Here is a 230,686-nt window from a genome sequence, read left to right on the forward strand (position 1 = left end):
GTTGCACATGCCGAGGACGGCCCGCTGCGCCTCGTCGGGGTAGGGCGTGGTGAAGACGCCGCGCGCCACCCCGTCCTCGATGATCTCCCGCAGCAGCCGGGCCAGCGCGTCGCGCCGCTCGACGAAACCGTCGAGGCGGTCCGGCTCCAGATTGCGTATCTCGCGCAGCGCCAGCAGGCTGTCGACCTGGCGGCGGACGCGGTACTCGACCAGGGCGCGCACGAAGGCGCCCAGCCGCGCCGCCGGATCGTCCCCGGCGGCGCCCAGCGCGGTCTGGCAGCCGTGGAAGACGTCGGCGAGCGCGTCCTCCAGCAACGCGTGGAGCAGCTCCTGCTTGCCGTTGTAGTAGTAGTACAGGGCCGAGAGGCTCAGCCCCGCGCCCTTGGCGATGTCCCGGATCGACGCCCCGTGGTAGCCGCGCTCGGCGAAGATCTCGCGCGCCGCACCCATGATCGCGTTGAGCCCGTTGCCCCGGGTGACCGCCGCGGGCGGCTCCCGATCCGGCGCCGCATCGGTCGTGCCGCGTGTCGCCATAAACCCATCCTATGCCTGTCGAATGTCCGTGCCGTGCGGGGTTTCCGGCTGTCCGGCCTTCTATCCGGCCTTCAGCTGGTACCGCTTGGCGAGGTCGGAGACCTTGAAGTCCTCGACGAGCTTCATCCCGGCGTAGACGCCCTTGTCGGGGCGGTGGATCTGGCTCGCGCGCGAGGTCGGCTGCGCCGGGTCGGACAGGTTGAGGGACGGTCCCAGCCCCGGGATGCTGAAGTCGGTCACCTTGCCGCGGGCCGCGAGCACGCCCTTGCGCGTCAGGTCGCCGCAGGTGCCGCTGATGATCTTCGCGAACAGGTGGGTCGCCACGTAGGAGAGCACGACCGCGCCGCCCGACTCCGGCTGCGCCGCGCCGAACTTGGCCTTCCACTTGCCGGCGAGCTTCTTCACCTCGGGCCCGTCCGAGCCGAGCAGGCCGACGCCGGACACCCGGTAGTAATTCTTGAGCAGCGCGGGCGCGGCGGCCGTCGACAGCAGGCTGGTGGCGAACGAGGCGACGTTGCCCATGATCGGGACGTCCAGCCCGGCGGCCCGCGCGGCACCGGCCACCGCCGCGGTCTGCTTCGCCGTGGAGTCGAGCAGGATCGCCTTCGCCCCGGCCGCCTTCATCGCGTTCACCTGGCTGGTGAGGTCCGCGTCGGTCGGCTTGATCTGCTGGCTCGCCAGCTTCAGCCCCAGCTCCTTGGTGGCGAACCTGCTGCCCTTCTGGCTGTTCTCGCCGATCTCACCCTGGAGGTAGATGTGCCCGAGCGTGTCCCCGCGCTTCAGCATGCCCTCGCGCACCATCCAGTCGATGCTGTTGATCGCCTGGACGTCGTAGGTGGCGCCGATCTCCAGGAGATGCGGATCGCCGAGCAGGGTGGGCGAGAACGCCGTCAGGCCGACGAGCGCGCCGTTGGCGGAGATCTTGTCCCGCAGCGCCGAGGTGATCGCCGAGCCGTACACGTTGAGGAACCCGAGGACCTGCGGCGCGACCTCGTCGTAGGCGGTGACCGCCTTCTGCACGTCGTACCCGTGGTCGCGCGCGACCAGCTGGATCTTGCGGCCGCAGACGCCGCCGGCCGCGTTGATCTCGTCGACGGCGAACTGGCTGGCGGTGTTGCTGGTCTTGCCGGACGTGGCGAACGGGCCGGTCAGGTCCACCAGCATGCCGAGCTTGATGGTCGAGTCGGTGACACCGGGGGCGGCCTTCGACCCGGCGGACTTGGGCGAGCACGCGCTGACCGAGAGGGCGAGCGCGACGGCGGCCGCGGCGAGGACGCGTGGACGGGACACGATCATGTGGTTCTCCCTGCGTGGACGGAAGGGGCGGGGGTTCATCGGGCGGCGGGCCGGCGGCGGTCCGCGACGGCCCGCGCCATCGAGCGGAGCCCGCCGGGCCGGGTGAGCATGACGACCAGGACGAGCGCGCCGTACACGAACGTCGCGGCGAACGACGCCTGGAGCCCGTCCTGCCCGGGCGCGACGACGAGCGGCAGCGCGTCGGCGTACCGGGACAGCACGATCGGCAGCGCGATCACGAACGTCGCGCCGACGAGCGCGCCCGACGTCGAGCCGAGCCCGCCCAGAATGATCATGGCGAGGAAGTCGATGGACAGCTGCAGGTCGAAGTAGTCGGGGACGGCCCGCTGGAAGGCCAGCGCCGTCAGCACGCCGGCGGCGCCGGCGTACATCGAGGACAGGACGAACGCGCCCGCCTTGGCGCGCTGGACGCGGACGCCCATCGCGGCGGCGCCCACCTCGCTGTCGCGCATGAGACGGAACGCCCTGCCGGGCCGGCCGCGCAGCACGTTGCGGGCCACCAGCGTCGCGACGACGGTGACCGCCAGGAAGAGGTACCAGAGGCTCTCCACGGCCCCGAACGGAATGCCGAGCACGAGCCGGTCGGGGACGTCGGCGAACTCGAACCCGCCCAGCGCGAACGGCTCGACCGAACGGCCGTCGTAGCCGCCGGTCACCGACGGCAGGTTCAGCAGCAGGTGATGGCCGAGGAAGACCAGGCCCAGCGAGGCGATCCCGAGATAGATTCCGCGCAGGCGGCTGGCGACCGGGCTGAACAGCAGGCCGCACAGTCCGGCGAAGAGGATCGCGAGCACGGCCGCGACGACCGGGGGCAACCCCATGCCCTTCACCTGGCCGTGGTCTTCGCCGGAGAGGAACCCGTAGCCGTACGTGCCGACCGCGACGAAGAACGCGTGGCCGAGCGAGAGCTGCCCGGCCGCGCCGAACAGGATGGTCAGGCCGAGCGCCCCGACGGCCGCCGCCATGGCGAACAGCCCGATGCGCAGCCAGAACGCGTCCACGTACATCGGCAGGATCAGCGGTACGGCGATCCCCGCGAGCAGGGCGACGGCGACCAGGGCGCGGCGCGCCGGCGTCTGCCGCGGGGCGGGTTTGCCGGCCGGCGGCGCCTCGGCGGCGGTGGTGGTGCGGGCAGGTGCGATGGTGTCGTCAGACACGGCTGAACTCCTTCGACCCGAACAGTCCGGACGGTCGCCACAGCAGGACGACGATCATCACGAGATAGGCCACGACGTCGCCGACGCCGAGCCCGAGGAAGTCGAGCGAGCCCTGGTGGCCGTTCACCAGGACCTGGACGACCCCGACGATGAGCCCGCCCGCGATGGCCCCGCCGAGCGAGTCGAACCCGCCGATGATGGCCGCGGGGAACGCGGTGATCGCGACCGTCTCCAGGCTCACGCTGACGCCGGGGCTGGGGAACGAGGCCAGGCCGATGCCGGCGATGGTCGCCAGCAGCCCGGCCATCAGCCACGCGGTCGCCGACACCCGGCGGAGCCGGATCCCGACCAGCGCCGCGCCCTCGGCGTCGGCGATGGACGCGCGCATCGCCAGCCCCCAGCCGGTGAACGTGAGCAGGGCGGTGAGGCCGCCGATCAGCACCGGGACGGCCACCACCGTGATCACGACCGTGAGCGGGAGGGACAGCGGGCCGACGTCGACCACGTGGCCGTCCCATGGTGCGCCCAGCGGCAGCACCCGTTCCTCCAGGCGGCGGGTCAGCTCGGCGGTCAGCACGACGTTCAGGCCGATCGTGGCGAGCGCCATCGCGTGGTGGTCGTGCCGGTCGATGCGCGACGTCAGCAGCCGCTCGGTCGCCAGCCCGAGCGCTCCGGCGACGCCGAGCCCGAGCAGCGCCGCCGCGGCGAACCCGATCTTCGGCTGGGTGGCGGCGACCACGTAGACGCCGAGCAGCAGGAACGACGCGTGCGCGAAGTTGACCACCCGGGTGGCCTTGAAGACGATGACGAATCCCAGCGTGATGAGGGCGTACAGCAGGCCCAGGGACACGCCGTTGACGAGCAGTTCCAGCTGGCGGGTCATGATGAGGTCCTCTCTTCGGCCTCGTCGGGCGCGCCGAGGTAGGCGCTGACCACGGTCGGGTCGTTGCGCACCTCGTCGGGCGCCCCTTCGGCGACGACGCGGCCGAAGTCGAGCACGGTGATGCGGTCGGCGATCGACATGACCACGCCCATGTCGTGCTCCACGAAGACCACGGTGAGGTCGAGCGATTCGCGCGCCGCGAGGACGAGTTGCCCGAGCTCCCAGCTCTCCGTGGTGTTCAGGCCGGCGACGGGCTCGTCCAGGATGAGCATGCGCGGCTCCAGGCACAGCGCCCTGGCGAACTCCAGCCGCTTGAGGTCACCGAAGGGCAGCCCTCCGGCGGTGGTGTCGAGCCGGTGCGACAGGCCGACGAAGTCGGCGATCTCCCGGACCCGCGCCTCGTGGCGGCGCTGCTCGCGGCGGCCGAGCCACAGCGCGGTCGCGACCAGGCCGGCGCGGGTCAGCCTGTGCCGCCCGACCATCAGGTTGTCGAGCACCGACTCGCGCGGCGAGACGACGATGTTCTGGAAGGTCCGGCCGACCCCGAGCGCCGCGACCCGGTCCGGCCGCAGCCGCGTCACCTCGTGCTCGTCCACCAGGATGCGGCCGCCGGTGACGGGATAGATGCCGCAGAGCGTGTTGAGGAGCGACGACTTGCCGGCTCCGTTGGGGCCGATGACCGCGTGGATCGAGCCGGGCTCGACGGTGAACGCGACCTTGTCCAGGGCCAGCAGCCCGCTGAACGCCAGGGTCACCTCGTCCACCCGCAGGCGCGGGGCGCTCATCCGGCCCACCTCGCCAGCCGGCGCGCGGCGGGATTCCCGCGAACGCCCTCCCGGTGCTTCCCGTCCGGGCCTCCGGCCGCGTCACCCGCGTCGCCCGCGAGGTCCTCGCCCAGGTAGAGCCGGCGGACCTCGTCGCTGTGGGCCAGCTCGTCGGCCGGCCCGCTCAGCACGACCCGGCCCAGCTCCAGGACGTACGCCCGGTGCGCGACCGACAGCGCCATCGCCGCGTTCTGCTCCACCAGCAGCACGGGGACGCCCTCGCGGCTGATCTCGCGCACCGTCTCGCCGATCTGCTTCACCAGCAGCGGCGCCAGGCCGAGCGAGGGTTCGTCGAGCAGCAGCAGCTTCGGCTGGGACATCAGCGCGCGGGCGATGGCCAGCATCTGCTGCTCGCCGCCGGACAGCGTGCCCGCGCGCTGGCGGCGCCGCTCGGCCAGCCGGGGGAACATCTCGAACATCTGGCGACGGGTGCGCGTCCGCGCCTCGCGGGACTTGACGGTGATGGCGCCCGCGTCGAGGTTCTCGTCGACGGTGAGCGCGCCGAACACGTGCCGTCCCTCGGGGGCCTGCACCAGCCCGCCGGCCACGACGGCCGCCGGGTCGCTGCCGGCGATGTCCTCGCCGAGGAATCGGATCGAGCCCGCGGCGACCGACCCGCCGTGCAGCGGCAGCGTGCCCGAGACGGCCCGCATCAGGGAGGTCTTGCCCGCGCCGTTGGCGCCGAGCAGCGCCACGACGCCCGACTCGGCGACCTCCAGGCCGGCTCCGTGCAGTACCGGCTCCCGTGCGCCGTAACGGACGACGAGCCCTTCGATATCGAGCATCCGGCCTCCCTGCGTGCCGAGTCACTTATTGATCGTTCGTTAAGTAGGCGTAATGTAAGTGGCCGATGTGACGTACGTCAACGTTTTGGTGGTCCCATCTGACCTGGAGGTTCACTATGCGGATCGGCACGACCCTCGCCTACGGCGGCGGTTTCAAGGAGGCGGCGGCGGGTCTGCGCGACCTCGAGACGGCCGGCGTCGAGATCGCCTTCGTGGCCGAGGCCTACTCTTTCGACGCCGTGAGCCAGCTCGGCTACCTCGCGGCGGCCACCGACCGGATCCAGCTGGCGTCGGCGATCCTGCCGATCTACACGCGGACGCCGTCGCTCCTGGCGATGACCGCGGCCGGGCTGGACTACGTGTCGGACGGCCGGTTCACGCTCGGCCTCGGCGCGTCCGGCCCGCAGGTGGTCGAGGGCTTCCACGGCCTGCCCTACGACGCGCCGATCGGCCGGACGCGCGAGATCGTCGAGATCTGCCGCAGCGTGTGGCGGCGCGAGGAGGTCGTCTACGAAGGCAAGCACTACGAGCTGCCGCTGCCCGCCGACCGGGGCACGGGCCTGGGCAAGCCGCTGAAGCTCATCAACCACCCGGTGCGCGAGCGCGTCCCGATCATGCTGGCCGCGATCGGGCCCAAGAACGTCCAGCTCGCCGCGGAGGTGGCCGAGGGCTGGCTGCCGATCTTCGTCCACCCCGGCAAGCTGGACGAGATCTGGGGGCCGGCGCTCGCCGCCGGGCGGGCCCGGCGCGACCCGAGCCTCGGTCCGCTGGACATCGTCGTCACGATGAACCTGGCGATCGGGGACGACGTCGGCCACCTGCTCGACCGGGGCCGCAAGCAGCTCGCGCTCTACATCGGCGGGATGGGCGCCCGGGGCAAGAACTTCTACAACGGCCTGGCCCGCCGGTACGGATACGAACAGGAGGCCGAGCTCATCCAGGAGCTCTACCTGTCGGGCCGCAAGGAGGAAGCGGAGGCCACCGTGCCCGAGGACCTGCTGCGCGCGACGTCGCTCGTCGGGCCGAAGGAGTACGTGGCCGAGCGCGTCACGGAGCTCGCCGAGTGCGGGATCACCACGGTCAGCGTGAAGCCCCTCGCGGAGACCCACGCCGAGCGGATCGCCGCCATCGAGCAGCTCCGGAACCTCATGCCCTGACCGACTCCAGCGGGTCTCTCCTGCACCCGCGCGCCGGACCAGAACGCCCCGGCCCGAGGATTCGGGCCGGGGCGGGGGTGGGGTCCTGGAAGGGGCGGGGCCCGGAAATCAGCCGGTCGGGCCGGTCCAGCCGGCCGGCAGCTTCGCGACGCGCACGCGCTGCGGATGGTCGCCGACCGGGATGGAGGTGATCTTCTGCCCGGTGCCGAAGTCGATCGCGGTGACCTGGTCGGCGCCGCTCTCGGAGATGACGCAGGCCCGGCCGTCGCCGCTGACGGTGGCCCAGTAGGGCTTGCTCGCCGTGACCAGCGGCCCCTGCTGGAGGGTGGCGCGGTCGACCACCGTGGCGTAGTCGTCCATGGTCCCGGCGATGCACAGCTTGGTGCCCTGGGGGTTCATGGACATGCCGTGGTGGCGGGAGTCGTTGACGAAGGTGGTGCGGTCGTCGCTGGTGTTCGGGTTCTTCGGGAGCGCCTTCTCCCGGGTGATCTTGTCGGTGGCGATGTCGTACTCGAAGAACCCGTTGAAGAACGACACCTGGAAGTACAGCTTGGACTCGTCGGGCGTGAACACGGCGGGCCGGACGGCGTCGGAGAAGTCGGTGCGGCCGAACGCGTCCAGCCGCTGCCGCATGTCGATGACCTTGACCTGCTTGAACGTGGCCGCGTCGGCGACGGTGATCTTTCGGTCGCCCTTGAGGAAGTCCTGCCAGGGCGCGTCGAAGTCGTTGTTGACCTCGCCGATCGACATGTTCCAGATGTACTTGCCGTCGCGGGTGAACACGTTCTCGTGCGGCTTGTCACCGGTCTTGAACGAGCCCACCTGCTGGCCGGTCCGGATGTCGAGCACGTGGACGGTGTTGCCGGTGGACGCCGACACCGCCACCCGCGAGCCGTCGGGCGAGACGGCCATGTGGTCCGAGCGGTAGCCCGACACGGGGAAGCGCCACCTGAGCCGTCCGGTGGCCGTGTCGATCGAGGCCACGTCGGCGAAGCTCGGCCGCGAGACGACGATCGCCGAGCCGTCGGGCGTGGAGTACAGGTCGTCGGTGAACTGGTCGTGCCCCTCACCGACGGTCTGCCGGATGCCGAGGAAGTAGGCCAGCCGGATCGGGTTGAGGTAGATCTCGCGGAGCCGGTCGTCCTTGTCGGGGATCAGGTTGATGCGGCCGATCTTGGCGAAGTCGCCCCGGGCCTTGATGACGTCGGCGGTGCCTTCCCAGTTGTTGCCGACCAGCATCACCTCCTGCAGGGCGGCGGCCGCGCTCGCGGTCGCGGGGGCCGCCGTCGCGGCGGCGGGGTTCGCGGAGACGACGGCACCGGCGGCCATGACGGCCGCCGCGGCGCCCGCCGGCGACGATCTGCGCCGGCGTGCCTTGACCGAGGAGAGCATGTGGTGTTCCTCCAGAGACGGGGGGTGGGGAGGAACGCGGATCGGGACCCGCGTCCGTGCGCGCCTCGCCAAGTCTGAATATCGCCATATTCAGACTTGGTTACTGGATAGTAGGCAGCGGTGACGCCCGCCACAAGACCCGATCGGGGAAAATCAAGGTGAGGCGGAGGGAGAGTGCGCGTGGCGGGACGGATCACGCCGGCGGCGGGCCGGTACGGCGGCCGGACGGCCGGCGAGCGGCAGGCCGAACGCCGCGGCCGCTTCCAGGAGGCCGGCCTCGATCTCTTCGGCGCCGGGCCCGGCTACCGGGCCACGAAGATCACCGACATCTGCAAGGCCGCCGGGCTGTCCACGCGCCAGTTCTACGAGGAGTACCACACCCTCGAAGACCTGCTGGCCGAGCTGCACCTCTACGTCAACGACACCGCCGAGCAGTCCGTCCTCGCCGTGCTCCCCGAGCTGCCGGGGCTCGCCCCCCTCGACCGCTACACCCGGCTGTTCCGGGCGTACGCGGCCGGCGCCACCGCCGACCCCCGGCACACCCGCATCGCCTTCGTCGAGATCATCGGCGTCAGCCCGCGGCTGGACCGCCAGCGCCTGGACCGGCGCGCCCGCTGGATCGAGTTCCTCAGCGAGCAGGCCCGGGAGGCCGCCGAGCGCGGCGAGATCCCGCCCCGCGACTACCGCGTCACGGCGGCCGCGTTCATCGGGGCCATCAACGGCCTCATGCACGACTGGGCCGTCGGCTGGGTCGACGCCACCCTCGACCAGATCATCGACGAGCTCCTGCAGATCCTGCTCGACCGCCTGCACATCTCCGCTCCCCCGCCCGCCTGACTGCCAGGATGATCGTTCCGGATACGACACCGAGGAGGACCGTATGGACGCCGATGTGATCATCGTCGGGGCGGGGCTGGCCGGGCTGGTGGCCGCCCACGAGCTCACCTCGCGCGGCCGCACGGTCGCGCTCGTCGACCAGGAGAACGCCGCCAACCTCGGCGGTCAGGCGTACTGGTCGTTCGGCGGCCTCTTCCTGGTCGGCACGCCCGAGCAGCGCCGCCTGCGCGTCAAGGACTCCTTCGAGCTGGCCTGGAACGACTGGCAGGGCAGCGCGGGATTCGACCGCCTGGACGACGAGGACTCCTGGGCGGTGCGCTGGGCCCGTGCCTACGTCGAGTTCGCCGCGGGCGAGAAACGTTCCTGGCTCACCGGTCACGGCATCTCGTTCACGCCCATGGTCGGGTGGGCCGAACGGGGCGCCCTGCGCGCGGACGGTCACGGCAACTCGGTACCGCGTTTCCACGTGGCCTGGGGCACGGGCACCGGCGTGGTCGCCCCATTCGTCAAGAGCGCCCAGAGTGCGGCCGATGCCGGGCTTCTGACGTTCCACCACCGCCATCGGGTCGACGACCTCGTCCTCGGCGACGGCACGGTCACCGGCGTGCGCGGCACCGTCCTCGCCCCCGACGACGCGCCCCGCGGCGCCCCGTCCAACCGCGACGCCGTCGGCGAGTTCACCCTCTCCGCCCAGGCAGTGATCATCACGTCCGGCGGCATCGGCGGTGACCACGACATCGTCCGCCGCCACTGGCCCGAACGGCTGGGCACCGCACCCGCGAGCATGGTCACCGGCGTCCCCGCCTACGTCGACGGCCGCATGCTCGACATCAGCGCGCAAGCGGGCGTCCGCCTGGTCAACCGCGATCGGATGTGGCACTACACCGAGGGCGTGCGGAACTGGGACCCGATCTGGCCCGGCCACGGCATCCGCATCCTGCCCGGCCCGTCCTCGATGTGGTTCGACGCCCTCGGGCGGCGGCTCCCCGACCCGTGCCTGCCCGGCTACGACACCCTCGCCACGCTGAAGTACCTGCGGACGACCCCCGAGATCGCCGAGTACGACCATTCCTGGTTCATCCTCACCCAGCGGATCATCGAGAAGGAGTTCGCCCTCTCCGGCTCCGAGCAGAATCCCGACCTCACCAGCGGCGACCGCAAGGCCGTCCTCCGCGAGCGGGTCCTCGGCAAGGGCGCGCCCGCCCCGGTCGAGGCGTTCAAGCGGCACGGCGCCGACTTCGTCGTCGACGCCAGCCTGGACCGGCTCGTCGACAAGATGAACGCGCTCACCGACAAGCCCCTTCTCGACGCGGGGTCCCTCCGCCGCCAGATCCAGGCCCGCGACCTGCAGGCCGACAACCCGTTCAGCAAGGACGTCCAGATCCAGGGAATCCGCAACGCACGCCGCTACCTGGGCGACCGCCTCAGCCGTGCCGTCGCCCCGCACCACATCCTCGACCGCGCCGCCGGTCCCCTGATCGGCGTCAAGCTCCACATCCTGACGCGCAAGACCCTCGGCGGCATCCAGACCGACCTGGACTCCCGCGCCCTGAACCTTGAGGGCCGACCCATCGAGGGCCTCTACGCCGCGGGCGAGGTCGCGGGCTTCGGCGGTGGCGGCGTCCACGGCTACAACGCCCTCGAAGGCACCTTCCTCGGCGGCTGCCTCTTCTCCGGCCGCGCCGCCGGAAAGGCCGCCGCCCAGCAGATCATTTAGAGCCTTCTCCGTGTGTAGACAGCGCCTCCCCATCTATTAGGCTGGCGCGACCCCACGGTTCCATCTCTGGAGGCCCACACCATGGCCGCTTCGTCCGACGAGTCACCGGGCATCGACGACAAGACCTCCGGGGTCCGCGAGGTCAAGTCGGCGGCGCGGACGCTGGAGCTCCTGGAGCTGCTCGCCTCCCGGCAGAACCGCCCGGCCCGCCTCCGCGAGCTCACCGAGGCGCTGGACGTGCCGCGCAGCAGTCTCTACGCCCTCCTGCGCACGCTCTGCAAGCACGGCTGGGTGCGCACCGACGCCTCCGGAACGATGTACGGGATCGGCATCCGCGCGCTCCTCGTCGGCACCAGCTACCTCGACACCGATCCGCATCTGCGGATCGTGAAGCCGGTCCTGGACGAGCTGGGCGAGAAGCTCGACGAGACCTTCCACTTCGGGCGGCTCGACGGCTACGACGTGGTCTATCTGGCCACCCGCGAGTCGGGCCAGTACCTGCGTCCCTACAGCAGGGTCGGGCGCAGGATGCCCGCGTACTGCACCGCGCTGGGCAAGGCCCTGCTCGCCGAACGCGACGGCGACGAGCTCGACCCGCACGTCCCCGATGAGCTGACCGCGTCGACCCCGCACACCCTCACCGACCGAAGGGCACTGGCGGCCGACCTGGAGCGGACCCGGCAGCGCGGCCACGCCATCGACGTCGAGGAGAACAGCCTCGGCCTGCACTGCTTCGGTTTCGCGCTGCGCTACGCGCCCGAGGGCCGGCCGCCCAGGGACGCGATCAGCTGCTCGGTGCCGCTGGCACGCCTCACCCCGGACCGGGGCAACGAGATCGTGACGGCGATGCGGGAGGCCCGCGAGCGGATCGAGCACGCCGCCCCGCCCTTCACCGAGGACTCCTGGGAGATGTGACGGCCGGGGCGCGCGCTATCTACATATGAAAACACGGTCTGCTAATGTAGCTGATCACTGGAGTCGATCGTGTTGTGAGGTGGCGCGCCCATGCCGAACCCGTCCCCGTCCGCTCGCCAGCGGATCGCCGAGGTCACGATCACTCCGGTCGCCTTCCGGGACCTTCCGCTGCTCAACACCGTCGGCGTGCACGAGCCGTACGCCATCCGCGCGATCGTCGAGGTCCGCACCGACGAGGGACTGACCGGACTCGGCGAGACCTACGCCGACACCGAGCATCTGGCCCGGCTGCGGCGCGCCGCCGAGGAGATCACGGGGACGGACGTCTGGGACCTGAACGAGCTGACCCGCCGGGTCAGGGTGAGCCTGGCCGGGGACGCGGGGACGGGCGGCCACGGCATGGCCGGGATGGTCACCAACAGCAGCACCGCCGACGCCGTGCTCTCCCCGTTCGAGGTGGCCTGCCTGGACGTCCAGGGGCAGGCGACCGGGCTGCCGGTCAGCGCGCTGCTCGGCGGGGCCGTCCGCGACCGGGTCGACTACTCGGCGTACCTGTTCTACAAGTGGGCGGAGCATCCCGGCCAGGAGCCCGATGAGTGGGGTGCCGCGCTCGATCCGGACGGGATCGTCGCGCAGGCCCGGCGGATGATCGACGCCTACGGGTTCTCCGCGATCAAGCTCAAGGGCGGGGTGTTCCCGCCCGAGGAGGAGATCGAGGCCGTCCGGGCGTTGCGCAGGGCGTTCCCTGACCACCCGCTGCGGATCGACCCGAACGGCGCCTGGACGGTCGAGACCTCGATCCGGGTCGGACAGGAGCTGGACGGCGTCCTGGAGTACCTGGAGGACCCGACCGCCGGCGTGGAGGGGATGGCGGAGGTCGCCCGCAAGGTCCCGATGCCGCTGGCCACCAACATGTGCGTGGTGAGCTTCGCCGACATCGAGCCGGCCGTGAAGCGGGACGCGGTGGGGGTCGTGCTGTCCGATCACCATTTCTGGGGTGGTCTGACGCGGTCGCGGCTGCTGGCGGGGATCTGCGAGACGTTCGGGCTGGGCATGTCGATGCACTCCAACTCCCATCTCGGCATCAGCCTCGCCGCGATGACCCACCTGGCGGCCGCGTCGCCGAGCCTCACCTACGCGTGCGACACCCATTGGCCGTGGAAGGACGAGGACGTGATCGTCGAGGGGGCGCTCACGTTCGAGGAGGGGGCTCTGGCTGTTCCGGCGGGGCCCGGGCTCGGTGTCACGCTGGACCGCGACCGGCTCGCCCTGCTGCACGAGCAGTACGTGCGGTGCGGGCTGCGCGACCGCGACGACACCGGCTACATGCAGCGGATCGACCCGTCGTACGAGCTGAAGCAGCCCCGCTGGTGAGGGTCCTGGTCACCGATCCGATCATCAGCCGGTTCGCGTCGCTGCTGGCGCCGGACGGCGGGCACGAGGTGGTGCTCGCCGCCGGCCGCCCGGACGAGGAGATCGTCGCGGCGCTGCCCGGCACGGAGGTGCTGGTCTGCTCGCGGATGACCGAGGCGATGGCGTGCGCGGCCGGGCCGGAGCTGCGGCTGGTGCAGTGCACGGGCGCCGGGTACGAGCGCATCGCGATCGACGTGCTCCCGCGCGGCACGGCGGTGTGCAACACCTTCCATCACGGGCGCTCCATCGCCGAGCACGTGGCGATGGTCATGCTCATGCTGTCCCGGCGGGTGCTGCGAAGGGACCGGCTGGTCCGGGACGGCGTCTGGGAGTCGGTCAGCGTCGATCCCGGGCTGCCGCTCGGCGACACCCTGGCGGGCCGCACGGTCGGGCTGCTCGGGCTCGGCGAGACGGGACGCGAGGTGGCCCGGCTGGCGGCGGTGCTCGGCATGCGCGTGCAGGCGATGCGCCGCGATCCTTCGGCACCCCTGGAGGACGGCCTGCGGCTCGACCGCGTGCTGCCGCCGGACGGGCTGCACGAGCTGCTCGCGTCCTCGGACGCCGTCGTGGTGACCGTCCCGCTGAACGAGCACACCCGGGGCCTGATCGGCGCCGCCGAGCTGGACCTGATGCGGCCGGACGCCTTCCTGATCAATGTGGCGCGCGGTCCGGTCGTGGACGAGCAAGCCCTGTACGAGGCGCTCGCCGCCGGCCGGATCGGCGGGGCGGGGATCGACGTGTGGTGGCCCGGCGAGGGCGGGACGGGGCGCGGCGGCAGCACGATGCCGTTCGAGAAGCTCGACAACGTCGTGCTGACGCCGCACAACTCCGGTCACACGGTGGAGACGTTCCAGAGCCGCGCCCGCGACATCGCCGCGAACATCGCGGCCCTCGCCGAGGGCCGCCCCCTCCGCAATCTCATCCGCTGACGCGGACGGCCGGTTCCAGCGGGAAGTGGCAGGCGGCCTGGTGGGGGTCGCCCGCCAAGGGCTCCGGCGCGGTCGTCGCGCAGATGTCGGCGGCCTTCCAGCAGCGGGTGCGGAACCGGCAGCCCGACGGCGGGTCGAGCGGCGACGGCACCTCGCCCTCCAGCAGGATCCGCTCCCGCTGGACGCCCGAGTCGTCCAGTTCGGGCGCGGCGGACAGCAGCGCGGCGGTGTACGGGTGGCGCGGCGCCTCGAAGACCTCCTCGGCCGTCCCCGTCTCGACGATCCGCCCGAGGTACATCACGGCCACCCGGTCGGCGACGTGCCGGACCACCGACAGGTCGTGCGAGATGAACACGTACGACACCCCGAGCTCGCGCTGCAGCTCGTCCAGCAGGTTGAGGACCTGCGCCTGCACCGACAGGTCCAGCGCCGACACCGGCTCGTCACAGACGATCACCTCCGGGCCGAGCGCCAGCGCGCGGGCGATGCCGATGCGCTGGCGCTGCCCGCCGGAGAACTCCTGCGGGTAGCGGCCGGCGTCGCCGGCCCGCAGCCCGACCAGGTCGAGCAGCTCCAGGACCCGCTTCCGCCGGTCCTCGCGGGCGGGCACGACGTCGCGGTGCGTCTTCCAGGGCTCGGCGATGATCTCCGCGGCCGTCATCCTCGGGTTGAGGGAGGCGAACGGGTCCTGGAAGACCATCTGGACGCGGCGCCGCCAGGCCAGCAGCTCCTTGCCCTTGAGGGTGAACGGGTCGACGCCGTCGAACCGCAGCGTGCCCTCGTCGGGGCGTTCCAGCATGAGCAGCAGGCGGGCCAGCGTCGACTTGCCGCAGCCGGACTCGCCGACCAGGCCGAGCGTCTCGCCGCGGCCGAGCGTCAGGTCGATGCCGTCGAGGGCGCGCAGCCGGTTCTTGCCGTCCTTGTTCTTCGGCACGTGGAAGGTCTTGGCCAGGCCACGCGCCTCGATCACATTGGTCGTCGTGTCAGGCCGCGTCGGGTCAGGCATGGGCCGGCTCCTTGGTCGCGAAGTGGCAGGCGGCGGCGCGGCCGGGCGCGGTCGCGGCGAGGTCCGGCCGGTCGGTGCGGCAGACGTCCGCGACCATCGGGCAGCGGGCCTGGAACGCGCACCCGGCCGGGATGGCGTGCAGCTCGGGCGGGCCGCCCTTGATCGAACGCAGCTCCTCGCCGCGGCCCACCTTCGCCGGGACCGACTCGAGCAGCCCCCGGGTGTAGGGGTGGCGCGGGTCGGCGAAGACCTCCTTGACCGGGCCGGTCTCCACGACCCGGCCCGCGTACATCACCGCGACGTGGTCGGCGTGCTCGGCGACCACCGCCAGGTCGTGGGTGATGAGGACGACCGCCATGTCGCGCTCGGTGCGCAGCTCCCGCAGCAGCTCCATGATCTGCGCCTGGACGGTCACGTCCAGCGCGGTGGTCGGCTCGTCGGCCAGCAGCACGTCGGGGTCGAGCGCCACGGCCATCGCGATGAGGAGCCGCTGCCGCATGCCGCCGGAGAACTGGTGCGGGTAGGCCGACAACCGCGCCTTCGGGTCGGGGATGCCGACCCGTTCCATCAGCTCGGCCGCCTTGGCGAGGGCGTCCTTGCGCGACAGCTTGCGGTGGATCCGGAACGGCTCGGCGAGCTGGGCGCCGACCGTCTGCACCGGGTTGAGCGCGGTGAGCGCGTCCTGGAAGACGATGGACAGCCGCGGCCCGGCGAGCTTGCGGCGCGCGGCGCGGTCCAGGGTCAGCACGTCGGTGCCGGCGAGCCGGACCGAACCGCCGGTCACGCTCGCGACCGGGTCGAGCAGCCCGGCGATCGCCTGGGCGGTCATGCTCTTGCCGCAGCCGGACTCGCCGAGCAGCGCGAGGGTCTCGCCGGACCGCACGGCGAAGCCGACGCCGTCCACGGCGTGCACCTCCCCGTGCCGGGTCCGCAGCTCGACCGACAGGCCGTCGACCTCCAGGGCCGGCGGGCTTGATGCGGTTGAAGCACTCACTGGGTCACCTCCGGGAGGGCGGGCGCGGAACGGCGGCCCCGGCGGCCGCGCGGCAGCGCCAGCCGCCACCGCTGGGCGGGGTCGGTGGCCAGCCGGAACCAGGAGGCCAGCAGGGTGGCCGAGACCGTGGTGATGACGATGGCGAGGCCAGGGAAGACGGCGGTCCACCAGGCGGTCTGCAGGTACTGGCGGCCCTGCGCGACCATCAGGCCCCAGCTGACGTCGGGCGGCTGGATGCCGATGCCGAGGAAGCTCAGCGACGACTCGGCCAGCATCACGAAGCAGAAGTCGACCGTCGCCACGGTGAGCAGGGTCGGCGCGACGACCGGCGCGACATGCCGGACGATCACCGCCCCGGACCGGGTGCCGAACGTGCGCGCCGCGTCCACGAACAGCCGCCCGCGCAGCTCGGCCGCCTCGGCGCGGGCGGTGCGCAGGTAGACCGGGATGCGGGCGACGGCCAGCACCGCGACGATGTTGGCGGCGCTGGGCGAGAAGATGTAGAGCACGACGACCGCGAGCAGCAGCGACGGGAAGCTGAGGATGATGTCGGCGATCCGCATCGACACGTTCTCCCGCCAGCCCCGGTGGTAGCCGGCCCACATGCCCCACGCCCCGCCGACGATCAGCGAGATCAGCACGGCCGGGACGGCCACCGAGAGGCTGGTGCCGCCCGCGACCATCAGGCGGGCCAGCACGCTGCGCCCGAGGGCGTCGCTGCCGAGGACGAACTCCCAGCCGTTGCCGAAGCCGGGCGGGGTGTTGGTGGCGCGCAGGTTCTGCTTGGTGTCGAGGTCGCCGATGAGAAACTGGCCGACGGTGGTGGCCAGCACCACCAGCAGCAGCACGACGGCGGCGGCCGTGGCCACCCGGTCGCGCAGCAGCAGCGTCCACCAGCGGACGCGTCCCGCCGCGGGGCGTCCGCCCTCAGGCGGGGCGGCGGTGTCGAGGGTCGCCGTCATGGCCTCTCCGCCCTTCTCTCGAGGGCCCTTCTGTGACACGGTCATGCCGTCACCGCCTGCCGGACGCGGGAGTCGAGCAGGGCGTGGACCAGGTCGACGAGGATGTTGAGCGCGAAGATCGTCACCGCGGTGATCAGCACGGCGGCCTGCAGGACGGCGAAGTCGCGCTGCAGGATCGAGTCGATCATCAGCTTGCCGATGCCCGGCCAGCCGAAGATCGTCTCGACCACGACGGCGCCGTTGACCAGGCCCACGGTGAGGTCGCCGGCGACGGTCAGCACGGGCGGCGCGGCGTTGCGCAGCGCGTGCCCGAACACCACCCGCCGCTCGCTCGCGCCCTTGCTGCGCGCGACCTTCACGTACGGCGCCGACAGCGCCGACACCATCGAGCCGCGCACCACCTGCACCAGGACGCCGAACGGGCGGATCAGCAGCGTGAGCAGCGGCAGCACCCACACCTCGGGGCCGCCGACGACGCCGGAGGTGGGCAGCCAGCCCAGCGTCACCGCGAACACCAGCACGCCCATGATCGCGAACCAGAAGTCGGGCATGCTCGCGGCGGCCATCGACAGCAGGCCCGAGAGCCGGTCGGCGAGCGAGTTGGGCTTGTAGGCGGCCCAGCTTCCGATGAGCACGGCCCCGACGATGGCCAGCAGCATCGTCGCCCCGGCCAGCTGGAGCGTGGCGGGGAACGCGCGCAGCGCCATTCCGGCGGCGTCCTGCCCGGTGCGGAGCGACTCGCCGAAGTCGAGCGTGAACAGCCCTTCGAGGTAGTCCCACAGCTGCTCGATCATCGGCTTGTCGAACCCGTTGCGGGCCAGGAAGTCCTCCCGCATCTGCGGCGTCGCGCTGAGCGGCAGGTAGAGCTTGGCGGGGTCGCCGGTGAGCCGGGCGAGGCAGAACACGCCCAGGATCACCACGACCAGGGGCACGGCGCTGGAGACGACGCGCCTGCGGACGAAGGTCAGCATGGCCGCTCCCGCAGCGTCCCTGCTCCCTCACGGGGCTGCTTCATCAGGCACTCCCTCATTCGGCCGGGTGGATTTCGGCGAGCCGCAGCTCGTCGGTGGACGCGGAGTTCGGCTTGTACCGCACGTTGCTCGCGATGCCGATCATGCCGCGCATGTGCGCGATGTGCGCGTACTGCACGACGTTCTCGTTCTGGTAGGCCAGCACCTTCCCGAAGGCGGGACCGCGCTCGGCGCCGGTCTTCGCGCCGGCCTCGGCGATCATCTTGTCCAGCTCGGGCGTGCCGTACTGGCTCTGCGGGCCGTCGCTCTTCAGGTACTGGCTGGTGGTGAAGGCGGCGTCGCCGGCCTGGTTGCCGTGCATGATCAGCAGCAGCGTGGGGCCGGCGTCGCGGACGAACGGGCGCAGCTGGTACTCCAGGTGCGCGGCGGTGTCCAGCATCTTGATCTTGACGTTGAGCCCCGCCTGGCTGAGCGCCTCCTGCATCACCTCGGCGGTCTCGGCGACCTTGGGGAACTGCGCGGTACGCGCGATCAGAGTGATCGGAGTGCGCACCGGCACCCCGGCGGCCGCGGCCTCGGCCACCAGCGCCTTGGCCTTGACCGGGTCGTACGGCCAGGCCTTGATCGACGGATCGTGGCCGACCACGCCGGCCGCGACCAGCTGCCCGGCGGGCTCGCCGAGCTTGAGGAACAGCGACTCGACGATCCCGTTCTTGTCGATCGCGTAGTTGACGGCGCGGCGCACCCGGATGTCGTTGAGGGGAGGGACGTTGGCGTCGATCCGCAGCGCGGTGGTCTCGTTGTTGGGGAAGGGGACGCCGAGGTCGCCGGCCCCGTCCTCGGGGCCGAGCCCGACGGCGATCCCGGCCTCGCCGCTGGCCACCATGGCGGCGCGGATGCTGTTCTCGGTGCGCCAGACGTACCGGACGGCCGGATAGTCGGGCTTCGCGCCCCAGTAGCCGTCGAACCGGTCGAGCCGGAGGCTGATGCCGCTGTCCCAGTCGGCGACCTTGTACGGGCCGGTGCCGACGGGCTCGCGGACCTTCGACTTGGTGTTGGTCCCGGTGGGGACGATCTCCAGGAACGAGAGCCGCAGCGGCAGGATCGGATCCGGATCCTTGGTCTTGACGGTGAGCGTCCTGGCGTCGGGCGCCGACACCTCCAGCTTGCTGTCGGCGAAGACGTAGCCGTCGACGTTGCAGCCCAGCTTGGAGCCGACCGCGCGGGTGATGGAGAACGCGGCGTCCTCGGCGTCGAACGGCGTGCCGTCGTGGAAGCGCACGCCCTCGCGGATCGTGAACGTCCAGGTGTGGTCGTCGGTGGCCTTCCACCCGGTCGCGAGCAGCGGCTTCAGCGCCCCCGAGGTCGGGTCGCGCTCGACGAGCGGCTCGGTGATGTTGGAGCGCACCACGATGCCGGTCGAGGTCAGCGAGGACTCGCACGGTTCGAGGGTGGGCGGCTCCTGCTGCAGCGCGATCTGCAGCGCGCCGTCGGCGCCGCCGGTCAGCGAGTCGCTGTTGGCGACGGTGCAGCCGCTGCCGGCGACCAGGCCGGCCAGGAGGACCAGGGCCAGGGCCGCCTTGCGCGGCGAGGAACGGGGTGGGAATGCGGGCATGGCCTCTCCAGACAGGGCGTGTCGAGAGCCCGAGACGCGGGGCCGTGAACGAGCGGGCGATCCACGGACGGTCGTCTACGAGTAGGAAAGTCATCTCTATGGGTAGACGGACCTTAGAGTCACCGATCTTTTGACGTCAAGGGTCACTGACGAAGAGGGGTGCTCGGGCCGCCGATCAGCGGCCGACCAGGGAAAGGAGGGCGTGCAGGGCGGGCGCGTCGTTGCCGGTGCGCCAGACGGAGTGCACCTCCACAAGATCAGGAGCGAGCCCGGCCACGTCCACGAACTCCAGGTTCGGCAGGCGCAGCACCGACGCCGAACGCGGCACCAGCGCCGCTCCCACACCCGCGTCCACCAGCGCCAGAAGGCTGTGCACCTGCGCCATCTGCTGGACGTAGCGAGGCTCCACGCCCGCCTCCCGGAAGACCGTGATCACCAGCTCGTACAGGTAGCGCGCCTCGACCGGCGCGTAGGTGACCAGGTCGTGCGCGGCGATGTCGGCCAGCCGGGGCGCGCGGCCGAGCGCGGTGAGCGGATGCCCGCGCGGCACCGCGAGCACCAGCGGCTCGGCGAAGACCCGGCGCGCGCTCAGCACGTCCGACCGGGGCACGCCGCGCGCCAGCCCCACGTCGAGCTCGCCCGCGAGCAGCGCGTCCACCTGGGCGCGGGTGACCATCTCGGTCAGCACCAGATCGACATCCGGCAGATGCTCGCGGGCGGCGGCGATCCACTGCCCGAGCATGGCCAGCGCCGACATGGCCGTGAACGCGATCCGCACCGTGCCTGCCGTGCCCTGCGCGCTGCGCCGCGCCACCAGCACCGCCGCGTCCGCCTGGCTCAGCAGCCGCCGCGCCTCGGCGAGGAAGGCCCGGCCGGCCGGCGTGGGCGCCGCCCCGTGCGCGCTGCGCTCCAGGAGCACGACGCCCACGGCCCGTTCGAGCTTCTGGATCTGGCGGCTGAGCGGCGGCTGGGTCATCCGCAGCCGCTCCGCGGCCCGCCCGAAATGCCCCTCTTCGGCGACGGCAACGAAGCCGCGCAGCTGGTCCAGGGTGTACATGCACGAAAGGTATCAGCGCATGCCAAATACAACTTGGACAGGCATCATGCCCGGTCCTTAGCCTGATCGCGTATCACGGAGCCCCCCGACCTTGGAGTCAGAGCAGATGACGCGATTCACCCACGACGAGCTGAGGTCAGTGCTCGGCGCCGGGCTGCTGTCGTTCCCGGTGACCCACCTGACGGCCGACCTCGCCTTCGACGAGCGGGCGTACCGCGAGCACATCGACTGGCTGTCGGACCGCCCCGCCGCCGGGCTGTTCGCGGCGGGCGGCACCGGCGAGTTCTTCTCCCTGACCCCCGCCGAGGTCGGCCAGGTCGTGCGCGCGGCGGTCGGCGCGGCTCCCGACGGGATGCCGATCATCGCGCCCGCCGGGTACGGCACCGCCCTGGCCTGCGAGCTGGCCAAGGACGCCGAGGCCGCCGGGGCCGACGCGGTCCTGCTGCTGCCGCCCTACCTCACCGAGGCGAGCCAGGACGGCCTGGCCGCCCACGTCCGCGCGGTCTGCGCCGCGACCTCGCTGGGCGTGATCGTCTACCACCGCGCCAACGCCGCGTACACCGTGGAGACCGTGGCCCGGCTCGCCGACGAGTGCCCGAACCTGATCGGCTTCAAGGACGGCGTCGGCGACATCGAGCTGATGTCCCGCCTGTACGCCACCCTCGGCGACTCGCTGCTGTACGTCGGCGGGCTGCCCACCGCCGAGACCTACGCGCTCCCCTACCTTGAGCTCGGCGTCACCACCTACTCCTCGGCGATGTTCAACTTCGTCCCGGACTTCGCGCTCGACTTCTACAACGCGGTCCAGGAACGCGACCGCGCCGGGGTGTACGGCAGGCTCGCCGAGTTCGTGCTCCCCTATCTCGACATCCGGAACCGGTCCGCCGGGTACGCGGTGTCGATCGTCAAGGCGGGCATGACCGCGATCGGGCGGTCCGCCGGCCCGGTCCGGCCGCCGCTCACCGACCTCACCGGGAGCGAGCTGGCCGACCTCACCGACCTGATCAAGAAGGTGAGCAAGTGACCGCGGGCGAACTGCGCGGCGTCGACCCGCGCACCGGCGAGCGACTCGAACCGGCCTACCCCGTCGCGGACCGGGACGAGATCGACCGGGCCTGCGCCCTCGCCTGGGACGCGTTCGGCACCTACCGCGCGACCGGCCTGAAGGTGCGCGCCGCGTTCCTGGACACCATCGCCGACCGGATCGAGGCGCTCGGCGACACCCTCGTCGACCGCGTCATGGCCGAGACCGGGCTCCCCCGCGCCCGCGTCGAGGGCGAGCGCGCCCGGACCACCGGGCAGCTGCGGCTGTTCGCGTCCGTCGTCCGGGACGGCGCCTGGCTCGGCGTCCGGATCGACCCCGCGCTTCCGGACCGCACCCCGCTGCCGCGGCCGGACCTGCGCCAGCGGCGCGTCCCCTTGGGTCCGGTCGCGGTGTTCGCCGCCAGCAACTTCCCGCTGGCGTTCTCGGTGGCGGGCGGCGACACCGCCTCCGCGCTCGCCGCCGGGGCCCCGGTCGTGGTCAAGGCCCACCCGGCGCATCCGGGCACGAGCGAGCTGGTCGGCCAAGCCGTCCGCGAGGCCGTCGCGGAGCACGGGCTGCCCGAGGGCACCTTCGCCGTCCTGCACGGCCATGGCCATGACCTCGGCACCCGGCTGGTCACCGACCCGCGCATCCGGGCCGTCGGGTTCACCGGGTCGCGGGGCGGCGGGCTGTCGCTCGTCGCGGCCGCCGCGGCCCGTCCCGTGCCGATCCCGGTGTACGCGGAGATGTCCAGCGTCAACCCGGTGTTCCTGCTGCCCGGTGCCCTCCGTGACAAGGGGGCCGAGCTGGGCGAGGCCTTCACGGCCTCCCTCACCACCGGCGCCGGCCAGCTCTGCACCAGCCCCGGCCTCGTCTTCGCCCTCGAAGGCGACGGCCTCGACGCCTTCGTGGACGCGGCGTCCACCGCCGTCGGCGCCGCTCCGGCCGCGCCCATGCTCACCACCGGCATCCGGGACGCCTACGACGCCGGAGCCGTCCGGACGGCGAGCACACCGGGAGTCACCACGCTCGCTCAGGGCCCCGAGGATCCCGGGATCGCCGTCGCGGGTCAGCCCCGCCTCTTCCTGACCGACGACGAGACGTTCCTGACCCACTCGTTCCTCCAGGACGAGGTCTTCGGCGCCGCCTCGCTGATCGTGCGGGTGCGCGACCGGGACCGGCTCGACGCGATCGTCCAGTCGCTCGAAGGCCAGCTGACCGCGACCCTCCACCTCGCGCCGGACGACGCCGGCGACCACGCCCTGGCCGCCGGGCTCCTTCCCGAGCTCGAACTGCTCGCCGGGCGAGTGATCGTCAACGGCTGGCCCACCGGCGTCGAGGTCAGCGGGGCGATGGTGCACGGCGGTCCGTTCCCCGCCACCTCCGCGCCCGCCACCACCTCGGTCGGCACCCGGGCGATCGAGCGTTTCCTGCGCCCGGTCGCCTACCAGAACGTCCCGGCCGCCCTGCTCCCCGAGGACCTGCGCGACGGCGCGGCGGGAAGCCCGGCATGACCGGATCCCCGCTCGTCACCGAGCTGCGCGTCGTGCCCGTCGCGGGCCGCGACAGCATGCTGCTCAACCTCAGCGGCGCGCACGCCCCGTTCTTCACCCGCAACGTCGTCCTGCTCACCGACTCCGACGGCCGGGTCGGCGTCGGCGAGGTGCCGGGCGGGGAGGCGATCACCCGCACCCTGGAGGAGTCACGGGACCTGGTCCTCGGCCGTCCGGTCGCCGCGTACAACGGCGTCCTGGAGTCGGTGCGGCGGCGGTTCGCCCACCGCGACGCCGCCGGGCGCGGCGCGCAGACCTTCGACCTGCGCACCACCGTGCACGTCGTGACCGCCTTGGAGTCGGCGCTGCTCGACCTGCTCGGGCAGTACCTGGAGGTGCCGGTCGCGGACCTGCTCGGCTCGGGGCGGCGGCGCGACCGCGTTCCGGTGCTCGGCTACCTCTTCTTCATCGGCGACCGGAACCGCACCGACCTTGACTACAGGGAGCGGGAGGACGGCGACGACTGGTTCCGGCTGCGGAACGAGGAGGCGATGACGCCCGAGGCGATCGTCGCCCTCGCCGAGGCAGCCCAGGCCCGGTACGGCTTCGCCGACTTCAAGCTGAAGGGCGGCGTGCTGCCCGGCACGGACGAGGCCGCCGCCGTCACCGCGCTGGCCGAACGGTTCCCCCGTGCCCGCGTCACCCTCGACCCGAACGGCGCCTGGTCGCTGGCCGAGGCGATCGAGCTGGCCCGCGACGGCGGCTTGCGCGACGTGCTCGCCTACGCCGAGGACCCGTGCGGTGCCGAGGGCGGCTACTCGGCGCGCGAGGTGATGGCCGAGTTCAAGCGCGCGACCGGGCTGCGCACCGCCACCAACATGATCGCGACGGACTGGCGCGAGCTGGGCCACGCGATCACCGCGGGCGCGGTCGACATCCCGCTCGCCGACCCGCACTTCTGGACGATGGACGGCTCGGTGCGGGTCGCGCAGCTCTGCGACGCGTGGGGCCTGACCTGGGGCTCGCACTCCAACAACCACTTCGACATCTCGCTGGCGATGTTCACCCACGTGGCCGCCGCCGCGCCCGGCGACATCACCGCGATCGACACGCACTGGATCTGGCAGGACGGCCAGCGCCTGACCACCGCCCCGTACGAGATCGCGGACGGGCACCTCGCCGTGCCCGACCGGCCGGGTCTCGGGGTAGAAGTGGACCATGAGCGCCTCGACGAGGCGCACCGGCTTTACCTGGCCGAGGGGCTGGGCGGGCGGGACGACGCGGCGGCCATGCGGTACCTCGTGCCGGGCTGGACGTTCGATCCCCGCCGCCCGGCTCTCGACCGCGACTGACGAACGAAGGAATGAGAAGACCCTTGGACCGTGTGCTGCAGGTCGGACCGCTCCTGCCGTCCCTCCACCGGAACCTGCGCGAGCGGTACGACGCCGTGCTGCTCGACGACCAGCCGGCCGGCTATCTCGACCGGCACGGCGCCGACTTCGCGGCCGTGGTCACCACGGCCCGGATCGGGGTGGACCGGGCGCTGATGGACCGGCTCCCCCGGCTCCGGGTGATCGTCAACTTCGGGGTCGGGTACGACACCACCGACATCGCCGCCGCGGCCGAGCGCGGGATCGCGGTCAGCAACACCCCCGACGTGCTCACCGACTGCGTCGCCGACACCGCCGTCGGCGGCCTGATCGACGTGATGCGCCGGTTCGCGGCGGCCGACCGGTTCGTGCGGCGCGGCGACTGGACCCGCGGCACCTATCCCCTGGCCACCAAGGTCTCCGGCAAGCGGATCGGGATCCTCGGGCTCGGCCGGATCGGGCGGGCCATCGCGCGCCGGTTGGAGGGCTTCGACACCGAGATCTCCTACCACTCGCGGCGGCCGGTCGACGGCGTCCCCTACGCCTACGCCGAGTCGCCGGAGAAGCTCGCGGCCTGGAGCGACGCACTGATCGTCGCGACCTCGGGTGGCGCGGGCACGCGCGGTCTGGTGTCGGCGGCGGTCCTGGAGGCGCTCGGCCCGGCCGGATACCTGGTGAACGTGGCGCGCGGCAGCGTCGTGGACGAGCCCGCGCTGGTCGCGGCGCTGACCGGCGAGCGGCTCGCGGGCGCGGCCCTCGACGTGTTCGCCGACGAGCCGAACGTGCCGCCCGCCCTGCTCGACCTCGACTCGGTGCTGCTCCTGCCGCACATCGCGAGCGCCACGCACGAGACGCGCGAGGCGATGGGCGACCTTGCCTTCCGCAACCTGGAGCACTTCCTGAACGAGGGCAGCCTGATCACTCCGATTCCCGAGGGGTAGGACGGACGAGGCCGTGGTCGTAGGCGAAGACCACGGCCTGGATCCGGTCGCGCAGGCCGAGCTTGGCCAGGATGCGCTTGACGTGCGTCTTGGCCGTGGCCTCCGCGACGTGGATCTCGCGGGCGATCTCCGCGTTCGACAACCCCCGCGCCAGGTGCAGCAGCACCTGGTGTTCGCGCCCGGTGAGCCGGTCGAGCCGCCGCCGGACCCGCGGGCCCGGCGGCGGGGGCGAGGTGCGCGCGAACTCCGCCAGCAGCCGCCGTGTCACCGAGGCGCCCAGCAGGCCGTCTCCCCCGGCCACCGTCCGGACGCCCTCGATCAGGGTCTCCGGCGGTGTCCGCTTGAGCAGGAACCCGCTGGCCCCCGCCCGGACGGCCGCGAAGACGTACTCGTCCAGCTCGAACGTGGTCAGGACGAGCACCCGCGACGGCGTCCCCAGCGCGGTGATCTCGGCGGTCGCGGTGACGCCGTCCATGATGGGCATCCGGACGTCCATGAGGACGACGTCGGGCTCCAGCACGCGGGCCAGCCGGACGGCCTCCGCGCCGTCGGCGGCCTCGCCGGCGACGGTGATGTCGGGCTGGGTGCCGAGCATCATGCGCAGCCCGCCGCGCATGAGCTCCTCGTCGTCGGCGAGCAGCACCCTGATCACGCGAGCCGTCCCGGGATCCGGGCGTCGACCCGCCAGCCGCCGGCCGGGCCGGGTCCCGCCTGGAAGGTGCCGCCGAGCCGCTGGACACGTTCCCGCATGCCGTTCAGGCCGCGGCCCGGCGCGGGTGGCCCGGTGGCGGTCCCGTCATCGGCGACCTCGATCACGATGCCCTCCTCCGTACGGGACAGGCGCACGCGCACGGTCGTGGCGGAGGCGTGCCGGACGACGTTCGTCAGCGACTCCTGGACGACCCGGTGGACCGCCCGGCCGACCGGGTCGGTCACGTCCTCAAGGTCACCGTCCACGGTCAGCCCGGCCCGCAGATGCGCGGGCAGCCCGGCGACGAGGCGGCCCACCGAGACGGGCAGATCCAGGGACTCACCGTCCTCCAGAAGGCCGAGAACCTGGTCGAGATCGTCCATCGCGGTGCGCCCGACCTCCTCGATCTGCCCGAGCGAGGCCCGGATCTCCGCGCGGTCGTCGCCGAGGGCGAGCCGCGCCGCCCCGGCGTGGGTCACCATGACGGTCACCGCGTGCCCGACGGCGTCGTGAAGCTCGCGCGCGAGCCGGGCACGCTCCTCCGATAGGACGCGCCGCCGGTCGGCCCGCGCCCGTTCGGCCTCGTGCTCGCGGATCGCCCGCGCCGCCTCCCAGCGCGACCGCCCCGAGTCGCCGGCGAGCCAGGCGCCGCCGTGCAGGATCGCGCCGAGCGCCAGCGCCTGGTAGCTCTCGGCCGCCAGGCCCGCCAGCGCTGCCACGACCGGCAGCGCCATCGACTGGAGGGACGCGGACCGCGGCCGGGTCTGCGCGACCATCGTCAGGCTCAGCGCCGTCGCCGCGGACAGGTTGGTGAGCGGGTGATCCGCCACGGCCACCGCCACGGTGGCCGTGGCGGCGCCGAAGAGCGCGGTCGCCGGGGCGAACCTGCGGCACGCGATCGCCACGAACCATACGACCGCGGCGATCCGGACCACGGCCGGTCCGTGCAGCACCGACGCGGTGACGTCGGACGGCCCGACGGGGATGGTCGCCGACACGTAGGCGACGAAAACGTCCACGGCGACCCAGCGCCACCTGCGGTCGGCCGCCCGGTCCGGCCGCCATCGATCAAGGTCCACGACGATCAGCGTACGGACCGGCGCCGCTCCCGCCATCGCCCGCGCGAAGGGCCGCCCGTACCCCTGGAGGGGTACGAAGTGCGTGCCCGCCGGGGGACGATCACGGCGCCCCGCCGTTCCTACGTTTCGGGGCATGACACTGAAGCGCATCGCCGGATGGTCACTGGTCACGATCGCGGTCCTCCTCGCCATCCCCCTCGCCGCCCTCTCGTTCGTCCTCACCGTCGCCGCCGGGGCGCCCATCCCGGTCGCCATGGCGAGCGGCCTGATCGCGACGATGTCCTGCTGCGCGGCGCTGACCGGCCTGGGAGCGCGCCTGGCCGTGCGCCGCCGCCGCTTGCTGACCCTGCTCGTCACGGGCGGCGTCACCACCGCCGTGGTGATCACCTCCGCGCTGACGATCTTCCGTCCGCTCGGCTACGCCCCGACCCCGCTGCCATCGCAGGCGACCCGTTACTGGGACCTGCCGACCGGCTCCCGCATCGCGTACACCTTCACCCCTGGCATGGGACGGCGCTCCCCCACTCCCGTGGTCCGCCTGCACGGCGGCCCCGGGACGCCCGGAGCGGGGCCCGACGAGCTCGACCGCGAGCTGACCGCGCGCGGCTTCGACGTCTACACCTACGACCAGCTCGGCTCGGGCCGGTCGCAGCGGCTGGCCGATCCCACCGGCTACACCGTCGCCCGGCAGCTCGCCGATCTGGAGGCCGTCCGCCGCGAGATCAACGCGGCCCGGCTGATCCTGGTGGGCAGTTCGTGGGGCGCCACCCTCGGCGCCCAGTACATGGCGGCCCACCCGGCGAACGTCGCCAAGGTCGTGTTCACCTCGCCCGGCGCACTGTGGGCGCCCGCATGGGAGAAGAAGGGAGAAGGTGACATCTGGGACAGGCTGACTCCGGCGCAGCGCGAGCGCATGGACGAACTGGAGGCGAGCCCGCGCCTCATCGCCTGGTCCGTCCTGATGGGCGTCAGCCCGCGCGCCGCGCACTCCCTCGTCCCGGACGGCGAGATCGATCCCCTTTTCGACGAACTCCTGTCGACCGTGGGCTCGGCCGCCACCTGTGATCCAGGCCGCCCGCTCCACGAGGCGTCCTCGCGCGCGGGCTTCTACGCCAACCAGCTGACCTCCGACGACGCCCTCAAGGTCCCCGACCCGCGCCCGGCGCTCCGCGCCAACCGCACCCCCGCCCTGATCCTGCGGGGGCAGTGCGACTACAAGCGCCCGGAGATCGCCGGCGACTACCGCGACGCCCTCCCCGGCGCGACCCTCCTGCAGATCCCGAACGCGGGCCACGTCATCGAGGCGGAGCAGCCGGCGCTCTACCGGGCCGCCGTCATCGCGTTCCTCACCGGCCGCCCCCTCCCGCGCGTGGCCTGACCCGCGCGTGGCCTGACCCGTACGAAGCGACCCTCGACGATGGCAGTAAAACCAGCAAATTTGGCAGTGCCGCCGCTCACATGCCGAGCGACCGAAATGCCAGACTGCCCGAGCCCATCCATGTAGTGAGAACGAGGAGACTCATGCGACGCATCGTCATGGCACTGGTGACGGCGGGTCTGATCAGCGCGGGGGTCGCCGCCCTCGCCGCCCCGCCCGCGGCCGCCGACGACACCGGCCCGGTCCGGATCACCAACCGCGACTTCTGACGTTCCCCGCCATGGGAGGGCGCCCGCTGCGGGGCGGGCGTCCTCCCACCCGCAACACGGGAGCACCGACGTCTCGATGGTGGGGATAATGAGTGAGATGAGGACGATCGGGCTTGCGAACGGCACGACCATGGGCTTCCGTTCCGTCGTGGCGTACGCGCCGGAGGGCATGAGCACCCTGGGCTTCGGCCTGGCCGTCAAGACCTTCTCCGGCCGTACCCAGCTCGGGGTCTCGTGCTTCGACTTCGAGGTCGCCACCGACGCGCCCGGTCCGGTGCGGACGGACCTCGGCCTGGTCCAGCACGTGGAGCACGGCCTCGACCGGCTCACCAGAGCCGATCTCATCCTGCTCCTTCCCGGCGAGAACTTTCCCGTCCCGACGCCCGCCGCGACCGCCGCGCTCCGGGCCGCCCACCGGCGCGGCGCGATCATCGCCGCGTTCTGCGGCGGCTCCTACCTGCTGGCCGGCACCGGGCTGCTCGACGGCCTGCGCGCCACCACGCACTGGAGCCTGGCCGCCGCCTTCGCCGCCCGCTTCCCCGCGGTCGAGACCGTCTCCGACGCCCTGTACGTGGACGAGGGGCAGATCGTGACGGGCGCGGGCGCCGCCGCCGGCCTCGACATGTTCCTGCACCTGCTGCGGCGCGAGCACGGGTCGTCGGTGGCCAACATGGTCGCGCGGGACGTCGTGGCCTCGCCCCACCGCATCGGTGACCAGCCGCAGTACGTCCACTCGCCCGTCCCCGCCCACGACGACGACGCGCGGATCACGGCGGTGCTCGCCTGGGCCGGGGAGAACCTGCGGCAGCCCCTGTCGGTGGAGGACCTCGCGGCACGGGCGCTCATGAGCCCGCGCACCTTCGCCCGCCGGTTCAAGACCATCACCGGCACCACGCCGCACGCCTGGCTCCTCAACCAGCGGCTCAACCATGCCGAAGAGCTCCTGGAGAGGACCGACCTGAGCATCCAGGAGATCGCCCAGCAGGCGGGTTACCGCAACACCACCGTCCTGCGCGAGCAGTTCGTCAAGCGCCGCGGCATGCCGCCCCGGGCCTATCGCAGCACCTTGGACCGCACCTGCACGGACTGCACCGAGCCGGCGGGCCGCTGAGAGGTGGACGCCGAGACGCGGGCCAGGGTGCGGAAGGGCAGCATGCTGCGCACCGCAGCTCTACTGCTGTGCCCCGGCTGGGACCTGCTCCGCGACCGGTTCCAGGCCGTGGAGATGCTGCGCGCCGCGGGGATCCCCGATGCCGTCTACGGCGTCCAGGACGCCAAGCCTCCCGCGGCCGCCGACGAGCTGCCGCAGCTGATCCAGCGCGACGGCCGCTGGACGGTGGGGGTGTCGGAGCGGGGCACGTTCTCCGGACGCGCGTTCGACAGCGAGGCACTGGCCGCGCAGAGGCTCGTCCAGTGGGTCGTCTTCTCCACCGTGGTCTCGATGGGCGGCGAGGGCATCGAGCCGCACATCGTCCCCGCCTACCGCGACGCCGTCCGCCGCGCCCTGGCCGAGGTCAGCTGAGGAACAGGGCCGCGAGCCCGGGGAGCCGTCGGTGCATCTCCTCGTCGTCCTCAACGTCCCAAGTCTCGCCGAGCGGCCGCTCGGGACGTTCCATCGCCTTGACCGCCGCCTCGACCGCCGCGTCGAACGAATCGGTCTCCCCCCGCGCCGTCTTGTAGGCGTCCCTGATCAGGTAGCTCAGCGACTCGTAGCCGATCCAGCCCTTCTCGTCGCGGCCCATGCTCGCGACCACGGGCAACTCCGCGAGGGAGTCGGGGTCGGCCACCGCGCGGGTGAACGTGTCGCGCCCCAAGAGCATCAGGCCGTCCCGGAAGTCCATGAACCCGTCGTCACCACAGCCGCCCTCGATCAGGTAGGCCGCGTTCCACAGCGGATACAGGTAGGCCGAATCCGTGATCTCGACATGCTTCACATAGAAGTCGATGATCTCCGGCGGCTCAAGCTCGCTCAGCGCGGCGGTCAGCGCCCCGGGCAGCGGATCATCCGCGGAATCACGGTCGTCGGCCCGGTCCCCCACCGCGGCCCGCGCCCCGTCCACCAGTCCCCACCAGCCATCGATCTCCATGCCGGTGATCTTACGGAGGTCATGACGCGGCCGCCCCATATCTTTGACGGGGTCAAAGATATGGGGCGGCCGGTGGATCGGCAATGCTCCTTATCGGGTGAACGCCTGGAACTCGGCGGCTCTCACCAGGTTCGCCCGCGCACTGCCCGCCGTGCAGTCGGTGGTCGAGCGCGGGTCGTTGTCCTGCTCACCGGCGTACGCCGGGTTGCCGGTGCACTGGCTCGACAGCACGCGCAGGCGCAGGTGCGTCGCGGTGGTGTCGCGCAGGTCGAAGGATCGGATGATCAACTCCGGCGCGCGCGGCCGCGGCTTCCGGGCCGGGAACGCGTTCGCCGGGCTGGTGTAGACCTTGGTGAACGAGGCGTCCTGCGAGCAGTCCGCCTTCCCGGCGTCACAGGCCAGCACCTCGAACTGCTGCAGGGCGGAGAAGCGGTTCTGTGATCCGCCCGGCGTGTGCTCGGGGTCGCCCGGCTGGGTCGGCCGCAGCATCGCGCTCACCTGCACCCGGCCGATCTTGACGGCCGCGGTGCCGGCGAGGTCGACGGTCACCTGCCGGCCCGCCACGGGCGCGGTCAGCGACTGCCAGTTGGTGGCCTCGGTCTCGTCGACGAGCCCGGCGTGGCCGACCCCGTCGCCGGTGGCGGTCGCGCCGTTGGCCGCCGCGGCCTGGTTGCGCCTCATCGACGCCCACAGGTTCTCGGTCGACGGCTTGATCGTGGCGCTGAGACGCTTGTGTCCGAAGCCCGCACCTACGGCCACGAAGCTGTAACTGCCCGGCACGATCTTGAACGTGTCGCCCAGCGGGGTCGCCGGGTCGGTGTCGGCCACCGGCATCGCGCGGCCCTCGTAGTCGCCGACGTACAGCCGCACCGCGGCGCCCTTCGCCTCGCCGGACGGCCGCAGCTTCACGGTCGCGTTGCGGGTCCGCGGCGAGGCGAAGCTCGCCACCGGGTCGGCGTCGGCGGGCCCGTTGCTCGCCGCGCCCTCCCCCAGCCCGTGCTGGGCGAACGCCTTCCAGATCATGGCCTGGTTCGCGCCGCCGAAGCGGATGGTGTCCGCCGCCAGCAGCGCGTCGCGATGGTCGACGTAGCTGACCGCGCCGTTGGCCATCAGCAGCAGCGCGTCGAACGACAGCTGCGCCCAGCGCCGCCCGCCCGGGCACTGCGTGACCGGGATCTTGCCATCGGCGCACGCCCGGTTGCGCGCCTTGCTGCCCTTGCCGTACCGGTCGACGAACGCCTGGCGCACGTCGAACTGCGTGGCCGTCCAGATCTCACCGTCGGCGTGCACCTGCGTCCCGACCAGGTCGTAGCCGAGGTCGCTGTAGTTGAGGGGGCTGCGGCTCATGTCGTAGTTGCGGATGCCCGCCCGCCGGTCGCCGGTCACGTACGCGCCGGTGACGTAGGGGGTGTCGCCCGGCGGCCGGAACCCGTACTCGTTCAGGTACTCCATCGCGAACAGGTCGGAGGTGCTCTCGTTCATCGCGCCCGCCTGCGGCCCGCTCCAGCCCGCGTCCGGCCCGGCGATCATCCGGCCGGAGATGGCGTGCGTGTACTCGTGGCCGATGACGCTCATGTCGTAGTCGCCGTCCACGCAGGGCGAGTAGAACGCGCCCGCGACCGGCTGCCACATGTACATGTTGCTGATCGCGGCGACGCCGTCCGGCGGGGTGATCTGGTTGGCGTTGTCGCGGACGCTGGCGACCCGCGCGCCGGCCTGGGCGTTGCCCTGCTCGGGGTCGCCGGGCCTGCCGCCGCGGGTGCCGTTGTCGGACTGCATGTTCCACGCGGTCTCGGTGAAGCCGAGCCGGTACGACCAGTCGTGCATCCGGTTGTGCATCGAGAACAGGTTCGAGATCGCCGCCTCGACGTCGGCCTCCTGCGGGCTGTCGAGCGTCGCGGGGTCGCACTTCTCGCGCCGCCACTGGTCGGTCCACGGGTAGGCGTAGCGCCGGTCGGCCTTGGGCGCGTTGGTGCGGGTGCCGACGGTGAACGGGTCGCCGCTGGCGCGGTTCTCGAACGTGCGGGCCGCGTTGCCGAGGCTCGTGTTGGTGGGCGCGCCGGTCGCGTGGTCGATGTCCCACGCCTTGCCGGTCGCCGGGTCCCCGCCGACCACGAGGTCACAGCCTCTGGCGGGGACGAAGCACCAGGTGTCGCGGGTGTCCCGCGAGGTGGCGCCGGGCGCCGCCGGGAACGCCTCCCAGCGCGGGTCCTCCGCGTGGTCGACGAGGTTCTCCCGGATCAGGACCTCCCCGGTCCGGGCGTCCACGTAGGAGTTGACCGCCGTGGGCTCGCCGGCCGAGCCGCCCGCGTCGATGAGCGTGACCTGGTACGCGCTGCGGACGCCCGCCGGGGTCGGCACCGCCACCAGCCGGGCCCGCTTGGTCTCCGCGGCGGCGACCGTCATCGCGGCGTCGCGGGCCGCGGACTCGACCGCCTGGTCCTGGGCGAGCGTCGCGGGCGCGGGCGCCGCCGAGTCGCGCGCGAGGGTCGACGAGACCGACACGACCTTGCCGTCGGCGACACCGACCGCCACCTGGCCGTCGTATCCGGCCTGGAGGTCACCGAACCGCTGGCGCAGCAGCACCGCCGCGCCCTTGCCGATCGGGTTGACCGCCACCTTCTCCAGCGCCGCCACACTCTGCTCGGACAGGCCGAACAGGTCGCGGTGCTCGGTGAGATAGGCGCGGGCGGCACGTTCGGCGTCGTCCGGCAGCCCGGTGTCCAGCGGCGCACCGGCCCGGGTGACCGTCGCGGGGGTGCCGAGCCGGTTCCAGCGCACCACCGCGCCGCCGGTGGCCCCTTGCTGCGCCGCGGTCGGGCCGACCTTCCCGGCGCGGGTGTCCTTGTCGGGCTTCATGGTGTGTTCGGCCTGGATGTCGGGCGGCTTCGGCTGGGCGGCACGGGTCTCCCCCTGTGCCGTCCCGACCGCGGCGGCCGATAGGAGCAGCCCCGAGGCCGCCAACGCGACCCCGTGAATCCACCTCGTCGTGGGCACTTCGAACCTCCTGCGGGAACGGGCCTGGTAGGCCCGGTCTCGGACGCGGTCGCGTGATCTCGCGACGACGTTGAGGCAAGCACCTGGGGACGTGGGTGGCTATAGCGACAGATGACCAGAAATGGCCGGAGACATCGGGCTGGTCTATCGTTCGATGGACGATGAACGAGACCGGACTCCACAGCCAGGTCTCGATCCGGCCCATGCTGCCCGCCGACGCCTCCGACGTCCTGGCCATCTACCAGGCGGGGCTCGACACGGGGCACGCCGGCTTCGAGACCGCCGCCCCGACATGGCAGGCGTTCGACGGGGCGCGGCTGCCCGGCCACCGCTTCGCCGCCGTCGACGCCACGACCCGTGACCTCCTCGGCTGGATCGCCGCGACCCCCGTCTCCGGACGCTGCGTCTACACCGGAGTCGTCGAACATTCCGTCTACGTGCGTCCAGGCGCACAACGCCAGGGCATAGGCACGGCGCTCCTCGGCACTTTCATCCGTTCGACCGAGGCGGCCGGAATCTGGACCCTCCAGTCGGGCGTCTTCCCGGAGAACGCGGGTGGCCTGCGCCTCCACCAGCGCGCCGGTTTCCGCACGGTCGGCACCCGCGAACGCTTCGTCCGGCACCGCGACCGCTGGCGGGACGTCGTCCTTCTGGAACGCCGCAGCCCCACCGCGGGCCGGGATCTGGCCGGGATCTGAGCGCGCGTCAGCCGACGTGGACGACGGGGCGGTGTTCGATCTCCGGCTCGGCCTGCCGCAGGATCTCCCGGGTGAGGGGCGGAACGTCGCCCCCGCCGAAGACCAGGTAGCGCAGCAGCGCGCCTATGGGATTGCCCTCGGCCCAGTGGAAGTAGATGTGCGGCAGCCTGCCGGTCTCGTCGCGGGCGTGCAGCAGGACGGCGGCAATGCCGTTGGAGATGCTCGGGCTCTCCAGGCGCAGGACGCGGTAGCCGTGGACCTCCTCACCGGTGACATGCAGCGCGGTCTCGAACTCCGAGGCGTCGGAGACCGTGACCTCCAGGAACAGCACGCCCTCGGCCGAGCGGAGGCGATGCAGCTCCCAGGCCTCCCGCGCCTTGTCCGCGTACTCGCGGTGGTCGCGCTCGTCGGGCTCGTTCGCGATGAAGCGGATCTCGCCGCACTCGGCGAGGTACCGGCGGGCGGTGTCGTCGAAGGTGATCTCGGTGGCGCGCAGCTCGGTGGACCGGGTCGCGCGGGAGACCAGCGAGGTCACCACGATCGCCACGCAGAACAGCAGCGCGATCACGAGCCCGTCCGGCCGCTCGATGATATTGGCGACGGTGGCGTAGGAGAAGATCAGCGAGACCGCGCCGAAGGCGATCATCGGACCGCGGCGGCCCTGCTTCCAGGCCGCCAGCGTGACGGCGACCGCGGCGGACAGGATCAGCGCGAGCACCCCGGTCGCGTACGCGCCGCCCTGCGCCTCGACCTCCGCTCCGAACAGGAAGGTGATGCCGAACGAGACGACGGTGAAGACCAGGACCATCGGGCGGGTGGCGCGCGTCCAGTCCGGGGCCATGCCGTAGCGCGGCAGGTAGCGCGGCACGATGTTGATCAGCCCGGCCATCGCCGACGCCCCGGCGAACCACAGGATCGCGATCGTGCTGATGTCGTAGGCCGTGCCGAACCAGTCGCCGAGATTCTCGTGGGCCAGATAGGCCAGGGCGCGCCCGTTGGCCTTGCCGCCCTCCTCGAACTCCTTCTCGGGGATCAGCACCGTGGTGGCGAAGCTGGAGGTGATGAGGAAGACGCTCATGATGAGCGCCGCCGTGGTGAGCAGCTTGCGGGCGCCCGCGATCCGTTCCGCCACCGCGCCCTTGACCAGCGGCATCACCGCCACGCCCGTCTCGAACCCGGACAGGCCGAGCGCCAGCTTCGGCATCACGAACAGCGAGACCGCGATCATCGCGACCGGGCTGGAGTGCTCGGCCTCCAGGACGTGCCGCCAGTCGGTGACCAGTCCGGGATCGCCGATGACCTTGGTCAGCGCGTTCCCCACGACCACGACGTTCAGCGACAGGTAGACGATGACCAGCACCACGGCGATCGAGATGGCCTCGCTGAACCCGACCAGGAAGACCGCGCCCAGCGCGGCGATCAGGACGAGCGTGACCGGAATCTGCCAGCCCCCCATGAAATCCGGCACGAACGGGTTGTGCAGGACGTGCGCGGTGGCGTCCGCCGCCGACAGCGTGATGGTCACGATGAACGCGGTCGCGACGAAGCCCAGCAGGAACAGCACCAGCAGCTTGCCGCGCCAGCCGGGGAGCAGCTTCTCCAGCATCGACAGCGAGCCCAGCCCGTGCGGGCTCTGGCCCGCCACCGACCGGTAGACCGGCAGCGCGCCGAACAGGGTCAGCGCCACCAGCAGCAGCGTGGCGATGGGGCTGAGCGCACCGGCCGCCAGCGCCGCGATGCCTGGCTGGTACCCCAGGGTCGAGAAGTAGTCGACCCCCGTGAGGCACATGACCTGCCACCAGCGGTGCTGCTTGTGCTGCACCTGCTCGTGGTGCGGCCCGAGCGCCTTCTTGCCGCGGACAGGGCGAAAGTGGCCCTGCAGCAGCCATCGCCGCATGGCCGAACCGGTCGCCTGCTGCGAGGACTCGTTCACCACTCGCGGTCACCGACCTCACGAACGTCAAAATGGGACACGACACCCTACTGCGCTCCTCACCTGGTGCGATCGGGGGCGTCCGGAGGAGTAGGTTGCGGTTGTGGCAAACGATCGATCACGCGGTGGCGATGACCTGATGACGGCGGCCGCGATCGCCGGCGCCATCGGCGGTCTCGCGGGCGCGACCCTCACGGGGCATCGCGGGACGAAGACGGCGCTGGCGGCCGCGGCCGCGGGCGCGATCGGGCTGGGCGCGGCCGAGGTCGTGGCGCGGTCGCGGCAGCGTCCCGGTGAGATCCCCGCGCTCTGGCAGCGGATCGCGATGAGCGGCGCGCTCAGCGCGCCGCTCGGCTGGGCGGCCGGGCGCCTGGGGGCCGGGCCTCTTCCGGTGGGCACGGCGGCGGGCGCGATCGCGGGCGCGCTGGGCGTCCGGCCGCAGAAGGTCGCCCTCGGTCCCGTGCTCGGCGCGGCGGTCGGCAAGGCGTACGCGTCGCGGCACCACGGCCCTGCGGCGGCTTCCGGGACGACGGGCGCCGGAACGAGGGCCGCCTCCCGGGCGACGGCGGCCTCCGGCGCGGCGGCGGCCGCCACCGCGGTCGTCTCGTTCCGGGTGCTGTCGGCGTTGCTGTTCCGGGACGCGCAGGTCAGCCTCGTGGCCGAACGGGTGAAGGATCTGCCGTTCGTGGTCCCCCTGGAGGCACGGTCCCGGTATGTCGGCACGGGCTACGTCCGGGAGCTGGCCAAGGTGATGGGCGGCGCCTACACGCCCGACACCCCGGACGTCGGCATCGTGGCCGCGCTCGACGAACTCGCCGGGCCCGGCTTCGATCCGGGCGAGGTGCATCCGCGGGTACGGGAGTTCTACGAGCACACCTCCCGCTTCACCCTCGACATCGTCCCCGAGTGGCGGCTGTGGGTGCGGCCCGGATACCTGCTCTACCGCACGTTCCTCGCCCGCCCCCTCGGCCAGGCCAACGTGCCCATGAACCAGCGCGACGTCCAGCGCGGGATGCGCAGCCGCATCGACACGATCGTCCCCGACCAGAGCGACGTCGTGACCGTCCGCGGCTGGATCCGCTCCTTCGCCGACACCGACGAGCCCATCTACGTCGGCATCTACACGACCTACCGGCACGACGGCCGCGGATACGTCAGCGTCGGCTTCCCGCTGCCGCAGGCCAGCTTCACCGCCACGCTCGTGCCTCGGGCCCGGCCGGGCGGCGGCCTGGTGCTCACCAGCCAGAGCGACCTCGACCAGCCCGGTCACTACCTGACCTATATCGACGCCGAGACACGTGACCTCACCACCCTGGCGGTGCACGGTTTCGCCGAGAAGCTCGACGTCTACGTGCGGGACGGCGAACTCCGGGCCGAGCACGCCTTCTCGGTCTTCGGCCTCCCGTTCCTGGTGCTCCACTACCGGATGACCCGCAAGCCCGGCGCCGCGTCGGACGAATGAGCCGCGTCACCTGAATGATCAGTGAGCGGCGGCGTCCCAGTCACGGCCGGTGCCGAGGGCGACCTCAAGGCCCACGGTGAGCGGATAGGCCGTGGTCAGCCGGTCGTGGACGAGCTCGGCGACCTGCTCCCGCTCGCCCGGCGCCACTTCGAGCACGACCTCGTCGTGGACCTGGAGGAGGAGCCGGCTGCGCAGCCCGGCGGCGGTGAGGGCGCCGTCCACCCGGAGCATCGCGATCTTGACGATGTCGGCGGCGGACCCCTGGATGGGCGCGTTGAGCGCCATCCGCTCGGCGGTCTCGCGGCGCTGCCGGTTGTCGCTGCCGAGATGCGGCAGGTAGCGGCGGCGGCCGAGGATCGTCTGGGTGTAGCCGGTGTGGCGGGCCTCCTCGACCACGTGGTCGAGATAGTCGCGGAGGCCGCCGAGCCGCTCGAAGTAGGCCTCCATCAGGGGCTTGGCCTCGGACACCGCGATGCCCAGCTGCTTGGCCAGGCCGAACGCCGACAGGCCGTAGGCCAGTCCGTACGACATCGCCTTGATCTTGCGGCGCATGTCGGCGGTGACCGCCTCCGGCGCGACGGCGAAGACCTGCGCGGCCATGGTGGTGTGCAGGTCCTCGCCGGACTCGAAGGCCGAGAGCAGCGTCGGGTCCTGCGAGAGATGCGCCATGATCCGCAGCTCGAGCTGGCGGTAGTCGGCGGTCAGCAGGGCCTCGTAGCCCTCGCCGGGCAGGAACGCCTGCCGGATGCGCCGCCCCTCCTCGGTGCGGATCGGGATGACCTGAAGGTTGGGCTCGATCGAGGTCAGCCGTCCGGTGGCGGCCACGGCCTGCTGGAACGTGGTGTGGATGCGGCCGTCGGCGCCGATCTCGCGGATCAGCCCGGCCACCGTCATGCGCAGCCGGGACTGGTCGCGATGGTGCAGCAGGATCTCCGGCAGCCCGTTGCCGGTCTGGGTGGCGAGCCACTTCAGCGCGTCCACGTCGGTCGAGTGGCCCGACTTGATCTTCTTGGTCCTGGGCAGCCCGAGCTCGCCGAAGAGCACCTCCTGGAGCTGCTTGGTCGAGCCCGGGTTGAACGGGTGCCCGGCGATCTCGGCGGCGTCGTCGGCGGCGCGTTCCATCGCGCCGGTGAACTGCTTCTCCAGCTCGCGGAGCAGCGCGTCGCCGACGAAGACCCCCGTCCGCTCGACCCGGGCGAGCAACGCCGACAGCGGCAGCTCCACGTCGTGCAGGATCCCGGCCATCCCCGTCGAGCCGAGCTCCTCGGTGAAGCGGCCGGCCAGCTCGAGGACGGCGCGCGCCTGCACCATCAGCCCGGCGGCGCCCTCGGCGGGCGGCCGGTAGCCGAGATGGCGGGCCGCGAGATCGGCGATGCCGTACGCGGCCAGCCCGGGCAGCAGCAGATAGGCCGCCATCGCGGTGTCGGTGGCGATGCCCTCCACCCGCCAGCCGCGCTCGGCGAAGCAGCGCAGCAGGGACTTCACGTCGTGCAGCGCCTTGGGCCGGCCAGGGTCGGCGAGCCAGCCGGTGAAGGCCTGCTCGTCGGCCTCGGTGAGCCGCGCGGGCTCGAAGGCGGCCGCGTAGCCGTCGCCGGTGGCGAGCGCGATCCGCAGGACGTCGCCCGCGCCGCGTACCCAGGTGGTCTCGGCGGCGAGGCCGACCGGCGCGGCCTCCGTGCCCGCCGCCATGCCTGCCGCCGTGCCCGCCGTCCCGGCTCCGGCCCTGGTCCGCAGCCAGTCCGCCAGCTCGTCCGGGCCCAGCTCGCGTCCCTTGAGCGGAGCCGTGTCGTCGGCTTGGCCACCTCCGGCCGAGCCTGCCTCGCCCGCGGCCTCGTGTGCCGTGCCATCTCCTGGATCAGCCGCAAAGAGCCGCTGGCGCAGGCTCGCGTTGCGGAACTCCAGCTCGTCCAGAAGCCGGGTGAAGGCCGGGAGGTCGTACGGCTTGCGCAGCAGATCGTCGAGCCCCACCGGCAGCTCGACGTCGCGGACCAGCTCGGTGAGGCGCCTGTTGAGCAGCACGGTCTCCATCGCGTCGCGCAGCTTCTCGCCGGCCTTGCCCTTGACCTCGCCGGCCCGCTCCGTCAGCGCCGCCAGCGACCCGAACTCGCGGATCCACCTGGCGGCGGTCTTCTCACCGATGCCGGGGATGCTCGGCAGGTTGTCCGACGGGTCGCCGCGCAGCGCAGCGAAGTCGGGGTACTGGCGCGGGGTCAGGCCGTACTTCTCCTCGACCGCCGCCGGGGTGTAGCGGATCATCTCCGCGGCGGTCCGGTAGAAGTAGAGCGCCGTGACGTCGTCGCTGACGAGCTGGATCACGTCGCGGTCGCCCGTGACGATCAGCACCTCGTGACCCGCCGCCTCCGCCGACGTGGCCAGCGTGGCGATCACGTCGTCCGCCTCGAAGCCCGGCACCCGCAGCGTGGTCACGTTCATCGCCGCGAGCAGGTCGCCGAGGACCTTCATCTGGCTGTGGAACTCGTCCGTCGACCGCGACCGGTTGGCCTTGTAGTCCGGGAAAGCCTCGCTGCGGAACGTCTGCCGGGACACGTCGAACGCGACCCCGACATGGGTGGGCCGCTCGTCGCGCAGCACGTTGGCCATCATGTTGGCGAACCCGTAGACCACGTTCGTCGGCTGGCCCGCGGTGGTGGTGAAGTTCTCCACGGGCAGCGCGTAGAAGGCCCGGTAGGCCAGCGAGTGGCCGTCGAGGAGCAGCAGGCGGGGCCGGTCGGTCATGTCCCCATCCTCGCAGGTGCCTCCGACAAGGGACTTGTACCGTCCCCGAAACCGACCTTAGTTTGGCTCAAGGTCATGCTTGGGGAAGGCAGCCGATGGTCGACTGTGCGAACAGCAGAACCGTCACATCCCTCCGGGCGCCATATCCGACCCTGTACCGCCATTACATGGCGGGCGGGCGGCTCGTGGCGGGAGCGGCTCCGGTGGAGGAACCGGGCACGAGACGTACAGGCCCGGAGTTACTCATCCTGGGCGAGATGGTCGTCCGCTCCGATGGCGTCAACGTGCCGCTCCCTGGGCCGAGCCTCCGCCATCTGCTCGGTGCGTTACTTCTCTCGCCCAGCGACATCGTGGGGGAAGCCCGGCTCCTCGAACTGGCCTGGGGCGAACGCGGTACGCGCAGAGCCCTCCAATGCGCCGTCCACCGCCTGCGGAGCTGGTTGAAGAATGTGGGCGGGCCGCAGTACCGCCTGGAGCACTCAGGATCGGGATACCGGCTCGTGGTGCCCGCCGAGGCGGTCGATCTCACCCGGTTCCAGGCGCGGGTGCGGGCCGGCGCCTCCGGCGATCCCGACCGCCGTCTCGCGCTGCTGTCCGCCGCCCTCGGCGAGTGGCGCGGCCCGGTGCTCGGCGGACGGCCCGACTGGCTGGCCGCCGACCCGGCCGTCCGCGCGCTGGAGCAGGCCCGTGTCGACGCCGCGGCGGCCCTCGCCGACCTGGCGTTCCGGCTCGGGCGGTCGGCGGACGTCGTCGCCCTGGTGGAGGAGGTCGCCGCCGCCGCGCCCTACGACGAGCCGTTGCAGGCGCGGCTCGTCCGGCTGCTGTCGTCCGCCGGCCGCCACGCGGAGGCGCTTCGGCAGGTCGAACGGGTCCGTGAGCGGCTCGCCGACGACCTCGGGATCAGCCCGTCCGAGGAGATGCGGAGCGCCCACGCGGCGGCGTTGCAGCAGGACGGCCGGTTCGTTCCCGCCCCGATGCAGCTGCCCCCGGACGTGCCCGACTTCACCGGCCGCCACCACGAGATCGAGGTCGTCTCCGATCCGATGCTCACCGGACGCGGGCCGCTCGTCTTCGCCGTCAACGGAGGGCCGGGAGTCGGCAAGACGGCACTGGCGGTCCACCTCGCGCACCGGATGGCCCCGCTGTACGCCAGCGGGCAGCTCTACGCCGACCTGCGCGGATCCGACCCGTACGTCGTCCTCGGGAGATTCCTGCGCGCACTGGGGGTGGACGAGGAAGCGATTCCGCACTCGTTCGACGAACGGGTCGCGCTGTACCGGTCACGGACGGCCGGCCGGAAACTCCTGGTGGTGCTCGACGACGCCGCCGACGAGGCGCAGGTCCGCCCGCTCGTGCCCGGCGCGGCCGGGTGCGCCGTCCTCGTCACCTCCCGTACCTGGCTCGCGGGCCTGGCCGGGGCTCGCCTGCTGAGGCTCGGCCCACCGGACGTGGACGAGGCCGTCCGGCTGCTCTGCCGGGTCTCCGGGCGGCCGGAGCTGGCGGCCGATCCCGCGGCGGCCGAGCTCGTGCGGCTGTGCGACCGGCTCCCCCTGGCCGTGCGCATCGCGGGGGCGCGGCTCGCGATGCGGCCGGGGACGAGCGCGGCGGGCCTCGCGCGGCGGTTGCGCGACCCGGATCGGCGGCTGACCGAGCTCGCCGTCCACGGCCTGGCCGTACGGGCGTCCCTGGACTCGGCCTACCGGGACCTCGCCGTCGCCCACCGGGAGACGTTCAGCCGGCTCGGGAGCCTTCCGGCGACCGGCTTCCCGGCCTGCTCCGCGGGCGTCCTGCTGGACATCTCGGCCGAGTCGGCGGCGGCCCATCTGGAGGCGCTCGCCGACGCCGGGCTCGCCGACGCCGTCGGCGAGGAGCCGGACGGTGAGCCGCGTTACGCGCTCGCCGGCCTCGTGCGGCTCTATGCGCTGGAACGTGCCCGGGGCGGTGGACGGAGCGCGGCGAACGGGGCTGAGAGCGAACTGAGAGCGTTCTGAAAGCGGTGCTCGGCCAGGATTCTGCTCGTGATCTCCGGCTCGTTCATCCGCTTCGATCCACCTGAGCTGCGGGACGGTTCGCTCGTCGTGCGGGCGGTCCCCGCGGAGCTCCGCGAGAGCAGGCGGACCGGTGCCGGCGTTCCCCTCGCCTATCTCTACGAACACGTCTTCGACGGAATGCCGGAGCGCGACGTCAGCTTCGCCGCCGGCCATTTCGACGAGCTCAAGCTCGTGTGGTCCTTCTCCGGCGAGCTGACCGGAATCACCGGGATCACCGAACCGCTGTCGCCGGAGTGACCGGCGAAGAAGGAGGGTTCCATGTCCGACACTCTCACCCGTGACCCGCTGCTGATGGCGCGGTCGTTCACCGACGGCCACTTCATCGACCCGGACTTCCGTCCGCCGGCCGACCAGAGCGACCAGCCGCTGGCCTACCTCTACTCCAAGTGGGACGGCGTACCGGCGGCGGCCGACTTCGGCTACTTCGACGGCGACACCCAGACCTGGGTCTCCCCGCCCGGCATGCCCACCGCCGGCACCGTCACCTACACGAGGACGTACTGCTACAACACCGACTCCTGCTACGACGACAGCTGCGCGTAGACGATGACCGCGAACCCGGGCCCCTGTGTCCTGATCCTGACCCAGGAATTCGATCTGACCGTCGATCCCGTGATCACCGCGCTGTCGGAGCGTGGGGCCCGGGTCGTGCGCGTCGACCTCAGCTACTTCCCGCGCCGGATGCGACTGACGACCTCCGATCTCGGCGACACGCCGCGGCGGACGCTGCGCGACACCGAGGCCGGCCGCGAGGTCGATCTCGACGAGCTGACGGCCGTCTGGTACCGCCGGCCGACCGCGTTCGACTTCGGTCCCGACATGGGCAAGGCGGAGGGCGAGTTCGCGCGCCGCGAGGCCATGCAGGGCGTGGGCGGCATCCTGCGGGCGACGAACTGCCTGTGGGTCAACCGTCCCGACGTCGACGCCGTCGGCGAGCTCAAGCCGTTCCAGCTGGAACTCGCCAAGCGGCTGGGGCTGCGCGTGCCGCGCACCCTGATCACCAACGATCCGCAGGAGGTCGTCGACCTCCTCGACGCCTCCGACGGGCCCATCGTCTACAAGGCGTTCACCGGAGGCGTCATCCACTATCCGGGCGCCTTCCCCGCCGGCCTGCTGACCACCGTGGTCGGGGACGAGATCCGGGAGAACCTCGACCGGGTCGGCCACACGATGTGCATGTTCCAGGAGTACATCGAGAAGGCCTACGAGGTGCGGCTGACGGTCATGGGCGACACCTACATCCCGGTCACGATCAGTTCCCAGGAACGTGACAACACGCGCGTGGACTGGCGGGGCGAGACCACCGAGATGCCCTACGGCCCGTACCGCCCGCTGCCCGAAGAGGTCATCAAGAAGACCCAGGCGCTGCTGACCGAGCTCGGCGCGGTCTACGCCGCCGTGGACTTCATCGTCACCCCGTCCGGCGAGTACGTCTTCCTCGAGGTCAACCCGATGGGGCAGTTCATGTGGATGCAGCACGACCTCGGCATCCCCATGGGCGACCATTTCGCGGACCTGCTCATGCGGGGCGGCCCGTTCACCCGGGGAGAGGTGACCCAAATCGGCTACTGACCAGCTGGCGTTCGCCTGCCAGGCGGTCGTCGCGGTCACCTTCGCCTACTCCGCGGCGGCCAAGGCCGGCGGGCGGGCGGCGTTCACGGACTTCCGCGGCTGGCTCTCGTCGGCCGCGGCGGTCCCGGCGCACGCGGCGGCACCGGTGGCGGCCGGGCTGGTCGCGCTGGAGGCGGCGACCGCCGTGGCCGTGCTCGTCCCCGCGCTGGCCCTGGCGGGATTCGTGTCTGCCGTCCTGCTCCTCGTCGCCTTCTCGGCGGGCGTGCGCTCGATGATGCGGCGCCGCGTCGGGGTGCCCTGCCGGTGCTTCGGCAAGGGCCGGCGCCCGCCCGGCGTCCTGCACCTGCTCCGCAACGGGGCACTGCTCGCCGTCGCGGCGGCGGGCGGCGTGCTGACCGCCGCGGACGCCACCCCTCCACCGGTGGAGGGGGCGACCCTCCTCGCCGCCGTGGCAGGCGGGACGGTCGCGCTGCTGCTGATCAATCTGGAAGAGATCGTCGCCCTCTACCGCTCGTGAGGAGTTCCCATGTCCTACTCGGCGGCCGCCATGACGCTGATCGGCGCGCTCAGCCTGATCAACATCGCGCTGACCCTCGGCATCGTGCGGCGGCTCGGCGACCTCCAGCGCCCGGCGGCCGGCATCGGCGGGCCCGGCGGCCCCGGCGGGGACGCGCGGCCGATGACCGTGCAGCCCGGCGCCAGGATCGGGCCGTTCGAGGTCACCGCCGTGGACGGATCGACCGTGTCGCACACCGACCTGACCGGGCCGACGCTGGTGGCGTTCCTCGCGCCCGGCTGCCAGGCGTGCGACTTCGCCGTGCCCTCGTTCCTCGAACGCGCCGAGCAGGCGCCCGGCGGCCGCGACCACGTGCTGGTCGTCGTCATGGGCACCCCGAAGCTCGGCATGGAGCTGCGCGAGAAGCTCGCGCCCGTGGCCCGCGTGCTGACCGAGCAGGTGGAGGCCGGGCCGCTCGTGCAGGCGTTCGGGGTCATCGGACTGCCCGCGTTCGCCCTGCTGTCGGACGGCCGGATGGTCTCCAGCCACACCGAGCCCGAGCAGATCCCGGACGCCGCGCCCGCATGATCCGCCCGGCCGCGTCGTCGCTGGCGGCGGCGACGGAGATCGCCTGGTCGGCCGGGCGCGGCCGGCTGCTCGGCCGCGTCGCGCTCGCCCTGGCGGGCAGCGCCGTGCCCGTGGTGGTCGCCTGGCAGACGAAGCTCGTGCTGGACCGGCTGGCCGCGCCGGGGGCGTCGCTGACGGTCCCCGTCCTGCTGCTCGCGCTCGCGGGCGTCGCCGCCGCGTTCCTCCCCGAGGCGGCGCAGTACCTGGAGGGCGAGCTGGAGCGGGCGATCGGCCTCGTCGCCCGCGGGCGGCTGTACGCGGCGATCGCAGGGATGCCGGGGCTGCGCCGCTTCGAGGATCCGCGCTTCCACGACCGGATCGCCCTCGCGACGCAGGCCGGGCCGACCGGCCCGTCGGACGTCGTCGGCGGCGCACTCGGCGGCGCCCAGGGGCTTCTCACGCTGGCCGGGTTCGTCGCGACGCTCACCGTGCTCAACCCCTGGATGCTGGTGCCCGTCCTGGCCGCCGGGGCGATCGCGCTGAACGGCCAGGTGCGGCTGAGCGGGTACCGAGCAGAGATGATCGGGAGGCTGGGCCAGGCGTCCCGCCGCGAGTTCTTCTTCGCTCAGCTCCTGACGAGCGTCAGCGCCGCCAAGGAGGTGCGCCTGTACGGCCTGGGCGGGCTCTTCGGCGCCCGGATGCTGGCCGAACTGCGGCGGATCAACGCCGGTCACCGCAGGCTGGGCCGCCGCGAGCTGCTGGTCCAGGGGGTGCACGGGACCCTCGGCGCGGCCGTCGCGGGCGCCGGGCTGGTCTGGGCCGTGACCGCGGCCCGCGCCGGGCGCCTGACGATCGGCGACGTGTCGATGTTCATCCTGGCGACGGCGGGCGTGCAGAACGGGCTCGCGATCGTGATCCACGGCGTGGGGCGGGTGCACGAGGCGATGGTGCTGTTCGGCCACTACCGGTTCGTGGTCGGCGCGGGACCGGATCTTCCCGAGCCGGTGCCCGTGAACGGGTCACGGCCGTCCGTCCGGCCGCTGGAGAAGGGGATCGAGCTGCGCGACGTGTGGTTCCGCTACGGCGACGAGCTGCCGTGGGCTCTGCGCGGCGTCGACCTGACGATCCCCGCGGGACGGGCGACCGCGCTCGTCGGCCCGAACGGCGGGGGCAAGAGCACGCTGGTCAAGCTGCTGTGCCGGTTCTACGACCCGACGCGCGGGGCCGTGCTGTGGGACGGCGTCGACCTGCGGGAGCTCCCGGTGGACGAGCTGCGGCGCCGCATCGGCAGCGTCTTCCAGGACTTCATGGCGTACGACTTCAGCGCGGCCGAGAACATCGGCGTCGGCGACCCCGCCGTCCTGCCCGTCGCCGCCCTGGACGAATGGGACCCCGCCGGCCGGGCCCGGGTGATCGACGCGGCGCGGCGGGCGGGCTGCCATGACACCCTGGCCGATCTCCCTCGCGGCTACGAGACGATGCTGTCGCGGACGTTCGACCCCCTGGACCACGACGATCCCGCCGGCGGGGTGCTGCTGTCGGGCGGCCAGTGGCAGCGGGTCGCCATCGCCAGGGCCCTGCTCCGCGACGACGCCGACCTGCTCATCCTCGACGAGCCGAGCTCGGGACTCGACGCGGAGGCCGAGCACGAGGTGCACCGGCGGCTGCGCGCGCACCGCGACGGCCGCACCAGCCTGCTGATCTCGCACCGGCTCAGCACGGTCCGCGACGCCGACGCGATCGTCGTGCTGTCCGGCGGCGCCGTGACCGAGGAGGGCACGCACGCCGCGCTCCTCCGCCACGGCGGCCTGTACGCCCGGTTGTTCGGCCTGCAGGCCTCGGGCTACCGGGACACGGCCGGAGACGGCTACCGGGACACGGCCGGAGACCAGGTGCGGCAGTAGGAGTCACCGCGGTGCGCCCGTACCCGGGGGTGCTCCCGCGCCTGAGCGTGCTCGCACAGGTAGTCGACGCAGCCGCCCACGGTCGTGAGGACCGGGTGGTCGTACTCCTGGATCAGGTGGCCGACGTGCTTGCCCATCAGGTCGACGAAGATGAGGAAGTCGATGGAGTCGAGCGCGAGTACGTCGCGCAGATCGGCCCGGTCGTCCAGGGTCCGCACGTCGAGGCCGGGGGCGAATCTCCCGAGCGCCCGCGCCACCAGTTCGTGTGCCTGCCCGCCGTCCATGGTTCCTCCCGCCGCCGGCTCCAGCACCCTCTCCTTTGTACGCCCCGGAACCGCCGTGCACAGCCGCCACAGGGCCTTTGGTCCGGACCCGGACGACCCACCCCTTAGCGACTAAGGTCCCTTTCGCTCCTCGGGGGGCAGAATCCGGCGTGGCCCGATCGGGGTCTTGCCGCGCTTGCGCCACTCCCTCGGGTAGCCGACCGACACCTCCACGAAGGGGACGCCGTCGCTCCAGATCGTCCGCGGGATGTGGAGGTGGCCGTACACGACCGCGACCGCGCCGTACCGCACGTGCCAGTCCGCGGTGCGCACGGTGCCGCACCACTGGGCGAACTCGGGATACCAGAGGACCTCGGTGGGCTCCCGCGTCATCGGGAAGTGGTTGACGAGGACGGTACGGGTGCCCTCGGGGAGGGCGGCCAGGCGGCGTTCGGTCTCGGTGAGGCGGGCGTCGCACCAGGCGTCGCGGGTGGGATACGGGTCCGGGTGGAGGAACTTCTCGTCCGTGCACACGACGCCCGCCGCGTACGCGATCTCCAGCGCCTCCTTCTTGTTGGACGCGCCTTCCGGGCGGAACGTGTAGTCGTACAGCAGGAACAGCGGCGCGACCGTCACCGGCCCGTCCGGCCCCTCCCAGACGGGATAGGGATCCTCGGGCGTCACCACGTCCATGTCCCGGCAGAGCTGGACCAGGTGCCGGTAGCGGGCGTCTCCGCGCAACTGGACGGGATCGTCCTTGGTGGTCCACAGCTCGTGGTTGCCCGGCACCCAGATCACCTTGGCGAACCGTTCCCGCAGCGTGCGCAGTGCCCACGCGATGTCGGCGACGGTCTCGGCGACGTCGCCCGCCACGATGAGCCAGTCGTCCTCGGCGGCGGGCCGGAGGCCGGCCACGAACGCCCGGTTGTCCTCGAATCCCACGTGCAGGTCGCTGATCGCGTAGAGGTCGCCCATGCGCGGATCCTAAAGGGTGAGCCCCGCATAGACCTCGAGGGCGTTGCCGCCGTGGACGAGGGCGGCGGTCTCGTCGTCGAGGCCGAGGGCCGCGGCGATCGCGCGCGCGTTGCGGGCGACGCCCGGAACGCCGGGCCAGTCGGTGCCGAAGATGAACTTCCTGGAGAGCCTGGCCAGATTGTGGCGGGCGTAGTATTCGGGCAGCCGGCGGGGCGGCAGGCCCGACAGCTCGATCCAGACATTGTCATGGGCGAGAGCGAGGAAGGCGGCCGCGTCGTACCACCAGCCACGGCCGCCGTGCGCGAGCACGATCGGCAGGCCGGGGAAGTCGCGCAGGACGTTGTCCAGAAGCACGGGGTCGGCGTACTTGTTCTCCGATCCCGGGAACGAGCTCGTACCGCAGTGGATCACCACCGGTATCCCCGCCGAGCGGCATACCTGGTAGGCCGGATAGAGGGCGGGGTCGCCGGGCGAGAAACCGCCGTGGACGGGATGCAGTTTCAGGGCGGCCGCGCCGAACTCCAGCTGCCGCTCAAGCTCGGTGTCCACGGGGTGGTGCAGGTGCGGGTTGATGTTGGCGATCGGCTTGAACCGCCGGGGGTTGTGCTTGGTGAGGGGCAGCAGGTCTTCGATGGGCTGCAGGCCGGTGGCCTTGGGGCTGTACTCGGCCAGCAGGAGCGCCACGTCCACCCCCTCGGCCTCGAAGTAGGCGTCGACGCGTTCGGGCACCAGCGTCCCGTCCTCGTCGTAGAGGTCGGGCCACGGGTGGCCCGAGCCGAACTCCTCGGCCCAGTCACGCCAGGCCGGGCGGAGCGTGGGCAGGCGCGCGGCGTGGACGTGCGCGTCCACGAGCGGGTGACCGTCGATCATCGGGCCGCCAGCAGCGCGGCGGCGACGCCGCGGACGGCGAAGCGCTGGAGCTTGCCGGTGGCGGTGGTGGGCAGCTTGTCGACGATCAGTACCTCCCGGGGACGTTTGAACGAGGCGAGCCCGGCCCGGCAGAAGGCGATGAGCTCGTCCGGGGTGGCGGTCGTACCCTCCTTGAGGACGACGCACGCCACCGGCTTGTCCAGGCCGTCGGCGTCCGGGAGTCCGACGACGGCGGCGAGCGTGACGGCCGGGTGTTCGAGCAGGCGGGCTTCGACCTCGGTGGGCGAGACCCAGATTCCGCCTGCCTTGAGCATGTCGTTCGTCCGGCCGAGGCAGGTGAAGTAGCCGTCGCCGTCTCTGACGTAGGTGTCTCCGGTGCGCAGCCACTGCCCCTCGAAGACCCGTCTTGTGGTGTCGGTGCGGCACCAGTAGCCCGTGGCCAGGGATTCGCCTCGGACGAGCAGTGATCCGGGCGTTCCGGGCTCGGCGTCGTGCCCGTCCGCGTCCACGATCCGCAGGTCATAGCCGGGGACGGGGGTGCCCGTGGTGCCGGGACGTACCGCGCCGGGCCGGTTGGAGATGAAGATGTGGAGCGCCTCGGTGGTGCCGATCCCGTCGATCAGCTCGACGTCGAACCGCTCGGTGAAGCGCCGGTACAGCTCGGGCGGCAGCGGCTCCCCCGCCGAGACCGCCAGCCGTACGGACGAGAACGTGTCGGCGGGCAGGCTGGAGGCGAGCAACGCCGCGTAGAAGGTCGGCACCGCGAAGAAGAGGGTCGGGCGGTCCTCGCTGATCCGCTGGGCGACCGAGTCAGGGCTCGGCCTGGCGGGGTCGAGGATCGTGGTCGCGCCTACGGACATCGGGAAGAACAGCGAGTTGCCTATGCCATAGGCGAAGAACAGCTTGGGAATCGAGAAGCAGCGGTCAGCGGCGGTGATGCCGAGGACCTCACGCCCGAACGTCTCGGCGACATGGGGGATGTTGGCGTGCCGGTGGACGGCTCCCTTGGGGGTGCCGGTGGTGCCCGAGGTGTAGAGCCACAGGGCCGACGAGTCTTCCCACGTGTCGTACGGGTCGCCGTCGTCCCCCTCCTGAGCGAGGGCGTCGAGCCGGTGGAGCGCGACGTGGGCGGGGGCCGTGAACTCGTCGTCGCCGTCGATGACGGCGTGGCGCAGCTCGGGGGCCTCCGCCGCGGCCTGTTCGGCGACGAGGAGGAAGGGGGCGCCGGCGACGAGCACGCGGGCTCGCGCGTCGCGCAGGACCGAGCCGAGCTCTCTGCCCGTCTGCATGGTCGACACGGGCACCGCCACGGCGCCCATCCGCATGACGGCGAGGATCATCGCGGCCAGCGCGGGCCCGTCCGGCATGAAGAGCACGACGCGTTCCTCGGCCCGGACGTCGTGGGCGCGCAACCCGGCGGCCAGACCGCGCACCCGGCCGGCCAGCTCGCGGTAGGTGAGGGTGCCGAGCGGCCCGGTGAGGGCGACGTGCTCGCCCTTGCCCTCGTCGAGCCTCGCGTCGAGGAGATAAGTGCTCGCGTTGAAGGACGTGGCGTCGAAGACGGCCATGGCGCAATGGTCTACATACTTCAAACGCCAGTCAATATGTTTGTGGAACATTTTGAAAGGCCGGATACTGTCCTGCGTGACCTCCGAACCCGCCTTCCAGCGACGCCGGGAGATCGGCGCCGCGAGCGCCCGCTCGCTGCTGCTGACCGTCCTCGGCGAATTCGTCCTTCCCGCCGGCGAACCCGTCTGGACCGCCGCGTTCCTCGACGCCCTCGCCTCGCTGGACGTCGAGGAGAAGGCGGTCCGGCAGGCCCTGGCCCGCAGCGCGACCGAGGGCTGGCTGGCGGCCGAGCGGCACGGCCGCCGCACCGCCTGGCGCCTCACCCCGGACGGCCGCCGCCTGCTCTCCGAGGGCGCCGAGCGCATCTACGGCTTCGGCGCCCCCATGACCGCCTGGGACGGGCAGTGGCTGATCGTCCTGGCCAGCGTCCCGGAGTCCAACCGCAAGCTGCGCCACCACCTGCGCACCCGCCTGGCCTGGAGCGGTCTGGGCAACCTCTCCCCCGGCATCTGGGTCACCCCGCACCCCGAACGCGAGGCCGAGGTCCACGAGGTCCTCACCGAGGCCGGGGTCGCCGCCACCGCCACGATCTTCGTCGGCCGCCTCGGCGACGTCGAGGAGGCCCGCCGGGTCGCCGGCCAGGCCTGGGACCTCAGCGAGATCGAGCTCGCCTACGAGGACTTCCTCGCCGAGGTGGGCGCCCTCCACCCCGGCGACGACCGCGCGACGTTCACCGCGCAGGTCCGGCTCGTCCAGGAGTGGCGGCGGTTCCCGTTCCTCGACCCCGGCCTCCCGTCCGAGCTGCTCCCCGCCGGATGGAGCGGCACCCGCGCGGTCCTGGCGTTCCAGGCCAGGCACGACGGCTGGCGCGCCGCCGCCGGCCGCCACTGGCGCACGCTCTCAGCGCAGGCCTGACCTCCCGGAGAGCGCTCGCCTGATCATGCGGTCAGTCGGCGACGAGCCTGGCCCTGCGCCCCTCCTGCTCGCGCTGGCGGCGGACGACGTACGTGCCCGGCGCGCAGCCGGACGCGCCGTGCTCAGGGTGGAGCAGGTAGGCGACGGCGGAGGCCTCGAAGACGCCGATGGCCAGGAAGTCGGAGTCGTACACCTGGGTCGTCCAGCGAACGGTTCCCGGGTCCCCCACCAGCGTGTGCGGGTTGCCGCCGGCCTCGCCGCGGAGCAGCTCGATTCCTTTGGGCGGCACCTGCTTGAAGACCGCGGACTGCCAGAACGTCACGGCGGACGCGACGAGGGAGTGCGGGACGACGATCAGGTCGCCCTGGGCCTGGAGGCCGTCGACGACGGGGATGCTCACCGACCGCTCGAGATGGTCGAGCACGGCGAGGCCGGTCTGCCGGGAGAGGGAGGCGAGGGTCACTGTCTTCGATGTCATGGTCATGAGATCACCTCAGGTTCGGCGGGACAGAAGGGAGTACTGCTCGGCGGACAGCCCGTAGGTCCAGCCGGCGGCGGCGATCGGGTCGCTGAAGAAGCCCGGCACGGTGAGCCCGTACCGGCGGCGGCGCCCGTCCCGTTCGACGGAGCCGTTGACGGCGAGGAGCACTTTGGTCTCCTTGCGCATGTCATAGAGCTGTAGTTCCGAGCCGGGGTTGCCGGGGTCCGGGGCCGACGCGACCAGTCTCAGCCCGGCCTGGTCGATGTACGCGGGCCACCCGATGTGCTCGATCGCGCACCGGCGCACCTCGACGTTGGCCTCACGTTCGATGCGCCTGGCACAGGGATCGGTCACGACCCACGCGGGCACTTGCGTGCCGTGCCAGGCATAGAGGTCCCAGCCGTCCGCGTACCGCAGGGCGGGCCCGTCCGCGCGGTGCAGCCGGAGCTCGCCGTCGTCCCCCGAGACCTCGGTGTGCACCTCGGCGGGCCGCTCCGAGACGACGCACACGTCTTCGCGAGGCCACCACCAGCCACACGACCGTGCCACGGCCGCCCAGAGATCGAACTGGCGCGCCTGCTCCGGCGTGAAGGCCAGCCTGGCGACGTGGCGCAGCGCTTCATAGTGGCCCAGCCACGCGACGCACTGCGTGCCGGACCAGACGGGCGGGATGTGGCTCCCGTGATCGTGTGCCGCGCGGAGCGCCATGAGCAGAGCCCGGGACGCGTGCGACAGCGGCGACCGCACACGGAACCGGATCAGGTATTCCAGCGCCCGCTGGGAATGCTCGACCTGGTCATCGAGCTGCCTGCACAGGGTCGCCATCAGCGCGGCGAACCGGTGGGGCAGTGGCCAGTCGGCGAGGAGTTCGATGCCCTCCCACCGGCGGGTGCCCGGCGGCACCGTCGCGAGCGCGGTGACCGGAGAGGACGTCCAGTGGAAACGCGGCGGGTCCAGCCCGATCAGGCGGTAGAGCCCGGAGATGGCCGCCTCGGCGGCGGGACGGTCGGCGGGCCGCGTCGACAGCGCGTGGCCCAGCCATTCGGAGCGAATTCTGGCAGCTTCCCGCTGCACCGGATCGCTCACCGGGGAAGGGCTTCCACGCCCCTTTCATTGATCATGCCGGTCATGGTGGCAGAGCCCCGAGGCCGTGTCCATCGATTTTTGATCCGCCGCCAGAACGCGCTAGAGTTTTCCTGTCGCCGCGAAGGACCGGCAGGTCCGGGCAGCGCAAGCGGAAGTGGCTCAGGGGTAGAGCATCACCTTGCCAAGGTGAGGGTCGCGGGTTCAAATCCCGTCTTCCGCTCCATATCTTTCTTCAGGCCGCGCGAGCCATGGCCTTGGCGAGGGCGTCCCGCAGCCAGCGATGGCTGCGGCCGAACGTGGCGAACGTACCGGTCACCTCGGTGAACAGGTCCCAGTAGCGGTCGACGCGCGGATCCTGGTCGAAGAGCAGCTCCTGGTGCAGATAGCGCCGGAACTCCGGGGTGTCCTGCCGGTCGCCCCGGACGAGCGCGTGCGCCTCGACGAAGCGGTCGAGCGCCGGGCCGGGCCCGGGCGGCTCTTCGGCCAGCAGGGCGGGGGCGGCGAGCGCGTAGGCCTCCGCGACGCCGAGCATCAGCGTGCCCTCGTCCGAGATCTCCGACTGCTCGATGCGCTCGCGGACGCGCCGCCGGTCGCCGAACGCGTCACTGCGGGTGATGACGACCATCTCGGCGAACGCGACGACCTGCGCCGGGGTCGGATCGGCCGGGACGTCCGGGACGGCCAGCCATACCAGGCCCTCCATGATCTCCGGGCTCACGTACGCGTGGACCATGCGCACCCAGAAGTCGACGATGGCCTCCCGGGCGGCCGGGCCCTGCGCGTGGGCGAGGAGCTCCAGCCGCGCCGCGCGCTCGGCGGGCGGCGCCTCCTCCACCGCGCGCAGGCAGGCACGGCGCCAGGCCAGGGAGGCTAGCTCGACGTCCAGCGCCGCGCGCTCAGCGGAGATCGCCTCGTCGAGCGATCGTTCTCCCGTCAGCACGTGGGCGATGGCGGGCAGGCCGAGGCCGAGCCCGCGCAGCCGGCGGACGAGGCGCAGCCGCTCGACGGCGCCCGGATCGAACCTGCGGTGCCCGCCCGAACTGCGCTGAACATCGAGAATGCCTTCGTCGCAGTAGAACCGGATCGTCCGCACGGGCACACCGGTGAGCCGGGACAGCTCACCGATGCCGAGCGACGGATCGACGATCATCGCAACTGGGCCTCCGCCTCGGCGAGCACCTCCTGAATGTGCAGGCCGTGCTGGGCGTCGAGCGGATGGCCCCCGCCGGCCCGCACCGTCGCCGCGAACTCGGCGACCATGGTGCCGAACGTGTCCGTGCCGACCTTCGACCAGTCGAGCTGCGCGTTGCCCCGGCGCCCGTACACCTCGACGCGCGCGGGCGGCGGCTCGGCCACGCTCGCCATGGAGACCGAGGCCTCGCTGACCGCGCCGCCCTCGTGTTCGAGCAGCAGGCCGACCCAGCGGAGCGGGTCGCCGTGCGCGCGGACCCCCGTCACCCGGCCGAGCGAGCCGTCGAGGATGTCGACGATATGCGGGCCGAGGTCCAGCAGCGCGCCGCGTTCGAGCCGCCACGGCGTGGCGAACGGCCCGCCGTTGAGGACCGAGGAGACGAACGAGCCGTGCCCGCCGAACGGCTCCACCTCGCGCACCTTCGCGAAGTAGGCGCGGGCGGCGGCCGAGTACCTGAGCGTGAAGACCATCTGGGAGGCGACACCGGCCTCGCCGATGGCGCCGGCCAGCCTGCGGGCGCCCTCCAGGTCCATGGCGAGGGGCTTTTCGAGAAGGACCGCCTTGCCCGCCCGGGCGGCCTTGGTCGCGAGATCGGCCTGCACGTCGGGCGGGACGGAGAACGTCACCGCCTCGCAGGCGTCGAAGAGCTCCTCGATCCGCGTGAAGGCGGGCACGCCGTACTTGGCGGCCAGTTCCCCCGAGGCCTCCGGCCGCCGTGCCCAGATCCCCGCGAGTCGCGTGTCAGGGCCGGCGTCCAGCCCCGGCGCGTGCACCATGCCGGCCCAGGGCCCCGCCCCGACCAGCCCTACCGATACAGGTTCGCTCACCCCACGAGCCTAAGGGACCGGCCGGCACGGGAAACAGACAGCGACATCGCCGCCGCGGCGAGGCAGATGACGCCTGCGCCCCACCAGGCCATCGTGTACGTCCCGAACGAGGTGCGCAGCGCGCCCGCGGCGGCGGCGGCCACGGCGGCGCCGAGCTGGTGCGAGGCGAAGATCGTGGATCGACGAGCCGAACAGCACCGGGAGCGCCGGCAGAGCACGGGCTGCCAGCCGGCGTTCATGAGGACGGCGAGCCCGCTGCCCGCGGCCACCGGCCAGGCCCGGTGGATCGGGAACCTCCGGCGTGGCGCCGCCGGGGGACTCCGCGAGGTAGTCAGCACCGGCGGTTCCGTTCCGAGACCGGGCTCAGTCCGCTCCAGTGGCCGCTCCGCCAGCGGATCGGCGCGCCCGCGCCCGCCGCTTGCCCTCGTGCATCGCCTGCACCCGCGCGATCGGGATGCCGTGCCCCTCCTCGATGAGGTCGGCGCTCACCTCCTGCGGCGCGGGCATCAGCCGGGCCCACGGATCGCCCTCCGCGATCAGCCCCGCCGCCGTCCGCAGCGTGAAGTCGCGTGGGCTGACACCGTCGAGCTCGTCCCAGGGCACGGGGAACGACACGGGCGTGCCGGGCCGTGCCCGCGGGCTGTAGGCGGCCACCACGGTCGCCCCGCCCGCCCTGGTGGAGTCGAGGAACACCTTGCCCTCGCGGTCTTCCCGGATGAACGCGGTCGTGGCGAAGGACGGATCGAGCCGCTCGGCACGCGCGCCGATCGCCCGCGTGGCGGCGGCCGCGTCCTCCGGCCCCACCCCCTTGATGGGCACGAACACGTGCACGCCCTTGGCCCCGCTGGTCTTGACCGCCCCCTCCAAGCCGCAGTCGGCCAGGGCCTGCCGCACCAGATGCGCGGCACGCACGGCCAGATCGAAGGCGTCCGCCGAGGGCGGGTCCAGGTCCAGGACGAGATACGTGGGCCGGTTGAGCTCTTCGGCACGCATCAGGGTCGGGTGGTATTCGATCGCACGCTGGTTGGCGAACCACACGAGCGTCCGGCGGTCGTCGCACAACGCGTACGACACCTCGCGCCTGGAGGATTCCGCCCACAGCGTCACGGTGCGCACCCAAGGCGGCGTGTACTTCGGGACGTTCTTCTGCATGAACGGCTCTCCGCCCCGGTGCACGCGGATCACCGACAGCGGCCTGCCCGCCAGCGCCGGGACCATCTGGCCGGCGATGGCGTCCAGATAGTCGACCAGGTCGCGCTTGGTCGCGTCGGCCCCTTCGAACAGCGGCTGGTCGAGATTGCTCAGCGGAACGCCCGCCCGCTCCTCACCACCGGCCATCACGCCACCTGCCAAGTACGTCGTGGGTCACAGGCCCTTGAACCTCCACCCGGGTGGAGCTCTTACGTTACGGGGAACAGCCGAGGAGGAGTTCATGAGGACACTTGACCTGCGGCGGCTCGCCGACGGCCTGCTGGAGCAGACGGCCGGTCTCGCGGAGGCCGTGACGGGCGCGCATCCCGGAACCTGGATCCCGACCTGCCCCGACTGGGCGCTGCGCGATCTGGTCGAGCACGTGGGCCAGGCACAGCGCTGGACGGCGGCGCTCGTGGAAGAACGCGCCGCCGAGCCCGTGCCGCTCAGGCCCGTCGTCTCCCTGGACGCGGGCGACTGGCCGGAGTGGCTGCGCGCGGGGGCGGAACGGCTCCTGACGGCCGTCCAGGAGTATGGCGGGGAGGTGTGGACGTTCATGGGGCCGCGGCCCGCCGCGTTCTGGCTGCGCCGGATGCTGCACGACACGTCCGTCCACCACGCGGACGCCGCCCTGGCTCTTGAACGCCCCTACGGGCTGGCACCGGACCTGGCCGCCGACGCGATCTGCGAAGGACTCGACATGATCTCCGCTCCGCCGGCGGAGACGCTCAATCCCGGCTTCAAGGCCCTGCGGGGCGACGGCGAGGCCCTCGCCCTCCGGCCGGCCGAGGCGGACGTCGAGGGCTGGCTGATCACGCGCACCCCCACCGGGGTGACGTGGGAACGCGGGACCGGCGCGGCGAACGTCGTCGTGTCGGCCGGCGTGACGGACCTGCTCCTCGTCATCACCCGCCGCCTGCCGCCCGACGATCTGCGGGTCGAGGTCATCGGCGAACGGCCGCTGCTCGACCACTGGCTGGAGCACACCGCGTTCGACGGCCCTTCCGAGCCGGCCGGCGGCGCCCGCTGACGGGCCGGTCCTTCCTCGGACGTGTCGTGCCTGGTTAGGCTGCCCGCACGGACCCGCGATCGAGGAGGCCCCGTGAGCCGGACCCTGCGCGGCGACGCCGCCGATCTCCAGGAGGAGCTCGTCCGGCTGCGGCGGTCCCTGCACCGCGAGCCCGAGCTCGGGCTGGAGCTGCCGCGCACGCAGGAGAAGGTCCTGGCGGCTCTGGCGGGCCTCCCGCTGGAGATCTCCACCGGCAAAGGCCTGACGTCGGTGACCGCGGTGCTGCGGGGCGCCCGGCCGGGCCCGGCGGTGCTGCTGCGCGGCGACATGGACGCGCTGCCGGTGACCGAACGCGGCGACGCCGAGCTGATCTCCCGGACGCCGGGGACCATGCACGCCTGCGGGCACGATCTGCACACCACGATGCTCGCGGGCGCGGCGCGGCTGCTGGCCGGGCGGCGCGCCGAGCTCGCGGGCGACGTCGTCTTCATGTTCCAGCCGGGCGAGGAGGGCGCGGGCGGGGCACGGATCATGATCGAGGAGGGCGTGCTGGCGGCGGCCGGCGAGCGCCCCGTCGCCGCGTACGCGCTGCACGTGATCTCGGCGGGCCTTCCAGCCGGGCTGTTCGTCACCAGGAGCGGCCCGATCATGGCCGCGGCCGACCGGCTGCGGGTGACGGTGCGCGGCGCGGGCGGGCACGGCTCCATCCCCCACCGGGCCAACGATCCCCTTCCTGCGGCCTGCGCGATGGTCACCGCCCTGCAGACGATGGTGACGCGCAACTTCGACGCGTTCGACCCGGTCGTCCTCACCATCGGCAACTTCCACGCCGGGACGACCGACAACGTCATCCCCGACGAGGCGCACTTCTCCGGCACCGTCCGTTCGTTCTCGGCCGAGGCGCACGCCCGGCTCAAGGACCGTTCGGTCGAGGTGATCCGGGGCATCGCCGCCGCGCACGGCCTGGAGGCCGACGTGGAGTACCTCCAGGACTACCCCGTCACGGTGAACGACCCGGACGAGGCCGACTTCGTCGCCGGCACCGTCCGGGAGGCGTTCGGCGAAGATCGCTACATCACCGCGCCCAACCCGCTGCCCGCGTCGGAGGACTTCTCGTTCGTCTGCGCCGAGATCCCGTCGGCCTTCGTGGCGCTGGGCGCGTGCCCCGCCGACCGCGACCCGGGGAAGGCGGCGTTCAACCACTCCCCCGATGCCGCGTTCGACGAGTCCGTGCTGGCGGACGGAGCCGCCCTCTACGCCGAGCTCGCCGCCCGCCGCCTGGCCGTCATGGCCGCCCCGGCCAACTGACGCCGCCCATGAAGTGACAAGTCCCCGCTTCTGGGAATGACCATCGACATGATCGGGGAACACGTCCTCGTCGGATACGCCCGCGACGCGGGCGGGCGAGAGGCGCTGGAGCTGGCCCGGGCCATCGTCGGCCTCACGGGCGGCAAGCTGACGGTGGCCGCCGTGTACCCGCCGGACCGCCCGGCGGCCGCGGGCGAGGCCCACACGCTCCTCGACCAGGCCCTGGACCTCCTCGACGGCGTCCCCGCCGAGGCCGCCGTCCACGAGAGCCGCAGCGTCGGCCGCGGCCTGTCCGTCCTGGCCAGCAGGCTGGGCGCCGACATCATCGTCGTCGGCTCCACGAGCGGCGGGGCCCGCGGGCGGATCAACGTGGGCAGCACCGCCGACCACCTGCTCCACGCGTCCACCGAGGCGGTCATGCTGCCGCCCGCGGACTACGCGCCCCCGGAGGAGCTCAGCCGGATCACCGTGGCCTACGTCCGCCGCCCGCAGTGTGACGAAGCTGTCATCAGGGCCGCCCAGGCCGCCCTCGCCCTCGACGTCCCGCTGCGTCTCCTGACCCTGAACGTCGACGACGCGCGGCCCGACCCGCTGCGGGACGATCTGGCCCTGGCGATCCGCCTGGCCCTCGACTCCTCGGGTCTGCCCGCCGAGGCTGTGACCGCTGAGCTCGCCGAGGGCGACGACGTGGCGGACGCCCTGGACGACGTCGACTGGCCCGAGGGAGAGCTGCTCGTCTGCGCCAGCAGCGAGGACGCCGGCGCACACCGGGTCTTCCTCGGCGAAGTGGCCCTCAAGGTGCTCCGCGCGGCGCCGTGCCCGGTGACCGTCCTGCCGAGGGGCTACTCTTGACCTAGTCACGCCCGACTATGGCCCTCATAGTCCAGATCAACCGTTTCGTCCTGAACGACTTGCCCCCTGCTCTTTACCTCGGCTACATTCCACCGAGATCGGAGCGTGACCTGGTAGGGCCGCTCCGACCCAGGGGCGGCAAGGAGCGAAATGGACCCGGTCGGCAAAAAGCTGCTCGACATCGCCAAGAAGGAACTCGGCTACGCCGAGAAGGGCGACGGCTACACCAAGTTCGGCGACTGGTACGGCAAGAACGTCGACACGGACAACGACTCGTACTTCAAGACGGCCCCCTGGTGCGACATGTTCCTCGCCTGGGCCGCCGACAAGGCCGGGGTGACCGACTCCGCGGGCCAGTTCGCCGCCACCGTCGAGCACGCCAAGTGGTTCAAGAAGCAGGACGCCTGGGGCAAGAAGCCCGAGCCCGGCGCCGTCGTCTTCTTCGACTGGTCCGGGTCCGGCGACATCGACCAGATCGACCACGTGGGCCTCGTCGAGCGCGTCGAGGGCGACACCCTCCACACCATCGAGGCCAACGCCGAGGGCTACAAGCTCATGCGCAAGGAGCGCTCCGTCGACCAGGTGGTCGGCTACGGCTTCCCCGGCAAGGTCAAGACCGCCAAGTACACCCCCAAGCACGCCGCCCCCGCCCCCTCCGTCGAGACCCTCGCCCCCGACACCGGCGCCACGGCCAACCTCCACAAGCACGACCCGGCCCCCGAGTCCCCGCTCCCCTCCCAGGAACTGGTCCTCGGCGGCCTCCTGGCGTTCGTCCTCTGCGGCACCGTCGCCCTGGCCGCCGGCAAGGCCGCCGCCGCGATGGCCCCCACCTCTCCTCCGGTCCGGGTCCGCAAGCGCGGCAAGCACCACCGCCCGGCCCACCCCGTCCAACTGCCCGCCGAGGTCACCCCCGCCGACCTGGACGCCGCCGAGACCGCCACGACGATCATGCCCGCGCTCTCCCTGGCCGCCGCCCACGAGGCCGAGGACCGCGAGTTCTGGGGCCGCATCGCCCACCTCAAGGAGGACGACGAGCTCGCCTTCTGGGACTCCCTGCACGCCGAGAGCACCCTCTCCAGCCGCGCCGAGTACGCAAGCACTCCGGGATTCCGCTAAAGTTAACCCAGCGCCGAGGAGAGATCCCCGGCAGGCGGAAGTGGCTCAGTGGTAGAGCATCACCTTGCCAAGGTGAGGGTCGCGGGTTCGAATCCCGTCTTCCGCTCTGAGAGGCTGCAAGGCCTCGCTCGGTGGAGTGGCCGAGAGGCGAGGCAACGGCCTGCAAAGCCGTGTACACGGGTTCAAATCCCGTCTCCACCTCGACGCGCACGTCGCGCCAAGGGCGATTAGCTCAGTGGGAGAGCGCTACCTTGACACGGTAGAGGTCACTGGTTCAATCCCAGTATCGCCCACCACCATCTCCCCAGGTCAGACCACACATCTGACCTGGGGATCTTGCATTCCAGCCCCATTCGGCCCCGGATCGGGAGCAAATCGGGAGCACACTGCTCCCCGCGATGATCGAAACTACCCACGCGTGGGTCGGGGTCACTGGGAGCAGTGCTCCCGCCGTGCTCCCCACCGCCGCTCCCGATACATACCGGTAGGTCGAGTGGTGATCATGGCCGGCGACCGGTCAAGTCGGTCCACCGTTGTTGGAGCCGCTGTCGCAGGTTGTGCCGCATCGCGTCGGTGACGTGGCTGTAGACCCCCGCGATGCCGGGCATCCGGTGCCCCATCCGCTCGTACTTCAGGGCGTCGTCGATGCCCAGTTCGTCCAGCATGGTCTTGTGGTGGTGACGCAGACCATGGAAGACCGCACCGGGCAGGACATGCGGCCAGTCGCGTTCGGCATCGCCGTCGCAGGCGGGGCGCCACAGGCGGCGGGCGAAGTTGGATCGCCGGTGCCAGCGATCGTCGGCGATGACGAACACCTGGTCCTGGTCGTGACTGTCCATCACCTCCTGCAGGAGCGCGGCCAGGAAGGGCGGCAGATCGATACGGCGCGCAGCGGTCTGGGTCTTGGACGGACCGAGCCACATGGCTCCGCGGACTTCATGCAAGGCCCCGGTCTCGGGATCGCGATCGACGCGGCAGGCAGCATCCACCGCATCCCGCAACAGCCGGTCCGCGAGAAGAACCAACGGCGGCGCGGAGCATGCAGGGCAGGACGGATGCTGGCGCGCATCCACTCATCTCGAACGGCATGCCCCAGGCAACCCGGCAGGGTAGACACTTCTTGGGCACGCGATCGGCACACCCCGAACACACCGACAGCGATCTTAGGCACGCCATCGGCAGGGGTAGACACCATGGACACGCCGTTAGGCACGCCATCAGCAAGCCGAGGAGCGACTTCTCTCTCGAGCAGTACCGACTCTGTGTTGGACGAGCGTTGGAACTCCAGCAGAGAGGCGCGGTCGATAACCATGCGACCAGGGAGCTCCGGGGCCATGCTGACGGCCAGGACGGGCCGCGCGGGCGTCGTCGGCGGGTTCAGGCCATACGCGCTCGTTGACGCTTGTTCCTCGACCTCCGGAAGCTCGTCGCGCTTCTCGTAGTTGAGAAGGCACTCAAGTTCGACGTCGTCAAGACGTTCCCCTGCGGACCGGCCGTGCGCGAAACGGTCGCGATATCTGGTGGCGACCTCGGGCTCCTTCATCCAGCGCGTGGATGCGCCGTCGCGGACGGGGAAGCGCATCCAGCCGTCCTTATGGTGGGTGTCCCGGACGGTGCTCAGCAGGGCGTGCGGGGCCATGGCGCTGCGCTCGACTATGACGAGGAGAACGCCCCGTTGTTCTTGGGCTTCTGGGTCCTTCAACGGCTCGATGACGACAGGCAGAAACGGTGAGACCTCGTGCAGGAGCGACCTCAGCCGTCGCTGTTCCGATTCAGAGACGTCCACGCCTGGCACCTCCGCAGGCACGGCAGTCGCGTTCTCTTCCTCGACGCCGAGCAAGAGAACGCCACCGCCGCTGTTGCCCATCGCGATGGCGTCCTTGCGGAACTCGGTCTTGTCTTTCTCGCTCTGAGCGTGTACCAGCTTCTTGTAGTCCAGCTCGGCCGCCTCGGGATTGCCGCAGAGTGCGAGCACTTCTTCTACTACTGGGGCGCTGCCTGGTACGAAGAGAACAAGTGCATCCTCGGCTGCCACCTGACGGGCCACTTCTGGCTGAACAAGCCCACCGGCGCCCCCGTCCCCGGCGAGATCAGCACCACCCTCAAGGGCCGCCACGGCACCGCCACCCACACCTTCGACGGCCTGACCAGCGGCCGCTACAAAATCACCGCCGGCGTCACCAAAGAAGGCGGCTACTGGCGCAACAAGGGCAACGCCGATAGGTCCCGCATGTCGATGAACACCCTGAACATCACCCTCAACATCCCCTGAACCAACACCCCCCGCACGAACCGGCGGCCACCCGGCCGTGGTGATCCTGGACGTACAACCCGTACACCGCACGCCAGCGGGATCCGGCCCGCGGAGTCAAACAGACTCCACAGGATCAAACGCCCTGGTAGCAGCACTCTTTGGGGCGATGGGTGCACTGTGCTCCCGTTCAACCCATAGAGTTATTGCTCTATCACTCTGTGTTGTTGCCGCGTTGGGGTGGGGATGTTGTCAGCAGTGCTGTCGAGAGAAAGGTGCGTGATGACAGAGACGTTCCTCGAGCGGAAGATCGCCCGGTGTTTTGACCTGCTGGACCGCAACAGCGATGGAGATCTCAGCAGGGACGATTGCGTCGCCCTGGCGCGCGCGGCGGCCGATGCCTCGGGGTTCGCCGCCGAGTCCGAGGACGCGTGGCGCGTCCGTGACGGCTATGTCCGTCTGTGGGAGGTGCTGCTGGCTCCCATGGACGCCGACGGTGACGGGCGGGTCAGCCGGAGCGAGTACGTCGCCGCCGTCGCCGGGCTGTCGGATGATCCCGACGGGTACGCCGACTCCCTGGGGGTGGCGGTGGACGCATTCGTGGAAGCGGGCGACGCCGACCGCGACGGCCGCCTGTCCCAGCCGGAGTTCCTCACCCTCTACCGCGCGACCTTCCCGTCCCTGGGGCAGGAGGAGATCCTCGAGGCCTTCGGGCATCTGGATCGCGACGGCGACGGCCACATCACCCGGCAGGAGCTGAGCGACAGTATCCGGGAGTACCTGCTCAGCGACGATGTCAACGCACCGGGCAACTGGTTCCTCGGGCGCGTCGGGGGTTGATGCCAGATCGGCCTGGGCCGGCCGGCATCTGGCCAAGCTCCTCGCCGCTGCGCACGACGGCGCAGTGCCGCCCTCATGACAAGGGAGCCGCGTTGGACAACGCCTCGGGCGAGTTGATCATCCATGTCGGATGGCGGCGCGAGACTCGACAGCCCCTTCAGGCCGACGGCGACCCCGAAGAGAGGGAACCGCGTAACCAGGCGCCGCTGGCCCCGGACCCGCGGCCCCTTGAACTCCCGGCGGCCGTGCCCTGCTCAGACGAGCCAGATGGGTTCTCCGGCAACTGCCAGATCCTGCCGTCTGTGTCCCTTCCAAGCGACCTTTCTCTTCCTGAGGTGGAGAGGGGTTTCCCCCGCAGACTCCACCCGTACTGGCCCCAGCTGCGGGTCAGGACTCGGACATGGCTCCTTCGCCAGCGGCTCATGTCCAGGCGCACCGTCGAACGCTTCGCCGACGACCTGCGCTACACCGAACTGGTGGCCGGCTACTACCTGGGCGCATCCAATGAGCTGCTGGCAGCGATCACCGACTTCAGCGCCTGGTTCTTCGCCTGGGACGATCGGCACGACCGCGACGTCGTCCATGGCAGGCATCGGGCATGGCGCCGACTATGTATCCGGCTCCACGCGACGATCGATGATCCGCACCGCCGTCTGGAACACCCCGATCCGCTGGTCGCCGCGCTGGCGGACTGCCTGGTGCGTCTGTACTCCTGCCTCAGCGGCGACTGGAACGGCCGCTTTGCCGGGCACTTTCATCCGGTGGTGAACGCCTATGACCAGGAATTCCGCAATCGCACTGGCGGAACCGTCCCCGCCGTGGCCGACTACATCGAGCTGCGGCGGCTGACCTTCGCGCACCGGCTGTGGATTGACCTCTTGGAGGCCACCGCCGGATGCGAGCTGCCCGCGGCCCTGCACGACCACCCGGCGTTCCAGCGCGCGGCCGTGGCGACCCAGGACTTTGCCGCCTGGTACAACGACCTGTGCTCACTGCGCAAGGAGCTGGCCGGCGGTGAGCTGCACAATCTCGGCATCAGCCTCATGCGCCATCGCGGGCTGACCGAGCAGCAGGCCGCCGTCGAGATACACCGCCGTGTGCGCCAATGCGTGGAGACCTTCCTGGCGGCCGAGCCCGACGTCCTCCAACTAGCCGATCACGCCGCCGCAGACGCAACCGCGGAAGGCACCGCGTACGGTGCCGCGGTCAGATCCTGTTTGTTCAACATGCGCAACTGGTTCAGCTCGGTGTACTGGTTCCACCACCACTCCGGGCGCTACCGCGTCGACAGCTGGGAGGACCGTTCCTCGCCCCCCTACATCGACGACCCGAAAGGGCGGCAGTGAAAAGCAAGCCGAGTGAGGACACCCCCGCCCCTCTGCGGCCGACGACCGAACCGCCGCTGGCGTCTGGGGGCCTACCACTGCTCGGGCACACCTGGAAGCTGCTGCGCGACCCACTGGGCCTCCTGATGGGACTACGCGATGACGGCGACCTGGTGCGCATCAGGGTGGGTCCCAAGACCGTCTATGTCGTCACCGATCCCGCGCTGGTCGATTCCCTGCTGAGGAACCCCAACTATGTCGTAGGAGGACCCCTGTGGGACAACCTGCGGGTCCTGCTGGGGCAGGGTGTCGCCACCAGCAACGGACCAGTTCACCGCCGCCAACGCCGCATGATCCAACCAGTGTTCACGCCCGAACGCATCGCCAGGTACGCCGCGACCATGGAACAAGAGGCTCAGGCCACCGCCGAGCGCTGGCGGCCGGGCACCGTCGTCGACGTCGGCTCCGAGCTGTTCACCACCGCCGTGCGCATCGTGGCGCGCTCGCTGCTGGAAGTGGACTCCCTGAGCGACAGAGCAGACCTGATCGGCTCATCCCTGCACACCGTCTTCGAGGGACTGTACCGGCGAATGATCCTTTCCGCGGGAGCGCTCTACCGTCTCCCCACGCCGACCAACCGGCGCTTCGATCGAGCCCTAGCCGCCTTGCACCAGCTTGTCGACGACATCATCACCGAACGCCGAAACTCCCCATATCGGCGAGATGACCTGCTGGCGATCCTTCTCCAGGCGCGCGAGGAGTCCGGCAAGCCGCTCAGCGACGACGAGGTCCACGACCATGTGGTCTCCCTGGTCGTCGCCGGCGCCGAGAACGTCGCCTCCACCCTCGCCTGGACTCTCCACCTGCTCATCCAGAATCCGCACCAGGAAACCCGGCTAGTGGAGGAAGTGCGCTCGGTCACCGGGGGGCGTCCGGTCACCTTCACCGACCTGCCACGGCTGCCGCACCTGCGCAACGTCGTCACCGAGGCGATGCGCCTGCGCCCAGCGGCGTGGATCTTCACCCGTCGATCCCTGGCAGAGGCACACCTGGGTCCCTACCGCATCCCCGCCTGCACTGACATCATCTACAGCCCCTACGCGATACAACGCGACCGGCGGTCCTTCGCCCAGCCCTTGGAGTTCGACCCCGACCGCTGGGCCCCCCAGCGAACCACCACCGTGTCCAAGCAGGCGATGCGCCCCTTTGGCACCGGCAACCGCCAATGCCCTGGTGACCATTTCGCGCTGACCGAACTCGCCATCATCCTGGCCACGATCACCGCGCGGTGGCGCCTGCACCCCGTCGCCGGCACCGATACCACCACCAAGATCGGCATCACCCTGCACCCCACATGCCTACTCCTGCGAGCCGAACCACGAGATCCCCAGCGACCGGCTTCGATCCCTGCCTGATCACCGGAGGTCGGACTCTCCGGCTCATCACCCTCTTCGCATGCCCGCAGACAACGTCGATGCCCTGATCAATTAGGAATCACTCATATAGACGCTGCCGCCACACCTTGTCTGGCTGGGGACCTTGAGCGACGAGACGATCTCGTGCGCGATGTCGCCGCGTCCAGCCTGGCGCCGTACAGCTTCACGTCGATCAGCTCCCGACCGTTCAGGTTCACCCGGCACAAATTCGCGTCCTGTAGTCCAGTGTCCGGGGAGTGGTTGTGGTTCCGTGCGGTCGGTTCGGTCCACGGCCCGCTACCAAGCAGACAAGAGACGGTGCGTTTCTCATGCACGCGCCATTCAGCTCGCCGTCACGGCCGGGCATCCGGCGGGCGGCCGGCGTCAGGGGGCGAGTCATGGCGACCGGACGGATCTGCCATGCACTCGGGCGGTCCGGTCAAGCCCTGGGAGGAAGAGATCATCGCCTCGGTGCCGCTCTGGTACCAGCCACAGCGGGTCGCCATCATGGCGGCCTCAGTTCTGCTGTGGACCTTCAGTTTACGGAACATGGTATTGCAGTAGTTCTTGATCGTCTTTTCGGTGACCCCCATTCTACGTGCGATCTGTCGATTGGTCAGACCACCACAGATATGCTCCAGTATTCGATCTTCCCGCTCCGTAAGAATATAACAGGGCCTCCTCTTCTTGGCTTCGCGATCGGAGACCGTCGTATTGCCGGCGCGAAGTATTGTCTCTCTGATTTCCTCCAGGCGCTGTACGGTCTCCATGTTGGCGAGCATGCATGCCTGCGTCGCATGCAGGGCGAGATCAATTGCCGTCGTGGCGAGGCTGCCGAGTTCGCCGACTTCTTCATTAGGGTCGTTCGACTTCTGCCGGCTCTCCCGTTCGCTGGGCCCGGTCACCCTTGCTGGCTCTTTCAAGGTCCGCCCTCTCTTATGGAACAGCCGCCTTTCAAGGCGAGCACCATCGCGCTGATCGGTGGATTGGTTCGCGGTGGTTGAATTAAGGGTCGGGTCATGCAGGGCGCTAACCCTTTTGAGTGAATACGCTTATAGTGTCATAGATCTATCTGTACGTAAATCCGATCTCAGTAATGACCGTTCATGCAGATGAGACGGAAAGGGCGTCACCTTACCTGATTTTCTGTAGGCCCTTTTTCTGGTTTTTATTTGACCGCCGAACAGTATTGCCATTATGTGTTGGTGTTCGAACTGAATGTTCCTTCATGGAGAATGGTCTCGACCAAACCGGTATCATGGGTTCCCGTCCGGAACCGGTCACCGGCCACGACGGTGTCGAGGAAGTCGACGTTGGTCCGCAGGCCGTCGCAGGTGATCTCTCTCAATGCCTGCAGCAGACGGCGAACCGCCGTCCCGCGGTCCGGGCCCATCGCGATGATCTTCGCGATCAGCGAGTCGTAATGGGGTGGGACCTCGCAGCCGTCCACGAGATGGCTGTCCACCCGGATGCCCGGTCCGCCCGGAAGGACGAGCTTGGTGATCTTTCCTGCCGACCCGCTCCATCCGCTGGACGGGTCTTCGGCGTTGACGCGCGCCTCGATGGCGTGTCCGTTCACGGCCACCGCGTCCTGGGTGATGCTCAGTCGTTCGCACGCGGCCATCCGGATCATCAACTCGACGATGTCGAGCCCGGTCACCGACTCGGTGACGGGATGTTCGACCTGGAGTCGCGGATTCACCTCGATCAGGTGAAAGTCGTCCTCGGCGTCGACCAGGAACTCGAAGGTGCTGACGTTGCGGAGGCCGATGCTCCGTGCTCCGCGCACCGCTGCCTCGCACAATGCCGAGCGGCTCGCCGATGACAGACACGGGGACGGCGCCTCCTCCAGCAGCTTCTGGTGGTGGCGTTGGACCGAGCAGTCCCGTTCACCCAGATGCACGACGCTACCGAAGCCATCCGCGACGACCTGGACCTCGACATGGCGTGCCGCGGCCACGTACCTCTCTATGAGAACTCGCTGATCATGGAACAGCAGGCGGGCCTGACGGCGGACACGGCTCCAGGCTTCGGTCAGCCGCGCCGCGTCACGCGCGACCTCGATGCCGCGTCCACCGCCGCCCGCCGCGGCCTTGACCACGACTGGATAGCCCACGGTCTCCGCGCATGCGACCGCCTCGGTGACGCTGCTCACGGCTCCATCGGAACCGGGAAGGACCGGCAGGCCCGCCGCTCGCAGCCGGCGCCGGGTAGCGATCTTGTCGCCCAGCAGAGCAAGATGGTCGGCCCCTGGACCGACGAAGACCAGGCCGAGATCGGCGCACGCCCTGGCGAACGCCGCGTCCTCGGCCAGGAAGCCGATCCCAGGGTGCACGGCGTCCACGCCGGCCCGAGCACAGGCATAGAGGATGGAAGGGACGGACATGTAGCTGTGGACGGGGTCCGCCGGCCCCAGGCACACCGCCTCGTCTGCGAGCCGGACGGGCAGGGTGTCACGGTCGGCCACCGAATAGCCCACCACACACCGGATGCCGAGTTGTCGGCACGTACGTACCACCCGCAACGCGGTATCACCTCGATTCGGGATGAGCATGCTGGCGATCACGGCGTTTGCTCCCGGTTCCGACGTGCGGCGCCGGGTGGATCGCCTTGCGCCGTTTCCACCTTCACCAAGGCGACCGGCTGCTCGTACTCGACGATCTGTCCATCAGCGACGAGCACCTCCTGCAGGACGCCGGCCACCGGGCAGAGCACGGGGGTGAACATCTTCATCGCCTCGACCAAGCCGATCTGTTGCCCCGCTGTGACCCGCTCCCCTGGCTGGATGAAGGGCGCCTCGTCCGGTGCGGGACACGTGTGGAAAACGCCGACGGCGGGAGCGATGGCGGGCATCAGCGATGCGTCGCCCGTTTCGTCCGGCAGACCGCTTTCGGCAGGTGCGTCCTCCGTGACCGGGCCCATGCGGCGCTCGATGTGCACGGAGACGCCCTGATCTTCAAGGTGAAGGCTCGATACCGTGGAGCCCTGAAGCAGCCGGAGGAGGCCGCCGACAGCTGAGACCGTGTCGTGCAGAGAGCGGGGTTTGGAATCGGTCATGGGATTCCTCTTCAGCTGAGTACCTGCGTCCAGTACCGGGCCATGGAGCGAAAACGGGTCCGGCGCCGCTTCACCAGTTCGGTCGCCGGCAGGTCGAGGAGTTGGCCCAGATGTCGTTCGAGAGCTTCGCCAAGTAGATCCGCGGCGGCGGGAGGGTCACAGGCGGCGCTTCCAGGCGGTTCGGCGACCACCTCATCGACCAGGCCCAGCTCGGCCAGATCAGCGGCGCGCAACCGGAGCGCCTCGGCGGCCTCAGCGGCGCGCCGGGAATCACCGAACAGGATCGCGGCGCATCCCTCGGGACTGATCACCGAGAGGGTGGCCGACGACTGCATGATCACGCGATCGCCGGTCGCGAGCGCCAGCGCTCCTCCGCTGCCGCCCTCTCCGGTGACCGCCACCACGATGGGCACCGGGAGTCCGGCGGCCGTGGCGAGGGTCTCGGCGATGGCCCCGGCCTGGTTGTGCTGTTCGGCCTCGACGTCGGGGAGGGCACCAGGGGTGTCCACCAAGGTGAGGATCGGCAGCCTCCAGCGTGCAGCCAGGCGCATCAGCCGGATGGCCTTGAAATAGCCGGCCGGACCGGGCATCCCGTGATGCTGGCTGCGCACGTCTGAGGTGTCGTCACCGCGGCCGTGCCGTAGAACCATGACCGATACACCCCGGAATCGTGCGAGGCTTCCCCGCAACGCCGGATCGTCGGCCGCGCGCCGATCCCCCCGGAGGGCCACATGATCAGAACAGAGGCGGGCGAGGTAGTACCTGGTGCGGGGCCGATCGGCAGCCCGGACGGTCGTGATGGCCTGTCCTGGTTCGGGGACGGTCACGGCCGGTCCGGCTGCGGCCGGAGCTGGCGGAGCGCGGCGGAGGCGCGCGGGTGAACGCCTTCCCGCCGCGTGCGCGACCACTTGGCGAAGGAGCGTCGGCAGGGATTCACGGTCGGTGACGGCGTCGATGTGCCCGCAGGTGACGAGAGACTCGGCCGTCTGAAATCCCGCAGGCATCACCCGCCCGGTCGTCTGCTCGATGACCCGGGGTCCGGCGAAGCCGACGCGGGCGCCGCGTTCAGCGATGATCACGTCTCCGAGCGCGGCGAAGGACGCGGCGACCCCTCCATAGACGGGGTCGGTCAGGACGCTGAGGTAAGGCAAGCCGGCCTCGCGCAACTCGGCGATGGCGGCGCTGGTCCGGGCCATCTGAACCAGCGAGACAACGCCCTCCTGCATCCGCGCCCCACCAGAGGCGGACACAGCCAGCATAGGCATCTCGCTGGCGAGCGCCCGCTCTGCCGCGCGCACGAACTTTTCGCCTACGACGGCGCCCATGCTGCCACCGAGAAAGGCAAAGTCCAGCACGGCAAGCGAGACTGCGACACCGCCGATCTGTGCCGTGCCGGTCACCAGTGCGTCGCTGAGGCCTGTTCTGTCGCGCGCCTCGGACAGCCGGTCAGGATAGGTCCTGCCGTCGGTGAATCCGAGCGCATCGCGCGAGAACATGTACTTGTCTCGTTCGATAAAGGTGTCGCCATCGACGATGATGGCGATGCGCTCGCAGGCCGACATGCGACGATAATGACCGCACCTGTGACAGGCCTGGAAAGGACGCAGGCTTCCCGATGCGGCCCATGCCGAACAATGCGGGCATCGCCACCAAGAACCCGATAGGGAATTCAGGTTATGCATGAACTTCTCTTCCCGCATTAACGCTCACCTTTCGCGCGGTATTTTCTGGGTCACGGGGCGCGAACCCATTCGATCTCATCGTTGACATCATTAACATCATTGCCCAAAGTTCGCCGGCGACGCCGGTACCTAAGTCCCGGGACCAAAGGCCATCGCACCGAGGAGACCAAAGTCCCGGGACCAATTGCTCCCTTCCCCGTCCAGCTCTCTCGTGATGCGGTCATAGCGAAGGACCTTGACGTGATCGAATCCAAGCTGAGAGAGAGGACGGCGATGGGGAATCAATTTCCCGCCGCATTCAATTCTGTACCGGCTCGAAATGTGGCCGGCCTCCATCAGCAGGTGCATTTCGATGACGACGGCATCGCAGAACTTGTGGCCGCCATTCGCACGCCGCTGCGAATCCTGATGGAAGCGGAGACCGGAAGAATCGGCGTCCAGGCGATCGAAGCTGACGCCCCCGCCCCAGTGGGGTACCAGCTGATGGGGATGCTTCCCGCCCTCGATCCCGAGCGGCTGGGGGATGCCGATTTCTGTTCGGCTCATCAGGTGCGTTTCCCTTACATCGCGGGAGAGATGGCCAATGGCATAGCGACCACCCGGATGGTGCGGACCCTGGCGGAGACAGGGCTGATGGGCTTCTTCGGCGCGGCGGGCCTGGGCGAGGGAGCCGTGGAGCACGCCCTCACGGAACTCACGCACGCGCTCGCGGCCCGCCGCAATTGGGGCGTCAACCTCATCCACGCTCCCTACGAGCCCCGGCTTGAGGACCGCACCGCACGGGCGCTGATCAGGCACCGGGTGCCGGCGGTCTCCGCCTCGGCCTACCTGGACCTGACGCCGGCGCTGGTCCTGTGCGCTGCCCAAGGGCTGCGGACGGACCGGACGGGCCGAGTGTTCCGGCCCCGACGCGTGCTGGCGAAGGTCTCGCGTCCGGAGACCGCGGGACGGTTCATGTCACCGGCGCCCGTGACGTTCCTCCGTGACCTGGTGGACGGCGGCGACCTGTCAGAGGAGGAGGCCCGACTGGCGGCCCGCGTTCCGGTGGCTGAGGACGTCACCGTCGAAGCCGACAGCGGCGGCCATACCGACAACCGGGCTCTGGTCGTTCTGTTCCCCGCCATCCGGCGGCTCGGCGACACCCTGTCACGCGACCACGGATATGCGACGCCGGTCCGTGTCGGGGCCGCCGGAGGACTGGGGACACCGGCCGCGGTCGCCGCCGCCTTCGCTCTCGGGGCGGCGTACGTGCTGACGGGTTCGATCAACCAGGCGGCGGTCGAATCCGGCCTGGCGGAGGAGGGCAGGAACTTGCTGGCCCAGGCCGACCTGACCGACGTGACCATGGCGCCCGCCGCCGACATGTTCGAGATGGGCGTGCGGCTGCAGGTCCTCCGGCGAGGGACCATGTTCGCTGGACGCGCCACGCAGCTCCACGATCTGTACACCTCGCACGCGTCGCTCGAGGACATCCCCCCAGAACGCCGGGCAAGGCTGGAACGTGAGGTGTTCGGGGCGCCGTTGGAGGAGGTCTGGGCTGATACGTGCCGGTTCTGGAATGACCGGAATCCCGCCGAGATCGATCGCGCCCGGCATGACGCACGTCATCGGATGGCGCTGGTGTTCCGCTGGTATCTCGGGCGGTCCAGCAGATGGGCCATCGACGGCGACGCGTCCCGGCGCACCGACTACCAGATCTGGTGCGGGCCGGCGATGGGCGCTTTCAACCGCTGGGCTGAGAACAGCTTCCTGGCCGATCCAGCGAACCGCGGCGTCGTCCAGATCGCGCTGAACCTGCTTGAAGGCGCGGCTGCAGTCACCCGTGCCCACCAGGCAAGGACTCTGGGCGTTCCGCTGCCCCGTGGCGCCCTTGATTTCGTCCCACGCCGACTGATCTCCCCCGCCTGACACCGGCCCGCCTGACAACAGGGTCCTCCGCGCAGCCCGCCTGCCGCCCCCGCATCGCAGCCTCAGAAGGATCTCCATGACTCGGCATCACCCATCGCGGCAAGATCCCATCGCGATCGTCGGCCTGAGCGCACTGATGCCCGGCTCCGCCACGACGGCGGGCTTCTGGCGCACGATCATCGAAGGCCGCGATCTGGTCCGTGAGGTGCCGCCGGGCCACTGGCCGATCTCGGAGCATTTCGATCCGGATCCTTCAGCCCCGGACAAGACCTACGGGCGGCGCGGCGCCTTCCTCGATCCAGTGGACTTCGATCCACTCGCGTTCGGAATCCCGCCCAGCGCACTGCCCGCGACCGACACCTCCCAGCTGCTCGCGCTGCTGGTGGCCGGCCGGCTTCTGGCGGACGTGGAACGCCATGGAACCGCCGCCCGCGACCGCGATCGAGTCGGCGTCATTCTCGGCGCGACACCCCTGGAATTGCTGACGACCATGGCCCACCGGTTGCAGAGACCTGTCTGGGCCAAGGCGCTTCGCGAGAGCGGCCTCTCCGAGGACCGGGTCCAGGACATCTGTGACCGCATCGCCGCGCACTACCCGCCCTGGCAGGAGGCCACGTTCCCTGGGTTGCTCAGCAACGTCGTCGCAGGCCGGATCGCCAACCGGTTCGACCTGCACGGCCCGAACCTCACCACGGACGCCGCCTGCGCCAGTTCCCTGGCCGCGCTGGCCACGGCCGTGAACGAGTTGAACCTGCACCGGGCCGACATGGTGATCACCGGCGGAGTCGACACCTCCAACGACGTCATGATGTACACCTGCTTCAGCAAGACGCCCGCGTTGTCGCCCACCGGTGACTGCCGCCCCTTCGCCACGCGTTCCGACGGCACGATTCTGGGCGAGGGCGTGGTCATGTTCGCACTCAAACGGCTGACCGACGCCGAGCGGGACGGGGACACGGTTCACGCGCTGATCCGCGGGATAGGCGCGTCCTCGGACGGACGGGGTGCCGCCGTCTACACGCCGGTGCCGGATGGGCAGGCCAGGGCGCTACGACGGGCCTATCAGACCGCCGGGTACGGCCCCGGGACCGTCGAACTGGTGGAGGCACACGGGACCGGCACGCCCGCCGGGGACGCGGCCGAGGTCGCCGCCCTGCGCCAGGTGTTCGCCGAGGACCGGACCGGCGCCGATCCCTGGTGCGCCCTCGGGTCGATCAAATCACAGATCGGCCACACCAAGGCGGCGGCGGGTGCCGCCGGGCTCCTGAAAGCCGTCCTGTCCCTGAGCCATGCCGTGCTCCCGCCGACGATCAAAGCCGAGCGGCCTCACCCGCGGCTGGGGCTGGAGACCGGTCCGTTCCGGTTGAGCACCGCCGCGAGGCCGTGGGTTCGCGGCTCCTCTCACCCGAGGAGGGCCTCGGTGTCGAGTTTCGGATTCGGGGGGAGCAACTTCCACGTCGCGGTGGAGGAATACCGCCCCCAAGCCGCGGGCCGCCGACCCGGCCGGCTGCGTGCCGCGCCCTCGGAGCTCGTTCCGTTCGTCGGGGCCTCGGTGGCGGACTTGCTGTCTGAATGCGACGCCGTGACCGCCGAGAACGCCTCCTTCCACGAGATCGTCTGGAAGGCGCAACGGGCTTGCGATCCACGACGGATTGAGGCGGCCGGCGCACGGCTGGCGATCATCGCCGCCGACGGCGACGATCTCCAGCGAAAGCTCCTCTCCTCGGTGAGCAGGATCAAAGCCGGCCCGGAGCTACCCTTCGCCATCCCCGACGGCGCCCACTACCGCTGCCGGCCCCACCGCGGCCTTGTCGCGTTCCTGTTCCCGGGCCAGGGCAGCCAGTACGTCAGCATGGGCGCCGACCTCGCGATGCACATGCCGCGGGCACGGCAGGTCTGGGACGACGCCTCCGATCTGAGACTCGGTGACCGGCCCTTGCATGAGCTGGTCTTCCCACATCCCGCCTTGGACGACGAGGAGCGCACCGCACAGGCCGCCGCACTCACCGCGACGGAATGGGCTCAGCCCGCCATCGCCGTGCACAGCATGGCGCTGCTCTCGGTGCTCGCCGGTCTCGGGCTACGGCCAGATTGCGCGGCCGGTCACAGCATGGGTGAGCTGACGGCCTTGCACGCGGCCGGTGTCCTGGACGCCGCCAGCTTGACGCACCTCGCGCGGCGCAGGGGCGAGCTGATCCGCGCAACCGCACGCAAGCCGGGCGGCATGCTGGTCGCACACATGTCCCATGAGGCGGTGGCACAGGCCATCGTCGCGCTCGGCGCCCCCGATCTCTGGCCGGTGAATCACAACGCGCCGGAACAGACCGTGGTCGCCGGCGGAACCGTCTCGGTCCAGGCACTTCACCGGGCCCTGGTCGACCGCGGCGGCCGCGCACGACTGCTCGACGTGTCGGACGCCTTCCACAGCCCGCTGGTGCGGGACGCCACCGAGCCGCTCGCGGAGTTTCTCTCAGGACTCGAGATTACGGGTCCGCGCTGCGAGGTGCTTGCCACTATCGATGCGCGTCCCTACCCCTCCGATCCCGACGGCATCCGCCTGCGCCTGGCCAGGCAACTCGCATCGCCTGTGCACTTCGCCGCGCAGGTGCGAGCCATGTACGACCGAGGCGTTCGCACCTTCGTCGAGGTAGGGCCGTCCTCTGTGCTGACCGGCTTGGTCGACGCGAATCTGGGCGACCGCCCACATTTGGCAGTTTCACTGGACAGACGCGGTTTCAACGGCGTGACCAGCTTGCATGAGGCTCTGGCACAGCTCGTCGTCCACGGCATACCGCTGAGCCTGGAGTCCCTTTGGAAGGACTACGAGCCGCCCGAACCGGAGGCGGCGGCAGGCTCCCCCGCGACCGTCCAGATCTGCGGGACCAACTTTGACGGCTCCTCCGCCCCAGCTGGTGACACCGGCGCCGTCGATCTCTTCAGCCTGCGCTCCGGGGAACCACCCGGCGGGGCCACCCCGCGGCTGAACATTCGTCGCTCCAGCCCAGGCCGGCCGGACATGCCGGCACCCGAGTCCGCCCGATCCCCTGACCACGCCCCGGAGGCGACCTTGTCGATCCCACAGGTCCCCGAAATCCGTACCCTCGGCACGCGCCAGACCGGAGGTGACGCGATACCCGCCAGTGGCGCCGACCAGCTCCACGTCCTGCAGGAGGCGCAGCAACTCGCGGCACAAGTCCAGAACGGCTTTCAACGTGCGATGAGCGACGCCTTGGTGGCATTCCTGGCTTTCGCTCACGAGTGCATCACCTGCCTGGAAAGCGATGTCGTGAAGCGTGCCGCCGTTCCCCGGACCGACCACCGGCCCGCCGTGTTCCACGAAGACCCGGCGGCGCAGGGAGCAGCCGCGAACGGTGGCGCCCACGCACTGACGAGAGTGCCGACTCAACTGGCCTCGACTCAACTCCCCTCACAGGAACAGACCGCGTCCGTTCCATCAGCCGCCCCCAAGGTCGCCGAACCCTACCCCGCCGGGGAGTCGTGGTCGGCGGCCGCACCGCAGCCCATGGCGGGGCTGGAGACAATGATGATCAACGTCGTCGCGGACAAGACCGGTTATCCCGCTGACATGCTGACGCCGAGCATGCACCTCCAGACCGATCTGGGCATCGACTCCATCAAACGGGTGGAGATCCTCTCCGCGCTGCGCGAGCGGGTTCCGGACCTCCCCACGCTCAGCACCGCCGAACTCGGCGCGCTCGAAACGCTCGGGGAGATCGTCGACCGCCTCGGGGCCGTCGGCGGAGGCTCCGACGGCGCGCGGACGGCACCGTCCTCCGGGACCGCGTCATGAGCGGCTCGCCTGGCGATGCGTGGCCCGACGGCCTGCTCCGATTTCCCGTGCGGCTGACCCCGATGGTTCCGTCCGGCCTTGCGATGGCGGGACTGTGGCGGCGGCCACTCGCGGTGACCGACGACGGACACGGCGTCGCGCCGGCGCTGGTGGAGCTTCTCAACGCCCGCGGCGTGGCCGCGCTGGTCACCGGCCGGGTGCCGGCCGACGCGGACGGGGTGGTGATTCTCGACGGGCTGCGCGAAGTCACCGGCCCGCACGACGCCATCCAGGTCAACCGGCAGGCCTTCCTCGCCGCGCGCGCCGTTGCCGAGCGCCTCAGCAAGGAAGGTGGGATCTTCGTCACCGTCCAGGACACCGGAGGCGACTTCGGCCTTGAGGGCCGGCAGGGTGACCGGGCCTGGCTCGGCGGTCTGGTCGCTCTCGCTCGCACCGCCGCGCACGAATGGCCGCACGCCTCGGTCAAGGCGATCGACTGCGAGCAGGCGGGCCGCGGTCCCGCCCAGGTCGCCGCCGCCATCGCCGACGAACTGTTCCACGGCGGCACGCTGCTCGAAGTCGCACTGCGCACCGACGGACGCCGCATGACCCTGCTCACCGATCCCGTGCCCCCTCCGGCCGACGGCACGGTCGAGGTCCCGCACCGGCTGGTTCTCGCGCCCGGCTCAGTGGTCGTGGCCACCGGCGGTGCCCGCGGCATCACCGCCGCCGCGGTCCGTGCCCTCGCCCGTGCCCATCGCCCCCGGCTGGTCCTCATCGGCCGCACTCCGTTCGTTGAGGAGCCGCCGCATCTGCGTGACACCGACGACGCCACGGCACTCCGGAAGGCCATCACGGCCGAAGCCGAGCACCGTGCGGGGCAGCTCCCGCTCCCTGCCGCCGTCAACGCCGAAGTGGCCCAGGTGCTGGCCGGCCGTGAGATCCGCCGTACGCTGAAGGATCTGTCGGATCTCGGCTGCCAGGCCCGGTACCTGCCGGTCGACGTGCGGGACGCCGACGCCCTCGGCCTGGCGCTGGACCTCGTGCGCGCCGAGTGGGGGCCGGTGACGGGAATCATCCACGGCGCCGGCGTCCTCGCCGACAAGCTGATCGTGAGCAAGTCCAGCGAGGCGTTCGACCGGGTCTTCGACGTCAAGGTGCGCGGACTGTGGTCCCTGCTCACCGCGACCGCCGACGATCCCCTGGAATTCGTCAATCTCTTCTCCTCTACCTCGGCGCAGTTCGGCAACGCCGGACAGTCCGACTACGCCATGGCCAATGAGGTTCTGGCCCAGGTCGCCGCCGCTGAGGCGGCACGCGTTCCGGACAGGAACGTCGTCTCCGTTGGCTGGGGGCCGTGGGAAGGAGGAATGATCAGCCCGACGGTGGCCGCTCTCTTCCGGCAACGGGGCATCACGCTGATACCCGCGGACCAGGGTGTGCGCGCCTTCCTCGCGACCCTGACCAAAGATCCACACAACCGGCGCCTCGTGATCGCCGCCTCCGATGACAGGGACGTGCTGAAGACCGGCCGCGTCCGGAGCGCCGAGCTGGAGGTCGGCCTCGCGTCTCATCCGCAGCTGGAGGATCACCGGATGGGAGATGTTCCGATCGTCCCGCTGTCGCTGATGATCGACTGGTTCGTCGCCGCGGCCGGCGACTGGGCACCCGGACGCGAGACGATCGCACTGAGCGATGTACGAGTGGTCCACAGGATCGAGGTAAGGCCTGGCTCGCCCCGCTCTCTCAGCGTCGTCAGCAGGCACGATGGTCAGACGGTCAAGCTGGAGCTCGTCGCCGACGAGGATGCGTCCTGTTGCCGCGCATCGCTGGAGGACGGTTCTGACAGCACCGCGGTGGACTGGACGTCGTTGCCTCAGCCCAGGCCCCCGGTCCACGCCGATCCCTATGAGAGTCCGGCTCTGTTCCATGGTCCGGCGTTCCGGGCATTGCGATCGGTCGAGCGCGTGTCCAATCAGGGAGCCGTCGGCGTCGTGGCGGGCGTTCGATCGCTGGACTGGGCGGGTCCGCATCCGCACACCGATCCCCTCGCCGTCGATGCCGGATTCCAGCTGGCGTTGCTGTGGGCGGAGCTGGTTCTTGGCACCCCCACCCTCCCGATGGGTGCCGGCGGCGTTCGCGTGCACAGGACGGGCCCGGTGGACGGTGAGAGCCGCTGTGTCGTGCGCGCGAGGGGCGTCGGCGCCGAGCACGCGACGTGCGACATCGTCCTGCTCGATTCCGATGGCCGGCCGCGGATGGAGTTGCTGGGCGTCTCGCTGGTCCAGCGCCCGAAATCAGCCACGTGAGGGAACCATGTTCGAGCCCATCGCCATCGTCGGCCGGGGATGCGTCCTTCCGGACGCGCTGAGCCCGCAAGACCTGTGGACGAACATCGCCGCGGGGCGGCTGAGCCTGCGATCCGCGCCCGCGGAACGCTGGCGGATAGATCAGGCGCCAAGGACGACGGACACGGCGGCCAGTGGTGTCCCTGGCCGCGTCTGGCCCGACGTCGGAGGATTCGTCAGCGGATTCGATGAGGTCTTCGACCCCACGGATCTCCTGACCCGTACCGAAGACCTCGCCGGCCTCGATCCGTCGTTCCACTGGGTGATGCATTGCGGGCAGCAGGCGCTGCGCGAGGCGGGCATCACCGGACCGCACGACCGGGCCGGCCTGGTGGTGGGCAACGTGGGGTACCCGACCTCGGGGATGGCCCTGTTCGCCGAGCGGATATGGGCGCGGGCGCTGCCGCCGGAGGTTCGGGAAAGGGCCGAGGAGGAGGTGGCCGCGGACCCGCGTGACCGCTTCTGCTGGGGTTTTGCCGCCCACCTGGCGGCGCGGGCCCTGGGCCTGGAAAGCGGGGCCGTGGCGATCGAGGCCGCCTGCGCCTCGTCCTTGTACGGGATCAAACTGGCCGTGGACAGGCTCCATGATCGATCGGCGGATCTCATGCTCGCCGCGGCCGTCACCCGCGCGGACGCCTTGTGGGTCCACATGGGATTCACCGCCCTGCGAGCGATGAGCCGAAGCGGGCGCAGCCGTCCCTTCCACCGCCTGGCGGATGGGCTGGTGCCCGCCGAAGGCGCGGCATGCGTCGCCTTGATGCGCTTGGCGGACGCGCTGCGAGCCGAGACTCCCGTGCTGGCTGTGATCAGAGGCATCGGCCTGTCCAATGACGGGCGGGGCAAGGGATTGCTCGCCCCCTGCCAGGCGGGCCAGGAGCGGGCCATGTGGCAGGCATACCGTAGCGCTCAGATCGCTCCCGAGTCGGTGACGCTGGCCGAATGCCATGCCACGGGCACCCTGGTCGGTGACGCGGTGGAAGTGCGGGGCATGGCGCGCGTCTTCTCTGGCGTCCCGGATCTGCCGATCGGCTCGCTCAAGTCCAACATCGGGCACCCGGTGACCGCCGCCGGGCTGGCCGGACTGCTCAAACTCATCGGCGCCATGCAGGCCCGCGTCCGGCCCGCGACCCTGGGCGCCGAGGAGCCCATCGAGGACCTGGAAGGGACACCGCTGCGGCCGCTCACCGAGAACGAACCATGGCAGGGCCGCCGCCGAGCGGCGCTGAGCACCTATGGCTTCGGCGGCAACAACGCCCATCTCATCCTGGACGCCTGGGACACCGGCACGGACGCCGGGACCGTGTCGCCGTTCCCCTCGGTCACCCGGCCCAGAGACCGGGACGACGATCCCATCGCCATCGTGGCCATAGGAGCCCGGGTGGCGGACGGGACGGACACCGCGAGTCTGATCGACGCCTTGCTGACCGGCGCGGTGCCACCGTCACGGCGCGAGCACGTCGAGGTCCGCCTGGAGGGAGTGCGCTTCCCGCCGAATGACCTGGAGCAGGCCCACGCCCAGCAACTCCTGGTCCTCGAGGCAGCACGGGAGGCTCTGTCGGGGCGGCATCTGCCGGCGCACCGGACCATGGTCCTGATCGGCATGGGATGCGACCCGGAAGTGGCCCGCTACTGCGCACGCCAGCGCTTCTCGGCATACTCGTCCAAGTCCGGCGGCCACGTCGCCACGGATGCGGTCGGCACCCTCGGCGACGCCATTTCGCCTCCGCTGGAAACGGCGGGGGTCGTGGGGACGATGCCCAACATCGTCGCCAATCGCATCAACTCGCAGTTCGATCTGACCGGTCCCGGCTTCTCGCTGTTCGCCGAAGAGGCGTCCGGGCTCGCGGCTTTGGACATTGGCCGCCGTGCGCTGGAGCGCGGTGAGATGGACGCGGTCGTGGTCGGCGCGGTCGATCTCTCCTGCGAACCGGTGCACGAGGCCGCCCTGCGCCGGCTGGGCCGGGACCCGCGGACCGGGGACGCCGCGGTGGTGCTGCTGCTTCGCCGCCGCTCCGACGCCCTGCGTCACGGCGAGCAGGTGGTGGCCTTCCTGGACGACGTCGGAGACCTGTCCCGGCCGGCGGGATTGCACGTCGGGACGGGCCCCGCCCCGGATGGCGGCCCCGCCTTCGACCCCGTTGACCAGTTCGGCAGCGCGCACGCGGCCCAAGGCCTGGTGGCGGTCGCCGCCGCCGCCCTGGCGCTGCGGCATCGGGCAGTACCCAGGCCGGCCGGGCCGGCCGACCCGTTGCAGGGAAACAGGATCGCCGAGGTCACGGCCGAACCGCTCGGCGCTCCGCCCGTGCGCATCAGATTGAGGGCGGCCACGCCGCAGCCATGGCTGGCCGAGGCCGCCCCGGCTCTGCGCGTCTTCGGCGGCCGGGACCGCCGAGAGGTGATCTCGGCGGTGCGCTCAGGACACGAGTCATCTGATGGGCCCTGCCGGCTGGCCGTGGCGGCGCGGTCAGGACGGGAGATGGAGGAGCGGTGCCGCCGAGCCGTCCGCTGGCTGGCGGGACAGGGCGCACGCCCGCCCGGTACGGCCTTCCGGGCCACGCCGCTGGCAGGTGAGACAGCCTTCGTGTACTCCAACGGATCGGCCGCCTACCCGGGCATGGGCAGGCGCTTGGCACTCGCCTTCCCCGATCTCATGGACGACGTCGTCCGGCACTGGGGGCCGCTGGACGCCCCCCTCGCCCGGCCCGACACCGCGGTCCGCCGGATGCTGGCCGCCGGGGTGCTCGGCGACCTCCACACCCGGATCAGCCGGGATCTGCTGGCGATCGAGCCCCATGCGGCGCTCGGCTACTCCTCCGGGGAAGGCGGCGCGCTCATCTCCCTGAGGATCTGGCAAGACACCGCCTCCCTGGTCGCCAGACTCGCACGCTCCCGCACGTTCTCCCACGAACTGACAGGTGAAAGGCGGGCCGTCCGCCACGCGTTGCAAAGTACGGGTGCCGCTGACCCCCGCTGGGCCAGCCACCTGGTGATGGCCCCGCCAGAACGCGTCCAGGCCGTGATCGCCGACGACCCGGCCGTTCATCTCCTGCTGGTCAATGAGCCCGGCTCCTGTGTCATCGGCGGTTCGGTGGACGCCTGCGCGCGGGCACTCGGCCGGCTCGGGGACCGGACCACCGAGGTCTTGCTCGACGGTGACCTCGCGGCGCACACACCGCTGCTCGAGGAGGTGCGGGAGGAGCTGCGGAGTCTGCATCACTGGCCTGTGCGCACCCGGCAGCAGGACCTTCGTGTCTACTCCGGGGCGACCGGTCGCTCCTACACACCGACCCCTGACGCCATCGCCGACGCCCTCACCGCTCAGATCCTCGGCACCGCCGACTTCGCCCGAAGCGTCCGCACCGCCTGGGAAGACGGCGTCCGGGTGTTCATCGAGCACGGCCCGCAGGCCTCGTGCTCACACTGGATCTCCGCGACCCTGGACGATCGCGAGCACCTCACGATCGCACTGGACGATCCCGGCAACGACGAGATCACCACCCTGCTGCACGCCGTCGCAGAACTGGCCGCGGCCGGCCGGCCCCTCGAATCCGGCCCCCTCTTCAGCCGCCTGTCGGCCGCATGGCGGCCTCGTCCACCCGATCACCCACGAGCGCTGATCCTGCCTGCCCATCCCCCGAGAATCGGTGAACCCGTGCCCCCTACCGAAACGGTCCGAGCCATGGCGCCACCACCAGAACCGATGCCACCGCCGCTCCCGACCCCCATACCGGCTCCCGCCGCGGGCGCGCTCCAGAACGTTCCACGAGACGTTCCCACCGGACCGTCCTTCGACCGTGCCGAACTCGAACAGCACGCATCCGGCAAGATCTCCGACCTCTTCGGGCCGCGCTACGCCGTACTCGATCAGCGAAGGCGAGTGACCCGCATGCCCGAGCCGCCGATGCTCCTGGTCGACCGCGTCACCGGCATCGACGCCGAACCCCGCTCCACAAGCAAAGGCACCATCTGGACCGAAACCGAGATCACCACAGCCGCCTGGTATCTCGACGAATGCGGACGCATCCCGGCCGGACTGCTCGTCGAGGCCGGCCAAGCCGACCTCCTGCTGCTGAGCTGGCTCGGCGTCGACCTGGACCTGCGCGACGACCGCGTCTACCGGTTGCTCGGCTGCGACCTCACCTTCCACGGCGGTCTGCCAGAGGTAGGCCAGACCCTGAAATACCAGATCGGCATCGACGGCCGAGGCGAGCACAACGGCGTGCAACTGTTCTCCTTCCACAACCAATGCCGTGTCGGGGAAAGACCGGTCCTGACCGTCCGCAACGGCCAGGCGGGCTACTTCACCGATGAGGAACTCACCGCGACCCACGGCATCCTCTGGACACCAGAAAGATCCACGCCCTCATCCGGCCATCCACTCCCCCCACCCACCATCACCACGAAGAAGCGGGAGTTCGACCAAGCCGAAGTGCGCGCCTTCGCCGAGGGCAAACCCGAACAATGCTTCGGACCGGCGTGGAGAGCAACGCGAGCACACATCCGCTCTCCCCGCATCGGCCGCGGCCGCATGCTGCTCCTGCGGAACGTGCCGCAGTTCTCCCCGCACGGCGGCCCTTGGCAGCGCGGATACCTACGCGCCGAACTACCCATCACACCCGCCTCCTGGTTCTTCCACGGCCACTTCAACAACGACCCGTGCATGCCGGGCACCCTCATGCTCGAAGGCTGCCTGCAAGCCATGGCGTTCTACCTCGCCGCGATGGGTTACACCATCGACCGCGACGGATGGCGCTTCGAGCCGGTACCCGAACAGACCTACCGCCTCATGTGCAGGGGGCAGGTGACGCCGAACAGCCGCCGCCTGACCTACGAGGTCTTCGTCTCCGAACTCCGAGCAGACCCCGAACCCACCATCCACGCCGACGTGCTGTGCACCGTGGACGGGCTCAAAGCCTTCCACGCAACGCGACTCGGACTGCGGCTCGGCCCCGACTGGCCGCTCACCTACTGGAGCCGGCTCGGGCCGCCACGAACGCTCTCGGCGGACGAGGGCGGCCTCGCCGCCATCGCTCAGCCGGAATCGCTGCCGTTGGAGGCGCTGGGCGGACTGGTGGGCCATCGAGATCCCGCACCGGTGGCCGGCGGAGGCGATGTCCGCTACGGCTATGGCGCCATGCTCGCCGCGGCATGGGGCCGTCCTACTCACGCCTTTGGCAGCGCATACGCCCCGTTCGACGGGCCCCGCACGGTCGCGCGGCTGCCAGGGCCGCCCTATCTGCTGGTGTCCCGTGTCACCGAGGTCGAGCGATCTACCGATGCGGTCGAGGAATCTGCGAACCCAGCGCGGCCGCACAGCGGCATCGTCGCGGAGTACGACGTTCCCAAGGACGCGTGGTACTGGGCGGAGAGCGGCACGGCCACCATGCCGCTCGCCGTGCTCGCAGAGATCGTCCTGCAGCCCTGCGGATGGCTCGCCTCCTACGAGGGCCTTCCTCTCACGGCACAGCGCGACCTTCGGTTCCGCAACCTGGGCGGCACCGGAACGTTGATCAGCGACGTCCGCCGCGATGCCGGCGTGCTCGACACACGCACACGCCTGCGCGGCGTCTCCCGGGAGCAGGACATCATCATCGCCTACTTCGACATGACCTGCCGGGCCGGCGACCGTGAGGTCTTCGACGGGTCGGCCACCTTCGGCTACTTCCCCCCGGAGGCCCTCGCCCAGCAGATCGGTCTGCCCACCACGCGAGCGGAACATGACCGCGTCATGCAGACCGGTGACACGAGCATCGACCTCCGCGAACACCCGTCCCGGCACTCCTCGCCCCGGCTCCGGCTCGCCGGGCCGATGCTGCTGCCACTCGACCGGATCACTGGTCTGTGGCCGGACGGCGGATCCGCCGGGCTCGGCAGGCTCCGCGCGGTCAGGGACGTCGACCCCGATGACTGGTACTTCAAGGCGCACTTCTTTCAGGACCCCGTACAGCCGGGCTCCCTGGGCTTGCAGGCCGTCCATCAACTCCTCGGCTTCTACATGATCGACCGTGAACTGCACGCCGGGCTGTCGAGACCCGGCTTCGCGCTCGCCCACCCCGGACATCCGTTGACCTGGACGTTCCGGGGCCAGGTGACCCCGGACACCCGCCGGGTGACCGTCGAGATGGAGATCACTGGGATCGGCGAGGACGCCGCAGGACGCTATGCCACCGCGGACGCGTCGCTCTGGGCGGACGACCTGCGCATCTATGAGGTGCGCGGCGCCGGCCTCCACCTCGTCCCCGAGCCGTGCGGGAGCCGGCGATGAGCCGGCGACCGGCCGAGCGCCGAATCCTGGTCCAGGAGACCTCCACCATGTATTACGAGGCAGGAGCGGGGCCGCCGGTGCTTCTCCTCCATGGCAACGTGACCAGTGCACGCGACTGGTGGCAGACCATGGAAGCGCTCGCCGCCACCAACCGTGTGCTGGCATTGGCGCTACCCGGCTACGGCGACACCAGCCCGCTGGGCGAGATACGTCCAGCCCGGCTCGTGTCCTTCGCCTCGGCGTTCCTGGACGAGCTCGGCCTCGGCCGTGTGATCGTGGTCGGTCACTCCCTCGGTGGCCAGCTGGCGGCCGAGTTCGCGCTGGCATATCCCGACCGCGTTGAGCGGCTGGTCCTGGCCGATTCGGCGGGACTGGGGCGTGTGGTGAATCCGTTGGTCATCGCCAACGCGATGATCCCGAAACCCATCGCCGAACTGCTGATCACGATGCTTCTCCTGCCCGGCGGAGGGACGTTGCGGACGCTGACCTCAGGCCTTCAGCTCCGGCAGCCCTGGCGGGTATCGCTCCGCCTATTCCGCGAGCAGGTGCGGCTGACCCGCCGGCGCTCGTTCCTCCACACCTCCTACGAAGTGGTACGCGTCGGAACCGGTCTGACAGGGCAGCGCCGACCCTACAACCTGACGCCCCGGCTTACCGAGATCCAAGCCCCCACGTTGGTCATCTGGGGTCTGACCGACCAGATCTTCCCGCTCTGGCAAGGAATGCTCGCGGCGAGAAAGCTGCCGCGGGGACAGCTAGCGATCATCTTCGGCGCCGGCCACCTGACCTATCTCGACAGCTACGAGGAGTTCATCGACGTCCTCGGCCCGTTCGTCCGGGACGGCACCGTGGCGCGCACCGCGAATGCGTGAGTCTCACCTTCCGGAGGGAACCGACGTGCACACCCCGCCCAGCGAGCGCTCCGCAAGCGAGAGTCCGCCGCAGAGCACTGTCCACAGCCTCGTCCGCGCCGAGCGCCGCTTCGTGGCCGACCTGCTCAGAACGACGGCCGCCACCCTGTGGAGCGGTCCGGTCCACCCGGCGGCGACAGCCGTGCCGGCCTCCGGCGACGCTCGGTTCGCCGACCCGGCATGGCGTGACGAGCGCTGCCGCCACCTGCTGCAACAGCTCTATCTTCTCGGATCCCGGCTGGCGCTGGAGACGGTGGAAGGGCTCCCCGTTGACCGTAATGACGCCAGGTTCCTCCGGCGCCTTGCCCAGCTGGCCATCGACGTCGGCGCGCCGACCAATACCTTGCTCGGCAACCCGGCCGCGCTCCGGCTGGCGTGGCGGACGCGGGGACACAGCGCGTTCCGGGGGGCGCTCAACCTCCTCGGTGACGTGACGACCGGCCGGCGGCTGCCCGCGATGGTCGACCCGACGGCCTTTCAGCTCGGGAAAGACCTCGCCGCGACGCCAGGACGGGTGGTCCTGCGCAATCGGATCATCGAGCTCATCCAATACGAGGCGCGCACTCCCACCGTGCACACCGTCCCGATGCTGCTCAGCCCGCCCTGGGTCAACAAGTTCTATGTCGCCGACCTTGCGCCTGGCCGGAGCGTCGTCCAGTGGCTCATCGAGCACGGCCACACCGTCTTCTCCCTCAGCTACCGCAATCCCGACCGTGCCATGCGGGATGTGGGGATCGAAGACTATCTGCGTGCCCTCCTGGAAGCGCTGAAGGCCATCGAGCACATCACCGGTGCGGATCGGGTCAACATCACGGGCGCCTGTCTGGGCGGGCTGCTGGTCTTCATGGCGGCGGCGTGGCTGCCCGCGGGCCAGTTGCCGGGCATCGGCAGCATCAGCGCGTTCAACACCCGCGTCGACTTCACCGATGTCGCCGACGGCGTCGCCTCGGGTGTGGCCGGTCGGCTGCTCCGCGGGGCGGGGCTCGACCTGTTCGACGGAGTGACGGCCTTCCGCGGCACCGTGCCGGGTCGTGAACTCGACCTCTTCTTCCGCCTGCTGCGCTTCAACGACCTCGTGGGAAGGTACGTCATCACCAACTGGCTCATGGGCGAGCAGCCAGGGGGCTTTGACGTTCTGGCCTGGAACGCCGACCACATGGACGTTCCGCACCGCGCCCAGCTGTACCTGTTGCGCGAGCTGTCTCTCAGGAACTCCTTCGCCCAGGGAAGGGCTGAACTGGCGGGTCGCAGGCTCCGGCTCGACCGGATCACACAGGACGTCTTCATCGTGGCCGCCCGCGGTGACCACATCATTCCGTGGCAGGCCTCCTACCGGACCATCGGTCTCCTGCCGGGTGACGTGCGGTTCCACCTGGCGTCGGGAGGACACATCGCGGGAATCGTGGCACCACCGCATCCCAAGGCGCGGTACTGGACGGGCGGGCAGCGGCCTCCGCCGGATCCCGACGCCTGGCTGGCGGAGGCGACCGAACGTCACGGGACCTGGTGGTCGCCGTGGACGCAATGGCTCGCCGCCCGGTCGGGTCCGCAACGCGATCCTCCCTCGACCGGCAGCGATCGGTTTCCAGCGCTGGAACCCGCACCCGGAACCTACGTGTACGGCTGAATGACGGACGCGCACCACGGGCCAAAGGAGGAAAGGTGTCTCGCAATTCTGAGAGCGACGATGGGGCCGGCCACGGGAGGCCACCCCAGGGGATGGACGCCGCCGCGACGGAGAGGCCGCGCGAGCACCGACCCGTCGTCAGACGGGAAGAGCATCGAGTGGTCATCGTGGGATCAGGCGTGGGCGGCAGCATCACGGCCTTCCGCCTGGCCGAGGCCGGGGTGAACAACGTGGTGCTGGAGCGCGGCCGCCGCTGGCCGGCCCCCGCAGCGGTGGGGTACTTTCCCCAGCACCGGGATCGGAGCCTCTTCTGGGGGCAGGGCACTCGCCCGTCATTGCGGCCCCGCCAGAATCTTCTGGCCACCGGCATGCGCCTGACCATGGCCGCGGCCGTCATCGCGGCACCGCGCTCCACCGGTCTGCTGGACATCCTGGTCCACCCGCACCTCCTGGTGATCTGCGGGGCCGGCGTCGGCGGCACCACGCTCGTCTACGGCGGAGTACTGGGCCAGCCGCGCCGCGAGGCGTTCTCCCAGGTCTTCCCAGCCGAGATCGACTACGAGGAGCTCGACCGGATCTACTACCCGCGGGCCCGTCGCCGCCTGGGAGGCGCCTCCTTCCCCGCACTTCTGCTGCGGCGACCTCAGTACAGGGAAGCGCGCATCTGGCATACGGCACTCGTCCGGTCGGGCCTCGAAGTCGAACCCATCTTCTCCAATTTCGACTTCGACATCGTGCGCGGCGAGCTGGACGGCACGCAGCTGCCGGCGGTCACGAATGGGCAGTACAGCTATACCGGCTGCGCCAATGGTGCCAAGCTGAGCGTCGACCGTACCTATCTTGCACGTGCGGAAGCGACCGGGAAGACGGTCGTCCGGCCTCTGCACCGGGTCACCCGGATCTCTCAAGATCAGCGTGATCGCTACGAGGTCGCGGTCGACCGCCTGTGTGAGAACGGCACCATCGCCGAGCGGCTGTTGATGGTGTGCGACCACTTGGTCCTGGCCGCCGGCGGCGTGCACACCCCTCAGTTGCTCGTCACCGCCCGGGCCACCGGCGCGTTGCCACGGCTCAACGAGCACGTCGGGCGGCAGTGGGGCAGCAACGGCGACCAATCACTCCTCGTGTCCACCCCACGACGGGCGATAGGCGGATCACAGGCCGGACCGTCATCCTATTTCGGTTGGAATCGCGACGGCACGGCCTCGATACTGCCCGGGCCGACCGCGCTTCCCAACGGTCTCCTGCTCGCCCTCGGCATGGGAATTCCCGACGGCTTCGGGCGGTGGAGCTACCGACCTGACCTCGGCGCCGCCCGCCTGGAATGGGAAGCAAAGAACGATGCCACCGCGCGCCGCGTCTTCGGCGACATGGTCCGCCAGATCACCGACCAGATCCCGATCAAGACCAGGCTCATCGATCCGCTGGGCCCCCACACCGCCCACCCCCTCGGTGGAGCCGTGATCTGCAAGGCCACCGACGCCTACGGACGTCTCCATGGTCACCGGGGACTGTATTGCCTGGACGGCGCTCTCATGCCCGGCTCCACCGCCGCCGTCAACCCCGCCCTGACCATCGCGGCCATCGTGGAGCGCTGCCTCGACCACATCATCGACGACTTCACGGACGGGCATTGACCGGCACGCAACCGTTCCAGGTGAACCAATGACAACGTAGACGCCGCGAAAAGCGAATGATCCCCAGTGAGGGCACCAGAGTCGATCCGCCGAGAGGAGAGGTTCAATGGACGATGGTTTCTATTTCCCGTCGCCGCCAGCAGGCACGGTTATGCCACACGGTGCACAGTTGGCGGTTAACGTAGCGTTCCTCCTTGCCACTGGAGGCTTCATCGCTTGGGGGGCATTCCAGTGGATCAGAACTGGCCGGCCGGTCATCTTGATGCTGCTGATCGGTGGCCTGCTGGCGAGCTTCAACGAACCGGTGGTCAACGCCCTCGGACTGATATGGCATGCTAGGGAAGGGCAGTGGACCGCGTATCGCGCCCTGGGCCCCGTTCCCACCTGGACGATCCCACTGTGGGTCACCTGCCAGGGCGGCCTCATATATCCCCTCTTCTGCTACATCCGCCGGGGACCTACCGCGAATCGACTCTGGGCGGCCTTCGCCTTTCTCGTGCTGACCAATATCGCCCTGGAGATGCCAATACTGTTCAGCGGCGTCTACGAATACTACGGCGAGCCACCCATGGAGGCCTTCGGTCTTCCTGTGTACTGGCCCTTCCTGAACATGCCGGCACTGCTTGTGATAGCAGCCCTGATGCACCGCGTGCCTGAGATGTTCATAGGCCGCGGCATTTGGCTTCTGGCGATACTGCCCGCGCTGGTTTACGCCGCTCTATCGGCATCGCTCGGACTGCCGATCTTTAGCTCCCTACATGCTCCGGGCATGTCAACAATGGCCAAGTGGCTCCTGGGAGCCATTTCCATCGCCATGAGCCTGCTGGTCGTCAGTGCTCTCAGCCGGTTCGTGACTCGACGATTCCCCTTCATCCCAGAGAGTGATCAGGAAGGAGCGCAGCGATGACCACGTCGTTGTTCCGCGAGTCGAAGGTGCGGCCGCTGCTGTGGAGAACTCGGAGGCCGTCAGATGTGCGCCGCGTTCTGGGAATCGACACCGTCACCAGGCGAGTCCTCGTCGGTGGAGCCGTGCCGGTATGGCTGGGCATGGGAATAGGGGATTGGTGGTGCCACCGTCGTAGCCACATCGAGACCACGACCGGTCTTCATGAAGCGGCAATCCACTGGCTGTTGCCGGCCCAGAGCGGAATGCCGATCATTCTCGGCCTGTTCTGTGAGGTGAACGCCGGCGTCCTGGCGGCCAGCAGCTTGAGCGCGGTCACGCACACCGCCACCGGATACTGGGACATCGCATACGCAGACCAGCGCCGCCGCGTGACACCCCTTGAGCAACTCATGCACGCCGGCCTGGCGTCGATGCCGGTGGCGATCACGGCGGCGCTTGCCATCCTGCACTGGGATCAGGCACAGAGCCTGATCCGGCGCGGACCCGTGCAACCGGACTTCCGGCTCCGGCTCCGCCGACCGGCCCTGGCCACGCAGCGCACCCGAGGCGTGGTCTTGAGCGCCATCGTTCTGGGGTTCGTCCTTCCTTACGGGGAAGAAATTTGGCGTTGCGCCCACGCCGACGTCTCCGCAAAGGAGGAGCTTCCAGGAAGTGCCTACCCAGGAGAGAGCAGCGAAGAACAGCCTTCCGACGCCTAGACCGACCAGACGCGAACCAAACGCCGTGCGAACCGGATGCCTGGCCGACCGCATCTGGGAAGGCGCGACGATCTCGTGCCGACTTGATGCCGCAGACGGCGCGTTCATCCATGAGGGACTCTGTCGGAAATCTTGAGGGTGCGTGATCACTTGCCCTGGTGCCACCACAAGGGCCGGGGGAGGCGGTGTTGCTGGAGGTATTGCTGGAACGCGGTCGGCGGGCGGGGGCGGTAGCTGGAGGTCTCGGGGTCTTGTTCGCTAAGGCGTTGGATGTTGATCGCGATTGCGGTCAGGACGTGCTGGAGGTGGACCTTGGCGGTCCCGTGGTAGCGGCATCGGCGCATCCGATGGCCATTGACGATCTCGTTGACGGTGCCCTCGATGCCTGAGCGGGAACAATACAGGCGCAGCCAGGCGGGGATCCTGTTGGTCAGCGCGGTTCTTGGCCTGGATCTGGTGCAGGTGCCGGGGAAGGAAGTTGATCGTGCGTGGCGAGGTCCCGCTGGTGCAGCGGGACCGATCGGGACACGGCGCGCAGTGGTTCTTGTGGAAGCGGGCCACCAGGTAGGGAGCCATCGCCGGAGCCTGGACCCAGTTGCTGGTGACCCTGCCGTTGGGGCAGGTCACGGTGCGGTCGTCGAAGTTGATGGTGAAGTCGTCGCGGGCGAAACCGGTCTGCTGTTTGCGGTGCCGGTTCGGGCCCCGGGCCGCCAGCGGCCCCACCAGCTCGGTGCTGTGGACGCGAGCAGCCTCATCGATGACGACGGCCGAGGTGTAGCCGGCGTCGACCAGGTGCTGGGCGGGCTGGAGCTGCCGGTGGGCGAGCCGCCGGTGGATGCCGGGTAGGGCCTTGATATCACCTGCCGAGACCAGGGTGGCCACATCGGTGATCACATTGGTGTCCTCGTCGTCGCAGGTCTCGGTGACGTGGGCGAGGTAGCCGGTCCATTTGGTGTCGTTGCGGCTGACGTAGCGGGCGTCGGTGTCGTAGGGCGATTGGATCCGACACCCCGCCGGTGGCAGGCCGGCCTTCTCATCGCGCAGGCGCAGCCGGTCGCGGGCATCGGTGTAGAACTGCTGCACCAGGACCTGCCGCAACACCTTTATCTGCCTGCCCATCTGACACCACGGGGCCTGTGCGCGGACGGCGGTCAGCAAGGCGTGACCGTCGATACCGGCCTGGGTGAGTCGGGAGACGGGGTGACTGGGCTGGCTGCACATACGTACCTGCCGCCCGTAGCGCTCGCCCCATTCGGCCGTGACCAGCCCGTCCAGGACCTCCGGGGCGGCGCGAGCCAACTCTTCCACCGCGGCCCGCACGGTCTCCAAGAGCAGTTCCAGGCGAGTCAGCACCCGCGCGGCGCTGAGGATGCGGGTGGAATCGGTGCGCTGCCGTCCTCGTTCACGCACCAGCCCCGCCGCCTTCAGCCTGTCCAGTGCCAGGTCCAGCAGGGCGTCGGCACGGCCTTCGCACGCGAGGCGGTCACGGAAGTCGCCCGGCACGCTGTGATGGAAGCCGGGGTCGTCCAGCTCCAGGCCGAGGGCGTACTTGAAGTCGATCCGGCAGCCGACCGCCTCGGCCGCCTGCCGATCGGAGAGGTTGTGCAGGAACTGCAGGACACTGACGGTGGCCAGTTGCGCGGGCGAGATGCCGGCGCGCCCGTCACGCGGGTACCAGGCGGCGAAATCCTCATCGCTCCACAGCCCGTCGAGGCGGTCACGAACCCACATCGCAGTGGTCCCCCGCGGATTGCTGGCGCGGGCCACCCGCGCGGTCAGCTCTGGGATCTCAGCACCAGACCGGGGACGAACCGACACGTGACCACCTCGGGGGACACGGGCGACGTCATGAACCCTCGGTAGTTTGTCGATCACTCATCGAGCATCCATCGAGACGCGCCGACGAGTCCCAAGATTCCCGACAGAGTCCCTCACTCTCTCCAAGGCCGCCACGCAGTCATCGCCTGCGCGTTTGCTGTCATTGAGGACGTGTGAGACGCCCTGAAGGTTCCGGACAGTGACCCCACTACGATGGGGATGTCCGGAAGGTGTTGGAATTGGCTCGTCATAAGAGAAGCTATTCGCGGGAATACCGTGAAGAGGCTGCACGTATGGTGGTCGAGACGTCGCGTCCGATCGCTCGGGTCGCCCGGGAGTTGGGTATCAACGCGGGAACGCTCGCGAACTGGGTTGCCGCCTATCGGCGGGAGCACACGCAGGACACCGAGCCTGCGTTGACGGTGAGCGAGCGAGCCCGGCTGAAAGAGCTAGAACGCGAAACGGCGGATGGAGAACGAGTTCCTGAAAAGCCGCCGCGTACTTTGCCAAGGATCATCGGTGAGTGACAGGTTCGAGTTCATCGACGCCGAGTACGCTACGGCCACCGAGTCGGACAGCGGAAATGTCCCGTCCATCGTCAAGATGTGCGCGTGGCTGGAGGTTTCGCGGTCTGGCTACTACGAATGGCGCGGACGCCCGCAATCAGCGACCGCCAAGCGCCGGGAAGAACTCAAAGCCCAGGTTCGCAAGTCGTTCGCCGACTCTGACGGCACCTACGGCTACCGGCGGGTCCACGCGGATCTGGCCGAGCGTGGCGTGCGGGCCGGGCCCGAGCTGGTGCGGGCGGTGATGCGCGAGCTGGGCCTGGAGCCGTGCCAGCCCAAGCCCTGGCGGTTCAGCCTCACCGACGCCGACGGTCTCCAACACCACATCCCCGACCTGATACAGCGCGGTTTCACCGCCGCGGCCCCCGGACACAAACTCGTCGGCGACATCACCTACATCCAGACCTGGGAAGGCCGGGTCTACCTGGCCACCGTCATCGACTGCTACACCCGCGAAGTGATCGGCTGGGCCATCGACGACAACTTCCAAACCCAGCTCATCGAAAAGGCCATCGAGATGGCCGCCAGCACCTACGAACTCGCCGACGACGCCATCTTTCACTCGGACAGAGGAAGCAACTATACATCCCGGAAATTCGCTGCGACTCTCCGACATCACGGGGTTGCGTCAATCCGTCGGCAGGACAGGAATATGCTTCGACAACTCACTCGCCGAATCATTCTTCGCGTCCCTGAAGAACGAACGGACGCACCGTACCCAGTACCCGACCCGCGCACACGCCCGCCGCGACATCATCAGATACATCGAATTCTGGTACAACCCGCAACGCCGGCACTCAAGCCTCGGATACCGAAGCCCCCGACAGGCCCACAACGACTACCTGAGACAGCAACAAGCTGCATGAACTGACCATGAACCAGCTGTCCGGAAACTTCAGGGCACCTCATGAACAATCCGAGACCAATTCCGTGGTTCGGTGAACACACTCCGGAGCGGGTGTGGACCGTGGGTAGTGTCCCGCGAGCGAGTTCTGAGGCCCGAGGTCTCCGTGCGCGGTCTCCGCGGCGAGATCCGCGTGATGCCGTTGTCGAAGTTGCGGTTGCGTGACCTGGACGAAGCGGTAGCGACACCGCCAAGGGGTGTGGCCAGCAGGGCGCCAGGCAGCGATCAAAGCCTCCCCTGGAGGTCAAGCCCCCGTCGTCATCCGTGATGGGCCAACACGCTGACGTCTGACACGGTTCTGCCCGCGGCGAACGGTTCGCCCGCGGCGAGCAGTCCGATCGCTTCGTATGAAGCGCCTCCCGTGATCAGGCTCGGCATCCCGATCCACCCGCAGCAAACCCCTGCGGGCCGTGTCGCGGAGCAGTGGGCTGTGCTTGACCTTCTGCTACCGGTATCGACGGCGGGGCGGCCAGCAGCCTCACGCCGGCGCTGAACTGTCCGGTACGGCTGTCGTAGCGCGGACCTATGCTCGTCGCCATGCCGAAATCCGCCGTTCCCGCATCCTTGTCCTATGCCGATGCCGATGCCCGTCTGGGCGGCGCGTTGTCCGCCGTATTCGAGGGTGCGGGAGCCTCGCCCGGCTACGACGAGGTGCTGTTCTTCGACGGCGACCTCACCCTCGACGGGAACTTCCTGGTCGCCATCAACGAACTGCGCGGCGGGGACGCCGAGGGCGACGTCGAGTTGATCGTGGTCACCGGCGACCTCACGGTCAACGGCCCGATCGCGGTCTATGACGACCGGCCCGGGCTCTACGTCGGCGGTCGCACCGAGGCCGAGACGCTGGAGGGCGGCGAAGCGGAGATCTACATCCACGACGGCGCCTTCACCCACCTGGTCCACGGCTATTACAACCACGGCTCCCTGGTGACCGGGATCGTCGAGACCCCTTGGGTGATCGACTTTGACCACCACATGGAGATTCGCGCCCCTGGCGCGCGCTGGGTGGACAACTACGGCGATGACGATGACGCCGACTTCTCCGTCGGGGACAGCATCGTCGAGGCGTTCGTGCCCGAGGTCGTCGACGCGGAGGACCGCTGCCTGGACGTCGACGCGTTCCTGGACCGGCTGCGGGCCGGGCTGCCGGTCCTCCGGCCCGGGAGCCGGTCGGCGGTGTCGACGCCGAGCCGGGTGTAGGTGTCGAGCAGTTCAGCGGCGCGCCCTCCGTACTAGCGAACCTGCTCCCGTCCCCGCTGAAGGATCTCGGGGGGGCGGGGTGCCGTCCAGGACGATGAAGCCGTGCATGGCCTTCGCGGGCGCGTTACGCGGGGAGCCGCTGTCGATCACGACGACCGAGCGGCGGGAGCGGGCGAGGCTCAGCGCACCGTTCAGCCCCGCTGCGGCCCACCGATCACCGCCGCGTCGACGGTCCCATCGGGCAGTGCGTCGCTCGCGTACGGAGAAGTTGCCACAGCCATGGCCTCCTGCCTTTTCCTTGTGCGTGGCCCCAGACGGCGCGAACCGTCCACACACGACGCTCACTCGGGTTGCGTTGAAGGCATACAATGTTGCTTATGACGCAAGAAGATGGTGATCTGGACAGCCTCGTACGCAAACGCCTCCGCGCTCTGCGGGTGGCGCAGGGCTGGTCTCTGGAGGAGCTGGCCTCCCGCGCCCACCTCAGTCAGTCCTCACTGAGCCGCATCGAGAACGGTCAGCGCCGCCTCGCCCTGGATCAGTTGGTCACGCTCGCCCGCGCTCTGGACACCACGCTCGATCAGCTCGTGGAGACCGCCACCGACGACGTCGTCACCAGCCCGACGATCGACAGCACCCACAGCCGGATGCGCTGGACCTTGAAGGCCGATCCCGGCATGAGCGTGGTGCGCCAGCGCCTGACCGACCCCCCGCCCGACAACCCCGCGCGCATGCGTGCCCACCCGGGGCGCGAATGGCTCGTCGTCCTGTCCGGCACCGCGGTCCTCATGCTCGGCCACCGCCGCCTCCGCCTGGAGACCAACCAGGCAGCCGAGTTCCCCACGATGATGCCGCACGCGATCGGCACCGAGGCAGGCCCCTGCGAGATCCTGGGCATCTTCGACCGCGACGCCCGCCGCGGCCACCAGGGCGACGGCGACGATGGCGACGCTCAGAACGCTCCTGAATGACGGCCAGACCCGCGACCTGCGCAGCGGTGGCCTCTTGCGCACCAGGCAGCATCCCCGGCCATCATCTTGCGTAAGCAGCAAGGTTTTATGCCATGGGCGCATAACCCTCTTAGAGTGACAAGCATGAACCCACGCACATACCCACGCCCCGCACCACGGCACTCCATACGGCCACCACCACGAACACCGAACTGACGGCCAGGCAGAGATCCTCGACCTGGACGCCGAGATCCTCGCCGAGCACACCGCCTCCAGTACCGCATGGCTGCCCCTGCAGACCAGCTCCCACCCGGCGGCGCGGCCTCTTCGGCTCGGCGACCTCCATCGGCATCTCGCTCGGCCTCGCCGCCGCGGCCGCGACGGCCGGGCTCCTCAGCGCCGTCACCTCCGCCGACCAGCTCAGCGCCTGGGGCTGGCGGGTGCCCTTCCTCCTCGCCGCGCCTCTCCTGATCATCGCGGTCCTCTTCCGGATGCGCGTCGAGGACTCGCCGCTGTTCGTACGGATGGCGGAGGAAGCAGCTCCCCCCAAGGCTCCGGTGACCGAAGTCCTGCGCGACCACAGGGCGGCGGTGCTGCGCATCGTGGGAATCGCCTACTCGACGATGACCGCCGGAGGCCTCGCGTCGGTCTACCTCCTCGTCCATCTGTCGGCGGTGCTGAGTTCGTTGACCGGCGCGCTGTGGATGATCGTGCTCATCGTGCTGATGCCGCTGGCGATCATTCCGTGGTCGGGCGCCCTGAGCGACCGCTTCGGACGCCGCCGGGTGCTGGCCGCCGGTATGACCGGCTTCGTGGTCCTCGCCGTTCCCTGCTTCTGGGTGATGGAACAGGGATCGCTTCCGCTCGCCATCGTCGCCGCGCTGGCCCTGAACGTCCCCTTCAGCGTCCAGCAGGGCGTGGTCTACGCCCAGTACTCCGAGCTCTTCCCCACGCACGTCCGCTACACCGGCGTCTCGCTCGGCTTCAACATCGGCGGCGTCGTCGGGACGGGGATCGTGTCCATAGTGGCGACCTGGCTGGTCAAGGTCACCGACATCACCCTGGCCCCGGCGTTCTACGCCGTCTTCGCCGCGCTGGTCGGGCTCGCCGTCGTCGCGACCATGCGAGAGACCTCGCGCACCCCTCTGCGAGAGCCATCACCGGCCGTCGCGGACGGCTCCGCGCCGATGACCTCCGGGGCGCAGGGGTGAGCAGGGCTAGCATGACCGGCCGGCACGTCCTGCTCACCGGCGCCACAGGCGGCCTGGGAACGGCCATCGCGGAACGGCTCATCCATGAAGGCGCTTCGCTCGTCCTCACAGACGTCGACGTGGACGCCTGCTCAGAACTGGCGAAGCGCCTGGACGGCACCACGCTGGCCGTCCCACTCGATGTCACCGAAGAGAACGACTGGCGGCAGGCGGTGACCACGGTGCGGGAGGAGTGGGGTTCGCTGCACGTCCTGGTCAACAACGCCGGCATAGGCAGCCTCGGCACCGTGGAGACCGAGACGCGCCGGCGGTGGGACGAGGTCGTGGCGGTCGATCAGCTCGGCACATGGCTGAGCATGAAGCACGCCGGCCCGCTCATCGAGCGATCCGGCGGTGGCGCGATCGTCAACATCGCCTCGATCCTCGGCACGACCGGAGGTCTCGCCAACAGCTTCTCCTACGCGGCGGCCAAGGGCGCGGTGATGACCATGACGAAGAACGCGGCACTGCACTGGGCCACCGCCGGAGTGCGGGTCAACGCCGTCGTCCCCGGCTTCATAGGCACCCAAGCCTTGCTCGACAGGTACGGGAACACCGAACGCCAAGCGGCGATGCTCGCCAACACCCCGATGCGACGCCTGGGCCGCCCCGAGGAGGTCGCCTATCTCGCAAGTGACGACTCCGGCTACACCACCGGTTCGGAACTCCTCGTCGACGGCGGATGGTCCGCCCGCTAGACGCCTTCGGGGGACGGCCGGTGAGGTGGCTCCTGCGATCAAACATCTTCGTCGGCGACGATGGCCAGCGTCGAGGCCGGCGCCGGACCGACGCCGTCGACGGCCGTGGAGAGCACACCCGGCCTCGGCGGCGAACACCAGGCCATGCTCGGCGATCCACGCGTCCGCGAAAGCGGCGAAGGGCTCCTCGCCGTACTCGCAGTCGCCCCTCAGCGGCCACTCCGCAGCGAGGACCACCGCGAGGACGGCGGCGCCCTGCGGGTTCGCCTCACCCCGCAGGTGCGCGCGGACTCGACCAGCTCCATCCGGCTCCGCCGCTGGCCGAGCAGATGGTCGATCTCGTCGCGCGTCTCCATCACGAGGCCCATCGCTATTGATCGCTTTGTGAGTGATCACATAGCTTTGCCGCCTGATCTGTCCGCTGTACGCGCATGGAAGGAACCCCCCGCGTGACTGGACTCAGCCGCCGCCGCGTTCTCGGTACTTCAGCCCTCACCGCCGCCGGCACGGCGCTCACCGCGGTATCGACCGCCTCACCCGCCTCCGCCGCCACCGCCTCCGCCGACGTCGTCGTGATCGGCGGCGGGCTGGCCGGCCTGACGGCCGCCCGGAAACTCATCGCGGCCGGCAAGTCGGTGATCCTGCTGGAGGCCCGCGACCGGGCCGGCGGCCGGGTCTACAACATGCCCATCGGGGACGGCACCACCAGCGAGGGCGGCGCCGAGTTCATCGGCCCCACCCAGGACCGGATCGCCGCCCTGGCCACGGACATGGGCGTGGCGACCTTCAAGACGTACAACACCGGTAACAACGTATATTGGCGCAACGGAGCCAAGTCCACCTACGCGGCCGGCGAACTGCCGCCCGACCCGGACCTGGCCGACCTCTTCCCCGCTCTGCAACAGCTCGGCACGATCGCGGCGACCGAGATGACGCCAGGCCGGCCGTGGGAGGCGGCGAAGGCGGAGGAGTACGACAGCCAGAGCTTCTACACCTGGTCGCGCGCCAACACGACGACCGACGGTGCCCGCGTGCTGCTGGACGAGTTCATCAGCTCGTCGCTGTCGGTCCGTTCCAAGGAGGTGTCGCTGCTGTACGTCCTGAACTACATCGCCGCGGCCGGCAACGAGGGCAACCACGGCACCATCGACCGGCTGATCAACGTCGCCGGCGGCGCCCAGGAGAGCCGGTTCGTGGGCGGCTCGGCGCTGGTGCCCCTCAAACTCGCGGCCAAGCTCGGCCGCGTGGTCAAGTACAGCGCGCCGGCCCGTACGGTGACGATCGCCAACGGCAAGGTGACCGTCGTGGCCGACGGAATCACCGTGACCGCCAAGCGGGCGATCGTCGCCATGTCGCCCGCGATGGCAGCGAAGATCGACTTCCAGCCGGCTCTGCCGGCGTCGCGGGCGCAGCTCATGCAGCGCTATCCGATGGGGTCGGTCGCCAAATTCGTGGCAATCTACGACACGCCGTTCTGGCGGGCCGACGGGCTCACCGGCCAGGCGGTCAGCGACACTGGCCCGATCGACGCGACCTTCGACAACAGCCCGCCGGACGCCTCCCGCGGCATCCTCATGGGTTTCGTCAGCCAGTCGAACATGCGGAAGCTGGACACTGCGTCGTCCGCCGACTTCGCCAAGGCCTGTCTGGGCAGCTTCGTCAAGTACTTCGGCACCAAGGCCGCCAACCCGAAGCGGACCGCATTCCAGCGCTGGGACAACGAACTCTGGAGCGGCGGCGGCCCGGTCGGCGTCGCCGCGTCCGGCGTGCTGACCGAGTTCGGCGAAGCGCTGGCGAAGCCCACCGGCCTGATCCACTGGGCGGGCACGGAGACCTCCGACTACTGGACCGGCTACATGGACGGCGCGGTGCGCTCAGGCGAGCGAGTGGCCAAGGAGGTCGCCGCCCTGCTGTGAACGCGTGGTGCGGCCCGCTCCGCGCGCCGGTGCGGGTCGTACCACCGTGGTGCGGGGGGCCGGCCGAGCTCACCCCGGACGACCTTGAGGATCTTTCTGCTCGCGGTGTGTCCCTGGGAGCTGGTGATCACCGAGCCGGACGAGGGGATTCCAGCGGTGTCGGCGGCCGTATCCGACGTCATCGCCTACCTGAGCGCTACCGGGCGAATAGGGGGACGAAGAGGCCGAGCGACTGCGGGATGATGCTGGATCAGGTGCGCCCCACGTGGAACTGGACGCAGCGGTCTACGAAGGCACACACGCATAGTGACCGTGATCATGATCCGATCCGAGGCCGTCCCGGCGCCTGTGTTCGCTCGATGTTCGCTCGTCGTTCCGGACCGGGGGACGATCATGGGCCTGGGACTCCCTCGACACCGGTCACTCTGAGTGACTCAGCCGTTGAATGGCGCCAGACGAGAGAGCGTGGTTGCCGAACCATACGTCTGGGCTCCTGGCTGTGGGGCTCGAAACCTCGGACAGGGCTGCTGGCCTGCGGCGTTACCGCACGATCACCGTGGCCGATACGGCAGGATCAGCGCTTGTGCTGGCCTACAGGGGCGACACGGTCCATAACTGTTCGGTGGGTGCCGGCTCGGTCAAGGTCTGTGTGGCAACCGGCGGCGTGGAGTGGAAGCTGCCCGAGCAGCCGTCCCGGCGCGAACCACAGCCGTGGCCACTCCGATTCTGGCCGGGAGTCGAATCCGAGTGCGCGCAGTAGAACCTGACCTGGTCAGCCACAGTCTGCGGCGTGAGCGCTGGCATGGGCAATACGGAGATGCCGAACGAAGTCAACAGCAGGGCATCGCTGCGGTGGTGGCTGATGTTTGTCGGTGCGCGGTCTCAGGACTTGCTTAACCATTCGTTCTCAGGAGTTGCTTGACGTCGCTGTCCCGTGGGTGCCTGCCTCGGACGTGGAGTCGGGTGATGGGGCTGGTGTCGCGGGGGGCCGGACGGCGAGTTCTTCGTCGCCGTGAAGGATGCGGTAATGCGATGACCACGGTGACGAGCTCGCGCTGCTGCGAATCCCGCGGTGCGGTGTTTTCCGGGGTCTCTCGCTTCCTCGATGTCACGGACCTGGCCTTCACAGAGATCGACCGGTTGCGCCCCGAGCCGGATGAGAGCGAGAGGTTTCGGCACGGCCGTCCCCTCGCCCGCAGATCGCCGGACCAGACCTGAGGCCGCTCGTACCAGGTTTTCGGGTATCTGGCTATAGCGACTGCTACATAGTTTCTGATCATCAACTATGTCGTAGCGCATTTACTGATTTCGGATTCTGATAAAGCGACTACTGAACGGGACGTTCAGCAGTGCTGTCCTTCAGTTGTGGGCATTGACCAGGGGATTCTCGTTGTCTACTGTTCTATAGAACGCGTTCTACCGCCCATGGGTGAATGGCGAATTGAGCAGCTCCCATCCCACCCTCCCGCGCGTCGCACCCGGCGCCCTTCACCCCCTGCCAGCGGCTTCCTGTGCCCTTCTTCGGGCACTCCCAGCGCCGCCCACGACCTCACACAGCCGTGCCCCCGCCGCTCGACCGCGGCGTTCCACACGGCATAGGCACCCACGCGCCGCGTTCCGCCGCGGTGTGGAAGGAGCAAGTCTCATGAGACCCCGCACCCCTGCCATCGGCCTCGCTGTAACGGCCGCCGTGATCAGCCTGACTGCGGCCCCCGCACACGCCGCCCCCGGGCTGGTCGATGGAAACCTCTCCGCGTTCGGCTACACCTGCACGTTCGCCAACGCCACCACCAGCGACACGCCACCCAACACCCTGACCGTCGACCGCGCCACCGTCGTCCCGCACTGCGGCGGCGACATCAGCGTGACCCTCGCCAACTCCCCGACGATCACCTTCGACGACACCGCCGGCACCGCCTCGGCCGCGCGGATCGAGGTCAGTGCCGGCGCGCTCGGCATCACCTGCCGCTATCGCGTCTCCGATGTATCGGTCACGCGGGACGGGACGACGCGCACCTACACCGGCGGCCCGTTCGCCGCCACCAAAGTCTCCGGCAGCTTCCTGTGCCCGGCCGCCACGCAGGTGGATACCGCCACCTTCACCTTCCACTGACCGGCCACCCCCCGCCCGGGAGCCGCCGGCTCCCGGGCGGGGCTGCGGTAGACAGTGGGAGTCTCGTCCTGTCTCTGTGGTGTCAAGTGCCCCGCCAGATGACAGTGTTCTCACCGGTGAGGCGGCGGGTCATCAGGTCGATCATCGCGACGTGGATCATCGCCTCGGAACGGGTCGGCAGCGTCTCGTAGCCGCGTGCCAATCGCCGGTGGAACATCAGCCATCCAAAGGTGCGTTCGATGATCCATCTTTTGGGTAGCGGGGCGAATCCTCTGGTGGTGGGATCGCGGCGGATGGTTTCCAGGTCGATGCCCAACCGGGTGGCGTGGTCGACGACCTTTGGTGCGGTAGGCGGTATCGCCCCAAGCCTTGGTGATGGTCGGCGGCGACGGCGGTGAGCAGCTGGCGGCCGGCGGTGCCGTCGGGCACGCTGGCCGCGGTCACGCAGACCGCCGGCAGCAGCCCGAGTCACGGTCGCGGATCAGGAACCTCAACTCCTCGGTGCGCTGCCCCAGGTCCATCAGCAGGTTGCGGGCCTGCTGGGCCGCCCACTCCCCCGACGGGTACGCGGTCACACCGGCCAGGTGGACACGGCGGGTGCCGTGCTCGATGAACAACAGCACGTACAGGCGGCGTAGGACCACCGTCTCCACCTGGAAGAAGTCCACCGCGATGATCGAGTGGGCTTGTGCGGCCAGGAACCGGCGCCAGCTCGGCCCGGCTCTCAAGGCTGCGGAATCCATGCCGGCGTCCTTGAGAATCTTCGACACCGTCGAGGGCGCCACCGGTACCCCACGCCGACCAGCTCACCGTGAAGGCACCGGGTAGCCCCAGGCCGGGTTGTCGCGTGCCATCTCCAGCACCGGCCCGCCAATCGCGACCGCAGTGCGTGGGTGTCCGGGCCGCCGGTGCGGGAAAGTCCAACGGCGTTGCACCAGGCGGACATGCCAGCGCAGCACCGTGCGCGGTGAGACGAACAGCCTCAGCCGCCGACGATCACCAGCAGGCATCAACCGGAACAGCGCCGAGATCACCGCTCGATCCGCCCACGAAGAACGCGGCCGCTTGACCTGCTGCTACAACACCGCCACCCGATGCCGCAACACCGCATCTCTTCTGGCCGGAGGATACCCACAGTCCCCCTCGCGCAGGGGCGGGAGCATCCTGCGGCCTTGACACGCGGTGGGCCGCGTCCGGAAGAATCGGCGGCCGGCGGAGTTGATCGTGATGTGTGGAGGCCGTCATCAACGAGTGGGCGCGGGAGTGGCTGCCGGTACACCTGGAGCGTATGGAGGACGAGCTTCCGGATACGGTGACCTCTCGGGAGACTTGGCGGTGGCTCGCCCATCCGAACCTGATCGATCACGTTGTGCGGGCTCCGGTCCCGGTCACGCCCGGGCGGATGGTGCACCACACTCAGACGTTCGGGCAGCTGTTCATGATGGTCAGTTCCGTCCCGTCGGCGAACTTCCGGAAGGTTCGCAAGAAACTGTTTCCGGAGGGTTACCTGGCGATGCTGGATCCGGTAATGCACTCGTCCGGTTTCTCCAGCGGCTCGGTCGACCTCGCGCATTGGCTGCTGTTCAAGGACGAGGACGGCAGCGCGCTGGTGCTGCTTTGCTACCTGGCGGCCAACCGTGAGGCGATCCCGCTGCTGCCGTTGGAGTTGCTGTCCTCCAAAGAACGCCGCCAAGTCGGTTCTTACATCATCTGATGCGACGAGGAGCGAGCCTCCGCTCGCCGTGACGGTTCCGGCGTCCGGGGCGGACACTCGGGGTCATCACAGCCATCCACTCAAGAAGCCGTGTGCTGCCCGACCCGATCATCTGCCGTGAAGACTCCGCGACGATCCATGTGGTCAGGACGACCGCCGGAACTACGAGCAGGGGCGGATATCTCATCTCCCCCAGCAAGAAGTCGCACGCAAACGTCGAACCAGTGAGGGGTCGGGGTCCGCACGAAAGGTGTGGGGACGACAACGCAACGTAGCCACCGGACCTTCGATGGCGTCGCCATCGGAATCGCCCAAGCATCTTGGCGATGACACCGGCGATCTGGCACAACCACCGCGGCGGCCAGCCCTTCGCCCGATCAAGGGTCGCTTACGGCAGTCGGCTCTGGAACCTTCATGAGCACTTGGTGCTCGGTTTATGAGGAAACGATGATCGCGGGCAGAACGCGGCATCCCGGATGTTCTGCTGGGCGCATGAACAGCAATCACAGGTCCGGTTTCCCGTATCGGCGTACTCGTCGTCCCTTCCGGTACACCCTGACAACGGCGGCCGCGGCCGCCGCGCTCGGTGTCGCCTTGGCCGGGTGCGGTGGCCAGGGCACCGGCGCCCCGGCGGAGGGGAACAGCAAGACGACGAGCGAGGTGAAGCCCACCGGTACGAAGGTGCTGTGGGTGGGTGATTCCATCGCGGGCGCCGAAGCTCCCGCTGTGGGCGCGGCGTTGAAGGCCGGCGGCGTGGAATTCAAGGATGCTTCGTCCGACGGCGGGGGCACGCTCGTCGCCGGCAGCGAGAAGGTCACGAAGATGATCGCCGCTGGCACGTGGAAGCGGCTGGCCGAGAACGTCGAGTCGTTCCGGCCCACCGTGGTCGCCTACCAGATCACCACCTACGACTGGGGAAGCCGGGATCAGCAGCGCGCGGCCTACGAGAGGCTCGTCAAGACGGCCAAGGACGCCGGGGCCACGACGGTGTTCGTTCCGGCCCCACCCATCAAGGTCGACGCCTTCTACAGCAAGTACGCGTCGCAGATGCGTACCGCTCCCCAGGTCGCCATGGAGGTCGCCACGAACGGCGGCGGCGCGGCGGTGTTCCTCGACGCCGCGCAGCTGTGGGGCACCGATGCCTCGGCAAAGAAGGCCCAGCGGGCCGCCGACGGGATCCACAACTGCCAGCAGGGGGCGGCCGCCTTCGCCGCCTGGTTCGCCACGGAACTCGGGAAGAAGAAGGGCTTCACGCCCGCACCCGCGGACACCTGGGCAAATGGCTCGTGGACCAGCGATGACCGGTACATCAAGCTCAAGTGCGACCGCTGAGGGAGCGGCACCTCTCATGACCGAGCGTGGTGCGCACATCCCCGCACTTGACGGGCTGCGCGGGTTCGCGGTCGCGGCCGTGCTGCTCTTCCACGCCGGGCAGCTGCGCGGCGGCTTCCTCGGCGTCGACCTGTTCTTCGTCCTGTCCGGGTTCCTGATCACCGGGCTGCTGCTCGGTGAGGCGGCGGGGCACGGCCGGATCGCCCTGGCCGCGTTCTGGGGCCGCCGTGCCCGCCGCCTGCTGCCCGCCCTGGTCTGTGTGGCGGTCGTGACCGTGCCGGCGACGTGGGTCTGGGGCAGCCCGGCCCAGCTGCGGTTCGCGCTCGACGACCTGCCGTGGGTCGCGGCCCAGACCGTCAACTGGCACTACATCACCGAGCAGATCGGTTACTGGAACGCCTCCGACACCCGGGTCTTCGCCCACCTGTGGACCATCGGCGTGGAGTGGCAGTTCTACCTGGCCTGGCCGTTGGTGGTGGTGGCCTGTGGCCGGTACGGCGAGCGGATGGTGGCCCTGCTCGCCGGGTCGGGTGCCCTGGTCTGCCTCGTTCTGACCGTCCGGCTCGGCGCCGCGGTGGACACCACCCGCGCCTACGAGGGCACCGACACCCGCGCGGCCGGACTGCTGCTCGGGGCGCTCGCGGCCACCGCGCCGGTACGCGATCTCGCGCGCCGGGTGCCGCGCCGCGTGGCCGACCCGGCATGCCTGGTCCTGGCGTGCGCGCTCGCGGTGGCGTGGGCGGTGACCGAGGGAGAGAAGGCGCCGCTGCTCTTCCAGGGCGGCCTTTTCCTGCACTCCCTGGCCGCGGCGGCGCTGATCGTCGTCATGGCCGAAGTGCCTGGCACCCGCGCGGCCCGGATCGCGGGCAGCCACCTGCCGCGCCGCCTGGGTGAGGTCTCCTACAGCCTGTATCTGTGGCACTGGCCGGTGTATCTGCTGTTGCTGCCCCGGATCTCCAGACCCGGGGACCGGGGCGGCGCAGCCGTCGCGATCGTGGTGTCGCTGGTGGCCGCCGCGGCGACGAAGCGGCTGGTCGAGGATCCGGTACGGTTCCGCTCGGGGTGGGCACGCGGCCGGCGCGGCCTGGTCGCGGTGTCGGCACTGGCTCTCACCGGGGTCGCGTTGTGGGCGGTGATCCCCGCACCGGTGCCGGGCGCGGGCACCGTCGACATCGGTCAGTTGAGGTGAGCCGCGTGGGGGGCGGCGGCTTGGCCGTACCGTGCGCGACTGCCTGATACTTCGTTGAATGCCGGATTGCCGCACTCACTGTGGAAGGGGTTCCTGTCCATGACCCGCGTCCTGTTGATCGAGGACGATCCGGCCGTGCGCCGCGGCGTCGTCCTGGGCCTGTCTCGCAACGGGCACGAGACCGAGGCGGTCGGCACCGGTGAGGACGGTCTGGAGGCCCTGGCCGCCTTCAATCCCGACCTCGTACTCCTGGATTTGATGCTGCCCGGCATGAACGGCCTGGAGGTGTGCCGCCGCATCCGCGAGACCAGCCGCCTGCCGATCGTGATCCTGTCCGCGCGCGGCGACGACATCGACGTCGTGATCGGCCTGGAGGCGGGCGCCGACGACTATGTCGTCAAGCCCGGGAGCGCCGCGCTCATCGAGGCCCGTATGCGCGCGGTGCTGCGCCGCGTCGCGCCCGCCCAGGCCGGCACCGGCGCCGATGCGGGGCCCACCACCGCGGGCGATCTGGAGATCGACCGCGGCGCGCTCATCGTCCGCAAGCACGGCCGGGAACTCCCGCTCGCACCTTCGGAGTTGAAGCTGCTGCTCTTTCTCAGCGCCGCGCCGGAGCGGACCTTCGGCCGCCAGCAGTTGCTCGAGGACGTCTGGGAGCACAGCTACTTCGGGGACGCTCGTCTGGTCGACGCCTGCGTGATGCGGCTGCGCGCCAAGATCGAGGAGGACCCGCGCCACCCGGTGTACGTCCAGACCGTGCGCGGCTTCGGCTACCGCTTCGGCCCGCTGCCCGCATGAGACTCGCGCTTCCCCGCGGCCTGCGCCCGCGCCTGGTCGTCGCTTTCCTCCTCGTCGCCCTGCTCAGCGCGCTCCTCACCGCGGCGCTCACCTTTCGCCAGGCCCGCAGCGCGATCCTGGACCGCACCCAGAACAGCGCCGTCCACGACCTGCGCCTCCAGGTCGACTCGCTCGTTCCCAACCTGCCGCCCGACCCCACCGACGCCGACCTGCGCGTCTTCGCCCGCCAGCTGGACCGCGCCTCGGGCTCGCGCGGCTGGCGCACCACCGTCTCCCGCAACGGCGGCCCGCCCATCGGCACCGTGGGCGAGATCAGCAGCACCCTGCGCGCCGCGATCAAGGACGGCGACAAGACCTTCTACGAGCGCGAGGAGCACGCCGGTGAGGCCCGGCTTGTCATCGGCATGCCGGTGAGCCGCACCGGGCGGGGCGAAGGTGCGGGGAAACCGTCCGGGCTCGTCGTCTACGCGGTTCTCTCGCTGCACGGCGAACGGGCCGACATCTCCGCGCTGATCACTGCGGCCTGGGCGGGGGCCGTGCCCGCGCTCGCCCTCGCCGTCGTGCCCGCCTTGTTCGCCGCCCGCCGGGTGCTGCGTCCGGTACGACAGCTGCGGACGGCGGCCGAGAAGATCACCTCGGGTGCCCTGGACACCCGCCTGGACGTGGTCGGCGACGACGAACTCGCCGCGCTGACCGGCACGTTCAACACCATGGCCGCCGCGCTGGAGCGAGACGACACCGAACTACGCCGTATGGAAGCCAACGCCCGCCGGTTCGCCGCCGACGTCTCGCACGAACTGCGCACTCCGCTCGCCGCGATGGCCGCCGTCACCGACGCCCTCGAGGAGGACGCCCGCTCCGGCACGCTGCCTCCCGACACCGCCGACGCGGTCCTGCTCATCAGCGACGAGACCCGCAAGCTGGCCGGCATGGTGGAGGACCTGATGGAGATCTCCCGCTTCGACGCGGGCGCGGCGGTCCTGCACCTGGACGAGGTGAACCTGCGCACCGTCGTCCACAAGACGCTCCAGCTGCGCGGCTGGCGGGAACCGCACGAGGTGATCACCGAGCTTCCCCAGGACGATCCGCGCATCCGGGTCGACGCACGCCGCGTCGACGTCGTCCTGGCCAACCTGATCGGCAACGCGCTGCGACACGGCGCCCCGCCCGTCACCGTCCGGGCGGCCACCACAGAGGGGGCCGTTGTGATCGGGGTCGCCGACCGCGGCCGCGGCATCCCCGACGAGGTTCTGCCGCACGTCTTCGACCGGTTCTACAAGGCGGAGGCCGCGCGGACCCGCTCCAAGGGCAGCGGCCTCGGGCTCGCCATCGCGATGGAGAACGTCCGTCTGCACCACGGCACCCTCACCGCCGCCAACCTCCCGGACGGCGGCGCGGTGTTCACCGTGACCCTCCCGTACGGGCTCTCGCGGGAGAATCCGTCATGAAGCACCAACTCGCCTGGCTCGCCGCCTTGTCGGCGGCCTTGTCCGCGGGCTGCGGCGTCGGTTCCACCGGCCCGGTCCCGGCCGGTGCCCCGGCCTCCGGTCTGCAGGCGGGCTCCCTGTCGCACGATGCCCATCTCTACTTTGTGGGCCCGTACGGACTTCAGGCCGTGACCCGCGAACTGGACGCGTCCGCGACCCCGCAAGAGACCCTCGACCTCCTCCTCAAGGGCCCCGACACGGCCGAACGGGCCCGTGGCCTGATCACCGAGGTGCCGCGGCTCCACGGGCGCCTGACTGCCCGCGCCGCCGACGGTGCCGTGGACCTGTACCTCCCGATGCCCGTGTCGAACATGAACGGCGGCGGCGGCCTCGGCCTCAGCCAGATCATCTGTACGGCGGCCAACGCCGAGGTGCCCGGCGGCAAGCCGCCCCCCGAGGTGAACGTACGAGTCCACGAGCCGGGCTACTCGACGATATGGATCGTGCGATGCAACGCGGCGGGCAACGTCGTTCCCGTGCCGAACCGCTGACCTCAGGACGTGCCGCCCGGGCGGAAGCCCCCGGCGCCTTCACGTTGGTCGTACACCGGTCGATCCGGCTGCGAGGCCATATCGGTGCGTTCGAGCGCCGCTCTGCTCCTCGGCAATTTCTCAGGTCCGCGTCTCAGGCCGTCAATTGCCGCACCCCGTGAACGGTGATCAGCACATAGCGCTCCAGAGTCGTCAACTGGCGCACGTGCGCCGCGCCCTCGATCGTCCCGCGCCTCTCGCGTGGGACTAGCTAACGAGCCGATCGATCACGGCGCGGAACGTGAGCGGGCTTTCAGAGCCGTCAGTGAACCTGACAGGAAGCCCAAGACGCGACAGAGCCTTCTCGTCGACGCCAATCTGACTTGTAGGGCAGGTCGGCGCATCGGTCGATCAGCTTCTGGTCGGAAAGGCGATCGAGTTCCTCACGCACTTGCGGGTCGCGCAGGACATGCCAGATGATCACGATGACGGTGTGGGCGGTGGCGGGCGCGGCCTTCTTGCCGCTCTTCATGCCGAACCGGCGGTGGAAGCGGCGGAACCGGGCACCGACGCCGGTGCTGGTGCGGCCGGTGGCCCAGGCGTATTCGGTGAGGATGGTGCGGATCTCGGAAATTCGTCCGACGTTGCAGACGGGCACCGTTCCCCTGCCTGGTCTGAGAGAGGAATCCACTCACCACCGCTCCCCCATGCGTGCTCCCGTTGCTGGTCCGGCCACCGCAGACCGGGAGCTGGACAGCCACCGGCCGAGCGGCCGAACTCCGCCAGGCAGGCCTGGTCGCTGGGGCCGTGGTGGAATGGAAGGGGCTGAAGATCCCTGACGAGCTCACCTATCAAGGCCCTCGCTACAACCCGGGTCACCGGCCGGTTCTCGATCGGGCAGGGAGTCGACAACCAGGATGCGGACTGGCAGCTGCACACCCCGGACGAGGGCGTCCACCACGGTCTGATCATCGGCGACCGCGACACCGGCAAGACCAGCCTCGTGCGGATCATCAGCGTGGAGACGGTGTGCTCCGGCTGGTTTCGCGTTTGGTCTGCCGATCCGCAGGTGCGACACAACCTGGTGGAGGTCTTTGGCCAGGTTGCGGAGGAGATTGCCGAGAGCCCCGGGGAAACGGTGCGGCTGCTGCGCGCCGCCGTCCGGGAGATCAACGCGCGGCGGCGGTCCGGTGGCTGCATCGGTCGCCGGGCCGACCAGGCTCGCTCTTTTGATCGACGAGGCGCAAGAGGTGTTCGCCGGCCATCCCGAAGCTACCCGGCTGGCCGAGCACATCGTCGCCCACGGCGGCCCCGCCGGAGTTGGTCTCGTCGTCACCAGCCGCAGCGCGGACCTGGCCTACCTCGGCGGCAGCGCCACGCTGCGCGCGGGCCTGGCTGCCCGCAACCGGATGGTCTTCGATACCGGGACCGCGCCCCTCTACCTGCTTGGGCTAGCATTCGCCGGGCGCCCTCCCGCACGATCTCATCGATCTACGATCCGGCCGCGTCGGCCTGCTTGGAAAACCTGCTAAGTGATCCGGAAGGCACACCCCTTCCCGGCAGATCCACAGGTTCCAATTCCAAGCATTGCCCCCGCTCGGCTATCGCCACAACAGGCGCAGCAGACGGAACACCCGGTCGGCGGGCAGAGCGATCTTTTCGGACTTACCTTGCATCTTCGGTGCGGTGGCGAGCCGCGGTCGCTACCTTGAGCTGCTCGGCAGGTGACTGCCATGCACCTCGAAACGCTCGACCTCCGATTCGCCGGCCAGGAAGCCGGCAGCGGTGATGCGAGCGACGGTCTCCTGATAGTGCGCCGAGCCCTCAAGTGCGTCTGCTGCGGCATGGTCTTCCCAGAGTGTGGTGACGACGCAGTCGCCGCCGTGGCGCCCGAACAGGAGCCCGAGGAATCCACGCTGTGCGCGGAACATCGGCAGCGACTCCTCTGCGGCGAAGCGCTCGTACTCCGTTGCCCGTGCCTGGTCTACCTGCGTCCGCCAGATTCGCATGATCATGCTTCACCTTGTACTGCCTGGCGCGTTGGATCAACCGGGTTTGAGGTGCGGTGCCGTTGCCCCCATGCGGCCGGAACCACCGCTCCCGCGCGCGGACTCAAGAGGGGCCGGGGTTAGGGCTGTTCGGAGATGGGTCCTCGCTGCCGCCCAGGTACGGCCTTGCGCACGAGCCGAGGCATGCCGAGGCGGCGGCCGGCCCATTCACCATATCGAGCCCTCAAGCGCTGGCCTCAACCCGCGCTCGTGTGCAGACGACTTCGAGGTCTGTGCAACGGACTTCGGAAGTCGACACCCATATCTCCGCCATGCACCGCGCCCTAGATCCTGACCGCTGGGGTGCCGATCGGGTTCTGGGAAACCTAGTCCCTGTGCCGCCAGTGGTGCCCGAACTCGGCCTCGATCTCCGGGGTCGTGCGGCCGCCCTGCGCCGACCGGATGTGATCGGGGAGGTGGCCGCCGATGGGCGTGCCCGCCAGCACCCGGGCGGTGAGATAGGGGTCGAAGCCGCTGTAATAGCCGAGCAGCCAGGACACGTAGACGCCGTGGCCGTCGAAGTACGGGGCGTGGCCGTCCGCGCCGCCGAGCGGCACCACCCTGACGTCGGGGGCGCCTCCCTCAGCGATCCGCACCGCGTCGGCGGCGCATGCCGGTACGGGACGGGGCCGGGAACCGCGCGGAGCCCATTCCACGTCCTTGACGGAGGGTCCGTGCGCCGGGTCGAAGAGGCATGGCGGGGTCTTGACCGGGACGGGCTGCCCGGCGGCGGCCGCCTGTGCCGCGGCCAGTTCCCGGGCGGCCTCGGCGAGGGCCTCGGTGCAGCCCGACACCTCTTGCCAGTAGGTCGTCCCGTCAGCGGCCTTGGCTCGTTCAGCGCTCGCGGCCGCTGCCCGATGGCGGTCGTGGACGCGCGCGATCGCCGGACCGTCGAGCTCTGCTGCCCCAAGCCTGGCCGCGAAGTCGCGGAGATCCTGGTCCAGGACGCTGTCGATGGCCTCCTGCGTCTCCGCGAAGTCGCGCCTGGCCCTTGCCATGAACGACTGCGGGCCCTTCATCACGTACAGCACCACCGACACCGTCACAAGGACGGCGACGATGGCGATGCCGACATAGATTCCCACCGTGTGCCCGCCGCCTTTCCGGTTTCCGGCTCATGATCGAGGTGCGTTCCGGCGGGTGTCAACGTCGCCGGTGCCGGGGACTGTCCCCGATCCGCAATGGGTCGCGTCCGCACAGGAAAGACCGGGCCGAGCCCCAAAGCCGTTGGCCTGACGCCGCCATCCGGTCAACCAACCGGCCGGGGCGGGCAAACCGCGTTGGGTGCAGCTCCGGCTGAGTGAGCTGGAGTCGTTCAGCGGCCTGGTGCCTGCATGGTCAGCGGCGGGGTTCTCGATCATGACGTCAGCGGCGTCCTCCATGGGGCTGCGTCCGAACTCGGGCGGCGTGGGGCCGAAGTCGCGCTCCAGCCAAGCGATGTACGCCTGCCGGGTCTCGATGCACTCCTGGCGTGTGAGTGCGGGGACCTCGGGATCCTCGACGGCAGGCGCCGACCACTGTGGGGTGCAGCCCTGGTAGGGCCCGGTGATCGAGTGGTCTGTATTCAGCGAGTGCTGTCACTGCCTGTGGCCTTCGCCGAGTGAAATGATCGTGTTTATGAGCCTGCCCCAGCCGGATGACCCGAGGAAGAGCAGGTGACCTTCCTGTTCCTCGCCGATTCTGTGGCTATGGCGGAGCGTCTGTTGCCGGCGGTCGATCTCTTGGACGAGCCTGGCCGGACGTTCCGAGTTTCCCCGCGCTGGTTTGTCGTAGATTCGTTTCCAGGAAAATCACAGGGTCGCGCTCGGTTGTCTTTCAGGATCTTCTTGAGCGTAGTGAGGCCCACTCCGTAGTCGTCCGCCAACTTCCACGCCGGTGTTCCGCCACGGAAGCGCTTGATGATGATCTTGATGTCGGTCTCAGTGAGGAGCTGCACGCGTGGCAGCGGCTGTTCCGAGTGTCAGGGTAGGCGGTCCAAGATGGCGCGGGCTTGGGTCATTTCGTAGGCCAGCAGGTCATCGCTGTCCAGAGATTCGGCCAGAGTGACGGCCTCGCTTAGTACGGCTCGGGCCGCGGCGTGGTCGCTGGCGGAACTCAGCAGGTCACCTAGGACGACCATGGCTCGTACCTGCAATGGGGAAGGTTCTAGCTCAGCCGTCAGGTTGCGCAGTGTGGCTTTCGCGGCCTCGGGGTTGCCGCGATCGGCCTGCATCAAGGCTTTGCGGAACCGGAGCCCACCATCCACGAGTCGATCTTAGATCTTTGCGAAACTGGCGGCCCGGTCCGACGGGGCGGACCGGGCCGTCAGGTGCTAGCGGCAGTTGAAACGCACGTTGCGCAGGTAGTCGTAGCCCACCTTCGCCGTCTTGAGCGGGTCGGGCTGGGAGTCCCGCTCGACGATGTACTCCAGCACTCCCGCCTCGCGGGAGTGGGCGAAGATCCTCCGGAAGTCGATGGTGCCGGTGCCGAGGTCGGTGAACGAGCCGTCCGCCGCCCGGTCCTTGCAGTGGAACTGCAGGATGCGGCCGCGGTTGCGGCGGATGAGGTCGACCGGGTCCTGGCCGCCGGTCACCGCCCAGTAGAGGTCCACCTCCAGATGGACGAGCCGGCGGTCGGTCGCGGTGATGATGTCCCAGGGGCGCTCACCGGTCGGCAGCGTCTGGAACTCGTGGGCGTGGTTGTGGTAGCCGAATCGGAGCCCGGCGGCGCGCGCGGCCTTGCCTGCGGCGTTGAGCCGGCGGGCGTAGTCGCGCCACTCGTCGGCGGTGGCGAACTGGGCGAACGGCGCGACGATGAAGCGGTTGCCGAGCGTCCGGGCGTCGGCCAGCGCCTGCTGCCAGTCGCCGTCGATGCCGACGTGGCTGGACGTCGCGCGGATCCCGTACCGGTCGAGGATGGCGCGGAACTCGGCGGGGGTACGGCCGTGCAGGCCGGCCAGCTCCACCTTCCGGTAGCCGATCTGCGCCAGGGCGGCGAGTGTTCCTTCCAGGTCCGCCGCGAGCAGCGAGCGGAGTGTGTAGAGCTGGATGCTGATAGCGCCGCGCGGCACTCGTCCGAACGTGCTCGCGGCGGCGGTGCCCGGCAGCAGGGCCGTGCCCAGCCCTGCCGCCATACCGCCCAGCAGGGTGCGCCGGTTGATCTCGTTCATCGAGTCTTCCTTTCAGGACGTCGTGAAGGTGAAGTCGTCGAACTCGAACAAGGTCCCGGCGCCTCCGGTGAAGACGAGGTAGAGCTTGCCGCCCTCTCGTGGCGCGCGTGAGACGGTGCCGGTCACGTCGAAGAAGCCCGTTCCGCCGGCGGGCACGGCGGCCGATCCGAGCAGCCGTCCGTCCGGGGCCCCGGCGCGCAGTTCCAGCGTGCCGCCGGTGCCGGCGGCCACTCGCGCCGTGAAGGACGTGACGTTGCCGAGCCAGTACGGCTCGAACATGATCCAGTCACCGTTCGCGATGTTGTTCACGACCTGGCCGTGCGCACCGGTCCGGTTGGCGGTGGTGATTCCGGACTGGAGCTTGTAGTGCTCGGCCTGCCGGTGCTTGGGCTGGGTGATGTGCGAGTCGATTCCTTGGAGGGGCACGACTCCCTTACGCCCGCCGTTGTCGGTGTACTCGGCGGCCCAGACGCCGTAGATGTTCTCCCCCGCGCCATGGTCGCCGTCGTCCGGTGTCTGCAGTACGCCGGAACACCCCGGCTGCTCGGCGAGGGCGTGCTGGTGCGTGGCGTGGCCCAGCAGGTAGGTCAGCTTGACCTTCGAGCAGTCGACGGGGCTGTCCTCTGCGTCCCGCACGACGATCCGGTAGGGAACGGCATCGCCGAAGTTGACGAGCTGCCCGTTCCGGGGAAGCTTGAGGGTCACCTGAGGCGCGGTGTTGCCGACGGTGATGACGAGGCTGTCGGTCGCGGTCTTGCCGCTGGCGTCGGTCACCGTGAGCGTGGGCGTGAACTGCCCTCGCTTGGTGTAGGTGTGCCGGGGGTTCGGCGCGGTGGACGTCGCTCCGTCGCCGAAGTCCCACTTGTAGGTGAGCGCCGTCCCTTCGGGGTCGAACGTGCCCGCGGAGGAGAAGCGCACCCTCAGTGGCTTGCGGCCGGACGTCCGGTCCGCGGTGACCTTGACCTCGGGGCGGCGTCCGGTGGTGCCGATGTGCTCCATGCGGAACAGCCCGGCGTGGTCGTCGCTGGCGAAGTACTGCTCGCCGTAGGTGAGCACGTACAGCGCGCCGTCCGGGCCGAACTCCAGGTCCATGATCTTGTAGTTCAGCGGCCAGGGGAAGCTGGAGACGGTGCCCGGCGAGCCGTCCGCGCCGACGGCGGCCGTCTTGATCCAGCGGCGTTCGAACTCGCCGAGGAACGCCAGCCCGTCGTACTCGGCGGGGAACTTCACCTGCGAGGTGGACGCGGCGTCGTACTGGTAGACCGGCCCCATCATCGGGGACTCCGACTGCGAGCATCCGGTCGGCGGGTTCATGTCGGGGTTGTCGCACCCGCTGTAGCGGATCCAGGCGGGCACCGGCTTGGGCAACTGCTTGATGCCGGTGTTGTTGGGCGAGTTGTTGGCCGGGCCGTTCTGGCAGTCGAACTTGGGCCCGACGGTTCCGGTGGCGAAGTCGTAGTCGCCGTAGGTGTCCTCAGGAGTGTTGTTGCCGGTGCAGTACGGCCAGCCGAAGAAGCCGGGGCCGGTGACCCGGGCGAACTCGACCTGGCCCAGCGGACCGCGTTCGGGAGTGCTGTCGTCGCTCTTGTCGGGTCCGTAGTCCCCGACGTAGACGGCGCCACTGCGCCTGTCCACGGAGATCTTGAACGGGTTGCGGAAGCCCATCGCGTAGATCTCCGGCTTGGTGGCGGCGGTGCCGGCGGGGAACATGTTGCCCGCGGGCACGGTGTAGCCGCCGTCGTCGGCGACCTTGATCCGCAGCAGCTTTCCGCGCAGGTCGTTGGAGTTGGCCGAGGTCCGTTGCGCGTCGAAGGCGGGGTTGCGGTTCGACCGTTCGTCGATCGGGGTGTTGCCGTCGGACTGGAACGGGTTGGAGTCGTCGCCGGTCGCCAGCAGCAGGTTCCCCGCGGCGTCGAACTCGATGTCACCGCCGACGTGGCAGCAGATGCCCCGGTCCGTCGGGACCTGCAAGATCTTCTGCTCGCCGGCCGTGTCGAGGACGCCGCCGGCGCTGAGCTTGAAGCGGGACAGCTGGTTGTAGCCCTTGTACGGCGCGAACGCCGCCTCGTCGCCCTCGGTGGGCGCGTCGGTCAACGGGGTGGAGAGCCGGGGAGCGTAGTAGAGGTAGACCCACCGGTTCTGGGTGAAGCCCGGGTCGACGGCCACTCCCTGGAGGCCGTCCTCGTCATGGCTGTAGACGGGCAACTGGGCGGCGACGCTCGTGCGGCCGTTGTAGTCGGTCAGCCGGAGCACCCCGTCGCGCGAGGTGTGCAGGACCGAGCCGTCGGGCAGCGGGTCGAACGCGATCGGCTCGCCCACTTCCGCCGGCCCCTGCGCGAGCGCGTAGGGGTAGAAGTGCTCGGGGGGCGCTTGGGCGGACGCCGTACGGACGGTCATGGCGACCAGGCTCACCGAAGCGATCATCAGGGCCACCAGGGCCGCCGCGGCGGGGTGGGGTCGCCGCAGGGTTGACCCTACGTAGTCGGACATGATGCTGTGTACTCCTCACCGTTGGGGGGTCACGGATCGGGTCGAGTCGGCATGCGGCCGGATCAGTCGATGTCGTCGATCACTCCTTCCGGCGAGTGCGGCGCCCTTCTGAGCGCCGGGCGCCGGGTGGAGTCCGGGGGCTATCCGGGCTCCACCGGTGTCCGTCTGGGGGCCGCCTCGGCGCCTGACGCCGTGGCGTGCCCACGGGGGTCAGGGGGCGGCGAACACGCGATCGCCGATGGGCCGACGGCCGGACGATCTCATGTGGTCGCGGAGCCCGGCGCGGGAGCGCGGTCCGATGTCACCCCGCGCACGCGGCAGGCGTGGCCACTGCTGGTTCCGGGGACGAGCCCTCATCCGCATCACGCCTCCCCTTCGGGGATCTCACGCCGCAAACGTACATACTTTTGTCGGGCCTGAGAAGACTTACGGCAGTGCGATGCGAACTTTCACCACTGGAAAGACAAAGTCCCCTCTAGTGAGCAGCCTGCTCAGCGAGGGCGACGGTGCGGGCAAGGGCGCGTTCGGCCGCTTCCGGCGTCCGCCTGCCCAAGCCGCAGGCCGGTGACACGTCGACGGAGCGGCCGAGCAAGGTCTCCACCGTGCGGAGCACCTGCCGCTGCTCGGCCAGGCCCTGCTCCTCGTGCGCCAGGCCCGCGATGAAACGGACGTCTCGCGGCATCCGGGCGAGCCGTCCGAGATCCCGGTAGAAGCGGGGCTCCAGCGTGGGCGGCTCGTCGCCGGCGGCCAGGGGAACGTGCACGTAGTCGAGGACGCGGCCGTCCGGCCACGCCCGCAGCAGCGCGCTGGTCAGCGCGACCAGCGGCGCGGCGGACTTCATCCGCTTCAGCGCCTTGTGGTTGAGGTCGCCGACGCACAGGTGGACGCCGAACCGGGTGCCGGGCGGCGCCGCGGCGGCCAGCCGGGTCATCCCGCGGGCGAGGAAGCGCGCCGCCAGGCCGCGCAGGGGCGCCGGCGCCGTGGTCACCATGATCAGTTCCACCGGGAACTCGAGCTGGAAGAGCACGTCGTCGCCGCCCCGGCCGGCGATCTCGTTGATCTCCCGGATGAGCGCTTCCCGGAACGGCCCGCGCCGGGTGAAGGCGGCGGCCGGCCCGAAGGTGAAGAGGGCGAGATCGAGGTCGCCCGGGATGCCGACCTGGAACGACAGGCCGTCCAGCCCGTGCTCGGCGCGGATCTCCTTGAAGACGGCGTAGCTCTCCTCGGCGTCCCGGACGTGGCCGAGGTCGAGCGAGCCGGCGGTGAGCCGGTGGCCCTTCTTCATCTTGAAGACCGGCACGTCGTCGTATGCCGACCAGTCGCCGTTCTTGCGCAGGACGACGTCGGGACGGCTCCTGAAGGTCTCGACGATATGGACGACCCAGTTGCGCCGTTCGCCCACCTCGCCGTCCGCGAGCGTTCGCAGGTGCCGGCCGGCCTTCTGGACGGCGACGGTCATCGCCTCGCGCACGTTTTCGGCCGGATAGCTGCCGACGAGATGGACGGAGCGCTCGTGCACGAGGTCACCTCTCGAACCAGGCAGACGCTGAAGGCTCGCAAGGATAAACGCTTTCGCACGCAGTTTGAATGGCAAATTTGATATGTACCGGGTGATCTGCGGGTTCTCGTCGTGAACACCTATGCCTCCCTTCCAGTCGACGGCCCCGATCACCACGCCCGCCCCGATAACTCTACGAAGTCACAGGCCCCTTTTCGGGTCACCTAAAAGAAGAAGCGCTTTCCGGCCGCCTCGGAGCGTCCGCCTGCGAAGTCGCAGAATCCTAATGATCCATTGACCGAACCCCGCCGGTTACGGCCTGCACACATCAACTCACTGCCAAGGCACATCGCTCTAGTGCAATTAGGCATACATATCACCAGAAAGCGTATTGGGCGGGTGCGTGGCCGCAAGCATTGTGGGCGAGGTGGAAGAAGTTATCGAATCGGCCTTGATGATCGCTAAATGTCCACCGGATCAGAAGTTTCATATTTGATTCAGGAGACCAGAGCGAGGACCCGCGCCGGTCCAAAGGAGGTCAGCACAATGAACGCCAGCTCCCAGATCCTGGTCATCGGAGGAGGCCCGGCCGGTTCCACCGCCGCCGCGCTGCTCGCCAAGGCCGGCCTGCAGGTGCTCCTGCTCGAACGAGATAACTTCCCGCGCTACCACATCGGCGAGTCCCTGCTCGCCTCGTGCCTGCCGACCCTGCGGTTGTCGGGCGCGTTCGACAAGGTCCGCGACCACGGTTTCCAGGTCAAGCGCGGCGGGGTCTTCCACTGGCAGAAGGACAAGTGGCACCTCGACTGGAGCAAGCTCGTCGACGCCGACGCCTGGTCATGGCAGGTCGACCGCGCCTCCTACGACGAGATCCTGCTGCGCAACGCGGCCGAGCAGGGGGCGGAGGTCATCGAGGGCGCCACGGTCAGGAGCGTCGAGTTCGACGGCGACCGTCCGGTCGCCGCGCATTGGGTGCGGCAGGGGGACGCGTCCGTCCACCGCACCGAGTTCGACTTCCTCGTCGACGCGTCCGGGCGCGCCGGGGTGCTGTCACGCCAGCACTTCGACATGCGCAGCCCGCACGACGTGTTCCAGAACGTGGCGACCTGGGGGTACTGGGAGGGCGCGCGGCCATTGCCGGGCGGGCCGGAGGGGGCCATCAACGTGGTCTCGGCCCCCAACGGCTGGTTCTGGCACATCCCGCTGACCAACGGCCGGTTCAGCGTCGGGCACGTCACGTACAAGCGCTGCTTCGCCGAGGAGCGGCCGTCGTTCGCCTCGCTGGAGGCCTACTACCGCGACACGCTCGCGCGGTCGAAGGACATGAGCTGGGTCCTGGACGGGGCGGTCCTCGACGGCGCGGTGCGCGCCGAGCAGGACTACTCGTACGTCTCCGAGCGGTTCTGCGGGCCCGGCCACATCATGATCGGCGACGCGGTCTGCTTCCTCGATCCGCTGCTGTCCACCGGCGTCCACCTCGCCCAGTACGGGGCCCTGGTCGGCTCCGCCGCCGTCGCCACCGCGCTGCGCGGAGAGATGGAGGAGACGCGGGCGCTGGCCTTCTTCGACTACGTCTACCGGCGGGCGTACTCGCGGTTCCTGGTGCTGGTGTCCCGGATGTACGAGCAGTACATCGGGATGGACGAGTACTTCTCCCACGCCCACGACCTGGTGCACGAGGACAGCCGCGCGGGCGACGCCGCGATCCAGTCGTTCACCCGGATCACGACCGGGCTCACCGACGTGCGCGAAGCCAGCGAGACCGGTGGGCGCGCCCTGACCGGCACCCTCGTCAAGGAGGCGGAGGACGTCCAGGACCACACGGCCAAGTCCAGCGTGAAATACATGGGCGGCCTGGACATGTCGCCCGTCTGGAACATCTGGCGCGACCCGCTCGGCCCTGACACCGCCATGGGCGACGTCCATATCGTCACCAGTCCCCGGCTGGGCTTGACGCGACTCACCTGAGCCGGACCGAGCCTCCGTGACCGGTGCACGTCACGGAGGCTCGGTGCCCTCGCCGTCCCATCCCCCATGCGCGATCAGCCACCAGGAATCGACATGGTGCTCCCCACCGGCCGGGCCGCGGCCCGCTTCACCGATCCCGGCACCCGGATGCTGCTGGCCGGCGAAGGCCTCACCACGCCGGTGCTGGAGAGGATGCTGGCGACCAGGCTCCAGGTGCGGGTCCTCCGCCAGGACCTCGTCCCGGTCACGGACGTCCCCGGCGAGGTGACCGCGCTGCTCGGGCTCGGAAGCGGCGGCGAGGCCCTCGTCCGCCGCTCGTGCCTGGTCGATCCGGACCTGTCGCCGGTGTCGCTCAACCAGGTGATCGCCGCCACCGCGGCGGCCGACGGCCGGCTCTACGGCGACGTCACGAGCCTGGACACGCCCATCGGCCACAGCCTGATCGGCCGGCGCGTGCCGCAGCGCCGCGAGATCCTGCACGTCGGCCGCTCGACCTGGTGGCACGGCGGGGTGGGACGGCCGTGCGCGGTCAGGTCCTACGTCATGCTGATCGATGACGAACCCTGGTGCCACATCCGCGAGTGCTTCAACCCGCGCCACGTCCCCAGCGCGGTGGCCGGCACGGTGACCAGCGCGGTGGCCCCCGCACCAGCGCGTCCGCAGCGTGACCACCTGCGCGACGGGCCGGTGATCCTCTGCGGCGGCAGGGGCGGCACGGCGTCCTTCCCGGCGCAGACCGGACGGATCGCGGCCCACCAGCCGCCCTCGCCCGCCCGCGCGCAGGTGGCGGCGGGCGTAGAGCGGCTCCATGACCTCCCGCCGATCGTCAGCCCCGACGAATGCCGCGCGCTCACCACCGAACTCGCCCGCACCGTGACGGGTGACGCGTTCGTCCTGCAGCTGGGCGACCGCGCCGAGACGTCCGCCGGATGCACGCCCGGCCGCGTCCGGGCCCGCCAGGCCCTGCTCACTGTCGGAGCGGCCCTCCTGGGCGTCGGCACCGGCCGGCCAGTGGTGGCCCTGGCCACGCTCAACCATCTGCGCGCTCACCCGCACCCGCCCGGCCGCGCGATCAAGGAGATCATCGCCGCCGCGGTCGCGCCGGGAGCGGCCACCGGCCTCATCGGCGAGATCGGCCACCTGCTCACGGCCGCACTGGACGTCCCGCCGCGGTCGCGATGCCTGCACTCCCTGGTCCCGCCGATCTACACCTCCCACGACGCGCTGACGCTGCCGTACGAGGAGGCGCTCACCCGCCGCACCACCGCGGGCGAATGGTGGGACTCCTCGGCCCACCTGCTGCGGCTGGGTCACCGGACCCGCGACCTCCGGCACGCGCAGATCGCCTTCGCCGCGCGGATCCGCAACCCGATCGCGGTCACGCTGGGCCCCTCCGCGCGTCCAGAGGACGTCGCGGCGCTGTGCTCGGTGCTCAACCCGTACAAGCTCCCAGGCAGGCTCACCCTCGTCGCCCGTCTGGGCGCCGCGCGGGTCGGCGAGCTGCTCCCTCCCCTCGTCCAGGCCGCGGCGGGGGTTCCCGTCACCTGGATGTGCGATCCGACGCACGGCGACACGCGGACCACCGGAGAAGGGCGGAAGTTCCACCTTCTCGAGGACATCACCGAAGAGATCCGGGCGTTCTTCCGCGTCCATCGCGACCTCGGCACCACCGCCGGAGGAGTCCATCTGGAGGCCGCGGCGGAGGACGTCACCGAATGCGATCCTCGCCTCGATCCCGCCCAGACCCTGGAATTCCTGATCTTGGTTATGCGCGAACTGCGCCATCAGGCAATGGCCAGGAAGAACGCCGGAGAAAGCGGCTAATTTTCCGCCACAACTCCCCCCAAATACCCACATTTTCGACGTGCCGGGAATCGGTTGCGCGGTCTGGTCGGCGCGGATACTGTCGGCCTCCCAACGCCCCCTTTCTTCCCACAAAGGGGCGCTATTCCTCACCACGTTCGATTATTCCTCTCCACGTTCAACCGAGGATGTGCCAATGGCCCGATCCGGTTCGTCGCCGGGAAGGCGGACTTTCCCCTCCCCCACGTGGTTGTCCCTTCTGCTCGTGTTCCTGGTCGTCCTGGTGCTCGCGGCGTGGCTGGTGTCCGACGACGCGCAGGTGGCCGTCCTGGGGAGCGGCGTCGTGGCCGCCGCGCTGGCCCTCTGGGCCGAGGTGCGCAGAGATCGCACGATCTCCGGAATGGAGCGCGTGCACGCCGCGGAGATGGCCGGCCTGCGGCGCCGGCTGGCCGTCCAGGAGGCGGCGACCCTCCGGCTCGCCAGAGAGCTGCTGCCCGCCGCGGTCGAACGCCTCCGGCAGGGCGCGCTCGCGGAGGAGGCGCTGGGCGAGCTGCTCTCCTCGCCGGGCCTCGACTTGGAGCTGAGGGACGCCCACCACGCCGTGCTGAGATCGGTGCTCGACGTGGTGGACGCCCAGGAGGGCTTCCACGACTCCGCCCAGCGGGCGTTCGTGAACATCGCCCGCCGGGTCCAGGCCATCGTCCACCAGCAGGCACAGGACCTGCGCGAGATGGAGGACAAGCACGGCGACGACCCCGAGGTCTTCGGCGACCTTCTCCATCTCGACCACGGCACCGCGCTGATCGGGCGGCTCGCCGACAGCATCGCCGTCCTCGGCGGCGCGCGGCCCGGCCGCCAGTGGCGCCAGGACGTCCCCCTGTTCAACGTGCTCCGGGGCGCGATGTCGCGCATCGCCGACTACGACCGTGTCGACCTCCACTCGGTCGCCGAGTTCGCCGTCGTCGGGCCCGCCGTCGAGCCGCTGATCCACGCGCTCGCCGAGCTGCTCGACAACGCCACCCGCTACTCGCCGCCGCAGGCCCGCGTCCACCTGACCGCGGTCGAGGTCCAGACCGGGGTGGCGGTGGAGATCGAGGACGCGGGGATCGGCCTGACCGAGGAGGCCCGCGTCCGCGCCGAGACGGCGCTCGCGCAGGCTGCGGCGGGCCTCGACCTGGACGACCTCGGCGAGACCCCGCGGCTCGGGCTGGCCGTCGTCGGCCGGCTGTCCCGCGCCAACGGCTTCACGGTGGCGCTGCGCCCGTCCGCCTACGGGGGCGTGCGCGCGGTGCTGACCGTGCCGAAGGACCTGGTCACCGTGAACCCCGTCCCCGGCGGCCAGATCGCCCGCGCCGCCTCGCTCCCGCCGCCGAGGCCGAGGCCCGCGGTGCCCGCCCGGCCGGCCGGGGCCGCGAACGACGAGGCGGCGGACGCGGTGCCGCGCCGGACCAACGGACTGCCCCAGCGGCAGCGCCGCCGCGGTGCCCCCCTGCCCGGGCCGGTCCAGATCACCGATCCGGTCTCCGGTCCCGTGCCCGGTCCGGTCCCTGGCCCGGTCGCCGGCCCAGTCTCCGCTCCGCCGGGCCCGCGAGCCGAGAAGCCAGCGGAAACGCCCGTGCAGCCCGGGATCTGGCTGGCCGAGTTCCACGAGGGAATCACCGGAACATCCTCCACGGAAGACGCCGGCCGTCCGGCGGGCGAAGCGTCTCCAGGTAAGGACGAGTAGCCGATGGCACCGCACCACATGAACATGGACTGGATCCTCAAGGACCTGGCGACCAGCGTTCCCCAGACACGGCACGTCGTGGTGCTGTCGTCGGACGGGCTCAGCATCGCCGAGTTCAGCGCGGTCACGGGGGCGGGCGGCGGTTCGGACACCGGTGACCGCCTGGCGGCGGCGTGCGCGGGGCTGCAGAGCCTCGCGGCGGCGATCGGCACGGAGTTCCCGCACGGTGAGGGCCGGATGCGGCTCGTGGTGATCGAGGTCGACGGCGGCTTCTTCTACCTGATGGCGGCGGGGCAGGGCGCCTACCTCGCGGTGCTCGCCGACGAAGGGGTGGACGCCGGCCTGATGGGGCAGCGCATGCGCGACCTCGTGGCCCGCATCGGAGAGCACCTGAGCAGCGCACCGCGTTCGAGCGGGCCGGTCGCATGAGCGATGGAAGCCCACGCGCCCGGCGCGGCCCGGCGGAGGGCGGCCCGGAGCGGCTCTACGTGGTCACGGGAGGCCGGAACCGCCCGGCCGAACGCGTCGCCCTCGACCTCGTGGCGCTGATCGTGGCCCGCGGCGCACCCGGACCCGGCGCGCACCCGGAGCAGGCGGCCATCCGCCGGATGTGCGCCAACCCGCTGTCGGTCGCCGAGATCTCCGCGTACCTGTCCCTGCCCGCGAGCATGGTCGGCGTGCTGGTCGGCGACCTGATCGACGGCGGGCAGGTGGAGGTCCGGGCGCCCGCGTCGGCGGCGGCCTTCCCCGAGGCCGCGGTATTGGAGGCGGTGATCGATGGGCTTTCCAGGATCTGACATGAGGGTCGGGCCGCCGGCGGAGGACACGCTGTCCGCCTCGACCCTGGCGGCGGTCAAGGTGGTGATCGTCGGAGGCTTCGGCGTCGGGAAGACCACCCTGGTCGGGTCGGTGAGCGAGATCCGGCCCCTGACCACCGAGGAGACCATGACGCAGGCCAGCGTCGGGGTGGACGAGACCGACGGGGTGGAGAGCAAGACCGAGACCACCGTGGCCATGGACTTCGGCCGGATCAGCCTCAACGACGAGCTGGTGCTCTACCTGTTCGGCACGCCCGGGCAGGAGCGCTTCTGGTTCCTGTGGAAGGGGCTGTTCGAAGGCGCGCTGGGCGCGGTGGTCCTCATCGACACCCGGCGGCTGGAGGTCAGCTTCGACGTGCTCGGCCGGCTCGAAGAGCGCGGAGTCCCGTTCATCGTGGCGGTCAACGCCTTCCCCGAGGCCCCGAAGTATCCCCTGGACGAGATCCGGGCGGCCCTCGACCTGCCCGAGCCCGTGCCCATCGTCGAGTTCGATGCCCGCGACCGCGCCGGCTGCCGCGACACCCTCCTCGTGCTGATGCGCTACCTCCACTCCCTCACCGTTGCGACGAACCGGGAACGATGACCGTGACGCCTACTCCCGCCGGTGCCCCCACCGGCCCGTCCGCGGAGCCGCACGCGAGCAGCGCCGGCTCCCCGCCACCGCAGTGCCCGGCACACGCGGGTCCCGACGGGGGCGGCCTGGTGAACCTGTTCGCCCCCGAGGTCGTGGCCGACCCGGAGACCTTCTACGAGCGGCTCCGCCGCGAGCACGGGCCGGTCGCGCCCGTCCTGGTGGCCGGCGACCTCCCGGCGTGGCTCGTCCTCGGCTACCGCGAGAACCTGGAGGTCGCCCGCACATCCACGCGCTTCACCCGCGATTCGCGCGTCTGGAACCTGGCACTCGAAGGGAGGGTGCCGCCCGACTCGCCGCTGCTGCCGATGACCGACTGGAAGCCGATGGTCCGGTTCGCCGAGGGCGACGAGCACCGCAGGCTGCGGTCGGCCATCAACGACAGCCTGGCGGGCCTCAACCGCCGCGGCGTCCGCCGGCACGTCACCCGGTTCGCCGACGACCTCATCGACCGGTTCTGCGCCGACGGCCGGGCCGACCTGGTCACCCAGTTCGCCCAGCACCTGCCCATGCACGTCATGGCCAAGCTCCTCGGCATCCCCGACCAGGCAGCCCCGTCCCTCGTCAAGGCCACGCAAGACCTCATGACCGGGGCGGAGACCGCGGTCGCGAGCAACGAGCACATCGTCACGACGCTGCGGCAGGTCGTCGCGCAGAAGCGGGCCGCCCCCGGGAACGACGTCGCGTCCCGGCTGATCGGCCATTCCGCCGAGCTCGGCGACATGGAGGTCGTGCAGAACCTCCGGGTCGCCCTCGTGATCGGCAACGAGACCACCGTCGGCCTGGTCGCGAGCACGCTGCGGATGGTGCACACCGACCCGCGCTGCAGGGCCTCCCTCGCGGGCGGCCACATGACGCTGCCCGACGCCGTCGAGCAGATCCTCTGGGACGAGCCGCCGTTCCGGACCATGGTCGGACGCTGGGCCGTCGCCGACACCGAACTCGGCGGGCAGAAGATCAAGGCGGGCGACCTGATGCTCCTCGCCCTCGCCGCCGGCAACATCGACCCCGCGATCCGGCCCGACATCACCGCGTCCCTCCTGGGCAACCGCTCCCACCTCGCCTTCGGCGGCGGCGCGCACGAATGCCCCGGCCAGGACATCAGCCGGGCCATCGCCGAGACGGGCATCGACACCCTGCTCGGCCGCCTCCCCGACGTCAGCCTGGCCGTGCCCGAGGACGAGCTGAGATGGGACAGAGCCTGGCTGACCCGCCACCTCGCCACCCTCCCCGTCACGTTCACCCCCAAGCGCCCCCTGGAGCCCGCCCCACCGCTCACCCTGCACAGGACAGTCCACGCCGGGGCAAGCGCCGGCCGAGGGTGGGACGCGACGCATCCCTGGCCCGGCCGGGCGGGCTCAGTCCCGTCCCGATGGCCGTCCCTGCGCCGCCGCTTCGCGCACTGGCTCCGGTGACATCCGATGGACTCCGTGCACCCCGAGCCCGCGCCGGACACCGCGCCGCCGCTGGTCATCAAGATCGTCATCGCCGGTGGCTTCGGCGCCGGCAAGACCACGCTGGTGGGCTCCGTCAGCGACATCCAGCCGCTGCGCACCGAGGCGCAGCTCTCCGACCGCGGCGTCGGCGTCGACGACACCTCCGGCGTGGACCAGAAGTCGACCACCACGGTCGCCATGGACTTCGGGCGCATCACCCTCCGGTACGGCCTGGTGCTCTACCTGTTCGGCACGCCCGGCCAGGAGCGGTTCCGGTTCATGTGGGACGAGCTGGCGTCCGGGGCGCTGGGAGGCGTCGTGCTGGTCGACACGCGGCGTCTGGAGGAGTGCTTCCCCGCCATCGACTACTTCGAGCGGCAACGGCTGCCGTTCATCGTCGCGGTCAACGGCTTCGACGGCGCGGTCCGGCATGACTCCGAGAAGATCCGCGTGGCCCTCGACATTCCCGGCGACATCCCGATCGTGCAGTGCGACGTCCGCGAGCGGGCGTCGGGCAAGCACGTGCTCATGACCCTCGTCGAGCACGTGCTCGCCCTCACGACCAGGCCCGGCGCCCGCTGATCCCCGGCGCCGCCGACCGGTGCCGCCCGATCAGCAGGTTCCCGTCCAGGAGCATTCGAGCGAGGGAACGCGCCGGCCCGGGTCCGACTGCACGGTGAGCCGCTGCTGGCTGGATCCGGCGGCCAGCCGGACGACGATCTTGTCTTGGGCGCCGCGGACGGCCGTGATGGAGCCCGGGTAGGCGTTGAAGAGGATCGAGTAGACGACGCGGACGCCGTTCGGATCCTTGACGTAGCCGGACAGGGCGGTCGCGCCGGTGAGGGTGCCGGTCTTGGCGTGGGCGTTTCCCTCAGCCGCCGTCCCGGCCATGCGGGTGCGCAGGGTGCCGCCGACCCAAGGGTCGGGCTTGCCCGCGATCGGCAGGGCGTTGTAGTACGTGCCGAACCATGGCTTGGTCCGGACGCCGCGCAGCAGGGTGACGAGCTGGTCTGCGGTCTGCCGGTTGCCGCGGCCGAGGCCGGAACCGTCGGCGAAGGCCAGCTGCGGGTTCTTCATGCCGAGCGTCGACACGTACCGCCGGACGGCGGGCAGTCCCGCGGCCCAGGTGCCCTTGCCGGTCTTCTTGCGGCCGATCGCCTTGACGAGAACCTCGGCGATGTTGTTGTTGCTGAGCTTCATGTAGGGAACGGCCAGCTTCGACAAGGGAATCGACGTGCGGGACGCCAGGGTGCGGGAGCCCTTGGGGGCGGTGCCGCGCACGGTCTTGCCGGTGACGGCGATGCCGCGGGCGTGCAGGGCGCGGCGGAAGACGTCGGCGGCGTAGAGGGCCGGCTCGTGGACGCTGGCCAGGCTCGTGCGGGTGCCGCCGCCGGCGGGCTGCGAGCCGGTGACCTCGATGACGTTGGTGCCGGTCTTGCGGAGCACGCTGATCGTGGAGGCGCTCCCGGCGGCACCGGTCGTGGCCCTGTTGACGATCTTGACGTAGCCGGTGGCGGGGACGGTGCGCACGGCGGCGGGCGTCCCGGCGGCGCGCGGGCTGACCTCGACGGCGATGGAGCCCGCGTTGAAGTCGGCGTCCGGCGACACGGTGAGCGCCGAGACCTGCGCGGCGTACGCGTACGGCGCGTCGGTGGGGTCCCACCCCGCCGGCCAGCGGCGGGCGTCGAACCAGGAGTCGTCGGCGACGAGGCGCCCGGTGACCTTGCGGACGCCCTTGGCGCGGAGCTGGGCGGCGAGGCGGTCGTAGTCCTTGGCCTGGAGGGTCGGGTCGCCGGTCCCCTTCAGCACGAGGTCGCCACGGAGCGTGGCGCCGCGGCGCGCGGCGCGCGTCATGACGTTCGTCCGGAACGTGTGGCCCGGCCCCAGGATCCCGAACGCGGCGGCCGTGGTCGCGAGCTTCTGGTTGGACGCGGGAATGAGGGGCGTGCCCCCGCCCCGCGCGTACAGCAGCTTCCCGTCGCCGTAGGAGCGGACGACGACGCCCACCTTGGCGCCCTTGAGCGCGGGGTCGGCGAGGACGGCGTCCAGGTCCGTACGCAGATCGCCGGACGGCTGGAGGGCGATGGTCTGCGTGGCCGCCACCGGGGCCGCGCGCACCGGCTCCGGGTCACCGGAGGTGAGCGTGACGGCCAGCGTGACCGCCGTGGCGGTGGCGACGCCGGCGGTCAGGAGGGTCGTGGTCCTCGTCATGGGAAAGAGGGACATTTCGGAGAGCCTAGAGCCCCCGGCCCCTCGGGACCAGGCTCTCCGCGATGATCGATCAGCGGGTCAGGACTGGGCGAGCTGCGGCGGGAACCCGCCGGTCGCGATCGGGCCCCAGCGCTCGATATCGATCCGGATCAGCGACTTGTTCTGCCGCGTCATCGCCTCGCGGTACTCGTCCCAGTCCGGATGCTCACCGGAGATGCAGCGGAAGTACTCCACGAGCCCGTCCAGCGCCGCCGGCATGTCCAAGACCTCGGCCTGGCCGTCGACCTGCACGTACGGCCCGTCCCAGTCATCGGACAGGACACAGATCGACACCGCCGGGTCCCGGCGGGCGTTGCGCGCCTTGACGCGCTCCGGATAGGTGGACACGACGATCCGGCCATCCCCGTCCACCCCGCAGGTCACCGGCGACATCTGCGGACGGCCGTCCGACCTGCCGGTGACCAGCAGGCCCCGATGGCGCGTTCGAAGGAACTCCAGCAGCGCAGGCCGGTCGACACGATCGGCAGCCGCGACACGTGGCATGCGAAACCCCTCTGCTCTTCTTCCCCGACCAGACCTACAGATCATAAAGCGCGACGATTTCCGCAGTTCAACGGCGTCCCTGCTCCAGGACTCATGAGCCGGTCAGCTCCGCCCAGGCGGCGGCGAGCCGGGGCGAACGCCCGCGCCAGCCCGTCTACGCGGATGCCGTCCTGGTCGAGCGGCATCCCGGCCAGCCGTGCCCCCGCCGCCCGGAACACGTCGAAGCAGCCGGGCCAGCCCGGGGACTCCACGACGACGACCGACCGCCTGCGCAGGTACGTCTGCGCCGCCAGCGCCAGCACCTGGGACACCCCGGTCGTGACCAGTACCTGGTCGGGCGTGGTGCGCAACCCGGTGGCGGTGAGGTGCGCGGCCACGGCGTCGCAGCGCGGGCAGCCCGCTGGGGTGGTGGCCGGCGTCCTCCATCAGGCCGGGCAGATCCTCGGCCAGCAGGGCCGCCAGCTCCACGCCGAGCCCGCTCCCGCTGCGCCGCGTGTTCCGCGACGGCGTGGTGGTCAACGTGCTCAACCCGAAGGTCGCGCTGTTCTTCCTGGCCTTCCTGCCGCAGTTCGTCACCTCCGATGCCGGGACGGCCGGCGCCCGCGCGCAGATGATGGTGCTCGGCGCGGTGTTCTTCGGCCTGGCCTTCGCGCTGGACGCGGGCTACGCCGTCGCCGCCTGATCCGCCCCCGCAGGACCAGGCGCCTGCCGGGCCGCTAGGAGCTGGGCCGGATGTTCTGGTTGATGTGGAAGGTGTTGTCCGGGTCGTAGCGGTCCTTGACCTGGGTCAGCCGGGCGTAGTTGTCCCGGTAGGCCGCCTTGACCCGCTCCTGGCCCTCGCTCATGAGGAAGTTGACGTAGGCTCCGCCGGCCGAGCTGGGGTGCAGGGCCTCCCAGTAGTCGCGCGTCCATTGCGAGATGAGCTCGGCGTTGGCCGGGTCCGGGTCGACGCCGACGATGACGCCGGCCCAGCCGCCGTCGCGGTACGGGAACGCCGTGGCGTCGGCGGGCACGCGGCCGGCCGCCCCGTCGACGGGGTAGAGGTGCATGGTGGAGTGGCCGGTCGGCAGCTGCTCCCCGTACTTGAGGTGGACGTCGATCGCGGCGTCGGAGATCTCGTTGAAGAAGTCCGCCCGCCAGTACCACTGCAGGCCGGCGGGGTAGAGGCCGTCGAACGCGCTCTGCAGGACGGAGAACGGCATCTCGTGGAGGCCCATCAGCAGAGGCGAGCCGAAGGACTTGACCGGTTCGAGCACCTTGTCGGCATGGTCGTGCGCACCGGTGTAGCACCACACGATCGCGGCGGCCTTGCGTCCCCAGAGTTCCTCCGGGAACGGCGGAGCGGGCGGAACGGTGATCAGCCCGAACCAGCCGCTCAGCTCCTCCGGCAGCGACGGCAGCAGTTCCCGGTACCAGCGCATGACGTCGGGAGTGTCGGCCAGGTCGTACAGGACCGGGCCGCCGATGATGGTGCCGCCCTCGCCGATGTCATGGCAGCGGAACGTGAACGAGGTGACGATGCCGAAGTTCCCGCCACCGCCGCGCAGGGCCCAGAACAGGTCACTGTGGGAATCCTCGCTGGCCGTCGCGAACGTGCCGTCGGCGAGCACCACGTCGGCGGCGAGCAGGTTGTCGATGGTGAGACCGAACCGGCGGGAAAGGTAGCCGATGCCTCCGCCGAGCGTCAGCCCGCCCACGCCGGTCGAGGCGAGGAACCCGGACGGGGTGGCCATGCCGAACCCGACGGTCGCGTGGTCGACGTCTCCCCACGTGCATCCGGCGTCGACGCGGACGGTGCGGTTGCGGGGATCGACCGTGGTGCTGCGCAGCAGCGAGAGGTCGATGACCAGCGCGTCGTCCCACACCCCGAGACCGGCCGCGTTGTGGCCGCCCCCGCGGACCGCGAGCTCGACGCCGTGCGCCCTGCCGAACCGTACGCAGGCGATGACGTCGACGACGTCCCGGCAGCGCGCGATGGCGGCCGGACGCTTGTCGATCATGGCGTTGTAGACGGCCCGCGCGGTGTCGTACCCGGCGTCCCCCGGCCGGATCAGGTCACCGCGCAGGGCGGCGGCGAGCTCTTCGTACGAGGCCATGGCGGCAGGGCCTGTTGCCGTGCTCATGTCGTTCCCCCAGAGTCGTGTCGTTCGAACACCGGCACGTTAGGGACCACAGCGTTCGCGCAGCGTTCGCCTCGGCCTCAGAGCAGAACGCCCAGTTCAGAGTCGCGGCCTAGGTCCGCTCGCTCAGGTCGTGCTCGCATCGGCGGAGCAGCGCGGTGCTGCCCTGGCCGGACGCCGTCCTCGCGGCGGAACACAGCCGCGCGATGGCCGATTCGCCCTCGTCGAGGGCGGCTCGCATCCGTATCACCTCGGGCAGCCACCACAGGTCGTCGCGCGACTGCCCGGCGGCGAGGGCGGCGTCGAGGGTCGCGCGCGCGGCGTCCGGCTGGTGGTCGCGCGCCTGGAGGTCGGCGAGCAGCGACAGCCAGTACGGCATGCGGGCGAACGAGCCTTCCGCCTTCAGGTTCCCGATGCCCCGCCGGGCGAGCTCCAGGCCCTCGCCTCCGCCCCGGGCCCATCCGTCGAGGATCAGTCCCCATTCGCGGTAGTAGGCGAAGTCGTACCGGTCGCACAGCTCGCGCAGTTCGGCGACGGTCGTCCCCAGCCGCGCCACGTCGTCGCGCATCTGATGGGTGACACAGCCGTACGCCAGCGCCACGGCCAGGGTGTAGGGGTGCCCGATCGCCCGGGCGAGCTCGATCGCCTCGGCACTGCTGGCCGCCGCGTCGTCGTCGTGGCCGAGCAGCCAGTGGACGTGCGCCGCCCAGGCCGTGCCATGGATGTCGGGCCTGGTCCCGATGCTCAGCACGAGGGCGCCGCTCGCCAGCCTGGCGCCGAGCCGCAGGTGACGCAGCGCCTCGGCGGGCCTGCCGAGGCTCAGTGCCGTCCCGCCGACGGCGAGATGGGCCGGGCCGCTCTGCTCGGAGTCCGGACCGGCGATGCTCAGCGCGCGCACCGCGGTCTCGTATCCCTCGGCTGTACGGCCCTGGACGAACCGCGACGCCCAGAGCGCCACCAGGGCGGCGGACAAGGAGTCGTCGTGGCCGAGCGTTTCGGTCAGCACGACCGAGCGTTCGAGCGTCTCGCACAGGTCCGGCGACGCGTAGCCGTACCTGGCGTTGAGCGGCGCCGCCATGGCCTGGAGAACCTCGAGTTCCTTCCTGTCCCTGTTCCGGCCCGCGGGCAGCGCCCGCACGATCGACAGCGCCTTCCGGTGCAACATGATCGCCTCGGCGTGCGCGAACAGCCCCGCGACGACCTCGGCGGCCCGCCGGTAGTACGCCAGCGCCCGGTCGGGGTGGCCGCCGCGCGCGTACTGCTCGGCCAGCTGGGCCGAGACCGCGTCGGTGTCGTCGGCGTGGAGCAGCTCCAGCCCCTGCGCGACGCGGCGGTGCAGCAGCCACCGCTTCGGCGGGCTGACCTGCGCGTACGCCGCGTCGCGCAGCAGATCGTGCGAGAAGTCGTAGCCGTCGCCGAACTCCCGCACGATCCGGCGGTGCCACAGCTCGTCGACCGCCCCGACCACGGCACCGGCGTCGAGGTCGCTCGCCTCGGTGAGCAGGCCGAGCGTGAAGTCGGTGCCGACCGCCGCCGCCAGGCCGGCCACCTCGCGGGCGGCCGCGGACGCCTGGTCCAGCCGGTCGCGCAGGACGGAGGTGAGATCACCGAGCGAGCCGGAGACGCTGTCCGGATCGGCACTGCCGCGCAGGGCCTCCACGACGTACAACGGGAAGCCGCCCGTCGTCGCGTGGAGCAGGCTCGCGTCGGCCTCCCGGAGCGGCCGGCCGGAGATCACCTCGGCGAGGCGCCCCGTGTCGGCGACCTCCAGCGGGCTGAGGGAGAGCTCGGTGAGCAACCCCGTGGCGCGCATCCGGACCGTCCACTCCGCCAGGTCGGGATCCACACCCGGACCGTCGTCGCGCGACGTTCCCGTCACCATGACCTGGGCGCCGGAGGCCCGCCTCAGATAGAACGCCAGGAACTCCAGCGTCTCCCGATCGCACCACTGCATGTTGTCCAGCACCAGCAACATGGGCCGGCCGACGGCGATCAGCGCACGCGCCAGTCCCTCGAAGAACCGGTGACGCTGCCAGGCGTCCGCCTTGGCCCGCGCCCCGGCCCCGGGGTCCCCGTGCACGCCCGTGGCCGGCACCAGCCGGTCGACCTCGGCACGCCACGCCTCGTCCAGGGTCGCGGTGGCCGACCGGACGACCGGGTGGCGCAACCAGTCGGCCACCGGCGCCAGCGCCAGCCGCCCCGACGACCCGAAGCACTGGCTGCCGGTCACCAGGGCGCCCTGCCGCCGCGCCAGCCCGGCGAGCTCGGTCACCAGGCGGGTCTTCCCGACACCGGCACCACCGCGGACCAGCGCGAAGCCGGGACGGCCCGCCGCGGCGGCCCGCCACACCTCGCACAGCAGGCCGAGCTCCCGCGACCGGCCGACGAGGCGCGGCGCGGCGCCCCCGGACCGGCGGCCCGCCGGCCCGATCGCCGGCGCTCCTTTCCGAGCGCCCTCCCGCGCGGCCGCCATCAGGCGCTGGAACGCCTGCCGCGTGGCCGGGTCCGGAGCGATGTCGAGCTCACGCTCCAGGACCGACGCGCAGTGGTGGTAGGTGCTGATGGCACCGGCCCGGTCGCCCAGGTCGGCCTGCAATCGCATCAGAACGCGATAGCCGACCTCCTCCAGCGGCTGCAACCGGATCCGGCGGCGGGCGGCGTCGACGGCCCCGGCCAGATCACCGCTCCCGGCCCTCGTCGAGGCGACCAGGTCGCACATGTCCACGCACTGGCGCTGGAGCTCTGACCTGGCGTCGAGCACCCAGTCGTCGTACAGACCGGGCAGCAGGTCCCCCTTGTACTCGGCGACGGCCCGGGCGGCGTGCTCGACGGCCGCCTTGTCGTCGTCCCTGGCCGCCGCCGCCAAGGCGAGTTCGCGCTCGGCGGCGAAGACTCGCAGGTCGACCTGGCACATAGGCGTGTCCTGCCAGCACAGATCCCTGGACGTCACGACGAGTGAGGAGGCCTGGCCGAGAATCTGGCGCAGGTGGTGCAGCTCCCGGCGCAGGTTGGTCAGCGCCTGGGCGTCCGCCGAATCGGGCCAGAACAGCCCCGCGATGCGCTGCCGGGCCTGGGGTGACCCGGCATGGGCGACCAGGAACGCGACGAGGGCGACCGTTCGTGGTGAACGAGTCCGCAGTCCGGTCTCGTCATCGTTGATGACCTGGTCCCCCAGCAGCGACACGTACAACATTTCAACGTCGCCTCCCCGGCTTTCAGGCTAGGCGCCCATCCGGGAGATGTGGGTGGTTCAACTGGCCGCGTCAGGCCTGAACCCGCGGGGGTCCAGATGCGTCAGCGCGGCGGCCGTGAAGGTGCGGACGTAGTAGTCGGTGTCGTTCTGGCTGCGTTCAAGATGAGGGCGAAGTACGTCCTGTTCGGCCGTCGTCAGTCCCTCTCCCTTGGCCACTTGCAAGAAGCTCATCGCCGCGCCTTGGCGCACGTGGGGATGGGCGTCGTCGAGGAACCTCAGCCTGCCGGTGAAGCCGATGTCGCCGAATCGTTCGGCGAGGTGGAGGGCGGTGGAGCGCACCCGGCCCTCGGGATCTTCCAGCAGCGCCGGCAGCAGGGGACGCACCTCCGGAAGGTGGTACAGGGCGTTGTGGTAGGTGTCGGCGTTCTCCACGTCGCCGCGGAGCATGTGCGTAAGCCGCTCGGCCGACCGGCGCGCCAGCTCGCGCACCGCGGGGTCGCCCGCGGCGGGCGGGACCGGCAGACCGGGCACACGTCCGGCCCGCCACCGCTCCAGCCGGCCGGTCAGGTCGCCGTCGATCCGCCGGAAGAAGGCGCCCAGCCCCTCGACCGCGCCCAGGCGCACCGGCTCGGCCCGATCCTCCAGAAGACCGAAGAGAAACTCGGCCTCGGGCGCACCGCCGGCGGCTCCCAGCTCCCGGGCGGCCACGGCGCGCAGCCGGGCCCACCGCCGCCCGGATCCCCCGGCGGCCCGCCGCAGCAACTCGACGGCCTCGACCGTGCCCGCGCCGGCCAGTGCCGCCGCCGCGGCGGGCCCGCACCCGGGGTCGGCCAGCCAGGCGGCCGCCGGCGCCACGGCCTCGGGCACGCGGTGCGCGGCCAGCGCGCCGAACAGGATGGTGCGCGCGCCCGCTTCGGTCTCCGCCTCAAGGGCAGCCAGCAGGGCCCGCGTCACCCGCGGATCGGGATCCCACAACCGGCGCCAGGCCGCCTCGCGCGCCTCAGGCCCGTTACCGGCGCCCATTCCCGGGATACCGGCCTGCGGGGAGTCCAGCCGGTCCAGCGCGCGCCGGCGCACATCGGCCGTTCCGGTGCGCACCAGATCGGCCAGGACCGCGTCGGCCTCGGGCAGCAGGCGCAGCAGGCATCCGGCCGGCCCCCACACCAGCGAGTCGGAGTCGGCCACCAGCGGGATCAGCGACTCGGCGGGCACCGCCACCTCGGACCGCAGCAGCCAGTCGAGCACGACGGCCCGGTTGCGCAACGCGGTGTCCTCGACCCGCCGCGCGAAGCACGCGGCCACCTCGGGGCCGGTCGCACCGAGCCGGTTCAGCGCGTTGACCGCGCGCCGCCGGACCTCGGCGTCGGCATCGGAGCACAACACCGTCAGCGGCTCGATCGGCGCCTCCTCGCCCTGCCCGCCGAGCTGCCTGCCGAGCCCCAGCGCGGCCGCCGCGCGCACCTGCGGCGCCGGGTCCGCGGCCAAGGCGGCCAGTTCGGCGGCATGCCCGGGAGCCCGGCTCAGGCCCTTGGCCGCGGCCGCGCGGCGCTCAGGATCGGGTGAACCGAGCTCGCGCAGAAAGAAGGCCACCTGGTGACCAGCGATCATGACCATTCCCCCGGTGATCGGTCCTGTGGAGAAGACGATCCAGGTGAGCGGCCGGTTGACAAGATCAGGTCAGCCGGCGAACCGGAGGACGGCGTCGTAGGCGATGCCGTACCCCACCGAGGCCGTCCCGCACCTGCCCTCGATCGCGGTCGCCTCCACCGCCAGGGTCCGCACTCCGGTGACCCGGGCCCGCACGGACGCCGGCGCTCCCCGGGCCACGACCCGCCGTTCGAGCACCGCGCCGTCCCCTCGCAGGACGACCTGGACCTTCAGTCCCGCCGGGGCGGCCGAGCCGAGGATCAGTGCGGTGGACAAGGTCGTGTAGGCCCTTCTCAAGTTGAACCTGGTGACGGCGGGCGTCTCCTCGCAGCCCACCCAGAAGGTCGTGCTGCTGGTGGACGTGCGTCCGCCGAGCACTGCGGTCCGCCGCCCGCCCGAGGGGCCGTCGGCGTCCGCCCCGCTGAAGACCTCGAAGAGCGCGGTGGTCTTCGGCGTGGCGCGCGCGGGGGGACTGGAAGGCGCGGTGGGGCCGGGCCGGGCGGGAGGGCTGGACGGGGCCCGTGTCGGCGGCGGCGGGGGCGAGGACATCGATGCCATCGGGGTGGGCGTGCGGTCATCGCTCACGATCGGCCTCGGCGGGACGGGGGCGGGCGACGGCTCTCCCACCGCCCGGAACTGGGCCTGCGTCACGGTCGCCGCGACCAGCACCACGGTGATGGCGCCCCCGACGGCGAGCACCTGCCGGCCCGTCGGCTGCCGGGCGGCGGCCCCGAGGAACCTCCCGGAACGATCGACAGCACGTTGGAACGGTCCCTTGCCTTGATGCCGGCCTCTCACGGTTCCGATCGCCCCTCCTGCCTCACCAGGCGGCCGATGCCACCTGAGTCACCTCCTCCAGATAGAACGGCTCCCACCGGCCCAAAGGCTCATCGTTCGGGGACTTATCCTGCAGATTCGCGACCTTGAGGGACTAAGGGTCCGCTAAGGTCACCGGCCATGGCGAATCGGTCATATCTCTTCGTCGGCGACCACGAGGGGATCAACCCCGGCTGGGCGGACGACATCCCCGACATCGAGCAGTGCGTGCTCGCCGAGGACGTCTACTGCGTGCCGCTGCTGTGGCTGGCGATGTTCCGGCCCGCGGACCTGGTGACGACGACGTTCCCTCCCGAGGACGATGACGACGACGAGGGCCCGGTCGAGGTCACCGCGCCGCTCGCCCCGACGGAACGCGCGCTCGCCCAGCTCGACGCCGCCCTGCCCGCCCTGCACTCGATCTTCCAGGACGCCGGGCGGCTGGACGAGCACGCCGCGCTGCTGCGCGAGGGCATGGAGTCCATGCCGGGCCGGTTCGTGACGATCGAGCTCTACGAGATCGCGGTGCTGATCGACGAGGAGAAGTACTACCGGGACCTGCGGGCCGGGCTGGGCAGCCTGGACGGGCCCGGCGACCTCGCGGCGGACCGGGCCCGCCTGACGGATCTGGCGCAGTTGCGCGAAGGACGGCCGTTCCCGCCGGCCCGGCTCGTCGTCGACGGTCTCGACGCGCCGGACGACGACTGGTGGAACCACAGCCGGCTGCTCGGGACGGGCTATCTCCGTCCGGTGCCCTGGGAGGCCTCCGCCGCCGCGCCCGCCTGACGGGCGGAACGCGCTAGCACTCCTTCGGGGACGTGACCGACACGATGTCCCAGCCCTGGTGCCAAACCTTCTTCTTGCCCTTTGTCCCGGGATTCACGGTGATGCACGCGTGCTGATGCGGCTTGCTCTTGCCGGCCTTGACCACGACCCTGATGGTCCGCTTCGTCTTGCAGTGGTTATTGAAATAGAACGTCGTCGAGTCGCGCGCCTCGTCGTAAGAGATGTTGAACTTCTTGCCCTTCGGCTTGGAGCAGGCCCAGCCCTTGCGCGTCTGGATCTCGGCGGTGCCGCCACCGGCGCCGGCCTTGGCGGCGGGAGCCGCGGCTTGAACTGAGGTCTGAGCGGATGCGGCGGGCGCGCCCAGCATCGCCAGAGCGATTCCCGGCACCGCGAGTGCGGGCACCAGCTTCTTGTAGCCCATGACCGTTCCCTTCTCTCAATGGGATTTCTTGAGCGTGATTTCTTGAGCGTGCCTGGAGCCTAAGAGTCCGATGCCGGCGCACATAGGCCACAGGGAGCCAATTCCCTTTTAGTGCCGGGGGACTATGCCGAACGCCTCGACCCGGCTTTATCAGCTGCCGGATCGAGGCGTTCGGATTGTCGTCAGGAGATTTCGGGAAGCCACACTCGCATGGCGGCGGGACCCCGATTTCCCCACAGGTGGTACGGGATGAGGGTGAGGGGCTCCGGGGCGTCCGCCGAGGTGGCCGGCTCATCTCCGTAGGGCCAGGGTGTCTCCTCCGGGCGGGTCTCGCGGGCGTTCACGGTCAGCGTCACCGCCGAGCCCAGATCGGCACTCGTGCTCTCGGCTGGAGGTGTCGCGGGATCCACGCCGAGCACGTCCAGCCGGGTGTCGGGGGACTCGGCGCAGTAGACCAGCGGACCGCGCTCGACCGCGACGCAGCCGCGCACGGCGTCGATGCGCGGGTCGGGACGGGTCCAGCGGGGACGCATCGGGAGGTCGAGCCGGAGCTCCTCCCCCGGCCGCCAGTCGCGTTCGATCGTGACGAGCCCCGGGGCGGCGGCCTGCCGCGTATCGCCGTACGACACCGACGCGCCGTCCGACCACGCCGGAACGCGGAGGCTGATCCGCCATGGCCCGCCGGGCGCCTCCATGACTCGTACGGTCACGGCCCCCGACCAGGGATAACCCGTCTCGACGCGGAGTCCCACGCGGCCGCGGGGCAGGGCGGTCTCGATCGTGCACGCGGTGAGCTGGTGCAGTTGGACGCCGTGGTCGTCGGTGGTGGCCACGTAGGCCGGGAGGCTCGCCAGTGTCCGGCCGAGGTTGGCCGGGCAGCACGAGACCGCGAGCCATGGCGCCCGCCGGCCCACCGGGGGCCGCCCCCAGGGCCACTGCCCCTCCACGCGCGGCCCCGGGACGCGCTGCTGGAGCGTGTTGACGTAGAAGAAGGCTTGTCCGTCCATCGCGGGCGAGGCGGCCACGACGTTGTAGAGCGTCCGTTCGGCGAGATCGGCGAAACGCGGCTCGCCGGTGGCCAGCAGCAGCCGCCAGGAGAGCATGACCGAGGCGACGGCCGCGCAGGTCTCCGAGTACGCCGATTCCGGGGGCAGTTCGTGGTCCTCGCCGAACGACTCGCCGGAGTAGCGCGAGCCCATTCCGCCGGTGAGGTACGTGCGGGCGGCGACCGTGCGATCCCATTGCGCGATCACGGCCTGCAGCAGTTCGTCGTCGCCCGTCTCCACGGCCACGTCGACCGCGCCGCTCGCCAGATACAGGGCACGGACGGCGTGACCTCGCATGACGCGGGCCTCACGGACCGGCACGTCGTCCTGGAAGTAGGTCCGGCCGTATTCGATGTCGGCGAGCGCCGGCCGGCCGCGCCGTTCCACGAACAGCCGAGCCTGTTCCAGGTAGCGGTCGTCGCCGGTCACCCGCCACAGCTCCACCAGGGCCATCTCGATCTCGGCGTGGCCGCAGACCCCCTCCCTGCCGTCCGGTCCGAACTCGCGGTACACGTGGTCGGCCGCGCGCCGGGCGACCCTGGTCAGCTCGTCCTCGCCGTGCGTGCGGGCACGCGCCACGGCCGCCTGGATGAGGTGGCCGTAGCAGTAGAGCTCGTGGCCCCATTCGAGGTCGCCGTAGCGATGGCCCGGGCCGAGCGGGCCGAACCGGGTGTTGAGGTAGCCGTCCGGTTCCTGGGCGGCGGCGACCAGGGCGGTGATCTCCTTCAGCCCGGGGGCGTCCGCCCCGGCGCGCGCGGACTCCCAGGCGAGTCCCTCCAGCAGCTTGTAGACCTCCGAGTCGGCGAACTCCCGGCCGCTGAGCTCGCCGGCCGGGCGTCCTTCCGCCGCGACGCGGAAGTTGCCGATCCATCCGGTACGGGTCATCCAGTCCCGGCAGTGGCCGAGGATGACCGAGGCGTTCAGCTCCTGCCGGTCGCCCCAGAATCCGGGGGCGAGGCGTACTTCGTCGACTCCGAGCGGGCGCAGCGCGCCCCTGGTCGGAACGACCGGTCCCTTGATCGGCTCAGCCACGCAACGCTCCCGACATGAATCCACGCACGTAGTGGCGTTGGAGGACGAGGAACAGCACCAGGCACGGCAGCGCCATGACGACCACGCCGGCCTCGAGCGCGCCGTAGTCGATGGCGCCGAACGTGCGCTGCTGCATGCTCACGGTGGCGACCGGCAAGGTGAACTTGGCGGCGTCATTGATGAGGATCAGCGGCGCGAAGAAGTCGTTCCAGGCGGTCAGGAAGGCGAAGAGCCCGACCGTGATCAGCCCCGGCCGGACCGCGTGCAGCAGGACCCGGAGCAGGGCCGTGAACGTGGTGCAGCCGTCGACGAGCGCGGCCTCCTCCAGTTCCTTGGGCACGGCCTCGAAGGAGTTGCGCATCATGAACACCGCGAACGGCAGCTGGAACATGACGAGCACCAGGCTGAGCCCGACGAGGGTGTTCTGCAGGTGCAACCATCCGAGCAGCACGTACAGCGGGATGAGGATGGTCGCGTACGGCACCATCAGGATGGACAGGGTCGCGAGGAAGAGCAGGTTCTTGCCGGGGAAGGAGAACCGGGCGAACGCGTACCCGCCCAGCCCGGACACGACGATCGTGCCGGCGACCGTCATGGCGGAGACGGCCACGCTGTTGAACAGGTACGTCGGCAGCCCCTCGCCGTAGCCGGCCATCTTGGTGTAATTGCCCAGGCCGAAGCCGGACGCCTGGCCGCTGCCCGGCTGTCCCTTGAGCGAGGAGTAGCCGCTCCACAGAAGGGGGAACAGGAACAGCACGGCGAGACACGCCCCGGCGCCGTGGAAACCGAATCGGGCCCTCATCCTTTCTCCTTCCGGGTGCGGTGCCGCAGCACTCCCAGCTGGACGACGTTCAGCACGATCAGGACGGCGAGCACCACGACCGACAGCGCGGCGGCCGCGCCGAGGTCGAAGCGGACGAAGGCCTCCCGGTAGATCACCATGACCATCGACATCGTGCTGTTGTCCGGCCCGCCCTGGGTGAGGATGAAGAACTGGTCGAACGCCAGCAGCGAGCCCGTGACGCTGAGCGTGAGCATCAGCGCGATCGCGGGCCGCAGCAGCGGCAGGGTGATGTGCCGGAACGTGGCCCAGCCGGACGCGCCGTCCACCCGGGCCGCCTCGTACACCTCCACGGGGATGCCCTGGAGCCCGGTGAGCAGGATCAGCATGTTGAACCCGGCGAACCGCCACAGGACGAGGACGATCGTGGAGAACAGCGCCATGTCGGGTGTGCCGGTCCAGGCGACCGGCTCGTCGATGACGCCCAGCCCGCGCAGCATCGGGTCGAGCGGCCCGATGCTGTTGCTGAACAGCCCGTAGAAGAGCAGCGAGGCCGACGCGAACCCGACCGCGCAGGGCAGGAAGAACGCGGTCCGGTAGAAGCCGGTGCCGCGCCGCCGTTCCTGGACGAGCAGGGCGAGCCCGAGCGCCGCCCCGGACAGCAGCACCGTGATGATCGCCGTGTACTTGAGGGTGAACCAGACCGCGTCGCGGAACAGCTGGTTGTCGCGCGCACGCGTGTAGTCGGCCGGGAAGTTCGCGGTCGGCTCGCCCAGCAGCGGCCACCGGTGCAGCGACATCCAGAACACCATGACGAGCGGCAACAGGAAGAACACGGCCACGACGACGGCGGTGGGCATGGCGTAGCCCCACCCCGCCAGGCCGCGCGACCGCCACCAGGGCCGCCGCGGCGCCGGCCGCCGATCCCGCGCGGACTCGGCGTGCGCGGAGCCGCCCGGCTTTCCGGCGCGGGATCGGGCGATGGTCACGCTCATCCTCACTGCTGCTTCAGCGCGGCGGTCAGCTTCCCGGCACCGGCCGTCAGCGCGCCGGGCACGTCGTTCCCGAAGACCGCTCCCCTGGCGACCTGCAACCACGGCCCGTTGGGATCGTTGTAGGTGGGGCCGAAGTTCATGGCGAACGGGGTCTTGCCCTTGGCCACCATGCTGTTGATGAGGACGACCCGGGGGTCGGCGGCCGAGTACTTGTTGCCGGCCAGGTCGGTGCGGGCCACGACGTCCTTGTTCTTGGCCACGATCTCGGTCTGGGCCTGGTCGGACATGGTCCAGGAGATGAAGTCCCAGGCGGCGTCCGCGTTCTTGCTGGTCGAGGAGATGCCGACGGAGTCCCCGCCGACGAACGTCGACTCCCCGCCGTCGGGCCCGGGGATGGGGGCGACCCCGACCTTGACCTTGTCGTTGTCGGGCATCGTCCCGAGCGTGGTGGACGGCATGGGCAGCAGGCCGACCTTCCCCTTGGGGAAGACGCCGGTCCAGGTGGCGCCCTTCTCGTCCTTGGTCGCCGGGTCGACGACGCCGTTCGCCCAGAGGTCCCGGTAGGTCTGGAAGACCTGCTGGGACTGCGGGGCGTCGATGGTGGACGTGGTGCCCTGCTCGTCCATCACCTCGCCGCCGGCGGCCCAGATCGACGGCCAGTAGGTGAACACGTAGCAGCCGCCGCAGGAGCCGCCCCAGAACGTGCCGTAGGTGTCGCCACCGATCTTCTTGCGGATGGTGGTGGCGTGCTGGGCGAACTCCTTGAGGGTCTTCGGCGGCTTCTCGGGGTCGAGGCCCGCCTTCTTGTAGAGCACCTTGTTGTAGAAGAGGACGGACAGGTCGAGCGTGTGAGGCAGGGTGTACTTGCGTCCCTCGTACGTGCCGAGCTTCATGTGCGACGGAGCCATGGCGGCGGCGTACGGCAGTTTGGCGATCCGGTCGGAGAGGTCGAGGAAGAGCCCTTGCGAGGTGTACTTCGGCACGAAGATCACGTCGGCGGCGAAGACGTCCGGCAGGTTCTTGGCCCCGGCGGCCGCGGCGATCCGGGGCTGGTAGTTGTCGACCGGGATGACGGTGAGCTTGACCTTGTTCTTGTGCGCGGCGTTGTAGGCGTCGACCAGCCTGCGGGACTGCGCCTCGGTGGGCGACCGGGTCCACATGGTGATCGTGGTGCCGTTCGCGGCGTTCCCCGAGTCGCCGTCGCCGCCGCCACAGGCGCCCAGCGCGAGTCCCAGCGCGAGCATCCCCACGGCGCATCGATTGGTCTTCATGGCCCTCCTTCTGGAGACCGAAGTGTGTGAGGCGTCACACGGACCATCGTCCCGAAACGACCTGAAAGGTTTTCGGTACTCTGATAAGAGCTATAAACCTGGAGAGAGACCCTGTCAACGGCCCATTGCTCGAACGTGTCCTTGGGCGGCCGATGTCGGCCCATACGAAAGGTTTTCTGCGATGGGACGGAAGCGATCGGTCACGATCAGTGATGTCGCGGCCGGTGCCGGAGTGTCGATCGCCACCGCTTCCAAGGCGCTCAACGGACGCGAGCAGGTACGGGCCGAGACCCGCGCCCGGGTGCTCCAGGTCGCCGAGGAGCTCGGATTCCAGCCCAACGCCCTGGCGCGCGGCCTGCTCAGCGGCCGGACGCAGACCGCCGGCCTGCTCACCGACGGGGTCGACCGGTTCAGCCTGCCGGTGCTGCTGGGCGCCGAGGACGCCTTCGGCGCCGGCAAGATGTCGGTCCTGCTCTGCGACGGCCGCGGCGACTCCATCCGCGAGCAGCACTACATCCGCACGCTGCTCGCCCGCCGCGTCGACGGCCTCATCGTCGTCGCCGAGAGCACCGACCCGCGCCCGTCCATCACCGACGACCTGCCGATTCCCGTCGTCTACGCGTACGGGCCGTCCACCGACCCCGCGGACGTGTCGTTCGTGCCCGACGACGTCGGCGGCGCCGGGCTGGCCGTCAACCACCTGCTCACCCTGGGCCGCCGCCGCATCGCGCACGTGACGGGTCCCGTCGACTACCTGGCCGCCAGGGACCGCGCCGTCGGGATGCGCGCCGTCCTGGACGAGGCGGGCCTGCCGCTCGCCGGAGGAGAGGTGCTGCACGGCGCCTGGTCACAGCGCTGGGGCCGGCAGGCCGCCGAGCTGCTGCTGACGACCGCTCCCGAGCTGGACGCGGTGTTCTGCGGCAGCGACCAGATCGCCTATGGCGTCGCCGAGGCCGCACACGAGCTCGGCCGCCGGGTTCCCGACGACCTCGCCATCGTCGGCTATGACAACTGGGACGTCTTCGCCACCGAGGCCCGGCCGCCGCTGACCACCGTCGACATGAACCTCGAACGCCTCGGCCGCGCCGCGGCCCAGCACCTGTTCACCGCCATCGACGGCGGCGCCGGCGGCGGCGTGCACCGCATGCCCTGCCGCCTCGTCGTCCGCGACTCCACGGCCCCCCGCCGAAGCGGCTGAACGCCCCCGCTACATACGAAACCCTCCTTGTGCGGGGCCCCACACCGGCCCCGCGCAAGGAGGAGACCATCTAGCTCCTGGAGGAGCCTGTCACTTGAGCCAGAGCAACCAGTCGCTCGGCCGCTCGGTGCACTTGTACGCGTTGTAGTTCTCGCGCACGTACTGCTGACCCGCATCAACACACTTGCTCCTGGTGGGGTAGGAGCTGTGCGGCTTGAAGTCCGCAGCCTGGGCGGGGACGCTGAACCCGCCGACCACCATGGCGGTGACACTCGCGCCCATCAGGATCTTCCGTACACGCATTCTCGGCTCCTCTCGCCGGACCAATTCCCGAAGATCATCGCAACGGGACAGGAGCTAAACGATCACAACAGCTGCCGAGGCCACGTGATGATCTTCGGGTATTCGCGCCGTTGAAGATCGTCCGCGCCGGGTGCTGTGATGGCTTACGGCATTGCCCTGAATCCATGTCGTCCTGACTGCGCGGCGTCCTGACTGCGCGGCGTCCCGGACGCATGCGGCGGCCCGCCGGGAGCGGGGCGCTCCCGGCGGGCCGGTTTCTCACCAGTGTGGGCGCAGCAGGCGTGGGCTCTGTAGGTGTGAGCTCAGTAGGGGCAGGTCTGGCGGTACACCTGGATCGTCGGGCTCGGCGCCGGGGGCGGCGGGCACAGGAACTGGTTGTAGCGGGTGTCCTCGTCGACCCACCGCTTCATCCACGAGATGGCGTATTTGGCGATGGTGTCGTTGTCGCTGGTGAAGGTGAAGTGCCCGGCGTTCTCCAGCTCCAGGTACGCCTTCTCGCCCGCGAGCTGCGCGTAGAACGGCTCGGAGTGGAAGCCGGGGCTGGCGACGAAGTCGTTGTCCCCACCCATGATCATGGTCGGCACGCGGACGTTGCTCCAGTCCATGCCGAGGTCCCAGGGCGCGAGCGGGATGGCGGCCTTGAGGCTCGGGGTCTGCTGCGCGGCGCGCAGGGTGCCGCCGCCGCCCATGGACCAGCCCATCACCGCGAGCCGGTTCGGGTCGATCCGGCTTTTGACGGTGGCGTCCTTCTTGATGTAGTCGAGCGCGGACAGCAGCTGGGCCGCCCTGGCCTCGGGCAGGTCGAATCCGGTGGTGATCTCCAGGGTCATGACGACGAAGCCCTGGGAGGCGAGCCGTGGCCCGTACCAGGACACCAGGGCCTCGGGTGAGACGAAGCCGGGCGCGACGGCGATCGCGCCGAACGTGCCCTGGCTGGTGTCGGTCGGGTAGTAGAGGGTGCCCTCCCGGATGCCCGGGTGGCTGAACGCGCCGACCTTCTTGCTGGCGATGGCGAACGGGCCCAGCTTGGCGGTGACGCTGGCCTCGGTGGGCGCCGGCCCGCGCTGGTAGGGGTTGGCCACTGCTTGGGCGGGCGCGGGACTGGCCATGATTCCGGCGACCAGGGCCGCGATCGCGGGAATCAGCTTGAACGATTTCTTCACCGGCGGGCTTTCCCTTCCATGGGGACGGGGCGGCCATCAGTGTGGAATCGTCCGGACGTTCGCGCTGTGCGGAAATCGCTGAACTTGCCCGCGTTCCTTTATCGGAAAGCGTGGCTGTCCGAAAGCGCGGCTACCCGATGCGGACGGCCGACACGATCCATGCCTCGCTGGGGCACTGGAGCGTGAAGCCCGGCGCGTGGCCGGCCAGCTCGCCCGGCTCGACGGTCACGCCCGCCGCCGCGAGCTCCGTGACGACGTCGCGGAGCGGCCGCCCGAGCAGCTGAACCCGCTCGCAGGTGACCGTGCGGGCGAGCGAGGCGATGACGATCCCCGTGAGGACGTCGTCGGCGTCGAACTCCAGCGTCAGCCCGTGCTCGATGTAGGAGTCCTCGCCCGCCGCCCCGTACTCGGGGACGGACTCCAGGCAGGTGCCGAGCATGGCCCGGAGGTCGTCCCGCCGCATGCCCAGCCGCACCGGCCCGGTGCCCACGCCCGGCGTGATCTCGTGGTCGGTGAGCGTCCCCACGCGCGACTCGCCCTCCACGAAGTCGCCCACGCGGCCGCGCCGGTCCTTGGGGAAGAGCCCGACGATGGACACGTCCCTGTCCGCGCACCAGAGGTTGAAGCCGTCGTCGGGGAACTCGCACCCCTCGTCGTTCTCGACGAACGGGCGGCCGAGCATGTCCAGCTCGTCGCGGACGGCGATGTACGGGCGGCCGAGCAGCTGCACGTCCCGGTAGTAGAGAGGGGTGTCGAAGACCTCGATGTAGATGAGCCGCTCATGGTCGTCGTGATGGAGGATCAGCCCGTGCCGCACGTACTCGTCGGCCAGCCCGGTCTGAGCGTGCCCCTTGCGGAACGTGCGGTGGCTGCCCAGGCGCTGCTGGAGCACGGCACGCTCCTCCCCCAGCCGCGCCTCGGCGAGCCCTTCGAGTGGCAGCACCTGGAACACGCAGAACACCCCTCATCTGCCATTTCGCCGAGACGTCGGCGGCGCCGGGCTCAGAGCTCCCAGTAGCCCTTAGTAAAGCAGTGGTCGCTGCCGATGAGGGGCTCATCGGGGTGCTCGGGGTCGCTGCAGTAGGGGTAGAACGAGCGCGGGATCCCCACGCCCCGTTCGACCAGGATGTAGTCGATGTGCTTGGTGGCCTTGGCGCCGCCGCCGTTGCGCGTCCAGCTCGGAAAGGTGCCGATGACTTCGCCGTCGGCGTCCGTCCCCGTCTGCACCAGATCGACCATGTCACGGAATTCCGGCGGGAGCTGATCGGGGGTGATGTTGAAGTCGCCGGCGAGGACCATTCTGCGACCGGGCCCGCCCTCGCCGTCGAACGCGCGGGCCTCCTTGTAGTAGACGCTCGCCTGCTTCGGCGCCACCTCCCCGTCGGTCTCCAGATGCGCCGTGCAGGCCGTCATGGGACCGGCGTACGTCGTCACCCGCAGGCACAGCGCCCAGCGGCACTCCTGCAGAGCGCAGTTCAGGCCGGGGTTGGGCAACGCGATGGGCTTGACCTTCTCGATCACGCCGCCGGGCGCGAACATCGCGATGCCGTACGATCCCCCGCCCGACCCGCAGAGGGGGTGCCTGCCATCGGCCTCCTGGTACACGCCCTCGGTCTTCAGATCGAGACGCAGCCTCTCGAAGTCGGTTCGGCAGATCTCGTTGACCGAGATGAACCAGGGCCTGTCCGCGGCGGCGGACGCGCGCAGGTGGTCCAGCGCTCCCTGCCGGTACTTCGCGCCGCGCGGCGAGGCGCAGAAGAAGTTGCCCTGGCACAGGTTGTAGTGATGGATCTTCACGGTCGCCGTCGCGGCCCCGGCCGGGACGGCGCGGTCGGGGATGCCGCCGGACGCGGGGGCCAGGGCCGCGACCAGCGCGATCACCACGCCCAGCAGAGCGGCCGCGCGCGGCTTCCCGGCCTTCCTGCGCATCCATGCCTCCTGCCGCACCTGCATCTGACGGCGGCGGCTCCGCCGGCGTTCATCCGGAAAGTATGTGAGCCGCAGAGGACCGTCAGCGCCCCAGACCGCTACCGGTCAAGAAGATCCACTGTAACCGCCGCGATCGCGGGCGGGTCAGTACGCGGTCGCGCGATATTCGGTCTTGTTCCCGAGGACCAGATCGCCGCCGACGCGAACCTCGCCGCTGAACGTCACGCCCTCCGCCAACGGCGGCGCGGGCACATTCGCCGACACGTTCGCGGACGTATTCGCGGGTGCGGCCGGGGCGATCTCGGAAGCGGGCGATGTGAACGGAAGCCAGATCCAGGCCGAGATCGATGTCTCCTTCACCGTGACGTCCAACCGGCGGTAGGCGGAGGCGGGGATATCGCCGTCGGAATGGGCGGCCACGAACTCGTAGACGAAGGGCGAGGTGATGAAGCCCAGGTCGGCACCGGACGTCGCCAACGCCTCCTTGAGGGCCGGGGCTTCCAGGAGGCGCGCGGTGTGGTTCACGGCATGGCCCGAGACCCCATGGGGATCGGGGTAGACGGGTCCGATGTGCAGCGCGGCACGAAGCTGGATCCGGACGGGGTCGGCGGCCTGCCTGTTGTGTCTGCGGAGCGTCGTCGACATCTGGGTGAGGAAGGGACTCACCAGGGCCGCGGTCGGGATGTCCGGCCGCCCGCTGGAAGTGACCCTGGGCGTCGGCCGGTCTGGCGAGCGCCTGGTAGAGGTCGCCGAGCAGCAGCAGGCTCTCGCTGCGGCCCCAGGCGTCCCCGATGTCGTCCTGGATGCGGTGGGCCTCGCATGCGCGTTCCAGCGTCTTGGCCGGCGACCCCGCGTCGTGGTGAACGCGCGCGATGATGTCGAGGGTGTCGGCCTCGCCGCGCCTGTCGTTGATCTCACGGCGGATGGCGAGCGCGCGGTACGCGTGGTCCAGTGCGGTGGGCATGTCACCGGCGCGCCGGAAGATCCGGGCGATGGTGTTGAGGCAGTCGCCCTCCCCGTGCCGGTCGCCGATCTCCTCGCACAGCGCGAGTGACCGGCGCGCGTAGTCGAACGCCTCGCCGTAACGACCGTGGTAGCGGTGGATCCGGGCCAGCAGGTCCAGAGATTGGGCCTCGCCGCGGCGGCGGGCGACGGAGCCATCTGGCTGTGGAATCTCGGACGACCGCGCTCCTCCGTCCTGACCGCCACCTGGAGCACGGCGAACGACGCCCTCTACACCAACGGCTTCACGCGAGCGCGATCGATTCTCGTGACCGGCGGCGTGGGCAGGGAGGTCCAGCTCTGGAACACCGACGTCGGCCAGGTCATCGACGGCATATGCGCCACCGCGGGAACGCAGATCACACGTGCCGAATGGCAGCAGTACCTCCCCGACCGGCAGCACGAACCGCCCTGCGATCCGTAAGTCCGGCGATGCGTCAACCCTTGGTGCGTTCGGGTGCGGGAGGCGGCACCGAGAGGAGCGGAACGTTTGGGTGGGGAAGACGGTTCAGCGCCGGTGAGTCCAGTGCCGGTCAGGGGCGCTGCTATGCCCTCTACCAGCGGCTACGCCGTTTTTCACCGGGGATGGGGGCTCGCTGGGGAGGGGCGGCCGTCCGCGGGACCGGTCTGCTCTTCTCTCCGTCCAACTGCGCTCGTAGCCTGAAAAAACGGGAGCAAGCGGGCGATACCGACACTTGGTGTACAGCGAGCGTGACAGAACGTTGATGGCCTCCCCGGCGTCGTCCGGGGGCCGGCCGGCCCCTCGTACGCGGCGATCCGGACGGCGAGGGCGGGGGTGACGAGGGACGTGAACATTGCGGGTTACCCGCCATGGAAGGCCGCAAACGCGGTCGGCGGAAGATTTTCCACGCTTGTCTTGACTCATTCAAGAAAATGGGCCAACCTGTGGGGCATGGCCACGACCTCGGACTTCCAGCGGCTCCTGCGCGGAGCGGAGCTGCGCGTGACCCGTCCGCGGGTGGCCGTGCTGGGCGCGGTGTACGCGCATCCGCACGCCGACACGGATTCGATCATCCGTGCCGTGCGCGCGGATCTCCCCGAGGTGTCCCACCAGGCCGTGTACGACTCGCTGCACACCCTCACGGCCGCCGCCCTGGTGCGCCGCATCCAGCCCTCGGGCTCCGTGGCCCGCTACGAGTCACGGGTCGGGGACAACCACCACCACGTCGTCTGCCGGTCGTGCGGTGTCGTCGCCGACGTCGACTGCGCGGCCGGCGAGGTGCCCTGCTTGACCGCCGCCGACGACCAGGGCTTCGTGATCGACGAGGCCGAGGTCGTCTACTGGGGCCTGTGCCCCGGTTGCTCCACCCCCCGCAGTTCCTGAGCGCCATGATCCACTTGGTCCGGAAGGATTCCCCATGACTGAGAACCACGACGCCATCGTCACCGACGCGAAGCCGGACGGCGAGGGCGGCTGCCCGGTCGCGCACGGACGAGCCCCGCACCCGACCCAGGGCGGCGGCAACCGCCAGTGGTGGCCGGACCGGCTCAACCTGAAGATCCTTGCGAAGAACCCCGCCGTGTCGAACCCGCTCGGCGAGGAGTTCGACTACGCCGAGGCGTTCCAGAGCCTCGACCTCGCGGCCGTGAAGCGGGACATCGCCGAGCTGCTGACCGAGTCGAAGGACTGGTGGCCGGCCGACTTCGGGCACTACGGCCCGTTCATGATCCGCATGGCGTGGCACAGCGCGGGCACCTACCGCATCAGCGACGGCCGCGGCGGCGCGGGCGCCGGTCAGCAGCGCTTCGCCCCGCTGAACAGCTGGCCGGACAACGGCAACCTCGACAAGGCCCGCCGCCTGCTGTGGCCGGTCAAGAAGAAGTACGGCCAGAACCTGTCGTGGGCCGACCTCATGATCCTCACCGGCAACGTCGCCCTGGAGACGATGGGCTTCGAGACGTTCGGCTTCGCCGGCGGCCGTGAGGACGTGTGGGAGCCCGACGAGGACGTCTACTGGGGCCCCGAGACCACCTGGCTCGGCGACGAGCGCTACACCGGCGACCGCGAGCTCGAGAACCCGCTGGGCGCGGTGCAGATGGGCCTCATCTACGTCAACCCCGAGGGCCCCAACGGCACCCCGGACCCGATCGCCGCGGCGCGCGACATCCGCGAGACGTTCCGCCGGATGGCGATGAACGACGAGGAGACGGCGGCCCTGATCGTCGGCGGCCACACGTTCGGCAAGACCCACGGCGCCGGCCCGTCCGAGAGCGTCGGCCCCGACCCCGAGGCCGCCCCGATGGAGCAGCAGGGCTTCGGCTGGAAGAGCACGCACGGCACCGGCAAGGGCGGCGACGCCATCACCAGCGGTCTTGAGGGCATCTGGACCAACACCCCGACCGCCTGGGACAACAGCTTCCTGGAGATCCTTTACGGCTACGAGTGGGAGCTGTTCCAGAGCCCCGCCGGCGCCAACCAGTGGCGGCCGAAGGACGGCGCCGGGGCCGGTACCGTCCCCGACGCCCACGACGCGTCCAAGACCCACGCCCCGACGATGCTGACGACCGACCTCGCGCTCCGCGTCGACCCGGTCTACGAGCAGATCACGCGGCGCTGGCTCGACCACCCCGAGGAGCTGACCGACGCCTTCGCCCGCGCGTGGTTCAAGCTGACCCACCGCGACATGGGCCCGGTCGTGCGCTACCTCGGTCCGGAGGTCCCCGCCGAGACGCTGCTCTGGCAGGACCCCCTGCCGGCCGTGACGCACGAGCTCATCGACGCCGACGACGTCGCCGCCCTCAAGGCACAGGTCCTCGCGTCGGGTCTGTCGGTGTCCCAGCTGGTGTCCACCGCGTGGGCGTCGGCCTCGTCCTTCCGCGGCAGCGACAAGCGGGGCGGCGCCAACGGCGCTCGCATCCGCCTCCAGCCGCAGGCCGGGTGGGAGGTCAACCAGCCCGACGAGCTGGCGACCGTGCTGCGCACCCTCGGTGGCGTCCAGGAGTCCTTCAACGCCGCCCAGACCGGCGGCAAGCGGGTCTCGCTCGCCGACCTGATCGTGCTCGCGGGCGCGGCGGGCGTCGAGAAGGCCGCCAAAGACGCCGGTTTCGACGTCACGGTCCCCTTCACGCCGGGCCGCGTGGACGCCTCGCAGGAGCAGACCGACACCGAGTCGTTCGCCGCCCTCGAGCCGACCGCCGACGGGTTCCGCAACTACCTCGGCAAGGGCAACCGGCTCCCGGCCGAGTACCTGCTGATCGACAAGGCGAACCTGCTGACCCTGAGCGCCCCCGAGATGACCGTCCTCGTCGGCGGCCTCCGCGTTCTCGGCGCGAACTACCAGCAGTCGCCGCACGGCGTCCTCACCACGACGCCCGGGTCCCTGACGAACGACTTCTTCGTCAACCTGCTCGACCTGGACACCACCTGGCAGGCGACGTCGGAGGACGCGACCGCCTTCGAGGGCCGCGACGCCACCGGCCAGGTCAAGTGGAACGCCACCCGCGCCGACCTCGTCTTCGGCTCGAACTCCGAGCTGCGGGCGCTCGCGGAGGTCTACGCGAGCGATGACGCGAAGCAGAAGTTCGTGACCGACTTCGTCGCGGCATGGGACAAGGTGATGAACCTCGACCGGTTCGACCTCGCCTAGTCACCGACGTCGTCTCGTCAATGACGTCGTCCAGTCAGTGACGCCGTCCAGTCAGTGACGTTCAGGCCGGCCCGCGTTTCGTGTGGGCCGGCCTGGACGTTTTCTGCGGGTCGACGCGGATCTATTTCGCGAACGCGGTGAGGAACCGGTCCCTGAACGAGCTCATCGGCGAGACCGGCGCCTGGGCGTTCGGGAGAAGGCCTTCCTGCCAGTTCATCGCGGAGAAGCGGTCCAGCACCTTCTTGTCGCGGGCGACGACGGTGATCGGCACATCGCGGTTCGGGGAGTTGCCCGTCGCGATGGGAGCGGGCTGGTGGTCGCCGAGGAAGACCAGCACCAGCTTGTCGTCGCCGTACTTCTCCACGTAGGAGATGAGGGCTTCGAACGAGTACTCGATGGAACGCCTGTATTCGGTGCGAACGTTCTTGGGGTCCTTCCAAACGTCCCCCTGGCTCTTACCCTCCGCTTCAATGGTGTTGTAGACCGTGCCGTTCCCGAGCTCGTTCCATCCGACCATCTTCGGGATGGGCGCCCAGGGCGCGTGGCTGGAGAGCAGGGGCATCTCGACCATCAACGGGCCGCGGCCGGGCGTGCTGTGCTCCAGCTTCTCGAACTGCTCCAAGGTGTACTGGTCGGGCATGGTGGACCAGCCGAAGCGCGGCCCGGCGTATCCGAGGTCCTTGGACGTGTACACCTTGTCGTAGCCGAAGAACTTCGCCTCCGGCCATTTCCTGACCACGCCCGGCACGACTGCGACGCTGCGCCAGCCCGCGCGCTGGAACGCACGGTTGAGGGTCAGCCTGTCGGTGGCCACCAGCTGTTTGTAGCGCTGCTGGTTGTTGACCCACAGGCCGGAGAGCAGCGTGGAGTGGGCGAGCCAGCTGCCTCCGCCAGCGGTGGACGACGTGAGAAAGGCGGTACGGGACTGGAAGCCGGCCTTCTTGAGCCGCTGGTTACCGGCGGCCGCCAGCGCACGGACCTCAGGTGTCTCGGTCGCGGTCCGGCCGTAGCTCTCGATGAACGTGAGCATGAAATCCTTGCCGCGCAGGCCCGTGAGTAGCTGATCGCCCGGGGTGTCGCGGAAGGCGTCGACGCGCGAGGCCGCAGCGAAGGCCCTGTCGTCGTTGAGGCTGGCGCGGATCTTCGGGATGCGCTTGGCCGCGAGTTTGACCGTCCCCATCCCGGCGACCGGCACGCCGGGCACGAGCTGCGCACCGACCGCCGCACAGGCGATCCAGGCCGTCGCGGCCACGCCGACTCCGGCGGTCGCCGCTGTGTGGTGCCGGACCATCAACCGCATCAGCCGCAACACCGACAGCGTGGTGACGACCGGCACGGCGACGATCAGCACCACGACCAGGACGATCACCCCGATCCCGCCCACGTCGCCGAACGTGCTGGTGATGAACTCCACCCCCGCGCCGACGAACGTCCAGTCCATCACCGGGTCGAACGGGCGGGCCAGGGTCTCGTGAAATCCCATGTCCAGGATCTTGAGGATGACCAGCAGGCCCAGCGCCACGCCGACCAGCGCGGCCACTATTTGGCGCGGACGATCCCGCAAAATGATCGCCAGCCCGGCGACGAAGACCGCCTCTCCCGGAATCCGCACGAACGAGCCCAGGTCTAGGCCGCCGATCGTGGTTGGCATGAGCAGGATGAAGAAGACGAACAGGCCGGCCAGCGCCGTGATCGTCCAACTGACGGCAGTCCGCAGCCGTCCCCGCTCCCCTGGCGCCGTGCCATCGCCATCGTCCTCGCCACCGCCATCACTCTCGCCATCGCGACCATTCGCTTTGTCGATTGCGGCAGTCTCGGGATCGCTCGGCTTGGAGGCGTTCGGCTTGGAAGCGTTCGGTTTGGGCTCGGCAGCGTCTTTCTCGGTCGGTTCGCGGTCGGTGGCGTCCTTGTCTGCGGGGTCGAGGTCAGCTGTATCTGTGGTCTTGAGTTGGCTGGTCAGGGCGTACTCCACGGGGTCCGGCTCGGCCGAAACAACCGAGGCGCATGAGTAACGCTGTGATGTACGTTGGGCCGCGCCTCATGGTTCAGTCCCAGCGACCGCGACCTCATCTGAGCCTCCGCACTTGAGCCTCCACCCATCCTCCAGACACCCCCACCAGAGATCACCCTGCCACCCTGCCATCACGCAGAAAGGTCAGCATCGCTGGTGTTGGAAGGGGTGACTGACATGACCCCAGCGGCAAGAAGCCATTGGCCGAGTTACGGCGAGGTTGGGTGAGCAAAGGTTGGGTGAGCATTGGCGGCGAGAGTCGCCCCTTTGGCTGGCGCGGCCACCCGGCTGCGGATTAGTGCACCTTCGGTTCGAACTTGGCAGCGACGAACGAAGAGCATGGGGCTTGAGGTTTGCGGCTGCCTGCGGATCCGTGCATTTACTGGTTACTGCTTGCCGCTTCGCGGTTTTCGGCATCGGTCACCCCTCTGAAGCACCATTCCGCCCGGCTGACGGGTGAGGTGCGGCTGTAGATCTAAAAGCGGCATCGACAAGAAAGGAGGGGGCGGGCCGGGGTTTGCTTGGACGTGCGGGGGTGGCCTGTTCGCTGAGGTTCGCACCTTGGCCGCGCGGAGCGCGGGTTCCGGCGTGACCCCAGGTGGCAGCCCACCCTCGCCCTTCGTGCCTGGTTGGACTCGCGCAACCGCAACCAACGTGACCGCAACCCCCGAGAAGCTGAAGATGCGCGCACACGGTCATTTCGGCACCGCTCAACTGGCGGCCCAGATAAGCCGACTTAATCTCTGACTCACCCGTCCACGGCCACGCCGCAACCGTTGGATGGACACTGGCATCAGCCCCGGAAAAAGGACGGTCACATCCGAATTTATTGATCATGTAATCGACTTGTCACTATCTGTGATCAGCGATACAATGATGGCATGAATTCGATCGTGGCGGGTCCGGACTTGGATTCCGCTTCCACCGCGCAATTGGTGGAAGCGGCTGCCGCGATCGCCACCACACTCGCCCAGCGTCCCGCCCCCGAATCCGGGGCGGCCTGCATGGAATTGGCCGAGAAGCTGGCCACGGTCATCGACCAGCACGAGCACGCACTGGCCGGGCTGATCGCCGTGGTCGACCGCACCGGGGAGATGAAAGCGTCGGGGCTGGCCTCCGCCCAAGCATGGCTGCGGTGCCACATGGGCATGCGCGAAGGCCGCGCCAAGGAACGCATCACCCTGGCCCGCCAACTGCCTCGCCTGCAGCAGGTGCGCACGCGGCTGGCCGCTGGCGCGCTGTCGTATGGGTATGCCGCGACAATCGCCGTGGCCGTGCAACGCCTCAACGACGAAGACTGTGTCGCAGGTGAAGGCATTCTGTTGCAGGCCGCCGATGAGGGTGTGTCGGCAGACAAGGTCGCCAAGGCCGGTAACAAGATCCATGATCTGGTGAACCAGGCCAATGACACCGAGGCCCCGCCCGAAGACGTCCGGCACGGCTATGAGCGCTCCTGGCTGGTACGGAGCCGATCACTGGACGGCGGCTGCTACGTCAAGGGCTGGTTCAACGCCGAAGACGCCGCCATCCTGGACGGCACCATGGCGCCGCTGGCCAAACCGGCTGGCTCCGACGACCGGCGCGATCTGGCCGAGCGCACCGCCGCCGCCCTCACCACGGTGCTGTCCAAGGGTCACCAAGACACCCGCATCACCGTCATCGCCCACCTCGAAACGTTGACCGGCAGCGACACACCGGGGCGTTTGCGCGATGGCACGCCGATCCCGGCGGCGCAGATCCGGCGGATGGCGCTCAACGCCGGGATCTCAGCATTGATCCTGGGCTCCAAGGGCGTGCCGCTGTACCTGGGCTACACCGCCCGGATCGCCAGCAAGTACCAACGCCAAGTGCTGGAAACCCAGTACGACACCTGCGCGGTGCGTGGCTGTGAAGTGCCCGGCTTGCTGTGCGAGATCGACCATGTCGATGGGTGGGCGCTGGGCAACAGTCCCACCGACATCGACAAGCTGGCGCTGTGCTGCGGCTGGCACAACCGCTGGAAGCACGCCAACCCGGAGCAGATGCAGATCAGCCAGGGTGAGGACGGACGCTACGTCTACCAGGCCCTGCCGCCCGGCGAGAAGGCCAGCCGATCCAGACGAAGATCGTTCGATCAGGCCGACAACCCGTGGCGCGACGACCACCACGCGGCCTGATCCCACAAATCTCCAGCCTGCAGCCCGGCCCCGCACCGGGCCTACAGGCACGCCCACGCTTCTTCGCGGCCGGTAGATGGATACAGAGGCGATCACCATAGGCCTTGATACATCCGGCTGAGCGACATTGTCATAGTGCACACCGCCAATGGCGAGGGTCGCTGAATATCATGCCTGGATACGGCACATGTTTCGAGTTATTGATCACGACTTGGCAGGCCCCTAGCGGCCATCCTGGCGTTAATCCGTTGCAGAGCACCGCCCCTAGGAGTTCCACTGGTTGTTGGGGATTGTGCATTGTTGCGCTCACCGCCAAGGAGTAGTGGTGTTGAAGGTACGACGCGGTACAGGTGTTGGATCGAGCACGAGAAGAGGGCTCCTGCTGCTCGTCCTGACCTGCGCCTGCCTGCTGAACGTCACACAATCCGCAGGTGCCGCGCAACAACCGCCGCTTAACCCCCGTCCAGATCGAGGGTCCAATGGGGAAGAGATTGCCATTGATCAGATGGCCTCCCCCTGCGATAGAGAGGTGCCCGTCACCTTTCACCTGAGGCGTCCATACAAGAAGAACAAGATAGACCTCAAGAGCCACCTTGATCCCATTGACAACAACTACAAGGTGACTATCAACGACGCCGAACCCGGCATCTACAGATTGGAGGCCGCGTGTAATTCAGACACATTTGCGGATGCAGAGTTCACCGTGATGCCTTCCCCGCCTCGCGTGGCGCTCTCCATTTCGGAGGGGTTGCCGCTGGACTGGATCACGGTCTCAGGATTCGACTTCGACTGTAACGGCGAGGGCGACGGGCGAGAGGGGCCGATCGACATCCTCTGGGATGGCGAACCCACTTCTGTGCATTCCGCTGTCTCTCCGAAGACCCCGCAGTTCGAGCAGCCGTTCCAAATCCCCGCCGGCAGCGACGCCCGGAAGCATGCCATCTCCGCCAAATGCACGGAAGACCCTTCCCAGCTCGCCACCGCTGACGTGCTCGTCCAGGAACCGCCAGGCAAGTTCACCTTCACGCTCACCCCCGACCACGGCCAGGCCACCCAGGAGGTCATCGCTCATGGGTCGGAGGCGACGTGCGATGTTGCGAGTCTGCGATGGGATGGCGATGACGAAAGGCCCGTCGAGGTCAGGCCCGATGCGACCAGGGGATTCTTCGTCGCGTTGAAGGTGCCTGCCAAGGCGTCGTCCGGCCGGTCTCTTCAGGTGACCGGCACGTGCGGCAAGAAGACTTGGTCGCAGCCGTTCTCGGTGGATGCCGAGATACCGAAGCCCGTGCTGTGGGTCACCCCGGAGAAGGCCGCCGCTGGGCGTCCTGTGTCCGTCGCGGGCGCGGGATTCGAATGCGGACCCTCAGCGGGACGTCCCGGCACCGTCGAAGTGCACTGGGACGGAGGTACGTCTCCCAGCTACCACACGACCGGTGACCACAGGTCGTTCACCGGGTTCACCACCGTGCCCCCGCAAGCCGAGCGTGGGCCCCATGAGGTCACCGCACGATGTGTCCTGGACCCCAAGAGCACGGCGACCGTCGGTTTCACAGTCGTCCCGCCAACGCTGAAGGCCGTGATCACCCTTGAGCCCGGGGCTGGATTCGGGGGCGATGTCGTGACCGTGACCGGCAGCGGGTTCGACTGCACACCGGGATCGAGTCTGGCTGGCCCCGTCGAGATCCTCTGGGATGGTCAGATCCCCGAAGCGGCGCCCACGGCGGATGCGGCTGCGGAAGGCGGCTTCGGCATGACCTTCGCTGTGCCCAGGAACTCCGCGTTCAGCACCCACACCGTCGGCGCACAATGCGCGGACAACCCGGATTCCACTGCCACCGCGCCGTTCATCGTGCTGGAGCCGCCGAAGAAGGAAAAGCCAAAGAGTCTGACTCCCACCTTGCCGACTCCCGCCTCCTCGGCTCCCACGTCACCGGCTCCTCGCCAAAGCTCCGAAGGCGGCGCTGGCAGCCCTACTTCGCCGTCCGCTTCCCCGCCGAGCACCTCCTCGTGGCCGCCGGTAACGCCCACCGACCCAACGTCACCGACGCCAACCCCGACGCCGACGCTGCCGGAACAGGAGACGGTGACCGCGTCGCCTGCTTCGGCTCTGCCGGGGACGATGGTGACTCTTCGGGGTCAGCGATACCCGGAGAACTGCCCTGAGTTCATTCCGAGGTTGGGGGACGATCCGCTTCGGCTGCTCAAGGCCATCGACGCTCCCGAGCCTGGGCCTGGCGGGAAGGGCACGGCCTCCGTCACCAGCATCGCGCTCCTGCCCGCCGACACCAAGGCCGGGCAGCGGACCGTGCGGCTCACGTGCGCTGACATGGCGGGAAAGCCGCTCGCCGACGCCGGGGCGCAGTTCAAGGTGGAGAAGAGCGAGGACAGCGGCGAGAAGGCGGCCGGCTGGTGGGACAGGCCGGAGTTGCCCAAGCTGGTTCCCTCGCCGGACGAGCTCTCGTTCGATCTGCGGAAAGTGGCGACCTCGCTGTTGCTGACCGTCACGATCATGGTGGCGATCGGTTTTCCGGCTGAGCTCATCAACAAGACCTACGAAAAGAACCGCGCCGACATCCGCAGGATGTTGCGGATGGACGACCGCAGGGGGGAGCGGAATCTCGGCCCGCTGCCCCTGCAGTTCGTGGTGTACGCGGCGATCGCCACGGCCTTGGTGGCGTTCGCCGGAACGGATCCGAATCTGAGCTCCGACACGGTGCTCTCCACCATCGCCGTGTTCCTCGCCGTGGTGGCGACGACCGCGCTCTACGGAGGCGTCGGCACGTTCTACCGGCGCGGCGCCACCAACGAGCCGGTTCCGTTGCGCCTTGTGCCGACCGCGTTCGTCATCGCGGGGCTGTGCGCTCTGACCTCGCGCGTGGCGCATCTCCGCCCGGTCTACCTGTACGGGTTGTTCATGACGTCCGAGCGGCTGCGTCCTCCCGCGGGCATGGAGGAGAACGGCCAGGAGAGCGCGGCGGAGCGCGAGCGACTCAAGGCGATCAACGGCCGTACGGTGTTGTGGGGGTCGGTGGCCATGCTGGTCGCCGTGGGGGTGGCGTGGGTGGCGCGGATGCCCCTGGATCACGCCGTGGACGGCGGGAGCCGCCACCCGTGGACGGTGTTCGGTGACTGCGCCCTGGCCAGTGTCGTGGTCATGGGGATCGAGACGGTCCTCTTCGCCTTGATCCCGTTGAACTTCCTCGACGGCCACGATCTGTCCCGATGGCGTCCCGCCGTCTGGGTGGCGGTTCTCGGCTTCACCTCGATCTTCTTCTCACACGTCCTCTACGTCTCCAAGGCCGCCGAGGCCGACGACGTGCCGTTCGTGCGCATGTTCGTCCTCTTCGGCGTCTTCGGAGCCGTGTCGATCCTGTTCTGGGGCTTCTTCACCGTGCGGGCCATGCGCGGAGCCGGTCTCGAGCGGTGAAAGCGCCTCAGCAGGTGTTCTTGGCGGGCTTGCCCGCGTAGCGGTCGGTCAGGAAGGTCATGACCTCGCCGTTCTTGAACACCATCTCCAGGGCGTGCTCGCCTACCCAGGAGCGGGTGGTCTGCACCTTGGCGCCCTTCGCGCACCAGTCCTTGACGAGCTGGTCGGCCTGGCCGACGGGGACGATCTCGTCGGTGTTGGCGTGGTAGTTGAAGATCGGGGTGGTGGGGGCGGTGGCGCCCATCGTGTTGAGTTCGAGGACGGGCTTGACGGTGGGGGCCGCCAGCGGGTCGGGGACGGTGCTGTAGTCCGACAGCTTCTTGAAGGCGAAGGCGCTCAGGATGTCGGTCAGGCACTTGCCGCGGGCCTGGGCGATCGCCTGGCGGCCCGCGTCGTTCAGGAGCGCGTCGATGTTCATCTCGGGGAACTCGGCGGCGAGGCTGGCCGCGGCGGCGGCTTCGAAGCCGGAGAACAGGCCGCCGTCGAGGTAGCGGGCGACGGCCTCCGGGTCTGCCGGTGTCCCGCCCATGGCGGCGCCCTTGAGGGGGACGTCCGGTGCGTAGGACGGCTGCATCTGGGCGGCCCAGCCGGTGGCTTGGGCGCCGCCGGAGTATCCGTTGAGCGTCCAGGGGTTGTGCCTGCCGATGCCGGGGGCGCCGGTGAAGTTCTTCACGGCGCGGATCCCGTCCAGTACGGCGTGGCCGGCCTGCGGGCCTGCCATGAACACTGATTTCGGTCCCTCGTGGTCCGGCAGGGCGACCGCCCAGCCCTGGTCGAGCAACTGGGTCGACCAGACGGCGGACCATGCGGCGATCACGCTGCCCGAGGACAGGCCGTAGGACGGCGCGCACTGCGTGCCGGTGGAGTCCTCCGCCGCCTGCACCGACACGACCGGGCGCGCTCCGGGGCCCGTCCATGGTTTCTTCGGCACGACCAGGCTCGTGACCACCAGCTGGGGCGCGAGGCGCGAGTCGTTGCTGCGGTAGGAGATCTGCCAGACGTCGGCCTTGGTGTCCAGGTCGCCGACCTTCGGCGTGATCTTCCGGCTGGCCACGATCTGGCCGGCACGGTAGGTGCCGATGTTCGCGGGGGCGGCGTAGAAGGGGTCTTGGTCGGGCGGGACGGAGCCGGGGGGCGGGTCGTCGGCGCGGGCGGGCGGCGCGACGGCGGTCGTGGCGAGCAGGGCGGCCAGCACGACTCCGGCGAACGTGCGCGGGCGGAACGAGGGGGCAGCACGCATCGGACGCTCCAGGGGGCGGGACTGATCTCGACGCCCTGAACTGTGGCCTGCCGCGACCCGGCGGGATAGACGCACGTCCGCACATCCCGGCGTCGCCGGCTGAGGATTTCTGACAAAGCGCCACATGGTGATGTCCCTCATAGGCGGTGAGAGCGGGGGCGACTAGCCAGCCGATCTCGACCTGTGGCAGGGTCGGGCTGTGACAGACGTGGAGCCGTCCGACGGCATGTCGGTGCGGGTCGACCGGCTCTCGGTCTATTCCGTGATGACGGTCGAGGGTTCGATCGACTTCGGCACGCATGAGCGGCTGGGCGAACGGCTGACCGAGGCGCTGGAGCTCACCCGGACAGCGGTGATCGTCGACATGGCCGCCGTCGGCTTCTGTGATTCCGCCGGGTTGCGCGTCTTCGCGCGTGCCATCCGGGAGACCCGCATGCGCGGGATGTCGCTGGTGGTCACGGGCCTGCACGGCCGGGTCGCGAACGTCTTCGAGATGACCGGGCTGGCGCAGGAGATGTTCGTGCGGACGGACGTCGAGAGCGCGGTGAGCTGGCTGGAGACCGGGCAGAGCCGGGTGGGCGAGCGGCCCACGTTCGGGCCCGGAAGCGGCTGACTCTCCTACCGCGTTCGACAATGTCGAACGCCGCTTTACCAGCGGCGGGCGCCCAGGTCGCGGGACACCGCGCGGGCCGCGTCCCGGACGGCGGCCACCAGCTCGACATGGGGCCGGCCGTCGGCGTCACAGAGGCGTTCGATCGCCCCGGAGATGCCGATGGCGCCGACCACGAGCGTGCGGTCGTCCCGGATCGGCGCCGCGATGGAGACCTCGCCCTGGACGAGTTCCTCGATGTCGGCGGCCCAGCCCCGGGCCCTGACCTCGTCCAGATCGGCGACCAGGTCGTCCTTCGAGGCGATGGTGTTGCGCGTGTAGCTCTTGGTGTCGACGTCGGCCAGCAACGCGTCCGACTGCAGGTCGAACGCGAGGAGCACCTTGCCGAGCGCGGTCGCGTGGATGGGGAGGAGCTCTCCCACGTCGAGGGTCTGCAGGCTGTCGTCAGGCCGGAAGACGTGGTGGACGATCAGGACCTGGCCCTCGTGGAGCGACCCGATCCGGACGCTCTCGCGCGCCCGTGAGGCCAGCGAGTCGGCCCAGTTGATCGCGCGGGTGCGCAGTTCGTTGATGTCGAGGTAGCTGTTGCCCAGGTGCAGCAGGGTGGCGCCGAGCCGGTACTTGCCGCCGGAGCGGTCCTGCTCGACGAAGCCGACGTGCTGCAGGGTCTGCAGGATGCCGTGGACGGTGGCCTTGGGCAGTTGCATGGCGTCGGCCAGCTCCACCACGCCGAGCTGCCGGGGACCGGACGCGAGCAGCCGCAAGATCATCGCGGCCCGTTCGACGGATTGGATTCTCCCTGGCATCCCCATAGCGTAGCGTGTACATTGTTCGACATTGTCATACTCAATTCAATACGTTCGTCCCCGAGCTTGAGGAGCTGAACGGTGAAGCCGGTGGAACTGTCGCCCGCCCTGCGGACGCGCGCGCTATGTGAGATGGGATCGGGCGAGGAGCTCGACGTCCTGATCGTCGGAGGCGGGGTGGTCGGCGCCGGATCGGCGGTCGACGCCGCGACCCGGGGGCTGAGCGTCGGCCTTGTCGAGGCCCGCGACTGGGCCTCGGGCACCTCGAGCCGGGCCAGCAAGCTCATCCACGGTGGCCTGCGATACCTGGAGATGCTCGACTTCGCGCTGGTGCACGAGGCGCTCCGCGAGCGCGGCCTGATGGTCCAGCGGCTCGCCCCGCATCTCGTGCGGCCGGTGCCCTTCCTTTACCCGCTCAGCCACCGCCTCTGGGAACGCCCCTACGTCGGCGCCGGCATCCTGCTGTACGACACGATGAGCGCCTCCGGACGCGTCTCCCGGGGCATGCCGCACCACCGGCACCTCTCCAAGAAGGGCGCGCTCAAGGTCGCGCCCGGCCTCGACCCCGACTCCCTCGTCGGCGCCGTCCAGTACTTCGACGCGCAGGTCGACGACGCCCGGCACACGATGTCGCTGGTGCGCACCGCCGCGTCCTATGGCGCGCTGGTCGCCAACCGCGCCCGCGTCGTGCGCTACCTGCGCGACGGCGAACGCGTCGTCGGCGCGGTCGTGGCCGACCAGGAGACCGGCGAGGAGATCGAGGTCCGGGCCAAGCAGGTCATCAGCGCCACCGGCGTCTGGACCGACGAGACGCAAGCCCTGGCCGAGGCCGCCAGTGTGCACGTGCGCGCGTCCAAGGGCGTGCACCTGCTGGTGCCGCGCGACCGCATCGACTCGACCAGCGGGCTGATCCTGCGCACGGAGAAGAGCGTCCTGTTCATCATCCCGTGGGCGCGGCACTGGATCGTCGGAACCACCGACACGGACTGGGACCTCGACAAGGAGAACCCCACCGCGACCGCCGCCGACATCGACTACCTGCTGGAGCACGCCAACCGGGTGCTCTCCGATCCCCTCACCAAGGACGACATCGAGGGCGTGTTCGCGGGGCTCCGGCCGCTGCTGTCCGGCGCCTCCGACCAGACGGCCAAGCTGTCCCGCGAGCACCTGGTCGGAACGCCCGTGCCCGGCCTCGTCGTCGTCGCGGGAGGCAAGTACACGACCTACCGCGTGATGGCCAAGGACGCGGTCGACGAGGCCGTGCGCGGTCTCGCCGACGAGAGCGTGCCGGAGTCGGTGACCGAGGACGTGCCGCTGGTCGGCGCCGACGGGTACAAGGCGATGTGGAACCGCCGCGAGGCCCTCGCCAAGCAGTCCGGCCTCCCGGTCCAGCGGATCGCGCAGCTCCTGAAGCGCTACGGCACGCTCGTCGACGAGGTGCTGGCGCTCGTCGCCGCCGACCCCTCGCTCGCCGAGCCGCTGCCCAGCGGCGACGCCTACCTGCGGGCGGAGGTCGTCTACGCCGCCACGCACGAGGGCGCGGGCAACGTCGAGGACGTGCTCGCCCGCCGGACCCGCGTCTCGATCGAGTCCCGCGACCGGGGCACGGCGTCCGCGGAGGTGACGGCGTCCCTGATCGGCGGCGTGCTCGGTTGGGACGCTGAGCGGATCGCCACCGAGGCCGCGGCCTACGTCCAGCAGGTGGAGTCGGCCCGCCGCGCCGAGGAACAGCCCGACGACCAGACCGCGATGAACATGCGGGCAGGCGCCGAGAAGGTCGCCTAGCCCCGCGTCGCTGCGGCCGGTGCCACGATCCCGGCACCGGCCGCAGCCGCGCTAGTGCTTGGCGGGCCTGATCCAGTCGAAGGTGCGCTCGACGGCCCGGCGCCAGTTGTCGTACTCGGTCTCCCGGTACTCGGGGTCCATGCCGGGCAGCCACTGGCTGGCCCGATGCCAGTTGCGGCGCAGCCCTTCTAGATCGGGCCAGTAGCCGACGGCCAGGCCCGCGGCGTACGCGGCGCCGAGCGAGACCGTCTCGGCGGCCATCGGGCGCACGACCGGCACGTCGAGGACGTCGGCGATGAACTGCATGAGCAGGTTGTCGGCGGTCATCCCGCCGTCGACCTTGAGCGACTTGAGCGCGATGCCCGAGTCGGCGTTCATGGCGTCCACGACCTCGCGGGTCTGCCAGCCGGTCGCCTCCAGCACGGCGCGGGCCAGGTGGCCCTTGGTGATGTACGAGGTCAGCCCGACGATGATGCCGCGGGCCTCGCTCCGCCAGTGCGGCGCGAAGAGCCCGGAGAACGCCGGGACGATGTAGCAGCCGCCGTTGTCGTCGACGGTGCGCGCCAGGGTCTCGATCTCGGGGGCCGTCGCGATGAGGCCGAGCCCGTCGCGGAACCACTGGACGAGGGCACCGGTGATCGCGATGGAGCCCTCCAGCGCGTACACGGCGGGCTCGTCACCGATCTTGTAACCGACCGTGGTGAGCAGGCCGTGCGTCGAGCGGACCGGTTCGGTGCCGGTGTTGAGCAACAGGAAGCTGCCCGTCCCGTAGGTGCACTTGGCCTCGCCGGGGGCGAAGCTCGTCTGCCCGAACAGGGCGGCCTGCTGGTCGCCGAGCGCCGCCGCGATCCGCACGCCGGGGACGACGCGGCTGGCCGTCCCGTAGACGGCCGTGGAGGGCGCGATCTCGGGCAGCATCGCGCGCGGGACGCCGAAGTAGGCCAGCAGCTCGTCGTCCCAGGCGAGGGTGGCGAGATCCATCAGCAGCGTGCGGCTGGCGTTGGTGACGTCGGTGAGATGGCGTCCGCCGTCCGGGCCGCCGGTGAGGTTCCAGATCAGCCAGCTCTCCATCGTGCCGAACAGCACGTCGCCGCGCTCGGCGCGGTCGCGCACGTCCGGCACGTTGTCCAGCAGCCAGCGGATGCGCGGCGCCGAGAAGTAGGTCGCCACGGGGATGCCGCAGCGCCGGTGGATCTCCTCGGCGAACGGCTCGTTCGCCATCTCCTCGACCAGGGCGTCGGTGCGGGTGTCCTGCCAGACGATCGCGCGGCCGATCGGCTCGCCGGTGTGCCGGTCCCAGAGCAGGGTCGTCTCGCGCTGGTTGGCGATGCCGATCGCCGCGACCTGATCAGGGGTCGCGCCGGCCTGCGCGATGGCCTCGGGCGCGATGCGCTCGACGTTGCGCCAGATCTCCATGGCGTCGTGCTCGACCCAGCCGGGCTTCGGGAAGTGCTGCTTGTGCTCGCGTTGGGTGACCGACACGAGCCGGCCACTGTGATCGAAGAGGATGCACCGGGTCGACGTGGTGCCCTGGTCGATGGCCATCACGTAACGCTCTGTCATGGATCCCTACCTCCACATAGGGTAGGCGGGCCTCACCAGCGGGAGGCTCCGAGGTCTCGGGAGACCGCCCGCGCGGCGTCGCGCACGAAGGTCACCAGTTTGGGTTGGGGCCGGCCGCGGACGTCACAGATCCGCTCCACCGCCCCCGAGATGCCGATGGCGCCGACCACCAGGCCGCCGTGGCCGCGGATCGGCGCGGCCACGCCCGCCTCGCCGACGGTGAACTCCTCGGCCTCGGCCGCCCAGCCGCCGTCCCGGATCTCCTTCAGGGTACGGATCAGGACGGGCGGCGAGGTGATCGTGTGGCGGCTGTAGGCGGTCAGTTCCGGCTTCGCCAGGAGCTCCGCCGTGATGGTCGTGTCGTAGGCGAGCAGGACCTTGCCGAGCGCCGTCGCGTGCAGCGGCACGAGCGTGCCGACGTCGAGCGCCTGCAAGGTGTCGTCCGGGCGGAACACGTGGTGCACCACCAGGACCTGGCCGTCGAGCAGCGTGCCGATCCGGACCGCCTCGCCACTGCGCGCCGCCAGCGCGTCCGCCCAGTTGATCGCGCGGGACCGCAGCTCGTTGACGTCCAGGTAGCTCGTGCCCAGGTGCAGCAGGGCCGCGCCCAGCTGGTACTTGCCGGTGGCCTCGTCCTGCTCGACGAAACCGACCCCCTGCAGGGTGCGCAGGATGCCGTGCGCCGTTCCCCGGGCCAGCCCCAGCGAGGCCGCGACCTCGCCCAGGCTGTGGCGACCGGAGCCCCGGGCGAGCAGCCGCAGGATGGCTGCCGCCCGCTCGATCGACTGCACAGGTCCCGGCACGCCGCCCACCTAACCACGTCAACGTCTATTCGACAATGTCGTCATCCATGCGGAAAGATCGGGACATAAACGGGCAATGTTTGCCGATCTGTGGCGTGGGTCACTTGGAGAATCTCCTCTGCTGAGACGAGGATGATCCTCGTTCGACAATGCCGACACTCGTTCCTTGACCGGGCCCCGGGGGCGACCTAGCGTCCGATTGCGACGTGAGGCAGGTCACCCCGGCCTCACGGAGCGAGCATCCCGGCGCGGCGCGCCGGGGGCCGTCACGTCGAGGAGGAAGCATGGCGGAGCGACCCAAGATCCCGGGCCCCGCGGCGGAACTGGCCGCCGAGTTCGCCGGGACGATGATCCTGATCTTGTTCGGAGTCGGTGTCGTGGCGCAGGTCGCGGCGGGCGGGATCGGTGATCACGACAGCATCGCGTGGGCGTGGGGCCTGGGCGTCACGCTCGGCGTGTACGTGGCGGGACGGCTCAGCGGCGCGCATCTCAATCCCGCCGTCACGTTCGCGCTGGCGGTCTTCAAGGGCTTCTCGTGGCGCAAGGTGCTGCCGTTCACACTGGCCCAGACGGCGGGCGCGTTCGTCGCCGCCCTCCTCGTGCGCTGGAACTACAGCGAGGTGCTGGCGAAGGTCGACCCCGACCACACGATCAAGACCCAGGGCGTCTTCTCGACGCTGCCCGGCAACGGCACGCTGCCCGTGCACACCTGGGGCGCCCTGCGCGACCAGATCATCGGCACCGCCATCCTGCTCTTCCTCATCCTCGCCCTCACCGACCTGCGCAACTCCCCGCCGCTGGCCAACCTCACCCCGTTCATCATCGGTCTCGTCGTGGTCGCGATCGGCATGGCGTGGGGCACCGACGCGGGCTACGCGATCAACCCGGCGCGTGACTTCGGGCCGCGGCTGGCCTCGTTCATCACCGGCTACGAGGACGCCTGGAAGGACCAGTACGGCGATCTCTACTTCTGGGTGCCCATCATCGGCCCGCTGATCGGGGCCGTGGTCGGCGCGGGCCTCTACCAGGTGCTCATCGGCCGCTTCCTGCCCGACGAGCCGGAGCCGGAACCGCAGCCGGCGGCGCCCATCCCGGCCGAGCCCGCGGCCAAGACCGCCTGAGCGCGGCCTGATATCCCGGACACCTCACACCAGACCTCGAGAGAACAGGTGGCACGCATGCCTGACTACGTCGGCGCGATCGACCAGGGCACGACCAGCACCCGCTTCATGATCTTCGACCACGGCGGCAACGAGATCGCCCGCCACCAGCTCGAGCACGACCAGATCCTGCCGCAGGCCGGCTGGGTCGAGCACAACCCCACCGAGATCTGGGAACGCACCCGCGCCGTCATCCAGACCGCCCTCAACAAGGCCGACCTCGCCGCGTCGGACCTGGCCGCGCTGGGCATCACCAACCAGCGCGAGACGACCGTGGTCTGGAACCGGCACACGGGCCGCCCGTACTACAACGCGATCGTCTGGCAGGACACCCGGACCGACCGGATCGCCGCCGCCCTCGACCGGGACGGCCGCGGCGACGTCATCCGCCGCAAGGCGGGCCTGCCGCCGGCGACCTACTTCTCCGGCGGGAAGATCCAGTGGATCCTGGAGAACGTCGACGGCGTGCGCGAGGCCGCGGAGGCGGGTGACGCGATCTTCGGCAACACCGACAGCTGGCTCGTCTGGAACCTGACCGGCGGCACCGACGGCGGCGTGCACGTCACCGACCCGACCAACGCCAGCCGGACCATGCTGATGGACCTGGAGACCCTCGACTGGGACGACGAGCTCCTGTCCTTCTTCGGGATCCCCCGCGCGATGCTGCCGGAGATCAAGCCGTCCTCCACCCCCGAGCCGTACGGCCTCACCCAGCGGCACGGCCCGCTCGGCGGCGAGGTCCCGATCTCCGGGATTCTCGGTGACCAGCAGGCCGCCACCGTGGGCCAGGTGTGCTTCAGCCCTGGCGAGGCCAAGAACACCTATGGCACCGGCAACTTCCTCCTGCTCAACACCGGCGAGGAGCTCGTCCGTTCCCAGAACGGCCTGCTCACCACGGTCTGCTACCAGTTCGGCTCGGACAAGCCCGTCTACGCGCTCGAAGGCTCCATCGCGGTGACGGGGTCGGCGGTGCAGTGGCTGCGCGACCAGCTCGGCATCATCTCCGGCGCCGCGCAGAGCGAGGCGCTCGCCCGCCAGGTCGAGGACAACGGCGGCGTCTACTTCGTCCCGGCGTTCTCCGGCCTCTTCGCGCCGTACTGGCGGTCGGACGCGCGCGGCGCCATCGTCGGCCTGTCCCGCTTCAACACCAACGCCCACCTGGCCCGCGCCACCCTCGAATCCATCTGCTACCAGACCCGCGACGTCGTCGAGGCGATGCGCCAGGACTCCGGAGTGACCCTCGACGTGCTCCGCGTGGACGGCGGCGTCACGGCCAACGAGCTGTGCATGCAGCTCCAGGCCGACATCCTCGGCGTCCCCGTCTCCAAGCCGGTCGTCGCCGAGACGACCGCCCTGGGCGCGGCCTACGCCGCGGGCCTCGCCGTCGGCTTCTGGAAGTCCACCGAGGAGCTCAAGCAGAACTGGAACGAGGACAAGCGCTGGCAGCCCGAGTGGACCGGCGAGCAGCGCGAGTCCGGCTACGCGGGCTGGAAGAAGGCCGTCAACCGCACCCTCGACTGGGTGGACGTGCCGTAACGACGCGCCTTGACGCGCGTGCCACGAACGACGGCCGGGCATGGCCCCACACCATGCCCGGCCGTTCCTTTTGACCGGCCGCTCCTTAAAGGGTGATGACGACCTTGCCCTTGGCGTGGCCTTCCTCGAGGTAGCCGATGGCCTCGGGGGTCTCGCTCAGCGTGTACGTCCGGTCGATGACCGGTGTGACCTTGCCGGCCTCCAGGAGGTCGCGCAGGACGGCGAGGTCGTCTCTGTTCTCGCGCGCCAGGAAGGGCGCGAACCGCTGGCTCACCAGCCGGGACAGCAGGAGCATCTTCACCGGGCCGAGCAGTGGCCCGATCCACATGCCAGGGCTCGCCAGGCCGACGCCCACGAGCACGCCGTCGTGGGTCAGCACGCGCCGGCTCTCGGACAGGGTCCGGTTCGCCGCCACGTCGAGGACGATGTCGTAGCGCCTGTCCGTCCGGGTGTAGTCCTCCTGGGTGTAGTCGATGACCCTGTCGGCGCCGATCGACTCGACCATCTTCACGTTCCCGCCGCCGCACACGCCGGTCACCTCCGCCCCCAGCGCCTTGGCGATCTGCACCGCGAACGTGCCCACGCCTCCGGCCGCGCCGTTGACCAGGACCTTGTGCCCGGCCTCGATCCGCCCCTTGTCGCGCAGACCCTGCAACGCCGTGAGCCCTGCCACGGGCACGGACGCCGCTTGCTCGAACGTCAGGTCGCCCGGTTTCTTGAGGACCACCCCGTTCTCAGCGACCGTGATGTATTCGGCGAGGGTCCCTTTGTGCCAGCCGAACACCTCGTCCCCCGGCGCGAACGCGGTGACGTTCTTGCCCACGGCCTCGACGGCGCCCGCCATGTCGACCGCCAGTCCGTTGAACTTGGGACGGCGCAGCCCGGCCATCATCCGAACGACGTATGGCGTGCCTCTCATGTTGTGCCAGTCGAGCGGGTTGACCGACGCGGCTCTGACGCGGACCAGTATCTCGTCGTCCTTGACCACGGGCATCTCGAGGTCCTCGAGTTCGAGGACGTGCGGCGCACCATACCGGTGATAGCGGATCGCCTTCATCCGCCGATGATGAAGGGGTCCACCGCCCCATGTCACGGCCACGGCTCGACCTGGCCACCGGACGGACCGGCCGGGGATATCGGGCGCATGGAAGGGCTGTTTCGGCATGTCATGATTGCGATGATCGTGGAGCGGAGGGGCTATGGACGTCGAACGGACCTCGTTGCCGGGGATCGGGTTGCGGCACGTGTTCACCACGGGCCGCGGGCGGCAGCTGGGGGTGGTGTCGCACCGCACCGGCCGGCGGGATCTGGTCGTCTATGACAAGGACGATCCCGACACGTGCGTGGTGTCGGTCGCCCTGACCGGCGAGGAGGCCAACGGGCTGGCCGAGCTGCTCGGCTCGGACCGGGTGGTGGAACGGCTGGCCGAGCTGCACCGGCAGGTGGAGGGCCTGGTCACCGAGCAGCTCCCGATCGCGGCGGGATCACCGTTCGACGGCCGGCCGCTGGCCGGCACGCGGGCGCGGACCCGCACCGGCGCGTCGATCGTGGCCGTGGTGCGCGGCGGGAACGTGATCGCGAGCCCGCGGCCCGACTTCGTCTTCGCGGCCGGCGACATCGTGGTCGTGGTCGGCACGGGCGAGGGCACCGCGGCGGTGGCCGCCATCCTGGCCAGCGGCTGACGATGCACGGTGCCATCCAGCTGATCGAACTCGGCGCCATCGTCCTCGCCCTCGGGCTGCTGGGCGCCACCGCCGTCCGTTTCTCCATCTCGGCCATCCCGCTCTACCTCGTGGCGGGGCTCGCGTTCGGCTCCGGCGGCATCCTGCCGCTGGGCGCCAGCGAGGACTTCGTCGCGATCGGCGCCGAGGTCGGGGTCATCCTGCTGCTGTTCACCCTCGGCCTCGAGTACACCGCGAGCGAGCTCGTGGGCACGCTGCGGTCCTCCGCCCCGGCCGGCGTCGCGGATCTGCTGCTCAACGCCACGCCGGGCGTGCTCGCGGCCTTCCTGCTCGGCTGGGGGCCGGTGGCCGCCGTCGCGCTCGGCGGCATCACCTACGTCACCTCGTCGGGCATCACCGCCAAGGTGATGGGCGACCTCGGCTGGCTGGGCAACCGGGAGACCCCGGCGGTGCTGTCGATCCTGGTGTTCGAGGACCTGGCGATGGCCGCGTACCTGCCCATCCTCACCGCCGTCCTGGCCGGGGCGTCGCTGGCCGAGGGCGCGACGACGCTCGGCATCGCGGCGGCGACCATCGCCGTGATCCTCTTCATCGCGCTGCGGCACGGGCGACTGGTCGAACGGTTCGTCGCCAGCCCCACCGACGAGGTCCTGCTGCTCAAGGTGCTCGGCCTGACGCTGCTCGTCGCCGGGCTCGCCCAGCAGTTGCAGGTCTCGGCCGCCGTCGGCGCGTTCCTCGTCGGCATCGCGCTGTCCGGCCCGCTCGCGCACACCGCGCGGGACCTGCTGGCACCGCTGCGGGATCTGTTCGCCGCCGTGTTCTTCGTCTTCTTCGGCCTGCACACCGACCCCGCCGATCTCCCGCCCGTGCTGGGGGTCGCGGCGCTGCTCGCCGTCGCCGGCGTCCTGACCAAGCTCGGCACCGGCTGGCTGGCCGCGCGCCGCGCGGGCGTCGCGACGACAGGGCGGCTCCGGGCGGGGGCGTCGCTCGTCCCGCGCGGCGAGTTCAACATCGTCATCGCGGGCCTGGCGGTCTCCGCCGGGATCAATCCGCGGCTGGGCCCGCTCGCCGCCGCCTACGTCCTCATCCTCGCCATCGCCGGACCGCTGCTGGCCCGGACCGCCGAACCGCTGGCCCGTACCCTGCGCGGGCGGCGGACCGATCGGGCGGCGGCCCTTGGGGACGCCTCGAATGAGAGATAACGTCGACGGTAGGAGGAACGCCGCAGGTCGACGCCCCGGGAAGGGGAGACATGAGCGCCTCGTTTCCGCCGGAGCCACCAGATCGCGACCCGCGGCCGTTCCGGCCGGGGTTCGCCCCGTTCGACGACGAGCCGCTCGCCCCGCCGCGGGCGAACGAGGCGCTGGCGCCGATCCGCGTCACCAGCTACGAGGTCCATCCGCTGCGGCAGCCGCGCATGGTGATGGCCTTCGGTGAGCTGGACGGGGAGCGCGCCGCCGGGCTGGCCTCGGAGCTCATGACCCTGGACGCGCTCGGCGACGGGCCCATCACGCTGCATCTGCGGACCCGGGACGCGACGCTGGACGCCGCGTTCAGCCTGGTCGACACCATCGACGTGCTCGCCTGCCCGGTCCACGCGCTGGTGGTGGGCGAGGTCGGCGGCGCGGCGCTGGCGATCCTGGCGGCCGCGCGGCGGCGCGAGATGACCCGGCACGCCGTGCTGCGGCTCGACCGGCCCACGCAGCGGTTCGACGGCACGGCCGCCGAGCTCGCGATGCGGGAGAAGGAGCACCGGCGCCTGGTGGCCGCGCTCTACCAGCGGCTGGCGGAGGTGACCGGGCGGGCCGTCGAGGAGATCCAGGACGACGCGGAACGGGGCCGCCTCTTCACCGCCACCCAGGCCCTCGCGTACGGCTTCGTCCACGACGTGGCGGGCATGGCGCCCCCGGGGCTGACCTGATGTCCGCCGCCCGCCCTCCTCTTCCATCGACCCCGTCGTCCAGACCACGGCCCAGGTGACCCCCGTATGAGCTCTGCAACAGGCACTCCCCAGGGACGGTACGTCCTGCCGTCGTTCACCGAACGGACCTCCTATGGCATCAAGGAGATGGATCCGTTCAACAAGCTGTTCCAAGAACGGATCGTCTTCCTCGGCGTGCAGGTGGACGACACGTCGGCCAACGACGTCATCGCCCAGCTGCTGACCCTGGAGACGCTGGATCCCGACCGTGACATCAGCATCTACATCAACTCCCCCGGCGGCTCGTTCACCTCGATGACCGGGATCTACGACACGATGAACTTCATCCGGCCCGAGATCCAGACGGTCTGCCTCGGGCAGGCCGCGTCGGCGGCGGCGCTGATCCTGGCGGCCGGCACCCCGGGCAAGCGCCTGGCCCTGCCGCACTGCCGGATCATGCTGCACCAGCCCGGTATCGAGGGCGCCAGCGGGCAGTCCAGCGACCTGGAGATCGTGGCGAACGAGATCCTGCGCATGCGGGAGCTGCTGGAGGACGCCCTCGCCAAGCACACCGGCAGGCCGGTCGGCCAGATCCGCGACGACCTCGAACGCGACAAGTTCTACAGCGCCGACGAGGCCAAGGAGTACGGGCTCATCGACGACGTCGTCTCCAACCGCACGATGAGGCCGGCGAGCCGCAACCGGAGATGAGCCACAACGGGAGATGAGCCGCAACCGGAGGCGAGCCGCCGCGGCCGGTTCCGCGTGGTGGAGGTAGGGTCCGCGGCATGGGTGACGTGCGGGGTGAGCTGGACGGTCATCCCGACCGGCTCCGGTGGAACGCCAAGTACGAAAGTGGTGTGGGCGGCTCGTTCACGGCGCGTCCGCTGGCGGAGGCGGCGCTCGCGCTGCGGCTACCGGACGGGCCGGTGCTCGATCTGGCGTGCGGGCCTTCGGGGAGCGCGCTGCTCGCGGCCGCGGGCGGGCGCCGGGTGACGGCGGTCGACGTGTCCGATGTGGCGCTGGACCTGCTCGATCGGGAGGCGCGGCGGCGGGGCGTCCGGGAGCTCCTCACCCTGGTGCACGCCGACCTCGGCACGTGGCGCGCGGAGGAGCCCTTCGCGGCGGTGTGGTGCACGGGGTTCTGGGACCGGGCCGTGTTCGGGTCCGGGGCGGGCGCAGTCATGCCCGGCGGCGCGCTGGCCTGGGAGGCGTTCACCATGGACGCGCGGATCGAGCGGCCGCGGCTGCCGGTGGAGTGGTGCCTGGAAGCCGGTGAACCCGCCTCGCTGCTGCCCGGGGATTTCACCGTGGCCGGGGAAGAGAACGTGCCGGGCGGCAAGCGGCGGATGCTCGCTCAGCGGGCGTGATGTGGAACACATCCGGCCGAACGGGCCGTTGTACGGCCCGTCCAAAGGGCCCCTGAAAGCGCAGGTCACGGCACCCATTCCGAAGTTCGCTGATAAGTCGTGTCCGTAAATGCCGCAATGAATACGCACTAATTGATGTGCTAAGACTTTTCTCAAGTCCGGCGAGAGGGTCTTCATGAGCACATCGGTCGAACGGATGGTCGACACGGCCCGCTATCCGCTGGCGAGGCCCGCCGAATGGGGGCCTCTCATCGACCGAATCCAGGCTGACCTGCGAAGTTCCGGCTGCAGCGTGCTCCCGGACTTCCTCCGCCCGCCGGTGCGCGACGCCCTGGGCCGCGAGGGCGCCGCCGTGGCCCCGCTGGCGCACTATGACGTCGAGACCGTCAATGTCTATAACATCGCGACCGATTCCGAGCTCCCCGAAGGGCATCCGGGACGGGTGACGTTCGAGCGCGGGAACGCTTTTGTCGCCCGCGACCGGATTCCGCCCGGCTCCGTTATTCAGCGGCTCTATTCCAGCGAGCCGTTCCAGCGGTTCGTCGCCGCGTGCTTCGGGCTGCCGCGCGTCTTCGAGCTCGCGGACCCGCTCTCCGGCCTGTGCCTCAACGTCCTGCAGCCGGGCAAGGAGCACCCCTGGCATTTCGACACCAACGAGTTCACCGTCAGCATGCTCACCCAGGAGCCGGAGGCGGGCGGCGTCTTCGAGTACTGCCCCAACATCAGGTCGGCGGAGGCAGAGAACTTCGATGACGTCCGCAGCGTTCTGGACGGGCGCGGCGGATCGCGGGTGCGGCGGCTCTCGCTGCGGCCGGGCGATCTGCAGCTGTTCAAGGGGCGCTACGCGCTGCATCGCGTGAGCGCCGTCGAGGGGACGCGGGCCCGCCACTCCGCGATCTTCGCCTACAGCGAGCGGCCGGGCGTCATCGGCAGCGTGGCACGGACGCGGCAACTGTTCGGGCGCGTGCTGCCGGCGCATCTGAACGCCGGGTCGGTCCGGGTCGACCAGCTCTTGGACTAGCCGGCCATCTCGTGGACTAGGAGACCCGCTGTGGACGTCGACACGACCGGGAAGATCTCACTCGACCACATCTACACGCAGCCCGATCCGCGCGCCTATTTCGGCACGTTGCGCGGGCTCGGCTACGCCATCCCCGAGCTCGCCAAGCCGTTCTTCGCCGACCTCATCCAGGAGTACCGGGACGCGCGGGACGTCTCGGTCCCGACCGTGCTCGACCTCGGCTGTTCCTACGGCATCAACGCGGCGCTGCTGCGATGCGACGTCACCATGGCCGACCTGTACGAGCGGTACGGGGACGCGGACGGCGCCGATCTCGGTGAGCTCCTGTCCCGCGACCGCGAGCTCGTGCAGGCGCACGACGGCCAGAAGCGCGTCCGCTTCCTCGGGCTCGACGCGTCCCGCGAGGCCCTCTCGTACGCGCTGGAGGCCGGTTTCATCGACGGCGCCCTGCACGCGGACCTCGAAGAGCGCGACCCCACCGAGCCCGAGCGGGAACGGCTCGCCGGCGTGGACCTCGTCATCTCGACCGGCTGCATCGGCTATGTCACCGAGCGGACCATCGCCCGCATCGTCGCGGCCCATGGTGACCGCAAGCCGTGGATGGCACACTTCGTGCTCCGGATGTTCCCTTTCGATCCCGTCACCGAGAGCCTCGCCGCGGCCGGATACGAGACCGTCCGGCACGACGGCGTCTTCAAGCAGCGGCGCTTCGCGACGCCCGAAGAGCAGTCCCTCGTGCTGGACAGGCTCTCCGACGTCGACGTGGATCCGGACGGTCTGGAGACCGACGGCTGGTTCTACGCGGAGCTCTTCATCTCACGTCCCACCTAGCCCAGAACGAGGATCGAGTGAACGACAGCCAGAGCCACTCCCCCCGCACCTTCGGCAACGAGGATCATCTGCCACGGGTGCCGCTGCCCTCGCTGGACGACAGCGGCAGGCGCCTCATCGACTGGTGCGCGCCGTTGCTCACCCCGGACGAACTGGCGGAGACCGAGAAGGCACTGGACTCCTTCCTGCGCCCGGACGGTCCCGGCCGCAAGCTGCAGGCGGCGCTGGAGGAGTACGACGCGAGCGAGGGCGTGCACAGCTGGCTCGACACGTTCTGGCCGTACCGCTATCTCGGCCGCCGCGACCGCATCGCGCTCAACGCCAACTTCTTCTTCCTCTTCCAGGACTCCGTTCAGCTCTTCCAAGGCTCCGGCCAGGGACAGGCCGAACGGGCCGCCGGGCTCATCGCGGCCGCGCTGAGCTACAAGGCCCTGCTCGACGACGAGCGCATCCCGCCCATCGTGCAGCGCGGCAAGCCGCTCACGATGGAGCAGAACAAGTTCCTCTTCTCCACGACCCGCATCCCCGGCGTCGCGCAGGACACCGTGCGCTCGCCGTACTCGGACGAGTGGCCCGGCCCGTCGAAGGCGCGGCACATCGTCGTGTTCTTCCGCGGCCACCTGCTCCGCATGGACGTGATCGGCCCGGACGGCCGGCCCCACACGCTCGGCGAGCTCGCCGACGGGCTCACCGAGATCATGAAGAACGACGTGCGGGCGGAGACCCCGGCCGGCCACCTGACCACCAAGGCCCGCGCGGAGTGGGCGGCGAGCCGCGAGGCGCTGCTGGCGGCCGACCCGGGGAACGCGGCCAGGCTGTACGACGTCGAGACGGCGCTGTTCTGCGTCTGCCTGGAGGACTTCGCTCCCCGGGACGATCTCGACGCCTGCGACCACCTGCTGCACGGCGACAGCGGCAACCGGTGGTTCGACAAGGCGGTCTCGTTCGTCGTCTTCGCCGACGGCACCGCGGGCATCAACGTCGAGCACTGCGGCCTGGACGGCACCACGATCCTGAGCTTCGTCGACACGCTGCTGGGCGAACCGGCCGAGGAGCACTCGCGGCGGTCCGGCGCCCGTCCGCAGGGCTCCCCCGCGGTCGGCGCCATCGAGTTCGTGCTCACCGCCGGCCTGCGCGCCGACGTACAGGCCGCGGCCGAGTCGTTCGCGCGGTACGCCGCCGACACCGCCACGACCACCGTGTCGTTCGAGGATTTCGGCGCCAGCGAGGCCAAACGGCTGCGCACGTCGCCGGACGCGTTCGTGCAGATGGCCTACCAGCTCGCCCACAAGCGCGCCAAGGGGTTCGTCGGCGCCACCTACGAGTCGATCGCCACGCGCCAGTACCGGCGCGGGCGCACCGAGGCGATGCGGGTCGTCACGCCCGAGGTGGTCCGATTCGTCGAGGTGATGGACGACCCGGGCGCCGACGCCGAGACCCGCCGCGCGGCCTTCCGCGCCGCCGCCGAGAAGCACGTCGAGCGCGCCAAGGCGTCCCAGGCGGGCCAGGTGCCCGAGCAGCACCTCTGGGAGCTGCAACTGATCCAGAAGCGGCGCGGCGACGAGCTCGGGGTGACCGAGCCGCTGACGCTGTTCAGCTCCCCCGGCTGGATCAAGCTGCGGGACGACTACCTGAGCACCAGCTCCGCGCCGTCCACCAACATCCGGTACTTCGGGTTCGGGTCGACGAGCCCCCAGTGCATCGGGGTCGCCTACGTCCTCCTCCCCGATCGCCTCAACATCTACCTGAGCACCCCCGCGTCGGTGGCCGAGGCGATGCACACCTTCGCCGACAGGCTCCGGGAGGCGGTGCAGGAGCTCCGCGACCTCTGCGCCTGACGCAGATCTTGGGCCCGGGACGCCCCTGGAAAGGGCGTCCCGGCTGTAGGAGGCTCGGAGCATGCGGGTGATGACGGCGCTCCTCCTGATCCTGTCCCTGTTCGTTCCCTCACCGGCCCGGGCCGCGGCCGCGGGGCCGGAGGCTCCGGGTGCGCCGGGCGGCGGGTCGTCGTGGTCCACCGGCGACAAGTCCGCCCTGGGCACGGCGACCACGCCGGGGTCGAAGGTGTGGTTCACGGTCGCCAAGGGGGTCACGTCGGAGGTGTTCTATCCGCGTGCCGACGTCGCCGACGTGCAGGACATGCAGTACGTGGTGACCGACGGCTCGTCCTTCGCCGAGCTCGAACGCGACGCGACCACGCACACGGTCTCGATGCCGGACGAGAAGGCGCTGGAGTACACGGTGACCAACACGGCGCGGAGCGGCCGCTACAAGATCACCAACATTTACGTGACCGATCCCGCGCGGTCCACGCTGCTCGTCCGCACCCGCTTCCAGTCGCTCGACGGCGGCTCGTACCAGCTGTACGTGCTCTACAACCCGTCGCTGGCCGGTGGCGGCGGCAACGACACCGGGACCTCCGACGCCGCGAGCGGCGCGCTGGTGGCGAGCGACCCGCAACCGGTCTTCGGCGGCACGGTCGCCTCGGCGCTGAAGTCGTCGGCGGGGTTCGCGCGGCGGTCGACGGGCTACAGCGGCACGGCCAGCGACGGCTTTCGCGATCTGCAGGCCGGCAAGAGGCTGACCGCGGAGTACGACGCGACGAGCCCCGGCAACATCGTCCAGACCGCGCAGATCCCGGTCGGCGGCGACAGCACGTTCACCCTCGCGCTGGGGTTCGGCCCCGATCGGGCCGCCGCCACCGCCGGTGCCACGGCCTCCCTCAACGCCGGATTCGCCTCCGTGGAGACCGCGTACCGGACGGGCTGGCAGAGCTACCTCGGCGGCCTTACCAAGCCGGTGCCCGCGAGCGTCTCGGGTGACGCCAAGCGGCGCCGCACGTACAACGTGAGCGTCATGGGCCTGCACGCCTCCGAGGACAAGACGTTCCCTGGCGCGAACGTCGCTTCGCTCTCCACCCCATGGGGCGACCACGTCAACGGTGACGCTTTGAACGACGGCTACCATCGCGTCTGGGGCCGCGACCTCTACCAGCAGGCGACCGCCCTGCTCGCGGCCGGCGACGCCGCCCAGGCCGGGCGGATGGCCCGCTGGCTGTGGGACCGGCAGCAGATCACCACGTGGACCCAGGGCGACGGCGTCTGGTACGGCCCCGGCTCGTTCCCGCGCTACTCGCCGGTGGGCGGAGTGAGCGGCGCGACGCCGCAGCAGCTCGGCTGCTGCGAGCAGCTCGATCAGGACGCCTTCGCGATCGTGCTCGCCTGGCACGCGGGGCTCACCGGCGCCGCCGACTGGAACAAGATCAAGCTCACCGCCGACCACCTCGTGGACATCGGGCCGCGCACCCCCGGCGAACGCTGGGAGGAGCAGGACGGCATCTCGCCCTCGACCGTCGCCGCCGAGATCGCCGGGCTGGTGTGCGCCGCCGACATCGCGCGCCGCAACGGCGACACCGCGAGCGCCGCCCGGTACGAGTCGACGGCCGACTCGTGGCGCGGGTCGCTCGACGGCTGGACGTTCACCACGACGGGCTACTTCGGCGACCACCAGTACTACGAACGCATCGAGCACGACACCGATCCCAACGACACCCACGCCCGTACGTTCCACGACGGCACGTGGTGGGAGCGCGACATCGTCGACGGCGGATTCCTCGACCTGGTCCGGCTCGGCATCCGCCCCGCGTCGTACGCCAAGGTCACCGCCTCGCTGCCGGAGCTCGACAGCGTCGACTCGGTGACGACGCCCGGAGGCGCCGTCTACTGGCACCGCTACAACCACGACTCGTACGGCGAGAGTCAGGCCGACGGCACGGGCTGGCCCGCCGGTCATGGCCAGCTGACCGGCCGCGTCTGGCCGCTGCTGTCCGGTGAACGCGGCGAGTACGAGCTCGCCGCCGGACGTTCGGCGAGTTCGCGTCTCCAGGCGATGGCCGACTCAGCCAACCAGGGTTACCTCATTCCCGAGCAGGCGTGGGACCGGCCAGACCAGTTCGGGTTCGTCTTCGGCAAGCCCACCGGGTCCGCCGCGCCCCTCGCCTGGGCCCAAGGACAGTACGTGCGCCTCGCGCAGTCGATCACCGCCGGACGCCCCGTCGAGACGCCCTCGGTCGTGGCTGATCGTTATCGCGAATAGCCGAGGATTCCCGGCCTGCTGTGCCACGGACGAGGACCCGACGGAGGGCGGTAGTCGACGCCCAGGGCGTCCAGCCGCGCGTAGTGCGCCGCGTTCAACCGCCGCCGGAACGACTCGAAGTCGCGGCGTTCCGACCACACGGTCTCGGCGAACGCGACCAGCCGCGGGAAGGTCTGGTAGTCCACGCGCTGCGGTGTCTCGGCGACCTCGGTCCACATGTTCGCCTGCGCGCCCAGAACCCTCTCCGCATGGGAGGTGCCGACCAGGCGCGGCGGCACGGGATCGAACCGGTAGACGTCCTCCAGGGTGTTCACCTTCCCGACCGGCACCGGCTCGCCGTCGTCCTCGGACTGCCGGTAGTCCAGGTAGACCGCCTCGCTGGGGCACATCACCACGTCGTGGCCGGCCTCCGCCGCGGCGATCCCGGGATCACAGCCCCGCCACGAGGCGATCGTCGCCCCCTCGGAGAGCCCACCCTCCAGGAGCCCGCCTTCCATGATCTCGTCCCAGCCGATGAGCCGGCGCCCGCGTTCGGCGAGCCAGCGGTCGAAGTGCCGGATGATCCAGCTCTGCAGCCCCTCCTCGTCCGCCACCCCGAGCTCGCGGATGCGCGCCTGCGCCGCCGGCGACCGCTGCCACTGGTCCTTGAGGCACTCGTCGCCGCCCATGTGCACGAAGGTGCCGGGGAAGATGTCGAGGACCTCCTCCAGTACCCCCTCGTAGAAGCGCAGCGTCGACTCGCTCGCGTTGAGCACGTTCGGGTTGACGCCCCAGTCGGTCTTCACCTCGAGGGCCTCGACGTCGACGACGTCACCGTTGCCCAGCTCGGGGTACGCGGCGATCGCCGCCTGCGAGTGCCCTGGGATGTCGATCTCGGGAACGACGGTGATGTGCCGCTCGGCCGCGTACGCCACGATCTCCCGCAGGTCGTCCTGGGTGTAGAAGCCTCCGTGCGGCCGTTCGTCCCACTGCGGAGGCTGCCCCCACCCGCGCTGGCTGCGGCGCCGCCACGCCCCGACCTCGGTCAGCCGGGGATACCGCTCGATCTCGACGCGCCAGCCCTGGTCGTCGGTCAGGTGCAGGTGCAGCACGTTCAGCTTGTGCGCGGCCAGCAGGTCGACATAGCGGAGCACGCCGTCCTTGGGCATGAAGTGCCGCGCCACGTCCAGCATGAAGCCCCGCCACCCGAACCGCGGCCGGTCCTCGATCGTCACGTACGGGACGACCGGCGGCTCGCCGATCGTCGCCGGCCGGAAGGAGTCGGGCCCGAGCAGTTGCCGCAGCGTCTGCCGTCCCCAGAAGACCCCGGCCTCGTCCCCGCCCACGATCTCGGCCCCGTCCGCCCCCACGGTCAGCCGGTAGGCCTCGCTGCCCAGCGCCGGGTCGACTCGCCCGCGCACGTCCCCGCCGAACGCGCCGGAACCACCCCGGTATTCGATCGTGCGGGGCGCCGGGATCAGATTCACCTCGTCCACTCCGCCATTCTCTCGTCACCGGACGCGCTCGATCAATTACGCGAAGAGGCCGCTCCCCTATCGGGAGCGGCCTCTTAAATGTGGCTCAGCTCGTCTATCGGCCGATTTTTCAGCCCATCCAGTCGAACGTCGCGGGATCGGGGCCGAAGCGCTCGCCCTTGTCCAGGGCGTCGATCTGCCCCATGTCGGTGGCGTCCAGCTCGAAGCCGAACACGTCGATGTTCTCCTTGATCCGTGAGGGCGTGACCGACTTCGGGATCACGACGTTGCCGCTCTGCAGGTGCCAGCGCAGCACCACCTGGGCCGGGGACGCGCCGTGCTTCTCGGCGATCGGCTTGAGGGCCGAGTCGTCGAGCAGGCCCTTGCCCTGGCCCAGCGGGCTCCAAGCCTCGGTGACGATGCCGTGGTCGGCGTCGAAAGCGCGCATCTCGCGCTGGGAGAGGTACGGGTGGAGCTCGATCTGGTTGAGCACCGGGACGGTCTCGGTCTCCTTCAGGAGACGGGTCAGGGTCTCGGCGGTGAAGTTGGAGGTGCCGATCGCCTTGGCGCGGCCGTCTGCGTAGATCTTCTCCATGGCCCGCCATGCCTCGACGTACTTGTCCTGGCTGGGCACCGGCCAGTGCATGAGGTAGAGGTCCACGTAATCGAGGCCGAGGCGCGACAGGCTCGCGTCGAACGCGCGGAGCGCGTCGTCGTGCGCGTGGTCGGTGTTCCAGAGCTTGGTGGTGATGAACAGCTCTTCCCTCGGCACGTCCGAGTCGGCGATGGCCCGGCCGACGCCTTCCTCGTTCTCGTAGATCCGGGCCGTGTCGATGCTGCGGTACCCGGCGTTGAGCGCCTCGGTGACGGCGGTATGGGCCTCGTCGTCGGACACCTGCCAGACGCCGAAGCCGAGCTGCGGCATGACGACGCCGTTGTTGAGAGTGATGTTCTGCATGCTTTTATCCCCCTTTAGATGCGTACGAGTCTTTAGAGGCGTACGAGCATTTTTCCGGTGTTGGCGCCGCGGAGCAGGCCGAGGAAGGCGTCCACGGCGTTCTCGATGCCGTCGACGACGGTCTCCTCGCTGCGCAGCCGGCCCTCGCGGAGCAGCGCCGCGGCCATCCGGCCGTACTCGGGGGCCAGGTCCACGTGGTCGCCCACGATGAAGCCGCGCAGCGTGAGCCGCTTGCCGACGGCGAGGAAGAGGTTGTCGGGCCCGGGGACGGGCTCGGTGGCGTTGTACTGGGAGATCGCGCCGCACATCGCGACGCGCCCGTTGGTCCGCAGCGCCGCCAGGGCCGCGCGCAGATGCTCGCCGCCGACGTTGTCGAAGTAGACGTCGATGCCGTCCGGCGCGGCCGCCCTCAGCTGCCCCTCGATGTCGCCCGCCTTGTAGTCCACGGCGGCGTCGTACCCGAACTCCTCGACGATCCGCCTGGTCTTGCCGGGCCCGCCCGCGGAGCCGATGACCTTCGAGGCCCCCAGGCATTTGGCGAGTTCGGCGGCGGTGCTGCCGACGGCCCCGGCCGCGCCGGAGACGAAGACCACCTCGCCCTCGCCGACCGGCGCGATCCGCTTGAGCCCGGCGTAGGCGGTCAGGCCGGTCAGGCCGAGGACGCCGAGATAGGCCTGGAGCGGCGCGAGCGAGGTGTCGACGACCTCGAACGAGCCCTTGCCCAGCAGCGCGTGCTCGCGCCAGCCGAGGAAGTGCCGGACGGTCGTGCCGGCGGGCACGCCGACCAGGTTCGACTCGACCACCGTGCCGACGGCGCCGCCGGTCATGACCTCGTTCAGCCCGAACGGCGGGACGTAGGACTCCACGTCGTTCATCCGGCCCCGCATGTACGGGTCGACCGAGATCCAGTCGTTGCGGACGAGGATCTGGTCCTGCCCCGGATCCGGCACCTCCGTCTCGACGAGGGCGAAGTCCGACGGACCGGGCTCCCCCCGGGGCCGGGCCACCAGGTGGACCTCCCTGCTCTTGACGGGCATGACTGAACCTCCAAGAAAGATCGATGTGGCCCGCTCCGGGCGGCTCACCGGCCGGCCAGCAGGCCGCTGATCAGCGCGTCCGACGCGGGCTGGAGGAGACGGGTGCCGTCCGGCAGCTCCTCCAGGCCCATGACGAGGGCTATGCAGATGTCGGCGGCCTGCGCCGGGGTGACCGAGCCGATCACCCCGGCCTCGGCGAAGACCCCGGCCAGCAGGGACTTCAGCTCGGTGACGAACCGCGAGCAGATGTCCGCGAACAACCGGATCTTCTGGTCCAGCAGCTCGGCCGCGTGCGGTGACTCCCCTGTCAGTGAGCGCACGAGGCCGAGCTTGGCGCCGAGCACCCCGCGCACCCGGTCGGCGGGCGGGGCGTCGGCGGACGCCGCCTCCCTGGCCCGGCCGAGCGCCTCGTCGTGCAGGCGCCCGGCGAGCCGGCGGAAGGCGTCGTCCTTGTTCCGGACGTACTGATAGACCGCTGACCGGGAGATACCCGCTTCACGGGCGATGTCATCCATGGTCGTGCGCCGCACGCCGTGCAGGTTCAGGCAGGCGTACGTGGCGTCCAGGATCTCGGTCAGCCGGTCGGCGGCCATGGCTCAGCCCGGCGCCTTCAGCCCAGCGCCTTGAGCATCTCGGCGGCGAGCGGCACGGATGAGGCGGGGTTCTGGCCGGTGTAGAGGTTGCGGTCGACGACCACGTGGGGCGCCCACGGCTCGCCCTGCTGGAAGTCGGCGCCGAGGGCGGCCAGCCGGTCCTGGAGGAGCCACTCGGCCTTGTCCGCGAAGCCCGCCTGGGTCTCCTCGGCATTGGTGAAACCGGTCAGCCGGTAGCCCGCGAAGGGCGAGGAGCCGTCGGCCCGCTCGGCCGCGAGCAGCGCGGCGGGCCCGTGGCAGACGACGCCGAGCGGCTTGCCGGAGTCGAGGGCGGCGGTGAGCAGGCGGCCGGACGCGGCGTCGACCGCCAGGTCCTCCATGGGGCCGTGGCCGCCGGGGTAGAAGACGGCGTCGAAGTCCGCGAGGTCGGCGTCCTCGAGCTTGACCGGGCTCCGCAGCGCCGTGATGGAGGCCAGCTCGGCGGTGACCGCGTCGGCTCCGGCCTGGCCGTCGTTCACCTCGGCCGACAGGCTGCCCTGGTCGGCCGTGGGGACCACGCCGCCCGGGGTGGCCACGACGATCTCGTGGCCCGCCTGGCTGAACGCGCGGTGAGGGGCCAGGAGCTCCTCGGCCCAGTAGCCGGTCGGGTGTTTCGTTCCGTCGGCGAGCGTCCAGTGGTCCGCGCCGGTCATCACAAAAAGGATCTTCGACATCGTGGTCTCTCCGTTGGTGGTGGAGGGTCGCGCGCGCCCCGGGCGGGACGATCTGACGTTCTGCGCTCTGATCGTCAGTTCGGCGATGTCTCCGACACTAGGTCCGGCTCCATACACCTACAAATAGACTCTTCAACATGTCCCATAGGAATCCTGATGGCTCGAATGTCCTCCATCCCGGCGGACCCCTGGACCTGAACCACCTCAGGACGTTCCTCGCCGTGCACCGGGCGGGCTCGTTCACCGCCGCGTCCCACCTGCTCGGCGTGTCCCAGCCGACGGTCACCGCCCAGATGCGGGCCCTCGAACGGCAGCTCGGCCGGCCGCTCTTCGAGCGCCTCCCGCGCGGCGTCGCCCCGACCGCGATGGCCGACCAGCTCGCCGCGCAGATCGCCGGGCCGCTCGACGCCCTCACGGTGGTGGCGGGCGGCGGCGACGGCGCGGCCGAGGACGTGCCCGCCGAGCCGGTCCATCTGGCGGGCCCCGCGGAGCTGCTCAGCGCGCGGGCACTGCCCTCCCTCGCCCCGCTGGTGCGCGAGGGGCTGCGGCTCCGGATCACCCTCGGGCTGACCGACGATCTGCTCGGCGGGCTGCGGGCGGGCCAGTTCGATCTCGTCGTGTCGACCGTCCGCCCGCGCGGCCGCGCGCTCGTCGCCGCGCCGCTGGCGGACGAGGAGTTCGTCCTCGTCGCCGGGCGCGCCTGGGCCGAACGGATCGGGCCGGGCCGCGTGGAGAGCGCGGGGCCCGCGGCGCTGTCGGGTGTGCCGCTCATCACCTACGCCGAGGACCTGCCGATCGCGCGGCGCTACTGGCGGCACGTGTTCGGCACCCGGCTGAACGGCCCCGCCGCCGTGGTGATCCCCGACCTGCGCGGCGTCCTCGCGGCCGTCGTCGCCGGGGCAGGGTTCACCGTGCTGCCGCGTTACCTGTGCCTGGACGAGCTCGCCTCAGGGGCACTGGTGCCGCTGCTGGAGCCCGCCGACCCGCCGATCAACACGGGCTTCCTGGCCTGGCGCGCCGGGGCCGCGGACACTCCGCACGTGACGACGGCCCGGGAGCACCTGCTCCGAGCTGGGCGTTCGTGGTGAGATCTGGACAACCTCCCCGCGATCGGACTAGCATCCTTACCTATTCAATAATATGACTAGGAGGCCCGATGCACCCGTTCCGCGCGGCCGTGGAGAAACGTGATGTCGAAGGCTTCCCGCTCCTGCTGGCCCGGGACGTCGAGTTCCTGAGCCCCGTCGCGTTCAAGCCGTATGTCGGCCGGGAGCTGGTCGCCGCCATCCTGCGGGGCGTCATGCGGGTCTTCGAGGATCTCCACTACGTCAACGAGATCCACGAGCCCGGCGGCCATGACGTCGCCCTGGTCTTCAAGGCGACGGTCAACGGCCGCGAGGTGCACGGCTGCGACTTCCTGCATCTCGACGACGACGGGCTCATCGACCGCTTCTGCGTGATGGTCCGCCCGCTTTCCGCCGCCAACGCCCTCGCCGACGCGATGACGGCGCAGTTCGACGACATCAAGCGGGAGGCCGGTGTGGCCTGACGCTCAGCTGAGGTTCGCCGTCAGCTGGGGTTGGCCTTGCAGGGTGCGCCCTGGCAGACGTCGATGACCTGCCCGGTCCGCAGGAAGACGGCTTTCTGCTGCCGGGCGTTCGGCATGTTGCGCGGGTCCGAGTGCGGGTCCTCGCCCTGCGTGGGCGGGGTGTTGGTGGCCGGCGGCGACGGCGTGCCGCTATCCCAGACGACCATCGCCGAGCCGGTGTAGGGCAGCCTTCCAGCAGGGAGGATTCCCCAGTACGGGACGCGGTCGGGGCTGCGCCCGGGCGCCAGCGCGGGCTGGACGAGGCGGGCGCCGATCGTCCTCGCCTGCACATCGGCCGCGACGTTGGCCACCTGGTGGTCGCCGTAGGCGATGTGCATCAGCACCTGATGCTTGTCGGTGAGGTGGTTGGCGTAACCGTTGGTCTCCCCTCGGTCCCAGAGCATCTGGAAGAGCCCCAAGAGGATCTGCTGGCGGAGCTTGTCGGGCTGGGAGACGTCCAGGATCCGCCCGTACGTGGGGAAGTCGGAGCTGCGGTTGAGCAGCAGGCTGTAGTTCATGGCGGTCACGCCCAGGACGCCGCGCTTGATGTCACCGGAGACCGCGACGAGCGCGCCGCCGAGGATTCCGCCCTGGCTGTTGCCGTCGAACACGAGCCCCTGGCCGGGGACGATGAGGGGACGCCCGTCCGGGGTGCGGAACGCCTTGTTGGTGACCAGGCCGCCCTTCGCGTGGATGAGGCTGCGCCCCAGGAAGAGCGCGTTCAGCATCCCCTGCTGCATCCGTTCCGGGATCGTGGCGAAGCGGCCGGGATCCAGGAGCGCGGAGACGACGTTCGGGATGTCCTCCTGTGCCATGCCGATCCAGTCGGTGGCGCAGAAGGTGAAGTTGTGCTCGGCGGCCATCGCCCTGACGTTCCCGCCGCCGACCTCGTTGCGGCTGCCGAGGAGGCCGTGCCCGTAGAGGGCAGGGCTGGACGGCTTGATGAACGCGGCACGCGGGATCTCGCACCGGAAGCCCGCGGCCTGGGTGTTGCCCGGCAGGCGGCTCGGCTTGCCGTTGGCGTTCCGGTGGAACCTGGAGCCCGGCAGCCCGCCCGGAGTGTCGAGATAGCTGGGGACGGCGATGACGCCCTCGACCTCGCGGGCGATGCGCGGATCGGCGTCGGGCGCGAGATCGGTGACCTTGGTGACGAGCAGGCCGGGAGCCCGGGTCCCCAGCCGCCGGAACGCGTCGTCCCGGATGGCGTGCAGGTCGCCCGTCAGGCTGCGTGTGCTCGCGACGGTGAAGTCCCACGCGAGGGTGAGCGAGCGGCGGTCGACGCCCGCCTTGGCCAGGCGGGCGAGCGCGGGCTTCAGCCGGCGCTGCCGCTGGTACAGCGGATCGCGCGACGGCAGGTCACGCCCGGCGACCTTCGCGAACGAGGCGGACGGCGGGATCGTCCGGCCCGCGGAGTCCTTGAGGCCGCGCAGCGCCACGATGTAGCGGTGCCCGTCGAGGAAGTTGCGGGCCGGGCGGATCAGCAGTGCCTTGCGGCCGGCCTGCGGCGCGTTGGCGTCGAGTTCCGCCCAGTACGGCCATCGTTCGCCGGTCTTCGCGTCGAGGACCACGATGGGCGCGTCGGCGCGCAGCGACCGGCCGATGTCGGTGACCGGCGCGGCGCCCGTCGCGGCCAGATCGACCCCGGGGATCTGGGTGATGAGGGTGGAACCGGGCGAGAACCCGTCGGCGCGGTTCCAGGGGGCGGGATCGACGGGCCCGCCGAGCACGGCGCGCGGGAGGACGTCGCGGCCGAACGCGACGCGGCGGCCGGTGGCGCTCGTGCGGTCGGCCCGGGTGTACCAGTCGTTGGGGAACGGCAGCAGGCACTCGGCCGGCGCGATCGGATCGCATCCGCCGGGCGCGGCGGGCGTCGCGGCGGCGCGCGCGGGCGGCGGGGGCACGGTGAGCAGCGTCGCCAGGAGGAGCGGGGCGGCGGAGAACGCGAGCAGCCGTCTCATGACGAGATCATGCAGACTCCGGAGGAACCGTTCAATGGCCTGAAAGGCGGACTTTTCGCGGTGTCGTCGCGTCGCAGGTCAGGCTGTCGCGAGCGCGTTCAGAAAGTCCGATACCGGCCCGAGCGTGAGCATGCCCGAGCCTGCTCCGGCGAGCTCACCGGCCGCGGGCAGCAGGTCGGCATGGAGCTTCTCCAGTGCCGTGCGGTCGCCGCCCAGCTCCAGCAGGGCTTGGGCGTGCAGGCAGGTCCGGGCTTCGAACAGCAGGTCGTGCGGGGAATCCGGGATCCTTCGCGACGCCGCCTTCGCGTCCTCGTGCCTGCCTTCGGCGTTGAGGATCAGGGGGCGCGCCCAGGGCTCGTACGGGCCGAAGTCCATGTCCGCCAGGTCGGAGGCGGGCCGGCTTTCCTGGAGCCGCAGGGACAGCAGCGCCAGCGGGAGGATGCCGTCTTCCACGCCTCGCATGCCGGTGCCCGCGAGCCTCGCGGCGGCCCGGCGATAGGCGGGCTCCGCTTCGTCCGCACGGCCCGTCGCGGCGAGCCGGAGCGCCGCGTACCACTCGGTGAACACGCCGACGAGCGGAAGCTCGTAGCGTTCGGCGAGCTTGTCGGCCGCGGCGGCGTGCTCGTCCGCGGCGCTCAGGTCGGCGAGCGCCGCATGGGACTGGACGAGGATCAGGTGCCCGAGGACCTCGGAGGTCACGAGACCGTGCCGGGCTGAGAGCCCGACGAGTTCGGCGGCGATCCGGGCCCGTTCCGGGGCGAGTCCGGCGCGCCCGAACGACTGCAGGTAGCGGGCGTTGAGGGCGAACGCGAGCAGGGCCGGGTCGCCGAGACGGCGGGCGATCTCCGCCGCCTCGCGGGCCGCCCGGCCGCCCCGTTCGCCGGAGTCGGCACGCAGTTCGAGGGCGATCGTGCCGAGCAGGCGGGCACGTTCGGCGTCGTGGCGTGCGGGAAGATCCGCCAGGGCGCGTTCGGCCGCGGCGACGACATGGGCGGCCCGGGCGGGGTCGTCGACGGTCGTCCAGTTGGCGGGCACGTCGAACGAACCGATCACCTGCGCGGTGAGCAGCGGCTCGGCCAGCCGCTCGGCCTCGGTGATCGCCTCGGCCCGCAGGCGGCGGGCGCCGTCGAGATCGCCGGTCACCGCCAGCGCCCGCACCAGGCCCATGACGGCCTCCAGATGGGCCCGGGAGTCCCCCGCTGTGGCGGCGACCGCCTCCCGCCACCATCGGGCGGCCTCGTGCGGCGCCACCCGTTCGTCGGCGCGTTCGGCCGCGGCGCGGGCATAGCGGGCGGTGCGGGCGGCGGTGGCGCGGCTGCTCGCGCGTACGAGGTGGTGGGCGATCGTCTCCACCTGGTCCGGCCTGGACTGTTCGAGGATGTCGGCGATCCGCGCGTGCCAGCGGATCAGCCGTGCGCGCGGCGCGTCCTCGTACAGCACCTCGCGGACCAGGGCGTGGGCGAAGCGGAGCCGGTCGGGATCGGGCTCGGTCAGGAAACCGGCCAGCAGGGCGGCCTCGGCCGCGTCGAGCACGGCCTCCTCATCTCCCGCCAGCGTGATCAGCACGTCGAGGTCCACGTCCGGCCCGATCACGGCGGCCTGCCGGAGGACGGCCCGCGCGCTCTCCGGCAGCCGCGCCAGCCGCTGGCGGATGACGTCGCGGACACCGGCCGGCACGGCGTTGAGGTCGCCCTCGGTGTCCAGGAGCCGGGTGAGCTCGCGTGCGAAGAACGGGTTGCCCGCGCTGCGCCGGTGGATCAGCCGCGCGGTGCCGGGATCCACGTCCCGGCCGGCGAGGACGCGGACCAGCTCCGCCACCTCCCCCTCCGCCAGGCCACCGAGATAGATGCGGGCAGGCTCGGCGCGGGCGGAGCGGCCGAGGGCCTCGGTCAGCGTCGGCGAGATCTCGGTGGAACGGTACGTGCCGACGATGAGCACGGGACCGGCGGTGGGATCGGTGGCCAGCGCGGTCATCAGGGCCAGGGTCTCCTCGGTCGCCCAGTGCAGGTCGTCGAAGACGAGGAGCACAGGGCTCTGTGCCGCTGTCTTCGCCAGGTAGGCGGCGATCGCGCGGTGCCTGCGGAACCTCGCCTCAAGCGGATCAGTGGACGAAGGCGAGGGCCGGCCGGTCTGGCCGAGGCTCTCGGCGATCCGGGCCCAGGGCCAGGAGGCGGGAGCCCCGTCTCCTTCTGGGCTCGCGCCCCGGGCCGTCGTCCAGCCCCGCGCGGCGAGTTCGGCGCTCAGCGCCTCGGCCAGCGCGGTCTTGCCCGCTCCCGCGTCGCCGGAGAGGAGAGCCAGAACGGGCCGTCCCGACGCGATCACCGCGTCGGCGGCCTTCGCCAGGTCGGCGAGCTCTGACGCGCGCCCGACGAACGCCTGCCCTGGCGGGGGTGCCAGTGGGGGCGGCGCGCCAGGCCCGGTCTTCACGGTGGAGGGAGCATCACCGCGCGCGGAGAGGTGGGGAGCTTGGGCCAGGATGTCGGTCTCCAGCCGCCGCAGGCCCTCCCCCGGATCGAGCCCGAGCTCCGTGCGGAGGAGCGCCCTGGCCCGGCGGAGCGCGCCCAGCGCGTCCGCCTGCCTTCCTGACTGGTAGAGCGCCAGCGCGAGCAGGCGCCAGCCGTCCTCCCGCAGGGGGTGGCTCTCGACGTGGCGTTCCAGGTCGGGGACGGACGCGGCCGCACGCCCGAGCGCGAGCGCGGCCTCGGCACGTCTTTCCACGGCGAGGAGGCGCAGCTCGTCCAGCCGGATGGCCTCGCCGCGCGCCCAGTCCTCCTCGGCGAACTCCGCGTACGCAGGCCCCCGCCACATCGCGAGCGCCTCGTCCAGCCGCTCGAACGCGCCGGCGGGCGCCGGCTCCCCGGCCTCCCTGACCGCGGCCTCGAACCGCCACGCGTCCACCGCCTGCGGCTCCGGGCGGAGCGCGTAGCCCGGCGGCACGGTCACGAGCAGCCGGGCGGGCGTCCTGGGTGGCCGATCCGGCTCCAGCGCCCGCCGCAGCGCGGCGACGAAGGTCTGCACGGCGCCGAGCGCCCCCTCCGGCGGGTCCGTCCAGAGATCGTCGATCAGCCTGGACACCGGGACGACCCGGCCCCCCGCCACCAGCAGCCGCGCCAGCACGGCCCGGTGCCGCGGGCCCTTCAGATCGGCCGGCACGCCGTCCCGCAGGGCCTCCAGCGGCCCCAGCACCCCGAAGGTCACTCCAGACACGCCTCCCACGGTATCGCCGTCCGCCCTGCCCGCTGCTCCGGCGCTGATCGAGCGCTGATCGGGCGCGGGCACATTGATCCCGTAACCCTCGATTGGAGATCGACATGGCACCCAAGATCAGCGCATTCGACTACCGGCGCGTGCCCGTCGCCGACGGCGTGGCGCTCAACGCCGCCGTCGGCGGCTCGGGCAGCCCGATCGTGCTGCTGCACGGCTTCCCGCAGACCCACCTGATGTGGCGGCACGTCGCGGCCGACCTCGCCGCCGACCACACCGTCATCTGCCCCGACCTGCGCGGTTACGGAGACAGCGACAAGCCCGCCGAGGCGGACGGCGAAACCTACTCCAAGCGCACCATGGCGGCCGACATCATCGCGCTGGCCAGCGCGCTCGGGCACGACCGGTTCGCCCTGGCCGGGCACGACCGGGGCGCGCTGGTCGCGATTCGCGCCGGCCTCGACCACCCTGAGACGATCACCCATCTGGCGTCGCTCGACGTGCTGCCCACCCTCGACATGTGGGACGTGATGCGCGGAGCGTCCGCCGCGGTCGGCTTCCACCTCTACCTGATGGCCCAGCCGCCCGGCCTGCCGGAGCAGCTGATCGGCGCCAGTCCGGACGCGTTCTTCGGCCACTTCCTGGACCTGTGGGCGCAGGACCCCGAGGCGATCCCTGCCGACGTGCGCGCCGCGTACCTGAAGGCCTGCCGGGAGGCGGTCCCGTCGATCGTCGCCGACTACCGGGCGTCCGCGTTCGCCGACGTCGAGCACGACGAGGCCGACCGCCGGGCCGGGAACGTGCTGCGGATGCCGGTCACGGTCCTCCAGCAGGACTGGGGCGCCGCGCTCGGCTTCGACGCCGCCGCCCGGTGGCGGGCCTGGGCGCCGGACCTGGAGCACGCCACGGTGAGCTGCGGCCACTTCATGGCGGAGGAGGCCCCGGCCCAGGTGGTGAAGGCGCTGCGGGCCTTGCTCGCCCGTTGAGCATCCGGTAGACCACTGGCCATGAGCAGCACCGCGCACGACATCACCACGCCCGCCCCGCCTCACCTCGAGGAGGTCAGCGAGGGGATCTTCGGCTACATCCAGCCGGACGGCACGTGGTGGATCAACAACACCGGCTTCCTGGCCGGTACGCGGGGCGTGGTCAGCGTCGACGCGTGCTCCACCGAACGCCGGACGCGGGCGTACCTCGCCGCGATCGGCTCGGTGACGTCGCAGCCTGTGCGGACCCTCGTCAACACCCATCACCACGGTGACCACACGTTCGGCAACTACCTCTTCGAGGGCGCGACCATCGTCGCCCACGAGGGCACGCGCGAGGGAGCGATCGCGTGGGGCCGGCCGTTCGACGAGCCGTACTGGACCAAGGTCGAATGGGGGGACGTGGAGATCGAGCCCGCGTTCCTCACCTACGCCGAGGGCGTCACGGTGTGGGTCGACGACCTGCGGTGCGAGGTCCGGCACGTGGGCGGCCCGGCGCACACGACCAACGACTCGATCGTGTGGATACCGGACCGGCGCGTGCTGTTCTGCGGCGACCTGCTGTTCAACGGGGGCACGCCGTTCCTGATGCAGGGTTCGGTGCGCGGCGCGATCACGGTGCTCGAAGAGGTGATCGCGCCGCTCGGCGCGGAGACGATCGTGCCCGGGCACGGTCCGGTCGCGGGCCCCGACCTGATCGAACGGGTCGTGGGCTACGCGCGGTTCGTGCTCGCCACGGCGGAGAAGGGCAAGGCCGCGGGCCTGTCGCCGCTGGAGCTCGCACGCGAGACCGACCTCGGCCCGTACGCCGAGCTCAGCGACTCCGAACGGATCGTCGGCAACCTCTACCGCGCCTACGCCGAGCTGGACGGTGCCGAGCCGGGCGCGCAGATCGATCTGATGGCAGCGCTGAACGACATGATCACGTTCAACGGCGGCCGGCCCCTGACCTGCCGCGCCTGAGGTCAGCGGAAGATCGCCACCGGATGGAGGTCGAGGACGCGGGCCTCGGGATCCCAGCCGTTCACCTTGCCGAGGCAGCGGGCGTGGAACCGTTCGACGCGTTCGTCCTGGTCCTGCATCCCGCCCGCGGAACAGGTGATCTTCACGTGCGGGGAGGGCCCGTCGTCCGCCGGGGAGACTCCGTACGGGGCCAGGAACGTCACCCTGTCGCCGGCCGGCTCGGACAGCTGGAAGAGGCCCGTCACCGAGACGTAGTGGCCGCGCAGGTCGCTGAGGCGAAGGGATCGGGCGTTGCCGCCGAGCACCTTGGCCACGGCGGGGCCGGGCAGGATCGTGCCGTCGGTGAGATCGGCGTAGACGACGCCGTCGCGCTCTTCCAGCAGGCTCATGACCTCGGAGATGACGCTGATCGGCTCCTTCTCCTCGATGTAGCTGAGGAGCCGCTCGTCGCTCACCTCCTTGCCGCCGCCCCCGCCCAGGCCGTAGACCGTTCCCCAGGCCTCGCGGGACCTGCTCTCGGTCGTCCGCTCGACGACCTGGCGGACCAGGGCCGGGCGGGACCGGCTGGTGCGGTAGATGCCCATGACCAGGCGGGCGTTGAGGTAGACGCAGATGTCGATCAGGCCCTGGCCGCGCGCGGTGCGGGACCGGCGCTGGCGGCGGTAGGCCGCGGCCGCGTAGACGGCCAGGCCGGCGAAGGACGCGAACGTGGCGAGCCATACGAGCATCCACGGCATGTTGATGCTCCGCCACAGGCTGTCAGCGACACCCACGGATCTCCTTGAGGGCTTCGAGCAGGGACGGCCGGGTGTCGCCGTCGACGAGCCGCCCGCCGGTGGCGGTGGCCGCCCGGCGAAGGCCGTCCCGGTCGGCGGCACCGAAACCGACGGCGAACGTGGGAACGGCGCGCGGCCGCTCGTGGCGCAGGAATTCGGGGAGCGTGATGCCGGCGTTGTTCCGGCCGTCGGTCATGAGGACGATCGACGTCCGCCGGGAGCCGTCCCCGGCCCTCTGGTACGCGCCGTCGAGCGCGGACCAGATCGCGGTGCTGCCGTCGAAGTCGTCGGTGTCGATGAAGTCGCGGAGCCGCTCCATCGCGCCGGGTGCGCCGACGGTGAAGGTCTTCTCGGCCAGCGCCCGCCCGCCGAAGCGGACGACCGTGACCTCCTCGCCCTGGTGGAAGCGCACGAAACGGCCCACCGACGAGCCGTCCGCGCCGCCGAGACCGGCGAAGGCCGACTTGACGGAGACGATGCGGGCCCCCGCCATGGAACGGGAGAAGTCGAGCAGGAACACCACCCGGTCCGGCTTGCGCTCGGCCGGGTCGTCGTAGTTGGCGAGCAGGGTGTCGATGACCTTCTTCTGGCCGGGGAAGAAGAGGGCGTTGCCGACCGGGGCCCGCAGCCGGGGGTCGCGCGCCACGTCCGGGCCGAGCGGGCGCCGCAGCGTCCGCCGCATGATCTTCCGCTGCACCTCGTCGCTCTTGAGCCAGCCGACGACCTTGTCGTACGCGGCGCGCTTGGCGGGATCCAGGAGCAGCAGCGGGTAGTCCGACATCACCATGCCGTCCCGCGGATAGACGACCTGCAGCGGCTTTTTGAGCCTGCCCGACGCGTTGAGGGAGAGCAACGTCGATTCGTGGGCGATGAGGCCCTCGGTCTGGTCCTGGTTCGCCACGTACTCGTCGACGAGCTTCGACGAGGACCGGGCGGCACGGGTCTGGCCGGTGAAGAAGCCGCGGAGCCGGTCGCAGGTGACGTCCTGCGGCCGCAGCGCCCCGCCCCGCGCGGCGGTCGCCACTCCGACCAGCGCCGCGAGGCCGCTCCCGTTGGTCCTCGGGTCCGCCATCGCGAAACGGAGCCGCCCCTGACCCGCCGCGTCGGCGACGTCGGCCCACGAGGGATCTTTGGGCAGCCTCGCCGCGGTCTCTGGCTTCAACCCGATGACCACTGGTGAGAGCATCGTCGTGTTGCTGAGCGGCGGTTCCCTGCGCACACCCGCCTTCATCTTCAGCCGGAAGTAGCGGTCGGACGACAACCAGGCCAGATCGTGGTGATAGCGGCCGGGCTCCAGCGTGTCGTCGCTGTAGTCCATGCGCAGCTTGACGCCCGTGTCGCGTTCGAGATCACCGAGCAGCGGCGCCATGTCGGCAAGCTCGGACCCGGCGAGAACACTCAGCTGCGTCGAGGCCGAACCGTCGAAACTGCAACCGGCGGCCAGGAGAACGAGAGCCGCCAGACCCCGCCGCGCCCTCACGAGGGTTTGCTCTCGGAGCAGCCGACCTCGACGAGCATCTTCTCAAGGTCCCCGACCGAGGGCAGCACGGTCCGGGTGAGGTCCGGCGTCGTCATGGCGGGCGCCGGGATCCGCCGTTCGTCCAGGAACGCCCCGAGCTGCTTGCCGGGCGGCGCGCCCGGATTGTCGAGAATCCGATACCCCAGCTCCACGGCCCGCCGCCGCAGTTCGGAGTCGCTGACGATGAGCTCGCCGAGCCGGTCGCCCTTGTCGTTGAACGAGATGAGCTCCGGAAGCGGGAAGAAGCCCGGCTGGGGATACATCAGCACCCGTTCACCGTCGGAACGGTCGAGCTGGTACGCCAGGAACTGGTGCTCGTACACCACGATGATCGGCGCGATCTGCCGCCCCTCGGGCGCCGCGTACGTCTTGAAGATCTCCGAGGTCGGGAGCCCCTGCTCGGTCAGCAGCGGCTTGATCCTCCTGGCCAGCGCGACGGCCTCCTGGGCGCTCCCCACCGCCCTGTTGCCGTTCTCGACGAACGCGATGAGCCCCATGTACGTGGCGGCCGAGTTGGCCGCGCACAGATCCGGTGTCTGCGCCAGCACGAGGTTGCCGTTCGACATCCCATGCTGCTTGATGCCCAGATCGTTCCAGCGCTGCCCGCCCTTGACGAGCTCCAGGAAACGCTTCATATCGAGGTCGTAGTAGAGCGACCCGGCCTTCTCCTGCCTTCGCGCAACCCCCTTGCCCCGCAGCGTCTCCGCGTACTCCCGGAAAGTGGCCAGCACGATGGGACTGACGAACGGCCGGAACTGCTTGGCACGCAACCCCTTCGCGTTCCGCGAATCCAGAATGAGCCGCGCGGCCGGCTGCCCCGACGGAAAGGCGAAGTCGTACCCGCCGAGCGAGTTGACCGCGACCTCCCTGCTCGACGACCTCGTGATCTGCACCCGGATCCCATGCCGCATCAGGATCCGCTGGACCTCGGCGTCCTCGAAGTAGTCGCCCTTGGACGCCAGCTTGCCCTTGACGACCAGCACCCGTTCCAGCGGCAGGAGCAGCTTCTCCTGCGAGCCGAGTACCCCGAGCCCCACCAGCGGCGCCACCGCCATGGCGGCGAACCTGAGCAGGAACCGCCGCCGCAGGAAGACCGGAACCGGCCGCCTGAGAACATTGAGCGTCGGTTCCACGGTGCCTCCCGCCATGACACAGGCCGCTGACGATTAGAGGCCCTGCCGCACCATCCGGTTCCTGCACAACGTAAGGTCGGTCACGGGAAGGGGCAAGATCGTGCAGCACGCGTTCGCCTACGACGAGGTGGCGATCCTCGTCCGCCACTGGTTCGAGATCGACCTCAACGACAGCCACCTCGAACACGGGACGCGCCTGGAGCTCCGGCGCCTCGTCCCGCAGGACCGGCGTGGCACGGAGTCAGCGGCCCAGAAGATCCTGGTCGACCAGCCCCTCTGGCGCGCCGACCTCTTCGACCGCCTCGACGAACCGCCGGGCAACTTCACAGCCGCTCATTACCACCCGTTCTTCACGGGCCCAGAACCGAGCGAACGCCATTACCTCCAAGAACCTCCCTGGCAATGGCTCCAAGAAGAACTCACAAACCCCACCGGCCTGACCGATCTGCAACTAACCGCCTGGGACGTCGAGGACATCACGTCAGACGCCGCGGAAATCATCGAAACGGCCCGCCGCCGCGCGGCCACCGAGTGCACGTCCATCGAACAGTGCTTCGCCTGGACCCGCGACGCGCGCCGAACCGTCCACCTCATGCTCGACCAGCTCGAACGCCCCGACCTCCTCGACAGAGACCACGTCCTCCCCTGGTCACGCGGTCATGCGGGACTATGAGCATCTGAAGGCCGCGCTCCGCGAGGAAGGAGAGGCGCTCCTCGAAGCAGACTCCCCCGCCGACGCCCTCTTCGGCTGGCTGCGCTCGTACATCACCCGCACCGCCACCCATCGCGGCCTGACCGCCGACGAGTCCATGCACGCGACCGCGTCCGCCCTCCTGACCCGCGCCCAGCGATCCGGCGCCGTCCGCGCCGACCTGACGGCCACCGACCTCCTCGCCCTGGCGAACGGCATCGCCCTGGCCACCCGCGACCCCGACCAGACCCGCCGCCTCCTGCGCTTCCTCCGCCAAGGAACGTCCGGTCAGGTGTCGTAGATCGTGACGTCCAGGTTTCTCGTGGTCAGGTTGGCGGTGATGAGGGGCTCTACGCGTTCCCATTTGCCTCCGGCCAGGCCGCAGCCTATGCGGGGCATGTGGATGGAGGCTTTGAGCGCCTTTGCTTGGGGGGCCAGGGCGGCCAGGCACTTGTCCAGGGCCTCGTAGCGGATCGGCGGGCCCTTGCGGCTGGGCTTCATGCCGCGCTGGGCCACCATGTTGGCTACCCAGATGTACGGGGTCGCCTGGACGAGTTGGATGCTGCCCAATCCGAAGTCGTTGTGCGCCCGGTCGCGGTGCCAGGCCCGGTAGGCCGCCTCCGGCTCGGGCCAGCGGCGTGAGATCGCCAGCACGAAGCCCTTGCCCCAGCCGCCGAGGTCGTTGCACACGTGCGCGATGACCTTGACGCCCTTGGCCTGCGGCGACGTCGCGTCACCTTGCAGGTATCGAATCTCCCCCACAGATCGGACCATAGCGGTGGGGTCGGACGGTCGTCCCTCCCGGGAGCGGGCCCGGGAGGGACGCGCGTGCTACTTGGTCAGGCGGTACTGCCAGTAGATCTCTCGGTCGGTCAGGGCTCGGTCGTAGAACTTCAGGCCGTCCATGCGGCAGTTGCAGGGGTTGCCCTCGCGGTCGTTCTGCGGGTAGCTGCCGCCGATCTTGATGCCGCGGGGGTCGGTGGCGGAGGCCAGGTCGGGCTCGGGCGGGCCTTCGACCGCCCAGGGGTCGCCCGGGAGGACGTAGGAGCCGTCGAGGGCCTTGCCGTTCTTGTAGAGCTTCATCGTGCCGGTGTCGAAGTCGAACGTGGCGGCGAGGGCGACCCAGGTGTTCTGGGGTAGCACCTGTTGCCACGGCTGGTTCGCGGCGAACGTCTGGGAGGACGCGCCGTCCACGCGGCGGCCCAGGGCCACGACGCGGAGCTCGCCCGAGACGCTGATGACCTCCAGGAGGGCCCGTACGTCATGGCCCGAGGAGTTGCCGGTGAGCACACCGGCGAGGCCGACCGCGTTGTACTTGTCGTTCGGGTCGGCCGAGTTGGAGTTGGGGCTCGGGTTCTGGCCGGTCATCTTGAACCAGCCCGAGATCGTGACCTGCTTCACCCCGTTGAAGGCGTGAAGGCTGGGGACTCCCGTGGGCGAGAAGATGCCCGCCTTCCAGTCGTCGTTGCCCGCGGTTGTGGGGTTGACCTGGCCCAGCTGGAGGGCGTTGCGGCTGCCTCGGTACGCGCGGTCGCGCACGCGCATGGCCGCGCCGCCGTTCACCAGGTCGATGGGGGTGCCGGAGCGGCCCCGGTCACGTTCCTGCGCGGGGTTGCCCCGGACGGGGTGGTCGAAGTCGTACGAGGCGATCAGGTGCCGGCGCAGGTTGTCTGGGTGGGCCGCCGCAGGGGTTGCAGCGGCCACCACGAGCGACCCACCCAGCGCGGCGGTCGCGAGGGCCGCCGCCGTCTTCGTGATCCTCATCGGCCCGCCCGGGTTCCGGTGACCTTGAGGTCGCGGATACGGCCGATGTTGTCGAACGAGCCGAAGCCGATCCGGCCCGTCGGGAACGTCTTGTCCACGGCGGTCATCAGCGGCTTCTTCGCGCCGTCCATGTAGACGGCGGTCTCGCCCGTGTCGGCGCAGTGACGCAGCCGGACCTTGTGCCAGGCCTCATCCTTCACGGCGGGCGCCGCGCCCACCGAGCGCACCGCGTCCCACTGGTCGTCCAGCCGCAGCCGGTCGGCGTTGTTGACGTTGAAGATGCCGTTGTGCGGATAGATCGTGTTGTCCGACGAGAGGTGGGCGTACGAGAACTCCAGGTCGGAGCGGTAGCCGTACACGAGGATCACGTCCCGGTTGGAGATCGAGACCGGCGTGTCGAGCCTTACCTTCGCTTCGAGCTGGAACGAGCCCCAGGCCGGGCCCGCGTTCAGGACGGAGTATTCGAACGGGCGGCGGGGGCCGGGGCGCGCCGCGCCCGCTTCGGCGAGGATCGCCTCCTTGCCGGGGAACTGCCACTTGGACGGGGTGACCGGCGTCCAGTTCTTGGCCGCCATCACGTGCCGGACGGGGGTGTGGCCGATCTTGCAGTCCGCGAACGTGCGGGTGCCGGTGACCTTCCAGATCTTCCCGTTGGCCTTGGCGAGCAGGTAGAGCTCACCGGAGCCGTCCCGGCCGATCCGCAGGTCGGGACGCTTGGGGTCGCCGATGGAGCCGGGGCCCGACAGGTCCGCCATCGAGACGCGCTTGCCGGCGGCGTCGTAGATCATGAGCTGGTTGAGCGTGGCGGGCTTGCCGCCGAGCCTCATGTCCCGCTCTTCGGTGTAGAAGATCCGGCCGTCGACCAGGTCGTCGAAGACGTACTTGCCGCGCAGTGCCGGGATCTTGTTGCCGCGGTAGACGAAGCCGCCCGCGACGGCGCGGCCCACGTCGGACGTGCAGTTCCAGGTGGGCGGCGGGTTGTGGTCGTACATGGCGACCGGGTAGGTGTAGCCGTTCTTGGCGTCGTCGGCCGGCAGCGGGTAGAGCCGGTTGCAGGGGTTGGTCGCGGCGCGGTCGAAGACCCAGTTGCCCTCGCGGTCGCTCCAGCCGAGGTTCGAGCCGGGGCGCACGTCGTAGATCGCCTCGATGGCGTGCTCGCCGATGTGCCCGAGGAACATGCGGTGGCTGCCCCCCGGGTCCCAGCTGAAGCGGTGCGGGTCGCGCATGCCGTAGGAGTAGATCTCGCCGAGCGCGCCGGCCTTGCCGACGAACGGGTTGTCCTTCGGGATGCCGTACTGCCCGTTGACGCCGTCGGTGCCGCGCGGGTCGATGCGCAGGATCTTGCCGTGCGGGACCGAGAGGTCCTGCGGGACGGTCGTGCGGTTGCCGATGCCGCCGTCGCCGGCCGCGATGTACAGCACGCGGGCCTCGGCGCTGCCCGGCCGCGCGGTCGGGTTGAAGTCGATCTGCTGGATGCCGTGGATCTGCCCGGCGAATCCGAGCCTGAGGACCTCGCGCTTCGTTCCCTTGAACGTGTCGGCGGCGGGGTTCTCGGCCGTCCATTCGGTGACGATGCCGTGGTAGGTCGTGCCCGGCTGGGGCGGGAAGTCCGGCTGCTTGGTCGCGGCCGTGGCCAGCTCGGTGTGGACGGTGTAGAAGCGGCCGTTCTTCTTGAAGCCCGGGTCGAACGTGACGAACCCGAATCCCTGGCCCATGCCCCTGCCGGAGAAGAACGCGGGGGCGAACGTGGCGCCGACGTCGAGGTAGGTCTTGGGCGTCTGGCCCTTCTCGACGAGGTACAGCTTGCCGTTCAGGTCCGGCACGTACTTGCGCCGCGAGCCGTCGGGGATCTCACCGAGGTGGTTGATGCGCGCGATGCGCATCAACCGCTGGTCGGTGGGCGCCGGCGTCGGCTCGGATTTGGGGAACTGCGCGAACTCCTCCACGGTGAGCCCGAGCCCGGAGGCGATCGGGTCCTCCGGGATCGGGTCGAGGATCGGATCCCCGGGAGGGGCCGATCGTGCCTGCGCGGAAGCCGCGTGCGCCGGCGCCACCTGCAGTGAGGCGGCGACGGTCACGGCGATCGCTAGATGGAACCACCTTGTCTTGCGCATCCCACCCGTCCTTTGGTCGGTGTGAATTGAAAGCGCTTTCTGGATAGACCCCGATAGCCCCGATGGTTCAGGCGACGTGCTCGGTGAAGCGGTCCATGGTGAGGGACAGGGCCCCGGCACCGGACATCGCCCACAACTCCTCATTGAAGATCTCGACTTCGACGGGCCCCTCGTAGCCCGCCGCCTCCACGGCCTCCCGGAAACGACGTAGTTCGACGCAGCCGTCGCCGAGCATCCCTCGCCCGGTCAGCACGCCCTGCGGCAGCGGCGTGACCCAGTCGGCCACCTGGAAGATCGCGATGCGGTCCGCCGCCCGCGCGATGTCGTCGTAGGCGTCGACGTCCCACCACAGGTGGTACGTGTCGACCACGACCCCCACCTGCTCGACGGGCAGCGGTGCCGCCATGTCGAGGGCCTGGCCCAGCGTCGACACCACGCACCGGTCGGAGCAGTACATGGGGTGCAGCGGTTCGATGGCCAGGCGGACGCCGTGGCCGCCCGCGTACGGCGCCAGCTCGGCGATCGAGTCGGCGACCCGTTCGCGCGCGCCGTCCAGGTCCCGCGATCCGTCCGGCAGCCCGCCGCTGACCAGCACCAGAACGGGGGCGCCCAGCTCGGCCGCCTCCTCGATCGCGCGCCGGTTGTCGGTGAGCGGGTCGGCCTCCTGGAAGAACCCGCCCCTGCACAGTGACGTCACCGACAGCCCGGCGTCCCGGACGAGCTTGGCCGTGCGCGCGAGCCCGTACTCGGCGACCGGCTCGCGCCACAGCCCGACGCCCCGGACCCCGGCGTCCGCGCAGCCCGCGACCATGTCGGGCAGCGGCCAGTAGCGCGTCGTCCACTGGTTCAAGCTGAACGACCCGGCCAGCGCGGCATCCCACGACGGGCTCATTGCTGCACCCCCTGGACGGCCAGCCAGGCCCGCATCCTGGACGCGGCCAGGTCGGGATCCGGCAGCAGTCCCGCCGCGTCGGCGAGCGTGAAGAGCCTGACCAGGTGCGGGACGGAGCGGGCGCTCTCCAGGCCGCCGACCATGCGGAAGGCGCGCTGGTGCCCGGCCAGCCAGGCCAGGAACACCACCCCGGTCTTGTAGTAGTACGTCGGCGCGCCGAACAGATGCCGGGACAGCGGCACCGTCGGCCCGAAGATCTCCTCGTAGGCCTCGCCGTCGCCCGCGTCGAGGGCGCGCATCGCGGCGGCCGCCGCCGGGGCGATCGGGTCGAAGATGCCGAGGAGCGCGTCGCTGTGGCCTTCGGCGTCGCCCTTGATGAGCTCGGGATAGTTGAAGTCGTCGCCGGTGTAGAGCCGCACGCCCGCGGGCAGGCGGCGGCGCAGGGCGATCTCCTTGCCCGCGTCCAGCAGCGACACCTTGATGCCCTCGACGCGGTCGGCGTGCTCCTGGATGATCGTGAGCACATGGTCGGCGGCCACGTCCACGTCCGGCGAGCCCCAGTAGCCCTCCAGCGCCGGGTCGAACATCGGCCCCAGCCAGTGCAGCACGGCCGGACGCGACACCGACCCGAGCAGCCGCCCGTACACCTCGGCGTAGTCCTCCGGCCCGCCCGCGGCGGCGGCGAGCTGGCGGCTCGCCATGATCACGGGCACGGCGCCGGCGGCCTCGATGACCTCCAGCTGCTCCTCGTACGCGGCGGTGATGTCCGCCAGGGAGGCCGGACCGGCGGGCAGCTGGTCCGTCCCGGCGCCGCAGACGATGCGGCCCCCGCAGGCCGCCGCCTCGGCGCCGCTCCGCAGGATGAGCTCGCGGGTCGCGGCCCAGTCCAGGCCCATGCCGCGCTGCGCGGTGTCCATGGCCTCGGCCACGCCCAGGCCGTGCGACCACAGGTGGCGGCGGAACGCCAGCGTCGTGTCCCAGTCGAGCGATCCGCTGTCGCTCAGCGGGTCGACGACGACGTGCGCCGCCGCGTAGGCGGATCTGCGGGCGCTGGGGGCGGACGTGCGCCCGTAGGCCCGCGGCTCGCCCAAGGTGTACGGCGCCAGCGTGCCGTCAGCTTCGGGCAGATGGAGCTTCATCGTCACGTCAGCTCCGGGACCTCGAGGCGGCGGCCCTCCCGCCAGGCCTGCAACCCCAGCTCCGCCAGCTGGACGCCGCGCGCTCCGGCGTGGAAGTCCCACTTGAACGGGGCGTCCTCCACCACGTGCCGCAGGAACGCCTCCCACTGCACCTTGAAGCCGTTGTCGAACTCGGTGTTGTCGGGCACCTCCTGCCACTGGGCACGGAAGTCCTCGGTGGCGGGGATGTCGGGGTTCCAGACGGGCTTGGGCGTCATCGACCGGTGCTGGACGCGGCAGCGGCGCAGGCCCGCGACCGCGCTGCCCTCGGTGCCGTCGACCTGGAACTCCACGAGCTCGTCGCGGAAGACACGGGTCGTCCACGACGAGTTGAGCTGCGCGATGATGCCGCCTTCCAGCTCGAAGATGCCGTACGCCGCGTCGTCGGCCGTGGCCTCGTAGGGCTTGCCGTCCTCGTCCACCCGCTCGGGGATGTGCGTGGCGCCCAGGCACTGCACAGACTTCACCGGAGCCACGATCTCGTCGAGCACGTAGCGCCAGTGGCAGAACATGTCGGCGATGATGCCGCCGCCGTCCTCGACCCGGTAGTTCCAGCTCGGCCGCTGCGCCTCCTGCCAGTCGCCCTCGAAGACCCAGTAGCCGAACTCGCCGCGCACCGACAGGATCCGCCCGAAGAAGCCGCCCTCCACCAGCCGCCTCAGCTTCCTGAGGCCCGGCAGGAACAGCTTGTCCTGGACGACGCCGTGCTTGATGCCCGCCTCGTCGGCCAGCCGGGCCAGTTCCAGCGCGCCCGGCAGGTCATCGGCCAGCGGCTTCTCGGTGTAGATGTGCTTGCCCGCGGCGATCGCGGTGCGGATCGCCTCCGTCCGGGCGCCGGTGATCTGCGTGTCGAAGTAGATCTCGACACCGGGCCGGTCCAGCGCCTCGGCCAGGTCGGTGGTCCACTCGGTGAGCCCGTGCCGCTCGGCCAGGGCCTTGAGCTTGCCCGCGGTACGGCCGACGAGAATCGGCTCGGGCCACAGCACGGTCCCGTCCGCGAGGGTCAGCCCGCCCTGTTCGCGGATGGCCAGGATCGACCGGAGCAGATGCTGGCGGTAGCCCATCCGTCCGGTCACACCGTTCATGACCACGCCGATGGACCTGCGTTCCGTCCCCATGAATCCCCTTCGTTACAGCGACGAACAATGCAGACGATGCGAGGCGCGACCGTCAGTCGAGCGCCGGGCCGGCGCCGAGCAGCTCCCGGATGCGCCCGGTGGCGCGCGCGAACTCGGGCCGCGCCATGGTGGCGGAGTAGTCCCGCTCGGCGGGCAGCCCGACGTCGATGATCTCCTCGACGGTGCCCGGCCGCGGTGACATGACCACGACCCGGTCGGCGAGGTAGACCGCCTCCGCGATCGAGTGGGTGACCAGCACGACGGTCGTTCCGGTCTCCCGCCAGATGCGGTTGAGCTCGACGTTCATCTGCTCGCGCGTCAGGGCGTCCAGCGCGCCGAACGGCTCGTCCATGAGCAGCACCGGCGGCTCGTGGAGCAGCGCCCGGCACAGCGCCACGCGCTGCTGCATGCCGCCCGACAGCTCGTGCGGGTGGGCGTCCTCGAACCCGCGCAGCCCGGTCATCTCGATCAGCCGGTCCGCCCGCTCGCGCGCCTGCCCGGCGGGCATCTTGCGCATCTCGGCCTGGAGCAGGATGTTGCGGCGCGCGGTCCGCCATTCGAGCAGCGCGGCCCGCTGGAACACGTAGCCGATGTCGGGCCGCGGCCCGGTGACCTTCTCGCCGCGCAGCCACAGCCCGCCGCCGGACGGCTTGAGCAGGCCCGCGATCAGCTTGAGCAGCGTGGACTTGCCGCAGCCCGAGGGCCCGACGATCGCCACGAACTCGCCCATGCCGATGTCCAGCGACACCTTGTGCAGTGCCGTCACGTCGCGCTTCTTCGTCCGGAACCGGACCGCGACGTCGTCGATCCGCACCGCCGCCGTGTCGGCGTCGTCGCCCGCGGGCCCGGCCTTCGCCGCGGTCTCGTCCTCGCTGATGATCTTCACAGCCTTCCGCCAGCCCTCCGTCAGCCCTGGGGGGCCACGTCCGAGGCCCAGTACTTGTCCGGTGCCTCCGCCTTGCCGATCACTCCGGTCTGGGCGAAGAGGTTGATGGTCTGCGTCCAGTCGGCCGGGGTGTTGACGCCGGGCGCCTTGCCCTTGGTGGCGTCGGTGTGCAGCAGCGTGATCGTCGTCTTGAACTGGTCGGTGAGCACGGCGGGCGGCGGCAGCTGGGCGGAGGCGCCCTGCATGGACGCGACGGCGCCGGCCGGGTCCTTCTCGGCCGCCGCCCAGGCCTCGCTGGTGGCGGCGAACATGCGCTTGGCCAGGTCGGGCGAGCTCTTCAGCTTGCGGTCGCCGACGATGAGGCCGTTGGAGTAGTAGCTCAGCCCGAACGCGGAGAAGCGCACGTACGAGACGGGCTTGCCGGACTTGTTCTGCATGGTCGGGCCCTGGTCGTTGGCGTAGCCGATGAGGGCGTCGACCTGGCCCGACATCACCGCGGCCATCTTGCCGGCCGGGTCGGTGTTCTGGATCTTCACGTCGCCCTCGGCGAGGCCGTTCTTCTTCAGGAACACCGGGAACGTCTTCGACGGCGCGTCACCGGCCGTGGAGGCGATGCGCTTGCCCTTGAGGTCGGCCGGCGTCTTGATGGCCTTGCTCGTGAACGACTGCACCGACACCGGTGTGGTCTGCAGGAACACGCCGAGGCTCTTGACCGGAAGACCCTGGCCCACGCCCGCCATCAGCGGCGGCGTGTCCGCCCAGCCGAAGTCGGTCTGGCCCGCGCCGGTGGCCTGGACCGTCTTCTGCGAGCCCTGGCCGGCCTTGATGTCGATCGCGATGCCGTGCTTCTCGTAGATGCCCTGCTTCTTGCCGTAGTAGAACGGCGCGTGCTCGCCGTAGGGGTACCAGTTGAGCGTCAGCGTGACCTTGTCGAGCTCCTTGCCTGACGCGCTCTTGGTCTTGCCGCCCGAGTCGTCCCCGCCGCACGCGGCGGTCATCAGGATGAGCGGGACGAGGACGGCGGCGGATCTGCGGAGCCTCATGGGGGTGGACCTCCGGTCTCAGGGGGTCGATGCGTCGGTACGAGCGGTCGGTACGTCGGTACGAGGTGGTCGTCAGGACGGGTGGCGATCAGTACGGGTGGCCATCAGTACGAGGTGGTCACGGCCGAGCCACGGCGGCTGGCGTGCCAGGGGATGAGCAGCGCCTCGGCGAGCTCGACGAGGACGAACAGCACGACGCCGATGGCCGACATGACCACCAGCCCGGCGAACAGCATGGGGGTGTCGAGGTTGCCGTTGGCCTGGAGGATCACGTAGCCGAGGCCCTCGTTCGCGCCGACGAACTCCCCGACGACGGCGCCCGTGACCGCGAGCGTCACCGCGACCTTGAGGCCCGAGAACAGGTACGGCAGCGACGCCGGGAACCGGATCTTGGCGAACGTCGCCAGCGAGCCGGCGCCCATCGTGGCCGACAGCTCGAGCATCTCCGGATCGACGGCCTTGAGGCCGGTGACCATCGCGATGACCACCGGGAAGAACGAGATGAGGACCGCGACGAAGACCTTGGGCGTCATGCCGAAGCCCAGCCACACCACGAACAGCGGCGCGATCGCGATCTTGGGGATGACCTGCGCGAAGAGCAGGATCGGATAGAGGGTCTTCTCCACCGTCGAGGAGTAGACCATGACCACCGCGGCGAGCACCCCGAACGCCACCGCGAGCGCGAAGCCGAGCAGGGTCTCGTACGTCGTCACCCAGGTGTGCTGCCAGATGTAGTCCCACTTCTCGGTGAACACGTTGAGCGTCTTGCCGGGTGACGGCACCAGATAGGGCTTGACCAGCTCGGCCGCCGTCACCACCCACCACGCGGCCAGGCAGGCGGCGAGCAACGCCACCGGCCGCCACGACCGTTCCAGTGCGTCCCGCAGCCGGTCGGCCGGGCCGGGCTTGTCCCGTTCGGCCACGCCGGCCACCGGAACCCCGGAAACCGTGCCCTGACTCACCACGAGCACCTCCATCGGCGGTCTCAGAAAGCGCATTCAGAAAGCGCTTTCTGTAGTACGATATGGATGCCTTCCGGCAGGGTCAAGGGGTGAACCCCAGACGAATTGCGCGGCGCGCGGTTCGTCTCACGTGCGGCTCGACCGTTCCGGGCGGCGGTCAGGGCGCTGCAGGACGGGCTCGGGAGGGATCAGGATGGCCGGCGAACGGGCGCACGTGACACTCCAGGACGTGGCGCGGCGGGCGGACGTGTCGCTCGCCACCGCGTCCCGCGTGCTCAACGGCACCTCACAGGTACGGGCCGACCTGCGCGAGCGCGTGCTCGCCGCGGCGGCCGAGCTCGCCTACACGCCGAACGCCCACGCGCAGGCCCTCGCGGGCGTGTCGAGCCAGGCCATCGGCGTCATCTGCCACGACGTCAGCGACCCCTACTTCGCGGCCATAGCACGCGGCGTGATGCGCGCCGCCGCCGCGCACGGCCAGCTCGTCATGCTGGCCAGCACCAACCGCGACCCGCTCCGCGAGGTCGAGTACATCGCCATGCTCCGCGCCCAGCGGGCCCGGGCCATCCTGCTGATCGGCTCCGGCTTCGAGGACCGCGCCTGGGAACGGTCGATGGCCGCCGAGCTCGAACCGTACCTGAACGCGGGCGGCCGCGTCGCGGTGGTCAGCCGGCACCGCAGCCTGAAGGTCGACGCCGTGCTCCCGGAGAACCGCACGGGTGCCGCCGCCCTCGCCCGCGCGATGCTCGACCTCGGCCACCGCGACTTCGCGGTGCTGACCGGCCCCCGGGCGCTGACGACCGTGTCGGACCGGCTCGCCGGGTTCCGCGAGACCCTCGCCGAGGAGGGCGTCCAGCTCAGCGAGGACGCGGTCGTCGAGGGTGCCTTCACCCGCGACGGCGGGCATGCCGCCGCGACCGAGCTGATGCGCCGCGACCTGCGCCCGACCTGCGTGTTCGCCGTGACCGACGTGATGGCGATAGGAGCACTGACCGCCTTCCGCGACAACGGGCTGACCGTGCCGGACGACATCTCGCTCGCGGGCTTCGACGACATCCCGATCGTCGGCGACCTCACTCCCCCGCTCACCACCGTGGCGCTCCCCCTCGACGAGATGGGCGAACGCGTCACCAACCTCGCCCTGCGCGAGCCGCGCGGCCGGCGGAGCCGCGTCGAGCGCATCACCGGCAAGGTCGTCCTGAGGGCCAGCACCGCCCCGAGATGAGCCCCGACCGGGCGGTATTTGTCAACAGCAGCGGATTTTGTCAGCCGCGACTGTTACGTTCCCGCCGTGGAAATCGAGGCTCCCGAGCTCATCGAACTGCTGCAGGACCCCGACCCCGACGTCCGGCGCGGCGCCGTGTGGGCGCTGCGCGCGCTGAGCCCCGGCATCGTCCTGCCGCTTCTCCGCGACGCCCGCCGGTCGGGCCGCGGCCTCGCGCGCCGCCGCGCGCTGGAGGCGCTGCTGGCCGTCGGCGGCCCGGACGCTCTGGACGACCGCGACCGCGCCCTCCTCCGGCGGCTGATCCGTTTCCAGATCCCCGCCGAGGTGCCCGCGCCGATGCGCCTGTGCGGCTCGTGGTTCGCGCTGCCCACCGGCGACCGGGCCGCCGTCCTCGACGCGTTCGGCCTCGGTGATCCCGAGCCGGTCACCATGCGGCTCGGCGGCCTGACCTGGCACCACGACCAGCACGACGGGGGTGGCGGCTGCCCCGGCGCGGCGCACCGGGCGTGCTCGCGCGTCTATGTGAGTCCCGTGCTGGACGGCTGGACGCTGGTGTTCGGCGCGCCGTCCGACGACCAGCACCGCATCGGGCCCGGCGGGGACGACGCCTTCGAGGAGCGCCTCCGCGACACGATGCTGGCGCGGACCGCCGCGCTCAGCCTGCGGTTCGGCACCGTCCACTGGTACGGGATGGGCCACCGGCACGGGATGGACCGCGCGGATGGCTGGACGGCCTGGATCGTCGCGGCGAACGGCGAGGTCCTGCGCTACTACGACGCGTTCGAGCCCGACGACCAGCTCGGCCGCCCGCACCCCGCCGAGGAGGGCAGGCTCCTCCCCCACGAACGCTCGCTCGCCGACGGCGTCGAGAGCTGCGACGCCCGCACGGTCGCCGCTCAGGCCTCGGTCGATCCGGGCGCGCTCGGTCCCCATACCCGGGTCGAGGGGCACGGCGTGGTCGCGCTCACCGCGTGCGGCCGCGAGTACGGCCACCCGCGCGGCGCCCTGGAGATCTAGGTCCACGGCGGTCAGCGGAGCTCGGCCGTGGTGAGAAGGCGGATCTGGGCGGCGGTCCAGGCCTCGATCATCCGCTCGGGATCGCCCGCGGCGAGGGCGCCGCTCAGGCCGGTCAGCGCGGCGGCGGCCGAGCGGAGCCCGCTCCGGCCGAGGTCGGCGGCGGCCCGGTCGAGGCGTGCGCGGGCGGCGGGCGTGCGGTGCCGGAGCCCGCGGTGGGCGGCGTCGGCGCAGGCGGCGAGCGCCGCGTCGATCACCTCGCTCAGCCGGTCCGCCGGCCCGGAACCGGAATGCGCGTCCAGATCGCCCTCGCCCTCGCCGGGCGCGAGGTCGGGAAGCGTGACGCCGTCGGCGGTCAGCACTGCGATCGGGTCGAGCACGAGGGTGCCGCGTGACCGGCGGAGCGTGCCGCTGAGGTAGCGGGGCCCACTGCCGAGCGCGGCGGCGAGGTGGTCCAGCGCGCCCGGGGCATAGGGGCTGAACGTGGCGGACACGGTGGCGGTCGTCCCGGCGGCGTCCGCGATGGTCGCGTCGAGACGCTGGTCGCCCGGGTGGTAGCCGAGGTCGCGGACCTCGGCTACTTCGACGACGCGGACGAGCTCGGCCGCGACGCGGGGACGGATGAGGCGGGGCGGAAGGAGGCCCAGCGTCTCGCCGGCCTGCTTCAGGTCCCGGATCAGGATCGAGCCGGGAAGGCTCTCCCAGGCGGCGCCGAGCGGGGTGATGGTGGTCTTGGCGACGCGACCGGCGCCGAGCCGGACGACACGTCCGGCGCTGCGGGACGCCGTCTCGGAGACGACGTTGCCGCCGGCGAACGCGCGGAGCGGCGCACCGGAGAGGCGGCGCCCGGCGAGCGTGTGCCCGGTCACGGCCTCGTTCCAGTGGCGCTTCAGCACCAGGACGATGCCCGAGTCGGCCTGGGCGAGAAAGACCTCGGCCGTGCGGCCGTCGTCGGTGCCGGTGATCCGGCAGCCGAGCGCCGTGAGCCGGACGCGGCGGAGCGGGGTGTCGGCCGCCTCGTTCGTGCCGAGAACCTGGGAGCGCGGGCTCGCGGCACCGGCCCGGCCCGCGCGATGCCGCGCGTAGAGCTCCGCGATCAGCTCGGCGAGGCGCTCGGCGCGGTAGTCCGCGCGGCGCTCGGCGTACGCGGTGAGCTGGGCCATCAGGTCGTCCACCGCCGCGGCGGGCCAGTGCAGCTTCTGGGCGGCGAGGTCCTGCCCGGCGCGCCGCAGGGCAGTGCCGAGCACGGGACTGCTGTGCATGGCGCCGTCGAGGAGAAGCTTCCCCGCCAGGTCGAGGGTCTCGGCGAGGTCGGCCTGATGACCGTCGGCCCGGCCGCCCACGTCCACCCGTACGTCGGTGCCGGTGAGGCCGCGCTCGTCCGCCGCGCGGAACGCCCAGACGGCGAGCACGATCATCTCACCGCGCCTCGCGGCGGCGGCGTCGGTGTGGGCGTAACCCAGCTCGTCCGGGACCAGGAACCGCACGACGCACGTCGGCAGCTCGGCCCGCGGCACCGGGTCGGCCGCGTCGGGCCGGTGGATCAGCGCGCTGTACCCCGCCCGGTGCGCGCGGCGGGCCGCGGTGAGCACCCGCGCCCCCAGTATCCGGGCGAGCGCCTCATCGTCGATCGCGCCCGGCGACCACCGCACGGCCTCGGCCTCGGCCCGGGACTCAGCGTGGGACCCGGGCTCGCTTTCGGGCTGGGGCTCAACGTGGGATCTGGGCTCAGCGTCGGAGCTGGGTTCAGCGTCCGTCCTGGGCTCGGCCCCGGCCCCGCCCTCCTGAGAGCTAGGCGCCGGAGAACCGGGTGCCGCCTTGGCGGCGTGGTCGCGTTGGTAGGCGAGGACGACGGCGATCTGGTGCCGGCAGGTGCCGGTGGCGGCGCAGGTGCAGGTGGCCGCTTCGAGCCCGGCGCCCGCCGGGAGGACGGTCTCGGTGCCGTCGGGCAGGAGGCCGCGCACGGTGCCGTCGGCGTCGACGGCCAGGTCCGGGCCGCCGCCCGCGTCCACCTCCTTTGTCGCGCGCTTGACCAGGCCCCGGTTGGCCAGCGCGGCCAGCGACTCGGGGGTGAGGGCCAGCAGGTCCGCGCGCGTCACCGGCCGATCCTCTCCGCGACGAACTCGGCCAGCTTGCCCGGCGTCATCGCGCCGACGTGGGCGCCGACGTCGGCCAGCCGCTGCGCCGTCCCGTGGTCGAACACGGGCTCGGCCTCCTCGTCGAGCGCCGCCAGCCCGAGCACCTGCGTGCCCTGCTGCATGAGCTCCCGCACGGACGCGACGAGGCGGCCCTCGTCGCCGCCCTCGAAGAAGTCGCTGATCACCACGAAGATCGTGCGGCGCGGGTTCTCGATGAGCGTGGCGCCGTAGCCGACCGCCCGCGCGATGTCGGTGCCGCCGCCCAACTGCACCTTCATCAGCAGCTCGACCGGGTCGGTGACGTCGGACGTCAGGTCGACCACGTCGGTGTCGAACGCGATGAGGTGGGTCTTGAGGCCGGGCAGGCTCCACAGGCAGGCGGCGGTCACGGCCGCGTGGATGACCGAGCCCACCATCGATCCGGACTGGTCGACGAGCAGGATGAGCTGCCATTTGTCCAGGTGGCGCCGCGTCCGCGAGGTGAAGCGCGGCTCCTCGATGTAGACGCGGCGTTCGTCCGGCCGGTAGTGGCCCAGGTTGGCGCGGATCGTGGTCCGGAAGTCGAAGTTGCGGGCCTGCTTGAACCGGCTGGGGCGGCGCGAGCGGGCACCGGAGAACGCCTGCCGGACCTCGGTGGCCAGCTTCACGGTCAGCTCGCGGACCACGGCCTCGACGAGGCGGCGGGCGAGGGCGAGCACGTCGGGGTTCATGAGGTGCTTGGTGCGCAGGACGGCGCGCAGCAGGGTCGGGTTGGGCTCGATGCGCGCCAGCACCGCCGGGTCGGTGACGACGTCGAGGATCTCGTAGCGTTCCACGGCGTCGCGTTCGAGCCGTTCGATGGTCTCCTTGGGGAACAGCCGGTGCACCTGGTCGAGCCAGTCGACGGTCGTGAGCACGGACGGGCCGGTGCCGCCCCGGCGACCGGAGGGGTTGCCGCCTTCGCCGTCTCCGCTCCCGCCGTCCGCGCTCCCTTCGCCGTCGCCCTCGCCTTCGCCGCGCACGCCGCCGCGCCGTACGCCACGCCTGGTCAGGTCCGGATCGGCGCGGCCGTAGAGCCAGTCGAGGGCGCCGCCCTGTTCGGCGGCCCGGCCCGTGAGCCCCCCGCAGTGACTTTCGGCGGGCGCGCCCAGAATGAGCCGCCAGCGTTCGAGCCCGGGATCGGTCGTCATGCGAGGCCCTCCGCGGCGAGCAGCCGGTCCACCTTGTCCTCCAGCGCCCTCGCCTCGGCGATCATGATCGGATCCGCCGGGGCGCGCAGCAACGTCCGGCCCGACGCCCGCACGCCGCGCCGTTCCAGCAGTCCCTTCGCGATGGCCTCGCGCTCCCGTGGCGGGAAGAACTCGAACGCCTGCCGGAGGGCGGGCAGAGCGATCAGGAAGCCGTCGTCGTCCAGTTCCACGACCAGCTCGTCCAGCACGGCCATCACGCCGGGAACGCTCAGCACCTCGTCACGCGCCAGCGCGAAGAGCCCGGCCAGCCAGTCGCCGAGCGTCGTCGGGCCCGCCGCGCCCCGGACGGCCCGGACCGCGCCGTCCGCTTCGCCGAGCGCCCAGCCGAGGCCGAACGCGGCGCCGCGCAGGTCGGGCGGCACGCCGGGGTCGGCGCTGACGCGGCGGGCGACGCCGAGCGCGGCCTGCCGGTCGAGGTCCAGGACGCCCGCGGCGTGGATGAGGGCGTCGCGGGTCGCGGCCAGGGCGGCGAGCCGGTCCAGGTCGGCCGGCGCGGGCCCGCCCCGGACGCCCTCCACCAGCCAGAGCACCCGCGTGACGCACCCCTCGATCACGGTCCCGAACAGCGGGCTGCGCGCGGTGCCGAGCAGCCGGTCGTGCCGCCACAGGCCGAGGACCGTGGCGAGCACCCGGCCGAGCGCCCCCACGTCGGACGCGCCCGCGACGCCCGCCGCGATGGCCTCGCCGATGGTGTCCGAGAGGCCCGTGGCGCCGCAGAGCGCGGCGTCGAAGAGCACGTCGCCGAGCCGCCCGACGTCGGTGCCCGCCGCGAGCGTGCGTTCTTCCAGGACGGCCGTCGCCGCGTCGGCCAGCGTCGCCCCGTACGCCCCCGCCTCGATCAGGGCGGAAAGCCGCGCGTCGTCATGCGAGAGCGTCCACCGCTCGGCCAAGACAGGATCCACGCCGGTCGACGGGCCCGCGGTCCGTTCGGCGCCGGGTATCCGCAGAACCCGCAGCCGGTGCAAGGCACGGCTGCGCGCCAGATCACGAGGTTCCGTCAGCTTCAGCGTAATGACGCCGTCCCGGTCAAGCGCCAGCCGTTCGAGCTCGGCGGTGACGTCGTGCACGAGCGGCGGCGCCGGGGTGTCGGGATGCAGGCGGCCGACCCGGCCGCCGCTCAGCGCGGCGACCATCTCGGCCACCACCGGATGGGCACGGCGCGACAGCGGCCCGCGCGACGTCCACGGCAGCGGCTCCTCAAGATCGTCGGAGACGAGCGCGGCGACCAGGCCGTCGAGCAGGTCGGTGCGCGCCGGCGAGCGGTGGCCGCGAAGCCTGGCCAGCCCCTCCGTAAGAGTTCGGGCGGCGATGAGATCGGCCGTCGAGACCGCCTGCCTGCGCTTGCGGAGCCGCGCCACGACGGCCTCGACGAGCCCCTGGGCGGCGTCTTCGGGGCCGCTCTCCCAGAGCCGCTGGTAGTACTCGGGCGAGGGCATCCCGGACTGGTAGCCGGTGAACGAGTCGAGCCGCCGGAACGAGTACGGCACGAGATAACTCCCGCCGGACGCCCCCTCCGGCGGCGAGGGCACCTCAGGCCACCCGTCCCCGTCACCCGGCTCGCGGACCAGGGCTTGAAGAGCAGGACGGTGAAAGCCTCCCGTCACCACCACAACGGCCCGCCCACCCGCCTTCGCAGCAGCGGCCCGAATCCAACGCGCCATATAAGCCTCACGCGCACCGTCGTCGTGCGCGCTGTCTTGCCTTGTGGCGACTTCGCCGCGGACTAGGTCGAAGTAGGCGGCTAGGCGTTCTTCGAGGTGGTCGTCGGGCTCTACCTCCACCATGTGGTCCCAGAGGGCGTCGGTGTTGTCGACCGCGAAGCGGCGGCAGAGCCGGTCCATGACCTCGGCGTAGCGCTGCTCGTCGTCGGCGTAGCGGTTGCGGCGGTCGGCGAAGGCCGGATGCCAGGCGGGCAGGTCGATGAAACGGACGTCGGCGCCCGCTGTCCGGCCTGTGGTCAGGGCGATCCACTCGGGTGAGTAGTCGCAGAACGGGGTCCATGAGAGGTGCGTCCGTTCGCCATCACGGTAGTGGCTGAAGATCGCCACCGGGAGGTCGTGGCCGAGTGCCAGTTCGTCCAGGCGCTCGCTGAAGTCGGCGGGGCCCTCGATCAGCACGTACGCCGGGCGCAGCCGCTCGATCGTCCGGCGGACGAGCCGCGCGCAGGCCGGGCTGTGGTGCCGTACGCCGACGAAGGTGACCGCCATCAGCCGGGAAGCAGGTGCCGGGCCTCGTGCAGGGCCTTCCACTTCGGGCCCTTGCGGCGCGGCGCCTGCTGCTCCAGGTAGCGCCGCAGCCGGGCGAGGTCCTCCGCGTTGTCCTTGGCGGCGGTGCCGGCGAGGCACTCGACGATGTCGGCGGGCGTGCCCTGCTCGCCGCGCAGGAACCAGCCCCGGACTCCGATGGCGTGCGCGACGGAGACGGCCTCCGCGGTGCTCATGACCGTGGAGAGCCGTTCCATCGACTCGCCGCGCTCGGTCAATCCCGACCGCAGCTCGCGGAACGTGGTGACCAGCACCTCCAGCACGTCGCGGCTCGGCGGCGCCGTCACGCCGGACCGTTCGAGCAACGCGGCCGCCTCCGCCTCGACCAGGGCGAGCTCGGTCGCGAAGTCGGCGATCGGGAAGACCGTCTCGAAGTTGAAGCGCCGCTTGAGCGCGGCGCTCATCTCGTTGACGCCGCGGTCGCGGGTGTTGGCGGTCGCGATGACGTTGAAGCCCTCGCGGGCGAAGACCATCGAGTCGGCGCCGGTCAGCTCCGGCACCGCCAGGACCCGCTCCGACAGCAGGGAGAGCAGGGAGTCCTGCACTTCGAGGGGGCAGCGCGTGATCTCCTCGAACCGCACGAGCTTGCCTTCGGCCATCCCGTTCAGCATCGGCGCGGGCACCAGCGACCGGGGCGACGGGCCCTCCGAGACCAGGAGGGCGTAGTTCCAGGAGTACTTGATCTGGTCCTCGGTGGTGGCCGCGCCGCCCTGGATCGTCAGCGTCGAGTCGCCGCTGACCGCCGCCGCGATCAGCTCGGAGAGCAGCGACTTGGCGGTGCCGGGCTCGCCGACGAGCATCAGGCCCCGGCTGGTCGCCAGCGTCACCAGCGCCCGGTCGATCAGCGACGGGTCCCCGACGAACTTGCGCCGGATGCCGCGCGTCTCGTCCCCGGCGATGAACCGCCGCGCCGCCTCCAGGCTCAGCGCCCAGCCGGGCGGACGCGGCGCGTCGTCGTCCGCGCGCAGCTTCGCCAGCTCGTCCGCGAACCGGACCTCGGCGGGCGGGCGCTGCAATCTCTCTTCGGTGTCGGTCATGTGTCTTCCGTGAGGGAGGTGAGGTCGGCGAGCACCTCGGAGGCGGTCACCGGGTCGAGCTCGCCGAACGTGTACGGGGTGCCCACGCGCGGGAGGTAGTCGTCGGGCCGGGCGCTGATCCAGACGTACTCCAGCTTCTGCTCGGGGAACTCGTCGAGCATGCCGATCGCGAAGCCGGGGTTCAGGTCGAGCACGACGTGCCGGCCGGCGGAGACCTGGCGGGAGATCCAGCGTTCGACGCCCGCGTCCAGCGGTTCGCCGCGCTCCCAGCCGCGCTTGACCAGCGCGAGGAGCTTGCCGAAGGGGACGGTGAGCCCCTCGAAGCGAGTCAGCCTCCCGTTCGCCTGCTCCTCGCTCGTCAGCGCGTGCACCGGCCGGCCGAGCTGGGGGAACGGCTGGAGGATCTCGTAGTCGGCGAACAGCTCCGACCAGGCGGCCACGTCCGCGCCGAGCTCCAGGGGGTGCGCGATGCCGACCTTCGCCGACGCGGGCAGCGTCAGGACGTCGTCCGCGACGTCGGCGAGGGTCCGGTCCTCGGCGAGCCGGAACGCGATGGTCGTGCCGCCGTCCTCGGACAGCCAGACCACGCGCCGGGCGATGTGCCAGAGGAGCGGATGGGCGGCGAACAGATCGTGGAACTCGGCGGCGGTCCAGCGGCGCCGGGTGACCATGGCCGATTCGAGCCGGCGGATCTGGTCGGCCGCGACGGCGCGGACGTCCTTCTTGAGCGTGGCGAACGCCTTGTACGCACCGGGCGCGAGCTCGGGATCGTCCTTGGCGCCCGGTTTGGGGAGCGCCTTGCGCGGCTTGCCGTCCTCGTCCGCGACGTACGGCTTGAGCTGCTCGTCGAACCCGACCGTGAAGCGGCGCGGCCCGTAGTCGAGGGTCATGGTGCCCTCCGGGTCCAGGCCGAAGTCGGGGACGAGGCGGTCGGCGAGCTGCTCGGGGCTCAGGCCCAGCCCGTCGGCGACCTCGTCGATCTTCTCCTGGGCCTTGGTCTTGAGGCCCTTGAACTTCACCTTCTGGGCGATGCCGTGCAGGTGCATGAGCGCGACGTCGGTGCCGATGGCGGCGAGGACGTCGAGGCCGGTGACGGCCTTCTTGTGGCCGCCCTCGCCGGGCCAGGCCTTGATCAGTGGCGTCAGGCGGCGGACGGTCTCGTCGTCTCCCAGCCAGCCGAGCTGCGACAACGCCCAGCCGTCCGCCGACGGGGCGCCGGACGCCTGCCACCGCTGGAAGACGCCCCAGGAGAACGCGGTGAGCGACTCGGGGGTGCAGACGTCCTTGACCGCCTCCACTCCCGCGTAGACCTCGTCGGTCTTCGACATCGCCAGCATCGTGATGAAATGCCGGGTCGCCTGCGGCGGCAGCGCACCGGCGCCGTTCGTCAGGCCGAGTTGCGGCAGCAGAGCCGGATCGGCCCAGCCACCGGCCGACGGGATCTTCGCCGGAAGGAATTCCAGCGGATCGGTGTCGAGCAGCGTCCCGATCGCCGTGGCGGCCTGCTCCCCGTACTCCCGGGCCGCCTGGACGACCTGCTCCTTGCCGGCCTTTCCGGCGATCATCACCAGCGCGCCCTCGGCCGCACGCCGTTCCTTGCCCGCCTTGCCCAGGGCCGCCGGAACGAGGAGCCGGGCAGCCGCGGCCCCGTGCCGCCCGAACCAGGCCGTCGCGATCGGCCGCGCCGACTTGCGCCGGGCCAGCCAGTCCGCCATCAGACGCGCCACGCGCACGTCGAGGAACGGAAGCAGCAACGCACCGTTGCCCGTCGGGTTGGCCTCGGCCGCCGCCAGGGCATGCGGGAACGCCGCCAACCCGAACCGGGCCGCCAGCGGCTTCACCCACTGGTCGGCGTACCACAGCTGCCTCGTCTGCCATCCGGCAAGGAGCGGGCCAACGAGCTCCTCGGGCCCGTGGACGAAGAAGTGGGGCTCCACCCACTTCTTCATGTTCCCGTCGATGAACGTCTGAACGTCGGCCTCCCATCCCGCGCTGCTGGGCAGCCCAGGACGTGGCACCGCGCTCAGGTCCCCCCACTTCCGCTCCTCGCCGTCCGCCCACGCCAGGACCGGCTCGGAAGGAGCGCTGAGCCCGGCCACGACGACGGGCTTCGCCGCTTTGACCTTCCGCGTCCACGGCGGCTCGACGAGCAGCGACGGCAGCGCCTCCACCGGCGCCTCCGGCATCCGTTCGGATTCCTTCATCAGCCGCTCGACGACGGCACGGGCGTCATCGGACAGGCCGGCGAGACTCAGCTCGGGATGGGCCAGCAGATGCCCCGTGAGCAGATCGCCGATCTCGCCCGCGGCCTTGGACGTGCCCGAGGCCTCCGGCGCCATGAGACGCAGCGCCCGTTCGGGGAAACGCTTCATCGCCTCCAGCAGGACGGGCTGGACGTACTTCTCCTCGACGCGCGTCACCAGCGCGGTGAACGCCTCGTCCGTGGGCAGGGCGCCGAGCACCTCGAGATGGACCTTGCGGTTGTCGGTCGAGCCCGAGCCCCTGTCCAGCACCTCGATGAGCAACGGAGTGAGCGCCCCGGGCCCGATGCCCTCGGCCAGCGACGCCAGGACCTCCAGAGAGCTGTCCGCGCCCCAGGTCAGCCGCGCCCACGACCCGAGCAGCGCGACCTCTTCCGGCCTGCCGAGAGCGCACCACACCATCCATCGAATCTTGCTCTCGTACCGGCCGGTCGGCGGCGCGGCGCAGACCTCGGCCACCCATTCCGCCTGCGCCGGCACCAGATACGAGACCAGGATCCGCTGCATCTCGGTGGCCCGGTGGTCGGCCAGCCGCCGCACCGCCTCGTCGTACTCGCCGTCCTCGGCGGCGGCGAGCAGCGCTCGCACTCTGCGCGCCGGAGCCTCGGCCCACCATTCCTCCAGAGCCTCGCCCGGCTGCCAGAGACGCACCTGCGGGTCGCGCACGGCACCGCCGCGATCCCAGCCGTTCCACACCGCGACGATCCTGGAGAGCTCCGCGAACGCGCACGCCGCGAACGCCACCCCGTGTTCCACGATCCAGGCGTCGACGTGCTGGGTGACCTCGTCCGGCCGCCGCTGCTTCCACGGCCGCGCGCGGAGGAGCGCCAGCACCGTGGCCGCACCGGCCGGGTCGGCATCTCCCGCCAGGTGCTCCCGCGCCTTCTGGACGAGCTCGGCCTCGCTGTCGGGATGCGAGAGCGCGCTCTCCAGATGCCCGTGCGCCTCCCGCACGGACTCCCGGACGATCTCGGGTGCCCGCCGGTCGACCTTGATCGCCGTCACCCCGGCGCCCCCGCGCCGCGGATGCAGTTTCTTCCGCCACGCGTCCGGGAGGACCAGCGCGTTCTCGTCGTGAAGCAGAGGATCATCCACGACGCCTCAACTTAGAGGAATCATCCGACAATCCGCCCACAGACGGGCATCATTCGTCGTGTGTCACCGGCGAATGATGCCCGTCACTCAGGTCAGACGCTCTTCTGGTACGAGCGGAACGTGACGACCGAGACGGCCACGCAGAACACCGCCAGCGCCACAAGGCTCCCGAGGCGGACGGCCACCTCGCCCCAGTCGGGGTCGGTGCTGAGGGCCGCACGGCCGGCGCGGACCGCCCAGTCGAGCGGGTTCCAGGCGGCGACGTGCCGGAGCCAGCCGGGCATGAGCCGGGCCGGCATGAACGCCGACGACAGGAACGTCAGCGGCAGCATGAAGACGATGTAGATCCCGATGATGGCCTCGCGCTGCCGCAGCACCATGCCCGCCGCGTTCGACAGCGAGCCGAACACGACGCCGATCACGACCGCCGCCGCCACCACGGTGGCGCAGCCCGCCAGGCCGCCCGGCAGGTCGGCGCCCGCCAGCCGGCCGAGGAGCAGGATGATGATCGACTGGAGCGCGGTGGTGACGGCCTGCTCGACCACGTTCGCGTTCATGAGGGCGACGCGGCTCGCCGGGGAGACCAGGAAACGGTTGAGCGTGCCCCGGTCGATCTCCTCCAGCGTGCCCATGCCCGCGAACATGTTGGCGTTCATCGCGTTCATGACGACGACGCCGGGGATCAGGTAGTCCAGGTAGGAGCCGCCGCCGAAGCCCGGGATCTCCACGACCCGCTTGAACAGCTCTCCGAACAGGAACAGCCAGATCGCCGGCTGGAAGATGTTGCCGACGATGAAGAACGGCTGCCGGGCGACGGCGTGCAGCCTGCGCCCGCTCAGGTACCAGGTGTGCGTAAGCGCGGTCATCAGTGGTTCGCCCCCTCGGCGACGAGCTCTTCGGCCCCGCTGTATCGCCGGCCGGTGAGGCGGAGGTAGACGTCGTCGAGCGACGGGCGGGCGACGGTCACCGACGCCGCGGGCGCGCCGGAGGTCTGGAGCGCCGCCAGGATGCCGGGGACGGCCGAGGCGCCGTCGTCGCTCCGGGCGCTGACGGCGTCCCCGGCGACCAGGACGTCTCTCAGGCCGGGCAGATCCTCCAGGGTGGAACGGGCGACCGCCGGGTCGGTCTCCGACGCCAGCTCCAGGTGGACGACGTCGCCGCGCAACGCGCCCTTGAGCTCGTCCGGCGATCCCTCGGCGACGACGCGGCCGTGGTCGACGATGGCGATGCGGCCCGCGAGCCGGTCGGCCTCCTCCAGGTAGTGGGTGGTCAGGAGGACGGTCACGCCGTCCTCGGCGGCGAGACGGGCGATCTCCTCCCACATCGCGGCGCGCGACTCGGGATCGAGTCCGGTCGTCGGCTCGTCGAGGAAGAGCACCTCGGGCCGGTGTACCAGGCCGAGCGCCACGTCCAGGCGGCGCTGCATGCCGCCGGAGTACGTCTTGACCAGCCGCCCGGCCACGTCGGTGAGGCCGAAGCGGGCCAGCAGCTCGTTCGCGCGGGCGGGCGCGTCCGCGCCGAGCCCGTAGAGGCGGCCCTGGAGGATGAGGTTCTCGCCGCCGGTGGCGCCGGGGTCGGCCCCGGAACGCTGCGCGACGACGCCGATCGTGCGCCGGACCCGGTCGGGGTGGCGGAGCACGTCGACGCCGTCGACGGTGGCGGTGCCCTCGTCGGGACGGGCGAGCGTCGTGAGGATCTTGATGGTGGTGGACTTGCCGGCGCCGTTCGGGCCGAGGAGCCCGAAGACGGCGCCGCGCGGGACGGTGATGTCGAGGCCGTCGAGGGCCCGGACGCCGTCCTTCTGGCCGCGTACGGCGTAGGTCTTGACGAGGCCCCGGGCCTCGATGGCCGCCGAGGTCGGCGGTGCGGATGGCAGTGAAGATGGCTGTGAAGATGGCATGGTGATGCCCTTCCTCCGTTCGATGGGTGTCGTGCGGACCGATCGACGGAGGTCGCCCCAGGTAGGCTGGGGACGTCGCACCTCGGTCTTCGGCCCGATGGTGTCGCGACCCCGGCGCGGTGCTCGGATCTTTGGTCGGAGAAGGGCGCCGTGCCGGGGATTTCCGGTCTGTGTCCTCGCGTTAGGCGGAGTCCTCGCTTTCCTCGTGGACCAGGGCCTGGTCGGCCTTGAACCAGTCGGTCTCCCGCATCTCGGCGGGGAGCTCGCTGGTCTCGTGCCAGGTGCGCCAGTCGGCGAGCCCCTCGAACGAGCCGTCGGCCAGTTCGGCGACCATGGAGCGCACCCAGTCGGTCTCGGCCTGCTTGAGCGCCAGGGCGTACTCGGCCTCCAGCAGGAAGAGCCGCGGCATGCCCTGCCCGTCCATCAGGTCGGCCAGCACGGCGCGGGTGGCCGTCATCTCCTTGTCCAGAACGCGCAGCCGTTCGGTGAGCAGGTCCGCGACCTCGTCCGGGGGCAGCACGATCATCAGGGAGAGCGCCGCCTCGAACAGCGGGTACTCCTTGGCGGGCGTGCGGATCAGCTCCCGCAGGCGGTCGCCCATCTCGGCCCGCCCGTCCTCGGTGATGCGGTAGACGGTGCGCTCGGGGCGCCGGCCGGCCCGCGCCGTTCCCTCGGCCTCGACGAGCCCGCGGTCGGCCAGGTTCTGGACGACGGTGTAGAGCGACCCGTAGCGGATCTTGATGCTCTGGTCCTTGCCGCGGTGCTTGAGCCGCTGGGCGATCTCGTACGGATGCATCGGCCGCTCGATCAGCGTGGACAGCACGGCCAGCGCCAGCGGGCTCGTGCTCGTTCGTCGTCCCGGCATCGGTTCATCCATCCGCACTCGTATATTCGTTAACGAATATACGACGGGACAGCGAGACCCGGCAAGCCCCTCCGAGCTTCCCGTCAGCGGTCTCCGGGATTCCTGTCAGCGACCTCCAGGGGTCCTGTCAGCGGTTCCCTTCGACCTTGTCCGCCGCCTTGCGGGCGGCGATCAGCACCGGATCCCAGACCGGCGAGAACGGCGGCGCGTACCCGAGGTCGAGTCCGGTCATCTCCTCGACCGTCATCCGGTTCCAGAGCGCGATGGCCAGCCCGTCGATGCGCTTGGCGGCGTTCTCCTCGCCCACGATCTGGGCGCCGAGCAGGCGGCCGGACCGTTTCTCGACGATGAGCTTGGTCTTCATCGGCGTGGTGCCCGGGTAGTAGCCGGCGCGGGTCGTCGACTCCACCACGACGCTCACCGACTCGAACCCGGCCGCGGCGGCCTCGGCCTCGTTCAGCCCCGTCCGGGCGACCTCGACGTGGCAGATCTTCGACACGGCCGTGCCGACGACGCCGGGGAACGTGGCGTAGCCGCCGCCGATGTTGAGCCCGGCGACCCGGCCCTGCTTGTTGGCGTGCGTGCCGAGCGCGATCGCCACCGGCTCGCCCGACACGAGGTGCCGGGTCTCCACGCAGTCTCCGGCGGCCCACACCCCTTCGGTGCGGGTCCGCATCCGGCGGTCGGTGACGATCCCGCCCGTCGGGCCGACCGCGATCCCGGCGGCCTCGGCCAGCTCGCCGGCCGGCCGCACGCCCATGCCGAGGACCACCAGGTCGGCGTCGAGGGTGCGCTCGGGCGTGACGACCGCCCGGACGCGGTCGCCGGACGTCTCGAACGCCTCGACGTTCTCCCCCAGGTAGAGGCTGACGCCGACCCCGCGGAGGGCGTCCGCGACCAGCTCCCCCATGTCGGGGTCGAGGGTCCGCATCGGCTGCGACGCGCCGTCCACCAGGCTCACCTTGAGCCCCGCCTGCACGAGGGCCTCGGCCATCTCCAGCCCGATGTATCCGCCGCCCACCACCACCGCGTGCCGTGGCTCGCCATCGTCGAGGGCACGGCGGATGGCGATGCCGTCGTCCAGCACCTGGACGCCGTACACGCCCTCGGCGTCCGCTCCGGGCAGCCGGGGCCGTCGCGGGACCGCTCCGGTGGCGATCATCAGCTGGTCGAAGCCCTCCCAGCCTTCGGTGCCCCCGTCGAGGTCGCGGACGCGCACGGCCCGCCGGTCGAGGTCGATCTCGACGGCCTCGTGCCCGGTGCGGACGTCGATGTCCTGCTTCGACCGGAACTCGGCGGGCGTGCGGACGATCAGGTCGTCCACCGCGTCGACGTGGCCGCCGATGAAGTACGGGATGCCGCACGCGGAGTAGGAGGTGTGACGGCCGCGTTCGAAGACCGTGATCTCCAGCTCGTCCGGGCCGCGGCCGCGCCGGGCGGCGGAGGCCGCGCTCATCCCCGCCGCGTCGCCCCCGATGACGACCAGCCGTTCGCGCCCGCGCGGCGCCCCGCGCTCAGCGGACACGGCCGCGGGCCTTGAGCCGGGTGGCCGGGAGGGCGGGCGCGGGCAGCCGGTCGCCGGCGTAGCCGTGCACCTCGCCGAAGCGCCGGGCGGCGTCCGTCCAGTCCGCGCGCGCCGCACCGATCTCCTCGCCGGTGCGGGCGACGAAGTTCCACCACATGACGATCTCCTCCTCGAACGGCTCCCCGCCGAGGAGCAGCATGTGGCTCGCCGACGCCGCGTTCACCCGGAGCTCCGACCGGCCGCAGCCGAGGTAGAGCAGCGAGCCGGGCGCCAGGTCGACGCCGTCGACGTTCGCCGTGCCCAGGGTCGTGAGGACCGCGTACTCGAAGTCGGGCTCCAGCGGCAGCCGTGCGTCGCCGCCCGCCGCCAGCGTGAGGTCGACGCCGACGAGCGGCGAGAAGGTCGTCCCAGCCGATCTGGCCCCCGCCATCTCGCCCATGAAGACGGTGGCGCGCAGGCCGCCGTCCTCAAGCACGGGCAGGTCCGCGTGGAACTCCCAGTTCGGCTTGGTCTCCCGGGCGCCGTCCGGGAGCGCGACCCAGAGTTGCGCGCCGTGCAGGGTCGCCGAATGCGCCGCCGGGGACTCCTCGGAGTGCGCGATGCCGTGGCCCGCGGTCATCACGCCGAGCGTGCCGGGCCGCAGCGTCTGGAGGCTGCCGAGACTGTCGCGGTGCAGCACCTCGCCGTCCAGCAGCCAGCTCACCGTCTGGAGCCCGATGTGCGGATGCGGCGGTATCCGCATGCCCGGCTGATCGACGATGTCGTCGGGGCCGTAGTGATCGACGAAGCACCAGGCGCCGACCATCCGGCGTCCCAGAGTGGGCAGCAGCCTGCGGACCTCACTGCTCTCGCCGAGCTGGACGGAGCGGCCCTGCAGCAGCTCGCGCACCGGCTCGGCCGTCACGTCCGCACGGCCGCCGCATTCGGTCAGCGGTGGCCGGACGTCGAGATTGCTCATGCGACCGTCTCCATAATTGAATCGTCAACTATCTTGCTCCGCATCCTACGCACCGGCGGGGCCGGCAGGCATCGCGACAGGCACGGCGGGCAGGCGGTAGGCACGGACGGCGTTGCCGGACGCCATCAGCTCACCCACCCGTATCGCATCCTCCTCCGTCCACGCGCCGTCCCCGACACCGGAGCCCAGGAACGCGGCGAGCCCGCGCCGGAACAGCAGCGCGCCCAGGTGGTACAGCTCGGCCAGGCCGAACGCGTCGGACGAGTAGAGAACCTTGCCGAACGGCGCCAGCTCCAGGAGTTCGGCGATCAGCGCGGGCGCCCGGTGGCCGAGATTGTGGGTGGCGAGCCCCACGTCCACGAACACGTTCGGGAAGACCTGCGCGAGGTATCCCGCGTTCCGATGGAACGGGTAGTTGTGCAGCAGCATTACCGGCACGCCGGTCGGCGCCACCGCCTGAAGAAGGCTCGTGAGCAGCAGCGGATCGCCGCGCCGGAGGTCGGCGTCGGCGTCCCCGTATCCGACGTGGAACTGCACCGGAAGGCCCGCGTCGACCGAGCACCACACCAGGAAACGATGCAGGACCTCATCCGACACGCGCGGCGGTGCACTGCGGCCCGCCTGCTGGTTTGACGGAGCGCGTTCGGCCTCGCGCAGGAGCCGCCCCGCCGCCGAGGCGACCTCGGCCTCCGTCGGCCGCTCTCCCACCAGCTCCAGGCCCGCCCGGTAGGCCGCGATGGATTTGCAGCCGACGACGTCCTCCGACCGTGCCTTCGCGGTCAGCCGCGACCGGACCTCCGCCGCGAAGCCCGTCGCGCTGGCGCCGTCCGCGACCGCGCCCTCGGCGAGCCGTTCCAGCCGGACGATCTCGTACGCGCGGGCACCGGCCAGCTTGCCCAGCTCCGGGGGGTCCAGGAGGGCCTGCGGCGTGAAGCCGGTATCGACGCAGAGGGCGTCGAGCGCCGCCGCGGCGAGGAAGCGCCGGTTGACCTCGTCCGCGCCCAGCTCGGTGCGGCGGGCCAGGTAGTCGCCGGGTGAGGCGTGCGCGGGAAGCCCAAGGACGGGGGCGCACCAGCGGCGCACGGCGAAGCCGACCTGCGTGTCCCACAGGCTCCCGCCCAGGTCGCAGCCCGCCTCGTCCGACTCCGTCAGCAGCGCCTCGAACTCCTCGGGCCCGAGGTCGCGGTCGAGCACTCCGTGGCAGTGGTGATCGACCAGCCGCAGTGCCTCCAGCCGCTCCAACATCACCCCTCCAGCCGTTACGGCATCGCGTCTCCGCCTCCGTGAAACGGGGCGGCCGTCTCCGTACGATTCCCGTACCGGCGGATTCCAACGCCACACCTTTCAAGCCACACGTTTCAAAGCCACACGTTTCAAAGCCACACCGCAGCGGGGAGCGCACATGGAGACGAGCCCGGACGTACGGCCTGTCCTGGACGCGGACGAGCGCGCCAGGCGAGGTGCGCGGGCCGCGGAGCTGGCGGCGGACCTGGAGCGCGCCGACGTCGTCGCGGTGGCGCTGACCTGGGTCGACGTCAGCGGCATCACCCGTACCAAGACGGTGCCGGTGGCGCGGCTGGAGCACGCCGCCTCGTGGGGCGTCGGCATGTCGCCGGTGTTCGACGTCTTCCTGCTGGACGACTCGATCGTCTCGGGCCGGTACGTGGGCGGGCCCACGGGCGATCTGCGCCTCCATCCCGATCTCGGTCGCCTCGTCCCGCTGGCCGCGCTGCCGGGCTGGGCGTGGGCCCCCGCCGACCGGTTCACCCAGGAGGGCGCCGAGCATCCCGTGGACGCGCGCTCGGTGCTGCGCCGCGAGGTCGCCCGGCTGGCCGATCAGGGGTACTCGATCCGCACCGCGTTCGAGATCGAGTGGGCGGTGTCGGACGGCGACGACGGCGGGAGCGACCCGGACCAGCGGGAGGACTTCACCCCGGCGTGCAACGGGCCCGCGTACGGGATGACGCGCATCTCCGAGCTGTCGGGCTACCTGCGTGACCTGCTCAAGGCGCTCGCCGCGACCGGCGTCCGCGTCGAGCAGCTCCATCCGGAGTACGCCCAGGGGCAGCTGGAGATCTCGGTCGCGGCGGAGGACCCGGTCGGCGCGGCCGACACCGCCGTGCTGGTGCGGGAGACGATCCGCGCGGTGTCGTTCGAGCACGGCCTGGCCGCCTCCTTCTCGCCCAAGGTGCTCGCCGGGTCGGTCGGCAACGGCGGCCACGTCCATCTGAGCCTGTGGCGGGACGACCCGGCGGAGGGGCCGGTCAACACCATGTCGGGCGGCGACGGCTGGCACGGCATGAGCGCGGCGGGCGAGGCGTTCACCGAGGGCGTCCTCAGCCGCCTGCCCGCGCTGCTCGCCGTGGGCGCCCCGTCCGTCGCGAGCTACCTGCGGCTCGTCCCGTCCCACTGGGCCGGGGCCTTCGCCTGCTGGGGCCTGGAGAACCGGGAGGCGGCGTTGCGTTTCGTCACCGGCGCCTTGGGCGAACGCGCGTACGCGGCCAACCTGGAGGTCAAGTGCTTCGACGCGTCCGCCAACCCGTACCTCGCCCTCGCCGGGCTGCTCGCAGCCGGCCGCGCGGGCGTCACCGGCAAGGCTGAACTGCGCGCGCCGACCGAACTGGACCCTGCCACGCTGAACCCCCGGGACCGCGCCAACGAATGCGTCAGCGACCTGCCCTCCTCGCTGGCCGAGTCGGTCGCGGCCTTCGAGGCCGACGAGGTGCTCCAGGCGGCCTTCGGCGAGGCCCTCAGCGACACGATCGCCACCGTGCGGCGCGGCGAGATCGCCCTGTTCGAGAACGCGTCGCCGGAGGAGATCGCCGCGACCACCCGCTGGCGCCACTGACGTCTTCTCAGAAGGTGATCAGCGGGTCCCCCACGAAGTCGGCGACGAAGTTCACGAAGAAGAACCCGAAGAAGAGGAAGTTGAGCACCAGGACCACGTGGTGCCACAACCTCGGCCGTGCCACGCGCGGCAGCTTGGTGTTGAGGTAGATGAGCATGAACGGGTAGATCAGGGCGCCCAGGTTGACCATGTTCGCCGACCACTGCACCAGGCTCACCGGCAGCGCGAAATGCAGGATGATCGAGATGATCACCAGCAGGAGCAGCATGAACGGGTAGTAGAAGCGGCGCGGGTCGCCCTCCAGGAGCGTCCGCAGCCGCGGGCTGGTGGCGTGGGCGGCGTCGGTCGTCACCCGGACCATCGCCTCGAAGATGCCGAGCTGGGTGGAGAAGAGGATCAGCACGCCCAGCAGCAGCGCGCTGTAGAAGAGCCACCGGCCGTACTCGTCGTCGAGGGCGGCGGCCACGAAGGTCGGCACGTTCGCCGCCGTCGGCTTGGACCCGGACAGCTCGACCGCGCGCGCCATCAGGATCGTGGGCAGCAGCATGCCGAGCATCGCGCCGACGAAGAAGATGCCCCACATGTCCGTGCGCAGCAGCCGGTACCAGCGCTTCCACAGCGCCGCGTTCCTCTCGTCGTCGGGGAACGTCACGCCCGTGTCCAGGAGCTTGACGCGCTCGCCGCGGAGCCCGGAGATGAACCCGGTGCGGTGCCCCATCCCGTAGCCCTTGTCGCGGTAGTGCCCCATCACGTACCAGTTGAGCCCGGACGCGAGCGCGGTGAACCCGGCCAGGCCGCCGATCTCGGTCGCCGTGATGCCGTCGGGCGGCGCCGCCGGGGTGAGAAAGCCCTTGACGCCCTCCCACCAGCCACTGAACGGGACGATGAACAGGTCGATGAGCAGCAGGCCGATGAGGATCACGCCGACCATCAGCCAGTTGGCGAGCTCCAGCGCGCGGGAGATCCGGCGGGCCGCGGCGGTGATCAGGAAGACGAGCACCAGCAGCGCGATCGCCCAGAGCCGCGGCTCCTCGGCCCCCTTGGCGGGGACCTCGCCGTGGAAGAGCGCGTACATCCCCTGCCCCGCGGAGGCGGCCCAGCCACCGGCGATGAACGCGAAGATGACGACGAAGACCGAGAGCGGCACCCACAGGAACCAGCCGGGCGGGACACGTCCCCAGCCGACGACGGGCGCCTCACCGGTCGCGACGACGTA

192 protein-coding genes, 4 tRNA genes and 3 pseudogenes (2 of these 199 cut by a window edge) are annotated in these 230,686 nt (G+C 70.6%); 97 read left to right on the forward strand and 102 right to left on the reverse strand.

Translation table 11 applies throughout. From position 1 onward, the window contains the following. The 6 genes in view from ACGFNU_RS15410 to ACGFNU_RS15435 are tightly spaced (at most 60 nt apart) and all read right to left on the reverse strand, a layout consistent with a single transcriptional unit that may run on beyond the window. On the reverse strand, positions 1-534 hold the 5' portion of the coding sequence (locus ACGFNU_RS15410; protein ID WP_392593940.1) for a TetR/AcrR family transcriptional regulator. It extends 114 nt beyond the left edge of the window; 534 of the gene's 648 nt are visible here — the first part of the coding sequence; it begins with the start codon at positions 532-534; the stop codon falls past the left edge of the window. A 60-nt stretch (positions 535-594) separates the two neighbouring features. After that, complete coding sequence (locus ACGFNU_RS15415) at positions 595-1,830, reverse strand: ABC transporter substrate-binding protein (protein WP_392593942.1); 1,236 nt, start codon at positions 1,828-1,830, stop codon at positions 595-597. Between the two features lie 35 nt (positions 1,831-1,865). After that, a complete protein-coding gene (locus ACGFNU_RS15420; protein WP_392593944.1) occupies positions 1,866-3,008 on the reverse strand; it encodes a branched-chain amino acid ABC transporter permease in 1,143 nt (380 codons plus the stop codon). Next, complete coding sequence (locus tag ACGFNU_RS15425; RefSeq protein WP_392593946.1) at positions 3,001-3,891, reverse strand: branched-chain amino acid ABC transporter permease; 891 nt, start codon at positions 3,889-3,891, stop codon at positions 3,001-3,003. The genes ACGFNU_RS15420 and ACGFNU_RS15425 overlap by 8 nt, the downstream gene beginning before the upstream one ends. Then, entirely contained in the window at positions 3,888-4,676 is a 789-nt protein-coding gene (locus ACGFNU_RS15430) for an ABC transporter ATP-binding protein (RefSeq protein WP_392593947.1), read from the reverse strand. Before ACGFNU_RS15430 ends, ACGFNU_RS15425 begins: the two co-directional genes overlap by 4 nt. Beyond that, complete coding sequence (locus ACGFNU_RS15435) at positions 4,673-5,500, reverse strand: ABC transporter ATP-binding protein (RefSeq protein WP_392593949.1); 828 nt, start codon at positions 5,498-5,500, stop codon at positions 4,673-4,675. The genes ACGFNU_RS15430 and ACGFNU_RS15435 overlap by 4 nt, the downstream gene beginning before the upstream one ends. A 116-nt stretch (positions 5,501-5,616) precedes the next feature. On the opposite strand from ACGFNU_RS15435, the gene ACGFNU_RS15440 reads away from it, so the two are divergent. After that, positions 5,617-6,657 (forward strand): LLM class F420-dependent oxidoreductase, encoded by a 1,041-nt coding sequence (locus tag ACGFNU_RS15440; protein ID WP_392593950.1) that lies wholly within the window; start codon positions 5,617-5,619, stop codon positions 6,655-6,657. A gap of 108 nt (positions 6,658-6,765) precedes the next feature. On the opposite strand, the gene ACGFNU_RS15445 is transcribed toward ACGFNU_RS15440, so the two are convergent. After that, entirely contained in the window at positions 6,766-8,049 is a 1,284-nt protein-coding gene (locus ACGFNU_RS15445; protein WP_392593952.1) for a YncE family protein, read from the reverse strand. A 180-nt stretch (positions 8,050-8,229) separates the two neighbouring features. Between ACGFNU_RS15445 and ACGFNU_RS15450 the strand changes: the two genes are divergently transcribed. The 5 genes from ACGFNU_RS15450 (at position 8,230) to ACGFNU_RS15470 (ending at position 13,860) form a co-directional block, all read left to right on the forward strand. Continuing rightward, positions 8,230-8,886 (forward strand): TetR/AcrR family transcriptional regulator, encoded by a 657-nt coding sequence (locus tag ACGFNU_RS15450; RefSeq protein WP_392593954.1) that lies wholly within the window; start codon positions 8,230-8,232, stop codon positions 8,884-8,886. A gap of 43 nt (positions 8,887-8,929) precedes the next feature. Continuing rightward, positions 8,930-10,603, forward strand: a complete 1,674-nt coding sequence (locus tag ACGFNU_RS15455; RefSeq protein ID WP_392593956.1) for an FAD-binding dehydrogenase — start codon at positions 8,930-8,932, stop codon at positions 10,601-10,603. An 81-nt stretch (positions 10,604-10,684) separates the two neighbouring features. Beyond that, positions 10,685-11,518 (forward strand): IclR family transcriptional regulator, encoded by an 834-nt coding sequence (locus tag ACGFNU_RS15460; RefSeq protein WP_392593958.1) that lies wholly within the window; start codon positions 10,685-10,687, stop codon positions 11,516-11,518. 90 nt (positions 11,519-11,608) lie between these two features. Then, positions 11,609-12,892, forward strand: coding sequence for a glucarate dehydratase family protein (locus tag ACGFNU_RS15465; RefSeq protein WP_392593959.1), 1,284 nt, complete (start codon positions 11,609-11,611; stop codon positions 12,890-12,892). After that, positions 12,889-13,860: a 2-hydroxyacid dehydrogenase gene (locus ACGFNU_RS15470; protein ID WP_392593961.1), complete on the forward strand. Its 972-nt coding sequence runs from the start codon at positions 12,889-12,891 to the stop codon at positions 13,858-13,860. The genes ACGFNU_RS15465 and ACGFNU_RS15470 overlap by 4 nt, the downstream gene beginning before the upstream one ends. Here the strand turns inward: ACGFNU_RS15470 and ACGFNU_RS15475 are convergent. The 6 genes from ACGFNU_RS15475 to ACGFNU_RS15500 all read right to left on the reverse strand — a co-directional run bounded on the left by ACGFNU_RS15475 (position 13,850) and on the right by ACGFNU_RS15500 (position 20,465). After that, positions 13,850-14,866, reverse strand: a complete 1,017-nt coding sequence (locus ACGFNU_RS15475; protein ID WP_392593963.1) for an ABC transporter ATP-binding protein — start codon at positions 14,864-14,866, stop codon at positions 13,850-13,852. The genes ACGFNU_RS15470 and ACGFNU_RS15475 overlap by 11 nt on opposite strands. After that, positions 14,859-15,860 carry an ABC transporter ATP-binding protein gene (locus tag ACGFNU_RS15480; protein ID WP_392593965.1) on the reverse strand — a complete coding sequence of 334 codons (1,002 nt, stop codon included), beginning with the start codon at positions 15,858-15,860 and terminating at the stop codon, positions 14,859-14,861. The genes ACGFNU_RS15475 and ACGFNU_RS15480 overlap by 8 nt, the downstream gene beginning before the upstream one ends. Next, positions 15,857-16,822 (reverse strand): ABC transporter permease, encoded by a 966-nt coding sequence (locus ACGFNU_RS15485; protein WP_392593967.1) that lies wholly within the window; start codon positions 16,820-16,822, stop codon positions 15,857-15,859. The genes ACGFNU_RS15480 and ACGFNU_RS15485 overlap by 4 nt, the downstream gene beginning before the upstream one ends. 41 nt (positions 16,823-16,863) lie before the next feature. Further along, the gene (locus ACGFNU_RS15490; protein ID WP_392593968.1) at positions 16,864-17,793 is read right to left on the reverse strand and encodes an ABC transporter permease; all 930 of its coding nucleotides are present in this window, start codon (positions 17,791-17,793) and stop codon (positions 16,864-16,866) included. Positions 17,794-17,848: 55 nt separating this feature from the next. After that, entirely contained in the window at positions 17,849-19,408 is a 1,560-nt protein-coding gene (locus ACGFNU_RS15495; RefSeq protein WP_392593970.1) for an ABC transporter substrate-binding protein, read from the reverse strand. A 175-nt stretch (positions 19,409-19,583) separates the two neighbouring features. Next, complete coding sequence (locus ACGFNU_RS15500) at positions 19,584-20,465, reverse strand: LysR family transcriptional regulator (protein ID WP_392593972.1); 882 nt, start codon at positions 20,463-20,465, stop codon at positions 19,584-19,586. 106 nt (positions 20,466-20,571) lie between these two features. Between ACGFNU_RS15500 and kdgD the strand changes: the two genes are divergently transcribed. Genes kdgD through ACGFNU_RS15520 form a run of 4 tightly spaced genes read left to right on the forward strand, consistent with a single transcriptional unit; the run spans position 20,572 to position 25,293 of the window. Next, entirely contained in the window at positions 20,572-21,489 is a 918-nt protein-coding gene (kdgD, locus tag ACGFNU_RS15505; RefSeq protein ID WP_392593974.1) for a 5-dehydro-4-deoxyglucarate dehydratase, read from the forward strand. Next, positions 21,486-23,003 carry an aldehyde dehydrogenase (NADP(+)) gene (locus tag ACGFNU_RS15510; protein ID WP_392593976.1) on the forward strand — a complete coding sequence of 506 codons (1,518 nt, stop codon included), beginning with the start codon at positions 21,486-21,488 and terminating at the stop codon, positions 23,001-23,003. Before kdgD ends, ACGFNU_RS15510 begins: the two co-directional genes overlap by 4 nt. After that, a complete protein-coding gene (locus ACGFNU_RS15515; RefSeq protein ID WP_392593978.1) occupies positions 23,000-24,334 on the forward strand; it encodes an enolase C-terminal domain-like protein in 1,335 nt (444 codons plus the stop codon). Before ACGFNU_RS15510 ends, ACGFNU_RS15515 begins: the two co-directional genes overlap by 4 nt. A gap of 32 nt (positions 24,335-24,366) precedes the next feature. Continuing rightward, positions 24,367-25,293, forward strand: coding sequence for a 2-hydroxyacid dehydrogenase (locus ACGFNU_RS15520; protein ID WP_392594905.1), 927 nt, complete (start codon positions 24,367-24,369; stop codon positions 25,291-25,293). Here ACGFNU_RS15520 and ACGFNU_RS15525 read toward each other — a convergent pair. Then, entirely contained in the window at positions 25,271-25,945 is a 675-nt protein-coding gene (locus ACGFNU_RS15525; RefSeq protein WP_392593979.1) for a response regulator, read from the reverse strand. The two genes, ACGFNU_RS15520 and ACGFNU_RS15525, sit on opposite strands and share 23 nt — an antisense overlap. Next, entirely contained in the window at positions 25,942-27,063 is a 1,122-nt protein-coding gene (locus ACGFNU_RS15530; RefSeq protein ID WP_392593981.1) for a sensor histidine kinase, read from the reverse strand. Before ACGFNU_RS15530 ends, ACGFNU_RS15525 begins: the two co-directional genes overlap by 4 nt. A 133-nt stretch (positions 27,064-27,196) precedes the next feature. Here ACGFNU_RS15530 and ACGFNU_RS15535 point away from each other — a divergent pair, with 133 nt between their 5' ends. The 4 genes from ACGFNU_RS15535 (at position 27,197) to ACGFNU_RS15550 (ending at position 30,232) form a co-directional block, all read left to right on the forward strand. Next, positions 27,197-28,441 (forward strand): alpha/beta fold hydrolase, encoded by a 1,245-nt coding sequence (locus ACGFNU_RS15535; protein ID WP_392593983.1) that lies wholly within the window; start codon positions 27,197-27,199, stop codon positions 28,439-28,441. A gap of 143 nt (positions 28,442-28,584) precedes the next feature. Beyond that, positions 28,585-28,710, forward strand: a complete 126-nt coding sequence (locus tag ACGFNU_RS15540; protein ID WP_392593985.1) for a hypothetical protein — start codon at positions 28,585-28,587, stop codon at positions 28,708-28,710. Between the two features lie 88 nt (positions 28,711-28,798). After that, positions 28,799-29,821 carry a GlxA family transcriptional regulator gene (locus tag ACGFNU_RS15545; RefSeq protein ID WP_392593986.1) on the forward strand — a complete coding sequence of 341 codons (1,023 nt, stop codon included), beginning with the start codon at positions 28,799-28,801 and terminating at the stop codon, positions 29,819-29,821. 42 nt (positions 29,822-29,863) lie between these two features. After that, a complete protein-coding gene (locus ACGFNU_RS15550; protein ID WP_392593988.1) occupies positions 29,864-30,232 on the forward strand; it encodes a hypothetical protein in 369 nt (122 codons plus the stop codon). Here ACGFNU_RS15550 and ACGFNU_RS15555 read toward each other — a convergent pair. Both ACGFNU_RS15555 and ACGFNU_RS15560 read right to left on the reverse strand, forming a co-directional pair. Continuing rightward, on the reverse strand, positions 30,225-30,797 hold the full coding sequence (locus tag ACGFNU_RS15555; RefSeq protein WP_392593990.1) for a DUF4240 domain-containing protein: 573 nt from the start codon (positions 30,795-30,797) through the stop codon (positions 30,225-30,227). The two genes, ACGFNU_RS15550 and ACGFNU_RS15555, sit on opposite strands and share 8 nt — an antisense overlap. A 90-nt stretch (positions 30,798-30,887) precedes the next feature. Continuing rightward, on the reverse strand, positions 30,888-33,794 hold the full coding sequence (locus ACGFNU_RS15560; RefSeq protein ID WP_392593992.1) for a M36 family metallopeptidase: 2,907 nt from the start codon (positions 33,792-33,794) through the stop codon (positions 30,888-30,890). Positions 33,795-33,955: 161 nt separating this feature from the next. Between ACGFNU_RS15560 and ACGFNU_RS15565 the strand changes: the two genes are divergently transcribed. Beyond that, the gene (locus ACGFNU_RS15565; RefSeq protein ID WP_392593994.1) at positions 33,956-34,492 is read left to right on the forward strand and encodes a GNAT family N-acetyltransferase; all 537 of its coding nucleotides are present in this window, start codon (positions 33,956-33,958) and stop codon (positions 34,490-34,492) included. A gap of 7 nt (positions 34,493-34,499) precedes the next feature. Here ACGFNU_RS15565 and ACGFNU_RS15570 read toward each other — a convergent pair whose 3' ends face one another. After that, complete coding sequence (locus tag ACGFNU_RS15570) at positions 34,500-36,425, reverse strand: amino acid transporter (protein WP_392593996.1); 1,926 nt, start codon at positions 36,423-36,425, stop codon at positions 34,500-34,502. A 103-nt stretch (positions 36,426-36,528) separates the two neighbouring features. On the opposite strand from ACGFNU_RS15570, the gene ACGFNU_RS15575 reads away from it, so the two are divergent. Continuing rightward, a complete protein-coding gene (locus tag ACGFNU_RS15575; RefSeq protein ID WP_392593998.1) occupies positions 36,529-37,887 on the forward strand; it encodes a hypothetical protein in 1,359 nt (452 codons plus the stop codon). Between the two features lie 18 nt (positions 37,888-37,905). Here the strand turns inward: ACGFNU_RS15575 and polA are convergent, their stop codons facing one another. Next, positions 37,906-40,623 (reverse strand): DNA polymerase I, encoded by a 2,718-nt coding sequence (gene polA / locus ACGFNU_RS15580; protein ID WP_392594000.1) that lies wholly within the window; start codon positions 40,621-40,623, stop codon positions 37,906-37,908. Between the two features lie 257 nt (positions 40,624-40,880). On the opposite strand from polA, the gene ACGFNU_RS15585 reads away from it, so the two are divergent. The 7 genes from ACGFNU_RS15585 to ACGFNU_RS15615 are packed head-to-tail and all read left to right on the forward strand — an operon-like array spanning position 40,881 to position 47,213. Next, entirely contained in the window at positions 40,881-42,614 is a 1,734-nt protein-coding gene (locus ACGFNU_RS15585) for a BTAD domain-containing putative transcriptional regulator (RefSeq protein WP_392594001.1), read from the forward strand. 27 nt (positions 42,615-42,641) lie between these two features. Continuing rightward, the gene (locus ACGFNU_RS15590) at positions 42,642-42,911 is read left to right on the forward strand and encodes a hypothetical protein (RefSeq protein WP_392594003.1); all 270 of its coding nucleotides are present in this window, start codon (positions 42,642-42,644) and stop codon (positions 42,909-42,911) included. A 21-nt stretch (positions 42,912-42,932) separates the two neighbouring features. Continuing rightward, positions 42,933-43,217, forward strand: a complete 285-nt coding sequence (locus ACGFNU_RS15595; RefSeq protein WP_392594005.1) for a hypothetical protein — start codon at positions 42,933-42,935, stop codon at positions 43,215-43,217. Positions 43,218-43,220: 3 nt separating this feature from the next. Continuing rightward, positions 43,221-44,246: an MvdC/MvdD family ATP grasp protein gene (locus ACGFNU_RS15600; protein WP_392594007.1), complete on the forward strand. Its 1,026-nt coding sequence runs from the start codon at positions 43,221-43,223 to the stop codon at positions 44,244-44,246. A 4-nt stretch (positions 44,247-44,250) separates the two neighbouring features. Next, complete coding sequence (locus tag ACGFNU_RS15605) at positions 44,251-44,763, forward strand: MauE/DoxX family redox-associated membrane protein (RefSeq protein ID WP_392594907.1); 513 nt, start codon at positions 44,251-44,253, stop codon at positions 44,761-44,763. A gap of 9 nt (positions 44,764-44,772) precedes the next feature. Then, positions 44,773-45,330 (forward strand): TlpA family protein disulfide reductase, encoded by a 558-nt coding sequence (locus tag ACGFNU_RS15610; RefSeq protein ID WP_392594008.1) that lies wholly within the window; start codon positions 44,773-44,775, stop codon positions 45,328-45,330. Then, positions 45,327-47,213, forward strand: coding sequence for an ABC transporter ATP-binding protein (locus tag ACGFNU_RS15615; RefSeq protein WP_392594010.1), 1,887 nt, complete (start codon positions 45,327-45,329; stop codon positions 47,211-47,213). Before ACGFNU_RS15610 ends, ACGFNU_RS15615 begins: the two co-directional genes overlap by 4 nt. On the opposite strand, the gene ACGFNU_RS15620 is transcribed toward ACGFNU_RS15615, so the two are convergent. The 4 genes from ACGFNU_RS15620 to ACGFNU_RS15635 all read right to left on the reverse strand — a co-directional run bounded on the left by ACGFNU_RS15620 (position 47,177) and on the right by ACGFNU_RS15635 (position 50,889). Then, positions 47,177-47,524 (reverse strand): hypothetical protein, encoded by a 348-nt coding sequence (locus ACGFNU_RS15620; RefSeq protein WP_392594012.1) that lies wholly within the window; start codon positions 47,522-47,524, stop codon positions 47,177-47,179. The genes ACGFNU_RS15615 and ACGFNU_RS15620 overlap by 37 nt on opposite strands. 84 nt (positions 47,525-47,608) lie before the next feature. After that, entirely contained in the window at positions 47,609-48,451 is an 843-nt protein-coding gene (locus ACGFNU_RS15625; RefSeq protein WP_392594014.1) for a metallophosphoesterase family protein, read from the reverse strand. 9 nt (positions 48,452-48,460) lie between these two features. After that, on the reverse strand, positions 48,461-49,321 hold the full coding sequence (locus ACGFNU_RS15630) for an amidohydrolase family protein (protein WP_392594016.1): 861 nt from the start codon (positions 49,319-49,321) through the stop codon (positions 48,461-48,463). After that, complete coding sequence (locus ACGFNU_RS15635) at positions 49,318-50,889, reverse strand: benzoate-CoA ligase family protein (RefSeq protein ID WP_392594017.1); 1,572 nt, start codon at positions 50,887-50,889, stop codon at positions 49,318-49,320. The genes ACGFNU_RS15630 and ACGFNU_RS15635 overlap by 4 nt, the downstream gene beginning before the upstream one ends. 76 nt (positions 50,890-50,965) lie before the next feature. Here ACGFNU_RS15635 and ACGFNU_RS15640 point away from each other — a divergent pair, with 76 nt between their 5' ends. Further along, positions 50,966-51,805 carry a PaaX family transcriptional regulator C-terminal domain-containing protein gene (locus tag ACGFNU_RS15640; RefSeq protein WP_392594019.1) on the forward strand — a complete coding sequence of 280 codons (840 nt, stop codon included), beginning with the start codon at positions 50,966-50,968 and terminating at the stop codon, positions 51,803-51,805. A 31-nt stretch (positions 51,806-51,836) separates the two neighbouring features. On the opposite strand, the gene ACGFNU_RS15645 is transcribed toward ACGFNU_RS15640, so the two are convergent. Continuing rightward, a complete protein-coding gene (locus ACGFNU_RS15645; protein WP_392594021.1) occupies positions 51,837-52,289 on the reverse strand; it encodes a hypothetical protein in 453 nt (150 codons plus the stop codon). Between the two features lie 9 nt (positions 52,290-52,298). Further along, positions 52,299-53,372 carry a DUF6745 domain-containing protein gene (locus tag ACGFNU_RS15650; RefSeq protein WP_392594023.1) on the reverse strand — a complete coding sequence of 358 codons (1,074 nt, stop codon included), beginning with the start codon at positions 53,370-53,372 and terminating at the stop codon, positions 52,299-52,301. Positions 53,373-53,520: 148 nt separating this feature from the next. Between ACGFNU_RS15650 and ACGFNU_RS15655 the strand changes: the two genes are divergently transcribed. Then, a tRNA-Gly gene (locus ACGFNU_RS15655) sits at positions 53,521-53,595 on the forward strand. A gap of 9 nt (positions 53,596-53,604) precedes the next feature. On the opposite strand, the gene ACGFNU_RS15660 is transcribed toward ACGFNU_RS15655, so the two are convergent. From ACGFNU_RS15660 to ACGFNU_RS15675, 4 genes are read right to left on the reverse strand one after another with little or no spacing between them, the layout of a single operon-like run. Beyond that, positions 53,605-54,522 carry a MerR family transcriptional regulator gene (locus tag ACGFNU_RS15660; protein ID WP_392594025.1) on the reverse strand — a complete coding sequence of 306 codons (918 nt, stop codon included), beginning with the start codon at positions 54,520-54,522 and terminating at the stop codon, positions 53,605-53,607. Continuing rightward, positions 54,519-55,391 carry a Gfo/Idh/MocA family protein gene (locus tag ACGFNU_RS15665; RefSeq protein WP_392594027.1) on the reverse strand — a complete coding sequence of 291 codons (873 nt, stop codon included), beginning with the start codon at positions 55,389-55,391 and terminating at the stop codon, positions 54,519-54,521. Before ACGFNU_RS15665 ends, ACGFNU_RS15660 begins: the two co-directional genes overlap by 4 nt. Then, on the reverse strand, positions 55,388-55,729 hold the full coding sequence (locus tag ACGFNU_RS15670) for a hypothetical protein (RefSeq protein WP_392594029.1): 342 nt from the start codon (positions 55,727-55,729) through the stop codon (positions 55,388-55,390). Before ACGFNU_RS15670 ends, ACGFNU_RS15665 begins: the two co-directional genes overlap by 4 nt. Positions 55,730-55,754: 25 nt before the next feature. Beyond that, a complete protein-coding gene (locus ACGFNU_RS15675) occupies positions 55,755-56,729 on the reverse strand; it encodes a DNA polymerase domain-containing protein (RefSeq protein ID WP_392594031.1) in 975 nt (324 codons plus the stop codon). A gap of 94 nt (positions 56,730-56,823) precedes the next feature. Here ACGFNU_RS15675 and ACGFNU_RS15680 point away from each other — a divergent pair, with 94 nt between their 5' ends. From ACGFNU_RS15680 to ACGFNU_RS15710, 7 genes are all read left to right on the forward strand, one after another. Beyond that, positions 56,824-57,612 carry a maleylpyruvate isomerase family mycothiol-dependent enzyme gene (locus tag ACGFNU_RS15680; RefSeq protein ID WP_392594033.1) on the forward strand — a complete coding sequence of 263 codons (789 nt, stop codon included), beginning with the start codon at positions 56,824-56,826 and terminating at the stop codon, positions 57,610-57,612. A gap of 72 nt (positions 57,613-57,684) precedes the next feature. Continuing rightward, positions 57,685-58,899: a M20 family metallopeptidase gene (locus ACGFNU_RS15685; RefSeq protein WP_392594035.1), complete on the forward strand. Its 1,215-nt coding sequence runs from the start codon at positions 57,685-57,687 to the stop codon at positions 58,897-58,899. 36 nt (positions 58,900-58,935) lie between these two features. Continuing rightward, positions 58,936-59,751 (forward strand): universal stress protein, encoded by an 816-nt coding sequence (locus tag ACGFNU_RS15690; RefSeq protein ID WP_392594037.1) that lies wholly within the window; start codon positions 58,936-58,938, stop codon positions 59,749-59,751. A 150-nt stretch (positions 59,752-59,901) separates the two neighbouring features. After that, the gene (locus ACGFNU_RS15695; protein ID WP_392594038.1) at positions 59,902-60,867 is read left to right on the forward strand and encodes a CHAP domain-containing protein; all 966 of its coding nucleotides are present in this window, start codon (positions 59,902-59,904) and stop codon (positions 60,865-60,867) included. Between the two features lie 34 nt (positions 60,868-60,901). Then, positions 60,902-60,973 (forward strand) — tRNA-Gly (locus ACGFNU_RS15700). A gap of 24 nt (positions 60,974-60,997) precedes the next feature. Next, positions 60,998-61,068 (forward strand) — tRNA-Cys (locus tag ACGFNU_RS15705). Between the two features lie 20 nt (positions 61,069-61,088). Beyond that, a tRNA-Val gene (locus ACGFNU_RS15710) sits at positions 61,089-61,163 on the forward strand. 204 nt (positions 61,164-61,367) lie between these two features. On the opposite strand, the gene ACGFNU_RS15715 is transcribed toward ACGFNU_RS15710, so the two are convergent. Further along, positions 61,368-61,868, reverse strand: coding sequence for a hypothetical protein (locus ACGFNU_RS15715; RefSeq protein WP_392594930.1), 501 nt, complete (start codon positions 61,866-61,868; stop codon positions 61,368-61,370). Between the two features lie 605 nt (positions 61,869-62,473). Next, positions 62,474-63,211: pseudogene (locus ACGFNU_RS15720) on the reverse strand (helix-turn-helix domain-containing protein); the annotation flags it as partial. Between the two features lie 189 nt (positions 63,212-63,400). Here ACGFNU_RS15720 and ACGFNU_RS15725 point away from each other — a divergent pair. The 3 genes from ACGFNU_RS15725 to ACGFNU_RS15735 all read left to right on the forward strand — a co-directional run bounded on the left by ACGFNU_RS15725 (position 63,401) and on the right by ACGFNU_RS15735 (position 66,698). Beyond that, on the forward strand, positions 63,401-63,958 hold the full coding sequence (locus tag ACGFNU_RS15725) for an EF-hand domain-containing protein (RefSeq protein ID WP_392594040.1): 558 nt from the start codon (positions 63,401-63,403) through the stop codon (positions 63,956-63,958). 476 nt (positions 63,959-64,434) lie between these two features. Next, positions 64,435-65,304, forward strand: coding sequence for a hypothetical protein (locus tag ACGFNU_RS15730; RefSeq protein WP_392594042.1), 870 nt, complete (start codon positions 64,435-64,437; stop codon positions 65,302-65,304). Then, positions 65,301-66,698: a cytochrome P450 gene (locus ACGFNU_RS15735; RefSeq protein ID WP_392594044.1), complete on the forward strand. Its 1,398-nt coding sequence runs from the start codon at positions 65,301-65,303 to the stop codon at positions 66,696-66,698. Before ACGFNU_RS15730 ends, ACGFNU_RS15735 begins: the two co-directional genes overlap by 4 nt. A gap of 353 nt (positions 66,699-67,051) precedes the next feature. Here the strand turns inward: ACGFNU_RS15735 and ACGFNU_RS15740 are convergent, their stop codons facing one another. The 4 genes from ACGFNU_RS15740 to ACGFNU_RS15755 form a co-directional block, all read right to left on the reverse strand. Further along, positions 67,052-67,603 carry a response regulator transcription factor gene (locus ACGFNU_RS15740; RefSeq protein ID WP_392594046.1) on the reverse strand — a complete coding sequence of 184 codons (552 nt, stop codon included), beginning with the start codon at positions 67,601-67,603 and terminating at the stop codon, positions 67,052-67,054. Between the two features lie 290 nt (positions 67,604-67,893). Next, positions 67,894-69,252: an acetyl/propionyl/methylcrotonyl-CoA carboxylase subunit alpha gene (locus tag ACGFNU_RS15745; RefSeq protein WP_392594909.1), complete on the reverse strand. Its 1,359-nt coding sequence runs from the start codon at positions 69,250-69,252 to the stop codon at positions 67,894-67,896. Positions 69,253-69,260: 8 nt separating this feature from the next. Next, positions 69,261-69,755 carry an acetyl-CoA carboxylase biotin carboxyl carrier protein gene (locus ACGFNU_RS15750; protein WP_392594048.1) on the reverse strand — a complete coding sequence of 165 codons (495 nt, stop codon included), beginning with the start codon at positions 69,753-69,755 and terminating at the stop codon, positions 69,261-69,263. An 11-nt stretch (positions 69,756-69,766) separates the two neighbouring features. After that, positions 69,767-71,317, reverse strand: coding sequence for a carboxyl transferase domain-containing protein (locus ACGFNU_RS15755; RefSeq protein ID WP_392594050.1), 1,551 nt, complete (start codon positions 71,315-71,317; stop codon positions 69,767-69,769). 360 nt (positions 71,318-71,677) lie between these two features. Between ACGFNU_RS15755 and ACGFNU_RS15760 the strand changes: the two genes are divergently transcribed. The 9 genes from ACGFNU_RS15760 (at position 71,678) to ACGFNU_RS15800 (ending at position 91,528) form a co-directional block, all read left to right on the forward strand. Further along, a complete protein-coding gene (locus ACGFNU_RS15760) occupies positions 71,678-73,345 on the forward strand; it encodes a PfaD family polyunsaturated fatty acid/polyketide biosynthesis protein (protein WP_392594052.1) in 1,668 nt (555 codons plus the stop codon). A gap of 76 nt (positions 73,346-73,421) precedes the next feature. After that, positions 73,422-77,156, forward strand: coding sequence for a beta-ketoacyl synthase N-terminal-like domain-containing protein (locus ACGFNU_RS15765; protein ID WP_392594054.1), 3,735 nt, complete (start codon positions 73,422-73,424; stop codon positions 77,154-77,156). After that, positions 77,153-79,444: an SDR family oxidoreductase gene (locus ACGFNU_RS15770; protein WP_392594055.1), complete on the forward strand. Its 2,292-nt coding sequence runs from the start codon at positions 77,153-77,155 to the stop codon at positions 79,442-79,444. The genes ACGFNU_RS15765 and ACGFNU_RS15770 overlap by 4 nt, the downstream gene beginning before the upstream one ends. A 7-nt stretch (positions 79,445-79,451) precedes the next feature. Beyond that, positions 79,452-85,748, forward strand: a complete 6,297-nt coding sequence (locus ACGFNU_RS15775) for a beta-ketoacyl synthase N-terminal-like domain-containing protein (RefSeq protein ID WP_392594057.1) — start codon at positions 79,452-79,454, stop codon at positions 85,746-85,748. Next, positions 85,745-86,620, forward strand: a complete 876-nt coding sequence (locus ACGFNU_RS15780) for an alpha/beta fold hydrolase (RefSeq protein WP_392594058.1) — start codon at positions 85,745-85,747, stop codon at positions 86,618-86,620. Before ACGFNU_RS15775 ends, ACGFNU_RS15780 begins: the two co-directional genes overlap by 4 nt. Positions 86,621-86,645: 25 nt before the next feature. Next, positions 86,646-88,286: a PHA/PHB synthase family protein gene (locus ACGFNU_RS15785; protein ID WP_392594059.1), complete on the forward strand. Its 1,641-nt coding sequence runs from the start codon at positions 86,646-86,648 to the stop codon at positions 88,284-88,286. A gap of 179 nt (positions 88,287-88,465) precedes the next feature. Continuing rightward, on the forward strand, positions 88,466-89,923 hold the full coding sequence (locus tag ACGFNU_RS15790; protein ID WP_392594060.1) for a GMC family oxidoreductase N-terminal domain-containing protein: 1,458 nt from the start codon (positions 88,466-88,468) through the stop codon (positions 89,921-89,923). Between the two features lie 106 nt (positions 89,924-90,029). After that, positions 90,030-90,830 carry a hypothetical protein gene (locus ACGFNU_RS15795; protein WP_392594062.1) on the forward strand — a complete coding sequence of 267 codons (801 nt, stop codon included), beginning with the start codon at positions 90,030-90,032 and terminating at the stop codon, positions 90,828-90,830. Further along, positions 90,827-91,528, forward strand: coding sequence for a hypothetical protein (locus ACGFNU_RS15800; RefSeq protein WP_392594064.1), 702 nt, complete (start codon positions 90,827-90,829; stop codon positions 91,526-91,528). Before ACGFNU_RS15795 ends, ACGFNU_RS15800 begins: the two co-directional genes overlap by 4 nt. A 146-nt stretch (positions 91,529-91,674) precedes the next feature. Here ACGFNU_RS15800 and ACGFNU_RS15805 read toward each other — a convergent pair whose 3' ends face one another. Beyond that, positions 91,675-91,890: a transposase gene (locus tag ACGFNU_RS15805; protein ID WP_392594910.1), complete on the reverse strand. Its 216-nt coding sequence runs from the start codon at positions 91,888-91,890 to the stop codon at positions 91,675-91,677. Next, positions 91,787-93,295, reverse strand: a complete 1,509-nt coding sequence (locus tag ACGFNU_RS15810) for a transposase (protein WP_392594066.1) — start codon at positions 93,293-93,295, stop codon at positions 91,787-91,789. Before ACGFNU_RS15810 ends, ACGFNU_RS15805 begins: the two co-directional genes overlap by 104 nt. Before the next feature lie 290 nt (positions 93,296-93,585). Between ACGFNU_RS15810 and ACGFNU_RS15815 the strand changes: the two are divergent. The 5 genes and pseudogenes from ACGFNU_RS15815 to ACGFNU_RS15835 all read left to right on the forward strand — a co-directional run bounded on the left by ACGFNU_RS15815 (position 93,586) and on the right by ACGFNU_RS15835 (position 98,914). Then, positions 93,586-94,778: pseudogene (locus tag ACGFNU_RS15815) on the forward strand (IS3 family transposase). Positions 94,779-95,353: 575 nt separating this feature from the next. Next, a complete protein-coding gene (locus ACGFNU_RS15820) occupies positions 95,354-96,016 on the forward strand; it encodes a hypothetical protein (RefSeq protein WP_392594068.1) in 663 nt (220 codons plus the stop codon). Positions 96,017-96,393: 377 nt separating this feature from the next. Next, complete coding sequence (locus ACGFNU_RS15825; RefSeq protein WP_392594070.1) at positions 96,394-96,987, forward strand: helix-turn-helix domain-containing protein; 594 nt, start codon at positions 96,394-96,396, stop codon at positions 96,985-96,987. 191 nt (positions 96,988-97,178) lie between these two features. Then, complete coding sequence (locus tag ACGFNU_RS15830) at positions 97,179-98,177, forward strand: MFS transporter (RefSeq protein WP_392594912.1); 999 nt, start codon at positions 97,179-97,181, stop codon at positions 98,175-98,177. Between the two features lie 11 nt (positions 98,178-98,188). Next, positions 98,189-98,914: an SDR family NAD(P)-dependent oxidoreductase gene (locus ACGFNU_RS15835; protein ID WP_392594072.1), complete on the forward strand. Its 726-nt coding sequence runs from the start codon at positions 98,189-98,191 to the stop codon at positions 98,912-98,914. A 209-nt stretch (positions 98,915-99,123) separates the two neighbouring features. Here ACGFNU_RS15835 and ACGFNU_RS15840 read toward each other — a convergent pair whose 3' ends face one another. Further along, positions 99,124-99,282, reverse strand: coding sequence for a hypothetical protein (locus ACGFNU_RS15840; RefSeq protein WP_392594073.1), 159 nt, complete (start codon positions 99,280-99,282; stop codon positions 99,124-99,126). 81 nt (positions 99,283-99,363) lie between these two features. On the opposite strand from ACGFNU_RS15840, the gene ACGFNU_RS15845 reads away from it, so the two are divergent. Then, the gene (locus tag ACGFNU_RS15845) at positions 99,364-100,830 is read left to right on the forward strand and encodes a flavin monoamine oxidase family protein (protein WP_392594075.1); all 1,467 of its coding nucleotides are present in this window, start codon (positions 99,364-99,366) and stop codon (positions 100,828-100,830) included. A gap of 1,645 nt (positions 100,831-102,475) precedes the next feature. Further along, positions 102,476-102,943: a hypothetical protein gene (locus tag ACGFNU_RS15850; protein ID WP_392594076.1), complete on the forward strand. Its 468-nt coding sequence runs from the start codon at positions 102,476-102,478 to the stop codon at positions 102,941-102,943. A gap of 82 nt (positions 102,944-103,025) precedes the next feature. Here the strand turns inward: ACGFNU_RS15850 and ACGFNU_RS15855 are convergent, their stop codons facing one another. Both ACGFNU_RS15855 and ACGFNU_RS15860 read right to left on the reverse strand, forming a co-directional pair. Then, complete coding sequence (locus ACGFNU_RS15855; protein ID WP_392594078.1) at positions 103,026-103,259, reverse strand: transposase; 234 nt, start codon at positions 103,257-103,259, stop codon at positions 103,026-103,028. Positions 103,260-103,383: 124 nt separating this feature from the next. Then, entirely contained in the window at positions 103,384-103,686 is a 303-nt protein-coding gene (locus ACGFNU_RS15860; RefSeq protein WP_392594080.1) for a hypothetical protein, read from the reverse strand. A 488-nt stretch (positions 103,687-104,174) separates the two neighbouring features. Between ACGFNU_RS15860 and ACGFNU_RS15865 the strand changes: the two genes are divergently transcribed. From ACGFNU_RS15865 to ACGFNU_RS15890, 6 genes are all read left to right on the forward strand, one after another. Further along, positions 104,175-104,657 (forward strand): hypothetical protein, encoded by a 483-nt coding sequence (locus tag ACGFNU_RS15865; protein WP_392594082.1) that lies wholly within the window; start codon positions 104,175-104,177, stop codon positions 104,655-104,657. Positions 104,658-105,149: 492 nt separating this feature from the next. After that, a complete protein-coding gene (locus ACGFNU_RS15870) occupies positions 105,150-105,989 on the forward strand; it encodes an SGNH hydrolase domain-containing protein (RefSeq protein ID WP_392594083.1) in 840 nt (279 codons plus the stop codon). Between the two features lie 16 nt (positions 105,990-106,005). Further along, positions 106,006-107,178 (forward strand): acyltransferase family protein, encoded by a 1,173-nt coding sequence (locus ACGFNU_RS15875; RefSeq protein ID WP_392594085.1) that lies wholly within the window; start codon positions 106,006-106,008, stop codon positions 107,176-107,178. 99 nt (positions 107,179-107,277) lie between these two features. Then, on the forward strand, positions 107,278-107,976 hold the full coding sequence (locus ACGFNU_RS15880; protein WP_392594087.1) for a response regulator: 699 nt from the start codon (positions 107,278-107,280) through the stop codon (positions 107,974-107,976). Next, a complete protein-coding gene (locus ACGFNU_RS15885; RefSeq protein ID WP_392594088.1) occupies positions 107,973-109,424 on the forward strand; it encodes a sensor histidine kinase in 1,452 nt (483 codons plus the stop codon). Before ACGFNU_RS15880 ends, ACGFNU_RS15885 begins: the two co-directional genes overlap by 4 nt. After that, the gene (locus ACGFNU_RS15890) at positions 109,421-109,954 is read left to right on the forward strand and encodes a hypothetical protein (RefSeq protein ID WP_392594090.1); all 534 of its coding nucleotides are present in this window, start codon (positions 109,421-109,423) and stop codon (positions 109,952-109,954) included. Before ACGFNU_RS15885 ends, ACGFNU_RS15890 begins: the two co-directional genes overlap by 4 nt. 301 nt (positions 109,955-110,255) lie before the next feature. Here ACGFNU_RS15890 and ACGFNU_RS15895 read toward each other — a convergent pair whose 3' ends face one another. After that, positions 110,256-110,591 carry a hypothetical protein gene (locus tag ACGFNU_RS15895; protein ID WP_392594091.1) on the reverse strand — a complete coding sequence of 112 codons (336 nt, stop codon included), beginning with the start codon at positions 110,589-110,591 and terminating at the stop codon, positions 110,256-110,258. A gap of 571 nt (positions 110,592-111,162) precedes the next feature. On the opposite strand from ACGFNU_RS15895, the gene ACGFNU_RS15900 reads away from it, so the two are divergent. Next, entirely contained in the window at positions 111,163-111,465 is a 303-nt protein-coding gene (locus tag ACGFNU_RS15900; RefSeq protein WP_392594093.1) for a hypothetical protein, read from the forward strand. 171 nt (positions 111,466-111,636) lie between these two features. Here the strand turns inward: ACGFNU_RS15900 and ACGFNU_RS15905 are convergent, their stop codons facing one another. Beyond that, entirely contained in the window at positions 111,637-111,948 is a 312-nt protein-coding gene (locus ACGFNU_RS15905; RefSeq protein WP_392594095.1) for an antibiotic biosynthesis monooxygenase family protein, read from the reverse strand. A gap of 359 nt (positions 111,949-112,307) precedes the next feature. Next, positions 112,308-113,066, reverse strand: a complete 759-nt coding sequence (locus ACGFNU_RS15910) for a hypothetical protein (RefSeq protein ID WP_392594097.1) — start codon at positions 113,064-113,066, stop codon at positions 112,308-112,310. 570 nt (positions 113,067-113,636) lie between these two features. On the opposite strand from ACGFNU_RS15910, the gene ACGFNU_RS15915 reads away from it, so the two are divergent. Continuing rightward, positions 113,637-113,834: a DUF6924 domain-containing protein gene (locus ACGFNU_RS15915; RefSeq protein ID WP_392594099.1), complete on the forward strand. Its 198-nt coding sequence runs from the start codon at positions 113,637-113,639 to the stop codon at positions 113,832-113,834. A gap of 107 nt (positions 113,835-113,941) precedes the next feature. Here the strand turns inward: ACGFNU_RS15915 and ACGFNU_RS15920 are convergent, their stop codons facing one another. From ACGFNU_RS15920 to ACGFNU_RS15935, 4 genes are all read right to left on the reverse strand, one after another. Then, positions 113,942-114,226 (reverse strand): hypothetical protein, encoded by a 285-nt coding sequence (locus ACGFNU_RS15920; RefSeq protein WP_392594101.1) that lies wholly within the window; start codon positions 114,224-114,226, stop codon positions 113,942-113,944. Between the two features lie 66 nt (positions 114,227-114,292). Beyond that, positions 114,293-115,129, reverse strand: coding sequence for a sugar phosphate isomerase/epimerase family protein (locus ACGFNU_RS15925; RefSeq protein ID WP_392594103.1), 837 nt, complete (start codon positions 115,127-115,129; stop codon positions 114,293-114,295). A 12-nt stretch (positions 115,130-115,141) separates the two neighbouring features. Beyond that, a complete protein-coding gene (locus tag ACGFNU_RS15930) occupies positions 115,142-117,619 on the reverse strand; it encodes a PQQ-dependent sugar dehydrogenase (RefSeq protein WP_392594105.1) in 2,478 nt (825 codons plus the stop codon). A 475-nt stretch (positions 117,620-118,094) separates the two neighbouring features. Beyond that, entirely contained in the window at positions 118,095-119,138 is a 1,044-nt protein-coding gene (locus ACGFNU_RS15935; protein WP_392594107.1) for a hypothetical protein, read from the reverse strand. Positions 119,139-119,663: 525 nt separating this feature from the next. On the opposite strand from ACGFNU_RS15935, the gene ACGFNU_RS15940 reads away from it, so the two are divergent. The 8 genes from ACGFNU_RS15940 to ACGFNU_RS15975 all read left to right on the forward strand — a co-directional run bounded on the left by ACGFNU_RS15940 (position 119,664) and on the right by ACGFNU_RS15975 (position 128,081). Next, the gene (locus ACGFNU_RS15940) at positions 119,664-121,085 is read left to right on the forward strand and encodes an NAD(P)/FAD-dependent oxidoreductase (protein ID WP_392594109.1); all 1,422 of its coding nucleotides are present in this window, start codon (positions 119,664-119,666) and stop codon (positions 121,083-121,085) included. A 93-nt stretch (positions 121,086-121,178) separates the two neighbouring features. Further along, positions 121,179-122,909, forward strand: coding sequence for a 3-deoxy-7-phosphoheptulonate synthase (locus tag ACGFNU_RS15945; RefSeq protein ID WP_392594111.1), 1,731 nt, complete (start codon positions 121,179-121,181; stop codon positions 122,907-122,909). 229 nt (positions 122,910-123,138) lie between these two features. Beyond that, on the forward strand, positions 123,139-124,614 hold the full coding sequence (locus ACGFNU_RS15950; protein ID WP_392594112.1) for an ATP-binding protein: 1,476 nt from the start codon (positions 123,139-123,141) through the stop codon (positions 124,612-124,614). A 3-nt stretch (positions 124,615-124,617) separates the two neighbouring features. Beyond that, on the forward strand, positions 124,618-125,043 hold the full coding sequence (locus ACGFNU_RS15955; protein WP_392594114.1) for a roadblock/LC7 domain-containing protein: 426 nt from the start codon (positions 124,618-124,620) through the stop codon (positions 125,041-125,043). After that, positions 125,040-125,411, forward strand: coding sequence for a DUF742 domain-containing protein (locus ACGFNU_RS15960; protein ID WP_392594116.1), 372 nt, complete (start codon positions 125,040-125,042; stop codon positions 125,409-125,411). The genes ACGFNU_RS15955 and ACGFNU_RS15960 overlap by 4 nt, the downstream gene beginning before the upstream one ends. A 1-nt stretch (position 125,412) precedes the next feature. Then, entirely contained in the window at positions 125,413-126,015 is a 603-nt protein-coding gene (locus tag ACGFNU_RS15965) for an ATP/GTP-binding protein (RefSeq protein ID WP_392594118.1), read from the forward strand. After that, positions 126,012-127,478: a cytochrome P450 gene (locus ACGFNU_RS15970; RefSeq protein ID WP_392594119.1), complete on the forward strand. Its 1,467-nt coding sequence runs from the start codon at positions 126,012-126,014 to the stop codon at positions 127,476-127,478. The genes ACGFNU_RS15965 and ACGFNU_RS15970 overlap by 4 nt, the downstream gene beginning before the upstream one ends. A gap of 6 nt (positions 127,479-127,484) precedes the next feature. After that, positions 127,485-128,081 (forward strand): ATP/GTP-binding protein, encoded by a 597-nt coding sequence (locus ACGFNU_RS15975; protein ID WP_392594121.1) that lies wholly within the window; start codon positions 127,485-127,487, stop codon positions 128,079-128,081. Positions 128,082-128,111: 30 nt separating this feature from the next. Here ACGFNU_RS15975 and dacB read toward each other — a convergent pair whose 3' ends face one another. The 3 genes from dacB to ACGFNU_RS15990 form a co-directional block, all read right to left on the reverse strand. Further along, the gene (gene dacB, locus ACGFNU_RS15980; RefSeq protein ID WP_392594123.1) at positions 128,112-129,725 is read right to left on the reverse strand and encodes a D-alanyl-D-alanine carboxypeptidase/D-alanyl-D-alanine-endopeptidase; all 1,614 of its coding nucleotides are present in this window, start codon (positions 129,723-129,725) and stop codon (positions 128,112-128,114) included. A gap of 63 nt (positions 129,726-129,788) precedes the next feature. Then, positions 129,789-130,253 carry a PPOX class F420-dependent oxidoreductase gene (locus ACGFNU_RS15985; RefSeq protein WP_392594125.1) on the reverse strand — a complete coding sequence of 155 codons (465 nt, stop codon included), beginning with the start codon at positions 130,251-130,253 and terminating at the stop codon, positions 129,789-129,791. Between the two features lie 41 nt (positions 130,254-130,294). After that, a complete protein-coding gene (locus ACGFNU_RS15990; RefSeq protein ID WP_392594127.1) occupies positions 130,295-130,630 on the reverse strand; it encodes an aminotransferase class I/II-fold pyridoxal phosphate-dependent enzyme in 336 nt (111 codons plus the stop codon). 116 nt (positions 130,631-130,746) lie between these two features. On the opposite strand from ACGFNU_RS15990, the gene ACGFNU_RS15995 reads away from it, so the two are divergent. Further along, on the forward strand, positions 130,747-130,935 hold the full coding sequence (locus tag ACGFNU_RS15995; protein WP_392594129.1) for a LysE family transporter: 189 nt from the start codon (positions 130,747-130,749) through the stop codon (positions 130,933-130,935). A 34-nt stretch (positions 130,936-130,969) separates the two neighbouring features. Here the strand turns inward: ACGFNU_RS15995 and ACGFNU_RS16000 are convergent, their stop codons facing one another. The 4 genes from ACGFNU_RS16000 to ACGFNU_RS16015 all read right to left on the reverse strand — a co-directional run bounded on the left by ACGFNU_RS16000 (position 130,970) and on the right by ACGFNU_RS16015 (position 137,912). After that, positions 130,970-132,376, reverse strand: a complete 1,407-nt coding sequence (locus ACGFNU_RS16000) for an FAD-binding oxidoreductase (protein ID WP_392594131.1) — start codon at positions 132,374-132,376, stop codon at positions 130,970-130,972. 109 nt (positions 132,377-132,485) lie between these two features. After that, positions 132,486-135,557 (reverse strand): ATP-binding protein, encoded by a 3,072-nt coding sequence (locus ACGFNU_RS16005; RefSeq protein WP_392594132.1) that lies wholly within the window; start codon positions 135,555-135,557, stop codon positions 132,486-132,488. Positions 135,558-135,623: 66 nt separating this feature from the next. After that, positions 135,624-137,174 (reverse strand): HEAT repeat domain-containing protein, encoded by a 1,551-nt coding sequence (locus tag ACGFNU_RS16010; protein ID WP_392594133.1) that lies wholly within the window; start codon positions 137,172-137,174, stop codon positions 135,624-135,626. 69 nt (positions 137,175-137,243) lie between these two features. Beyond that, on the reverse strand, positions 137,244-137,912 hold the full coding sequence (locus tag ACGFNU_RS16015) for a hypothetical protein (protein ID WP_392594134.1): 669 nt from the start codon (positions 137,910-137,912) through the stop codon (positions 137,244-137,246). 258 nt (positions 137,913-138,170) lie between these two features. On the opposite strand from ACGFNU_RS16015, the gene ACGFNU_RS16020 reads away from it, so the two are divergent. Then, entirely contained in the window at positions 138,171-138,815 is a 645-nt protein-coding gene (locus ACGFNU_RS16020; RefSeq protein ID WP_392594135.1) for a hypothetical protein, read from the forward strand. Positions 138,816-138,828: 13 nt separating this feature from the next. Here ACGFNU_RS16020 and ACGFNU_RS16025 read toward each other — a convergent pair whose 3' ends face one another. From ACGFNU_RS16025 to ACGFNU_RS16045, 5 genes are all read right to left on the reverse strand, one after another. Then, on the reverse strand, positions 138,829-139,236 hold the full coding sequence (locus ACGFNU_RS16025; protein WP_392594136.1) for a hypothetical protein: 408 nt from the start codon (positions 139,234-139,236) through the stop codon (positions 138,829-138,831). Positions 139,237-139,418: 182 nt separating this feature from the next. After that, positions 139,419-141,314 (reverse strand): glycoside hydrolase family 127 protein, encoded by a 1,896-nt coding sequence (locus tag ACGFNU_RS16030; protein WP_392594137.1) that lies wholly within the window; start codon positions 141,312-141,314, stop codon positions 139,419-139,421. Further along, positions 141,307-142,116 (reverse strand): carbohydrate ABC transporter permease, encoded by an 810-nt coding sequence (locus ACGFNU_RS16035; protein ID WP_392594138.1) that lies wholly within the window; start codon positions 142,114-142,116, stop codon positions 141,307-141,309. The genes ACGFNU_RS16030 and ACGFNU_RS16035 overlap by 8 nt, the downstream gene beginning before the upstream one ends. Beyond that, a complete protein-coding gene (locus tag ACGFNU_RS16040; RefSeq protein WP_392594140.1) occupies positions 142,113-143,090 on the reverse strand; it encodes a carbohydrate ABC transporter permease in 978 nt (325 codons plus the stop codon). Before ACGFNU_RS16040 ends, ACGFNU_RS16035 begins: the two co-directional genes overlap by 4 nt. Positions 143,091-143,092: 2 nt before the next feature. Further along, positions 143,093-144,361, reverse strand: coding sequence for an ABC transporter substrate-binding protein (locus tag ACGFNU_RS16045; protein WP_392594141.1), 1,269 nt, complete (start codon positions 144,359-144,361; stop codon positions 143,093-143,095). A gap of 181 nt (positions 144,362-144,542) precedes the next feature. Between ACGFNU_RS16045 and ACGFNU_RS16050 the strand changes: the two genes are divergently transcribed. Then, a complete protein-coding gene (locus tag ACGFNU_RS16050; protein WP_392594143.1) occupies positions 144,543-145,559 on the forward strand; it encodes a LacI family DNA-binding transcriptional regulator in 1,017 nt (338 codons plus the stop codon). A 90-nt stretch (positions 145,560-145,649) separates the two neighbouring features. Here the strand turns inward: ACGFNU_RS16050 and ACGFNU_RS16055 are convergent, their stop codons facing one another. From ACGFNU_RS16055 to ACGFNU_RS16080, 6 genes and pseudogenes are all read right to left on the reverse strand, one after another. Beyond that, a complete protein-coding gene (locus ACGFNU_RS16055; protein ID WP_392594144.1) occupies positions 145,650-145,862 on the reverse strand; it encodes a hypothetical protein in 213 nt (70 codons plus the stop codon). 302 nt (positions 145,863-146,164) lie between these two features. After that, positions 146,165-147,025, reverse strand: coding sequence for an alpha/beta hydrolase family protein (locus ACGFNU_RS16060; protein ID WP_392594146.1), 861 nt, complete (start codon positions 147,023-147,025; stop codon positions 146,165-146,167). A 130-nt stretch (positions 147,026-147,155) separates the two neighbouring features. Beyond that, a complete protein-coding gene (locus ACGFNU_RS16065) occupies positions 147,156-147,977 on the reverse strand; it encodes a hypothetical protein (protein ID WP_392594147.1) in 822 nt (273 codons plus the stop codon). 50 nt (positions 147,978-148,027) lie between these two features. Next, a complete protein-coding gene (locus ACGFNU_RS16070; protein WP_392594149.1) occupies positions 148,028-148,954 on the reverse strand; it encodes an endonuclease/exonuclease/phosphatase family protein in 927 nt (308 codons plus the stop codon). Between the two features lie 144 nt (positions 148,955-149,098). Continuing rightward, a complete protein-coding gene (locus ACGFNU_RS16075; protein WP_392594932.1) occupies positions 149,099-149,599 on the reverse strand; it encodes a hypothetical protein in 501 nt (166 codons plus the stop codon). Positions 149,600-149,813: 214 nt separating this feature from the next. Beyond that, a pseudogene (locus ACGFNU_RS16080) lies at positions 149,814-150,128 on the reverse strand (tetratricopeptide repeat protein); the annotation flags it as partial. On the opposite strand from ACGFNU_RS16080, the gene ACGFNU_RS16085 reads away from it, so the two are divergent. From ACGFNU_RS16085 to katG, 3 genes are all read left to right on the forward strand, one after another. Beyond that, positions 150,054-150,380 (forward strand): hypothetical protein, encoded by a 327-nt coding sequence (locus ACGFNU_RS16085; RefSeq protein ID WP_392594934.1) that lies wholly within the window; start codon positions 150,054-150,056, stop codon positions 150,378-150,380. The pseudogene ACGFNU_RS16080 and the gene ACGFNU_RS16085 overlap by 75 nt on opposite strands. A gap of 489 nt (positions 150,381-150,869) precedes the next feature. Beyond that, on the forward strand, positions 150,870-151,301 hold the full coding sequence (locus tag ACGFNU_RS16090; RefSeq protein ID WP_392594151.1) for a Fur family transcriptional regulator: 432 nt from the start codon (positions 150,870-150,872) through the stop codon (positions 151,299-151,301). Positions 151,302-151,335: 34 nt separating this feature from the next. Further along, complete coding sequence (gene katG / locus ACGFNU_RS16095; RefSeq protein ID WP_392594152.1) at positions 151,336-153,564, forward strand: catalase/peroxidase HPI; 2,229 nt, start codon at positions 151,336-151,338, stop codon at positions 153,562-153,564. A 121-nt stretch (positions 153,565-153,685) separates the two neighbouring features. Here katG and ACGFNU_RS16100 read toward each other — a convergent pair whose 3' ends face one another. Continuing rightward, positions 153,686-155,215 (reverse strand): sulfatase, encoded by a 1,530-nt coding sequence (locus ACGFNU_RS16100; RefSeq protein WP_392594154.1) that lies wholly within the window; start codon positions 155,213-155,215, stop codon positions 153,686-153,688. 1,241 nt (positions 155,216-156,456) lie between these two features. Between ACGFNU_RS16100 and ACGFNU_RS16105 the strand changes: the two genes are divergently transcribed. Both ACGFNU_RS16105 and ACGFNU_RS16110 read left to right on the forward strand, forming a co-directional pair. Further along, on the forward strand, positions 156,457-157,731 hold the full coding sequence (locus ACGFNU_RS16105) for a DUF222 domain-containing protein (RefSeq protein ID WP_392594156.1): 1,275 nt from the start codon (positions 156,457-156,459) through the stop codon (positions 157,729-157,731). A 325-nt stretch (positions 157,732-158,056) separates the two neighbouring features. Then, positions 158,057-161,158, forward strand: a complete 3,102-nt coding sequence (locus ACGFNU_RS16110; RefSeq protein ID WP_392594158.1) for an FGLLP motif-containing membrane protein — start codon at positions 158,057-158,059, stop codon at positions 161,156-161,158. A gap of 7 nt (positions 161,159-161,165) precedes the next feature. On the opposite strand, the gene ACGFNU_RS16115 is transcribed toward ACGFNU_RS16110, so the two are convergent. Beyond that, entirely contained in the window at positions 161,166-162,398 is a 1,233-nt protein-coding gene (locus tag ACGFNU_RS16115) for a lipase family protein (RefSeq protein WP_392594160.1), read from the reverse strand. A 199-nt stretch (positions 162,399-162,597) separates the two neighbouring features. Here ACGFNU_RS16115 and ACGFNU_RS16120 point away from each other — a divergent pair, with 199 nt between their 5' ends. After that, positions 162,598-163,011 carry an STAS domain-containing protein gene (locus ACGFNU_RS16120; protein ID WP_392594162.1) on the forward strand — a complete coding sequence of 138 codons (414 nt, stop codon included), beginning with the start codon at positions 162,598-162,600 and terminating at the stop codon, positions 163,009-163,011. 35 nt (positions 163,012-163,046) lie between these two features. Here the strand turns inward: ACGFNU_RS16120 and ACGFNU_RS16125 are convergent, their stop codons facing one another. Then, a complete protein-coding gene (locus ACGFNU_RS16125; RefSeq protein WP_392594164.1) occupies positions 163,047-163,814 on the reverse strand; it encodes an IclR family transcriptional regulator in 768 nt (255 codons plus the stop codon). Between the two features lie 132 nt (positions 163,815-163,946). Here ACGFNU_RS16125 and ACGFNU_RS16130 point away from each other — a divergent pair, with 132 nt between their 5' ends. Continuing rightward, a complete protein-coding gene (locus tag ACGFNU_RS16130; protein ID WP_392594914.1) occupies positions 163,947-165,599 on the forward strand; it encodes a glycerol-3-phosphate dehydrogenase/oxidase in 1,653 nt (550 codons plus the stop codon). 51 nt (positions 165,600-165,650) lie between these two features. Here ACGFNU_RS16130 and glpK (ACGFNU_RS16135) read toward each other — a convergent pair whose 3' ends face one another. Together glpK (ACGFNU_RS16135) and ACGFNU_RS16140 are read right to left on the reverse strand one after the other, a co-directional pair. Beyond that, on the reverse strand, positions 165,651-167,162 hold the full coding sequence (glpK, locus tag ACGFNU_RS16135) for a glycerol kinase GlpK (protein WP_392594166.1): 1,512 nt from the start codon (positions 167,160-167,162) through the stop codon (positions 165,651-165,653). Positions 167,163-167,194: 32 nt separating this feature from the next. After that, positions 167,195-167,965: an IclR family transcriptional regulator gene (locus ACGFNU_RS16140; protein WP_392594168.1), complete on the reverse strand. Its 771-nt coding sequence runs from the start codon at positions 167,963-167,965 to the stop codon at positions 167,195-167,197. Positions 167,966-168,249: 284 nt separating this feature from the next. Here ACGFNU_RS16140 and ACGFNU_RS16145 point away from each other — a divergent pair, with 284 nt between their 5' ends. Both ACGFNU_RS16145 and glpK (ACGFNU_RS16150) read left to right on the forward strand, forming a co-directional pair. After that, a complete protein-coding gene (locus ACGFNU_RS16145; protein WP_392594170.1) occupies positions 168,250-169,086 on the forward strand; it encodes an MIP/aquaporin family protein in 837 nt (278 codons plus the stop codon). Between the two features lie 57 nt (positions 169,087-169,143). Continuing rightward, the gene (gene glpK / locus ACGFNU_RS16150) at positions 169,144-170,661 is read left to right on the forward strand and encodes a glycerol kinase GlpK (RefSeq protein WP_392594172.1); all 1,518 of its coding nucleotides are present in this window, start codon (positions 169,144-169,146) and stop codon (positions 170,659-170,661) included. 85 nt (positions 170,662-170,746) lie between these two features. Here glpK (ACGFNU_RS16150) and ACGFNU_RS16155 read toward each other — a convergent pair whose 3' ends face one another. Continuing rightward, positions 170,747-171,718: an NAD(P)-dependent alcohol dehydrogenase gene (locus ACGFNU_RS16155; protein WP_392594174.1), complete on the reverse strand. Its 972-nt coding sequence runs from the start codon at positions 171,716-171,718 to the stop codon at positions 170,747-170,749. Between the two features lie 142 nt (positions 171,719-171,860). Between ACGFNU_RS16155 and ACGFNU_RS16160 the strand changes: the two genes are divergently transcribed. The 9 genes from ACGFNU_RS16160 (at position 171,861) to ACGFNU_RS16200 (ending at position 181,581) form a co-directional block, all read left to right on the forward strand. Next, positions 171,861-172,343: a cation:proton antiporter regulatory subunit gene (locus tag ACGFNU_RS16160; protein WP_392594176.1), complete on the forward strand. Its 483-nt coding sequence runs from the start codon at positions 171,861-171,863 to the stop codon at positions 172,341-172,343. Positions 172,344-172,345: 2 nt separating this feature from the next. Beyond that, positions 172,346-173,545: a cation:proton antiporter gene (locus ACGFNU_RS16165; protein WP_392594178.1), complete on the forward strand. Its 1,200-nt coding sequence runs from the start codon at positions 172,346-172,348 to the stop codon at positions 173,543-173,545. Positions 173,546-173,595: 50 nt separating this feature from the next. Continuing rightward, the gene (locus tag ACGFNU_RS16170) at positions 173,596-174,264 is read left to right on the forward strand and encodes an ATP-dependent Clp protease proteolytic subunit (protein ID WP_392594180.1); all 669 of its coding nucleotides are present in this window, start codon (positions 173,596-173,598) and stop codon (positions 174,262-174,264) included. A 66-nt stretch (positions 174,265-174,330) separates the two neighbouring features. Continuing rightward, positions 174,331-174,975 carry an ATP-dependent Clp protease proteolytic subunit gene (locus ACGFNU_RS16175; protein ID WP_392594182.1) on the forward strand — a complete coding sequence of 215 codons (645 nt, stop codon included), beginning with the start codon at positions 174,331-174,333 and terminating at the stop codon, positions 174,973-174,975. Positions 174,976-175,052: 77 nt separating this feature from the next. Further along, positions 175,053-175,634 (forward strand): SAM-dependent methyltransferase, encoded by a 582-nt coding sequence (locus ACGFNU_RS16180; RefSeq protein WP_392594184.1) that lies wholly within the window; start codon positions 175,053-175,055, stop codon positions 175,632-175,634. A 175-nt stretch (positions 175,635-175,809) separates the two neighbouring features. After that, positions 175,810-176,655 carry an arpA protein gene (locus ACGFNU_RS16185; RefSeq protein ID WP_392594186.1) on the forward strand — a complete coding sequence of 282 codons (846 nt, stop codon included), beginning with the start codon at positions 175,810-175,812 and terminating at the stop codon, positions 176,653-176,655. A 30-nt stretch (positions 176,656-176,685) separates the two neighbouring features. After that, a complete protein-coding gene (locus ACGFNU_RS16190) occupies positions 176,686-177,486 on the forward strand; it encodes a class I SAM-dependent methyltransferase (protein ID WP_392594188.1) in 801 nt (266 codons plus the stop codon). A 17-nt stretch (positions 177,487-177,503) separates the two neighbouring features. Then, positions 177,504-179,324 (forward strand): choline/carnitine O-acyltransferase, encoded by a 1,821-nt coding sequence (locus ACGFNU_RS16195; protein WP_392594190.1) that lies wholly within the window; start codon positions 177,504-177,506, stop codon positions 179,322-179,324. Between the two features lie 61 nt (positions 179,325-179,385). Next, on the forward strand, positions 179,386-181,581 hold the full coding sequence (locus ACGFNU_RS16200) for a glycoside hydrolase family 15 protein (RefSeq protein ID WP_392594191.1): 2,196 nt from the start codon (positions 179,386-179,388) through the stop codon (positions 181,579-181,581). Here ACGFNU_RS16200 and ACGFNU_RS16205 read toward each other — a convergent pair. From ACGFNU_RS16205 to ACGFNU_RS16225, 5 genes are all read right to left on the reverse strand, one after another. Next, entirely contained in the window at positions 181,569-183,020 is a 1,452-nt protein-coding gene (locus ACGFNU_RS16205; protein WP_392594915.1) for a beta-N-acetylhexosaminidase, read from the reverse strand. The genes ACGFNU_RS16200 and ACGFNU_RS16205 overlap by 13 nt on opposite strands. Positions 183,021-183,165: 145 nt before the next feature. Then, a complete protein-coding gene (locus tag ACGFNU_RS16210; protein WP_392594193.1) occupies positions 183,166-183,993 on the reverse strand; it encodes an aldo/keto reductase in 828 nt (275 codons plus the stop codon). A gap of 32 nt (positions 183,994-184,025) precedes the next feature. Continuing rightward, the gene (locus ACGFNU_RS16215) at positions 184,026-185,030 is read right to left on the reverse strand and encodes an NADP-dependent oxidoreductase (RefSeq protein WP_392594195.1); all 1,005 of its coding nucleotides are present in this window, start codon (positions 185,028-185,030) and stop codon (positions 184,026-184,028) included. A 44-nt stretch (positions 185,031-185,074) separates the two neighbouring features. After that, on the reverse strand, positions 185,075-185,623 hold the full coding sequence (locus ACGFNU_RS16220) for a TetR/AcrR family transcriptional regulator (RefSeq protein WP_392594197.1): 549 nt from the start codon (positions 185,621-185,623) through the stop codon (positions 185,075-185,077). Positions 185,624-185,640: 17 nt separating this feature from the next. Then, positions 185,641-186,336 (reverse strand): type 1 glutamine amidotransferase domain-containing protein, encoded by a 696-nt coding sequence (locus ACGFNU_RS16225; RefSeq protein WP_392594199.1) that lies wholly within the window; start codon positions 186,334-186,336, stop codon positions 185,641-185,643. A 137-nt stretch (positions 186,337-186,473) separates the two neighbouring features. Between ACGFNU_RS16225 and ACGFNU_RS16230 the strand changes: the two genes are divergently transcribed. Next, entirely contained in the window at positions 186,474-187,424 is a 951-nt protein-coding gene (locus ACGFNU_RS16230; RefSeq protein ID WP_392594201.1) for a LysR family transcriptional regulator, read from the forward strand. 68 nt (positions 187,425-187,492) lie between these two features. Beyond that, positions 187,493-187,885 (forward strand): nuclear transport factor 2 family protein, encoded by a 393-nt coding sequence (locus ACGFNU_RS16235; RefSeq protein WP_392594203.1) that lies wholly within the window; start codon positions 187,493-187,495, stop codon positions 187,883-187,885. A 20-nt stretch (positions 187,886-187,905) separates the two neighbouring features. Here ACGFNU_RS16235 and ACGFNU_RS16240 read toward each other — a convergent pair whose 3' ends face one another. Then, a complete protein-coding gene (locus ACGFNU_RS16240; protein ID WP_392594205.1) occupies positions 187,906-189,882 on the reverse strand; it encodes a hypothetical protein in 1,977 nt (658 codons plus the stop codon). 78 nt (positions 189,883-189,960) lie between these two features. Beyond that, positions 189,961-193,089 (reverse strand): BTAD domain-containing putative transcriptional regulator, encoded by a 3,129-nt coding sequence (locus ACGFNU_RS16245; RefSeq protein ID WP_392594207.1) that lies wholly within the window; start codon positions 193,087-193,089, stop codon positions 189,961-189,963. A gap of 104 nt (positions 193,090-193,193) precedes the next feature. Here ACGFNU_RS16245 and ACGFNU_RS16250 point away from each other — a divergent pair, with 104 nt between their 5' ends. Next, the gene (locus tag ACGFNU_RS16250; RefSeq protein ID WP_392594209.1) at positions 193,194-194,072 is read left to right on the forward strand and encodes an alpha/beta fold hydrolase; all 879 of its coding nucleotides are present in this window, start codon (positions 193,194-193,196) and stop codon (positions 194,070-194,072) included. 21 nt (positions 194,073-194,093) lie between these two features. Beyond that, positions 194,094-195,035, forward strand: coding sequence for an MBL fold metallo-hydrolase (locus ACGFNU_RS16255; protein WP_392594211.1), 942 nt, complete (start codon positions 194,094-194,096; stop codon positions 195,033-195,035). A 2-nt stretch (positions 195,036-195,037) separates the two neighbouring features. Here the strand turns inward: ACGFNU_RS16255 and ACGFNU_RS16260 are convergent, their stop codons facing one another. From ACGFNU_RS16260 to ACGFNU_RS16270, 3 genes are all read right to left on the reverse strand, one after another. Beyond that, on the reverse strand, positions 195,038-195,808 hold the full coding sequence (locus ACGFNU_RS16260) for a hypothetical protein (protein ID WP_392594213.1): 771 nt from the start codon (positions 195,806-195,808) through the stop codon (positions 195,038-195,040). After that, the gene (locus tag ACGFNU_RS16265) at positions 195,795-197,180 is read right to left on the reverse strand and encodes a substrate-binding domain-containing protein (RefSeq protein WP_392594214.1); all 1,386 of its coding nucleotides are present in this window, start codon (positions 197,178-197,180) and stop codon (positions 195,795-195,797) included. Before ACGFNU_RS16265 ends, ACGFNU_RS16260 begins: the two co-directional genes overlap by 14 nt. A gap of 107 nt (positions 197,181-197,287) precedes the next feature. Beyond that, the gene (locus tag ACGFNU_RS16270; RefSeq protein WP_392594216.1) at positions 197,288-198,463 is read right to left on the reverse strand and encodes a hypothetical protein; all 1,176 of its coding nucleotides are present in this window, start codon (positions 198,461-198,463) and stop codon (positions 197,288-197,290) included. A gap of 100 nt (positions 198,464-198,563) precedes the next feature. Between ACGFNU_RS16270 and ACGFNU_RS16275 the strand changes: the two genes are divergently transcribed. Beyond that, positions 198,564-199,136 carry a hypothetical protein gene (locus ACGFNU_RS16275; RefSeq protein ID WP_392594217.1) on the forward strand — a complete coding sequence of 191 codons (573 nt, stop codon included), beginning with the start codon at positions 198,564-198,566 and terminating at the stop codon, positions 199,134-199,136. Beyond that, the gene (locus ACGFNU_RS16280) at positions 199,123-199,455 is read left to right on the forward strand and encodes a hypothetical protein (RefSeq protein WP_392594219.1); all 333 of its coding nucleotides are present in this window, start codon (positions 199,123-199,125) and stop codon (positions 199,453-199,455) included. Before ACGFNU_RS16275 ends, ACGFNU_RS16280 begins: the two co-directional genes overlap by 14 nt. Here ACGFNU_RS16280 and ACGFNU_RS16285 read toward each other — a convergent pair. The 9 genes from ACGFNU_RS16285 to ACGFNU_RS16325 form a co-directional block, all read right to left on the reverse strand. Next, positions 199,443-199,916 (reverse strand): macro domain-containing protein, encoded by a 474-nt coding sequence (locus ACGFNU_RS16285; RefSeq protein WP_392594221.1) that lies wholly within the window; start codon positions 199,914-199,916, stop codon positions 199,443-199,445. The two genes, ACGFNU_RS16280 and ACGFNU_RS16285, sit on opposite strands and share 13 nt — an antisense overlap. 69 nt (positions 199,917-199,985) lie before the next feature. Beyond that, positions 199,986-200,918, reverse strand: coding sequence for a LamG-like jellyroll fold domain-containing protein (locus ACGFNU_RS16290; RefSeq protein WP_392594222.1), 933 nt, complete (start codon positions 200,916-200,918; stop codon positions 199,986-199,988). After that, on the reverse strand, positions 200,915-203,032 hold the full coding sequence (locus ACGFNU_RS16295) for a PQQ-dependent sugar dehydrogenase (RefSeq protein WP_392594224.1): 2,118 nt from the start codon (positions 203,030-203,032) through the stop codon (positions 200,915-200,917). The genes ACGFNU_RS16290 and ACGFNU_RS16295 overlap by 4 nt, the downstream gene beginning before the upstream one ends. Before the next feature lie 67 nt (positions 203,033-203,099). Beyond that, the gene (locus ACGFNU_RS16300) at positions 203,100-203,924 is read right to left on the reverse strand and encodes a sugar phosphate isomerase/epimerase family protein (RefSeq protein WP_392594225.1); all 825 of its coding nucleotides are present in this window, start codon (positions 203,922-203,924) and stop codon (positions 203,100-203,102) included. Next, complete coding sequence (locus tag ACGFNU_RS16305) at positions 203,921-205,063, reverse strand: dihydrodipicolinate synthase family protein (RefSeq protein WP_392594917.1); 1,143 nt, start codon at positions 205,061-205,063, stop codon at positions 203,921-203,923. The genes ACGFNU_RS16300 and ACGFNU_RS16305 overlap by 4 nt, the downstream gene beginning before the upstream one ends. Positions 205,064-205,065: 2 nt before the next feature. Next, positions 205,066-206,220: a Gfo/Idh/MocA family protein gene (locus tag ACGFNU_RS16310; RefSeq protein WP_392594227.1), complete on the reverse strand. Its 1,155-nt coding sequence runs from the start codon at positions 206,218-206,220 to the stop codon at positions 205,066-205,068. A 52-nt stretch (positions 206,221-206,272) separates the two neighbouring features. Then, positions 206,273-207,106, reverse strand: coding sequence for an ABC transporter ATP-binding protein (locus ACGFNU_RS16315; protein ID WP_392594229.1), 834 nt, complete (start codon positions 207,104-207,106; stop codon positions 206,273-206,275). 20 nt (positions 207,107-207,126) lie between these two features. Then, the gene (locus ACGFNU_RS16320) at positions 207,127-208,149 is read right to left on the reverse strand and encodes an ABC transporter substrate-binding protein (RefSeq protein WP_392594231.1); all 1,023 of its coding nucleotides are present in this window, start codon (positions 208,147-208,149) and stop codon (positions 207,127-207,129) included. 104 nt (positions 208,150-208,253) lie between these two features. Continuing rightward, entirely contained in the window at positions 208,254-209,111 is an 858-nt protein-coding gene (locus ACGFNU_RS16325) for an ABC transporter permease (RefSeq protein ID WP_392594233.1), read from the reverse strand. 193 nt (positions 209,112-209,304) lie between these two features. Here ACGFNU_RS16325 and ACGFNU_RS16330 point away from each other — a divergent pair, with 193 nt between their 5' ends. Then, positions 209,305-210,336, forward strand: coding sequence for a LacI family DNA-binding transcriptional regulator (locus ACGFNU_RS16330; protein ID WP_392594235.1), 1,032 nt, complete (start codon positions 209,305-209,307; stop codon positions 210,334-210,336). 66 nt (positions 210,337-210,402) lie between these two features. Further along, on the forward strand, positions 210,403-211,353 hold the full coding sequence (locus tag ACGFNU_RS16335) for a HEAT repeat domain-containing protein (RefSeq protein WP_392594236.1): 951 nt from the start codon (positions 210,403-210,405) through the stop codon (positions 211,351-211,353). A gap of 11 nt (positions 211,354-211,364) precedes the next feature. Here the strand turns inward: ACGFNU_RS16335 and ACGFNU_RS16340 are convergent, their stop codons facing one another. The 11 genes from ACGFNU_RS16340 to ACGFNU_RS16390 all read right to left on the reverse strand — a co-directional run bounded on the left by ACGFNU_RS16340 (position 211,365) and on the right by ACGFNU_RS16390 (position 227,867). Then, positions 211,365-213,449 (reverse strand): hypothetical protein, encoded by a 2,085-nt coding sequence (locus ACGFNU_RS16340; protein ID WP_392594237.1) that lies wholly within the window; start codon positions 213,447-213,449, stop codon positions 211,365-211,367. Then, complete coding sequence (locus ACGFNU_RS16345; protein WP_392594239.1) at positions 213,446-214,657, reverse strand: VWA domain-containing protein; 1,212 nt, start codon at positions 214,655-214,657, stop codon at positions 213,446-213,448. Before ACGFNU_RS16345 ends, ACGFNU_RS16340 begins: the two co-directional genes overlap by 4 nt. Then, positions 214,654-216,924 carry a DUF5682 family protein gene (locus ACGFNU_RS16350; RefSeq protein ID WP_392594241.1) on the reverse strand — a complete coding sequence of 757 codons (2,271 nt, stop codon included), beginning with the start codon at positions 216,922-216,924 and terminating at the stop codon, positions 214,654-214,656. The genes ACGFNU_RS16345 and ACGFNU_RS16350 overlap by 4 nt, the downstream gene beginning before the upstream one ends. Then, entirely contained in the window at positions 216,924-218,018 is a 1,095-nt protein-coding gene (locus ACGFNU_RS16355) for an AAA family ATPase (protein WP_392594243.1), read from the reverse strand. Before ACGFNU_RS16355 ends, ACGFNU_RS16350 begins: the two co-directional genes overlap by 1 nt. Next, positions 218,015-221,374: a DUF4132 domain-containing protein gene (locus ACGFNU_RS16360; RefSeq protein ID WP_392594245.1), complete on the reverse strand. Its 3,360-nt coding sequence runs from the start codon at positions 221,372-221,374 to the stop codon at positions 218,015-218,017. The genes ACGFNU_RS16355 and ACGFNU_RS16360 overlap by 4 nt, the downstream gene beginning before the upstream one ends. Before the next feature lie 92 nt (positions 221,375-221,466). Then, positions 221,467-222,240, reverse strand: coding sequence for an ABC transporter permease (locus tag ACGFNU_RS16365; protein WP_392594247.1), 774 nt, complete (start codon positions 222,238-222,240; stop codon positions 221,467-221,469). Continuing rightward, positions 222,240-223,274: an ATP-binding cassette domain-containing protein gene (locus ACGFNU_RS16370; protein ID WP_392594249.1), complete on the reverse strand. Its 1,035-nt coding sequence runs from the start codon at positions 223,272-223,274 to the stop codon at positions 222,240-222,242. The genes ACGFNU_RS16365 and ACGFNU_RS16370 overlap by 1 nt, the downstream gene beginning before the upstream one ends. A 181-nt stretch (positions 223,275-223,455) precedes the next feature. Next, on the reverse strand, positions 223,456-224,139 hold the full coding sequence (locus ACGFNU_RS16375; RefSeq protein WP_392594251.1) for a helix-turn-helix transcriptional regulator: 684 nt from the start codon (positions 224,137-224,139) through the stop codon (positions 223,456-223,458). A gap of 127 nt (positions 224,140-224,266) precedes the next feature. Then, the gene (locus ACGFNU_RS16380) at positions 224,267-225,664 is read right to left on the reverse strand and encodes an FAD-dependent oxidoreductase (protein ID WP_392594253.1); all 1,398 of its coding nucleotides are present in this window, start codon (positions 225,662-225,664) and stop codon (positions 224,267-224,269) included. Continuing rightward, the gene (locus tag ACGFNU_RS16385; RefSeq protein WP_392594255.1) at positions 225,654-226,622 is read right to left on the reverse strand and encodes a pirin family protein; all 969 of its coding nucleotides are present in this window, start codon (positions 226,620-226,622) and stop codon (positions 225,654-225,656) included. Before ACGFNU_RS16385 ends, ACGFNU_RS16380 begins: the two co-directional genes overlap by 11 nt. Before the next feature lie 45 nt (positions 226,623-226,667). Beyond that, positions 226,668-227,867 (reverse strand): amidohydrolase family protein, encoded by a 1,200-nt coding sequence (locus ACGFNU_RS16390; protein ID WP_392594256.1) that lies wholly within the window; start codon positions 227,865-227,867, stop codon positions 226,668-226,670. 157 nt (positions 227,868-228,024) lie between these two features. Between ACGFNU_RS16390 and ACGFNU_RS16395 the strand changes: the two genes are divergently transcribed. Beyond that, positions 228,025-229,470, forward strand: coding sequence for a glutamine synthetase (locus tag ACGFNU_RS16395; protein WP_392594258.1), 1,446 nt, complete (start codon positions 228,025-228,027; stop codon positions 229,468-229,470). A gap of 7 nt (positions 229,471-229,477) precedes the next feature. Here the strand turns inward: ACGFNU_RS16395 and ACGFNU_RS16400 are convergent, their stop codons facing one another. Then, positions 229,478-230,686: the 3' portion of an Nramp family divalent metal transporter gene (locus ACGFNU_RS16400; protein WP_392594260.1), read on the reverse strand. It continues 333 nt past the right edge of the window; only the last 1,209 of its 1,542 coding nucleotides appear in the window; the start codon falls outside the window, past its right edge; it ends in the stop codon at positions 229,478-229,480.

Origin of the sequence: Spirillospora sp. NPDC048911, from assembly GCF_043198015.1 — a bacterium.
Taxonomy (GTDB): Bacteria; Actinomycetota; Actinomycetes; order Streptosporangiales; family Streptosporangiaceae; genus Spirillospora.

Coding starts and splice junctions, on each gene's coding strand:
- ACGFNU_RS15430 (WP_392593947.1), bottom strand. CDS start 4,676: ATGAGCGCCCCGCGCCTGCGGGTGGACGAGGTGACCCTGGCGTTCAGC.
- ACGFNU_RS15435 (WP_392593949.1), bottom strand. CDS start 5,500: ATGCTCGATATCGAAGGGCTCGTCGTCCGTTACGGCGCACGGGAGCCG.
- ACGFNU_RS15840 (WP_392594073.1), bottom strand. CDS start 99,282: ATGGGCCTCGTGATGGAGACGCGCGACGAGATCGACCATCTGCTCGGC.
- ACGFNU_RS16265 (WP_392594214.1), bottom strand. CDS start 197,180: ATGGCGCCGCTGCTCGGTGATCTCGAACGCGACACGGGCGTCAAGCTG.
- ACGFNU_RS15800 (WP_392594064.1), top strand. CDS start 90,827: ATGACCACGTCGTTGTTCCGCGAGTCGAAGGTGCGGCCGCTGCTGTGG.
- ACGFNU_RS16365 (WP_392594247.1), bottom strand. CDS start 222,240: ATGACCGCGCTTACGCACACCTGGTACCTGAGCGGGCGCAGGCTGCAC.
- ACGFNU_RS16180 (WP_392594184.1), top strand. CDS start 175,053: ATGGGTGACGTGCGGGGTGAGCTGGACGGTCATCCCGACCGGCTCCGG.
- ACGFNU_RS16070 (WP_392594149.1), bottom strand. CDS start 148,954: ATGCGCAGGAAGGCCGGGAAGCCGCGCGCGGCCGCTCTGCTGGGCGTG.
- ACGFNU_RS16165 (WP_392594178.1), top strand. CDS start 172,346: ATGCACGGTGCCATCCAGCTGATCGAACTCGGCGCCATCGTCCTCGCC.
- ACGFNU_RS16310 (WP_392594227.1), bottom strand. CDS start 206,220: ATGGGGACGGAACGCAGGTCCATCGGCGTGGTCATGAACGGTGTGACC.
- ACGFNU_RS15940 (WP_392594109.1), top strand. CDS start 119,664: ATGAACGCCAGCTCCCAGATCCTGGTCATCGGAGGAGGCCCGGCCGGT.
- ACGFNU_RS15945 (WP_392594111.1), top strand. CDS start 121,179: ATGGTGCTCCCCACCGGCCGGGCCGCGGCCCGCTTCACCGATCCCGGC.
- ACGFNU_RS15600 (WP_392594007.1), top strand. CDS start 43,221: ATGACCGCGAACCCGGGCCCCTGTGTCCTGATCCTGACCCAGGAATTC.
- ACGFNU_RS15860 (WP_392594080.1), bottom strand. CDS start 103,686: ATGGATTCCGCAGCCTTGAGAGCCGGGCCGAGCTGGCGCCGGTTCCTG.
- kdgD (WP_392593974.1), top strand. CDS start 20,572: ATGACGCGATTCACCCACGACGAGCTGAGGTCAGTGCTCGGCGCCGGG.
- ACGFNU_RS16160 (WP_392594176.1), top strand. CDS start 171,861: ATGGACGTCGAACGGACCTCGTTGCCGGGGATCGGGTTGCGGCACGTG.
- ACGFNU_RS16230 (WP_392594201.1), top strand. CDS start 186,474: ATGTCCCATAGGAATCCTGATGGCTCGAATGTCCTCCATCCCGGCGGA.
- ACGFNU_RS15625 (WP_392594014.1), bottom strand. CDS start 48,451: ATGGGCGACCTCTACGCGATCAGCGACCTGCACGTGGGATTCGAGGAC.
- ACGFNU_RS16235 (WP_392594203.1), top strand. CDS start 187,493: ATGCACCCGTTCCGCGCGGCCGTGGAGAAACGTGATGTCGAAGGCTTC.
- ACGFNU_RS15690 (WP_392594037.1), top strand. CDS start 58,936: ATGACCATCGACATGATCGGGGAACACGTCCTCGTCGGATACGCCCGC.
- ACGFNU_RS15955 (WP_392594114.1), top strand. CDS start 124,618: ATGGCACCGCACCACATGAACATGGACTGGATCCTCAAGGACCTGGCG.
- ACGFNU_RS15880 (WP_392594087.1), top strand. CDS start 107,278: ATGACCCGCGTCCTGTTGATCGAGGACGATCCGGCCGTGCGCCGCGGC.
- ACGFNU_RS15465 (WP_392593959.1), top strand. CDS start 11,609: ATGCCGAACCCGTCCCCGTCCGCTCGCCAGCGGATCGCCGAGGTCACG.
- ACGFNU_RS15835 (WP_392594072.1), top strand. CDS start 98,189: ATGACCGGCCGGCACGTCCTGCTCACCGGCGCCACAGGCGGCCTGGGA.
- ACGFNU_RS15780 (WP_392594058.1), top strand. CDS start 85,745: ATGAGCCGGCGACCGGCCGAGCGCCGAATCCTGGTCCAGGAGACCTCC.
- ACGFNU_RS16250 (WP_392594209.1), top strand. CDS start 193,194: ATGGCACCCAAGATCAGCGCATTCGACTACCGGCGCGTGCCCGTCGCC.
- ACGFNU_RS15820 (WP_392594068.1), top strand. CDS start 95,354: ATGCCGAAATCCGCCGTTCCCGCATCCTTGTCCTATGCCGATGCCGAT.
- ACGFNU_RS15850 (WP_392594076.1), top strand. CDS start 102,476: ATGAGACCCCGCACCCCTGCCATCGGCCTCGCTGTAACGGCCGCCGTG.
- ACGFNU_RS15765 (WP_392594054.1), top strand. CDS start 73,422: ATGACTCGGCATCACCCATCGCGGCAAGATCCCATCGCGATCGTCGGC.
- ACGFNU_RS16170 (WP_392594180.1), top strand. CDS start 173,596: ATGAGCGCCTCGTTTCCGCCGGAGCCACCAGATCGCGACCCGCGGCCG.
- ACGFNU_RS16350 (WP_392594241.1), bottom strand. CDS start 216,924: ATGGCGGTCACCTTCGTCGGCGTACGGCACCACAGCCCGGCCTGCGCG.
- ACGFNU_RS16050 (WP_392594143.1), top strand. CDS start 144,543: ATGGGACGGAAGCGATCGGTCACGATCAGTGATGTCGCGGCCGGTGCC.
- ACGFNU_RS15490 (WP_392593968.1), bottom strand. CDS start 17,793: ATGCTGACCTTCGTCCGCAGGCGCGTCGTCTCCAGCGCCGTGCCCCTG.
- ACGFNU_RS15635 (WP_392594017.1), bottom strand. CDS start 50,889: ATGGCCGTCTTCGACGCCACGTCCTTCAACGCGAGCACTTATCTCCTC.
- ACGFNU_RS16035 (WP_392594138.1), bottom strand. CDS start 142,116: ATGAGGGCCCGATTCGGTTTCCACGGCGCCGGGGCGTGTCTCGCCGTG.
- ACGFNU_RS15440 (WP_392593950.1), top strand. CDS start 5,617: ATGCGGATCGGCACGACCCTCGCCTACGGCGGCGGTTTCAAGGAGGCG.
- ACGFNU_RS15960 (WP_392594116.1), top strand. CDS start 125,040: ATGAGCGATGGAAGCCCACGCGCCCGGCGCGGCCCGGCGGAGGGCGGC.
- ACGFNU_RS16280 (WP_392594219.1), top strand. CDS start 199,123: ATGCGGGACTATGAGCATCTGAAGGCCGCGCTCCGCGAGGAAGGAGAG.
- ACGFNU_RS15425 (WP_392593946.1), bottom strand. CDS start 3,891: ATGACCCGCCAGCTGGAACTGCTCGTCAACGGCGTGTCCCTGGGCCTG.
- ACGFNU_RS16020 (WP_392594135.1), top strand. CDS start 138,171: ATGGCGAATCGGTCATATCTCTTCGTCGGCGACCACGAGGGGATCAAC.
- ACGFNU_RS16345 (WP_392594239.1), bottom strand. CDS start 214,657: ATGACGACCGATCCCGGGCTCGAACGCTGGCGGCTCATTCTGGGCGCG.
- polA (WP_392594000.1), bottom strand. CDS start 40,623: ATGACCGACCGGCCCCGCCTGCTGCTCCTCGACGGCCACTCGCTGGCC.
- ACGFNU_RS15540 (WP_392593985.1), top strand. CDS start 28,585: ATGCGACGCATCGTCATGGCACTGGTGACGGCGGGTCTGATCAGCGCG.
- ACGFNU_RS16045 (WP_392594141.1), bottom strand. CDS start 144,361: ATGAAGACCAATCGATGCGCCGTGGGGATGCTCGCGCTGGGACTCGCG.
- ACGFNU_RS16295 (WP_392594224.1), bottom strand. CDS start 203,032: ATGCGCAAGACAAGGTGGTTCCATCTAGCGATCGCCGTGACCGTCGCC.
- ACGFNU_RS16220 (WP_392594197.1), bottom strand. CDS start 185,623: ATGGCCGCCGACCGGCTGACCGAGATCCTGGACGCCACGTACGCCTGC.
- ACGFNU_RS16075 (WP_392594932.1), bottom strand. CDS start 149,599: ATGTCGACGACGCTCCGCAGACACAACAGGCAGGCCGCCGACCCCGTC.
- ACGFNU_RS16305 (WP_392594917.1), bottom strand. CDS start 205,063: ATGAAGCTCCATCTGCCCGAAGCTGACGGCACGCTGGCGCCGTACACC.
- ACGFNU_RS15495 (WP_392593970.1), bottom strand. CDS start 19,408: ATGCCCGCATTCCCACCCCGTTCCTCGCCGCGCAAGGCGGCCCTGGCC.
- ACGFNU_RS15875 (WP_392594085.1), top strand. CDS start 106,006: ATGACCGAGCGTGGTGCGCACATCCCCGCACTTGACGGGCTGCGCGGG.
- ACGFNU_RS15750 (WP_392594048.1), bottom strand. CDS start 69,755: ATGACCGATTCCAAACCCCGCTCTCTGCACGACACGGTCTCAGCTGTC.
- dacB (WP_392594123.1), bottom strand. CDS start 129,725: ATGTCCCTCTTTCCCATGACGAGGACCACGACCCTCCTGACCGCCGGC.
- ACGFNU_RS15645 (WP_392594021.1), bottom strand. CDS start 52,289: ATGACCATGACATCGAAGACAGTGACCCTCGCCTCCCTCTCCCGGCAG.
- katG (WP_392594152.1), top strand. CDS start 151,336: ATGACTGAGAACCACGACGCCATCGTCACCGACGCGAAGCCGGACGGC.
- ACGFNU_RS15460 (WP_392593958.1), top strand. CDS start 10,685: ATGGCCGCTTCGTCCGACGAGTCACCGGGCATCGACGACAAGACCTCC.
- ACGFNU_RS15445 (WP_392593952.1), bottom strand. CDS start 8,049: ATGCTCTCCTCGGTCAAGGCACGCCGGCGCAGATCGTCGCCGGCGGGC.
- ACGFNU_RS15890 (WP_392594090.1), top strand. CDS start 109,421: ATGAAGCACCAACTCGCCTGGCTCGCCGCCTTGTCGGCGGCCTTGTCC.
- ACGFNU_RS15500 (WP_392593972.1), bottom strand. CDS start 20,465: ATGTACACCCTGGACCAGCTGCGCGGCTTCGTTGCCGTCGCCGAAGAG.
- ACGFNU_RS15485 (WP_392593967.1), bottom strand. CDS start 16,822: ATGACGGCGACCCTCGACACCGCCGCCCCGCCTGAGGGCGGACGCCCC.
- ACGFNU_RS15475 (WP_392593963.1), bottom strand. CDS start 14,866: ATGCCTGACCCGACGCGGCCTGACACGACGACCAATGTGATCGAGGCG.
- ACGFNU_RS15755 (WP_392594050.1), bottom strand. CDS start 71,317: ATGTCGGCCTGCGAGCGCATCGCCATCATCGTCGATGGCGACACCTTT.
- ACGFNU_RS15680 (WP_392594033.1), top strand. CDS start 56,824: ATGAGGACACTTGACCTGCGGCGGCTCGCCGACGGCCTGCTGGAGCAG.
- ACGFNU_RS15660 (WP_392594025.1), bottom strand. CDS start 54,522: ATGATCGTCGATCCGTCGCTCGGCATCGGTGAGCTGTCCCGGCTCACC.
- ACGFNU_RS15795 (WP_392594062.1), top strand. CDS start 90,030: ATGGACGATGGTTTCTATTTCCCGTCGCCGCCAGCAGGCACGGTTATG.
- ACGFNU_RS15615 (WP_392594010.1), top strand. CDS start 45,327: ATGATCCGCCCGGCCGCGTCGTCGCTGGCGGCGGCGACGGAGATCGCC.
- ACGFNU_RS16130 (WP_392594914.1), top strand. CDS start 163,947: ATGGGATCGGGCGAGGAGCTCGACGTCCTGATCGTCGGAGGCGGGGTG.
- ACGFNU_RS16320 (WP_392594231.1), bottom strand. CDS start 208,149: ATGAGGCTCCGCAGATCCGCCGCCGTCCTCGTCCCGCTCATCCTGATG.
- ACGFNU_RS15870 (WP_392594083.1), top strand. CDS start 105,150: ATGAACAGCAATCACAGGTCCGGTTTCCCGTATCGGCGTACTCGTCGT.
- ACGFNU_RS16300 (WP_392594225.1), bottom strand. CDS start 203,924: ATGAGCCCGTCGTGGGATGCCGCGCTGGCCGGGTCGTTCAGCTTGAAC.
- ACGFNU_RS16125 (WP_392594164.1), bottom strand. CDS start 163,814: ATGCCAGGGAGAATCCAATCCGTCGAACGGGCCGCGATGATCTTGCGG.
- ACGFNU_RS15965 (WP_392594118.1), top strand. CDS start 125,413: ATGAGGGTCGGGCCGCCGGCGGAGGACACGCTGTCCGCCTCGACCCTG.
- ACGFNU_RS16090 (WP_392594151.1), top strand. CDS start 150,870: ATGGCCACGACCTCGGACTTCCAGCGGCTCCTGCGCGGAGCGGAGCTG.
- glpK (WP_392594172.1), top strand. CDS start 169,144: ATGCCTGACTACGTCGGCGCGATCGACCAGGGCACGACCAGCACCCGC.
- ACGFNU_RS16000 (WP_392594131.1), bottom strand. CDS start 132,376: ATGAGCACGGCAACAGGCCCTGCCGCCATGGCCTCGTACGAAGAGCTC.
- ACGFNU_RS16370 (WP_392594249.1), bottom strand. CDS start 223,274: ATGCCATCTTCACAGCCATCTTCACTGCCATCCGCACCGCCGACCTCG.
- ACGFNU_RS15415 (WP_392593942.1), bottom strand. CDS start 1,830: ATGATCGTGTCCCGTCCACGCGTCCTCGCCGCGGCCGCCGTCGCGCTC.
- ACGFNU_RS16390 (WP_392594256.1), bottom strand. CDS start 227,867: ATGTTGGAGCGGCTGGAGGCACTGCGGCTGGTCGATCACCACTGCCAC.
- ACGFNU_RS16175 (WP_392594182.1), top strand. CDS start 174,331: ATGAGCTCTGCAACAGGCACTCCCCAGGGACGGTACGTCCTGCCGTCG.
- ACGFNU_RS15595 (WP_392594005.1), top strand. CDS start 42,933: ATGTCCGACACTCTCACCCGTGACCCGCTGCTGATGGCGCGGTCGTTC.
- glpK (WP_392594166.1), bottom strand. CDS start 167,162: ATGACAGAGCGTTACGTGATGGCCATCGACCAGGGCACCACGTCGACC.
- ACGFNU_RS15555 (WP_392593990.1), bottom strand. CDS start 30,797: ATGGAGATCGATGGCTGGTGGGGACTGGTGGACGGGGCGCGGGCCGCG.
- ACGFNU_RS15515 (WP_392593978.1), top strand. CDS start 23,000: ATGACCGGATCCCCGCTCGTCACCGAGCTGCGCGTCGTGCCCGTCGCG.
- ACGFNU_RS15985 (WP_392594125.1), bottom strand. CDS start 130,253: ATGCCACGTGTCGCGGCTGCCGATCGTGTCGACCGGCCTGCGCTGCTG.
- ACGFNU_RS15565 (WP_392593994.1), top strand. CDS start 33,956: ATGAACGAGACCGGACTCCACAGCCAGGTCTCGATCCGGCCCATGCTG.
- ACGFNU_RS16355 (WP_392594243.1), bottom strand. CDS start 218,018: ATGACCGACACCGAAGAGAGATTGCAGCGCCCGCCCGCCGAGGTCCGG.
- ACGFNU_RS15930 (WP_392594105.1), bottom strand. CDS start 117,619: ATGTCCGACTACGTAGGGTCAACCCTGCGGCGACCCCACCCCGCCGCG.
- ACGFNU_RS15610 (WP_392594008.1), top strand. CDS start 44,773: ATGTCCTACTCGGCGGCCGCCATGACGCTGATCGGCGCGCTCAGCCTG.
- ACGFNU_RS16385 (WP_392594255.1), bottom strand. CDS start 226,622: ATGAGCAATCTCGACGTCCGGCCACCGCTGACCGAATGCGGCGGCCGT.
- ACGFNU_RS16155 (WP_392594174.1), bottom strand. CDS start 171,718: ATGAAGGCGATCCGCTATCACCGGTATGGTGCGCCGCACGTCCTCGAA.
- ACGFNU_RS16115 (WP_392594160.1), bottom strand. CDS start 162,398: ATGCGTGCTGCCCCCTCGTTCCGCCCGCGCACGTTCGCCGGAGTCGTG.
- ACGFNU_RS15975 (WP_392594121.1), top strand. CDS start 127,485: ATGGACTCCGTGCACCCCGAGCCCGCGCCGGACACCGCGCCGCCGCTG.
- ACGFNU_RS15675 (WP_392594031.1), bottom strand. CDS start 56,729: ATGGCCGGTGGTGAGGAGCGGGCGGGCGTTCCGCTGAGCAATCTCGAC.
- ACGFNU_RS15770 (WP_392594055.1), top strand. CDS start 77,153: ATGAGCGGCTCGCCTGGCGATGCGTGGCCCGACGGCCTGCTCCGATTT.
- ACGFNU_RS15545 (WP_392593986.1), top strand. CDS start 28,799: ATGAGTGAGATGAGGACGATCGGGCTTGCGAACGGCACGACCATGGGC.
- ACGFNU_RS16290 (WP_392594222.1), bottom strand. CDS start 200,918: ATGAGGATCACGAAGACGGCGGCGGCCCTCGCGACCGCCGCGCTGGGT.
- ACGFNU_RS16225 (WP_392594199.1), bottom strand. CDS start 186,336: ATGTCGAAGATCCTTTTTGTGATGACCGGCGCGGACCACTGGACGCTC.
- ACGFNU_RS15905 (WP_392594095.1), bottom strand. CDS start 111,948: ATGATCATGCGAATCTGGCGGACGCAGGTAGACCAGGCACGGGCAACG.
- ACGFNU_RS15885 (WP_392594088.1), top strand. CDS start 107,973: ATGAGACTCGCGCTTCCCCGCGGCCTGCGCCCGCGCCTGGTCGTCGCT.
- ACGFNU_RS16210 (WP_392594193.1), bottom strand. CDS start 183,993: ATGCAGAACATCACTCTCAACAACGGCGTCGTCATGCCGCAGCTCGGC.
- ACGFNU_RS16010 (WP_392594133.1), bottom strand. CDS start 137,174: ATGATCGCTGGTCACCAGGTGGCCTTCTTTCTGCGCGAGCTCGGTTCA.
- ACGFNU_RS15455 (WP_392593956.1), top strand. CDS start 8,930: ATGGACGCCGATGTGATCATCGTCGGGGCGGGGCTGGCCGGGCTGGTG.
- ACGFNU_RS16215 (WP_392594195.1), bottom strand. CDS start 185,030: ATGCCCGTCAAGAGCAGGGAGGTCCACCTGGTGGCCCGGCCCCGGGGG.
- ACGFNU_RS15925 (WP_392594103.1), bottom strand. CDS start 115,129: ATGAACGAGATCAACCGGCGCACCCTGCTGGGCGGTATGGCGGCAGGG.
- ACGFNU_RS15775 (WP_392594057.1), top strand. CDS start 79,452: ATGTTCGAGCCCATCGCCATCGTCGGCCGGGGATGCGTCCTTCCGGAC.
- ACGFNU_RS16100 (WP_392594154.1), bottom strand. CDS start 155,215: ATGCCAACCACGATCGGCGGCCTAGACCTGGGCTCGTTCGTGCGGATT.
- ACGFNU_RS16025 (WP_392594136.1), bottom strand. CDS start 139,236: ATGGGCTACAAGAAGCTGGTGCCCGCACTCGCGGTGCCGGGAATCGCT.
- ACGFNU_RS15585 (WP_392594001.1), top strand. CDS start 40,881: ATGGTCGTCCGCTCCGATGGCGTCAACGTGCCGCTCCCTGGGCCGAGC.
- ACGFNU_RS15725 (WP_392594040.1), top strand. CDS start 63,401: ATGACAGAGACGTTCCTCGAGCGGAAGATCGCCCGGTGTTTTGACCTG.
- ACGFNU_RS15535 (WP_392593983.1), top strand. CDS start 27,197: ATGACACTGAAGCGCATCGCCGGATGGTCACTGGTCACGATCGCGGTC.
- ACGFNU_RS15745 (WP_392594909.1), bottom strand. CDS start 69,252: ATGCTCATCCCGAATCGAGGTGATACCGCGTTGCGGGTGGTACGTACG.
- ACGFNU_RS16145 (WP_392594170.1), top strand. CDS start 168,250: ATGGCGGAGCGACCCAAGATCCCGGGCCCCGCGGCGGAACTGGCCGCC.
- ACGFNU_RS16185 (WP_392594186.1), top strand. CDS start 175,810: ATGAGCACATCGGTCGAACGGATGGTCGACACGGCCCGCTATCCGCTG.
- ACGFNU_RS16375 (WP_392594251.1), bottom strand. CDS start 224,139: ATGCCGGGACGACGAACGAGCACGAGCCCGCTGGCGCTGGCCGTGCTG.
- ACGFNU_RS15825 (WP_392594070.1), top strand. CDS start 96,394: ATGACGCAAGAAGATGGTGATCTGGACAGCCTCGTACGCAAACGCCTC.
- ACGFNU_RS16255 (WP_392594211.1), top strand. CDS start 194,094: ATGAGCAGCACCGCGCACGACATCACCACGCCCGCCCCGCCTCACCTC.
- ACGFNU_RS15550 (WP_392593988.1), top strand. CDS start 29,864: ATGCTGCGCACCGCAGCTCTACTGCTGTGCCCCGGCTGGGACCTGCTC.
- ACGFNU_RS16040 (WP_392594140.1), bottom strand. CDS start 143,090: ATGAGCGTGACCATCGCCCGATCCCGCGCCGGAAAGCCGGGCGGCTCC.
- ACGFNU_RS16105 (WP_392594156.1), top strand. CDS start 156,457: ATGAATTCGATCGTGGCGGGTCCGGACTTGGATTCCGCTTCCACCGCG.
- ACGFNU_RS16395 (WP_392594258.1), top strand. CDS start 228,025: ATGGAGACGAGCCCGGACGTACGGCCTGTCCTGGACGCGGACGAGCGC.
- ACGFNU_RS15695 (WP_392594038.1), top strand. CDS start 59,902: ATGGACCCGGTCGGCAAAAAGCTGCTCGACATCGCCAAGAAGGAACTC.
- ACGFNU_RS16055 (WP_392594144.1), bottom strand. CDS start 145,862: ATGCGTGTACGGAAGATCCTGATGGGCGCGAGTGTCACCGCCATGGTG.
- ACGFNU_RS15970 (WP_392594119.1), top strand. CDS start 126,012: ATGACCGTGACGCCTACTCCCGCCGGTGCCCCCACCGGCCCGTCCGCG.
- ACGFNU_RS15630 (WP_392594016.1), bottom strand. CDS start 49,321: ATGATCGACGGTCACCCGCTCGTGGACGCGCACGTCCACGCCGCGCGC.
- ACGFNU_RS16240 (WP_392594205.1), bottom strand. CDS start 189,882: ATGAGACGGCTGCTCGCGTTCTCCGCCGCCCCGCTCCTCCTGGCGACG.
- ACGFNU_RS16330 (WP_392594235.1), top strand. CDS start 209,305: ATGGCCGGCGAACGGGCGCACGTGACACTCCAGGACGTGGCGCGGCGG.
- ACGFNU_RS16200 (WP_392594191.1), top strand. CDS start 179,386: ATGCGGGTGATGACGGCGCTCCTCCTGATCCTGTCCCTGTTCGTTCCC.